Genomic DNA, 227568 nt, shown 5'->3' on the forward strand with positions numbered 1-227568 from the left:
GGTCTCATCAGCCCGAACGCCGAGGCCGCCAGCAACAACGCCCTGCCGATGGTGCTGCTCCCGATGCTGTCCAGCGCCTTCATCCCGGTGGAGACGATGCCGGGCTGGTTCCGGCCGATCGCCGAGTACCAGCCCTTCACCCCCGTCATCGAGACCCTGCGCGGCCTGCTCCTCGGCACCGAGATCGGCCACAACGGCTGGCTGGCCGTCGGCTGGAGCCTGGGGCTCGTGGTGCTCGGCTACTTCTGGGCGACCTCGAAGTTCGGCCAGGACCCCCGGTGAGCTCCCGCCGCGATGACCCGGCCCCGATGACTTCAGCTCCGGTGCCTCGATCCGATGGCTCGATCCGACGACCTGGGGAGAACCTGATGGCGTACGACCCGGCCACCGACTCCGTGACCGCCGACGGGCCGCCCGTGCTGCCCACCGACTCCGTGACCGCCGACGAGCCCCCCGTGCTGCCCACCGACCGGCACACCGGCTGCCCCTTCGATCCGCCCGCCGCGCTCACCGCGCTGAGCGACCGGCCGGTTCGCCGCCTCCGCTACGCCGACGGGCACGTGGGCCGGCTGGTCACCGGGCACGCCGCGGCCCGCGCGGTGCTGGCCGATCCGCGCTTCAGTTCCCGCTACGAGCTCCTGCACCTGCCGATGGCGATGGAGGGCGCGCCGGCGGAGCTGCCGCCGGCGCCCGTCGGGGACATCATCGGCCTCGACGCCCCGGAGCACACCCGCTACCGCAGACTGCTCGCCGGCCGGTTCACCGTGCGCCGGATGCGTCAACTGACCGGTCGTATCGAGCGGTTCACCGCCGACTGCCTGGACGCCATGGAGCAGGCCGGACCCACGGCCGACCTGGTGGAGGCCTTCGCCCGGCCCGTGCCCACGCTGGTGATCTGCGAGTTGCTCGGCGTGCCCTACGCCGACCGGGGGCGCTTTCTGGGGCTGGTCGAGGTCATCTTCGACCAGGCGGCCGACGCCGGGGTCAGGGACGAGGCCTACGCGGGGCTGCTCCGGTACGTCGGTGAACTCGTGCTCGCCAAGCGGGCCGAGCCCACCGACGACCTGCTCAGCGATCTCGCGGCCCCCGGGCCCGTATCCGGCACCGGGTCCGGTGACCCCGCCGCTCCCGGACCCGCCGCCTCCGGTCTCAGCGACGAGGAGTTGGCCGGGGTCGGCGGGTTGCTCCTCGCCGCCGGGCTCGACACCACTGCGAACATGCTCGGCCTGGGCGTCTTCGCCCTGCTGGCCAACCCCGGGCAGCTGGAGGCCCTGCGCGGCGATCCGGGTCTCGCCGGGCCGGCCGCGGAGGAGCTGCTGCGCTACCTCAGCGTGGCCGACCCGCTGTTGCGGTCCGCGCTGGAGGACGTCGAGGTGGCGGGTGAGCTGATCAGGGCGGGGGAGACGGTGACCGTGTCCGTGCAGGCCGCCAACCGTGATCCGCGCAGGTTCCCCGAGCCCGACCGGCTCGACATCCGTCGCCGGGCCACCGGGCATCTCTCCTTCGGTCACGGCCCCCACCAGTGCCTCGGTCAGCAGCTCGCGCGGGTCGAGATGACCGTCGCGCTCCCGGCGCTCCTCGCCCGCTTTCCCTCTCTGCGCCTCGCGGTCCCGCCGGGGGAAGTGCCGCTGCGTGAACGCTCCAGCATCTACGGAGTGGTCTCCCTGCCGGTTGCCTGGGGGGAGGGATAGCGCCGAACTGCCTTCGGGGCGAGGAGATGTGGTGAGCGTCCGTACCGATTTCTACCGAGGGGTAGGCGGCCCGGGATCCTTGTTATACCTTGCGTCTAACAAGGATCCCGGGTCGGCCGGTGTCCGGTCTGGTGTCCGGTCCGGCGCGGGCCGTCGCCCCCGGCCCCGGTGGTCCCGTACGGCACAGCACGACCCGACCCCGTACAGCGGGAGCCGATTGCGTACAGCGTGAGCCGTCTCCGTACGCGGCGGTCGGCCGATGTACGCACCTCACCACGATCGAGGATCACCGCACTCGACCCAAGGAGCCGCAGCATGGCCGGCAGCACCGTTCCGTCGAAGGTCCAGGAGAGTCCCGAGGGCGACGACGTCGCGCGGCGGCTGCTCGACTCGGCCGCGCAGCTGGCGTACGACCCGGCCACCGAGGTGGACTGGGAGACGCCGCTGGACAAGGAGTTCCACGGCGCGAGTCCGGAGTGGTGCAGCCTCTACGGGACCGCGTACTGGGGCGAGTTGACCGAGGGGCAGCGCAAGGAGCTCACCCGGCAGGAGGCGGCCTCGGTCGCCAGCACCGGGATCTGGTTCGAGATGATCCTCCAGCAGATGGTGCTGCGCGACATCTACATGAAGAACCCGGCGGGCGCGGAGTTCCAGTGGGCGCTCACCGAGATAGCCGAGGAGTGCCGCCACTCGATCATGTTCGCGCGCGGTGCGCAGAAGCTCGGGGCGCCGCATTACCGGCCCCGCCGTGCGGTGATGGAGCTGGGCAGGGCCTTCAAGACGCTGGCGTTCGGCGAGGCGGCGTACGCGGCGATCCTGGTCGCCGAGGAAGTGCTCGACGTGATGCAGCGGGACTGGATGCGCGACGAGCGGGTCGTGCCGTTCGTCCGCACCATCAACAACATCCATGTGGTGGAGGAGTCCCGGCACATGAAGTTCGCCCGGGACGAGACCCTCAAGCGCCTGGAGGGCGCCGGATGGGCGCGGCGGCAGCTCAACGCGTTCGTCGTCGCCGTCGCCTCGTACTTCATCGTGACCAGCATGGTGAATCCGGAGGTCTACCGGAGGGCAGGGCTGGACAAGCAGCGCGCGCTGGCCGCCGCCCGGCGCAACGAGCACCACAAGTCGATGATGCGGTCCAGCTGTTCGGGGCTGATGGACTTCCTGGCCTCCGCCCGCCTCCTCACCAAGCCCGCCCTCGCGTTCTACAAGCGCGCGAACCTGATCTGAGCCGGGGCCATGACCTACGCCATCACCCAGACCTGCTGCAACGACGCCACCTGCGTGGCCGTCTGCCCGGTCAACTGCATCCACCCGACGCCGGAGGAGCGCGCCTTCGGCAGTACGGAGATGCTGCACATCGACCCCCGGGCGTGCATCGACTGCGGGGCCTGCGCGGACGCCTGCCCGGTGGACGCGATCTTCCCCGTGGACTCGTTGTCCGCCGCGCAGCGGGAGTACGCCGAGATCAACGCCGCCTATTACGAGGGCGGGAGCCGGCCCCCGGGGCGGCGGAGGGGCCCAACTTCCACGTCTGGGGCGAGCCGGTCTTCGGGCGCAGCCTGCCGTCCGACTTCGGGCCGCTGCGGGTGGCCGTCGTCGGCACCGGGCCCGCCGGGATGTACGCGGCGCAGGACCTGTTGCTGCACACGGCCGCCGAGGTGACCCTGATCGACCGGCTGCCGGTGGCCGGCGGGCTCGTCCGGTACGGCGTGGCCCCGGACCACCCCGCGACGAAGAAGGCCGGCGACGCCTTCTCCCGTTTCCACTCCCACCCCCGGGTCCGGATGCACCTGGGCATCGAGGTGGGCCGGGACGTCACGGCGGAGGAGCTGGCCGCGCACCACGACGCGGTGATCTACGCGGTCGGCGCCTCCACGGACCGGCGGCTCGGCATCCCCGGCGAGGAAGGGCCCGGATGCCTGTCGGCGACCTCGTTCGTCGCCTGGTACAACGCCCATCCGGAGTCCGTCGCGCAGGGCGTCGACCTGTCCGCCGAGCGGGTCGTCGTGGTGGGCAACGGCAACGTCGCCCTCGACGTCGCCCGGATCCTGGTCGCCGACCCGGAGGCGCTCGCGGGCACGGACATCGCCGCCCACGCGTTGGAAGCGCTGCGGGCGAGCCGGGTCCGTGAGGTGGTGGTGCTGGGGCGGCGGGGGCCCGGGGACGCCGCGTACACCCGCTCCGAACTCCTCGCGCTGAAGCATCTGCCGGGCGTGGAGCTGGTGGTGGACGACCACGATCCGCGGACGGGGGCGGCGATCGACGCGGCCGGGGCGGGCGACCGGGCCGGGCTGCTCCGGGGGCTCGCCCGGGTGCGGACGGCCGCCGCGTCCCCCGGGCCCGGTCGAGGGGCGGACCGGCGCATCGTGCTCCGCTTCCACTCCGAGCCGGTGGAGGTCCGGGGTGAGGCGGGCGCGCGTGCTGTGCGGGTCACCGACGGCGGCGGCGAGGGCGCGGTGGATCTGGCCGCCGGAATGCTGCTGCGAGCCATCGGTTACCGAGGGCTGCCGGTCCCCGGGCTGCCGTTCGACGAGGCCTCGGGCACCGTCCCGCACGAGGGCGGCCGGATCGCCGGTCTGCCCGGCGGCTATGTGGTCGGCTGGATCAAGCGGGGGCCCTCCGGCGGGATCGGCGCGAACCGCACCTGCGCGGCCGAGACGGTCGGCACGCTCCTGGCCGACGCGGTCGCCGGGACCCTGCCTGCCCCGACGGGCGACGCCAAGGCGTTCCGGCGCCTGGCCCGTCGGCGTAACCGCCGGGTGGTGGACGCCCGGGGCCTGGCCGCGATCGACCGTGCCGAACGGGACCGGGGGCGGCGCGACGGGCGGCCCCGGGTGAAGCTCGCCACCGTCGAGGAGCTGGTCGCGACGGCGCGAGCCGGACGGCTGCTGAGACTGACTCGCTGACTCGCTGACTCGCTGACTCGCTGACCCGGGCCGTGCTGACCCGGGACGCGCTGGCCCGCTGCCCCGGGACGTGCTGGCCCGCTGGCTCGCGACCTGCTGACGCGCTGGCCCGCCGGCCCGGCGTCGTGACCTGCGGTGCCGGGTCACCGGACGAAGTGCGGCCCGTGGCCCGGCGGTTCAGCCGTCGGGCCAGCGGGCCGTGCTCCGTACGGGCGAGGACGGTCAGGCCTTGGACTCCGAGGCCTCCGGCACCCCCGCGGGACCGCTCGCGGCGGCCGGCCGCAGGGGCGCGGTCGCCGGGCTTACGGGGATGAGAGCGGCGACGACCGCCGCCGCGAGGCCCACGCCGCAGCCGATGAGCATCGCGACGCGGAAGCCGTTCTGGGAAGCCAGCGGGAAGCCGCCGAAGTCCGTGGTCATCCGGGCCAGGACCACGCCGATCACCGCCGCCGCGAAGGACGTGCCGATCGAGCGCATCAGGGCGTTGAAGCTGTTCGCCGACGCGGTCTCGGACTGGGGCACCGCGCTCATGATGAGCGCGGGCATCGCCCCGTACGCGAAGCCGACGCCCGAGTTGCAGACGAGGGTGACGATCAGCAGGCTCCACGGGGAGTCCGCGCCGATCAGCGGTACGGACAGGCCGTAGCCGGCGGCGATGAGGAGGCTGCCGACGGCCAGGGTGACCTTCGGGCCCTTGGCGGCGGACAGCTTCGCGCCGACCGGGGACATCGCCATCATCATCAGGCCTGCCGGGGCCATCCACAGGCCCATCGCCAGCATCGACTGGCCCAGGCCGTAGCCGGTGGCCTCGGGCAGCTGGAGCAGCTGGGGCACGACGAGGGACTGCGCGTACATCGCGAAGCCGACCAGGATCGAGGCCGTGTTCGTCATCAGGACCTGGGGGCGGGCGGTGACGCGCAGGTCGACCAGCGGTTCGCTGAGGCGCAGTTCCCACCAGCCCCAGGCGGGCAGCAGCACCAGCACGGCGGCTAGGAGGGCGAGCGTGGTGGCGCTGCCCCAGCCCCAGTCGGCGCCCTTGGAGACGGCGAGCAGCAGACAGATCAGGGCGGTGCCGAGGCCGACGGCCCCGAGCAGGTCGAAGCTGGTGGACCTGGTGGCCGGGCGGTCCCCGGGGACCAGGGCGAGTATCAGCGCGCCGACCGCGAGGGCCAGCACGGCGACCACCCAGAACAGCACCCGCCAGCTGGTGTTCTCCGCGATGGCGGCGGCGAACGGCAGGCCCAGCGCGCCCCCCACGCCCATCGAGGCGCTCATGATCGCGATGGACGGGCCGAGCTTCTCGGCCGGCACCACATCGCGCAGCAGGCTGATGCCGAGCGGGACCACGCCCATGCCCAGGCCCTGGAGCCCGCGCCCGGCGATCATCGGGACCACCGACGAGGACAGGGCGCAGACCACCGAGCCGAGGACCAGCGGGACGAGCGAGACGAGCAGCATGCGCCGCTTGCCGTACATGTCGCCGAGCCGCCCGGCGACGGGCGTGGCCACGGCGGCGGCCAGCAGGGTGGCGGTGATCACCCAGGAGGCGTTCGACGCGGAGGTGTCGAACATCTTCGGCAGCTCCGCGATCAGCGGTACCACCAGGGTCTGGGTGAGTGCCGCCACGATGCCGGCGAAGGCCAGGATGCCGACCACGCCTCCCGGGCGGGCTGCGGGGGGTGAACTCTCCACGGGTACTGCTCCCTCTTGCCCTTCCGGGCCGGTCGGTCGTTCGGGTCGTTCGTTCGGGTCGTTCGCTCTCGCGTACGCGCTCTCGGGCCGAGCTGAGCTTTCAGGCCGAGCTTTCGGGCCGAGCTTTCGAGCCGTGCTTTCGAGCCGCGTTCCCGGCGTTCGACTATGCAAGATACATTGATTGTGCATCATGCACAGTGCGTGCATCATGCACATCTATCGTGAGAGACCTGGTTCGACGAAGGAAGCAGCGCGTGGACAAGCCCATCGACCGGATCGAACGCGAGACGATGCTGCTCGGCCGGTACATGCACATGGTCACCCCGCGTGTGGACTGGCAGCTCGACCGGTCCGCCTACATCCTGCTCAGCCGGATCCAGGTGGAGGGGCCCATGTCCATCGGCCAGCTCGGCGACGCCTTCCGTCTGGACGCCTCCACGCTCAACCGGCAGACCGCCGCGATGCTGCGTGCCGGGGTCGTCGAGCGGATCCCGGACCCCGACGGCGGCATCGCCCGCAAGTTCGCCATCACCGAGGAGGGCGGACGCCGCCTGGAGAGCGACCGGGCGAGGAACATGGCGGGCCTCGCGAAGGTCCTTAACGACTGGACCCCCGAGGAGGCCCAGCAGCTCGCCGACTCCCTCGGCCGCCTGAACCTCTCCATCGAGCGTCTCGACGGACGGCCCTGGCCGCGCGACTGAGCGGGGCCGGGGCCGCGGACTGGTGGCTCAGTGGCTCAGTGGCGGCCCGCGATGCGGTCGGCCACCCTGGCGACGGGGTCCGTGCCGGTGCGGGGCGAAGTGCTCTCGCGGCGGTCGGCTGCGCGGTAGGCCGCGTACATGCCGTGGACGCCGAGCCAGCGGAAGGGCTCCGGCTCCCAGCGGCGGACCTTGTGGTTCACCCACGGCAGGGTGGTCAGATCCGTCGGGCCCGCCTGCCCGGAGTCCTGCTGGATCAGGTCGCGCAGGGTGCGTGCGGCGAGGTTGGCGGTGGCGACGCCGGAGCCGACGTAACCGCCCGCCCAGCCCAGGCCCGTCGAGCGGTCCAGGGTGACCGTGGCGCACCAGTCGCGCGGGACGCCGAGGACGCCGGACCAGGCGTGGTCGACGTGGACGCCCGCCGTGGTGGGGAAGAGCCGGACCATCAGATCGCGCAGGGCGGCCACGGTGGCGGGCTGGGTGCGGCCGTCGTTGTCGGTGGCCGAGCCGAAGCGGTACGGGTAGCCGCGGCCGCCGAGCGCGATGCGGTCGTCGGCGGTGCGCTGGGCGTAGAAGTAGGCGTGGGCCAGGTCGCCGAGGGTCTCGCGGCCCTCCCACCCGATCGTGTCCCAGATCCGGGCGGGCAGCGGCTCGGTGACGATCATGGAGGAGTTCATCGGGAGCCAGGTGCGCTTCTGCCCCTTGAGGCTCGCGGTGAAGCCCTCGGTGCAGCGCAGGACGTACGGGGCGCGGACCGTGCCGTACGGCGTCACGGCGTGCTTGGGCTTGATCTCGGTGACCGGCGTCGACTCGTGGATGGTCACGCCGAGCGCCTCCACCACGTCCGCGAGGCCCTTGACCAGCTTGGCCGGGTGCAGCCGGGCGCCGTGCGGGGTCCAGGACGAGCCGACGGCCCCGGTCACATGGACGCGCTCGGCGGTCTCGCGGGCGCCGCGCAGGACCCGGTCGCTCTCCCCGAAGGCGATCTCGAGGCTGTGGAAGTCCTTGAGCCGGGCGAGCTGGGAGGGGGTGTGGGCCACTTCCAGGACGCCGCCCTGGTGGATGTCGGCGTCGATCTTCTCTTCCGCGGCGGTCCGCACGACCTCGCCGACGGTGTCGTTCATCGCCTTCTGGAGCCGTACGGCGGCGTCGTGGCCGTGCAGTTTCGCGTACCGGTCGCGGCCCGCGATGCCGTTGTACAGCCAGCCGCCGTTACGGCCGGAGGCCCCGTAGCCGCAGAACTTGGCTTCCAGGACGGTGATGTTGAGGAAGGGGACGGCCTTCTTCAGGTAGTACGCCGTCCAGAGCCCGGTGTAGCCGCCTCCGACGATGCAGACGTCGACGCTCGTGTCGCCGGGGAGGGGTTCGCGCGGGGCGGGGGTGCCCTCCTGCGCGTACCAGAACGATATGCCGCCGACGACGGTACTGACGGTGCTCATGATGCCCCTGGTGTCCCTGCCCGGTCCGGTGAGATGCCGAGCGTACGTGTGGCGGGACGTTACTGCGCGCGGGGCTGTTCCGTCATGGCCCGGTCGGCGCGGGTCCCTAGGATCGGTGGGGTGATCGACATTCCCGAAGAACTGATCGCCACACAGTCCCAGTACAACGGAGCGGCCGGCCGGGCCTTCGTCGCCGCCCTGCCCGGCCTCGCCGAGCGGTGCCTGGAGCGGTGGGGGCTGCGGCCGGACGGCCCGTCGATGTACGGGATGTGCGCCCTGGTCCTGCCGGTGGTGCGGGAGTCCGACGGGCGGCCCGCCGCGCTGAAACTCCAGTCGGTGGACGAGGAGACGGCGGGCGAACCGGTCGCGCTGCGGGCGTGGACCGATGCGGGGGCCGGGGTGGTGGAGCTGCTCGGCCATGACCCGGAGACCGGTGCGATGCTGCTGGAACGGCTCGACGCGCGGCGGCCGTTGTCCGGCGAGGCCGACGTGCGGGAGGCGGTGACGGTTCTCGGCGCGGTGCTGGCCCGGCTGGTGGCGGTGCCCGCGCCGGAGGGGCTGCGCACGTTGGGCGGGGCGGTGGAGCGGATGCTCGCGGCGGTCCCGGAGCGGGTGGGCCTGCTGGCGGACGCCGAGGACCGGCGGCTGATCGCGGACTGCGCGGCGGCCGTACGGGAGGTCGCGGGGGAGCCGGGGGACCGGCTGCTGCACTGGGACCTGCACTACGACAACATCCTGGCCGGGCGCGCGGACGCCGGGCGGGCCGGGGAGTGGGTGGCGCTCGACCCGAAGCCGCTCGCGGGGGACCCGGGATTCGAGCTGTTCCCTGCGTTGGACAACCTCTTCGACGCCGACGAGGTGGTGTGGCGGTTCGACGCGTTGACGGAGGCGCTGGGCCTGGACCGGGAGCGGGCGCGGGCCTGGACGCTGGGGCGGGTGCTCCAGAACGGGCTGTGGGCGGCCGGGGGCGGGGAGGGCCGGATCTCCCCCGACCACGCGGAGATCGCCCGGCGGCTGCTGGGGCGGTGAGGGGCCCGCCTCCCGCGTGCCGGTCGGGGCGGGGGCAGGGGCGGAGTCGTGGCGGGGCCGGGCGCGGGCCAGGGGGAGGGGCGAAGCCGTGGCCGGTGCGGAGTCGGGGCCGGGTCGGTGATCGGGACAACCAGGATGTGGCCCGGGCCGCGGGTTGTTTACGTTGCGCCCATGATGCGTACCGCAACACCTGAAGACGTCCCCGTCCTGCACTCCCTGGTGCGGGATCTCGTCGCGTACGAGAAGCCCTGGACGAGGTCGTCGCCACCGAGGACCAGCTGCACGAGGCGCTGTTCGGCGACCGGCCCGCCGCCCAAGCGCACGCGGCGACGGCCGACGACGACGGCGGCGAGGTGATCGGCTTCGCCCTGTGGCTCCTGAACTTCTCGACCTGGCGCGGAGTGCACGGCATCTACCTGGAGGACCTGTACGTCCGCCCCGACCGGCGCGGCGCCGGCCACGGCAGGGCGCTGCTGACGGAGCTGGCACGGATCTGCGTGGAGCGCGGCTACCAGCGGTTGGAGTGGTCCGTCCTCGACCGGAACGTCCCTTCCATCGCGTTCTACGAGTCGCTCGGCGCGCGCTCGCAGGACGAGTGGACGGCGTACCGGCTGACGGACGGGGCCCTGGCCCGGCTGGGGGCGGACGGTCGCGGGGCCGAACTACGGCTCCAGGACCACCTTGCCGATCGTGCCCCGGGTCTCCAGCGCGCGGTGCGCGGCGGCGGCCTCGGCGAGCGGGAAGCGCTGTACGGCGGGGCGCAGCCGACCGGCCGCCGCCTCGGCGAGGGCACGGGTCTCCAGCGCGCGCAGACCGCCGCCCCTCTCGATCATCCCCGGCCCGAGGACGGATGCGGACGTGATGGCGCGTTCGGCCAGTTCCTCTTCGGTGAAGGTGAGCGGCCCCCCGTCGAGGAGGCTAACGCCCGACCACCCGTAGACCACGTGCTGCCCGCCGGGGCCGAGCAGGTCCACGGCGGCGCGGGCGGTGGTCCCGCCGACGGCGTCGTAGACGACGGTGGCCCGCAGCCCCGCCGCTTCGAGGTGTTCGCGGGCCCTGCGGGGCCAGTCGGGCCGGGTGTAGTCGAGGGCGAGGTCGGCGCCTTCGGCCTCCGCCCGGGCCACCTTCGCCGGGCCCCCGGCCAGCGCGATCACGGTGGCCCCGGCGTTCTTCGCGTGCTGGACGACGAGGGTGCCGATCCCGCCCGCCGCCGCGGTGACGACGACCACCGAATGCGGGCCGAGCGGGGTGAACCCGAGGATGCCGAGGGCGGTGCGGCCGGTGCCGATCATGGCGACGGCCCGGGCGGCGTCGAGCCCCTCGGGGATCTCGTGGAGCCGGTCGGCCTCGGTGACGGTGAGTTCGGCGTACCCGCCCGGCGCCATGCCGATGTGGGCGACGACGCGCTTGCCGAGCCATGCGGCGCCGACGCCCTCGCCCACCGACTCGACGGTTCCGGCGATCTCGCGGCCGGGGACGGTGGGGAGGCGGGCGGGCTCCGGGTACGGGCCGCGCTCCCCTTCCCGCAGAACGGTGTCCAGAACGTGGACCCCGGCCGCGGCCACGGCGATACGGACCTGGCCGGGGCCGGGGACGGGGTCCTCGGCCCGCTCGTACACGAGGTTCTCGGCGGGGCCGAAGGCGTGGAGGCGTACGGCGTGCATGACGGGCTCCCTGGGTTCGCGCCGCGGGCCGGGTCCCCGCTGCGGGCTGTGCCCACACCCTCGTACCTCAAGACCGCTTGAGGTCAACCCCGGTCCCGGGCTTCCGTCCTGGAGCGCTGTCCGGCGGCCTTCACGGCGAGCAGGGCGGCTTCGATGCCGCTGGTGAAGGAGACCTCGCTGAGGAGTCCGGGGGCGGCGACCTGGTCGCCCGCCAGGAAGATCCCGTCGCCCCGGACGACGGAGGGCCGGTCCCGCCAGGTGGTGCCCGGGCGGTCGACGGCCCCGGTGCGGCCGTCGGCGAGGGCCTCGACGCGCCAGGTGGTGCGCTCCCGCCAGCCGGGGAAGCCGAGGTCGAGGAGTTCCTCGGCCCGCGCGGTCCCTTCCGCCCTGCGCGCGTCGGGGCCGATGGGGAACTGGCCCTGGAGCAGCTGTTCGCCGGCCGGGGCGAGGCCGGGATCCTGGGCGGTGAACCGCTCCAGCCAGCCGGGCGCGTCCAGGTCCGACACGACGAACGCATCGCCGCGCCGGGTGCGCACCGCCAGGTCCAGCAGGACGGTGCGGCCGCTCTCCCAGGCGAGGGACGCGTCGTCGAGGAGGACACGGGCGGAGTCGAGGGCGGTGGCGACGACGACCGGTCCGGTACGGGTCAGCTCGCCGAGCTTCCGGGCATCGACGCGGGCGGCGGTCTCGATGCCGACCCCGAGGCCCCGGGCGTGACCGGCCAGCCGCTCGACGAGCGGAGCCCAGCCGCCGACCGGGTAGTGGGCCTCGGGCGGGAACGAAGCCAGGCGGTGCAGGCGCTCCTGGACGAACCGGGCGGAGAGCGAGCCCGGGTCGTGGTGGAACAGCGCGGTGGCGGCGAAGTTCGCGGCGGCCCGGGCACCCTCCTCGCCGACCTGCCCGGCGGCCCACTCCAGGAAGGCGATGTCGACCGGGGCCGTGCGGGGGGCCCGGCGGGCGAGCCGCAGCAGAGCCACGGGCGGGGTCCGGCGGGCGGCTCCCGCGCGGCGGAAACGGAAGCGGAGGCCTTCGCGGGGCGGTACGGAGACGACGGCGCCGAGAAGACCGCGCCGGGTCAGCCAGGTCCAGTGCGGCCCGCGCCGGTACAGGGCGTGCGGGCCTTCGTTGGCGCGGTACGGCCCGTCCGCGGTCCTGGCCCGGCCGCCGAGGGTCCGGTGGCCCTCGTACAGGGTGACGCGCGCACCGGACTCGGCCGCGGTGATGGCGGCGGTGAGGCCGGCGAGGCCGCCGCCGATGACGTGGATGTGTCCCATGGCTGGATCTCCTTCGCGTCTTTGACGATGCGACGGATCCGGGGCGGCGGCTCGTGACACGTTCGCCGGGGCGTTGTCAGTGGGGTGCGTCACGATGGGGGCATGGCAGCGAGCGAGGGCAGGACGACCAGAGAGACCGGGGCGACCAAGGGGGCCAGAGGGGCCAGGGCGGCCAAGGGCAGGAAGGACGCCGTCGCGGCGGCGCGGCGTCCGGAGGTGCGGCTGCCACCGCTCGTTCCCTACGACGGCGAGGGTCTGGAGCCGGACGGGGACTACGACGGGGTGCGCTTCGACGGGGTGGACCTGGCGGACGCGTCGGGCCGGGGCGCCCGGTTCATGGACTGCGCCCTGGACGGCTGCACCCTGGACCGCGCGGAGCTGGCGCGGGCCCGCTTCATCGACGCGGTGCTGACGGGTGTACGCGGTGTGGGCACCGATCTCGCGGAGGCGTCGCTGCGGGACGTGGAGGTGGTGGACGCGCGCCTGGGCGGGGTGCAGCTGCATGGTGCGGTGCTGGAGCGGGTGGTGGTGCGCGGCGGCAAGATCGACTACCTGAACCTGCGCAAGGCCCGGCTCAAGGACGTCGTCTTCGAGGGCTGTGTGCTCTCGGAGCCGGACTTCGGGGACGCGCACCTGGTCCGCGTCGAGTTCCGGGACTGCGTGCTGAAGCGGGCGGACTTCAGCGGGGTCCGGATGGAGTCGGTGGACCTGCGCGCGGTGGCCGAGCTGGACATCGCGCGGGGCGTGGACCGGCTGGCGGGCGCGGTGATCAGCCCGTTGCAGCTGATGGAGCTGGCTCCGGCGTTCGCGGCGCAGATCGGGGTGCGGGTGGAGGCGTGAGGCGCTCGGGCGGCGGCGCGGGCCTCACAGGCGGGGGAAGCGGGCCTGGAGGTCCCAGATCACGGGGTTGTCGCCGAGGCCCTCGTGCATGTCGGCCAGGTCGGCGATCAGGTCGTGCAGGAAGTCACGGGCCTCGCGGCGCAGGAGGGAGTGGCTGAAGGTGAGCGGGGGCTCGTCGCCGGGCATCCAGTCCGCCTCGACGTCGACCCAGCCGAAGCGCCGCTCGAACATCATCCGGTCCGATGACTCGGTGAAGTCCAGCTCCGCGTACTGCTGGCGGTGCGAGCGGTTGCCGCGCGGATCCTGGTCGATCTGCTCGACGATGTCGCACAGCGCCCACGCGAAGTCCAGCACCGGAACCCATCCCCAGGCTGTGGACACCTCGCGGTCCGCCTTGGTGTCCGCGAGGTAGATGTCGCCGGAGAACAGATCGTGCCGCAGCGCGCGGACGTCCGCGCGGCGGTAGTCGGTCTGCGGGGGGTCGGGGAAGCGGCGGGAGAGGGAGTAGCCGATGTCGAGCACGGATCGATGGTGTCATGCCCGTCCGGGGCGGACCGACACGATCGAGTGAAGCGATGGGGATATGCCGGACGCATATGCCCAGCACTTCCTAGTCTCCGGCATATGGTCAGTTCGCCTCATGAGGCTCATCATCGGATCTTTCAGGAGAATCCGGGGTTGTTCGGGCCACGGACGCCGATGCCGCAGCGGTTTTCGCCGAATTCACCGAGGCGGGTCTGGGAGCCACCCCGGCCCGTGAGATCTGGAGGAACCTGATGGGCACTGGTCTCAGTCACTTCCGCGGCTTCGTCGCCGAGAGCTTCCGCGACGAGGGCCGCGACGAGGGCCGTGTGGAAGGCCGTGTGGAAGGTCGCGTCGAAGGCCGGGCCGAGGACATTCTGCGGATTCTCGCGGTGCGCGGTGTCACGGTGCCGGATGAAGCACGGCAGCGGATCACCGCCTGCAAGGACCTCGCGGTGCTCGATGTGTGGTTCGAGCGCGCCGTCACGGCGACGACCGCCGACGCGGTGCTCGCAGAGATCTGATCGCCGGGTTCGTCCCGGAGATCCTGTCTCCGGGACGTCTTCATCGGCGTCCGGTGTCCGGGCGCTGTTGGCGTAGGTCAGTCGGCTACGGCCTCGATCATGGCGAACGGCGCGGCCTCGGCGAGCGGGGTGACCGCCGTGAGGGTCAGACCCGCGCGGCGGTACACCTCCGCGAATTCATCGCGGGTGCGCTCCCGGCCGCCCAGATTCACCAGCATGTTGAGGTCGCTGAGGTAGGTGACCCCGCGCCCCTCGCGCCCCGGCTCACGGAAGCAGGCGCTGCTCCTTCGCCACCGACACCGCGCCCGCACGCGTGTCGACGCCGAGCTTGTCGTAGATCCGGCCCAGGTGGGTCTTGACCGTGGCCTCGCTGATGAACAGGGCGCGGGCGATGTCGCGGTTGCCGAGGCCCTGGGAGAGCTGGGCCAGGATGTCTCGTTCACGGTCGGTGAGGCTGGGGCGGGGGCTACGCATCCGGGCCATGACCCGGCTGGCGACCGGGGCCGAGAGCGTGGTGCGGCCCTGGGCGGCGGACCGGATCGCGGCGAACAGTTCCTCGGGGCGCTCCGCCTTCAGCAGATAGCCGGTCGCCCCCGCCTCGATGGCCCGGGTGATGTCGGCGTCCGTGTCGTACGTGGTCAGCACGAGGACGTGGACCGTGCCGTCGGCCGCGATGCGGCGGGTCGCCTCGACGCCGTCGATGCCCTCGCCGAGCTGGAGGTCCATGAGGACGACGTCCGGCGTGAGCCGGGCGGCGAGCACCACGGCCTCCTCGCCGCTGCCGGCCTCGCCGACGACCTCGATGTCCGGTTCGCTCCCGAGGAGGGCGAGCAGCCCGGCGCGGACGACCACGTGGTCGTCGCAGAGCAGGATGCGTACGGGGGATGTCTGCGGGCCTTGGCCGGTCATACGGGGTCCTCCGGGGCGGTGAGGGGGACGGGCACGAGCGGGATCGCGGCCGAGAGGACCGTGCCCTCGCCCGGGGCCGACTCGATGGTGAGCGTTCCGCCGAGCTGGTGCACGCGGGCCCGGATGGCGGGGAGCCCGTGGCCGCGCACGGTGGCGGGGCTGCGGACGGGCGCGGGCTCCACGGTGAAGCCGCGGCCGTTGTCGCCGATGTCGAGGACCACCCGGTCGTCGAGGTGGGTCAGGGTCAGCCCGGCGGCGGTGGCCCCGGAGTGCTCCCGCACATTGGCCAGGGCCCCTTGGGCGATGCGCAGCAGGGCCGACTGCACCCGGTCCGGCAGCGGGGCGCCCGGGGAGCCCTCCACATGGCAGTGGACGGTGATCGCGCCCTCCGCCTGGGCGCTCTCCCGGGCCGCCAGCGTGCGCAGGGCCGCTTCCAGCCCGCCGCCCTGCGCCAGGTCGGCGGGGGCCAGGTCGTGGACGAAGCGGCGGGCCTCGGTGAGGTTGCGTTCCGCGATGCCGGTGGCCGTACGGACGTGGCGGCGGGCCGCGTCCGGGTCGGTGCTCCAGGTGCGGTCGGCCGCCTGGAGCAGCATCTGCTGGCTGGACAGGCCCTGGGCCAGGGTGTCGTGGATCTCCATGGAGAGCCGCTGACGCTCGGCGAGAGTTCCCTCGCGTCGCTCGGTGGCGGCCAGCTCGCGCCGGGTGCGCAGCAGGTCGTCGATCAGCTCGCGCTGGCGTCCGGCCAGTTCCCGCTGGCGTACCGCCTGGCGCTGCATGTGGACGAAGACGGCGGTCGCGACGGCGGCGACGGCGGGCGGGGCGAGGACCAGATTCGGGTCGAACCCCTCGGCCAGGCGCAGTTGCGCGGCCACGACGAACGCGGTGAGCAGGGCGACCAGGGCGAGGGCCGCGCGCGGCGGCAGGATGCGCAGCCCGGTGTAGAACAACGGCACCGCGCACCACGCGAAGCTCGGCGCGAGGACGACCAGCACCATCCAGACGAGGACGAGCACGCCGAGCCAGGCGAGCCGGCGCGGCGTGGGGCGCGAGCCCAGGACGGGGCCCAGGAGGTACAGCACCGCCAGGGTGATCGACAGGGTGATGATCCACGGGGTGCGGGCCTCCCCGGGGTGCCGCATCAGGAACCGGGTCAGCGAGGCGCCGAGCAGGAGGAAGAACGCGGCGTGCATGAGGAGCGCGAGCCAGCGGGCGTCGGGGTCGGCACCGGGTCCCGGACCGGAAGCCGGACCGGGGCTGGTGCTCGTGCCCGGGCCGGGGGCAGCGTCGGAACCCGAGCCAGCACCTGAGCTGCGGGCAGCGTCGGAACCCGGGCCGGAACCCGAGCTGCGGGCAGCGTCGGAACCCGGACCGGAGCCCGTGCCGGGGTTGGTGCTCGTGCCCGGGCCGGAACCCGAGCTGCGGGCAGCGTCGGAACCCGGACCCGAGCCCGTGCCGGGGTTGGTGCTCGTGCCCGGGCCGGAACCCGAGCTGCGGGCAGCATCGGAACCCGAGCCGGAACCCGAGCCGGGAGCAGCGCCGGCCCCCGAGCCGGAACCCGGGCTGCGGCCAGCGTCGGGGACAGCGCCGGCCCCCGGCCCAGAGGCAGCGCTCCGGGCCGGGCCGGAGCCGGCGTCGGCGGATCCGTCCCCCTCCGGGGCCTGCGGATCGCTCCCGTGCTCCACCTCGTACCTCGTGTTCCGTCTCGCCCGAACCCGCCCGCCGAGGCCCGGCTGACCTGCGCGGATCCTCCATGGTGACCCGATCCGGCCACCCGCGCATCAACCGTTCGGCCGACGGGGGCGTCGGCCGACCCGCGCGCCGCTTCCAGCCGGTACGTCGACCGTACGGGGCCGGATCCGCCGGGAGGATCGATACCGGAGCGAAACGCCCGGACCACTACCGGGCCGCCCCACACACCGAACCACCGGGCCGCCCCCGGATCACCAAGGAGCCACCATGAAGAAGCTGTCGCCGCGCACCCGTGTCGTCACCGGCGCCGTCGTCGTCGCCGCCCTCGGGGCCGGCACGTTCGGCGCGATGTCCGCGAGCGCCTCCTCCCCGGCCGCCGCCCCCGCCGCCGCGGTCAAGGCCGACACGAGCAACCGGAACCTCCAGCAGACGACGCACCTGACCGTGGCCGCCGCCACCAAGGCCGCGCAGGCCACGCTGGACGCGGCGAAGAAGGAGAACCAGCGGATCTCCGTCGCGGTCGTCGACCGCAACGGCAACACCATCGTCTCCCTGCGCGGCGACGGCGCGGGCCCGCAGTCCCCCGAGTCCGCGGTGAAGAAGGCGTACACCGCCGTCTCCTGGAACGCCCCCACCTCCGAGCTGGTCAAGCGCCTGGAGCAGGCCCCGAACCTGAAGGACATCCCTGGCACCCTGTTCCTCGGGGGCGGCGCTCCGGTGCAGGTCAAGGGCGCACCGGTGGCGGGCATCGGCGTGGCCGGCGCGCCCAGCGGCGACCTCGACGAGAAGTTCGCCCAGGCGGGCGTCGCGGCCCTCGCCCGGTAGTCCCGCACCATCCGCACAGGCACCACCGGGAACGGAGTACCCATGAACGCCCTCGATCACGACCTGCTCACCGCCGCACGCACCGGCGACACCGAAGGTGTGCGCACCGCGATCGAGGGCGGCGCCCGGGTCGACGTCCGCGACGAGGAGTTGCGCACCCCTCTCCTCCTCGCCGTCCACGGCGACCACGTCGAGGCGGCCCGGCTGCTCGTGGCCGCCGGGGCGGACCCGAACGCCCAGGACCGGCGCGAGGAGAGCCCGTGGCTGGCCACCGGGGTCACCGGCAGCGTCGCGATGCTGCACGTACTGCTGCCGGCCGGTCCGGACCTGACCCTGCGCAACCGGTTCGGCGGCGTCTCCCTCATCCCGGCGAGCGAACGCGGCCATGTCCCGTACGTACGGGAGGTGCTGCGGGTCACCGACATCGACGTCGACCACGTCAACCGGCTCGGCTGGACCGCCCTGCTGGAGGCGGTGATCCTCGGCGAGGGCGGGCTCGCCCACCAGCAGGTCGTGGAGCTGCTCCTCGCGGCCGGGGCGACACGGGACCTGCCCGACAGCGACGGGGTGACGCCCCTGGCCCACGCCGAGCGGCGCGGTTTCGCCGAGCTGGCCGCCCTGCTGCGGGACGCCGCGTGACCGGGGAACGCGGCCCCCGAGCCGCCCTCCGCGAAGCCTTCCCGATCCCCACCCCCCGCGCCGCAGGCCGTGACGACGGCCCCTCGGCTTCCGGCCCCCGCGCCGCCCTCCGGCTCCCCGGCCCCCGCGCCCGGCGCCTCGCCCTCGGGCTCGTCGCCGCAGCCCTGCTCGTCGGGTGCTCGACCGGCACGACGGAGGCGGCCCCGGACGCCCCGGGCACCCGTGGCCCGTCCGCCGCGGCCGGCACCGCGACGACCCCCGACCCCTCCCGCACCCCCGCCGGCCGTACCCCCGACGGCACCCTCCTCGTCGCCGACTTCGGCAGCGACACCGTGACCTTCGTCGACCCCGGTCGGGACGGGTCCGGGAAGGGCGGGGGGCCCATCGCCTCGGTGAAGGTCGGCACCGCGCCCTACGGCCTCGTCGTCGGCGAGGACGGGCGGGCCTGGGTCGCCACCGCCGAGGGCGTCGCGGTCGTCGACACCCGGGAGCGGACCCGGCTCGCGCTCGTCCCGTACGAGACGGAGTCCGGCCCGGTCACCACCGGCGAGTACCGGGGCGGCGGCATGGGCATCGCCCTGGCCCCGGACGGGAAGCACGTCTACGTCGGCGTCAACGTGCCCGGCGGCGACGGCGCGGTCGAGGTCATCGACACCGCTGCCCGCGAGGTCACCGGCACCGCGCCCGTCGGCATGCGCCCCTTCGACGTGGACGTGTCCCCGGACGGTCGCGAGGTGTACGCCACCGATCACGACTCCTTCGACGTGACGGCGGTGGACGCCGACTCGCTGGAGACCCGGCGCATGGAGGTCGCCCCGTACGGCACGGAGGGCGGGCTCGGCTCCTGGCTGAAGCCGCACTACGCCGTCGTGCGCCCCGAGGACGGCAAGCTGCTGCTGCCGTTCGAGGGGGAGCGGCTCGCGGTCCTCGACCCGCGCACCGGAGAGGTGACCATCGAGCCGATGACCGCCAACACCCACCAGCACGGCGCGGCCCTCGCCTCCGACGGCACCCTCCTCGTGGTGGGCACCGGCCCGATCGGCTCGGACGACGAGGACCCCTCGCTCACCGTCCGGACTCCCGACGGCGAGGAACGGGTCGTTCCGCTGGACGGGCCGCACGAGGACGTGGCGGTGTCGAAGGACGGCCGTACGGCGTACGTCACCGGCGGTTTCACCCGCGACGGGTACTGGAACGGCATCACGGTCGTCGACCTGGACGACGAGGAGAGCGAGCCGGTCCGCCTGGAGGCGGGCAACCGCCCGCTCGGAATCGCCATCCTCTGAACGGGAGCCGCCCGTTCTTCCCCCGAGGCGGGCGGCTCCTTCCGGCTTCCCCCGAGGCGGGCGGCCCCTCCCCAGCTCCTCCCGAGGCGGGCGGCTCCTTCTCGTCCCCGATTCCGGCGTGCCGAGATCTAGGATCGGCCGGGTGAACCACCCCCACCCGGCCCGGCGGCGCACCGCGCACCTCCTCCCGCCGCTCGCCCTCGTCCTCGCCCTCCTCGGCGGGGGTTGTACGGGCGGGGTGCCGGGGACCCCGGGCGCGGCCGGACTGCGCGACCCGTACTTCCCGGGGCTCGGCAACGGCGGCTACGACGTCACCCACTACGGCCTGGAGCTCGACGTCGACCCGGCCGGGGACCGGCTGCGCGGCACCGCCACGATCACCGCCCGCGCCACCCAGGACCTGAGCGCCTTCCACCTCGACCTAGCCGGGCTCGACGTGGACGGCGCCACCGTCGAGGGCCGCCCGGCCGCCGTGAACCGGGCGGGCAAGGAGTTGACGCTGCGTCCGGCGGCCGACGTGGAGGGCCGGCTGGGCAAGGGGCGTACGTTCACCGCCGTCGTGCGCTACTCCGGCTCCCCGGAGACGATCACCGGCCCGGACGGGTCCGAGGAGGGCTGGCTGCGGACGGCCGACGGCGCGGTCGCCCTCGGCGAACCGGCCGGGTCCATGGCCTGGTTCCCCGGCAACCACCACCCGAGCGACAAGGCCGCGTACGATCTCGCGATCACCGTGCCCGAGGGGCTCGCGGGGATCTCCAACGGGGAGCTGGTGTCCCGGCGTACGGCGAACGGGCGCACCGCCTACCGCTGGCGGACCGCCGAACCGATGGCGAGCTATCTGGCGACCGCCGCCGTGGGGCGGTTCGCCACCGCGGAGTCGGTGACCCCCGACGGCGTCCGGGTGTTCACCGCCGTGGACCCGGAGTCGGCGGCGGCGAGCGAGGACGTGCTGGCGCGGATTCCGGCGGTGCTGAAGTGGGCGGCGGGGAAGTTCGGCCCGTATCCCTTCTCCTCCGCCGGGGCGATCGTCGAGCGGACGGGCGACTCGGCGTACGCCCTGGAGACCCAGAACCGGCCCGTCTTCCCCGGCCCGCCGGACACCGCGCTCCTCGTCCACGAACTGGCCCACCAGTGGTTCGGGAACTCCGTCACCCCTGCCACCTGGCAGGACATGTGGCTGAACGAGGGCTTCGCGACCTACGCGGAGTGGCTCTGGGCTGCCGACCACGAGGACGTACCGGTCCAGGAGAGCTTTCAGGAGGCGTACGCGGACGACGCGAACTGGGCGTTCCCGCCCGCCGATCCGCCGAACGCCGCCGAACTGTCCGAGCCGCCGGTCTACGGACGCGGGGCGATGGCCGTGCACCGCGTCCGGCTCGCCCTGGACGACGACCGGGCGTTCTTCGCCCTGGTCCAGGGGTGGACGGAGGCGCACCGGCACGCCAACGCCTCGACCGACGACTTCACCGCGTACGTGGAGAAGGAGACGGGCCGGGACCTCACCGAGCTGTGGGACGCCTGGCTGTACGGCAGGAGCCGGCCGCCCCTGGAGGGCTGACCGGCTCCCGTACTCGCCGACGTACCGCGCTACTCGCCGACGTACCGCGCTACTCGCGACGTGTGGCGCTACTCGCGACGGACCGCCCTACTCCCGACGGACCGCCTTACTTGACGTTGACCCCGGTCTCAGGTGGCCGAGACCGCCTTCAGCTCCTCGCTGTCCGCGCCGAACAGGTCGGTCGCCGCCTTCTCGGTCGCGACGCGCGCGCCCGCGTAGTCCGTGGTGGAGGTCATGTAGACGGAGAGGGCCTTGTACCAGATCTGGTACGCCTTCTCCCGGCCGATGCCCGTCAGCGTCGAGCCGTCGGAGGTCGCGGAGTCGTAGTCGACGCCGTTGATCGTCTTCTTTCCGCTGCCCTCGGCGAGCAGGTAGAAGAAGTGGTTGGCGACGCCGGAGGAGTAGTGGACGTCGATGTCGCCGAGGTTCTCGGACCAGAAGTCGGCCGAGCTGCCGTCCTTGCTGGGCTTGTCCATGTAGCGCAGCGGGGTGCCGTCGCCGTTGATGTCGATCTTCTCGCCGATGAGGTAGTCCCCGGCGTCCGTCGCGTTGTCGGCGAAGAGCTCCACCGAGGCGCCCAGGATGTCGCTGGTCGCCTCGTTGAGGCCGCCGGACTCGCCCGCGTAGTCCAGGTCGGCGGTGGCGGAGGTGAGGCCGTGGGTCATCTCGTGGGCCGCGACGTCGATGGAGGTGAGGGCGTTCTTGTCGCCCTCGCCGTCGCCGTACGTCATGCAGAAGCAGCTGTCGTCCCAGAAGGCGTTGACGTAGTTCTCGCCGTAGTGGACCCGGGAGTAGGCGGCCTTGCCGTCGGTGGAGTGGGTTTTCCGTCTGAGCGGGCGGGCAGGGCCGGTGGCGTGACGGCCCCTCACACCCGCCGGAGCCCCCGGCCGCGAAGGCGGCCGGGGGCTCCGGTGAAGGGGGTGAAGCGGTGGTGCGCTCGGGTCAGAGGTTGACGCCGAAGTCCTGGGCGATGCCGCGCAGGCCGGAGGCGTACCCCTGGCCGACCGCGCGGAACTTCCACTCGGCGCCGTTGCGGTAGAGCTCGCCGAAGACCATGGCGGTCTCGGTGGCGGCGTCCTCGCTCAGGTCGTAGCGGGCGATCTCGGCGCCGCCGGCCTGGTTGAGGATGCGGATGAACGCGTTCCGGACCTGGCCGAAGTTCTGGCTGCGGTTCTCGGCGTCGTAGATGGAGACCGGGAAGACGATCTTGTCCACGTCGGCCGGCAGACCCGCCAGGTTGACGTTGATCTGCTCGTCGTCGCCCTCGCCCTCACCCGTGACGTTGTCACCGGTGTGCACGATGGTCTGGTCCGGCGTCGACTTGTTGTTGAAGAAGACGAAGTGGCCGTCCGAGACGACCTTCCCCGCCGGGTTGACCGCGATCGCCGAGGCGTCGAGGTCGAAGTCGGTGCCGGTGGTGGTGCGGACGTCCCAGCCGAGGCCGACCGTGACGGCGGTAAGGCCCGGTGCCTCCTTGGTGAGCGAGACGTTGCCGCCCTTGGACAGGCTTACTGCCATGGGAAGTCCCTTTCCTCGTCGTGTGCGGGCTTCGTGCCATCACGAAAGCTACCGTCACCCGTCATAACGCAAGCAGCAGACCACGAGGTTCCTGGTCGCTTTACTTTCTTTGCCGAACTTCGTCCCGAAGTGCAACCGGTCAGGGGACACGGTGAGGCCCGGTGCCCGCCCCGGGCGGACCCCGGCGTGCGATCCCGGGCGGGCCCGTGCGCGATCCCGTGGGCAAAAGAAGGTGACGGACGGGGTGCGGGGAAGGGACCATGGGTGTCATGTCCGGGCCCTATGTCATCCGCGGCTCGGTCTCCCTCCCGGAGGCCGAGCTCATGTGGCGTTTCTCGCGGTCCTCCGGGCCCGGCGGCCAGCACGTCAACACCAGCGACTCCCAGGTGGAGCTGCGCTTCGACCTGGCGGCGACCGACGCGTTCCCCGAGGTGTGGAAGGCGCGGGCGCTGGAGCGGCTCGCGAGCAGGCTGGTGGGCGGGGTGATCTCCGTACGGGCCTCCGAGCACCGCTCCCAGTGGCGCAACCGCGAGACGGCCGCTGTCCGCCTCGCCGCACTCCTCGCCGAGGCCACGGCACCGCCGCCCAAGCCCCGGATCAAACGCAAGATCCCGCGCGGGATCAACGAGCGCAGACTGCGGGAGAAGAAGCAGCGCGGCGACACCAAGCGCGGGCGGTCGGGCCGCGACTGGTGATGCTCAGGCCCGCGATGGGTGGCGCTCAAGCCGCGACGGGTGATGCTCGGCCCGCGACGGGTGACGCTCAAGCCGCGACGGCTGACCCCCGGGGCCCTGTCCCGTCAGCCCAACTGGCGGTAGCGGCCCTTGAAGTACGCCAGCGGGTCGCCCTCCGGGCTCGGCAGCACCGCCGTGAGCACCCGCCCGATCACCAGGGTGTGGTCCCCGGCCACCACGCGCTGCTCGGTGCGGCACTCCAGCGTCGCCAGCGCCCCGCCGATCAGCGGCGCGTGCGTGACCTCGCCCCGTACGTACGGGACGTCCTCGAACAGCAGCCGGTCGCTGATCCGGCCCTTCATGGCGAACCGGCCCGCGATGTGCCGCTGGCTCGCGGCCAGGACGGAGACCGCCCACAGCGGCTGCTCGTCCAGCAGGTCGTCCATCCGGGAGCCGTTGCGCAGGCTCACCATCACCAGGGGCGGGTCCAGGGACACGGACATGAAGGCGGTCGCCGTCATGCCCACGTCCTCGCCCCGGCCGTCCTCGTCGAGGGGCGGTTCCTGGGCGGTGACCAGCACTACCCCGGCGGCCAGCCGCGCGAGGGCGGCACGGAACTCGTCGTTGCTCACTCCCCCAGCATGGGGGACGGTCTCGGGGCGCGGGGTGGGAGGCTTCGTCTGGAGCACACACCGACGCTAACCGCGGCGGACGGGCGGTCGCATCGGGCCAGGGGACCAGGCCGGTCCTAGGTCCTGTCGTCGAACTCCCGTCTGCCCCGCGGCGCCATGCACGCACTCTCGCCGCACCGGACCCACGCCCGAGTACGTCCAGTACGAGGACGTGAGCCCGGCACGCCGAGAGCACGCACCTGACCCCCCAGGGCCGCCCTCCGGGCGACGACGGGAGTTCGACGACAGGGCTAGGACTCCGGAGGGGCCGCGTACGCGGGCGCACGAGCGGGCGACATCCGCGCGCACACGACGGGAACCGGGCCCTCCGGCCCCCCGCGCACCACGGGAGCCGACCCTTCCGGCTCCGCGCCGAACGGGAACGGCGACACTGAGTCACCACCATCACCCGGCCATCTGTTGTGACTTGAGTCACAGAGTCCATTTTCTGCTGACCCTGTGTACCGGGTGCACAGCTCACTGTGATTCAGTGGCCGTGACACTGCAACAAGTACGTCGATATGAAACCTGGAGTTGCTGTCGAGGTCTCGGGGAGTGCGAGCGATGGAGGCCGAGTCGGAACCGTACGTCCGCCTTGCGACCATGCGGCAGCTGCATCAGGCCGTCGCTGATCTCAATACGGCACGGAGTCTGGCGGACACGCTGCAGACCGTGGCCGACGGAATCGTCACCGGCCTCGGCTACGAGCTGGGCTGCGTGAACCTGGTCCGACCGGACGGCGACCTCGTCATCGCCGCCTTCGCGGGCAACGCCGCCGCCGAGGCCCTGATCACCGGGCGTGTCGGTTCCCGCGCCTCCTGGGAACGCCGGCTCTCCATGGGCGAGGCCTGGGACAGCCTCCGCTTCATCCCGCACACCGAGGGCTGGGTCCTCCTCGACGACGACGTACCCCAGTGGCACACCGAGGGACCCGAGCCCCGGTTCGAGGACGAGTGGCACCCCCTGGACCGGCTCTACGCGCCGATGTACGCCGCCGCGGGCGGCCGTGACCTCCTCGGGGTCATATCCGTCGACCGGCCGCGCAACGGGCGCCGCCCCGGAGCCTGGGGGCGCGAAGCGCTCCAGATGTACGCCTCCCAGGCCGCCATCGCGATCAGCAACGCCCGCCTGCGGGCCAACATGCAGCGTGCCCTGGTCCGCCTGGAGCGGGAGCAGCAGGCGCTGCGGGCCAGCGAGGAGTCCTTCCGGCAGGCCTTCGAGTACGCGCCCAGCGGCATGGCCATCGCGGAGATGGGCGGCGACCAGCAGGGCAGGCTGCTGCGCACCAACGACGCCCTGTGCCGGCTGCTCGGCCGCCCGGCCTCCGTGATGCGCCGCTACTCCTTCGCCGATCTGGTCCATCCCGAGGACATCGGCACCCTGCTGCGCACCTCGGCCGAGGGCGGCCGGGCCGAGCTGCGGCTGAGCCGCCGGGACGGCACCTATCTCTGGGTCTCGCTGCGCAATTCGGTCGTCGCCGACACCGCCGACGGGCCGCGCTTCCTGCTCACCCATGTCGAGGACATAGAGGAGCGCAAGCGGCACGAGCTGAACCTCGCCCACCGCGCCTCGCACGACGCCCTGACCGGGCTGCCCAACAGCGCCGAGCTGAAGTCGCGGCTCAGCGCCCGGATCTGCGAGCGGCCGCACTCCCCGGCCGCGACCGCGATCGAGGCGCTGGACGCGGCGTACGGGGACGTCGAGTCGTCCCTGACCCACGGCTACCAGGCCGACGGCTACGAGGGCGAGGCCGCCCCCGGCGGCGGCCCCTTCGACCACCATGTGCACACGGTGGCCCCGGATCCGGAGCACGACGACGGGACGAAGGGCCTCGCGGTCCTCTTCTGCGACCTCGACGGCTTCAAGTCCATCAACGACCGCTTCGGGCACCACACCGGCGACGCCGTGCTCATCGAGGTCGCCCGGCGGCTGAGCACCTGTGTGCGGGACGGTGACACCGTCGCCCGGCTCGGGGGTGACGAATTCGTCGTTCTCGCCGACGGCCTCGGGGCGGCGGACGCCGCTGACCTGGCCGTTCGCCTGAGAAATGCCATCATTCCGCCCATAAGGGTCGATGGTCGCGCGGTCCGGGTCGGGGCGAGTTTCGGCATCGGCTGGGCCGAGTGCGGAATGACCGTCGAAGAGGTCCTGCGCTCCGCCGACCAGCGGATGTACGTGGAAAAGCGGTCCCGGTCGAAGGTTCACCGCCGGGCCGGATGACGTTCACGGCCCGTTTCTCCCCCTACCCCGTACCCGTTCCCCGACGGCCGTCCGGGTCACTGAGCCCAATTCGGGGCTTGCTCCGTTCGAGGTAGGCTCGGCCGGTCGGCGACGGCTGGCGACATGGTGAGGAGTGACCCAGGGATGACGGCCGGAAACAACGGCGCGAGCAAGCCCGAGGACGACGATCCGTTCGGCTATCTGTACGCGGACGGACAGGCGGCAGGCGCCCAGCCGCCCGGCCAGGGCGGCTACGGCTACCCGGGGCCGGCCGCGCAGCCGGGCGTGCCCAGAACGTCCTACAACCAGGTGCGGGCCGTCGGCGAGCGCCAGTACGGGCAGCAGCAGGGCGGGTACGGCTACCCGCCCCAGCAGAGCTACGGCCAGCAGCCCCCGCAGCAGTACAACCGGCCGAACCCGCAGTACGCGGCCCCCGAGACCTACCCGGGCGGCGGGCCGGGCGGACAGCCTCCGGCGCAGGGGGGCCATGGCGGCGGTCCGGGCCGGGGCGGCCCGAACACCAAGGCGCTCCTGATCGCGGCCGTCGCCGTGCTCGCGGTCGTCGTCATCGGCATCGGCGCCGCCCTGCTCACGGGCGACGACGCCGACAAGAACGACGACAAGAACGAGGCGTCCTCCTCGCAGGGTCCCGCCGGCGAGGTCGAGCAGTCGAAGAAGCCGGAGAAGAAGCCCAAGGAGACGCCGAAGCCGGTCGAGCTGCCGAAGCAGGACGCGGCGACGCTGACGCTGGGCGGCACGGCGGCCCTGGACTCCACGGTCAAGGGCGCCAAGGGCGCCAACGGCAACTACATCAACCTGAACGAGGTCGGCCGGTCGGCCACCTGGAAGGTCGAGGTTCCCGAGGCCGGCGCGTACACCCTGTACGTGACCTACGGCGTGCCCGGCAAGGACGCGAAGACGACCCTGACGGTCAACGCGCAGGAGCCGCGCTCCATCAACATGAAGAACTTCGCGCAGGCCCCCGAGGGCGATCTCGAGAAGGGCTGGACGAACACGTACGCGTACGTCCAGCTCGACAAGGGCTCCAACACCCTCAAGCTGTCGTGCGAGACGGGCGACCAGTGCGACGCCAATCTCGACCAGCTGGAGCTGAAGTCCGGCCACATCAAGAGCTAGACACGCGTGTGCGCGACGACGCCCTGACCGCCCCCGAGGTGGTCAGGGCGTCGGCGTGAGCGGCTCCACCGTGACGCGCGGCAGCAGCTCCGCGTAGGCCGCCGCGTCGAACTCGCCGGCCGTCGGGGCCAGCACGGTCGCCGTCGACAGGGCCACCGCCCGGGCGAGGCGCTCCGGCCAGTCGAGGCCCTCGGCCAGGGCGGACAGCAGTCCGGCCACCGCGGAGTCGCCCGCCCCGGTCGGGTTGCCGCGCACGGGGGCGGGCGGGGCGGCCCGCCAGACGCCGTCCGGGGTGAGGGCGAGCACCCCCTCCGGGCCCAGGGACGCGATCACGGACTGGGCCCCGCGGCGGCGGGCGTCGCGGGCGGCGCGCAGCGGTTCGCGGGAGCCGGTCAGCCGGGCCAGCTCCTCGGCGTTCGGCTTGACCAGGTCGGGGCGGGCGGCGATGCCCCGGCGCAGCGGTTCTCCGCTGGTGTCCAGGAGCACGGGCACGGCGGCGGCGCGGGCGATCCGGACCAGGTCCGCGTAAGCCCCGACATGGATGCCGGGCGGCAGGCTGCCGCAGAGCGCGACGGCGTCGGCTCCGGCGAGCAGCTCCTCGTACGTCCGCAGGAAGGCGGCCCATTCGGCGGGGCTCACCTGCGGTCCGGGTTCGTTGAGCTGGGTGGTGTCGCCGGTCGAGCGGTCGGTGACCGCCAGGGTGCGGCGGGTGTTCCCGGCGACGGGCACGAGGGCGTCGCGCGGCGGGAGCGGGGCCAGCAGCGAGCGCAGGACGTCCCCGGTCGGGCCTCCGACGAAGCCGGTGACGACGCAGTCGTGGCCCAGCGCGCCGAGGACCCGGGCGACGTTGAGGCCCTTGCCGCCGGGGCGTTCGGTGACCTCGCCGACCCGGTGGCTGCGGTGCGGGACGAGCGCGTCGACGGTGTACGTCACGTCGAGCGCGGTGTTCAGAGTGACGGTCAGGATCACCTCTGCCGGCCCCTCCTTCGGTGCATGGGCCCAACGGCGCGCGCATCCGTCCGCGGCGCGCCCATCTGATGATCAGGTCAAAGCGATGGCGGTCGGCCCAGTCCCGCCGGCCGACCGCCATCGCTTCGTTACGCGCTCACCGCGCGGGCTGTGCGCTCACCGCGTGGGCTGCGCGCTCACCGCGTGGGCTACGCGGTCTTCGGCTCGATGATCCACTCGCCCCGGCGCATGACGCCCTTGAGGACGAAGTCCTCGTCGAGGACGACCAGGTCGGCGTCCTTGCCCGCCTCCAGCGAGCCGACCCGGTCGTGGACGCCGAGCAGCCGGGCGGGGTTGGCGGAGATGGACCGGACGACGTCCTCGACGGGGATCCTGTCGATGGTGACGGCCCGGCGGAACGCGGTGTCCAGGGTGAGCGTGGAGCCCGCGATCGAGCCGCCCTCCACCAGCCGGGCCACCCCGTCGGTGACCTCGACCGCGAGCGGGCCGAGCTCGTACTTGCCGTCGCCGAAGCCGGCGGCGTCCATCGCGTCGGTGATCAGCGCGACGCGGGCCGCGCCCTTGTGGCGGTAGGCCAGCTCCAGGACGGCCGGGTGCAGATGCGTGCCGTCGTTGATCAGCTCGACGGTGATCCGGTCGTCCTCCAGGAGGGCGGCGATCGGGCCGGGGTCGCGGTGGGCGAGCGGCGGCATCGCGTTGAACAGGTGCGTGGCGACGGTCGCGCCCGCCTCGATGGCCTCGACGGTCTGCTCGTACGTCGCGTCCGTGTGGCCGATCGCGGCGATGACCCCGTGCTCGGCGAGCAGCCGTACGGAGTCGATGCCGCCGGGCAGCTCGGTGGCGAGGGTGAACATCCGGGCGGTGCCGCGCGCGGCGTCCAGCAGCTTGCGGACGTCGGCCGGGTCCGGGTCGCGCAGCAGCTCCTCGCTGTGGGCGCCCTTGCGGCACGGGGAGATGAAGGGGCCCTCGAAGTGGATGCCGGCCAGGTCGCCCTGCTCGACCAGCTCGGACAGGACGCCCGCGCGCCGGGCGAGGAAGTCCATCTCGCCGGTGACCGTGGAGGCGACCATCGTGGTGGTGCCGTGCTCGCGGTGCGTATGGATGCCCGTGAGGACCTCGTCGACGGTGCCGGAGGTGAAGGAGGCCCCACCGCCGCCGTGGTTGTGCATGTCCACGAAGCCGGGGACCACCCAGTGGCCGCTGAGGTCGATGGTCCGGGCGCCCTCCGGTGCGGAACCGGCGATCCGGGTGGACTCGACGGTCACCCGGCCGTCCTCGACGGTGCCGGTGGGGAGCACCACCCGGGCGCCGGCGAGAACGGTGCTGTCTGCTGCGCGTCCGGCCATCAGGCGGAAACCTCCGTGGAGAGTAGATCCCAGGCGAGCAGCCCCGCGCCCAGGCATCCGGCGGTGTCCCCGAGGGCCGCCGGGACGATGTGGGGCAGTTTCTGGAACGTGACGCGTTCCTCGACGGCCGCACGCAGTGGTGTGAACAAGGTTTCCCCGGCTTCGGCGAGTCCGCCACCGATGATGAGCGTGCCCGGGTCGAGGAGGGTGAGCGCGGTGACGAGGCCGGCGGCGAGCGCGTCGATCGCGTCCTGCCAGACCCGGACCGCCGCCGGGTCGCCGGACTCGACGGCCTTCGCGCAGTCTGCGGCGTCCGCCCCGGGGTCCCCGGAGGCGGCGGCCCAGGCCCGGGTCACCGCGGCGGCCGAGGCCAGGGTCTCCAGACAGCCGCGCTGGCCGCAGCTGCAGTCGGGGCCGTCCGGGCGGACCACGATGTGGCCGATCTCGCCCGCGTCCCCGTGGGCGCCCGCCTCGATCGCGCCCGCGATGCCGATGGCCCCGGCGATGCCGGTGCCCAGCGGGACGAACAGGAAGCGGTCCGTGCCCCGCCCGGCCCCGATCCGGCCCTCGGCGAGCCCGCCGGTGCGGACGTCGTGGCCGAGGGCGACGGGGACGCCGAGGCGCTCGCCGAGGAGGGCGCGCAACGGTACGTCGCGCCAGCCCAGGTTCGCGGCGTACACCGCGATGCCCTTCTCGGCGTCGACGATGCCGGGCACGGCGACCCCGGCGGCGACGGCGCTCTCGCCGAGGTGCTCCTCGCCGTGGGCCCGCAGGTCCGCCGCGAACCCGAGGATGGTCTCGACGACCGCGTCGGCGCCGCGCTCCCGGCCGGTGGCTCGCCGCGCCTCGTGGAGGAGGGTGCCGTCGGTCCCGACCAGAGCGGCCTTCATTCCTGTGCCGCCCACATCGAGGGCGATGACATGTCTCACGGGAGACAGTTTCGCCCGCCGACCCCCAAAAGGTCTAGTCCACTAGCGAGGTTTGTTGCGCACCCATACAAAATGATGAAGGAGTGAAGACCGGTCTTTTTCTGCCGGAAAGTCACGCATGGGGACCCCAGGACCGGGGGGAATCGGCTCAAAGGTCTGGACCAAGATACGGGCAGAGGCCCTCGACTGCCAGTGCGCGTAAGCCAGTTGTGGCCCCCGAGACCTGTATACGATGCCGAAGCGATACGCCGGTGGTGTAGACCTTCGCGTCGCCAATGGGGGAAAATCGCAGTTCATCCGGACGGTGCCCAGGACAGGGCGGCACTGCCGCGGCCGAACGGAGGCCGGGGCCGGCGCCGTGCGCGCCGTCCGTGAGACAGGTGATCAACGAGGATGGGCGAGGCTGTGCAGCGGCGCTTTGTGGGTCTGACCGCGGTGGTGGCCGCGTTGACAATGACGGCGACGTTGGCGGGCTGCGGCGGTGACGGCGGCTCGGGCGACGTCACGCTCAAGCTGGTCGCCGCCGACTACGGCACCAGCCCGGAGAACAGTTCCGAGAAGTACTGGAGCGGAGTCGCGGCGGGCTTCGAGAAGGAGCACCCCGGCATCAAGGTCGACGTCACCGTCCTGCACTGGAAGGACGTCGACCGCGAGGTCGCCGCCATGGTCAAGGCCGGCAACGCCCCGGACGTCGCCCAGATCGGCGCGTACGCGGACTACGCCAAGGCGGGCAAGCTCTACACCGCCGACGAGACGCTCGCGATCCGCACCACGGCGAACTTCCTGCCGAGGCTCGCCGACGCGGGCAAGATCGACGGCACGCTGTACGGCCTGCCCTTCGTCGCCAGCACCCGACTGCTCTTCTACAACAAGAAGCTCTTCGACGAGGCGGGGCTGGGCGCCCCGAGACCTGGGACGACATCCGGAGCGACGCCGCCGCGCTCGAGGCGAAGGGCGTCGACTACCCCTTCGCCCTGCCGCTCGGCCAGGAGGAGGCCCAGGCCGAGACCCTGATGTGGCTCCTCAGCGGTGGCGGCGGCTACACGGACGACGTCGGCGCGTACGACCTCGACTCGGCCCAGAACGTCGCCACGTTCCGCTGGCTGCGGGACAACCTCGTCGGCGAGGGCCTCACCGGACCGGTCGAGCCCAGCAAGCTGGACCGGGCGAAGGCCTTCGAGGCGTTCGCCGACGGCGAGGTCGGCATGCTCAACGGCCACCCCACCCTGATGGACAAGGCCGAGGCCAAGGGCATCAAGGTCGGCATGGTGCCGCTGCCCGGCTTCGACGGCCCGACCAAGGGCTCCATGGGCGTGGCCGACTGGATGATGGGCTTCAAGGAGAACGGCCACCGCCAGGAGATAGGCAAGTTCCTCGACTACGCCTACTCCGACGAGAACGTGCTGGAGTTCGCCGAGAGTTACGACCTGCTCCCGGTGACCGGCAGCGCCTCCGCCGCGATGGAGACCGACAAGAAGCACAAGAAGCTGCGCCCGTTCCTGGCGGCCCTGCCGAACTCGACGCTCATCCCCTACGGCAAGACGTCCTGGGCCACGGTCAGCGACGGGATCAAGAAGAAGATCGGCACCGCGGTCGCGCCGGGCAGCAACCCCGAGAGCATCCTCGGCGAGCTCGCCACCGAGGCGTCACAGGCGGAGGCCGCCGAGTAGCGGTCGCGGGCGCGGTGTCGGGGGTGGGCGTTAGGTTGGTCGATATGACCGCCCCCGACCACGAGCACCGCGCCCCCCGGGCCGAGCCCGCCCCCGACGCCGGCGGACTGTCCGTACGGGACCGGGCGGTGCTGGCCCTGGAGCGGCGGCCCTGGGCGGGGCCCGGGGCGAAGGAGCGGGCGATCCGCGAGGAGCTCGGGATCTCGCCGGTCCGCTACTACCAGCTGCTGAACGCGCTGATCGACGACGAGCGGGCGCTGCGCGAGGACCCGGTCGCGGTCAACCGGCTGCGGCGTGTGCGCGACGCGAAGCGTGGGCGGCGCTGAGCGCGGGGTGATCGGGGGCTCCGCCCCCGGGCCCCCGCTCCTCGATCGCCGGAGGGGCCTGATCCCCCCGGAGGGGCTTGATCCCCCCGGAGGGGCTTGAATCCCCCTTACGGGGCGCAGCCCAGCACCAGGTCCACCGCCTGGTCCAGGCGGGCCCGTTCCGGGTCGGTCAGATGCGGGTTCGCCCGCTGGTGGGCGCGGGCGAGGGACAGATCGGCGGCCGACGCGCCGCCGTCGTCGGAGAGTTCCGCCAGGAGCGCCGTCAGCAGGGGCCGGACGCCCGCCCCGGCGGGTAGCTCCGGGTCGAGCGCGGTCCGGGCCAGGGTCAGCGCCGACATCGCCCGGTCGAGGCCGGGCGGGCCCTCCGCCGCGGTGGACCAGTCGATCACCACCGCGCCCCCCTCCGTCAGCACCACGTTCTCCGGACGCAGATCCAAGTGGAGCACGCAGTCCTCCGGGTCGGCCGAGACCCGGGGCGGTATGGCGTGGAGCTCGCGCAGCAGCCGGGCGAGCAGCGCACCCGCCTCGGCCGCCCCCCAGCGCCCCGCCCGCAGGGCCTCGGCCAGGGTCGGGCCGGTCAGCCGCTGGAGCACCAGGTCCGTGGGGCGGGCCCCTTCGGCGGGCGGACCGATGCGCGGCACCGGGAAGCCGAAGGCGCCGACGTAACTCATCACGGCCAGCTCCTCCGTGATGTCGGTGCGGTCCCGGTAGCGGCGAAGGACCCAGGAGCCGTCGAGTGCGTACACGTCGGCGGTGCGTCCCGAGCCCAGAAGTTGGCCTGTGTGCATGGGGCCGAACCTACCCGGGCGCCCCGCCGAAAGGGAGACGCGATCAGGCTTCGCCCGGCAGGGCCGCGAAATCGGCTCCGTACCCGCTCGCGGGGTGGGCCGAAGCACGCGCCGCGCGGCCCCATAACGCGGAGGGAGGGGGGTGAACGGGATCTCCTGCGCCGGGTGTCGCCGCCGCTACGGTTTCGGCAATTCCCTGGTCCGGACCAACCCCAGCCGGACCTGGACACCCCCAGAACCAAGGAGAGTGACGTGGAGAGAACCACGCTCCGCAGACGCGCCCTCGCCGCCGGCACCGCCACGGTGGCCGTGGGTGCGCTCGCCCTCGCCGGGCTGACCGGCGTGGCGTCCGCCGACCCCGCGGCCACCGCCGTTCCGCCGGTCTCCGCCGACAGCCTGTCGCCCGGCATGCTGGCCGCCCTGGAGCGCGACCTCGGCCTCGACGCGGACGACGCCCGCAGCCGGATAGCCAACGAGTACCGCGCCGCCGCCGTCGCCGCCGGGCTGGAGAAGTCCCTCGGCGCCAGCTTCGCCGGAGCCCGGGTCAGCGGCGCGAAGGCGACTCTGACCGTCGCCACCACCGACGCCTCCGAGGCCGCCCGGATCACCGACGCCGGAGCGCGTGCCGAGGTCGTCGGCCACAGCCTGGACCGGCTCGAAGGCGTCAGGAAGACCCTCGACAAGGCCGCGCTGACCAAGGCGCCCAAGAACGTGCCCGTCTGGTACGTCGACGTCGAGACCAACCGGGTCGTCGTCAACGCCGCCAGCACCGCCGCAGGCCAGGCGTTCCTCAAGGCGGCCGGGGTCGACAGCGGCCTCGTCACCGTCGCCAGGTCCGCCGAACAGCCCCGCGCCCTCGCCGACATCCGGGGAGGCGACGCGTACTACATGAACGGCTCCGGCCGCTGTTCCGTCGGCTTCTCGGTGACGCGCGGCACCCAGGGCGGCTTCGCCACCGCCGGCCACTGCGGCCGCGTCGGCACCACCACCAACGGCGTCAACCAGCAGGCCCAGGGCTCCTTCCAGGGCTCGACGTTCCCGGGCCGCGACATGGCCTGGGTCGCCACCAACACCAACTGGACCCCGCGTCCGCTGGTGAACGGCTACGGGCGGGGCGACGTCACCGTCGCCGGCTCCACCGCCGCGGTCGTCGGCGCCTCGGTCTGCCGCTCCGGCTCCACCACCGGCTGGCACTGCGGCACCATCCAGCAGCTGAACACCAGCGTCACCTACCCGGAGGGCACCATCTCCGGGGTGACCCGCACCAGTGTCTGCGCCGAACCGGGCGACTCCGGCGGCTCCTACATCTCCGGCAACCAGGCACAGGGCGTCACCTCCGGCGGCTCGGGCAACTGCTCCTCCGGAGGTACGACGTACTTCCAGCCCATCAACCCGCTGCTCCAGACGTACGGGCTGACCCTGGTCACCGGCGGCGGCGGTACGCCGACGGACCCGCCCACCACCCCGCCGACCGACCCGCCCGGCGGGACCTGGGCGGCCGGCACCGCGTACGCCGCCGGCGCCACGGTGACGTACGGCGGAGCCACCTACCGCTGCCTCCAGGCGCACACGGCCCAGCCCGGCTGGAACCCGGCCGACGTGCCCGCGCTCTGGCAGCGGGTCTGACCCCACCGGTCCCGGGTCCGACCGCCCCGGGACCGGTCCCGCACCACCGAACCTCCTGAACCTCCCACCTCCCGCCTCCCCGCGTCGAGGAACCCCGAGGACTCCGAGGAAACCGTCATGACCCCACAAATGGACAACCCAACCCCCCATGAGCAGAACGCGTCCGACGCAACGTCGGGGGACCGGCGGCGGATCAGCCGCAAAGGCCTCCTGAAGGCCGCGTTCGTCGCGAGCGCCGCGCCCCTGCTCGCCGGAGGGGGCGTCGCGCTCGCCCGGGACGCCGCCTCGTCCGGGAACGGGCCGCTGGCCCCGACCCCGGAGTGCGACGACGGCGACGACACGACGCCGCCGCAGATGGAGGGGCCGTACTTCAAGCCCAACTCGCCGCGCCGCACCAGCCTGGTGACCCCGAGCACCCCCGGCGTGCCGCTCACCGTGAGCGGCTACGTCTTCGGCCGGGCCTGCCGTCCCATCTCCGGGGCGCTGCTCGACTTCTGGCAGGCCGACACCAACGGGTCCTACGACATGGCCCAGTTCGCCTTCCGGGGGCATCAGTTCACCGGCACGGACGGGTCGTTCAGCCTCACCACCATCGTGGCGGGCCTCTACCCGGGCCGTACCCGGCACATCCACGTGAAGGCGCAGGCGCCCGGCGGGCGCATCCTCACCACCCAGCTGTACTTCCCCAACGAGCCGCGCAACAACACCGACGCGCTGTTCGATCCCGAGCTGCTGATGAACGTCCGCACCGTCGGGAACGGACGCCAGGGCACCTTCGACTTCGTGCTGGACGTCGCCCAGACGCCCGGCCCGACCGATCCGCCCACCGATCCGCCGGGCGGCACCTGGTCGTCCGGCACCTCCTACCGCGCGGGTGACCGCGTGACGTACGGCGGGGTCGCCTACCGCTGTCTGCAGGCGCACCGGGCCATGTCGGGCTGGGAGCCGCCGAACGTCCCCGCGTTGTGGGAACGCGGGTAGACGAGGACACAGCGAGCGCACCACCGCCCGCGCCCCGTTCACGCCGTCCGGCGCGTGAACGGGGCGCTTCTCGCGTTTCCCCGCCCCCGCGAGGTGGTCCGGCCCCGGGCCCGGAAAAGTTCTCGCGGATCGTCCGAAACATTTGCCCGCCCCCGCCGCGTCGTACAGGGGGAAGGGCGGAACGGACGGACGGGGGAGTGCGTGAGGGCGTCGCGTACCGAGGAGTTCAAGGTGTTCGCGGCCGGCCGGGCCGGCCATCTGTTCCGCTCGGCCTGCCTGCTGACCAGCGGCGATGTACATCTCGCCGAGGACCTGGTGCAGGAGACGCTGAGCCGGATGTACGTGCTGTGGGGCCGGGCCCGCAGGATCGACAACCCGGCGGCGTACGCGCAGACCGTGCTCGTACGGACCTTCCTGACCCACCGGCGACGCCGCTCCGCGAGCGAACGCCCGCTGGCCGAACTGCCCGAGGGCGCTCAGGCCGCCCCCGACGACCCGGCGCTGCGGATGACGCTGCTCCGGGCCCTGGCCCAACTGGCCCCCAAGGACCGGGCCGTCGTAGTGCTGCGGTACTGGGAGGACCGGAGCATCGAGGAGACCGCCGCCGCCCTCCAGGTCAGCTCCGCCGCCGTACGGACCCGCTGTGTGCGGGCCCTCGGGCGGCTGCGTGAACTGCTGGGCGGCAGCATCGCGGAGTTCGCCGCCCGCTGACCTCCGGCGGCCTCCGGCCTCCGGCCGCCTGCCCGACCGGCCCCGTGGGCCGTCAACCGTCGATCATCCAGAACGAGAAGTGGTGGTTCCCCATGCCCAGTGAAGACGAGCAGCCGTTCGAGGACGGCCTCGGTACGGAAATCCGCCGTGCCGGAGAGACCTTCGAGCTGTCCGGCCGCGGCGCCCTGGTGGACAGCGCGCTGGAACACGGCCGGCGCGCCGTGCGTCGCCGTCGTGCCGCCGCCGTGGCGGGCAGTGTGCTGACCCTGGCCCTCGTCGGCGGCGGGGTCACGTTCGCCACTGGGCAGCTGGGCGCCTCCGGCGACGGGGCGAACGTCGCGAGCAGTGGCCCGATCCCGCAGACGGCCGCCACCCCCGCGGACGCTGCCACCCCCACGCCGACGGCCGCGCCCACGGACGCCACGACGGCCACACCGTCGGCGGCGCCCCCGGCCCCGACCCCGGACGCGCCGGCGCCCACCGCCAAGGACACCGCGCGCATCGGCGAGCCCTCGCCGGACCCGGCCTCGCGCGGAACGCACGATGCGGGGGAGCCGGCGCCGGCGCTCGACTATTCGCTGCTGATGCCCACCTTCCGCTCGCTGCTTCCCGACGGCCTCTCCGTGGGCGAGGAGACGGGCAGCGGGGGAGAGTTCGCGTCGGTCGTCGTCAACGACGGCGAGGGCCGGTCCCTCGTGCAGATCAATGTGCAGCGCGACATGCGGGACGTCGCCGACCAGCTGTACCGCGAGGCGGCCACCCTGCCGGACGGCACCCTGCTCGCCACCTCGAAGAAGCCCGGTGAGAAGGGCGGACCGGGAGTGGTCATGTGGACGGCCGACACGATGCGCCCCGACGGTATGCGGGTCGTCGTCTCGGCCTTCAACTCCGGCGAGCAGTCGAGCCCCGCCACCCGGCCCGCGCCCGCGCTCACGATGGACCAGCTCACCGCCCTGGCCATCAGCCCGGAATGGCCCAGGCTCCAGCAGCGGTAAGGGACGTCCGGCGCATCATGACCGGGTCCGCGACGGCCGGCATGCCTCAGTCGCGCCACGGGCGTCACTTGGCGTCCGCATACCGCTCCACCACCGCCGTCGTGAAGGGGAACCGCACCGGCGTCCGACCGAAGGCGGTCCGCCCGGCCAGCTCGCCCGCCGCGCGGATCGCCTCGGCGACGGCCCCGGTCTCCCCTGCCGGGCAGTGCACGATCACCTCGTCGTGCTGGAAGAACACCAACTGCGCCCGCAGCCCCTGCTCATGGAGCGTCCGGCGCAGCGCGGCCAGCAGCAGCAGCGCCCAGTCGGCCGCGCTGCCCTGCACCACGAAATTACGGGTGAAGCGCCCCCGGGCCCGTGCCGGACCGCCGTCCGGCGCGGCCCCGGAGCCCTCGGGACCCTCCTGGGGGAGGCCCGCCTCCTCGTCCTGCCCCGCCAACGCGAGCGGCGGGCTGGTCCGGCCCAGCCAGGTCCGCACCACCCGCCCCTCCTCGCCCGCCCGCGCCGCGTCGTCGACATAGGCGACGGCGAGCGGGAAGCGGCGGCGCAGGGCGGCCAGGTTCTTCAGCCCGTCCCCGGACGTCTGGCCGTAGATCGCCCCGAGCAGGGCCAGCTTGGCGTGGTCGCGGTCGCCGGAGAACGCCCGGTCGGACAGGGCCTTGTAGAGGTCGCCGTCGTGACCGGCCACCTCCATCAGGCCCCGGTCGCGGGAGATCGCCGCCAGCACCCGGGGCTCCATCTGGTCGGCGTCCGCGACGACGAGCCGCCAGCCCTCGTCGGCGACGACGGCCTGCCGGATCACCTTGGGGATCTGGAGGGCCCCGCCGCCATTGGTCGTCCAGCGACCGCTGACCGTGCCGCCCGGCTGGTACTCCGGGCGGAAGCGGCCCTCGCGCACCCAGTCCTGGAGCCAGGACCAGCCGTGCGCCGTCCAGATCCGGTACAGCTTCTTGTACGCGATCAGCGGCTCGACCGCCGGATGGTCCAGCTCCTCCAGCTCCCACCGCCGGGTCGACTTCACCGGGATGCCCGCCTGCGCGAACGCCTTCACCACATCGGCCGGCAGGTCGGGGCGGACCCTTCGGCCGAACGCCGCCGAGACCTCGTCCGCCAGCTCGGCGAGTCTGCGGGGCTCGCCGCCGCCCGCGTACCGCTCGCCCAGCAGCCCGTTCAGCAGCTCCCGGTGGACGTCGGCACGCCAGGGCAGCCCGGCCCGGTGCATCTCGGCGGCCACGAGCATCCCCGCCGACTCCGACGCGGTCAGCAGGCGCATCCGGTCCGGGTGCTCCGCCGCGTCGTGACGGCGCACCTGGTCCGCGTAGACCCGCAGGAGCCCCTCGAACGGCACCCCGGGGCCCGACGGCGGCTCGAAGAGGGAGGACTGAGCGCCCGGTTCGGCGGACCGGGCGGGCGGGTCCGGAGGCACGGGCGCGTTATCGAGCCGGGCCAGCGCGGCGGCGGCGGAACGCGGCTCGCCTAGCCGTCCGGCGTGCCCGAGCAGCAGCAGCTCGGCGCACTCGATGTCATAGCACCGCTCGACCCGGACCCCGGCGGCCAGCAGCCGGGGGTAGATCTCGGCGGTCGACCGCCACACCCAGCGCACCACGTCGGGCCGGGAGCGGACCGCCTCGACGAGGTCGGGCTCGGCGCGGACCGGCCCGGCGGGCATGCCGTCCGGGGCCAGCGGCGCGAGCAGCGCCCCGCCCCCGTCCGCAGCCGCCACCGCCCACCGTTCGGTCATGGGTGCGAGTCTGGCACCCGCCACTGACAGCGCCCCGGAGGCGGAGCGCGCCGTGCCGCCGGTGGGTCGTGCCGCCGATGGGCCGGCTCTCCCGCGCGCCGTGGCTCCCGCGCGCCGTGGCTCCGGTGCGCCGGCTCTCCCGCGCGCCGTGCCGCCGGTGCCTCGTGCCGCCGGTGGGCCGGGCCTCCCGCGGTCCGGGCCTCCCGTGCGCCGTGAAGGCTCCCGCTGCCGTTGCTTCGGGAGCAGGGGCGTGCGGGCCGTGCGGGAGCAGGGGCGTGCGGGCCGTGCGGGCGGTGCGCCTACCCTTGGCCGGATGGAATCGGTGATCGACCGGGCGTGCGCGGCGGCCCTCTACGTGGAGGGCGACGCCGCCCTCGACACCGGTGCCTCCCTGCTCGCCGCCGCCCCGGAGGCGGACGCGGAGGCGCACCGGCGCGGCGAGGAGTTCGTGCGCAGGGCGTGGGACCGGGGCTGGCACCCGGCCGACCTGGTCCGGTTCGTCCGCCACGGGCTGGACGAGCGGCGGGCGGCGCTGGCCGCGACCCTGATCGCCGCGGAGACCGCCCGGTACGCGGAGCTGCCGCCCCGCTGGCGGCAGCAGCTCGCCGAGCTGCCCGCCCCCGTGCCGCGCAACCGCCCGGACCGGTTCCGTTACGCGGGTGACCTGCTGGAGCTGTACCGGCTGCTGCTGCGGCTGCCCGCCATCGAGCCCGTGGGACCCCCGCCCGGCGCCGTCGCCGATCACCTGCACCGGCCGCCCGCCGCCGGCGAGCCCCGCATGCTCACCCGGATCCGGGCGCTGCTGGCGAAGGCGGAGGCGACCGGCTTCCCGGAGGAGGCCGAGGCGCTGACCACCAAGGCGCAGGAGCTGATGGCCCGGCACAGCATCGACGAGGCCCTCCTCGCCGCCCGGACGCACAGCCGCGAGACGCCGGGCGCCTGCCGGATCGGGGTGGAGCCCCCGTACGAGAGCGCCAAGGCGATCCTGCTCGACGCCGTCGCCTCCGCGAACCGCTGCCGGGCCGTGTGGAACGACGATCTCGGCTTCACCACGGTCGTCGGCTTCGAGCCGGACCTGGAGGCCGTCGAGCTGCTGTTCACCTCCCTGCTCGTGCAGGGAGCGGCCGCGATGACCCGGGCGGAGGCCGGTCAGCGCGCCGGAGGACGCAAGCGGACCAAGACCTTCCGGCAGGCGTTCTGGATGGGGTACGCCCAGCGGCTCGGTGGCCGGCTGGCCGACGGCGCCGAGCGGGTCACCGCGGCGGCGGACGGCGCCGACGCGGTCCCGGCCGGCGAGCTGCTGCCGGTGCTGGCCGCCCGGGACGTCGCGGTCACCGAAACCGCCGGGCGGATGTTCCCGAGGACCACGACGTCCCGGGTCCGCGGCGTCACCGACCTGGACGGCTGGACGCACGGCACCGAGGCCGCCGACCGGGCGCACACGGGCGGCGCACCCCACCGACCCGACGGCGAAATCATGTCCTAAGTCGAGCTTGTCCTGGATTACGCGGTTAGGCTCGGCCCATGAGCTGGCTCCGGGCGCTGAAGGAGACCGCCCGCTCGGGGCTGGAGATCGAGCGGCAGAGGCTGGAACCCCTCATCGCCCTGCGCGGTGCTGCCGGCCTCGCCCTCGTCGTCGGGGCCGGCCTCGTGATGTTCGGGCCGGAGATCGCGGCGAGCTCCGCGTTCGGCGCGTTCCAGGCGGCCCTCGCCACCTTCCAGCGCAGCTGGCGGCCCCGCCCCGTCCTCGCCCTCGTCTCCGGGGCGAGCCTCGCCGTGTCGACGTTCGTCGGCTACGTCAGCGGCGCGCACGTCGTGCTCTTCCTGTGCCTCCTCGGCGCCTGGACCTTCCTCGCCGGACTGGCCTGGGCGGCGGGCCCCACGGGCGGCATCATCGCCGCGTCCAACGTCGCGATCATGCTGGTGACGATCACCCTGCCCACCTCGGTCGTGGACGCCGCCGCCCACGCCGGGATGATCGCCGTCGGCGGGGTCGTGCAGGCGGCCCTCATCGTCCTCTTCCCGGTCCGCAGATGGGCGCCCAGCGCGACGCGCTCGCCGACGCCCTGGCCGCCGAGGCCGACTACGCCCGCCGCCTGCGGCTCGACCCGGTGGCCCCCTTCGACCCGCTGCCCCTGATGACCGCCCGCAGCGCCGCCGCCGTCACCCCTCGGGAGGCCCGCCGCCGCCCCGCCGAACTGCACGGGGCCCGGGGGGTCGCCGAGCGGCTGCGCCCGGTGCTCGCCTCGCTCGCGGACCCGGCGATGGGGGTGCCCGGCGACGGTCTCGAGCGGCTCTGGGTGAACGAGCTGCTGGGCGCGGCCGGATCGGTCCTGGACGCCGCCGCGCGCGCCGTCCGGCACGGCGAGCCCGTCCATCTCTCCGCCACCGACCTGGGCGTCCTGAAGACGCCCGACAACGATGTGATCCTCGTCGGCCCCGCCCGCCGCGCCGCCGACCGGCTCTCGGCGCTGCTCGACGACGTCCTGGAGATCGCCGAGGGCACGGGGACCGACAGCGGGGTCCCCTCCGGCCTCGCCCCGGACACCCGGCACCGGCCCACGCTGCTGAAGCTGGTCCCGGTGGTGTTGGCCTCGATGCGCCGCGAGCTGCACCACGGCTCGCCGATCCTGCGCCACGCCATCCGGGTCGCGGTGGTCGCCGTCTCCGGGTACTTCGTCGGCGAGGCCGTGCCGTTCGGCCACGGCTACTGGGCCCCGATGACCGCCGTCATGGTGATGCGGCCCGAGTTCTCGCAGACGTACGCCCGCGCGGCGGGACGCTTCGGCGGGACCCTGGTCGGCGTCGGGCTCGCCACCGCCGTCGTGCAGACCACCAGTCCCGACGCCCGGCTCTCCGCGCTCCTCGCGGTGATCTGCGCCTGGCTGATGTACCTGCTGATGCGCACCGGCTACGCGGTCGGCCAGGTCTGCGTCGCCGCGTACGTCGTCTTCCTGCTCGGCATGGCCGGCGACGACTGGTCCCAGACCGTCACCGAGCGCATCGTCCTGACGCTCGTCGGCGGACTCCTGGCGATGATCTCGTACGCCGTCTACCCGGCCTGGGAGACCCCGCGGCTGCGCGACCGGCTGGCCGAGTGGCTGGTGGCGGACGGGCGGTACGCGGCCACGGTCGTCGACCGGTACGCGGACCCCGCCTCCCGGGACGCCGAGGACGTCCGGGAGGCCCTGATCGCCACCCGGGAGGCGCGTGTGGCGTGGCAGGAGGCGCTGGCGACCGCCCAGCACGAACCCGTACGCCACCGGGGCATCTCCCGGGCCGCCGCGACCGACGCCCAGCACGCGCTGGCCCAGCTGGGCCGGTCCGCGATGGTGCTGGAGGCCCATCTGCCGGCCCGGTCGGCCGATCCGGTGCCCGGCGCCGCCCAGCTGGCCGAGGCGTTGCGCCGGGCCACCGAGAAGGGCGCCAGAGCGGTACGGGAGCGGCGGCTGCCCGACTGGCAGCCGGTGGTGGACGCGGTGGCCCACTGGGACATGCCCACCCCGACGGACGACGGCACGACGCCGATCGGCGACCCGGTCGTGCGCCGGGGCGCGGCGCTGCTCCTGGACGCGCTGGAGGAGTTCACCCGGGCCCTGGACGAGCGGGGCGGCTCCACCCGGGTCAGCAGCACGCTGGCCGAGGGCTGAGCGGCCCCCGGGCGGGCGTCAGGGCGCGGGGATCTCGGGCAGGTCCCCGAGGCCGGGGAGCGAGGGCATGCCGCTCGGCAGCTTGCCCGGGTCGGCCTTGGTGAGGGTGTCCTTGACGCCGCCGTCCCACGAGAGGACCAGCTTCGTGCCGTCCACGGAGTCGATCGCGCCCATCGTGCGGTCGGTGGAGCCGCCGGTGCACTTCAGCGCCAGCATCGGTTCGCCGCCCATGTCCTTCACATCGCCCTGGCACACGGATTGATCGGCGACCAGGGCGACCTTGCGGGCGCTGATGGACGCAGTGACGTTCTTGCCGTCCGTCTGCCCCACCCAGGTGCCCTCCAGTGCCGCGGCGTCCACGGCGCCGCTGCCCGCGGACTCCCCGGAACCGTCGCCGCCGCTCCCGGGCGTCGCGCTCGCCGCGGAATCCGCGCCGGAATCCTTGCCCGCGTCGCCGCCGCACGCGGTCAGCGCCAGTGCGGCGGCCAGAGCGGCGACCGCGACGGCGCCGGTGCGTAGAGACCTGGTCACGTGGAGTTCCCCCTTGCTGTGTTTCCGGTCGAAAGACCGCGCCACGTTACCAAGGTCCGCAGCGATCAACTCCCTTGAGCGGGAGCGAAATAGGCGTGCCGTTCGTCTCTCTTCCCGGAGGGCGCGGCCGGGGCGGAAAAGCCTGTAATCAAAGCAACACCCCGCGTGCACGTGCATCTGCTCATGCATTGGCATATGAACAGAGCTATGATCCGAGCTAGTTGACACTTGCACCTTGCAAATCGGGGAGCGTCCTGTGCACCACGTGTACAACGGCATGGCGGCCACAGAGCTTCGCGGAGTCGTCTGGCAGAAGAGCCGGCACAGCAACTCGCAGGGATCCTGTGTGGAGTTCGCGCGGCTGCCCGGAGGGAATGTGGCGATGCGGAACTCCCGCCACCCCGACGGGCCCGCCCTCGTCTATACGCCCGCGGAGATAGAGGCGCTGCTGCTCGGCGTCAAGGACGGCGAGTTCGACCATCTCGCCGCGGGCGCCTGACGCGGGGTCCGGCCCGTGACGGGCCGGACCTGAGCACTCACGAACCCGGCTTCGCGTTCTCCTGGAGCCGGAAAAGGGCCCAGACGACCTTGCCGTACAGCGGGCCCGAAGGCAGTTCTCCGAGCTGTACGGGAGAGGGGTGCCAGCCCCAGCTGTCGCTGACGCATTCCACCAGGAAGAGTCCGCGGCCCGATTCGGCCGAATCCGCCGCCTGGCCCGCCACCGGGCTCTCCCGGCTGGGGTCGCGCACGGCGCACACCAGTCGCGAGGTCCAGCGCATCAGGTGCAGTCGCACCGGCGGGTCCGTCAATTCCCGGGGCGGATCGCCGGGCAGCGCGTGGCGCAGGGCGTTGGTGACGAGTTCGGACACCACCAGGGCGACGTCGTCGAAACGGTCGCCCAGCTCCCATCGCTCCAGCGTCGACCGGGTGAACTTCCGTGCCCCGCCGACCGCTTCGTAGCGTGCGGGCAGAGCACAGGACGCCGATCCGGCAACCCCTGAGGGGTCGGTGGGGGGAAGCCCCTGCCGTAACGGCTCGAGCATCGTCGATCCATTCGTCCCCATACGAGGCACTCCCGGGATTCGCGGCTGTAGCGGCACTGCCTGTAGCGGTACTGCGGGGGGTACAGCGGCACAACACGAGCACGCAGGTGCGCGAGGACCATGGTTCCGAATGCGCAGGGCAGATGCAAGGGCAGATGCACGTGCACGCGCCGGACCTGCCCGATACCGTGGTGGTTCCGGGGTATTTCTTCCCGGGGTCAGTTTCGGGCGCTTCCTAAACGTCTTCCCATTTCCGTAATCGAATGAGTACGGGCTGAAGCGTTTTGGTGGCAGAATCCGGCAGTCGGGGTTGGGGGGCTCCGGGTGCCAGGGGAAGCGATGGGGAGGGTCGGGCCAGTGTCGGCAGGCGAGTCGAGTGGATCGGTGGTGCGGCGCATCCTCCTGGGCTCTCAGCTCAGGAGACTGCGGGAGTCGCGCGGAATCACCCGTGAGGCGGCCGGCTACTCGATCCGGGCCTCCGAATCGAAGATCAGCCGCATGGAGTTGGGACGGGTGAGCTTCAAGGCCAGGGACGTCGAGGACCTGCTCACGCTCTACGGAGTCGCGGACGAGGCGGAGCGCGACTCGCTCCTCGGTCTGGCCCGTGAGGCCAACGTGGCCGGCTGGTGGCACAGTTACGGAGACGTGCTGCCCGGCTGGTTCCAGACGTACATCGGCCTGGAGGGCGCCGCCTCTCTCATCCGTGTCTATGAAGTGCAGTTCGTGCACGGGCTGTTGCAGACCGAGGCGTATGCCCACGCCGTCGTCTCGCGCGGAATGCGCGGAGCCTCGCCCGCCGAGGTCGACCGCCGGGTGGCCCTGCGGCTGGAGCGCCAGAAGGCCCTCGTCTCGGAGCGCGCCCCGACGTTCCACGCCGTTCTCGACGAGGCGGCGCTGCGCCGCCCGTACGGTGAACGCGACGTCATGCGTGCCCAATTGCGGCATCTGATCGATATGTCGGAGCAGCCGAACATCACGCTCCAGGTCATGCCCTTCAGCCATGGCGGCCATGCCGGCGAGAGCGGATCGTTCACGATGCTGCGCTTCCCGGAATCCGATCTGTCGGACATTGTCTATTTGGAGCAGCTGACGAGCGCGCTCTATCTGGACAAGCCCGAGGAAGTCGCGCAGTACGAAAAGGCCATGGCGGGTCTCGCCCAGGACAGCCCCACGCCGGAAGACAGTCGGGATCTTCTGCGCGGTCTACTCCAACTGGCGTAATTTCTCGTTACGATGACGTCGCATCAGGAGTCTGCGAACGCCTGCAGTAAGGGATTGCATGTCCTTCTTCCATGAACTGGCCCACCAGTACATCGACGGCGAGTGGCTGACCGGTAGCGGCTCGTGGGACATCATCGATTTCAATCCCTACAACGGTGAGAAACTCGCCGCCGTCACCGTGGCCACCGCGCTGGAGGTCGACCGGGCCTACCGGGCCGCCGAGCGGGCCCAGCGGGAATGGGCCGCCGTCAATCCCTACGAGCGTCGCGCCGTCCTCGAACGCGCGCTCCGCGTCACCGGTGAGTGCGCGGAGGAGATCGTCGAGGCGATCATCGACGAACTGGGCGGCACCCGGCTGCGGGCCCAGTACGAGGTCCGGAGTGCGACCGAGTTCCTGCGCGAGGCGATCCGCCAGGCGCTGCGGCCCACCGGGCGGCTGCTGCCCGCCGTGGGGGACGGCCGGGAGAACCGGCTCTACCGGCTGCCCGTCGGTGTCGTGGGCGTCATCAGCGCCTTCAACTTCCCTTTCCTGGTGACGATGAAGTCCGTGGCCCCCGCCCTGGCGCTCGGCAACGCGGTCGTCGTGAAACCCCATCAGAACGCGCCCGTCGTGGGCGGCGGCCTGATAGCGAGGATCTTCGAGGACGCCGGGCTGCCGGCCGGGCTGCTCAACGTGGTGATCACCGACAGCGCCGAGATCGGCGACGCGTTCATCGAGCACCCCGTGCCCAAGGTGATCTCGTTCACCGGATCGGACCGCGTCGGCCGGCACATCGCCGCCACCGCGGCGGGCGCCTTCAAGCGGACCATCCTCGAACTGAGCGGGAACAGCGCGCTGGTGGTGCTGGAGGACGCCGACGTCGACTACGCGGTCCGGGCGGCCGTCTTCAGCCGCTTCCTGCACCAGGGGCAGGTCAGCATGGCGGCCAACCGGATCCTGGTGGACCGGTCGGTGGCGGCGGAGTTCACCGAACGGTTCACCGCCGAGGTGGCCGCCCTGAAGACCGGGGACCCGAGGGACCCGGAGACCCGGATCGGCCCCGTCATCAACGCCTTCCAGGCCGACGCGCTGGACGCCCTGGTGGCCCGGGCGGTCGCGGACGGCGCGACGGCGCTCGTGCGCGGCCGGACCGTCGGCAACGTCGTCGGCCCGACCGTCCTGACCGACCTCGCGGAGGACTCCCCGCTGCTTCGGCAGGAGATCCTCGGCCCGGTGGCCCTGCTGATGACGTTCGACGGCGAGGAGGAGGCCGTGCGGATCGTCAACGACAGCCCCTACGGGCTCAGCGGCGCGGTGCACACCCGGGACGCGGAGCGCGGCGTGAAGTTCGCGCAGCGGATCGTCACCGGGATGTTCCACGTCAACGACTCCACCGTGCAGGACGATCCGCTGGTCGCGTTCGGCGGCGAGAAGACGTCCGGGGTGGGACGGCTGAACGGCGAGGCCGTGGTCGAGGCGTTCACCACCCAGCGGTGGATGTCGATCCAGCACGGCCGCTCGGTCTTCCCGTTCTGACGGGGCCAGCCGCCTTCTGACGGGGTCAGCTGCTTCCTGAGGGAGCAGCTGCCTCCTGACGGGTCGGCCGCCTCCTGACGGGTCAGCCGCCTCCTGAGGGGGGCTGCCGCCTTCCTCAGTTCCCCGGCCCCCGGAACGTGGTGCGGTAGGCGCTCGGCGAGACGCCGAGCGCCGCGTGGAAGTGGTGGCGCAGATTGGCCGCCGTGCCGAGCCCGGCGCGGACGGCCACCTGCTCGACGGGCACGTCCGACTCCTCCAGCAACTCCCTGGCCAGTTCGATGCGTTGCCGGGTCAGCCAGTTCATGGGCGTCAGCCCGACCTCGTCCCGGAACCGGCGGGTGAAGTGCCGCACGCTCATCGACTCCCTGGCCGCCAGCTGCCCCAGCGTGATCGGGTCCTGGAGCCGGCGCAGCGCCCACGCACGGGCGGCCGAGGTCCCCGGAGCCGACCGCTCGGGCACCGGCCGGCGGATGTACTGGACCTGCCCGCCCTCGCGGTGGGGCGGCACGACCGTGCGCCGGGCCACGTCGTTCGCGACGGCGCTCCCGTGGTCGCGGCGGATCATGTGCAGGCACAGGTCGATCCCGGAGGCGCAGCCCGCCGAGGTCAGCACGGTCTCCCCGTCGGTGTAGAGCACGTCCGGGTCCAGCGCGACCCGGGGGAAGAGCCGGGCGAACAGCTCCGTGTACCGCCAGTGGGTCGTCGCCCGGTGCCCGTCGAGCAGTCCGGCCGAGGCCAGCACGAAGGCTCCGGTGCAGATCGAGGCCACCCGGGCGCCGGGCCGGATCAGCGCGAAGGCCTCCGCCAGCGGGGCCGGCAGCGCCGGCGTCCCCTGGACGTAGTCCTCGTACGAGGACAGGACGATCACGGTGTCGGCCTCGGCCAGCGCCTCGGGGCCGTGCGGGACGGCCACGGTGAAGTCGCCGTCCGTGCGCACGTCCCCGGGCGACAGGGAGCAGGTGGCGACCTCGTACAGCGGCTCGCCGTCCGCCGAGGCTCCCTGCCTGGCCTGGCCGAAGAGCTGGTGGACGATGCCCAGCTCGATGGGGAGCAGGACCTCGCGGGCGAGCACGGCGACGCGGTGCCGCCCGGGGTGGGTGAAGACCGTCATGGCCATATCCTTGCGCACCTGGTCCATCTGGACACTCGTGGGGACGGGGCCCGGTCGCGACGCTGAAGCCATGGCCCCTTCCACCTCGGCATCCCCGTACCCTCCGCTCTCCCGCCGGCCCTCCCGGATCCACCGCGCCTGGCTGGTGGCCGCCGTCGCGGGCGCGGCCATCGTCACGGCCGGGGCGTTCACCACCGTGCCGGGCCTGCTGGTGACGCCCCTGCACGAGGAGTACGCCTGGGAGCGCGGGCAGATCGCGCTCACCGCCTCGGTGAACATGGTGCTGTTCGGCCTCACCGCCCCGTTCGCGGCGGCGCTGATGGACCGCGTCGGGGCCCGCCGCGTCGTCATGGGTGCGCTGCTGCTGGTCGCCGCGGGGGCGCTGCTCACCGGCGTCATGACGCGGCCGTGGCAGCTGGTCGCGTACTGGGGCGTGCTGATCGGCCTCGGCAGCGGCTGCCTGACCATGACGTTCGCCGCCGGGATCACCGCCCGCTGGTTCGACCGGCGGCGCGGTCTGGTGACCGGTGCGCTCAGCTCCTCCAGCCACCTGGGCCAGCTGCTCTTCCTGCCCCTGCTGGCCTGGTCCGTCGGCCACTTCGGCTGGCGTCCGCCGGTGGTGACGCTGGCACTGGTGGCCCTGGTGGTCGCCGCCCTGGTATTCCCGCTGCTGCGCGACCACCCGGCGGACGTGGGCGTGAAGCCGTACGGGGCAACGGAGTTCGTCCCCCGCCCGCCCCCTGCCCCCGGAGCGGCCGCGCGGGCGCTGAGGGTGCTGCTGCGTGCGGCGCGCACCGGTCCGTTCTGGTTGCTCGCCGGGGTGTTCGCCCTCTGCGGGGCCTCCACCAACGGCATCATGTGGTCCAACTGGGCGCCCGCCGCGCACGATCACGGTATGCGGGCCACGGCGGCGGCCTCGCTGCTGTCCCTCGTCGGGGTCTTCTCCGCCCTCGGCGCGCTGCTGGCCGGCTGGCTGACCGACCGGTTCGACCCGCGCCGGCTGCTGACCGTCTGCTTCGCCGTCCGCGCGCTCACCCTGCTCGCGCTGCCCCTGGTGTTCACCTCCACGGTCACGGCCCCGATGCTGCTGTTCGCGGCGGTCTACGGACTCGTCGACGTCGCGACCGTGCCGCCCGTCATCGAGCTCGCCCGCCGCGTGTACGGGGACGATGGCCCCGTCGTCTTCGGCTGGACGAACGCCGCCCACCAGCTGGGGGCGGGCGCCTCGGCGTTCGGCGGGGCCACTGCGCGGGACGTCCTCGGCACGTACGACGGGGTGTGGGCCGCGCTGGCGGCCGGCTGCCTCGTCGCCGCACTGCTGGCCCAGGCCGTACGCGTGAGGGCACACCGACCGGCCGAACGCAAGCGGGCGGGCTACCCTAGTCAAAGTTGAATAGGAAGATGGGTGTTGGGTGTCATGTCCGCGATCCGACTGCTGGTCCTCGGCGCCGTCCGCATGCACGGCCGCGCACACGGCTATCAGGTCCGCAACGACCTGGAGTTCTGGGGCGCGCACGAGTGGTCCAACGCCAAGCCCGGGTCGATCTACCACGCCCTGAAGCAGATGGCGAAGCAGGGACTGCTCCTCGCGCACGAGACGGCCCCCTCCACGGCGGGCGGCCCGCCGCGCACCGAGTACGAGCTCACGGACGAGGGGCTGGCGGAGTGCCGCCGCCTGCTGCGTGACGCCATCCGCTTCTACGACCAGAACATGGACGTCCTCTCGGCGGCCGTCGGTTTCATCGTCGACCTGCCGCGGGCGGAGGCGGTCGCGCTGCTCAAGGAGCGGATCGAGGGCATCGAGAAGTGGCGCAGGGCGGTCACCGAGTACTACACCCCCGAGGAAGGCCCCGAATCCCTCGGCCACATCGGCGAGATCATGAACCTCTGGGTGCACTCGGCCGACAGCGGCGCGGAGTGGACCCGGGGTCTGATCGCCCGCATCGAGGGCGGCGCGTACACCTTCGCCGGGGAGGGCGACCCGTTCGTCGGTCTCCTCGCCGATGACGAGGAGAACCCGTACGCCACCGGTGTCCCCCACCCTGGGGACAACGACTAATCAAGTTTGACGAATGCGGGATCCGTGTTTACCTTCGACCTCCTAGTCAAGTTTGACTACAGGAGGGTACGGGAAACGTGACCGAAGCGATCGTCATGGACGGCGTGCACAAGCGGTACGGGGAGAAGAGCGCCCTGGACGGACTGGACCTGGCCGTCGGCAGCGGCACCGTGCACGGAGTGCTCGGCCCCAACGGGGCGGGCAAGACCACCGCCGTACGGATCATGTCGACGCTGCTGCGCCACGACGCGGGCCGGGTGACCGTGGCCGGCCTCGACGTCCGCGAACGGGCGGGCGAGGTGCGGCGCAGGATCGGGCTGCTCGGCCAGCACGCGGCGGTGGACGAGCAGCTCGGCGGGCGGCAGAACCTGGAGATGTTCGGGCGGCTGTACCACCTGGGCGCACGCCGGGCGGGCAGCCGGGCGGACGAGCTGCTGGAGCGGTTCGGCCTCGCGGACACCGGGCGCAAGGCCGTCAAGCAGTACAGCGGCGGCATGCGCAGGCGCCTCGACCTGGCCGCGTCGCTGATCACCGACCCGGACGTGCTGTTCCTGGACGAGCCGACGACCGGCCTCGACCCGCGCGGCCGGACCGAGGTGTGGGACGCGGTGCGGTCCCTGGTCGGCGGCGGCACCACCGTACTGCTGACCACGCAGTATCTGGAGGAGGCGGACCAGCTGGCCGACCGGATCTCCCTCATCGACGACGGTCGGGCGGTCGCCGAGGGCACCCCCGACGAGCTGAAGGCCCTCGTCGGCGGCGACCGGATCGACATCGTCCTGCGCGACGCGTCCCGGCTGGTGGAGGCGGGCGCCCTGCTCGGCGGCGCGGACCTGGTGCTGGACACCGACCGGCGGCGGATCGGCGCGCCCGCCCCGGACCGGATGGCGGCCCTGGCGCGGACGGTGCGGGTGCTGGAGGAGGCGGGGATCGAGGCGGAGGACATCGCGGTGCGCCGCCCCACCCTGGACGAGGTGTTCCTGTCGCTGACCGGCCGGCCCGCCGACGAACGGCGTGACGAGAAGGCGGCGAAGGCGGAGGAGACGGAGAAGGCGGAGGTGGCGGCATGAGCGCGGCGACGACGACGGCGCCAGGACCGGGCGGCGCGACCTCCCGGCTCGGCTGGGCCCTGGCCGACTCCTGGACGATGACCCGCCGCGAACTGGCGCACTGGGCCCGGCAGCCCGTCGCGGTCCTGGTCAACCTGGTCTTCCCGGTGATGCTGCTGCTGATGTTCACCTATCTGGTCGGCGGCGGCCGGGGCGTGGACGGCGACCCCACGGAGTTCCTGGTCCCCGGGATGCTCGCGCTGACCATGGCCTTCGGCCTGGAGAGCACGATGCTCGCGGTCACCCAGGACCTCGGCAAGGGCGTCATCGACCGCTTCCGCTCGATGCCGATGGTCCCCGGCGCCGTCCTGGTCGGCCGCAGCGCCGCGGACATGCTCCAGTCGACGGCCGCGCTCGCGGTGATGACCGGGGTCGGTTACGCCGTCGGCTGGCGCTGGCACCACGGGGCCGCCGCCGCGCTGGGGGCGTTCGGGCTGCTGCTCCTGCTGCGGTTCGCGATGCTCTGGGTCGGCATCCTGCTGGCCATGGTGGCGGGGCGGCCGGAGATGGTCGCGGCGGTCCAGATCCTCGTCTGGCCGGTCGGCTTCCTCTCCAACGCCTTCGCCACCCCCGCGTCGATGCCGGGCTGGCTGGGCGCGGTGGTCGAGTGGAACCCGATGTCCGCCACGGCCACCGCCGTACGGGAGTTGTTCGGCAACCCGGGAGGCGCGACCGGCTCCTGGGCGGCCGAGCACGCCCAACTGCTCGCGGTGCTCTGGCCGGTGGCCATCATCGCGGTGTTCTTCCCCCTGGCCGTGGCCAAGTTCGCGCGCCTCAGCCGGTAGCGGAGCTCCGGGTGGCGCCGGTGGCCGCGCTCAGTGATGGAAGGCCGTCGAGGCCTTTCGGTCATGGCTCAACGGGTGCTTCTGGGAACGCAGTTCGGGAAGCAACTGCTTCAGGTCCTCGACCAGCAGCTCGGCCAGATCCGAGGAGAACCCGTTGCGGCACACCACCCGCAGCACGGAGAGGTCCTGCCGGTTGGCGGGGAAGGTGTACGCGGGCACCAGCCAGCCGTGCTCCCGCAGCCGGCGGGACACGTCGAACACGTCGTACGCGCGCACGTCCGCGTCGGTCGTGAAGGCGAACACCGGCAGCTCGTCGCCCCGGGTGAGGAGCCGGAAGTCGCCCAGCTCCTCCACCGCGCGGGCCAGAGCGTACGCCACGTCCCGGGAGGCCTGCTGGACCGCGCGGTAGCCCTCGTGCCCGAGGCGCAGGAACGTGTAGTACTGCGCGACCACCTGCGCCCCGGGCCGGGAGAAGTTCAGCGCGAACGTCGGCATGTCGCCGCCCAGGTAGTTGACCCGCAGGACCAGCTCCTCGGGCAGCGCGTCCGCCGTCCGCCACAGCGCCCAGCCGACCCCCGGGTAGACGAGGCCGTACTTGTGCCCCGAGGTGTTGATCGACGCCACCCTCGGCAGCCGGAAGTCCCACACCAGGTCCGGGTCGAGGAAGGGCGCCACCATCGCGCCCGACGCCCCGTCCACATGGACCGCGACGTCGAGACCGGTCCGCTCCTGGAGGGCGTCCAGGGCCGCGCACAGCTCGGCGATCGGCTCGTAGGACCCGTCGAAGGTGGAGCCGAGGACGCCGACGACCCCGATGGTGTTCTCGTCGCACAGCTCGGCGGCGGCCGCCGGGTCGAGGTGGAACCGCTCGCCCTCCATCGGGACGAGCCGGGCCTCCACCTCCCAGAAATCGCAGAACTTCTCCCAGCAGACCTGCACGTTGACGCCCATCACCAGATTGGGCCGGGCCGTCGCCGGATAGCGGTCGGCGTTCCGCTTCGCCCAGCGCCGCTTCAGGGCGAGCCCCGCGAGCATGCACGCCTCGCTCGACCCGGTGGTCGAACACCCCACGGTGGCCCTCGGATCGGGCGCGTTCCACAGGTCGGCGAGCATCGCCACACAGCGCCGCTCCAGCTCGGCCGTGCGCGGGTACTCGTCCTTGTCGATCATGTTCTTGTCCCGGCACTCACCCATCAGGACGCCGGCCTGCGGCTCCATCCACGTGGTGACGAACGTGGCGAGGTTGAGCCGGGAGTTGCCGTCGAGCATCAGCTCGTCGTGGACCAGCCGGTACGCCGTCGACGGCGGCAACGGCCCGTAGGGCAGCCGGTGCCGGGGCGGCGCGGTGTTCATCGCGGCCGTCGGGTCGGCCTCGCCGAAGAAGGGGTTCAGGGCGAGCCTGCGCCGCTCGTTCGAGGGTTCGTCCTGTTCCGGGTGGGCACCGCGGTGGAGCGGCATGGTGGAGGCCCTTCTCTCGGCCGAAGCGGTCGGGGTGCGGGGTCGGCTCTCGGTCCGGGGTCAGCTCTCGGCGGCCAGGCCCGCCTTGATCGCCCGGGTGAACTTCACGACCCGTTCGGCCTGCACCCGGGCGGCGGTCAGGGTCTGCTCGCCGACCGGGATGTCGCCCTGCCCGGAGACGTGGGAGGTGCCGTACGGGTTGCCGTCCACGAACTTCGAGGGGTCGGTGTACCCGGGGGTGACGAGGATGCCGCCGAAGTGGTGGATCGTGTTGTAGAGCGCGAGCAGCGTGGACTCCTGGCCGCCGTGGGTGGTGGAGCTGGAGGTGAAGCCGCTGTAGACCTTGTCGGCGAGCTGCCCCGCCTGCCACATCCCGCCGAGCGTGTCGATGAACTGCTTCAGCTGGGCGGTGACGTTCCCGTACCGGGTCGGCGAACCGAAGATCACCGCGTCCGCCCACGCCATGTCGTCCTGCGAGACCTCGGGGATGTCCGCGGTCGCGGTCACGTTCTCGGCCCACGCCGGGTTGGAGTCGATGGCCGCCTGCGGGGCGAGCTCCGCCGCCCGGCGCAGCCGCACCCGCGCCCCGGCCCGCTCCGCGTCCCCGGCCATCGCCTTCGCGATCGCGGCGACGGTGCCGGTGGAGGAGTAGTAGACGACGGCGACGTTGACGGGCGTGGGCATGCGAGGGACCTCCGTCGGAGCAGGGTCGGTACAAGATGGCTCAAAAGCACACGCAGCAGACGATACGGAGGTTCTCCGCGTCCGGCGCGTCGGACGGGCATCTCCACGGCCAAGGGCATCGCCCCCTCAGCGCAGCGGCTTCCCGTCCTCGTCCAACTGCATCTGGGCCCGTCCGGTGACCAGCAGCCAGGCGGGCAGGGTGGCGGCGCACAGCAGCGGCAGCACGGACGTGTCGCTCACCAGCACCGCCGCCGTGAACAGGCTCACCCAGCCCTGCCGGGTGACGGCCAGCAGCACGCCCAGTACCGCACAGGACACCGCGAGCGACGGCGGGACCGCGTCGACCAGCGCGTGGGCGCAGAGCCCCAGCGACACCCCCGCGAAGACCGCCGGGAAGATCCGACCGCCCCGGAAGCCGCAGGACGCCGCGATGACGAGGGCGGCCGTCTTCACCACCGCCATCCCCGCGAACTCCCCGGCCGACCAGCCGTCCGGGTCCCCGGCGAGCGCCTTCACCTCGTCGAGCCCCTTGAAGAGGGTGAGGTGGCCGCCCAGCGCGCCGAGCAGCCCCAGCACCAGCCCGCCGACCGTCAGGGTGAGCACCGGGTACCGCAGCGCCGTGAAGGCCCGGTGGGCCACCGGGAAGGCGTACACCGCGAGCAGACCGAGGAGAGCGCCGGCCGAGGCGATCAGCAGGGCGGAGAGCAGATCGCCCCAGTGCGGTCCCGCGTACGCCGGGAGGGACAGGTCGAAGCTGGGTTGCGCGATCAGCGACATGGTCAGCGCGCCCGCCGTACCGGCCGCGAGCGGGGCGAACAGCCGGTCCCAGAACGCCCCGGGGCCCGGCTGCGAGGCCAGCGTCTCGGAGAGGATCAGCGCGGCGGCGACCGGGGTCCCGAAGAGGGCGCCGATGGTCCCGGCGGCGGCGAGCGACACCCACAGCTCGCCGGGCGCCCCGGGCGCGAACCGCCGGCCGAGCCAGAAGGCCAGCGCGATGTTGGCCGCGGTGATCGGGTTCTCCGGCCCGAGGCTCACCCCGCCCGCCAGCGCCAGGGTGGTCACCAGGAGCAGTCCGGGCACGATGCCGGGCCTCATCGGCGCGTCCACCAGGCCGGTGGTGGCCGGATCGGGCCCGCCGTGACCGGGCACGGTCCGCAGGACGAGCCCCACCGCGAGACCGGTCGCGGTGAGCATCACGATCATCCACAGCGAGGAGAACCGCCCCACCCCGAGCGCGTCGGGCAGGGTCTCCCAGAGCACGCCCTGGAGCCCCTCCGCCAGCAGGCTCACCCCCAGCAGGATCAGCGCGCAGGCGACGCCGACGGCGATCGCGGGCAGCACGAGCGGCAGCAGCCGCCGGGCCGGGGCGGCCGGAGGGTGCGGGGGAGCCGACGGGGGTGCGGGGGATTCGGGGGCCACCGGCTCACCCTAGAGGGGCGAACCAGACAAAACGCCTCAATGGCGGCCCCAACGGTCCCGCGTCTCGCCCGGTCCGTGCCCGCGCCCCGTCAGTCCGAAGACCTCGCCGATGACCTGGGTCACCCGATGGCCGGGTGCGTCGTTCGTGGTGACGACCAGCACGTCCGTGGGGGCGGCCCGACCACCGCCGAAATCCTCAATGCCCGTGTTTGTGGCACCTCCTGTGAGCGGCTTCGGACCGTTCCGCACGATGCGCACTCCCGCTGTGCGCCACTGGAACCAAGGGCACCGGCCGGGCGTTGATAGCTTGGGGCAGCCACAGAGCCGCCATCGCACACCATCCTGGAGCCCGGACCCTTGAATACGCTTGCGCTCGGACCGAGCTGGCTGGACCCGGACTATCTGCTCAACACGTTCGGGCTCCCCGGCCTGCTCCTCATCGTCTTCGCCGAGTCCGGCCTCCTGATCGGGTTCTTCCTGCCCGGCGACTCGCTGCTGTTCACCACGGGGCTGCTGGTGACCACGGGCCAGCTGAAGTACCCGCTCTGGCTCGTCTGCACGCTGGTCGCCGTCGCCGCGATCGTCGGCGACCAGGTGGGCTATCTCTTCGGCCGCAAGGTCGGCCCGGCCCTCTTCAAGCGCCCCGACTCCCGCCTCTTCAAGCAGGAGAACGTGGAGAAGGCCCACGAGTTCTTCGAGAAGCACGGCCCGAAGTCCCTGGTCCTGGCGCGCTTCGTGCCCATCGTGCGCACCTTCACGCCGATCATCGCGGGCGTCAGCCGGATGAACTACCGCTCCTTCATCACGTACAACATCGTCGGCGCGATCCTCTGGGGCGTCGGCGTCACCGTGCTCGGCGCGATGCTCGGCAAGATCGACTTCGTGCACGAGCACATCGAGATGATCCTCATCCTGATCGTGCTCATCTCCGTGGTGCCGATCGTGGTCGAGGTGCTGCGGGCCCGCAGCCAGGGCAAGAAGGCCGCCGCGGCCGAGGCACGGGCGGGCGGCGGCTCCGGCCTCCCCCCGGCGGGCGGCAACGGCCCCTCCACCGGCCAGCGAGGCCGGCACGCCAAGCGCTGACCTCACGCCGCGTACGCACGCACCGAAGGCGCCCCTCCCCGCAGATCCGGGGGAGGGGCGCCTTCGTCGTACGGGCACGGGCACGGGCACGAGGTACGAGGTACGAGGTACGGGTAGCGCGTCCGCGCGCTCAGAACCCCCGGGTCCGCTTCGCCGCCCGGCGGCTCGCCCCGCCGACCGCGCCGGGCGCCCCCATGAACAGCCGCGAGATCTCACTCCCCAGGTTCACCCCGATCGCGATGGCCAGGGCCGTCGCGACCGCCGTCGACAGCGAGGCCAGCCCCGTGTCCAGCTCGTTCTGCGCCACGCCCAGCAGACCGAAGTACGTCGCCGAACCGGGCAGCAGCGGCCCGATCGCCGCCGTGATGTACGGCAGCGAGGAATGGAACCGGTAGCGCGAGAACAACTGGCCGAACAGTCCCACGAGACCGGCCGCCACCGCCGTCGCCGCGACCGGCGAGATGCCCCCGGTCCGGGCCAGCGCCCCGAAGATGATCCAGGCCACTCCGCCGTTCAGGGTGACCGCCAGCACGGTGGAGCGCTCCTGCTGGAGCAGCACCGCGAAGGCCAGGCTCAGCGCCATCGACGCCAGGATCTGGATCACCGGCTCGTTGTACGGCGTGAACCGCGCCTCCGGATTGAGCTGGGCTCCCAGCTGCAACCCCAGGTACAGGACGACCAGCACGCCCGCGACGATCCCGATGAAGAAGTACATGACTTCGAGCAGCCGGGCCGAGGCGGTGATGTAGTAACCGGTGAGCCCGTCCTGCACCCCCGCCACCAGCGCCCGCCCCGGCAGCAGCGCGAACAGCCCACCGGTGATCACCGCGGACGGCCGGATGTCCGTCGAATGGGTCAGCGTCAGCGCCACCCCCATCGCGGCGGGCGGCATCGCGGCCACCGTGAACTGGTAGAACTCCGGCAGCCCGCGCCCGGCGCACAGCCACGCGAGACGGTCGCCGAGCATCGCGCCCGCCGCCGCCACGACGAACACGAGGAACCCGCCACCGACCAGCACGGAGGCCGAACCGGCCAGCAGCCCGGCGGCAGCCGTCAGCACCCAGCCCGGATACGGGTGGCGATTACGGCGGATCTCCGCGAGCCGCCGGTAGGCCTCCTCCAACGAGATCTCGGTGTCCGTGCTGGTGATGTCGTCGACCAGCCGGAACACGGCCGCCAGACGGGTGTAGTCGGTGCCCCGGCGGCGTACCGTACGGCTCGCCGTCACCGGGTCGTCGACCAGCGACGGCTGGTGCGAGATGGACAGCAGCGTGAACGTGACCGTCGGCTCGCTGCGGTCGAGACCGTAGGACCGGGTCACCGCGAACATCGCCGCCTCGACGTCCTCGGCGCCCTCGCCGCCCGCCAGCAGCAGCTCCCCGATACGCAGCGTCAGGTCGAGCACGCGCGGCACGGCGGGACCCGTCTCGTCGTCGGTCCGCTGGATCGCCTCCGTGGCCGGACGCTCGGTCACCGGCATCCGCAGCATCGTGCGCATCCGGTCCTGCCAGGGCGCCTCCTTGGTCAGCCTGACCATCGGAATGCCCTGCGCCGGAGTGAACGCGGGCGGCGACTGCTGGGCGTTGTACGCGCTCGGCGGGGTGAAAGCGGAACTCAGCGTGTCGGAGTTCGAACCGCCCCCGGAGCCGCCGCCCGGACCGGCCGCACCGGACTGCTCCTGGTGCACACCGGTCGGCAGCGCGAACTCCGACGTCGGATGGTCCTCCTCGGGCGGCGACGCCGGATGACTCGTCCCCGCGGGCGGGGCGAAAGCGCTCCGCGCCTCGTCGGACTGGGGCTTCTGGTCCTCAGGACCGCCCAATTCCGCCACCACTCGACCTCGTTCCTCCTCGACCGCACAACCCGGGGTGTCTGTCCCGTCGCACGTCTGCCCAGTATGGCCACGGGCATGGGCCCCGCACGCGCGGAAGTGCGGACAGCGAAACGGGCGGCACACCCGTGAAGGTGTACCGCCCGTTCCGAGACGGCCGCCCGGCTCACAAACGGAACCGGAAGAGGGACGTCAGTGCGCGCCGCCCTGCGCCTCAAGACGCTTGTACGAGGCCTCGATCTCGGCCTCCGCCTCGGTACGGCCGACCCAGTCGGCGCCCTCGACGGACTTGCCGGGCTCCAGGTCCTTGTAGACCTCGAAGAAGTGCTGGATCTCCAGGCGGTCGAACTCCGACACGTGGTGGATGTCGCGCAGGTGCTCCACCCGCGGGTCGGACGCCGGGACGCAGAGCAGCTTGTCGTCGCCGCCCGCCTCGTCGGTCATCCGGAACATACCGATGGCGCGGCACTTGATGAGGCAACCGGGGAAGGTCGGCTCGTCCAGAATGACCAGCGCGTCCAGCGGGTCGCCGTCCTCGCCGAGGGTGTTCTCGACGAAGCCGTAGTCGGCCGGGTAGCTGGTCGAGGTGAAGAGTCGACGGTCCAGACGGATCCGACCGGTCTCGTGGTCCACCTCGTACTTGTTCCGCGAACCCTTCGGGATCTCGATGGTGACGTCGAACTCCACGGGTGGCTCCTCCATGATCAACACATACGACTGGTGATTAAGTGTCCCCCACGCAGAAGAGTGCTCGCGAAAGGGGCTGGTCAACGGTGGCCGAGCCGGTGGAAAGACCGTCGTTGCGCCCGTCGGACCCGTGGGGCAGGCTGAAGGTCCTGAAGAACAGACACAACGGGTCGTACACCTGGCAGGTCATCGCAGGCTCCGCAACGCTCGGCCTGGTCGTCGCTGCCGGCGCCGTCCTCGCCGCCGGCCCCTGGGACAACGGTCAGCGTAAGGCCGAGCGGGCACTGGCAGTCACCGCGGACCGAACAGGTGGCGCACATCACGGCCGCCCGACGCCCGACGGCCCCCGCCCGGCCCCCAGCGCCCCGGCCGTCCTCCCGGCCCTCGGCACCGCCACGCACGACGCCCCGAGGGACGCCGCCGCGCTCCGCGACACCCTCGCCCCGCTCATCGGCGCGCCCGGACTCGGCGACAGGGTCGCCGCGTCCGTCATCGACACCGCCACCGGCAAGCAGCTGTACGGAACCGGCGCCACCGCCCCGATGACCCCGGCCTCCACCATCAAGATCGCCACCACCGCCGCCGCGCTCTCCGTCCTGGGTCCCGACCACCGCATCGCCACCACCGCCGCGCTCTCCCCCGACGCGGCCACCCTCACCCTCGTCGGCGGCGGCGACCCCACGCTGAGCAGGGCGGCCCTGCGCTCGATGGCCGCCGACGCGGCGAAGGCCCTCCGCGAGGACGACGGGGACGAAGGCGATGACCCGGCGGGCCCGGTACGCCTCACGTACGACATCTCCCGCTACACCGGCCCCGTGCTCCACCCGATCAGCCCCAACGACAACATCGCCCCCGTCACCGCCCTCATGGTCAACGAGGGTCGCCTGAACGACACGGACCGCGGCCCCGCCAAGCGCACCGAAGACCCCGCCGGCGACGCCGCCCGCGCCTTCGCCGCACAGTTGGAGAAGGCCGGCGTCGACGTCACCGGCGCCCCCCGCGAGGCCCGCCCGGCCGACGGGGCCCGCACCGTCGCCACCCACCGCTCGGCCCCGCTCGCCGCCCTCGTCGAGCGCACCCTCACCAACAGCGACAACGACATCGCCGAGGCACTCGCCCGGCAGACCGCCATCGCCAAGGGCGAGAGCGCCGACTTCGCCGGAGCCCGCCGCGCCGTCACCAACGAACTGAGGAAGCTGGGAGTCCCGGTGACCGGGGCCCACCTCGCCGACGGCAGCGGTCTCGACCGCGCGGGCCGGGTCACCCCCGCTCTCCTCACCACCCTCCTGGCCCGCGCGGCCGACCCCGACCGCCCCGGACTGCGCCCGGTCCTCACCGGCCTCCCGATCGCCGGATTCAGCGGCACCCTCGGAGACCGCTACGGGGACGGCTCCGAAGGCACCGGCCTGATCCGCGCCAAGACCGGCACCCTCAGCCGCGTCAACTCCCTCGCCGGAACCGTGGTCGATCCCCGGGGCCGCCTGCTGGCCTTCGCCTTCCTCGCCTCCGGCAGCCGCTCCGCGACCGAGGCCGAACCAGCCCTCGACGCCCTGGCCACCGCTCTCGCCCGCCCGGCGGCCGAGTAACCCCCGAAGAGCGGTGCAAGACCCCACCACCGGGCGACGGGCTCACGTACGGTTGACGCATGACGAGCATCGGTGGTGCCCAGATGGTCGACTGGAATCTCGCGGTGGCGACCGCGACCCGGCTGGTCCGGCCCGGTCCCGACATCAGCCGCGAGGAGGCCCGCGCCGTCGTCGCGGAGCTGCGGCGGCATGCCAAGGCCTCGGAGGAACACGTCCGGCTCTTCACCCGGATGATCCCCGAGGGGACCGAACCCGAGGACACCCCCGTCCTCGTCGTCGACCGGGCCGGCTGGATCAAGGCCAACGTCGCCGGCTTCCGCGAACTGCTGCGCCCGCTGCTCGCCAAGATGGAGAGCCGCCGCTCCGGCGGACCCGGCGGCGCCGTCGTCGGCATGGTCGGCGGCAAGGTCACCGGCGTCGAGCTGGGCATGCTGCTCTCGTTCCTCGCCTCCCGGGTCCTCGGCCAGTACGAGACGTTCGCCCCGGCCACCAGGGACCTGCCCGCCTCCGCCGACGGCGGCGGCCGGCTGCTCCTCGTCGCCCCCAACATCGTCCACGTCGAACGCGAGCTGGACGTCGACCCGCACGACTTCCGGCTCTGGGTCGCCCTCCACGAGGAGACCCACCGCACCCAGTTCACCGGTGTGCCCTGGCTGCGCGACCACCTCCAGGGCGAGATCCAGACGTTCCTCGACGAGACCGACGTCGACCCGATGACCTTCCTGGAGCGCCTCCGCGAGGCCGCCCAGTCCCTCTCCGGCGCCGGACGCCCCGAGGGCGAACAGGGTGAGAGCGACAGCCGCAGCCTCGTCGACATCGTCCAGACCCCAGCCCAGCGCGAGGTGCTCGGCCGCCTCACCGCCGTCATGTCCCTCCTCGAAGGGCACGCGGACTACGTGATGGACGGCGTGGGCCCCGACGTCGTCGGCTCCGTCTCCGAGATCCGCGAGAAGTTCCAGCAGCGCCGCGCCCAGGGCGCCGGCCGCCTCGACCAGGCCCTGCGCAAGCTCCTCGGCCTGGACGCCAAGCTCCGGCAGTACAAGGACGGCGAGAAGTTCGTACGATCGGTCGTCGACGAGGTCGGCATGGACGGCTTCAACCGCGTCTGGACCTCACCGAACACCCTCCCGACCAAGGCCGAGATCGCCAAGCCCGCCGACTGGGTCGCGCGGGTGCACCGTAAGGCCGAATCCTGACCGTCGGGCGGTCCGGGGAGCCATATTGGTCCGCCAATCACCCATCCGAGGGACCGTAGGGGCATGGGAAGGCGTGCAATGCTCGATGAACAGCTTGCCTCTGTCACCATCGACGCACTCTGAGTGACGGGACTCACGCGTTCCGGCGCTCGACGCTCCTCCCGAACTCCACGAAGGGCACCGGACATGGGTCCCCATCCTGCGGTCGCGGCGATACGCCTGGCGGTCCGCCGCGTACTCCACGACGTACTCACCGAATTCCACCGGCACGCCGACCACGACCGGCCGGCCGACGCGGCGAGGCGCCCCGCGCACGCCGCCCACTCCCACTCCCGTTATGCCGAAGCCGGCGCCGCGGGCAGGACCGCTCTCCCCGACCGGCCCGCCACCCCGCTCGTCCTCGTCGCCTGCTCCGGCGGCGCCGACTCCATGGCGCTCGCCTCCGCCCTCGCGTTCGAGGCCCGCAAACTCGCCGTCCGGGCCGGCGGCATCACCGTCGACCACAACCTCCAGTCGGGGTCCGGTCTCCGCGCCGCCGAGGTCGTCACCCGGCTCACCGCCATGGACCTCGACCCCGTCGAGGCCGTCGCCGTGCACGTCGGACGCGAGGGCGGCCCCGAGGCCGCCGCCCGCGACGCCCGCTACGCCGCGCTGGACGCCGCCGCCGAACGCCACGGCGCCGCCGCCGTCCTGCTCGGCCACACCCGCGACGACCAGGCCGAGACGGTCCTCCTCGGCCTCGCCCGCGGTTCCGGCATCCGCTCGCTCTCCGGCATGGCAGCCGCCTCCGGGCCGGCCGGCCGCTACCGCCGCCCCTTCCTCCAGCTCGACCGGCAGGCCGTCCGCAAGGCCTGCCTGGTCCAGTCCCTGCCCGTCTGGGACGACCCGCACAACATCGACCCCGCCTACACCCGCTCCCGGCTCCGCCACGAAGGCCTGCCCGCGCTGGAGAAGGCGCTCGGCAAAGGCGTCGTCGAAGCCCTCGCCCGCACCGCCCAGCTCTCCCGCGACGACGCCGACGCCCTGGACACCTGGGCCGCCGAGGCCGAGCTGTCCGTACGGGACGAGACCGGCCGCCTGGAGTGCGCCAAGCTCTACGTCCTGCCGCCCGCGGTACGCCGCCGGGTGCTGCGCCGCGCACTGATCGAGGCCGGGGCGCCCGCCGGCTCCCTCTTCGCCCGGCACCTCGAAGAAGTCGACCGCCTGATCACCGGCTGGCGCGGCCAGCGGGCCATCAACCTGCCCGGCCGCGTCGAGGCGATGCGGCAGGGTGGCAGACTGGTCATTCGGCAGAGCTGACGCGCAAGCGGCTGAAGTGCAGGCGAACAGCCGGCCCGGCCCGGGCGCTTTCCCGGGCCGGCAGGCAGAGAAAGAGACGTGGGTGAACGAGAAGGACATGGGTACCGACCTTCAGTCGGTGCTCCTCACCAAGGAAGAGATCGACGCGAAGCTCGTCGAGCTGGCCGCGGAGATCGACGCGGAGTACGCGGGCAAGGACCTGCTGATCGTCGGCGTCCTCAAGGGCGCGGTGATGGTCATGGCGGACCTGGCGCGCGCGCTGTCCACCCCCGTCACGATGGACTGGATGGCCGTCTCCTCGTACGGGGCCGGCACCGAGTCCTCCGGCGTCGTCCGGATCCTCAAGGACCTCGACACCGACATCAAGGGCAAGCACGTCCTGATCGTCGAGGACATCATCGACTCCGGTCTGACGCTGTCCTGGCTGCTGTCCAACCTGGGCTCCCGGGAACCGGCCTCGCTGGAGGTCTGCACCCTGCTGCGCAAGCCGGATGCCGCAAAGGTCGCGATCGATGTGAAGTGGATCGGTTTCGACATCCCCAACGAGTTCGTCGTCGGCTACGGGCTGGACTACGCGGAGAAGTACCGCAACCTGCCCTTCGTCGGCACGCTCGCCCCGCACGTCTACGGCGGCTGACCCCGGCCGATCCGCTGGGGAACCCTCGCCGCCCTCGGGCCGTTGAAGCTGCGAAAGCAGGTTTCTCCGTCGTACCCGGCAGTCGCTGGTGACGATGCTGGGGTACCGTCCGAAGAACAGTCTTTTCAAACAGCAGCATTTACCTACGGGCAGGAGGGACGGGGCATCTTCGCTCCGTATGGATGGACGTGAAGCGATACTTCCGTGGGCCCGTCATGTGGATCGTGCTGGCCGTCCTCGCCGTGGTCGTGTTGATGCAGGTCGTCGGCTCGTCCGGCGGCCACAAGACGGTGGACACCGGCAAGGTGATCCAGGCGATCAGCAAGAACCAGGTGGAGCAGGCCAAGCTGACCACCGGTGACGAACAAATCCTCAAGATCGAGCTGAAGAAGGGCCAGAAGCTCGAAGGCGAGTCCGGCAGCAAGTTCCAGGCGAGCTACATCGGCAACCAGGGCGTCGAGCTCGCCGACACGTTGCAGCAGAAGTTCGAGGACGGTGACATCGAGAAGGGTTACACCGTCTCGCCGTCGAAGCAGTCCCCGTTCGTCTCGATCCTCCTCTCGCTGCTGCCCTTCGTCCTCATCGTGGTCGTCTTCCTGTTTCTGATGAATCAGATGCAGGGCGGCGGATCCAAGGTCATGCAGTTCGGCAAGTCCAAGGCCAAGCTGATCACCAAGGACACCCCCAAGACGACCTTCTCCGACGTGGCGGGATCCGACGAGGCGGTCGAGGAACTCCACGAGATCAAGGAGTTCCTCCAGGAGCCGGCGAAGTTCCAGGCCGTCGGCGCCAAGATCCCCAAGGGCGTCCTGCTCTACGGGCCGCCCGGTACGGGCAAGACGCTGCTCGCACGCGCCGTCGCCGGCGAAGCGGGCGTGCCGTTCTACTCGATCTCCGGGTCCGACTTCGTCGAGATGTTCGTCGGCGTCGGCGCCTCCCGGGTGCGCGACCTCTTCGAGCAGGCCAAGGCGAACGCCCCGGCGATCGTCTTCGTCGACGAGATCGACGCCGTCGGCCGCCACCGCGGCGCCGGCATGGGCGGCGGTCACGACGAGCGCGAGCAGACGCTCAACCAGCTGCTCGTCGAGATGGACGGGTTCGACGTGAAGGGCGGCGTCATCCTGATCGCCGCCACGAACCGCCCGGACATCCTCGACCCGGCGCTGCTGCGCCCCGGACGTTTCGACCGGCAGATCGCGGTCGACCGCCCGGACATGCAGGGCCGCCTGGAGATCCTCAAGGTGCACCAGAAGGGCAAGCCCGTGGCGGAGGGCGTCGACCTCGGCGCCGTCGCCCGACGCACGCCCGGCTTCACCGGCGCCGACCTGTCGAACGTGCTCAACGAGGCCGCGCTCCTGACGGCGCGCGGCAACAAGAAGCTCATCGACAACGAGAGCCTCGACGAGGCCATCGACCGCGTCGTGGCGGGCCCGCAGAAGCGGACCCGGATCATGTCCGAGAAGGAAAAGAAGATCACCGCGTACCACGAGGGCGGACACGCCCTGGTCGCGGCGGCCTCCCCCCAGTCGGACCCGGTCCACAAGATCACGATCCTCTCCCGCGGTCGCGCCCTCGGTTACACGATGGTGCTCCCGGAGGAGGACAAGTACTCCACGACCCGCAACGAGATGCTCGACCAGCTGGCGTACATGCTGGGCGGGCGTGCGGCCGAGGAGCTGGTCTTCCACGACCCGACCACCGGCGCCGCGAACGACATCGAGAAGGCCACGGCGACGGCCCGCGCGATGGTCACGCAGTACGGCATGACGGAGCGCCTCGGCGCGATCAAGTTCGGCGGCGACAACTCGGAGCCCTTCCTGGGCCGCGAGATGGGCCACCAGCGCGACTACTCGGAAGAGGTCGCGGCACTGGTCGACGAGGAGGTCAAGAAGCTCATCGAGACCGCCCACAACGACGCGTGGGAGATCCTCGTCGAGAATCGCGACATCCTCGACGCCCTGGTGCTCGAACTGCTGGAGAAGGAGACGCTGGGCAAGGACGAGATCGCGGAGATCTTCGCCCCGCTCGTCCGGCGCCCCGCCCGACCGGCATGGACCGGATCCGCCCGACGCACCCCGTCGACGCGGCCCCCGGTGCTCTCTCCCAAGGAGCTGGCCCTCACCAACGGCGCATCGGTCGCCAACGGTTCGGCCACCCCGCCGGAGATCGCCCCGACGGACCTGACGAAGGACATCGCCCCGTCCACCGAGGTGATTCCCGAGGAGCGTCCCGAGAGCCAGTGACGGACCGACTCCGGTGAGACCCCCGTCACGGGGGCCGACCCGGTCCCGGAATGGATGCCGCGCCCCCCAGGTTTTAGCCTGTGGGGGCGCGGCTTTTCCGTATGCCTGCGAGGTCTGAGCGCGAACCCGCGCACGGGACAGCACAGAGGAACGAGGCACAGATGACCGACCCGGTGACGCTGGACGGCCAGGGTTCGATCGGCGAGTTCGACGAGAAGCGGGCCGAGGCGGCCGTACGCGAACTGCTGATCGCCGTCGGGGAGGACCCGGACCGCGAGGGCCTGCGGGAGACGCCGGGGAGGGTGGCGCGGGCGTACAAGGAGATATTCGCGGGCCTGTACCAGCAGCCCGAGGACGTCCTGACGACCACGTTCGACCTGGGTCACGACGAGATGGTGCTGGTCAAGGACATCGAGGTGTTCTCGACGTGTGAACATCACCTGGTGCCGTTCAGGGGCGTCGCGCACGTCGGCTACATCCCCGCCTCCACCGGCAAGATCACCGGCCTGTCCAAGCTCGCCCGGCTGGTCGACGTCTACGCCCGCCGCCCGCAGGTCCAGGAGAGGCTGACGACGCAGATCGCCGAGTCCCTCATGTCGATCCTGGAGCCCCGCGGAGTCATCGTCGTCATCGAGTGCGAGCACATGTGCATGTCGATGCGCGGTATCCGCAAGCCCGGGGCGAAGACCCTCACCTCCGCGGTCCGCGGCCAGCTCCGGGACCCCGCGACCCGTGCCGAGGCGATGAGCCTCATCATGGCGCGCTGACGCTCTCCCGAACGCGCGAGACGGGCGCGGCAGTCGCGTGGAGCGGCCGCCGCGCCCGTATCCGTCTACGCTGCCGCCGTGCCCGTGCCGTCGTGGTCGTTGCCGTCCTCCGGGAGGCGGCAGACGCGTTCCAGGAAGAGCGCGGCCGCGATGACCGCGATGCCGGCCACCACCGCCGCGCCCGCGTAGATGGCCTGGTCGCGGCGGGGCGGGATGTCGAGGTAGCTCAGGAGGAAGACGCCGGTGCCGCCGTACATACCGGCGACGAGGGCGGTGACCAGGGCGCTCGCCTGCCCGAAGACGACCGCGCGGGCCGCGAACAGCGGCTCGACCCCCTTGGCGCCGGGGCGGCGTTCGCGCTGGGCGCGCAGGCGGGTGCGGGTGGAGAGGGCGGTCGCGAGGAGGATCACCGCGATCACGGCGAGCACGATCGACGCGGCCAGCGGGACGCTCGGCAGGGTGCTGAGGGAGTCCCAGAGGCGGGCCCCGCCCCAGGAGAGGACACCGGCGGCGGCGAAGAGGCCCGCCAGTACCCCGAGCCGTAGTTGCTTCACCGAGTGAGCCGCCCTTCGCGTCGCCTGTGCCCGGTCCGGCCGTGTGCCGGACCACCGTCCGTCGAGCTTAGGGCCTGTCGTTTGGATCATGCCGGGCTCGCGGGCCCGGCACGCACCGGACCCCGCTCCCTGATCCGGCCTGATCCAAACGACAGACCCCAACGATTACTCCGGCAGGCGCAGTTCCAGGTCGGCACGGGGCAGGACGCTGTCGCGGCCGACCTCGGCGAGGAGCTGGGCCACCGGGCCGGCGCCGGGCAGCTGGGCCTCGGGGTCGATGTCGTGCCACGGGGCGAGGACGAAGGCCCGCTCGTGGGCGCGCGGGTGCGGGAGCGTGAGCACCGGGTCGTCGGAGAGGACGTCGGCGTACGCCACGATGTCCACGTCGATGGTGCGCGGACCCCAGCGCTCCTCGCGGACCCGGTCGAAGGCCTCCTCGACGGCCTGCCCGCGCTCCAGCAGGGAGGCGGGGGGCAGCGTCGTCTTCACGAGGATGACGGCGTTGAAGTACGAGGGCTGGGAATCCGCCTCGACGCCCCAGGGCTCCGTCTCGTACACCGGGGAGACGGCCTTGACCCGGAGGCCCGGGGTGTCCTCCAGGGCGTCGACGGCCCCCTGGAGGGTCTCCAGCCGATTGCCCAGGTTGGAGCCGAGGGAGATCACGGCCATCTTGGGGTTGGAGAGCGTGACGTCGGCGGCGTCCACCTGCCGGACGACGGCGGTCGGAACCGGCTGTACGGTCGGGTCGCTCTGCCCTTCGGTGGAAAATGCAGTCATGCTCGGCTCCGGATGATGGTGATGGTCACGTCGTCGAAGGGGACGGTGATCGGTGCGTCCGGCTTGTGCACCACGACCTCGACCTCCTGGACGCCTTCGTGCTTCAGGCACTGCTGGGCGATGCGTTCGGCGAGCGTCTCGATCAGATCGACCGGTTCGCCGGTCACCACGTCGACGACCTCCTCGGCCACCACGCCGTAGTGCACGGTGCGGGCCAGGTCGTCGGTGGCTGCCGCGGGGCGGGTGTCCAGGCCGAGCACCAGGTCGACGATGAAGGTCTGGCCCTCCTCCCGTTCCCGGGGGAAGACACCGTGGTGCCCACGGGCCTTGAGGCCGCGCAGCGCGACACGATCCACGCGAATCACTCCTGCTGTCGTTGGTCGAGAGGCACCCGGCCGCGTGCGGGCGGCGAGGTGCCTTCTTCCGAATCTACCCGCGAGCACCGACAGCGCTCGCCCGTGGGGCCGCCGACAGCGCCTTCGGGCTGGTAGCCGCCCCTACCCGGTGGTCGTCGGTTCCAACCCCTATGGGTCCCGTACCCACTCAGGAAGGTGTTTCCTCGTCGTCGTCCTCATCGGATTCCGTCAGGACGGGCGATCCGTGGTGGGACCAGAGTTTCCAGCCGTCGGCGGTGCGCCGGAACACGTTCGTGGCGACGACCAGCTGGCCCACGAGCGGCCCCAGCGCGTTGCCCTCCTCGGCGGGGCCGCCGCTGAGGATGTTCTCGGTGCAGGTGACCAGCGCGGTGTCCTCCGTCATCGCGATGTTGACGTCGGTGAGGAAGAACTGGATGTACTCGGTGTTCGCCATGATCAGGGCGTAGCTGCGCAGTACGTCTCCGCGGCCCGTGAGCACCGGCCAGCCGGGGTGGACGCACGAGACGGTGAGGTCCTCGCCCGGCAGCCACCGGCCGGACAGCTCGTCGTGGTCGCCGCGTTCCAGCGCCTCGTAGAAGGCGGTGTTGGCGGCCTCGACCTCCGCGATGTCGGCGGCGGCCCGTGCGTGTTCCTCGTTCACGCGGCGCCCTCGACCGCGCGGGCGACGCGGACGGCGTCGGCGGTGGCCCGTACCTCGTGGACCCGGACCGCCCAGGCTCCGGCCGACGCGGACAGCGCCGAGACGGCCGCGGTCGCCGCGTCGCGTTCGCGGGCGGGCGGCGGGGCCGAGCCGGGCCCGGCCAGGACGTGCCCGAGGAAACGTTTGCGGGAGGCGGCCACCAGCAGCGGGCGGCCCAGCGTGTGCAGGCCGGCCAGGTGCGCGACGAGCGACAGGTCGTGGGCGGCGTCCTTCGCGAAGCCGAGGCCGGGGTCGATCACGATGCGCTCGGGGGCGACGCCGCCCGCGACGACCGCGTCCATCCGCTGCCGCAGCTCGGCGAGGACCTCGGCGACCACGTCCTCGTACACCGCGCGGCTGTTCATCGACTCGCTGAAGCCGCGCCAGTGCATCACGACGAACGGGACCTCGGCGGCGGCGACGGCCGGGATCATGTCCGGGTCGGCGAGGCCGCCGCTGACGTCGTTGACCAGGGCGGCCCCGGCGGCGACGGCCTGCTCGGCGACGCGGGCGCGCATGGTGTCCACGGAGACGGTGACGCCCTCGGAGGCCAGCCCCCGCACTACGGGCACGACCCGGCGCAGCTCCTCGGCCTCGTCCACCCGGCTGGCGCCGGGGCGGGTCGACTCACCGCCCACGTCCACCAGGTCCGCGCCCTCGGACACCAGGTGCAGACCGTGCTTGACCGCGGCCGCGGTGTCGAACCAGCGGCCGCCGTCGGAGAAGGAGTCGGGCGTCACGTTGACGACGCCCATGACCGCGCAGCGGTCCCACTCCGGCAGCCCTCGGACCGTGCCCCGCGTGCGTGACGTACTCATACGACCAGACTAGGCCCGTCACGTCACCCGTCACGCCGCGCGTACCCGTGCTCCTGGGCGGGGGGAGGCGTGGGGCCGCACGGGCGCGGGCGGCGGGGGCGGAACGGGCGGGGCGGCGAGAGGTTCACGAAGCCCTCCGCCCGCATCGCCGCGATCCCGGTGCGGGGCAGGTCGCGGCTGGTGCGGAAGACCACGAAGCGGGGCTCCCAGCGGGGCTTGAACGTGGCGTTGTACCTGTACAGCGACTTGATCTGGAACCAGCGGGGGAGGAAGACCAGCAGCCCCCGCCAGCAGTGCGGCACCGGTCCCGCGCCGAGCCGCTCGCCGCGGGCCGGCGCGGAGCGGAACATCGCGAAGTTCAGCGAGACCCGGGCGACGCCGAGCCTCCCGGCGGCCTGGAGGGAGGCGACGATCAGGAGCTCGTTCATGCCGGGGTCGGCCGAGCGGTCGCGGCGCATCAGCTCCAGGGACATGCCGTCCGGTCCCGTCCCCGGGGGACGAAGTGGAGGACCGCCTTCAGGTCGCCGTGAGGGGAGTTCTCCGTACCGGAGCCGGTCGGATGGGCGGTGGCGATCACGCAGGCGCCGTCGGCCGGGTCGCCGATCCGGCCCAGCGCCATGGAGAAGCCGCGTTCGGTGTCGGCGCCGCGCCAGTCGGCGGCGGCGCGGCGGATCCGGTCCAGCTCGGTGTCGCCGATGTCACGTGCCCGCCGGACCCGGGTCGCGTAGCCGTTCCGTTCGATGCGCTCGACCATCTGGCGCACGTTCCGCATGGCCCGTCCGGCGAGGGAGAAATCCGCCCCGTCCACCACCGCCTCGTCGCCCGGTTCCAGGGCGGTGAGGCCGGTCTCGCGGGTCCAGACCTGGCCGCCGGTCCCGCTGCAGCCCATCACGGCGGGGGTCCAGGAGTGCGCCTGCGCCTCGTCCATGAAGCGTTCGATCGCGCCCGGCCAGGCCTCCACGTCACCGATGGGGTCACCGCCGGCCAGCATCACCCCGGAGACGACCCGGTAGCAGACGGCGGCCTTGCCGCTGGGGGAGAAGACGACGCCCCTGTCACGGCGGAGCGCGAAGTGGCCGAGCGAGTCCCGGCCGCCGTGCCGCTCCAGGAGGGCCCGCAGCCGGCTCTCGTCGTCCTCGGTGAGGCGGGCGACCGGGTGTTCGGGGCGGAGGGCGAGGTAGAGGGTGGTGACGGCGGTGAGCAGGCCGAGCGCGCCCAGCGAGTAGGCCACGGTCCAGCCGGTGCGCCCGGTGTAGCCGACGGGACCCTCGACGCCGAACAGGCCGTACAGCACGTGCTGGAGACGGTCGGCGATGGACGGGTCGCCGACGACCCGGCCGGGGCGGACGCTGACGATGATCAGCCCGAGCCCCAGCGAACCAGCACCGAGCAGCACGAAGTTGGCGAGCGCGCGCCAGCGGCTACGGGGGTCGGGCAGCGCCCTGAACTGGTCCCGGCGGCACACCAGCAGCCAGCAGAGCGCCAGCGACACGAGCACTCCGACGATCGAGTGGCGGTACGCGAACTGGGCCACGGCCCCCGCGGGCAGCAGGACCACCGCCGCGCGCCAGGCCCGCCGCTTGTGCCGCTTCAGCCCGTGGGCGAGCAGGAGCAGCAGCATGCCCGCACTGAGCGAGAGGGCGGCGGCGAACGGGCCGAGCGCCCCGGGGAGCACCTCGGCGAGGGTGTGCGTCCGGCTGTGCCGGAAGCGGGGGAAGACCCCGGCGGCGACGTCGATCAGCCCGACGACGGTGCAGGCGGTACCGACGAGCGCGGGTACGGATTCGGGGCGCGGTCCGTGGAGCAACCGGCGTACGCGCTGCGGAACCGATACCGACTTGTCCCCATCTGGCGTGACAGACATCGCTTCCCGTGGCTTCGCGAGAGATTCGTGGAGTCCGTCGGCTGGAGCCCCACGGACGATGTGCGCCCTCTAGGACGGGGGCGGGGGAGCGCGGGTTCACCCACATTCCGGAAATTTCCCGCATCCGGCCCGCGTAAGGAATCACGGAGAAAAGAACGGTACGCGGCGAGCGACGGGCTCTCCGCGTACTACAAGGCGGCCGAGGACCCCCGACGACGGGCGACCTGTTCCACGGGAAGCGGGAGCTGCGTGACCGCGCCGACCTGATGTGGACTCTGGAGAACCGGCCACCGTCCGGCGGTTCCTTCCCGGTGACGACGGACCGGGAGGGCGAGGACAACCTGGGCAGCACGATGGAGTTCATCGAGAAGGTGAGGGCGCCCGCGAAGGTGTCCTCCATCGTGCTCGACAGCGGCGGGCACAACTTCACGACCTGGCGGCGGGAGATCCCGCCGGCCCTGGAGTGGCTGAGCGCCCGGCTCAGCGGGAACTGATGGGGGAGCGCCCTCAGGGGGCGGGGATCGTCGCGACCGTCTCCACGGCGACCTCGGCGCGCGGTACGTCCTGGGCGTCCGCGTCGATGGAGCGGCGCAGGGCCTCGTGGAGCCGGGCGGGGGTCAGCACGCCGAGGAAGCGCCCCTCGCTCTCCTTGTCGATGACGGCGATCCAGCCCGCGTCGTGCTGGAGCATGGTGGCGAAGGCCTGCTTGAGGGGTGCCCCGAGCGGGAGCCAGGCCTCCATCCGACGGGCGTGTTCGCGGACGGTGCCCCTGGCGGTGGCCGGTGCTCCGGCTCCGGTGGTCGCCGTGCCGGCCGTGGCGTCGGAGGTCGCGTCGGCGGGGATCCAGCCGTGGAGGTTGTCCCGGCCGTCCAGGACGACCGCCCAGCGCGCGCCCTGGGACCTGAGCCGTTCGGTGGCCGTGGTTAGCGGGTCGTCGAGGTGGACGACCGGCGGCTGGTCGAGGTCGCTCTCCTCGATGGGCGTCACCGAGAGCCGCTTCAGCCCGCGGTCCGCGCCGACGAAGTCGGCCACGTACGGGGTCGCGGGGGCTCCGAGCACGGTGGCGGGGGAGTCGAACTGCTCGATGCGGCCCTGGCCGTAGACGGCGATCCGGTCGCCCAGGCGGACCGCCTCCTCGATGTCGTGCGTGACGAACAACACGGTCTTGCGCACCTGGGCCTGGAGTTTCAGGAATTCGTTCTGGAGCCGTTCGCGGACGACCGGATCGACCGCGCCGAAAGGCTCGTCCATCAGGAGGACGGGCGGATCGGCGGCCAATGCGCGGGCCACGCCGACGCGTTGGCGCTGGCCGCCGGAAAGCTGTTCCGGATAGCGGTCGCCGTAAACGGAAGGGTCGAGTCCGACGAGGTCGAGGAGTTCGGCGGCGCGTTCGCGTCCCTTTCCGCGCTTCCAGCCCAGCAGATGGGGAACGGTCGCGGTGTTCTCCAGCACCGTCTTGTGCGGGAAGAGTCCCACCTGCTGGATCACATAGCCGATCCGGCGGCGCAGTTCCACGGGATCGATGGTGGATATGTCGTCCCCGTCGAGGAATATCCCACCCTCGGTCGGTTCGATCAGCCGGTTCACCATCTTCATCGTGGTCGTCTTGCCGCAACCGGAAGGTCCGACGAGCGTGACCAGTTCACCCTCGGCGACCTCGAAGGAAAGGTCGTCGACGGCGGTGGTGCCGTCTGCGTAACGCTTGGTGACGTGCTCGAAACGGATCATGGTTCCCCATTGTGGAGGGCGTTCTGTGAAGGGCGTGTTGCCGGAATGCGACAGCCTCCGCGATTGTCAGTGGTCGAGGATAGGCTCGCCAGTCATCAGTTCGATCCGGGGCGAACCGGGGGAGGACCCGGCGCGATCAGGGGAAGACCCCGGCGCGATCCCGGGGAGGACCCGGCGCGATCCGGGCGAGATTCCGGGGCACGAGCGAAAGCAGGAGGTGGGGGGCGGATGGCCGAGCAGAACTGCCTGGTGACGAACGACTGGATCTGCGGGGAGTATCTGCGCTCCCGCAGCCAGGAGTTGACCGACGCGACCGTGCAGCACATCGGGATCACGGTGGTCTCGGTGCTGATCGGGCTCGCGGTCGCCTTTCCGCTGGCGCTGCTCGCCCGCCGGGGCCGGCGCTTCGCCGGGCCGGTGCTCGGGCTGACGACCGTGCTCTACACCGTGCCCTCGCTGGCGATGTTCTCGCTGCTGCTGCCCCTGTTCGGGCTGTCGGCCGCGCTCGTCGTCACGGGCCTGGTGCTCTATTCGCTGACCATCCTCGTACGCAACATCCTGGCCGGGCTCGAAGCGGTGCCCGAGGAGGCCCGGGACGCCGCCCGCGGCATGGGATACGGGCCGGGGCGGCTGCTGTGGGAGGTGGAGCTCCCGCTGGCGCTGCCCGCGGTGATGGCGGGGCTGCGGATAGCCACCGTGTCGACGGTCGCGCTGACCACGGTCGGCTCGCTCGTCGGCAAGGGGGGCCTGGGCAATCTCATCGAGGACGCGCTGCCCAGCTTCTTCAAGGCCCAGGTGCTCGCCGCCTCGGTCCTGTGCGTGCTGCTCGCGTTGGCGGCGGACCTGCTGCTGCTCGGCCTCCAGCGGCTGCTGACGCCCTGGACCCGGATATCCGGGCACGCCCGGACGCCCGGTCCGTCCGGGGTGGACAAGGCCGGGCGCACCGACCCGGACGGACCGGGCGGACCGGCGGGCCTGCCCGCCCCGGCGAAGGTGGAGGCGGGCTGACCCGTGGGAGTCATCGGCGATGCCTGGACCTGGCTGACGACCGGGGCCAACTGGTCGGGCGACGGCGGGGCCGCGCACCGGCTCGGCGAGCATCTGTACGTGAGCGGGGTCGCCCTCGCGGTGGCCTGCGCGATAGCCCTGCCGCTCGCCCTGTATCTGGGGCACATCGGCAGGGGCGGTGCGCTCGCGGTGAACATCTCCAACGTGGGGCGGGCCGTCCCGGTCTTCGCGGTGCTCGCCCTGTTCATGGTCACGCCCCTGCGCAACTCGGGTTACTGGCCCACGATCATCGCGCTGGTGCTCTTCGCGGTGCCGCCGCTGCTGACCAACGCCTACGTCGGGATGCGGGAGGTGGACCGGGCCGTGGTGGAGGCCGCGCGCGGCATGGGAATGTCGGGCGGGCAGCTCTTCGTCCGGGTCGAGCTGCCGCTCGCCTACCCGATGATCATGACCGGGCTGCGGTCCGCCGCCGTCCAGGTCGTGGCCACCGCGTCGATCGCCGCGATGGTCGGCCTCGGCGGTCTCGGCCGGATCATCACCGCCGGGTTCAACACCTACGACACGGCCCAGGTCTTCGCGGGCGCGATCCTGGTCGCGGGACTCGCCCTGCTGGTGGAAGGGGTGCTCGTGGGCCTGGACCGGCTGCTGTCACCGCTGCGCCGCCGCCGGCCCGCGTGACGGGGCCCGGCGGCCCCCAGCTTTCCTTTGGTCACCTTTTTTCAGTTCGGACGGAGAACAGAACATGAGCAGAACCTCGCGGATAGCGGGAGCGGTCGTCGGCATGGTGGCGCTGGCCGGGTCGCTGGCGGCCTGCGGCGGCGACAGCCTGGAGCAGGAGAAGGGCTCCGGCTCCTCGGGCGGCGACGGCAAGAAGGGCTCCCTCGTCGTCGGCTCGGCCTCCTTCACCGAGTCCAAGGTGCTCGCCGAGCTGTACGCGCAGATCCTCGGGGACGCCGGGTACGACACCTCGGTCACCACGGTGAAGAACCGCGAGCTGTACGAGCCCTCGCTGGAGAAGGGTGAGATCGACGTCGTCCCCGAATACGCCGCGACGATCACCGAATTCCTCAACGCCAAGGTGAACGGGGCGGAGAAGGCCCAGGGCGCCCCCTCGCCTCCCCGGACGCCGACGCCACGGTCGCCGCGCTGGAGAAGCTCGCGGGCCCGCTGGGCCTCAAGGTGCTCCCGGCGGGGAAGGCCGTCGACCAGAACGCTTTCGCGGTCTCGAAGGAATTCGCCGAGAAGAACAAGCTCACGACCCTTTCCGATCTTGGAAAGTCGAAGCTCAAGGTGAAGATCGCGGCGGGCGACGAGTGCGAGGTGCGGCCGTTCTGCGCACCCGGTCTGAAGAAGACGTACGGCATCGACGTCACGGGTATCGACCCCAAGGGCGTCGGAACCCCGCAGTCCAAGCAGGCCGTCCGCGACGGCAAGGTCGAGCTGGTCCTGACGACCACCACGGACGCGGTGCTGGACGGGCTGGTCTTCCTGGAGGACGACAAGAAGCTGCAGAACGCCGACAACGTCCTGCCGGTCCTCAATGCCAAGGACGCGGGCGCCCCGGAGATCGCCGACGCGCTCGGAAAGCTCACCGACGCGCTCACCACGGAGGATCTCGCGGAGCTGAACCGCAAGGTCGACGCCGAGCGCGCGAAGCCCGCAGACGTGGCCAAGGAGTATCTGGAGTCGAAGGGGCTCATCAAGAAGTAGGGCTCGGGCAAAGGACATTTCGGGGGCCGCGAGGTAACCGGCGGGGAACAGATTGCCGAGCGGCCCCCAAGTGGCGCGTACACACGGTAAATTTCAGGCCATGCCACGTGGACGCCACCGCCATTCCCCACCCCTTCACAGAATCCTGCCCCCCTCCGTGGTGGCGGGAGTGTCGGTCGTCGGTGCCGCCGGCGCCTGGCTCCTGGCCGAACCCCTGGTCCTGCGCGGCCTGGTGGCCGCCGTGGCGGCCGCCGCCGTCACCGGCGCGTATCTGATGCGCAGCTGGGACCGGGCGGCGGGACTGCGGGTCGCCGAGCTGACCCGGGCCCGCGCCAGTGACGAATGGCGGGCCGAGGAGCGGATAGCCGAGCTGGAGCAGGATCTGGAGGAGTCGCGCGAGCTGCGCACCCGTCTGGAGACCAAGCTCCGCCGCAAGCGCGTCGAGCTCGCGGGGCTGCGCGGGGAGCACGCCGGACTGCTGCGCCGCTACGCCAACGCCGAGACCGAGCGGGCCAGCGCGCTGGAGGGCCGCAGGCAGCTCGCCATCGAGGCCGCCGCCCCCAAGGAGCTGCTGCCCGCGCGGTCCACGCCGACCCCCGAGTCGTACCGGCGCGCGGACGAGGCCCTGATGAACCTCACACGCAACGCGGCGCTCCAAGAGACCCGCCGGACGGTGGAGGCGGCCCGGAAGCGACAGCCGGCCGTCGACGACCGGCACCACGACACGGAGGGGGAGGGCCCGCGGGGGAAGCACGCGGCGGCCCCCGGGGCGGGCGAGCACCGGGACCACCAGCACCGCCGCCCCTCCACCCCCCTGCCCGCCCCGGCGCTCCCGAGCGTGAAGGCCCCCGCCTCCAAGACGCCGGCGCCCGTGCCGCGCGCGATCCCGGGCGCCTCGGCCGTCGTCCCGTACGCCGCGCGCCGCCACCTGGCACCCCAGGGCAACTTCGACTTCTTCGGCGCCCAGCACGCCCAGAGCACCGAGAAGGTGAACGCCGCGATCGAGTCCGTGCAGAACGAGGACCTCGCGGACGTCGTCGGCGAGGAGGCGCTCGCCGCCCACCGCACGGGAGCCGTCGACAACCGGGCCGTGGGCAAGGTCATCGACCTCACCGCGCACGACGAGACCGAGCAGATCGAGGTGGCGGAACTGCGCGGCGCGGTCTGAGAGCCCGAGCGCCCGGGGGAAGGCCCCGGGCCTCTGACGCGTCGAGCTGCCCTTCGAACTACTTGTCGATGTCGCCGACGACGAAGAACAGCGAGCCCAGGATCGCCACCATGTCGGCGACCAGGGTGCCCGGCAGCAGCTCGGTGAGCGCCTGGATGTTGTTGAACGAGGCGGAGCGCAGCTTCAGCCGGTAGGGTGTCTTCTCGCCCTTGGACACCAGGTAGTAGCCGTTGACGCCGAGCGGGTTCTCCGTCCAGGCGTAGGTGTGGCCCTCCGGCGCCTTGAGCACCTTGGGCAGTCGCTGGTTGATCGGACCCGGCGCCAGGTGGGCCATCCGGTCCAGGCAGGCGTCCGCCAGGTCCAGGGAGCCCAGGGTCTGCTCCAGCAGGCACTCGAAGCGGGCCAGGCAGTCGCCCTCGGTCCGGGTGACGACCTTCAGGGTGTCCTGGAGCTCCCCGTACGCGAGATACGGCTCGTCGCGCCGCAGGTCGAAGTCGACGCCCGAGGCGCGGGCGATCGGCCCCGACACCCCGTACGCGTGCACCGCCGCGGCGGACAGCACGCCCACGTCGCGCGTACGGCCCCGGAAGATCTCGTTGCCGAGGACGAGGTTCTCGTACACGTCCATGCGGGAGCGGACGGAGGCGACGGCGTCGCGGACCCGGCCGGCCCAGCCCGCCGGGACGTCCTCCTTGAGTCCGCCGACCCGGTTGAACATGTAGTGCATCCGCCCGCCGGAGACCTCCTCCATCACCGCCTGGAGCTCCTCGCGCTCCCGGAAGGCGTGGAAGACCGGGGTGATGCCGCCGAGTTCGAGGGGGTAGGAGCCGAGGAACATCAGGTGGTTGAGGACCCGGTTCAGCTCGGCGAGCAGCGTCCGCGTCCACACGGCGCGCTCGGGGACCTCCATGCCGAGCATCCGCTCGACGGCCATCACCACGCCCAGCTCGTTCGAGAACGCGGAGAGCCAGTCGTGGCGGTTGGCGAGCATGATGATCTGCCGGTAGTCGCGCGCCTCGAAGAGCTTCTCCGCGCCCCGGTGCATATAGCCGATGACCGGCTCCGCGTGCTGCACGCGTTCGCCGTCCAGCACGATCCGCAGCCGGAGGACCCCGTGCGTCGAGGGGTGCTGGGGACCGATGTTCAGCACCATGTCGGTGCTCTCCGCCGCTCCGCCGATGCCGATCGTCGTCTCCGTCATGCGGGACAGTATTCCCTGACGCCGGTCTGCCACGATTCCCCGACGTCGGCCGCCACGATTCCGCGAGGTCGGCCCGCCACGGGGGTCACCCGCGATCCGGCCGCACCGGCCCCACCCGGTGCAGCAGCCAGCCGAAGTCGCCGAGGCCGCCGCGGGCCGTCAGTTCCGCCGCCTCGCCCGCGGCCGACAGGGCGGTGACGTAGGCCGCAGGGTCGGTCGCGGCCAGGCTCAGCGGCGGGCGGCCGCCGTCGACGCCCAGCCGGTGCAGCGCCGCCCGCTGGTCGGTCAGCTCCGCGCTCGCGTACGGGACCGCCGCCGCGCAGGCGTCCAGCGCCACGTGCGAGGTCAGGTCGCGGGAGCCGTCCGGCACCGGGCGCACCTCGCGCCCGCCCCGGAAGCCGGTCAGCGTTCCGAAGGGCGGCCGGGCGCCCCGTACGTGCGCGTAGTCCACCGCCACCGCGAGACCGGCGGTGAGGGAGCCGACCGCCCGCGCCCAGGCCGCGTCCCGGGTCCGGCCGATCTCGGCCCGCTCGCCCGGTGCGGTCAGCGGCCACCAGCGCTCCAGCCACGCCGCGTCCGCCCCGCTCACCGCCTCGCCGAGGCGCTCCGCGCCGTCCGAGGTCCGCACCTGGACGTACCGGGGGACGCCGTCCGCGTCCGCCTCCGCCACCTCGGCCGGAACGTTGTCCAGCCACTCGTTGGCGAACAGCAGCCCGGTGACCCCCGCGGGCGGCTCCGCACACCACTCGATCCGGGGGTCCAGACCCGGGGGCCGGTCCGCGACCTCGACGGCGTACGCGGTCACGTCCGGTCCGCCGGGCAGCCCGGCCAGCGCGCCCAGCACTCCGGTCAGCAGCTCGCCGCGCCCCGCCCCGACGTCGACCAGCGCGACCGTGCCGGTGCCCAGCTCCCGCGCCGTTCCGGTCAGCAGCCGGGCCACCGCCGCCGCGAAGAGGGGCGAGGCGTGGACCGATGTGCGGAAGTGGCCCGCCGGCCCCTCCGGGCTCCGCAGCCGGCTGCGATAAAAGCCCTCGTATCCGTACAGAGCGGCCTGAGCCGCCTCCCGCCACCCACGCCACTCGTCCGTCACGTAGGCAAGTCTCCACCTTGGGGAGTACGGTCCCAGGACCTGGATCGGCCCTTCGGTTGACCCGGGCACCGATCCGCTGTCCCTACGCTGGGTTACGTGCAGCGCCTCTACGATTTCATCCGCAGACACCCGACAGGCGTCGACGTCTTCTGGGCCGTCTTCCTCCTCGGGCTCTCCGGCGTGTCGATGGTGTCGGGCATGTACGACGGGGGGCGCGAGGAGATCGTCGCCGTCCCGGTGATGCTGGGGCTCTCCACGGTGGTGGCGCTGCGCCGCAGGGCTCCGGAGAAGATGCTGCTGCTCGCCATCCTGGTGGGCGTCGTGCAGCTGGTGTTCGACGTCCGGCCCGGTATCGGCAACTTCGCGATGCTGGTGATCACCTACACCGTCGCCACGGTCGGGGAGCGCTGGGCGTCCCGGCTCGCCCTGGTGTGCAGCCTGAGCGCGGCCGCCCTGTCGCAGCTGCGGTGGGAGGCCGAGCCCGGGGGTTCCTGGGCCCAGGTGGTCTTCGTGACGATCATCATGACCGTGCCGTTCGTGCTGGCCTGGGTGCTCGGGGACTCGCTGCGGACCCGGCGCGCCTACTTCGACCAGCTGGAGGAGCGTGCCGCCCGCCTGGAACGGGAACGCGAGGCGCAGTCCAAGGTCGCGGTCGCCGCCGAGCGGGCCCGGATCGCCCGCGAACTGCACGACGTCGTCGCGCACAACGTCTCCGTGATGGTCGTCCAGGCCGACGGCGCCGCCTATGTCATGGACGCCGCCCCCGACCAGGCCAAGCAGGCCCTGGAGACCATCTCCAGTACCGGCCGCCAGGCGCTCGCGGAGATGCGGCGGCTGCTCGGGGTGCTGCGGACCGGTGACGCCCCGGAGAGCGGGGAGTACGTCCCCCAGCCCGATGTGGAGCAGATCGAGGACCTGGTCGCGCAGGTGCGGCAGACCGGCCTGGTGGTCGACTTCAAGGTCGAGGGCACCCCGCGCCCGCTGCCCAGCGGCGTGGAGCTGACCGCGTACCGGGTCGTCCAGGAGGCCCTGACGAACACCCGCAAGCACGGCGGACCCGACGCCGGGGCCAGCGTCCGGCTGGTCTACTTCGACGACGGCCTCGGGCTGCTGATCGAGGACGACGGCCGGGGCGCGGCGCATGAGCTGTACGAGGACGGCGGCGCGGACGGCGCCGGGCACGGGATGATCGGGATGCGGGAGCGGATCGGCATGGTCGGCGGCACCCTGGACGCGGGGCCCCGCCCCGGCGGCGGATTCCGGATCAGTGCCCTGCTGCCGCTCAAGCCCCCGGACTGACCCGCCGCCCGGTCGTCGACCCGCCTCTCACGACCACGGCGACCTCTACGAACACCACGCCCGACCCCAGGACACGACCGACCCCAGGACAGGACACGATCCCCATGACCACGGCCATCCGCGTGATGCTCGTCGACGACCAGGTGTTGCTGCGGACCGGTTTCCGGATGGTGCTCGCGGCCCAGCCCGACATGGAGGTCGTGGCCGAGGCCGGGGACGGGGCGGAGGCGATCGAGATCCTGCGGTCCACCGCCGTCGACGTGGTGCTGATGGACGTCCGCATGCCCCGGCTGGACGGCGTCGAGGCGACCCGCCGCATCTGTGCGCAGCAGGACCCGCCGAAGGTGCTCATCCTGACCACCTTCGACCTCGACGAGTACGCCTTCTCCGGGTTGAAGGCGGGGGCCAGCGGCTTCATGCTCAAGGACGTGCCGCCCGCCGAGCTGCTCGCCGCGATCCGTTCGGTGCACAGCGGCGACGCGGTCGTCGCCCCGTCCACCACCCGCCGGCTGCTCGACCGCTTCTCGCCGATGCTGCCCAGCGGCGACAAGGAGCCGAAGAACAAGCACGTCAGCAGGCTCACCGAGCGCGAACGGGAAGTCATGCTCCTGGTCGCCCAGGGCCTGTCGAACGGGGAGATCGCGGCCCGGCTCGTGCTCTCCGAGGCCACGGTCAAGACGCACGTCGGCCGGATCCTCACCAAGCTGAACCTCCGCGACCGGGTCCAGGTCGTCGTCCTCGCCTACGAGACCGGCCTGGTCCGGGCAGGCGGCGGCGCGGGCTGAGAGCCCGACGGGCTCAGCGCAGGACTGTCCTCCGGCTAGCCGACGGGCTCAGCGCAGGACGCCCTCCAGGAAGTCGCTGCCGAGCCGGGCGACGACCGTCAGGTCCAGTTGGTGCAGGACATAGCGGCCGCGGCGGCGCGTCGTGACCAGGCCGGCCTTCTTGAGCATGGAGAGATGGCGGGAGACCTCGGGGGAGGTGATGCCGTTGGAGTCGGCCAGCTCGCCGGTGGTGTACGGGGAGCGGGCCAGGTTGCGGCAGAGCCGCATCCGCATCGGGTGGGCCAGCGCCTCCAGGCGCAGCTGGAGCAGTTCCACGGAGGCGGGCGCCGGCAGGTCGGGCAGATGGACCGGGTAGTGGATCACCGGCCGCCAGCCCGGGGCGTGCAGCACCATCAGATGCGGCCAGCCGAAGCTGGTCGGGATGAGCGTCAGGCCCCGGCCGACGCCCGGGTCGACGGCGGTGGTCCGGCCCTCGGAGAGCTTGTCGACGTTGATCCGGCCCGCGCCCTCGTCCAGCGTCACGGCGGCCGACACCGCCCCGACCGCGTCGGCCAGTCCCTTGCGCCGCAGCAGCTCCGTCTTGTGCCGGGCGTCGGCGACCAGCTGGACGGAGACCCGGCGCCAGGTGTCGGCGAAGAACGCCTGGTCGCAGTCCTCGAAGAGCCGCCGGACCCAGCCGCGTACGGAGGCGGGGTCGGCCAGCAGCCGCCGGGTGAAGTCCATCTGCTGCGGGCCGCGCGCCGCCGCCAGGTCCAGGGCACGGCCCCGCATCCCCGCGTCGTTCAGCGGTGAGGGCGATCCGGCCCCGTAATGGCTGGCGCAGGTGAACTCCAGGGCCGCGGCGACGAACCGCTCGTCGTCCAGTTTGTCCAGCAGGTCCAGGTCCTCGGCGAGCGTCGCCCCGGTCCTCCCGTCGCCGCCCCGGATCCCGGCGAACGCCATGAACACGTCGGAGAAGGTGTTCCGCCAGAGAAACTCCGCCTCCAGCAGCCGGTCCGCGAGGTCGGGTTCCAGGGCCGTCGCGGTCGCGGTGGCCCAGCCGTGCAGCCCCGGATGGTGTCCGGGCTCGGCGAGCGCGTGCAGGGCGAGGCCCAGTTCGGCCAGGGGAGAGGTCGCGAAAACGACGCGGTCGGCGGGCAGGCCCGCGATGTCTATGTGCACGCTCACCTCTCCATAGTGGGGGTACGCGGGCGGGCCGTCGTGCCATTTGACGGGGGCCGTCAATCCATGCGCGCCGCCGCCGTGACCCGCACAGGCTGGGCCGTATGAACGTCACCCAGCAGTACCTGCTCGACCTCCACCGCACGGCCCGGCTGTCGGAGCCCGCACCCCCGCCCCCGGGCCGCCACGACCGCTCGGTCCTGCGCGACCTGTACCGCGGCCTCCGCAGACCCGGCGTACCTGGCACACCTGGCGGGCCGGGCGCTCCCGGCGCACCCAGCCCGTCCGGCGTTTGAGGACGGAACCCCGAGGCCGGGGGCGGGTCACTCGACAGGGTCCACCTGCCCGGCGCACCCAGCCCGTCCGGCGTTCGAGGACGGAACCCCGACGCCGGGGCCCGGCCGCGCGACAGGGCCCCGAGGCCGGGGCGGCCGCTCGACGAACTCCTACCGCGCCAGGTACCCCACGAACCCCGCCACCGCGTCCCGCACATCCTCGGCCGACCACTCAAGACCCGCCGCCGCCACCGTCACCTCGGTGCACGAGACCCCGGGCGGCAGCCCCGCCCCGGCCGACCCCGCGAACCAGCGCCGGAACAGCGTCACGCCCGTCTCCTCGGCCTGCCGCACCGACGCCTCGTCCAGCACGTCGGCCCCGTACGGCAGCCAGACCTGGAACTGATGCGTGTGCGGCTGCTCCGGCCGCACCCGGAACCACGGCACCCCCGACGCCGCGAACCCCTCCGCCAGCGCCCCGGCCACCACCTTCGCGTGCGCCACGTACGCCGGGAGGCGAGGCAGCTCCCGCTCCAGGCCCAGCAGCGCGGACAGCGCCGCCGGGTACTGCTGGAAGAGCTGCCCCCCGTACCGGTGGCGCCACACCCGGGCCTCCTCCACCAGCGTGGAGGGGCCCGCCAGCACCGCGCCCGACAGCCCGTCCAGGGACTTGTAGAACGACACGTACACGCTGTCCGCGAGGGCGGCGATCTCCGACAGCTCCCGCCCGAAGTGCGGCGCGCACTCCCACAGCCGCGCCCCGTCGAAGTGGACCACCGCGTCCCGCTCCCGGGCCGCCTCCACCACCGCCGTCAGCTCCTCCCAGGACGGCAGTACGAACCCGGCGTCCCGCAGCGGCAGCTCCAGCATCAGCGTCCCGAACGGCTCGGGGAACTCCCGGACCTCCTCGGCGTCCGGCAGCCGGGGCTCGGACGTCGGATGGACCGTGCGCAGCCCGCTCACCGCGCCCAGCGCCCCGCCCTCGTGCAGCTCCGGGTGGGACAGGGGATGCAGCGCCACCGTCGCGTTCCCCGTACGCCCCGCCCAGCACCGCAGCGCGATCTGCTGGGCCATCGTCCCGGTCGGGAAGAACGCCGCCGCCTCCATCCCCAGCAGCCCGGCCACCCGCCGCTCCAGATCGGCGACGACCCCGCCCCCGTACACATCGGTCCAGTCCTCCGGGTCGTGTACGGAAAGGGCGTCGGCGGCCAGCGCCGCCAGCCGCTCGCCCAGCGTCCCGTCCGCCCCCACCCGGGCCAGCGTCCGCCGCGACGCCCGCCAGGCGGTCAGCCGTCGCCGTCGCCGCTCCTGCTCATCCATGGTCGCCATGGGACGATCATCACCCGGGCCATCGACCGCGCGCCCGCCGATTTCCGCCCGGTGTCCCGGCCGGTCCGGAGCCCCGCCGGGGTCGGGGCGGGGTCGCGGAGGAGCCGGGCCGGGGGCGCGACCGGGGTCGGACGGTGTCGGGCCGGAAAAGTTATCCACAGGCTGTGGGTGGCCGGAGGGCTTCGCCGAAACGCTGGCGTAGCATGCAGAGAAATCGTCCGGTACCCCCCGCGGACTGGAACGGAAGGCCATCGCCGCGTGAACTCACCAGTTTCGAAGGAACCCCTCGACGCGAGGGACCGCCCCGCCCGACTCACGGTCGGCGTCGTCGGTGCGGGCCGGGTCGGACCCGCCCTCGCCGCCTCCCTCCGGCTCGCCGGGCACCGCCCGGTCGCCGTGTCCGGGGTATCCGACGCCTCCCGGCGCCGCGCCGCCGAGCTGCTCCCCGACGTGCCCCTGGTGGAGCCCGCCGAGGTGCTGGCCCGCGCCGAGCTGGTGCTGCTGACCGTCCCCGACGACGTGCTGCCCACGCTGGTCGAGGGCCTCGCCGAGACCGGCGCCGTACGGCCGGGCCAGCTGCTCGTCCACACCTCCGGGCGGTACGGGGCGAGGGTGCTGGACCCCGCGCTGCGGGCCGGGGCCCTGCCGCTCGCGCTGCACCCCGCGATGACGTTCACCGGCACCGCCGTCGACGTGCAGCGGCTCGCGGGCTGCTCCTTCGGCGTCACCGCCCCCGAGGAGCTGCGGCTCGCCGCCCAGGCCCTGGTCATCGAGATGGGCGGCGAGCCGGAGTGGATCGCCGAGGAGTCCCGCCCGCTCTACCACGCGGCCCTCGCCCTCGGCGCGAACCACCTGGTCACCCTGGTCGCCCAGTCGATGGAGCTGCTGGCCAAGGCCGGGGTCGCCGCCCCCGACCGGATGCTCGGCCCGCTGCTCGGCGCGGCCCTGGACAACGCCCTGCGTTCCGGCGACGCCGCGCTGACCGGCCCGGTCGCCCGGGGGGACGCCGGCACGGTCGCCGCCCACATCGGCGAGCTGCGCGAGCACGCCCCGCAGGCGGTGGCCGGATACCTCGCGATGGCCCGCGCCACGGCCGACCGGGCGCTCGCCCACGGCCTGCTCAAGGCCGAGCTGGCCGAGGACCTCCTCGTCGTCCTGGCCGACCAGGAACGCCGCCCCGGCGGCCCCGGACCGGGGGAGACCCGATGACGCCGATCACCAGCGGGATGATCACCGGCCGGACGATCACCAGCGAGACGGTCACCGGCCGTACGGCCCCGGCCTCGGCACCGACCACCGGCCGTATGGCCCCGGTCCCGGCGCCGATCACCGGCCGTACGGGTCCGGTCCCGGCGCCGATCACCGGCCGTACGGGTCGACCGGTCCCGGGGCCGACCACCGGCCGCACGGCTCCGCCCCCGCCCCCGGCGCCGACCACCGGCCGCACCGGACCCGGGGAGACCCGATGACGCGCACGGTCCGGCCCGCCCTCCTGCGCACCGCCGCCGAGCTGGACGCGCTGTCCCGCCCCGCCGGGGCCGAGCGGGCCGTCGTCATGACGATGGGCGCGCTCCACGAGGGCCACGCCGCCCTGATCCGGGCCGCCCGCGCGGCGGCCGGTGCGGGCGGCCAGGTCGTGGTCACCGTCTTCGTGAACCCGCTCCAGTTCGGCGAGGCCGCCGACCTGGACCGCTATCCGCGCACTTTGGACGCCGACCTGGAGACCGTCGCGGCGGCGGGGGCCGACGCGGTCTTCGCCCCCGGCGTGGACGAGGTCTATCCGGGCGGGGAGCCCCAGGTACGGATCACCGCCGGCCCCATGGGCGAGCGCCTCGAAGGCGCGGCCCGCCCCGGGCACTTCGACGGCATGCTCACCGTCGTCGCCAAGCTCCTCCACCTCACCCGCCCCGACGAGGCGTTCTACGGGCAGAAGGACGCCCAGCAGCTCGCCCTGATCCGCCGCATGGTCCGCGACCTGAACTTCGGCGTCCGGATCACCGGCGTGCCCACCGTCCGGGACGCGGACGGCCTCGCGCTTTCCAGCCGCAACCGCTTCCTCACCGCCGCGGAGCGGCACACCGCGCTCGCCCTGTCCCGCGCCCTGTTCGCGGCCCGCGACCGGCTCGCCGCCCAGCAGGCCCTGCACGAGCGGGCCCGGGCCACCGCGCCCGGCGGCGACCGGGCGGCCGGGCTCAACAGGCTCGGCGAGGCCCGCGCCGCCGCCGACGCCCAGGCCGTGGCGCTGGTCCGGCCGGGCGGGGCGCCCGCAGCCGTCCGGGCCACGGCCCGGACGATCCTGGAGGAGGCCGCCGCCCGGGAAAGGGCGCCGCTCGCCCTCGACTACCTGGCCCTGGTGGACCCGGCGGACTTCACCGAGATCCCGGACGACCGCGAGAGCGGGGAGGCGATCCTCGCCGTCGCGGCCCGGGTCGGGGACACCCGCCTCATCGACAACATCCCCCTCACCTTCGGAGCCCTGACGTGACCGGAATACGGCTGACCGCCCCCGCCCCCGGCTGGGCCATCGACGCGGACGTCGTGGTGGTCGGCTCCGGTGTCGCCGGGCTCACCACGGCACTGCGCTGCGCCGCCGCCGGCCTGGACACCGTCGTCGTCACCAAGGCCCGCCTCGACGACGGCTCGACCCGCTGGGCCCAGGGCGGCATCGCCGCCGCGCTCGGCGAGGGCGACACCCCCGAGCAGCACCTCGACGACACCCTCGTCGCGGGCGCGGGCCTCTGCGACGAGGAGGCCGTGCGCACCCTGGTCACCGAGGGCCCCGACGCCGTACGCCGGCTGATCACCACCGGCGCGCACTTCGACACCACCGACAACGGCGACATCGCGCTGACCCGCGAGGGCGGCCACCACCGCCGCCGCATCGCCCACGCGGGCGGCGACGCGACCGGTGCGGAGATCTCCCGCGCCCTGGTCGGCGCGGTCCGCGAGGCCGCCCTGCACACCATCGAGAACGCGCTGGTCCTGGACCTGCTCACGGACGCCGAAGGCCGTACGGCGGGCGTCTCGCTGCACGTCATGGGCGAGGGCCAGCACGACGGCGTCGGCGCGGTCCGGGCCCCCTCGGTCGTCCTGGCCACCGGCGGCATGGGCCAGGTCTTCTCCGCCACCACCAACCCCCCCGTCTCCACCGGCGACGGGGTGGCGCTCGCGCTGCGGGCCGGGGCGGAGGTCTCCGACCTGGAGTTCGTCCAGTTCCACCCGACCGTCCTGTTCCTCGGCGCGGACTCCGAGGGCCAGCAGCCGCTGGTCTCCGAAGCTGTACGCGGCGAGGGCGCGCATCTCGTCGACGGCGACGGCGTCCGCTTCATGCTCGGACAGCACGAGCTGGCCGAGCTGGCCCCCCGCGACATCGTCGCCAAGGGCATCACCCGCCGCATGCTCGACCACGGCGCCGAGCACATGTATCTCGACGCCCGGCACTTCGGGGCGCGGATGTGGGAGCGGCGCTTCCCCACCATCCTGGCCGCCTGCCGCTCCCACGGCATCGACCCGGTGACCGAACCGATCCCGGTCGCCCCGGCCGCGCACTACGCCTCCGGCGGCGTCCGCACCGACCTGCGGGGCCGCACCACCGTCCCCGGCCTGTACGCCTGCGGGGAGGTCGCCTGCACCGGTGTGCACGGGGCCAACCGCCTCGCGTCCAACTCCCTCCTGGAGGGCCTGGTCTTCGCCGAGCGCATCGCCGCCGACATCGCCGGGGCCCGCCCGCCCCGCACCGAACCGGCCGGAAGCCCGGACGCCGGCGACCCCGTGCCGCTGCTGGCCCCCGAGGCCCGTGCGGCGATCCAGCGCGCCATGACCCGGGGCGCCGGAGTCCTGCGCTCCGCCGACAGCCTGGCCGCCGCCGCCGAGGAGCTGGAGACCCTGCACCGCGAGGCCGCCGCCGACGCGGAGGGGCCGGGCGGCGCCAAGGCGGTCGTCCCCGGGGTCGACGCCTGGGAGGTCACCAACCTGCTCCTGGTCTCCCGGGTCCTGGTCGCCGCCGCCCGGGACCGCGAGGAGACCCGCGGCTGCCACTGGCGCGAGGACCGGCCCGACCGCGACGACGCCCACGGCCGGGGCCACCTGGTCGTCCGTATCGCGCCGGACCGCACCCCGGTCGTCCACCGCACGGAGACCGCCGCGTTCCCGCCCGTACGCCCGTCGGATTGAGCAGACTGCTGGAAGCAGCCGCACCGCCGGACACCCCAGGGCGGCACCGGCGGCACACGAGAATCACCCGCCCCACCCGCCACGCCCCCGAGGAGCCGTCACCGTGAGCACGCCCGAAGAGAATCCGCGCCCCACACCCGTGGACGTACCGCTGATCAGCGTCGGCGCGCCCGCATCCTCCGTACCGGCGGAAGGCGGCTGCGGCGACGGCTGCGGCTGCGGCGGTGAGGACGGATTCGACCCCGAAGCCCTGGAGTGCGGCCTGGACCCCGCGCTCGCCCTGTTGCTGGCCCGGGCGGGGCTCGACCCCGTCCAGGTCGAGGACGTCGCCCATGTGGCGATCGAGGAGGACCTCGACGGCGGGGTGGACGTCACGACCGTGGCGACCGTCCCGGAGGACGCCGTGATCACCGGTGACTTCACCGCCCGCGAGGCGGGCGTGGTCGCCGGGCTCCGGGTCGCCGAGGCGGTCCTGTCGATCGTCTGCACCGAGGAGTTCGAGGTCGAGCGGCACGTCGAGGACGGCGACCGGATCGCCCCCGGCGAGAAGCTGCTGACCGTCACCACGCGCACCCGCGACCTGCTGACCGGCGAGCGCAGCGCGCTGAACCTGCTCTGCCGCCTCTCGGGCATCGCGACCGCCACCCGCGCCTGGGCGGACGTGCTGGAGGGCAGCAAGGCCAAGGTCCGCGACACCCGCAAGACGACGGCGGGCCTGCGCGCGCTGGAGAAGTACGCGGTGCGCTGCGGCGGCGGCGTCAACCACCGGATGTCGCTCTCCGACGCGGCCCTGGTCAAGGACAACCACGTGATCGCCGCGGGCGGCGTCGCCGAGGCCTTCAAGCGGGTCCGCGCCGAGTTCCCCGAGCTGCCCGTCGAGGTCGAGGTCGACACGATGGACCAGGTCCGTGAGGTGCTGGACGCGGGCGTCGACCTGATCCTGCTGGACAACTTCACCCCGGCCGAGACCGCCGAGGCCGTCGCCCTGGTCGCCGGCCGGGCGATCCTGGAGTCCTCCGGCCGCCTGACCCTCGACTCGGCCCGCGCCTACGCCGACGCGGGCGTCGACTACCTCGCGGTCGGGGCGCTCACCCACTCCTCGCCGATCCTCGACATCGGCCTTGACTTCCGCGACGCCGACGCCTCCGCCACCGACGGGGCCGACGCCTGATGCTGCTCACCATCGACGTCGGCAACACGCACACGGTCCTCGGCCTCTTCGACGGCGAGGAGATCGTCGAGCACTGGCGGATCTCCACGGACGCCCGCCGTACCGCCGACGAGCTGGCCGTCCTGCTCCAGGGCCTGATGGGCATGCACCCGCTGCTCGGCATGGAACTGGGCGACGGCATCGAGGGCATCGCGATCTGCGCCACCGTCCCCTCGGTCCTGCACGAACTGCGCGAGGTCACCCGCCGCTACTACGGCGACGTCCCCGCCGTCCTGGTGGAGCCCGGCGTCAAGACGGGCGTGCCGATCCTGATGGACAACCCCAAGGAGGTCGGCGCGGACCGCATCATCAACGCGGTCGCCGCCGTCGAGCTGTACGGGGGCCCGGCGATCGTCGTCGACTTCGGCACCGCCACCACCTTCGACGCGGTCTCCCCGCGCGGCGAGTACACCGGCGGGGTGATCGCCCCCGGCATCGAGATCTCGGTCGAGGCCCTCGGCGTCAAGGGCGCCCAGCTCCGCAAGATCGAGCTGGCCCGGCCGCGCAGCGTGATCGGCAAGAACACCGTCGAGGCGATGCAGTCCGGCATCGTCTACGGCTTCGCGGGCCAGGTCGACGGGGTGGTGGCCCGGATGAAGAAGGAGCTGGCCGCCGACCCGGACGACGTCACCGTCATCGCGACGGGCGGCCTTGCTCCGATGGTGTTGGGGGAGTCCTCGGTCATCGACGAGCACGAGCCGTGGCTGACGCTCATCGGGCTGCGCCTGGTGTACGAGCGGAACCTCTCCCGGACGTAGGGGGCGTTCTGCCGGAACCGGGCGGTACCTGCGGCGACGGCCCGGGACGAGGGCCGGGACATCCCCGGGACACCCCCGGGATGCGCCGCGCCACCGACGACCAGTTAAACGGATTTTGTCCATTTAGCACGTATTGTCGCGTTATGCCCACGCCCTACGGTTCACGAGGCGGCATGGCGTTCAGCGCGGACGAGCTGCGGGTGCTCCGACGTGCCCTCGCCATCGCCCTCCACCCCATGCCCCTGTCCGACGAGGACGTCCAGGACTGCCTGCGGCTCGCCGGCTCCGTGGACGAGGCGGCCGGCGAGGCGGGTCGGCTGCGAGCGTTCCTCCTAGCCGACCTCGCCCGCTACCGCAACGCCCTCCCCGGCTCCGCCGCCGGCTACCTGGAGCTGCTCCAGGACGCCCTGGCGGCCGGCTACGATCCCCGCCCGGACGATCTGGCCGCCCTGCGGGCCCTGCGAGGCGGGCGGCTCGCGGCGGCCCTCCTGGAGCGCTGCCAGGTGCTCGCCGAGCGTTCCGTACGGGCCCGGCTCGCCGGCCGCTCCGCCGGACTCACGGCCCCCGGTCCCCGCAGCCGGCTGCTCGCCCTGCCCGGCGGCCGCGCCGCCGACCGGGAGCCGGACCGGCCCAGGACCCCGGCCGCCCCGGACCGCCCGCAGAAACCCGGCGACCGCCCGATGCCCAAGCCCTCCGAGGTCTTCCCGCCGCGCCGCCGCCCCGCGCCGCCGCCGTCCGAGGAGCGGGCGGCCGGCTGACCTCCGCGCGGTGTCCGACGCGGCGGCCTCCCACCGGGAGGTCGCCGCGTCGGGCCGTTCCGGGCTCGCTACTCTGGACGGCATGGACTACGTATCCGCGCTCGTGCCCCCCGTGGTGATGGCCGTCTTCTTCATCGCCCTGATCGTGATCATCGTCAAGAGCCAGGGCGGTCCGAACAAGACCAAGGAGGACGCCGTGGTGGACGCGGCGCTCGCCCGCGCGGAATCCGTGAAGCAGACCGCTCGTCCGGAGAATGCCTGAGCGCGCGAGCGGCCCGTCCGCCCCGCGATCCTCCCGACGCGCACCCCCTGAGCGCACGACTCACCGGAGCCGTGCGCTCTTTCGCTGCGTAAATGCCAGAACATTCAGGACATCTGGCACTAAAGTGATTCTGTGCCCCGCCCATTGGGAGACCTCGAAGACGCCGTGATGACACGCGTCTGGCAATGGAACCGACCGGTCACCGTGCGGGAAGTCCTTGAGGACCTTCAGCAGGAACGGTCCATCGCCTACACGACCGTGATGACGGTAATGGACAATCTCCATCAGAAGGGCTGGGTCCGCAGGGAAGTCGACGGCCGGGCCTATCGATATACGGCCGTCTCCACCAGGGCCGCCTACTCGGCCGCACTGATGAACGAAGCCTGGTCACGCAGCGACAACCCCGCCGCCGCCCTTGTCGCGTTCTTCGGCATGATGTCCGCCGAACAGCGCGAAGCACTGCAGGACGCCGTTCGGATGGTTTCCCCCAGCCCCGCCGAAACCCCCGGCAACCCCGCGGAACCGACCGTCGGCGCCGAGGGAGATGACGCCCCGGCCGATGACGTGCCGCCGGAGAGCGGGAGATAGCGTCGGGGCATGTCCTCAGAGCAGCCGCAAAACGATCCGGATACCGAACTCCATACCGACCCGTCGGTAAATAAGCCCGCCATCACCGTCCGTCGGGCCAGGACGAGTGATGTCACGTCCGTACGACGACTCCTCGACGGGTACGTGTCCGGAGGCATCCTGCTCGACAAAGCGACCGTCACCCTTTACGAGGACATCCAGGAGTTCTGGGTCGCGGAACGCGACGAGGACGCGACGGTCGTCGGCTGCGGCGCACTTCATGTCATGTGGGAAGACCTGGCGGAAGTGCGGACCCTTGCCGTCGACCCCCGCATCAGGGGCGCGGGAGTCGGACACCTCGTACTGGACAAGCTCTTGCAGACCGCGCGATGGCTCGGTGTCCGCAGGGTTTTCTGTCTCACCTTCGAAGTGGACTTCTTCGCGAAGCACGGCTTCGTCGAGATCGGGGAGACGCCTGTGGACACCGATGTCTACAGTGAGCTGCTGCGTTCGTACGACGAGGGCGTCGCGGAGTTCCTCGGTCTCGAACGAGTGAAGCCGAACACCTTGGGCAACAGCCGGATGCTTCTGCACCTGTGATCTGCAGAAGGACCTGCAACCCTATGTCCGAATCGCGCACGTTTCCTGTCTTCTCGCGCTGCTGAACCTCTGCAGGGGGTTTGTGTTTTCGAGGGAAAAGCGGTTTCCTTTCCGCGTACTCCATTTTCGATGAAAGGAAATCCCGTGGCACAGAAGGTTCAGGTCCTTCTTGTCGATGACCTCGACGGCGTCGAGGCCGATGAGACCGTCACGTTCGCCCTTGACGGCAAGACGTACGAGATCGACCTCACCACGGCCAACGCGGACAAGCTTCGCGGCCTTCTCGAGCCCTACACCAAGGGTGGACGTCGCACCGGTGGCCGTGCCGCCACGGGCCGTGGCAAGGGCCGCGCCGTGGCCGGCGGTAACAAGGACACCGCGGAAATCCGCCGGTGGGCGCGGGAGAACGGCCACAATGTGAATGACCGCGGCCGCGTTCCCGCCGAGATCCGCGAGGCTTACGAGAAGGCCAACGGCTGATCCGTTCCACCCCTTGTCGGCGCCCCGGAACGGGCGCGTGACAGCCGGACCCGATGGCATTCGGTTGCCGCGGCGTCCACCAGGCGTACGAGATCGGGGGCATCCCCACCGCTGCTCCCGAAGCCCGCGAAGGCCGGCAGTATCCTCTCGGGCGCACGCCTCGGCTCTGGGGGCCGCAGCCACACGGCGGCCCCCGGCGAGTCCCCCGGGGCGCCCGGGAGAGGCGGGGCCGTGACGCGGCCCCCCGCGCCCACGGCGGTCAGGTCCACTGCGACCGGGCCCCATTCCAGCCAGTCGAGCAGCCCCGGCAGCTCATCGGCGCCGCCCGCGGCGACCAGCAGCCCCATCCGCGTACCGGACAACAGAACGGGACCGGTGCGCACCCCGCGCCGCAGCACGGCGTGACCGGCCTCGGCGGGCAGCTCCAGCACATCGAAGAGCGTCCCGGTGAGCAGTCGCAGCGGAGTCCGCCCCGCGGTGGCCCAGCCCAGCTCCCTCGCGTACCGGTGAGCGAGTGCGGCATCGGCCGAACCCGGAGCGGCATCGGGTGAGGATCGGGGCTGGGGGACGGTGGGAGACATGTCCGATGAACCGCCGAACCGCCTCCGAAGTTACGCAGGGTTCCCAGAGTGTCACTTTCAGTCCTGGACGCGGGGGCGCGCGAGAGCATTCAGCAGCGCAAGGATGTTCGCCCGTAGCGGAGGGAACCGGGGCGCGCCGCATGGACTGTCAGTGATTGCGGGTAAGACTTTCCTAGTGGGAAGGGGCGACACGCTGGCCGAGGCGTCTCACGTTCGCCATCGGCGTACTGGCGAAAGGGGTATCTGCCTGGCCTGCGGGAACATCGTCTCGCACCATCGGGTTGGAGCAGTTGTCAGCTGTTCGGCAGTAAGAATCCCCGCCCGGCGCGGGGTGATCCGGACGGATGTCGGCAGTTGGAATGAGCTGTCCCGTCCTGCGGGACTAGCATGCGGAAGGACTGGGAGGGGACCGACCCCTCACTGACCGACCGCTCTGAGGAGCGATTAACGATGTTCGAGAGGTTCACCGACCGCGCGCGGCGGGTTGTCGTCCTGGCTCAGGAAGAAGCCCGGATGCTCAACCACAACTACATCGGCACCGAGCACATCCTCCTGGGCCTGATCCATGAGGGTGAGGGTGTCGCCGCTAAGGCCCTGGAGAGCCTCGGGATTTCGCTCGAGGCGGTCCGCCAGCAGGTGGAGGAGATCATCGGGCAGGGGCAGCAGGCTCCTTCCGGGCACATCCCCTTCACCCCGCGAGCCAAGAAGGTCCTGGAGCTGTCGCTCCGCGAGGCACTTCAGCTGGGCCACAACTACATCGGCACCGAGCACATCCTGCTCGGCCTGATCCGCGAGGGCGAGGGCGTCGCCGCCCAGGTCCTCGTGAAGCTGGGCGCCGACCTGAACCGGGTCCGGCAGCAGGTCATCCAGCTGCTTTCCGGGTATTCGGGCGGCAAGGAGGCGGCCACCGCAGGCGGTCCCGCCGAGGGCACGCCCTCCACGTCCCTGGTGCTCGACCAGTTCGGCCGGAATCTCACCCAGGCCGCTCGTGAGTCCAAGCTCGACCCGGTCATCGGGCGCGAGAAGGAGATCGAGCGGGTCATGCAGGTGCTGTCCCGCCGGACCAAGAACAACCCGGTCCTCATCGGCGAGCCCGGCGTCGGCAAGACGGCGGTCGTCGAGGGCCTGGCCCAGGCGATCGTCAAGGGCGAGGTGCCCGAGACCCTCAAGGACAAGCACCTCTACACCCTGGACCTCGGCGCCCTGGTCGCCGGCTCCCGGTACCGAGGTGACTTCGAGGAGCGCCTGAAGAAGGTCCTCAAGGAGATCCGCACCCGCGGCGACATCATCCTGTTCATCGACGAGCTCCACACGCTCGTCGGTGCGGGTGCCGCGGAAGGCGCCATCGACGCGGCTTCGATCCTGAAGCCCATGCTGGCGCGCGGTGAGCTCCAGACCATCGGCGCCACCACGCTCGACGAGTACCGCAAGCACCTGGAGAAGGACGCCGCTCTCGAGCGCCGCTTCCAGCCCATCCAGGTCGCGGAGCCCTCGCTGCCGCACACCATCGAGATCCTCAAGGGTCTGCGCGACCGTTACGAGGCCCACCACCGGGTCTCCATCACGGACGAGGCGCTGGTCCAGGCCGCGACGCTGGCCGACCGGTACATCTCGGACCGCTTCCTGCCGGACAAGGCGATCGACCTGATCGACGAGGCCGGTTCCCGCATGCGCATCCGCCGGATGACCGCGCCGCCGGACCTCCGCGAGTTCGACGAGAAGATCGCGGGCGTCCGCCGCGACAAGGAGTCGGCCATCGACTCCCAGGACTTCGAGAAGGCGGCTTCCCTCCGCGACAAGGAGAAGCAGCTGCTGGCGGCGAAGGCCAAGCGGGAGAAGGAGTGGAAGGCCGGCGACATGGACGTCGTCGCCGAGGTCGACGGCGAGCTCATCGCCGAAGTCCTGGCCACGGCCACCGGAATCCCGGTCTTCAAGCTGACGGAGGAGGAGTCCTCCCGTCTGCTGCGCATGGAGGACGAGCTCCACAAGCGCGTCATCGGGCAGAAGGACGCCATCAAGGCCCTTTCGCAGGCGATCCGCCGTACGCGAGCCGGCCTGAAGGACCCGAAGCGCCCCGGTGGCTCGTTCATCTTCGCCGGCCCGTCCGGTGTCGGTAAGACCGAGCTCTCCAAGACGCTCGCCGAATTCCTCTTCGGCGACGAGGACGCGCTGATCTCCCTCGACATGTCGGAGTTCAGCGAGAAGCACACGGTTTCCCGTCTCTTCGGTTCGCCCCCCGGCTACGTGGGCTACGAGGAGGGCGGGCAGCTCACCGAGAAGGTGCGCCGCAAGCCGTTCTCCGTCGTCCTCTTCGACGAGGTCGAGAAGGCCCACCCCGATATCTTCAATTCCCTGCTCCAGATTCTGGAGGACGGTCGCCTGACCGACTCCCAGGGTCGGGTCGTGGACTTCAAGAACACGGTCATCATCATGACGACCAACCTCGGGACCCGGGACATCTCGAAGGGCTTCAACCTGGGATTCGCGGCCCAGGGCGACGTCAAGTCGAACTACGAGCGGATGAAGACCAAGGTCAACGAGGAGCTCAAGCAGCACTTCCGGCCGGAATTCCTCAACCGCGTCGACGACACGGTCGTCTTCCACCAGCTGACCGAGGAAGACATCATCCAGATCGTCGACCTCATGCTCGCCAAGGTCGACGAGCGCCTCCGGGACCGCGACATGGGCATCGAGCTCAGCGGCGAGGCCAAGTTGCTGCTCGCGAAGAAGGGCTACGACCCCGTGATGGGCGCCCGGCCGCTGCGCCGGACGATCCAGCGGCAGATCGAGGACATCCTCTCCGAGAAGATCCTCTTCGGCGAGCTGCGTCCCGGTCACATCGTGGTCGTGGGCACCGAGGGCGAGGGTGACGAGAAGACGTTCACCTTCCGCGGCGAGGAGAAGTCGGCTCTGCCCGACGTCCCGCCGATCGAGCAGGCGGCAGGCGGCGCCGGCCCGAACCTCACGAAGGACGCGTGACGCGCGCGTAGCGCACAGCTGAGGGGCTGCCCCGGAACCGGTATCCGTACCGGTCCGGGGCAGCCCCTTTTCGTCAGACATGGATGCTGAGCCGGTCTCCCAGCGCGTCGCCGCCCACCAGGGGCGTGCCCACGCTTCCGTGGACGGCTACCCGTAGACCGGCCCAGGAGAGCAAGGGCGTGAGGTCCAGTTCCGCTGTGCCCGCCGGAACGTTCAGCTTCAGCGTGGTGAGTCCGGGAAAGAGCCGGTGCAGCAGGTCCGCCTGCTCGGCGTCCCGGAACGCATCGACCTCAAGTGTCTTGACCGAGGGGACCGGTTCGAGAGCAGCCGACACCGGGAAGGGGAACGGCCGGAGCTCAAGCAGGGTGATGCGGGGGTTCGCGCGGAGTTCGGCCAGCACGTCGCCGAGCGATGCGACCTCCGAAACGCACAGGGCGGTGAGCGACTTCCAGGCCCCGAGCCCCCGCACGGACAGGGGCTGGTCACCGCTGACGCAGAGCCGCGACAGGCCCGGGAGGACCGGCAGCTCGTCCCACTCAGCCGGGTCGAATCCGACGACATTCAGGTAGACGAGGCCGGGCATGCCCGCCACGGGAGCGAGGAGACCGGCCGATCGCTGTCCTACGTCCACCACGAGCCCGGTGAGGGAAGGCAGCGCGCCGAGCGGCGTCAGGTCCTCGATCGCGGGACACTGGGCGAGATGGAGGTGGCGGAGCGTGTCCGCCTGGGAGCCCAGCAGGGAGACGTCCGCGAACTGGGTGTTTCCGTGGAGGCGCAGATGCCTCAGACGGGTCTCGGCCAGGGCGGTGCGCAGCTCGTCATCGGTCAGATCACCGAACAGGACGAGTCGTTCCAGGGACGGCAGGTGCCGCAGGGCGTCGAGCCGGCCCCGGTCGACGAGGACGATGCGCTTCGAGAGGTCGAGAGGGGCGAGCACCTCACGGGCGTAGGCCTCCGGTGGAAAAGTGCTCCACAACACGGCCAAGTCGCTGAACAGCGCGGGGTGTGCGGTAAGCCATGCGCGGACGTGCCGGATGGCCTCGGCACCGCCGATTCTGCGGAGCAGGAGGGATACGTGATGGGCGCCCGGGCTGTCCGTCGGCACGCTCTCCGGGTCCGGCAGATGATCCAGCGCCGCCGCCCCGAGCCGGGACAGGACGGCCGCCTGGTCCGCGTCGGCGGGCGGGAACAGCGACGCCGTGCTGTGGCGGACCCGGTCCCGCACCGCGCCGTCCAGCCAGGTCGCATGCTGCTCGCACAGAGCCGCGAGGACATGGAGGGAGCTCCGCCCGGCGGAGCCCTCCGCATGCTTCAGCCCCGCGTCCAGCAACCCGTCCACCAGCAAAGCGAGTTCGCGCCTGCCACAATGCCCCGCCGCCAGCAGGATCACGTCCTGCCAGGACTCCTCGTCCGCGTGCCGCAGCAGCTCGTTGAGGTGCTCGTCCTCGATCAGCTCCTTCGCGGCCAGGTAGTCCTGGAAGGTGCGGTGGATGAACTGGTAGGTGTCGTCGGTGCGTTCCTGAAGCAGACCGCTGCGGTTCAGCAGGTGGGTCAGGATCTTCTCCGGCGGGCCCTGGGCCCGCACCCGCTCCATCCCCGCCAGCGCCCGGTCGAGTTGGCGCAGCGCCTGGCCCCGGGTGAACTCCGACTGGCCCTCGCGGACCAGCCAGACCGCGATGCGCTGGAGGAGCTGGGTGGCTTCCTCGACGTCCAGCTCGATGCCCTCGGGGGTCCCGATCCGGCGGCGGTGGTCGCGGTGGCCCAGCAGCATCTCCAGCGCCGAGCGGTACAGCTTCCAGCGGGTCTCGGGGAGGAAGCCGTCGCGGCTGCGGTGCAGGGCGCAGATCACCGCGCAGAGAAGCGGCGTACGGGCCAGGTCACGGAGTGTGGCGTTCTGGTCGAACTGGCGGGACAGGTCGCCTTCGAGTTCGTCCAGCCGGTCGCGGTCGCCCGGCTCCGACAGCAGGGCCGCCCGGTGCCAGGAGGCCACGAACGTCTGGATGTCCTCGTTCCGCATCGGCAGCAGACGTAACTCCGCGAAGCCTTCGGAGCGCAGCCAGCCCGGCTCGACGGCGAGCGGTCGTACTGTCGTGACGCACCGGGTGCCCGGGTAGCGGGCCAGCAGCTGGGTGAGCCAGGCGTGCGCCTGCTCGCGCTCCTCCGGCGGCACCTCGTCCAAGCCGTCCACCAGCAGGAGCGCCCGCCCGGACTCCAGGACCCGGCCCGCCCAGCCCTCCGGGGCCGCGTCGATCACCAGGCCCGCCGCACCTGACAGCTCGGCCGGACCCGGGAACGTCATCCCACGGGCCCGCAGGGTACGCAGCGGCACCACGAAGGGGATCAGACCGTTCAGCGGGGCCGGCACGTCGCCCAGGGTGCGGGCCGAGGCGTGGGCGGCCAGCCACCACAACAGCGTGGTCTTGCCCGCGCCGGCCTCGCCGCGCAGCAGGACCCGGGGACGGTCGGCGAGGAGGGCGTCGATGCGCTTGGGGAGGGGCGGGGCCGCCTCCGTGACCCCGGGGTGCTGTGCGGTCCGGTCCTGCGTCTCTGTCTGCGCCAGGGCCTCCAGGCTGAGGTAGGCGGTGTCCAGGTCCCACTCGGTGTCGTGCCGGCTCAGCTCGTCCAGGCCGAAGATCTTCGTGCGGCGGTAGGCGACGCCGAGCGCCTGCGCGTACTCCGCCTCGTACCGCAGGTCTCTCGGGAAGCTGCCGTGGACGTGCTCCTGGCGGAGGTCGATTCCGGTCCGCTGATAGACCAGGCGAAAGGGTTTCGCCGCCAGGACCGGGGCGAGCGGGACGCACTCGACCCGGCGGCCGTCGCGCTGTCGCGGCACCTGGCGGGCGACGCCCAGCAGCACGTCCCCCATGAAGACCGGGCCGCCGGAGAGTCCGGCAAGCGCGGCGGTCGCGTCGTCCGGGTCCGCGGGGGGTGGGCCTTCGAGGTCGCAGACCAGCAGGTCCCGGACCCGGCCCGCCAGGGGCAGGACGGTCGCCGTGTACTGGTCGGCCTCCAGGCGCTGGTCGCGGCCGTAGCGCTGGACGCGGGGGAAGCCGGTGATCTCGCACTCGGGTATCGCCTGGCGGGTGTCGATCACGCCGAGCCGTACGGGCGGGACCGGCCGCACCGGTTCGACGGCCTCCAGCAGGGCCACGTCCAGCCGGTAGTCGATCCAGGCGACGGTGGCCCGTACGCGGTCGGAGTTGGCCGGGTGGGCGATCAGGACGGACCCGGACTTGACCACGTGGGCGCAGGTGAGGACCAGCCGGTCGGTGAGCAGGACGCCGCTGCCCTGCTGGATCGCGGTGACGACCACCGTACGGTCGGCGGGGTGGACGACGGGAGGGCTCATGTACGCGAGGCCCCGTCACCGAACCCCGCCGTGGACCCGTCGTCCTCCGTCCCGATCTCCCACGCCTCACCCGTGGCGGCGTTGCGCGGGGTCAGGGTGAAGGCCACCTTGTGCGTGCGGCCCGTGGTGCGGGCGGCGTCCGCACCGGCCTCGACCACCCAGGCCTTCACCTTGCCGCCCGCCCTGGCCTCCCGGCGCAGTTCGAGCGTGAACTCCATCTGGATGTCGCCGACCGCGAAGGAGACCGGGTGGTCCGTGGCCCGGGACGCCGCGTCGATGAGCTGGTTGCGGATGGACGCGACGGCATCGGCGAGCTCGATGCCGTCCAGCGCGTGGGTCTCCGGTGCGCGGGTGTCCGGTGCGTGGGTGTTCTCGGCCGTCATGGGGTCCCCCCGGGGTGCGGTGCCGCTTTCCCGTCAGCGTAGTGAAGTAGCAGGCCGAAGGTCCCGAATCGGAAGGACCTAGGTCCCACCGGCGGTGACAAGGCGCACAGGCCGAAACAGGCCTACTACCCGGGCTAGGAGGAGGGGCCGTGATCGGCCGCGGGACCTTCGGCCCGGCCTCTGCGGGCCCTTTCGAGGTTCTGGGCGGTACGGCCTTTTCGTCGCGCCATGTCCGGAAAAGTACTCATGGAGCAGGTGTTAAACGTCTCCGTGCGAAGGATTTCATGGCCCGCGTCGACTCCTCGCAGAGGGACAAGCGCGACGAATTCCCCCAGCGCTCTCTACGGCTTTTCTTCGTATATGGGGGGTTTGAGCACCGGCGGGGGTGCGGGTTACCAAGGTGGAGCAAGCCCGGACAGCACGCCGGGTCCACTCACCTTCGGAGGACTTCCTCGTATGAAGCGCGCAACGAACCAGCACACCATCCGCCCGTCCGCCTTCCGCGTCCGTGGCGCCGTCCTGGCCGCCGGCCTGGGAGCGTCCGTGGTGCTGGGTGCCGGAACGGCGTTCGCGTCCAGCGGCAGTGAAGCCGCTGCCGCTCCCCTGGCCGCGGGCACGACCGCCAACTCCGTCGCCGCGCAGGCGACCGCGCAGGGCAAGGCCGCCGAGGCGGCCGCGAAGAAGGCCTCCGACGCGAAGAAGAAGGCCGAGGACAAGAAGAAGGCCGCGAAGAAGAACGCCGCCTCCTGGAAGTCCCCGGTCAAGAAGTACACGCTGAGCGCCAGCTACGGCACCGGCGGCGCCCGCTGGGCCGCCAAGCACTCCGGTCAGGACTTCGCCGTGCCGGTCGGCACCGATGTCGTGGCCGCCCACAAGGGCACCGTCGTGAAGGCCGGCCCGAACGGCGCCGGCGACGGCCCCGCGTACGGCAACGCCGTCGTGATCAAGCACTCCAACGGCAAGTACTCGCAGTACGCGCACCTGTCGCAGGTCAACGTGAAGGTCGGCGAGACCGTGAAGACGGGCGAGAAGATCGCCCTGTCCGGCAACACCGGAAACTCCAGCGGCCCGCACCTGCACTTCGAGATCCGCACCAGCCCGAACTACGGCTCGGCGCTGAACCCGGCCGCGTTCCTCCGCTCGGTGCACGTCTCCATCTGATCCGGCCGGCGTAACCGCGCGGCCACGCCGGAGCCCCGTGCCCGGCGGACGCGCAGCACAACCGAAAAGAGTCAGTGGACCCGTTACACCCCGGTACCCGGGGCGTGCGCCCGGGTCACCCGTCCGACGGCGACGTCGAGGACAGCCTCACGGCTCACTCCTCGGGGTCGCCGTCGGCGTTCCACCCCACCGTCCACCGTCCACCGCGCGTCCGGCTCAGTCCGACGCCGGCCGCTGGTCCGCCATCCGCAGCACCGGGAAGCTCCCGGTGACCGTCGGCGCGTGCTCCGGCAGCCAGAGCACCGCGATCGCCCCGCCCGTGCCCTCCGCCGCGCCCGAGGGCGCCGCGTTGCGGAAGGTCAGCCGGGCCCCCAGCACCCTCGCCTGGCCCGCCGCGATCGTCAGGCCGAGACCGTGCCCGTGCCCGGCCCGGTCCATGCTTCCGGTACGGAACCGGCTCGGCCCGTCCCGCAGCAGCTCCTCCGGGAACCCCGGACCGTGGTCGCGGACCCGCACCACCCGGCCCTCGACCGTGACCTCCACCGGGGTCGAGCCGTGCTTGGCGGCGTTCCCCAGCAGATTGCCGAGGATGCGCTCCAGCCGGCGCGGATCGGTGGAGACCCACGACTCGTGCACCACCCGCACGGTCACCTCCGGGTTCAGCAGGCCTATCCGGCGGCTGACGAACTCGCCGAGCGGCAGCTCCTGGAGCTCCGCCCGCTCCGAGGCGCTGTCCAGGCGGGCCACCTCCAGCACGTCCTCGACCAGCGTCCGCATCGCCTGCGCCCGGTCCCGTACCAGCTCGGTGGGGCGGCCCGGCGGCAGCAGCTCGGCCGCCGTGAGCAGCCCGGTCACCGGGGTACGCAGCTCATGGGCGATGTCCGCGGTGACCCGGCGCTCCGCCTCGATGCGCTCGTTCAGCGCGTCGGTCAGCGCGTCGACCGCCCGCGCCAGCTCGTCGGTCTCGTCGCGGACGACCCCGCCGACGGCCTCCCTGACCCGTACGTCCGTCTGCCCCTCGGCGACCCGGCCCGCCGCGGCCGCCGCCTTGCGCAGCCGGCGCGAGAGCTGACCGCCGATGAGGACCCCGAGCGCGCAGCCGCCGAAGACCACCGAGACCGAGCCGATGATCAGGGCCCGGTCCAGGTCGTCCATGATCGTGGCGGAGCGGTCCGCGAACCGGGAGTGCAGCGAGAGCACGTCCCCGCCGGCCAGCGGAAGAGCCGCCCAGACCTCGGGGACCCCGTCGGAGCCCTGCGTCACATGGGTGGCCCGGCGGTTCTTGCGGACCTCGTCGCGCAGGCTCGGCGGGATCGTCGGGTCGTTGAGCTTCGCCCCGAACTTCGGCCCGCCCTTCTGCATGCTCGTCGCCTCGTAGAACCGCTGGGCGCCCAGCAGCCGCTCCAGCTGTACCTCACGGGCGTTCTCGATCATCGAGACGCGGGCCGCGTTGTGCACCACGAGGCTCAGCGCCACCGCGACGAGCGCGCCCACCGCCGCGATGGCGATGCTGATCTTCCAGCGGACCCCGGTCCGCAGGGCCAGCCGCTTCATCCGCGCAGCTTGTAGCCGAAGCCGCGGACCGTATCGATCCGGTCCTGGCCGATCTTGGTGCGCAGCCGCTGGACGTGGACGTCCACGACGCGGGTGTCACCGCCCCAGCCGTAGTCCCAGACCCGCTCCAGGAGCTTGTCGCGGGACAGGACGGTGCCCGGCGCGGACGAGAACTCCAGCAGCAGCCGCATCTCGGTGGGTGTCAGCGCCACCTGTTCACCGGCGCGCCGCACCTCCATGCCGTCCGTGTCGACCTCCAGATCACCGAAGACCAGCACGCCGCCGAACGTCTCGGCGTCCCCCTCCGCACCGCCCCGGCCCAGCCCGTCCGGCCCGGCCGCGTGGCCGAAGCGGCGCAGCACCGCCCGGATGCGGGCCACCAGGACCGCCCCGTCGAAGGGCTTGGTGACGTAGTCGTCCGCCCCGGCCTCCAGACCCAGCACCACGTCGATCGAGTCGGCCCGCGCGGAGAGCATGATCACCGGGACGGTCGACTCGTCCCGGATGCGGCGGCACAGGCTCACGCCGTCAAGACCCGGCACCATCACGTCGAGCAGGGCGATGTCCGGCCGGTCGGCGCGGAACGCCTCCAGGCCGGAGAGCCCGTCGGGCATCGCGGTGACCGTGAAGCCGACCCGCTCCAGGGCGAGCTGGGTGGCCTCGCGGATCACGTCGTCGTCCTCGACGAAGAGGACGTGGGTCTCGGCCATGGGGCTGCTTCTCGCTTTCCGTTCCCGCCCGGTCGCACCGGCACGGCTTGGTGCCTGCCCGGTCTCAGTTCCTGCCCTGCTCCACCGGCGCCTCCGACGGAACCGGTTCCACCGGCTCCGACTGCACCGGCAGTTCGCCGTCCGTGCCCTCGACGGCACGGCTGAAGTCGTTGTGCACCCGGTCGTGCTCGGTGAAGTGGTCGCTCGCCCAACGGTAGGTGACCACCTCCGAGCCGGACGGGTACGCCAGCGGATCCTTCGACCCGTAGACCTGGGTCGTCACCACCAGGTCGCCCCGGTCGATCGTCCCGTAGACGGCGGGGACCTCGGCCGCGAAGACGTTCTTGTACGAGCCGTCGGCGTCCGCCCGGTACACATACGTTCCGACGCCCACCGAGTCGGCGCAGCTCATCACGTTCACCACCACGTCGGCGGCCCGGCCGCCCGTCATCGACCCGTAGGAGGTGTCGACCGGATAGGCCTTGCCCGCGCAGGGCTTGAGCCCGTCCCTGACCTGCTCGCCCACCTTGGGGTCGCCCTTGAGCAGCCGCACGGCGTCGACCCGTCTGACGGGCGGGGTCGTGCCGGAGGGGCTGGCCCGGGGGGTGATCTGGGCGACCGGCTGACTGCCGGCGGGGCCCTCGTCCCGGGTGCCCGTGCCGCCCGTGGAGCAGCCGACGCCGAACAGCCCGAAGGCGACGAGTCCGGCCAAGGCCGTGCCACTCGCCGCCATACCGCTCCGGGATCCCCGGCTCCGGCCCGATCTTCCCGGATCGTCGCCGTCGTCCGAGCCCCCGGAACCTCTCACGGACGAACTGCTCACGGAGCATCCGGTGGAGGAAAAACCACTCGGGGAGGAGTGGGAGGAGTTGTTCGAGGAGGAATCCCTCGACGCGGGGCCACTCCTGGAAACGCTGCCCAAGGAATCGTCCCCGAAGCCGCCCCCGCCGCCGCTGCTGCCACTCAGGCCGCGCACCGCTCCATCCCCCGCTCGTCGTGACGCCCGTTGCGCTGCGCCGGTGTGTGTGCCCTCGCCCCCGGCACCGTCGTGACGGGCGACCGCTGGGCGGGGACACGGGCGGAGGCGACCGGCACCGCGCTCCGGCGGCCCCCGGTCTCCCGGGCGACCGCCTCGCGGCTGACCAGATCGCGGCTCTCCAGCTCCTGGCGCAGTCGTGCCAGGGCCCGGTGCAGCGTGCTCTTGACCGTACCGGCCGACATGCCGAGCGCCGTGGCGGTCTCCTCCGTGCTCATCTGCTCCCAGTGTCGCAGCACGACGACGCTGCGTTGCTTGGGAGCCAGAATGCCCAGAATGTCCATCAGGAGGGCGCGGTCGGCCCGCTGCTCGCTGCCGTCGTCGACACTCGCGTCGGGCAGCTGCTCGGTCGGGACCTCTTCGAGCTTGCGCGCCCGCCACCACTCCGTACGGGTGTTGATCATGACGCGGCGCAGGTAGGCGTCGGCCAGCGACTTGTCGGCGATGCCGTCCCAGCGGCCGTAGGTGCGCACCAGGGCGGTCTGCAGCAGGTCCTGGGCATCGACGGGGTCGGGAACCAGACGGCGCGCGCTGCGCAGCAGCGCCTCCTGCCGTGTGCGTACGTAGTCCTCGAACGCGAGCACCTCGCCCTGCGCCATGACAACCGCCTCCGTCCCCGAACATCCCCGTGTCACCGCTGGGCCGCGGGTGTTCCGCGGTCCGGCCGTCCTGCTGTCGGAGACGCTACGGAGGCGTTGTCACGGCGATGTGCGGAGCAGCCGTAGGCCGGTGCACGGCTGCCCATCGGTTGTGTAACAGCGCAGGAGAGGACGCTCCCCGCGGTCCGGGGCGTGGGTCGGGGCCCGCGGATCACGGGCTACGGTTCACGGCTACGGATCACGGGCTACGCACCGCGCACCGCGGACCACGACCGGCGGCCCCGGGCGGGGCCGGGGCCGGGGGTCAGGTCAGCGGCAGCCGGTACCGGCCGTCGGCCAGCGGCTCGACCAGTCCGTCGGCCACCAGCCCGTCCAGCGCACGGGTCCGCTGCACCGGCTCCTCCCACACCGCGTCCAGGGCTGCCTGGGCCACGGGGCTCACCGAGTCCCGCAACACCGCCAGCAGCCGCCCTCGCACCTGGCGGTCGGTGCCGGCGTACGTCTGGCCCTTGCGCGGCGGACCCTGGTGCGCGGGCTTTCCGGCCAGCCGCCAGGCGCACCGCGAGGCGATCGGGCACCGGTCGCAGTCCTCGTTGCGCGCGGTGCACACGAGGGCGCCCAGCTCCATCGTGGCCGCCGCCCAGCGTGCCGCCCGCTCGTCCTCCTCAGGCAGCAGCGCCCGCGCGAGCTTGCGCTCGGCGGCCGTGGTGGCGTTCGGCGGGTACTGGACCCCGGACGCGGCGCGGGCGAACACCCGGCGGACGTTCGTGTCGAGCACCGCGTGCCGCTGTCCGTACGCGAACGAGGCCACGGCCGCCGCCGTGTACTCGCCGATCCCGGGCAGCGCCAGCAGCTGGGCGTGCTCGCTCGGCACATCGCCGCCGTGCCGTTCCGTTATCGCCTGCGCGGCCCCGTGCAGGCGCAGCGCACGGCGCGGGTAGCCGAGCCGGCCCCAGGCGCGGACCGCCTCCCCGGGCGCCTCGGCGGCCAGGTCGGCGGGGCGGGGCCAGCGGGCGAGCCACTGTTCGTACACCGGGAGGACCCGGCTCACCGGGGTCTGCTGCAGCATGAACTCGCTGACCATCACCGACCAGGCGCCCGCTTCGGGGCGGCGCCAGGGCAGATCGCGGGCATGCTGCTCGAACCACCCGATGACGGGGGCGTGGAGGGAGGCGGCGGGGGGCGTCTGTGTCGAAGTCATGGCAGTCATCGCACGGACGATCCTGGCACGGAAGAGGGAGCGGCGGTCACGGGCGGGGGAGTGTCGGCCCACGCGGCGGCCCAGGAGGTGACAACGCCACCCGTTCTGTCCCCTGTGACCGGATCCCCGTGATGATGATCGGCAAAACTTGCCGCCGGAGCGGCGGGTGGGGCCTGAGCGGGCCCGGATCTCTCGTAGAGTTCGGGACGTGGGATCTATGCGCAATCCGGTCGGTCCGCTTCCCTCCAGCATCTACTGGCGACGAAGGGCGGTAGCGGGACTTCTGGTTGCGCTGCTCGCCGTGTTGATCGCCTGGGGCGTGACGACCGGAGGCGGTGGGGGAAGCCGGGACGACGGCAAGTCCGGCGGCTCCGATCCGGTCGAGTCGATCACTCCCGGGCCGTCGCGCTCGGGCCCCGCGATCAGCCAACAGCCCGGCGGCCGCGACGAGTCGGGTGAGGACGGCGGCTCCGGGGGCTCGGGCGGCTCGGGCGGCTCCGACGGTGGCGCGGGTGCGTCCTCCGGCGGCGTGGGCGGCGGGGCTTCGCCCGACGGGGCGTCAACGGGCGGTGCGGACACGGCCGGTTCGGGCGCGGGTGGCGGCGGCACTGCGGGCCAGCAGGTCCCGGCCGGCTCCCCGCTCCCCGAGTGCAAGCCGGACGCGGTGCGGTTGAGCCTGCGGACGAAGGTCAGTTACGGCCCCGACGACAAGCCGAAGTTCGAACTGATCGCCAAGAACACCTCGTCGGCCGTGTGCAAGGCCGACCTCGGGCCGAAGAGCGCGGTCCTCACGGTGACCGAGGCCGGCGGCGAGGGCGACGATCCGATCTGGTCCTCGAAGGACTGCCCCGCCGCGGCCGGTCCGCTGTTCCTGAAGGTTCCGGCGGGCGCGACGGTGATCCACACGGTCGACTGGAACCGCACGCTGTCCTCCCCCGGCTGTGCGACCCCGCCGGCCGGCAAGGCGGGCCCGGGGACGTACCTCCTGGAGGCGAAGACCTCGGGCGAGGCGGTCCAGCGAGCGTCGTTCGTCCTCGCGAAGGACTGACCGCGCCCAGACGGCACTGGCCCCCCGGGGCCGCCTCCGCCCCTTCGTCGGCCATTCCCAGCCCGCCCAGCCCCCAGCCGGTCCGGCGTTTGAGGACGGAACCGTCCGGGCGGACGAGCGATGCGTCTACGGGGTCGGGCGGGTCCGGCGAACCCAGCCGGTCCGGCGTTTGAGGACGGAACCGTCCGGGCGGACGGGCGAAGCGCTTACGGGGCCCGGGCAAGCCCGTATGAGCACCGCCCGCTCGGGCCGGGGGTTCCGTCCTCAAACGCCGGACGGGCTGGTTGTGGCCGAGGGTTCCGTCCTCAAGCGCGCCGGACGGGCTGGTTGCGGCCCGGGCCCGTCCTCACCACCGGACGCGGGCAGGTCGTGGCCCAGGGCGCCCGCAAGCGCCGGACGGGCGCGGTGGCCGGGCGAGCTGAACCGCGCTGGGCAGCACGCGAAAGAGGGCGCCACCAGGACGCCCTCACCCGCGGCCGATCTCAGACGTACCGCTCCAGGATCGACGACTCCGCCAGCCGCGAAAGCCCCTCCCGCACGCTGCGCGCCCGCGCCTCGCCGACGCCGTCCACGGTCTGGAGGTCGTCCACGCTCGCCGCCAGCAGCTTCTGCAGACCGCCGAAGTGCTCCACCAGCCGCTCGATGATCGCCCCAGGCAGCCGCGGCACCTTCGCCAGCAGCCGGAAGCCCCGCGGGGACACCGCCGAGTCCAGCGTCTCGGGCGAGCCGCTGTAGCCCAGCGCCCGCGCCACCACCGCCAGCTCCAGCAGCTCCGTGTGGCTCAGCGCGTCCAGCTCGGTCAGCGCCTCCGCCACCGTGCGCGACCGCTTCGCCGTCGGCTCGGGGACGTAATCCCGGACGACCAACTCCCGCTCCGGCTCCACCCCGGCGATCAGCTCGTCCAGCTGGAGGGAGAGCAGACGCCCGTCGGTGCCGAGCTCGACCACGTACTCCGCGATCTCCGTCGCGATCCGCCGCACCATCTCCAGCCGCTGCGCCACCGCCGTCACGTCCCGGACGGTGACCAGGTCCTCGATCTCCAGCGCGGACAGCGTGCCCGCCACCTCGTCGAGGCGCAGTTTGTACCGCTCCAGCGTGGCGAGCGCCTGGTTGGCCCGGGACAGGATCGCCGAGGACTCCTCCAGGACCCGCCGCTCCCCGTCCACGTACAGCGCGATCAGGCGCATCGACTGGGAGACCGAGACGACGGGGAAGCCGCACGCCTTGGAGACCCGGTCCGCCGTGCGGTGACGGGTGCCCGTCTCCTCCGTGTGGATCGAGGCGTCCGGGACCAGCTGCACGCCGGCCCGCAGGATCTTGGTCATGTCCTTGTCGAGGATCAGCGCCCCGTCGAGCTTGCACAGCTCGCGCAGGCGCGTCGCCGTGAACTCCACGTCCAGCACGAATCCGCCGGTGCACATCGACTCGACGGTCTTGTCCATGCCCAGCACGATCAGCCCACCGGTATTGCCGCGGAGAATGCGCTCCAGGCCGTCCCGCAGGGCCATTCCGGGCGCGACCGCGCTCAACGAGGCGCGCATCAGCGCCTCGTTACCGGTGCCTTGGCCGGACTTTCCGGGCGTCGTCGCCCGGTCGTTGGCTGCCACTGCACTCCTCCGGTCACAGGTTGCGATGCCCTTGCGTCCCCCATGCCGTGTCCACGGGCGGGCGAGACCAGGGCAAAGTCTACCGGCGCGCGTTGTCTTCCTGACGAGGCTGCGGCGCCTCTTGACGAGACCGGCGCGGGAGGACCCGCAGAGCGTCGCCCATGTCGGCGACTTCCGTGACCTTCATACCGGCCGGGACCTTGCCCGGGTCCGTCGGAACGAGCGCGTGGGTGAAGCCCAGACGGTGTGCCTCGGCCAGTCTCCGCTGCACCCCGGTGACCCTCCTGACCTCGCCCGCGAGCCCCACCTCACCGATCGCGACCAGGTTCTTCGGGAGCGGGGTGTCGCTGGCCGCGCTGGCCAGCGCGAGCGCGATCGCCAGGTCGGCGGCGGGCTCGGTGAGCTTCACGCCGCCCACCGTCGCGCTGTAGATGTCCCGCTTGCCGAGCGCGGTGATCCGGCCGCGCTGCTCCAGCACGGCGAGCATCATCGAGACCCGGGAGGTCTCCAGACCCGAGGTGGTGCGCCGGGGCGAGGGGATCTGCGAGTCGACGGTGAGCGCCTGCACCTCGGCGACCAGGGGCCGCTTGCCCTCCAGGGTGACCGTCAGACAGGTGCCCGGCACCGCCACGTCGCGGCGGGTCAGGAAGAGGCCGGAGGGGTCGGCGAGACCGGTGATGCCCTCGTCGTGCAGCTCGAAGCAGCCGACCTCGTCGGTCGCCCCGTAACGATTCTTGACGCCGCGCACCAGCCGCAGCCGGGCGTGCCGGTCGCCCTCGAAGGACAGCACCACGTCCACCAGGTGCTCCAGCAGCCGGGGCCCGGCGATCGCACCGTCCTTCGTGACGTGGCCGACGAGCAGCGTGGCCATCCCGCGCTCCTTGGAGGCCCGGATCAGCGCCCCCGCGACCTCCCGGACCTGGGCCATCCCGCCGGGTGCGCCGTCGATCTCGGGCGAGGCGACCGTCTGCACCGAGTCCAGGACGAGCAGCGAGGGCTTCACCGCGTCCAGGTGGCCGAGCACCGCGGAGAGGTCGGTCTCCGCCGCGAGGTAGAGGTGGTCGTTGATCGCACGGATCCGGTCGGCCCGCATCCGGACCTGGCTCGCGGACTCCTCGGCGGTCACGTAGAGCGTGCGGTGGTCCTCGCTCGCCGCCTTGGCCGCCACGTCCAGCAGCAGCGTCGACTTGCCGACGCCCGGCTCGCCCGCCAGCAGCACGACGGCGCCCGGCACGAGCCCGCCGCCGAGCACCCGGTCCAGCTCACCGACGCCGGTCGAACGGGCGGTGGCCTGCCGGCTGTCGACCTGGCCGATCGGCACGGCCGCCGTGGAGACCCGGCCGGCCGCGGTGGTGCGCACGGCGGGGGCGCCGCCGAACTCCTCGACCGTCCCCCACGCCTGGCACTCGGGGCAACGGCCGAGCCACTTGGCGGTGGTCCAGCCGCATTCGGTACAGCGGTAGGACGGCCGGTCCTTCGCGGATTTCGTACGGGCAGCCATGGCGCCACCGTATAGGTGGGGTACGACAACGCCTCCAGGGCGGCGGCGCGCGGGGCCCTTCCGCGCGCAGGGCGCACGGAAGCGCGCCGGAGCACCACGGGCGGAATGCGTGATCCCTGTCCTCTTTCGAGGGATACGTTCACCCGTAAGGATTAAATGTGCTCCAGGGGCACTTGCGGCATGTGCTCCTCTGCCTACGGTCGCCGGGTGACGAGCAGCAGGCTGGAGACCCCGACGCACACCACCGGCGCACACCGGGCGCACCGCCGAGTGACCCACGCCCCGGCACAGCGACCGCCCGCACGTTACGAGCCGTATCTCGACGGACTCTTCACCTACTGCCTCTCCGTGCTCTGCGACCACGACGCGGCCGCCGAAGCGCTCGGCGCCGCCCTGTCGGTCGCGGACCGGCAGGACGCCCGGGGCCCCACGGCCGAGGAGGAACGTAAATCCTGGCTGTACGCGCTGGCCCGCTGGACCTGCCTGCGCACCCTCACCGAGCGCGGACGCGGCCGCCAGGCCCACCGCCGTCCCCCGGGGACGGTCAAGCCGCCCCGGACGGCCAGGGCCTCCGAAGCGCGGAAGGGCTCCAAGGCCTCCGCGGCCTCCGCGCCGTCCTGGCATCCGGGGGCGCACACCGCCCGGCGCACGCCGGAGCACGCCTGGCCCGCCACCCCCGAGGACGCCACCGCGCCCGCCCCCTCCGAGTCGCCGGCCGCCGAGGCACGCCGCCGGGAGCTCGCCACACTCGCCTGGCCCGAGGCCGCGGGCACCACCCCGGAGCAGCGTGAAGCCCTCGAACTGGCCGTGCGCCACGGGCTCGCCCCGCGCGCCGTCGCCACCGTGCTCGGTCTGGAGCCGGCCACCGCCCGGGAGCTGCTGGCCGGCGCGGCCTGCGAGGTGGAGCGCACCCGCGCGGCCCTCGTGGTCGTCGAGAGCGGCGGCTGCCCCACCGTCGCCCGGATCACCGGCGACCACCAGGTGCTGCTCTCCGCCGCCCTGCGCCGCGAGCTCGTCCGGCACGTCGACGACTGCCCCCGCTGCCGCCGTGCCGCCGAGCGGGCCGATGCCGCGGGGCCCTGGCCCGGAGCGGCCCTCGCCCCGGTCGCCGCCCTGCCCCTCGTCGAGGCCCCCCGCCCCTCCGTGTACGTCGCGATGGCCCAGGCCCAGCGCTCCCGCGCCGCCGGCCCGCGCTTCGACCGGGCCGGGTATCCGCTCGACCCCAAGGACCAGGCCGCCCGCCGGGACCGGCTGCGCGCCCGGGTCGTGACGACCACGGTCGTCGCGACGGTGGTCGCCGCCCCCGTGATCGCCCTGTGGGCCGCGTACCGGGGGCGCCCCAGACCGGCGAGGGCCACGACGGGACCTCGGTCACCGCCACGGAGGCCGACGGCGTCGGCGGCACGAGCGGCGACTCCTACAACGGCACCGACGACACCGGCCACGCCGGCGACGGCCGCCCCGGCGACCGCTTCGGCGCCCGCGTCCCGGATGTCACCGCCGAGGTCGTCAGCACCGGCGGCGCCCGGCACGGCGACGCCCGGCTCGCGGTGACGGCCCGGACCTCCGGGGCCGTCACGACGCTCACGTTGACCGCCTCCGGCCGGGGCCCGGTCAGCTGGTCGGCGGTGACGGACGCTCCGTGGCTGCGCCTCAGCCGTACGTCCGGCACGCTCGCGGCCGGGCAGAGCACCACGATCGTGGTCTCCGTGATCCGGGACGCGCAGCCGGGCGGACCGTGGCGGGCCCGGATCTCACTGACGCCCTCGGGTTCCGCCGTGCTCATCGACGGTCACGGGGCGACGGCCCCGACGACGGGCGGCCCGCGCCCCACGCGCCCGGGAACGGACTCCCCCCGGCCCACGGACCCGGGCACCACGGACCCCGGCCCGACCGACCCGGGCCCGACCGATCCAGCTCCGACCGACCCCGGCCCCACCGACCCCGGACCGGGCCCGACCGACCCCACCGATCCGCCCGACCCCACGGACCCGCCGGACCCGACCGACCCGCCCGAACCGACACCGGGCCCCACCGACCCGACCGACCCGAGCCCCACGGACCCGGCCCCGACCGACCCCGCCCCCTCCGCCCCGGACCCGGCGGGCTGAGCCCCGGACCCGGCGGGCCGAGGGCCCGCCGGCCGGGCTCAGTGCTTCTTCGGCGCCGGACGCGGGTCCGCCGGGTGCGGGGCCATCGGCAGCAGCGACGACAACCGCTCCTCGCAGAGCTCCACCAACCGGTCGTACCCCTCCTTGCCCATCAGCTCGATTAGCTCCGGGCGGTAGGACACGTACACCGGGTCGCCGGCCCCGTGCGCCGAGGTGGCCGAGGTACACCACCAGTGCAGGTCGTGACCGCCCGGACCCCAGCCCCGGCGGTCGTACTCACCGATCGTCACCTGGAGCACCCGCGTGTCGTCGGGCCGGTCGATCCAGTCGTACGTCCGCCGCACCGGCAGCTGCCAGCACACGTCCGGCTTCGTCTCCAGCGGCTCCTTGCCCTCCCGCAGCGCCAGGATGTGCAGCGAGCAGCCCGCCCCGGCGGGAAAGCCGGGCCGGTTCTGGAAGATGCAGGAGCCCTCCCAGCGGCGCGTCTGGCGTTCGCCGTCCTCGTCCACGCCGACCCACCCCGTCTCCGTGCCGACGTCGTGGAACTGCCACAGCTCGGGAGTGAGCCGGGCCACGTGGCCCGCGACCCGCTTCTCGTCGTCCTCGTCGGAGAAGTGCGCGCCCAGCGTGCAGCAGCCGTCGTCCGCGCGGCCCGCCTGGATGCCCTGACAGCCGCTGCCGAAGATGCAGGTCCACCGGGAGGTCAGCCAGGTCAGATCGCAGCGGAAGACCTGTTCGTCGTCGGCCGGGTCGGGGAACTCCACCCAGGCCCGCGCGAAGTCGATGCCCTTCTCATCGGACGGGGCCGCGGACGGGACCGGCCCGCTCGCCCCCGGCTGCGCTGCCTGCTTGTTCGACTTCTGCTTCTTCGTGGCTTTGTCCTGCTTAGCCTTTTTCGTCTTTGGCACGCGCCCAGAGTAAGTCCGACGGCGCAGTAGCGTTCCCGTATGAGACTCGGAGTCCTCGACGTGGGATCGAACACGGTTCATCTGCTGGTGGTCGACGCCCACCCCGGCGCCCGCCCGCTGCCCGCGCACTCGCACAAGGCGGAGCTCCGCCTCGCCGAACTCCTCGACGAGGGCGGCGCGATCGGCCCCCTCGGCGTGGACCGGCTCGTGGCGACGATCGCCGGCGCGGTCCAGGCCGCCGAGGACAAGGGGTGCGAGGACGTGCTCGCCTTCGCCACCTCCGCGGTGCGCGAGGCGACCAACGCGGACGTGGTCCTGGAGCGCGTACGGGTCGAGACCGGCGTCGACCTCGCGGTCCTCAGCGGTGAGGAGGAGGCCCGGCTGACCTTCCTGGCCGCCCGCCGCTGGTTCGGCTGGTCGGCGGGGAAGCTGCTCGTCCTCGACATCGGCGGCGGCTCCCTGGAGATCGCCTTCGGCATCGACGAGGAGCCGGACACCGCCGTCTCGCTGCCGCTCGGCGCGGGCCGCCTCACCGGCGCCTGGCTGCCGGACGACCCCGCCGGCCCCGAGCAGGTCAGGGCGTTGCGCCGGCACGTACGGGCCAGCATCGCGCGGACGGTCGGCGAGTTCAGCCGGGCCGGCCGCCCCGACCACGTCGTCGCCACCTCGAAGACCTTCAAGCAGCTCGCCCGGATAGCCGGCGCCGCCCGCTCCGCGGAGGGCCTGTACGTCCAGCGCTCGCTGAGCCGCAAGGCGCTGGAGGACTGGGTGCCCAAGCTGGCGGCGATGACGGTCGAGGAGCGCGGCCGGCTCCCCGGAGTCTCCGAGGGCCGGGCCGCCCAGCTGCTCGCCGGGGCCCTGGTGGCCGAGGGGGCGATGGACCTGTTCGGCGTCGAGGAGCTGGAGATCTGCCCCTGGGCCCTGCGCGAGGGCGTCATCCTGCGCCGCCTGGACCACCTCCCCGCGGAACGCGCCGCCCTGCTGGGCTGACGTACGGCGGCGGGACCCGGGCCGCACCACTCGGTTGACATCGCGGGGGCGGACTCCGGGCCGCACCGCTCAGGTGCCGTTGCGGCGGCGGCTCCGGGCCGCACCGCTCCGGTGACGTACGACGGAACGAGCCGCACCGATCACGTGACGTACGGTGACGGACCCATGGCCCTGATCACTTTCCGCCAGGGGACCTCGGCGCGGCGCACCCGTGCCCGTACGCTGTCCAGGTGGCAGAACCAGTGGTGCGCATCCCCGATGCGAAGGTCGCCCTGTCAACGGCCTCGGTCTACCCCGAGTCCACCGCGACGGCCTTCGAGATCGCCGCGCGCCTGGGGTACGACGGCGTCGAGGTCATGGTCTGGACCGACCCCGTCAGCCAGGACATCGAGGCCCTGCGCCGACTCTCCGACTACCACCGGGTCCCGATCCTCGCGGTGCACGCCCCCTGCCTCCTGATCACCCAGCGCGTCTGGTCCACCGACCCCTGGGTCAAGCTCCAGCGGGCCAGGGTCGCCGCCGAGAAGCTCGGGGCCTCCACCGTCGTGGTGCACCCGCCGTTCCGGTGGCAGCGCAACTACGCCAAGGACTTCGTGACCGGGATCTGGCGGATGGCTCAGGAGACGGACGTCCGGTTCGCCGTCGAGAACATGTACCCCTGGCGCTACCGGGACCGCGAGATGCTCGCGTACGCCCCCGACTGGGACGTCACCAACGACGACTACCGGCACTTCACGGTCGACCTCTCGCACACCGCGACCGCCCGCACCGAGGCGCTCGCCATGGTGGACCGGATGGGCGACCGCCTCGCCCACGTCCACCTCGCCGACGGCAAGGGCTCGGCCAAGGACGAGCACCTGGTGCCCGGCCGGGGCGACCAGCCGTGCGCGGAGCTGCTGGAGCGCCTCGCCCGTACGGGCTTCGACGGCCATGTCGTCATCGAGGTCAACACCCGCCGCGCGATGTCCTCCGCCGAACGCGAGGCCGACCTCGCCGAGGCGCTGGCCTTCACCCGCCTCCACCTGGCGACCGCGACCGCTGCCGACGGCCCGCCCCCGAGGATCCGCCGCCCGTGACCGAGGAGCCCGACCGGCCGCCCGTGACCGGGGAGCCCGACCGGCCGCCCGTGACCGAGGGCGCTCCCGCCGCCCCCGCGCCGCGCCGCCGGGGCCGGCCCTCCCGCAAGGCCGCGTCCGAGGGCCCCGACGCCCGTACGCGCATCCTGGAGGCGGCCCGTACGGAGTTCGCCGAGCGGGGCTACGACAAGACGTCGATCCGGGGCATCGCCAAGGCCGCGGGGGTCGACGCGGCCCTCGTCCACCACTACTTCGGCACGAAGGACGAGGTCTTCGCCGCCGCCGTCGAGGTCACCTTCGAACCGGCCCTGGTCGTCCACACCGTGCTCGGCGGCCCGCCGGAGGGCCTGGGGGAGCGGCTGGCGCGTTTCTTCCTCTCCGTGTGGGAGGACCCGGCGACCCGCTCCCCCCTGCTGGCGATCCTGCGCTCCGCGCTGACCCACGAGGCGGCGGCGAAGGTGCTGCGCGAGTTCGTCCTGCGGCGGTTGCTGGAGCGGATCGCGGCGGAGCTGGACGTTCCGGACGCGACGTTCCGCGCCGAGCTGGCCGCCTCGCACATGATCGGCATCGCGACGCTCCGGTACATGATCCGTGCCGAGCCGCTCGCCTCCGCCGATCCCGAGGACATCGTGGCGATGGTCGCCCCCACGCTCCAGCGATACTTGGGCGAGCGCTGAACCCCGGCCGGAACTGACCGTCCACCGGCCACCGCGTCCCGCATTCCGGACGGGCTGTCCAGATCTTGGATCCGGGGCGTACGCTCGAACGCAGTCTTTTCTTTAACTGTCGGAGGCAGTCCCCCTGCCGAAGGAGCGAGCGACGATGCCGCAGCTGAGGTCCCGCACGGTCACCCACGGACGCAACATGGCGGGCGCGCGCGCCCTTATGCGCGCGTCGGGCGTAGCGAGCGCGGACATCGGCAAGCCGATCATCGCGGTCGCCAACTCGTTCACCGAGTTCGTCCCCGGCCACACCCACCTCGCCCCGGTCGGCCGGATCGTCTCCGAGGCGATCCTGGCGGCGGGCGCGGTCCCGCGCGAGTTCAACACCATCGCCGTGGACGACGGCATCGCGATGGGCCACGGCGGCATGCTCTACAGCCTGCCCTCCCGCGACCTGATCGCCGACTCCGTGGAGTACATGGTCGAGGCGCACTGCGCGGACGCTCTGATCTGCATCTCCAACTGCGACAAGATCACCCCGGGAATGCTGATGGCCGCCATGCGCCTCAACATCCCGACCGTCTTCGTCTCCGGCGGCCCGATGGAGGCCGGCAAGGCCACCCTGGTCGACGGCACGGTCCGCAAGCTCGACCTGGTCAACGCGATCAGCGACGCGGTCGACGAGTCCATCTCCGACGAGGACATGCTCCGCATCGAGGAGAACGCCTGCCCCACCTGCGGCAGCTGTTCCGGCATGTTCACCGCCAACTCGATGAACTGCCTGACCGAGGTCCTCGGCCTCTCCCTCCCCGGCAACGGCTCCGTCCTCGCCACGCACACCGCCCGCCGGGCGCTGTACGAGGACGCCGGCCGCACGGTCGTCGAGATCACCAAGCGCTACTACGAGCAGGACGACGAGACGGTCCTGCCGCGCGCCATCGGCACCCGCGCCGCGTTCGACAACGCGATGGCGCTGGACATCGCCATGGGCGGCTCGACCAACACGATCCTGCACCTGCTGGCCGCCGCCGAGGAAGCGGAGCTGCCGTACGGCCTCGACGACATCAACGAGGTCTCGCGCCGGGTCCCCTGCCTCTCCAAGGTCGCCCCGAACGTCGCCCCCGGCGGCACGTACTACATGGAGGACGTCCACCGGGCCGGCGGTATCCCCGCCCTCATCGGCGAGCTCCACCGCGGCGGCCTGCTCAACGAGGACGTGCACGCGGTGCACTCCGACACCCTCGCCGAGTGGCTGAAGAACTGGGACGTCCGCGGCGGCTCCCCGTCCCCCGAGGCCATCGAGCTGTGGCACGCCGCCCCCGGCTGCGTCCGCTCCGCGACCGCCTTCTCGCAGTCCGAGCGGTGGGACACCCTCGACCTGGACGCGGCGGGCGGCTGCATCCGCGACGTCGAGCACGCGTACTCCAAGGACGGCGGCCTCGCCGTTCTCAAGGGCAACCTCGCCGTGGACGGCTGTGTCGTGAAGACGGCCGGCGTCGACGAGTCGATCTGGACCTTCGAGGGCCCGGCCGTCGTCTGCGAGTCGCAGGACGAGGCCGTCGACAAGATCCTCCGCAAGGAGATCCAGCCGGGCGACGTCGTCGTCATCCGGTACGAGGGCCCGCGCGGCGGCCCCGGCATGCAGGAGATGCTCTACCCCACCTCCTTCCTCAAGGGCCGAGGTCTGGGCAAGGTCTGCGCCCTGGTCACCGACGGCCGCTTCTCCGGCGGCACGTCGGGCCTCTCCATCGGCCACGCCTCGCCCGAGGCGGCCTCCGGCGGCACGATCGCGCTCGTCGAGGACGGCGACCGGATCCGGATCGACATCCCGAACCGCTCCATCGAACTGCTGGTCGATGACGCCGAGCTGGCCACCCGACGCGAGGCGCTGAACGGCGTGTACGCGCCGAAGAACCGCGAGCGCAAGGTCTCGGCCGCACTGCGCGCCTACGCGGCGATGGCCACGAGCGCGGACCGCGGCGCGGTCAGGGACATCTCGAAGCTGGGCTGACGTCCCGGCTCAGGGGCTCGGCCTCCCCGGGGCCTTCGGGCACCTCTCCGAGGGCTCCGGTGACCATCCCGGCCTGCCCGGTGGCTCCGGACGACCTTCTCAGTCCCTCCGGCGACTCTCCCAGCGGCTCCGGGCGACCCATTCAAGCCCCTCCGGCGATTGAGGAGCGGGGTCCGGGGCAGAGCCCCGGGAGGAGCCCGAGGACGGACCCGGGCCTCACCAGCCCCCCGGCTCCGCCCCGTCCACCGCGAAGACCGACCCGTCCGGCGCCGTCCCCACGACCGTCCGCCCTGCCGTGACCGGGGCGGGCAGCGCGGAGGCGTAGGCGAGCTTCCCGCCGCTCAGCCGCGCCCGGGTCTGCCCCACCAGCGCACCCCGGTCCGTGTCGACGGCCAGCAGCCGCCCGTCCGCTGCGGAGAAGTACAGGTGGCCGCCCTCCCCGAGCACCGGAGCGGAAGCCCGCCCGACCCCCGTCTCCAGCCGCCACAGCTCGGCCTTCGCACCGCCCGCCGCGGTGTCGACGGCCAGCAGCGACCCGCCCCGCGCCAGCAGGTACGCGACGTCCCCGGCCATGACCGCCTGCGGCCCGTCCAGCGTGAAGGGCAGCGGGACCCGGGTCGATCCGCCGGTGCCGGGCGCGTACCGCACCAGCTCCGTGGTGTCCGAGTTCTCGTCCATCGCCGTCAGCACCAGCTCCCCGGCCCCGGCGGTCCCGACCGGGGTGAGGGCCCCGTCCAGCCGCCGTTGCCAGGACACCCGGCCGGACGTGGCGTCCACCGCCGTGACCAGGGTCGACGCGCCGGAGGACGTCTGCTCAAAGGCGTAGGCGAGCCCGGACGCCCCGTCGTGCAGGGCGAAGTCGGGCCGGCTGTGCTTCGCCAGCGGCCCCTCCCAGCGGGTCGCCCCGCTCGCCCCGTCCAGCGCCGTCACCGTGCCGTCGTCCGCGACGGTCAGCAGCGTGTCGCCCGCCGGGAACGCGCCACCTGGACTCGCGGACAGGGCGGTGTCCCGGACGGCGGTGCCCTTCACCGGGTCGAACGCGCGCAGCTTCCCGTCCGGACCGGCGGACAGCACGACCCCGCCCGAGACGACCGGGGCGTGGGCGGCCGTCCGCGACGACGAGGACCGGGCCGACCACAGCACGCGCCCGTCCGCCGGATCGATCCTGGCGGTGCCACCCCCGGCCGCCGAGCAGTACAGCGCTCCCCCCGCCCCGGCGGTGGAGCAGGCGGGCGTGGCGGTGCCGGAGGTCCGCAACGCGGTGCGCCACGGGGTGACGGCGGCCCCGCCCCGCCCCCCTCCGGCCCCCGCGCGTTCCGGCTCCGGGCGGCTCGCGTCCGTACCGCCGCCCCACACGGCGTACGCCCCGGCGCCCGCCCCCGCCACCAGCAGGAGCAGCGCCGCCGCCACGACCAGCCGGACGCGCGGCAGCCGCCGGGGCCGCACCACGGGCGCGGGGCCCACATGCGTGTCCGCCTCCGAACCGTCCCGCTCCCGCGCCGCCGGCACCGCCGCCGCGACCACCGCCCGGCGCCGCTGCGACGGTAGGAACGCCTCGGCCTCGTACGACGGCGGCAGCAGCGCCTCCATCACCTCGCCCGGCGTGGGCCGGTCGGCCGGGTCCTTCGCCAGGCACCGGGCGACCAGCGGCGCGAGGTCCTCCGGCACTCCGCCCAGGTCCGGCTGGTCGTGCACCACCTGGTACGCCACGATGTACGGGCTGTCCGAGTCGAACGGCCCCCGGCCCGTCGCCGCGTGGACGATCACGGCCCCCAGCGCGAACACGTCGACCGGCGGCCCGACCTCGCGCGGCCGCTGGAACTGCTCGGGAGCCATATAGGGCGGCGAGCCGATCAGCTTGCCCGTCTCGGTGCGCAGATCACTGTCGTACGGCCGGGAGATCCCGAAGTCGATGACCTTGGGGCCCCCGTCGGTCAGCAGCACGTTGCTCGGCTTCAGATCGCGGTGGATCACGCCCGCCCGGTGGATGTCCCGCAGCGCCTCGGCGAGCCCGGCGGTCAGCCTGCGCAGCTCGGCGGGGGCCATCGGGCCGCTCCGCCTCACCTGTTCGGCGAGCGTGGGCCCGGGAACGTAGAGGGTGGCCATCCAGGGCCGCCCGGCCTCCGGATCGGCGTCGACGACGGGAGCCGTGAACGCCCCGCTCACCCGCCGCGCGGCCGCCACTTCCTGCCGGAACCGCGCCCTGAACTCGGGATCCGCCGCGTACGGCGCGTGCACCACCTTCACCGCGAGCTGCATCCCCGAGGCCGAGCGCGCCAGATGCACGACCCCCATGCCGCCCGAGCCGAGACGGGCCTCCAGACGGTAGACGCCGGCGTAACTCGGAAACTCCGCTTCCGGATGCGCTCCGGGCTCTCGCAGCGGCGGCATCGTCCACCCCCGTGTGTTCGTGCGCATGCGACGCACGGAGCCTAGTCGATGGTGCCTGGGAGAGGCACGGGGCTTGCTAGCCTGCGCGTCGTACGCGCCTCGCGTACGCGACATCTCAACGGGGGAGGCCCATATGGGCGTTGGAGAGCACACCGCAGAGCCCACGCGCGACGAGGTGGACGGGGCGGAAGGGGCGACGGCCGTGGCGGAGGCCGAGCTGAAGGTGGAGACCACCGCGTCCGGCACCCGCTACCCGGTCGCCCCGGGCTACCGGGTCAACGTCCGTACCGGCCCCGGCACCAGCTACCGCATCGTCAGGACCATGCCGTACGGACAGAAGATCCCGATCTACTGCCAGAAGCCGGGCGAGACGGTCACCGGCCCGTACGGCACGTCGAACCTCTGGGACAACATCGCCAACGGCCAGTTCGTCGCGGACGCCTACGTCTACACGGGGCGTGACGGCTACGTCGCACCGCGCTGCGACTGACGGCTCCGCCGGGCACCCGGGGGCTGCGGGGATAATCGACCTCGTGAGCGAGAACAGCGCAGCCCCCGGCACCCCGCCCGCCACGGCCCCGGGCCCGCGGCCCGAGCCCATCCGCTTCTTCGGCACGACCTGGGTCGACCACGACGGCGGTTACGGCCTCCGGCGCGTCGGCGTCGCCGTCGGCTCGCTGGCCGCCGCCGTGGCCGCCTGCTTCCTCCTGCGCTTCGCCTACGAGGGGCTGGAGATCGCGGAGGTCGGGGGCATCGTCGGGATGCTGGTGATCGGGATGTTCTCCGTCTGCAGCGCCATCGCGTTCCGCAAGACATGGGAGGGCTTCGGCGCCCGCCCGAAGGACCCGGGCCGCGAGGACTCCCTGCGCGGCCTGAAGTCGATCGGCTTCATCGGCTCGCTCCTCGCCTACTTCGTCCGCTCGCTCACCGAGGCCCCGGGCGAGAAGCTGCGCCGCACCGAGTACGAGAAGGCCCGCGTCCAGTTCGAGAAGCGCCGCTCGACCCGGACCGGCAACCCGGCGGCCCGCAGGACCTCCGGCCGCAAGCGCCCCAAGCGCGCCTGAGGGCCGGCCACACCCGCCCGAGAGACGACGCGGCAGCCCGCCGACCCCGCGTCGGCGGGCTGCCGTGTTCAGCCCCGCGCCCCACCGCTGGACGCGACCCCGTGAGGGGACTGCATCGCGGACCCCATGACGGGACCTCTTGACGGGCGGCACTGTCGGACGAAGAATTCAACACATGATGAATTACGGACCCGGGGCCACGCCGACCGAGCCCCCGACGCACCCACCACCCCCGGCGATCGAAGCCCGCGGCCTCACCGTCGTCCGCGGTGACCGCACCGTCCTGCGCGCCCTCGACTTCACCGTCCGCCCCGGCAGCATCACCGGCCTCCTCGGCCCCTCGGGCTGCGGCAAGACCACGCTCATGCGCACCGTGGTCGGCACCCAGGCCAGGGCCACCGGCACCCTCGACGTCCTCGGCCGCCCCGCCGGCGACCCCGCACTGCGCAGCCGCGTCGGGTACGTCACCCAGGCGCCCTCCGTCTACACCGACCTCACCGTCCGGCAGAACCTCGACTACTTCGCCGCCGTCCTGCACCCCGGCCGCGCCCACCGGGACGCCCGCCGCGACGCCGTCACCCGCACCATCGAGGACGTCGACCTCACCAGCCACGCCGCCGCCCTCGCCGGGGCGCTCTCCGGCGGCCAGCGCAGCCGTGTCTCACTGGCCGTCGCCCTCCTCGGCACCCCGGAGCTGCTGGTCCTGGACGAACCGACCGTCGGGCTCGACCCCGTACTCCGCCGCGACCTCTGGGACCTCTTCCACCGCCTGGCCGCCGACCGCTCCACCGCGCTCCTCATCTCCTCCCACGTCATGGACGAGGCCGAGCGCTGCCACCGCCTCCTCCTGATGCGAGGCGGCCTGATCCTCGCCGAGGACACCCCCGACGCACTGCGCCGCCGCACCGGCACGGAGACCGTCGAGGAAGCGTTCCTCCACCTGGTCGACGAACACCCGGCCGACATGGCCACGCCACCCACCCCGCCCCACACCCAGGAGGCCTCCCGATGACGGCCACCGCCCCGCCCGCGACCGAGGGCGCCCCCGCCCGCCCGCTCACCCCGTCCCGCACGGCAGCCACCGCGGGCCGCGTCCTGCGCCAGCTGACCCACGACCCCCGCACCATCGCGCTCCTCGTGATCGTCCCGGTCCTGCTGATCACCCTGCTCCGTTACGTCTTCGACGGCGCGGCCGGGACCTTCGACGCGACCGGGGCCTCACTCCTCGGCATCTTCCCGCTGATCACGATGTTCCTGGTGACCTCGATCGCCACCCTGCGCGAACGCACCTCGGGCACCCTGGAGCGCCTTCTCGCCCTCCCCCTGGGCAAGGGCGACCTCATCGCGGGCTACGCCCTGGCGTTCGGCGCGGTCGCGGTTCTCCAGTCGGTGCTCGCCACGGCCGTCTCCATCTGGCTGCTGGGCCTGGACGTCGCCGGCTCACCCTGGCTGCTCCTCCTGGTCGCCCTGCTCGACGCCCTGCTCGGCACCGCGCTCGGCCTGTTCGTCTCCGCGTTCGCCGCGTCCGAGTTCCAGGCGGTCCAGTTCATGCCGGCGGTGATCTTCCCCCAGCTCCTGCTGTGCGGCCTGTTCACCCCGCGCGAGGCGATGCACCCCGCCCTGGAGGCGGTCTCGAACGTCCTGCCCATGTCGTACGCGGTCGACGGCATGAACCAGGTCCTCCACCACCCCGACATCACCGGAGACTTCGTCCGCGACATCGCCGTGGTCGCCGGAAGCGCCCTCCTGGTCCTCTGCCTCGGCGCGATCACCCTCCGCCGCCGTACGCCGTGAGAACCCCGATGCGAGGATGACGACGGGACGACGGCCCGCCCCAGACGACAGAGCACAGCCCAGAGCACAGCCCAGCACCGCCCGGAGGGTGAACGCATGACCCAGACAGTCGCAGTCCTCGGCACCGGCAAGATCGGCGAGGCCCTGCTCAGCGGGATGATCCGGGCGGGCTGGCGACCGGCCGACCTCCTGGTGACCACCCGCCGCGGCGACCGGGCCCAGGAACTGCACACGCGGTACGGGGTCGAGTCCGTCACCAACGCGGAGGCTGCGAAGAACGCAGACATCCTCATCCTCGCGGTCAAGCCGCAGGACATGGGCAAGCTCCTGGACGAGCTCGCCCCGCACGTCACCGCCGACCGCCTGGTCATCAGCGCCGCGGCCGGCATCACCACCGCTTTCATCGAGGACCGGCTCACCCCGGACACCCCGGTCGTCCGGGTCATGCCCAACACCCCGGTCCTCGTCGACGAGGGCATGTCCGTCATCTCCGCCGGCAGCCACGCCACCGGCGCGCACCTCGCCACCGCCGAGGAGATCTTCGGCGGCGTCGGCAAGACCCTGCGCGTCCCGGAGTCCCAGCAGGACGCCGCGACCGCCCTCTCCGGCTCCGGCCCCGCCTACTTCTACTTCCTGGTCGAGGCCATGACCGACGCGGGCATCCTGCTCGGCCTGCCCCGCGCCCAGGCCCACGACCTCATCGTCCAGGCCGCGATCGGCGCAGCCGTCATGCTCCGGGACAGCGGCGAACACCCCGTCAAGCTCCGTGAAGCCGTCACCAGCCCGGCCGGCACGACCATCAGCGCCATCCGCGAGCTGGAGAACCACGGAGTGCGCGCGGCCCTCATCGCCGCCCTGGAGGCGGCCCGCGACCGCAGCCGCGAACTGGCCTCCGGCAACGGCTGACGACCGGCTGAGCCCCACCGTCAACCCCCGGCCACCGGCACCACCGGCCGGGGGTTGACACACTCCGGACACCTCCGTAGTGTGCTCCGAGTTGTCCGACGTGAGCGCCGACTCCGGTCGGTCCCCGGACAGCCATTCCGCAGTAACCACGACAGAACGCGCGACCTCGTGTCGCATGCTCTTTCGTGTGCCTGCGCGAAATGAGGAATCCGCGTTCGAAGGAACGCACCCCGATTAGCGTCGGGGCGCAGGATTCCGCTAAAGTCTCACTCGTCGGAACGGCCCAACAGCCGGGAGGACAAGCCCCACTGACTGGGAATCAGGCCCGAAAGGATCTGATAGAGTCGGACTCGCCGGAAAGGGAGAACGCGAAAGCGGAGGAACTGGAAAGCGAGATGCGAGACCCGCTTCGACCGGGAATCGGACACGAAAGAGTCTGATAGAGTCGGAAACGCAAGACAGCAGGACAGCAAGACAAAGAAGTAAACGAAGGGAAGCGCCCGGAGGGCCCCGGTGAAACGGGACCGAAGGAAGCGTCCGTTCCTTGAGAACTCAACAGCGTGCCAAAAGTCAACGCCAGATATGTTGATACCCCGGCCTGCTTCGGCAGGTTGGTGGTTCCTTTGAAAGTCCTACGGGTCTACTTCGGTGGCCGGTAGGCAATTACACAGCGAGGACGCAGTGAACAACGGGTCTTATTCCGACCGGTTGTTCCGCTCTCGTGATGTGTGCACCCGATTACGGGTAAACATTCACGGAGAGTTTGATCCTGGCTCAGGACGAACGCTGGCGGCGTGCTTAACACATGCAAGTCGAACGATGAAGCCTTTCGGGGTGGATTAGTGGCGAACGGGTGAGTAACACGTGGGCAATCTGCCCTTCACTCTGGGACAAGCCCTGGAAACGGGGTCTAATACCGGATAACACTCTGTCCCGCATGGGACGGGGTTAAAAGCTCCGGCGGTGAAGGATGAGCCCGCGGCCTATCAGCTTGTTGGTGGGGTAATGGCCTACCAAGGCGACGACGGGTAGCCGGCCTGAGAGGGCGACCGGCCACACTGGGACTGAGACACGGCCCAGACTCCTACGGGAGGCAGCAGTGGGGAATATTGCACAATGGGCGAAAGCCTGATGCAGCGACGCCGCGTGAGGGATGACGGCCTTCGGGTTGTAAACCTCTTTCAGCAGGGAAGAAGCGAAAGTGACGGTACCTGCAGAAGAAGCGCCGGCTAACTACGTGCCAGCAGCCGCGGTAATACGTAGGGCGCAAGCGTTGTCCGGAATTATTGGGCGTAAAGAGCTCGTAGGCGGCTTGTCACGTCGGATGTGAAAGCCCGGGGCTTAACCCCGGGTCTGCATTCGATACGGGCTAGCTAGAGTGTGGTAGGGGAGATCGGAATTCCTGGTGTAGCGGTGAAATGCGCAGATATCAGGAGGAACACCGGTGGCGAAGGCGGATCTCTGGGCCATTACTGACGCTGAGGAGCGAAAGCGTGGGGAGCGAACAGGATTAGATACCCTGGTAGTCCACGCCGTAAACGTTGGGAACTAGGTGTTGGCGACATTCCACGTCGTCGGTGCCGCAGCTAACGCATTAAGTTCCCCGCCTGGGGAGTACGGCCGCAAGGCTAAAACTCAAAGGAATTGACGGGGGCCCGCACAAGCAGCGGAGCATGTGGCTTAATTCGACGCAACGCGAAGAACCTTACCAAGGCTTGACATATACCGGAAAGCATCAGAGATGGTGCCCCCCTTGTGGTCGGTATACAGGTGGTGCATGGCTGTCGTCAGCTCGTGTCGTGAGATGTTGGGTTAAGTCCCGCAACGAGCGCAACCCTTGTTCTGTGTTGCCAGCATGCCCTTCGGGGTGATGGGGACTCACAGGAGACTGCCGGGGTCAACTCGGAGGAAGGTGGGGACGACGTCAAGTCATCATGCCCCTTATGTCTTGGGCTGCACACGTGCTACAATGGCCGGTACAATGAGCTGCGATGCCGCGAGGCGGAGCGAATCTCAAAAAGCCGGTCTCAGTTCGGATTGGGGTCTGCAACTCGACCCCATGAAGTCGGAGTTGCTAGTAATCGCAGATCAGCATTGCTGCGGTGAATACGTTCCCGGGCCTTGTACACACCGCCCGTCACGTCACGAAAGTCGGTAACACCCGAAGCCGGTGGCCCAACCCCTTGTGGGAGGGAGCTGTCGAAGGTGGGACTGGCGATTGGGACGAAGTCGTAACAAGGTAGCCGTACCGGAAGGTGCGGCTGGATCACCTCCTTTCTAAGGAGCACTTCTTACCAGGCTTCGGTCTGGTCAGAGGCCAGTACACCGGCGAATGTTCGGTGCTGGTTGCTCATGGGTGGAACGTTGACTATTCGGCATGATGAGCACGGTTTCGTGAGTACTGCTTCGGCGTGGAAAACGGGAACGGGTTGATTGTGTCGGGCACGTTGTTGGGTGTCTGAGGGTACGGGCTCGTTTGAGTCTGTCCTTCGGTTGCCGGCCCCAGTGAACTCGCCTGTATGGGTGGGGTGATGGGTGGCTGGTCGTTGTTTGAGAACTGCACAGTGGACGCGAGCATCTGTGGCCAAGTTTTTAAGGGCGCACGGTGGATGCCTTGGCACCAGGAACCGATGAAGGACGTGGGAGGCCACGATAGTCCCCGGGGAGCTGTCAACCAAGCTTTGATCCGGGGGTTTCCGAATGGGGAAACCCGGCAGTCGTCATGGGCTGTCACCCGCTGCTGAACACATAGGCAGTGTGGAGGGAACGAGGGGAAGTGAAACATCTCAGTACCCTCAGGAAGAGAAAACAACCGTGATTCCGGGAGTAGTGGCGAGCGAAACTGGATGAGGCCAAACCGTATGCGTGTGATACCCGGCAGGGGTTGCGCATGCGGGGTTGTGGGATCTCTCTTTCATAGTCTGCCGGCTGTGAGACGAGTCAGAAACCGTTGATGTAGGCGAAGGACATGCGAAAGGTCCGGCGTAGAGGGTAAGACCCCCGTAGCTGAAACATCAACGGCTCGTTTGAGAGACACCCAAGTAGCACGGGGCCCGAGAAATCCCGTGTGAATCTGGCGGGACCACCCGCTAAGCCTAAATATTCCCTGGTGACCGATAGCGGATAGTACCGTGAGGGAATGGTGAAAAGTACCGCGGGAGCGGAGTGAAATAGTACCTGAAACCGTGTGCCTACAAGCCGTGGGAGCGTCGCTGTATGTGCTTGCACATGCAGTCGTGACTGCGTGCCTTTTGAAGAATGAGCCTGCGAGTTAGCGGTGTGTAGCGAGGTTAACCCGTGTGGGGAAGCCGTAGCGAAAGCGAGTCCGAATAGGGCGATTGAGTTGCACGCTCTAGACCCGAAGCGGAGTGATCTAGCCATGGGCAGGTTGAAGCGGAGGTAAGACTTCGTGGAGGACCGAACCCACCAGGGTTGAAAACCTGGGGGATGACCTGTGGTTAGGGGTGAAAGGCCAATCAAACTCCGTGATAGCTGGTTCTCCCCGAAATGCATTTAGGTGCAGCGTCGTGTGTTTCTTGCCGGAGGTAGAGCACTGGATAGGCGATGGGCCCTACCGGGTTACTGACCTTAGCCAAACTCCGAATGCCGGTAAGTGAGAGCGCGGCAGTGAGACTGTGGGGGATAAGCTCCATGGTCGAGAGGGAAACAGCCCAGAGCATCGACTAAGGCCCCTAAGCGTACGCTAAGTGGGAAAGGATGTGGAGTCGCAGAGACAACCAGGAGGTTGGCTTAGAAGCAGCCACCCTTGAAAGAGTGCGTAATAGCTCACTGGTCAAGTGATTCCGCGCCGACAATGTAGCGGGGCTCAAGCGTACCGCCGAAGTCGTGTCATTCATACACATAGGGCCAACGCCCGTATGGATGGGTAGGGGAGCGTCGTGTGCCGGGTGAAGCAGCCGCGGAAGCGAGTTGTGGACGGTTCACGAGTGAGAATGCAGGCATGAGTAGCGATACACACGTGAGAAACGTGTGCGCCGATTGACTAAGGGTTCCTGGGTCAAGCTGATCTGCCCAGGGTAAGTCGGGACCTAAGGCGAGGCCGACAGGCGTAGTCGATGGACAACCGGTTGATATTCCGGTACCCGCTTTGAAACGCCCAGTACTGAATCAGGCGATGCTAAGTCCGTGAAGCCGGCCCGATCTCTTCGGAGTTGAGGGTAGTGGTGGAGCCGATGAACCAGACTTGTAGTAGGTAAGCGATGGGGTGACGCAGGAAGGTAGTCCAGCCCGGGCGGTGGTTGTCCCGGGGTAAGGGTGTAGCCCGTGTGGTAGGTAAATCCGTCACACATATAAGGGTGAGACCTGATGCCGAGCCGATTGTGGTGAAGTGGATGATCCTATGCTGTCGAGAAAAGCCTCTAGCGAGTTTCATGGCGGCCCGTACCCTAAACCGACTCAGGTGGTCAGGTAGAGAATACCGAGGCGTTCGGGTGAACTATGGTTAAGGAACTCGGCAAAATGCCCCCGTAACTTCGGGAGAAGGGGGGCCATCACTGGTGATAGCACTTGCTGCTTGAGCTGGGGGTGGCCGCAGAGACCAGCGAGAAGCGACTGTTTACTAAAAACACAGGTCCGTGCGAAGCCGTAAGGCGATGTATACGGACTGACGCCTGCCCGGTGCTGGAACGTTAAGGGGACCGGTTAGCTGCCTTTCGGGGTGGCGAAGCTGAGAACTTAAGCGCCAGTAAACGGCGGTGGTAACTATAACCATCCTAAGGTAGCGAAATTCCTTGTCGGGTAAGTTCCGACCTGCACGAATGGCGTAACGACTTCTCGACTGTCTCAACCATAGGCCCGGTGAAATTGCACTACGAGTAAAGATGCTCGTTTCGCGCAGCAGGACGGAAAGACCCCGGGACCTTTACTATAGTTTGATATTGGTGTTCGGTTCGGCTTGTGTAGGATAGGTGGGAGACTTTGAAGCGGCCACGCCAGTGGTTGTGGAGTCGTCGTTGAAATACCACTCTGGTCGTGCTGGATGTCTAACCTGGGTCCGTGATCCGGATCAGGGACAGTGTCTGATGGGTAGTTTAACTGGGGCGGTTGCCTCCTAAAGAGTAACGGAGGCGCCCAAAGGTTCCCTCAGCCTGGTTGGCAATCAGGTGTTGAGTGTAAGTGCACAAGGGAGCTTGACTGTGAGACCGACGGGTCGAGCAGGGACGAAAGTCGGGACTAGTGATCCGGCAGTGGCTTGTGGAAGCGCTGTCGCTCAACGGATAAAAGGTACCCCGGGGATAACAGGCTGATCTTCCCCAAGAGTCCATATCGACGGGATGGTTTGGCACCTCGATGTCGGCTCGTCGCATCCTGGGGCTGGAGTCGGTCCCAAGGGTTGGGCTGTTCGCCCATTAAAGCGGTACGCGAGCTGGGTTTAGAACGTCGTGAGACAGTTCGGTCCCTATCCGCTGCGCGCGCAGGAATATTGAGAAGGGCTGTCCCTAGTACGAGAGGACCGGGACGGACGAACCTCTGGTGTGCCAGTTGTCCTGCCAAGGGCATGGCTGGTTGGCTACGTTCGGAAAGGATAACCGCTGAAAGCATCTAAGCGGGAAGCCTGCTTCGAGATGAGTATTCCCACCCTCTTGAAGGGTTAAGGCTCCCAGTAGACGACTGGGTTGATAGGCCAGATGTGGAAGCCCGGCAACGGGTGGAGCTGACTGGTACTAATAGGCCGAGGGCTTGTCCTCAGTTGCTCGCGTCCACTGTGTTAGTTCTGAAATAACGAACAGCCGTGTTTTCATCCGGTGTTGGTTAATTTCATAGTGTTTCGGTGGTCATTGCGTTAGGGAAACGCCCGGTTACATTCCGAACCCGGAAGCTAAGCCTTTCAGCGCCGATGGTACTGCAGGGGGGACCCTGTGGGAGAGTAGGACGCCGCCGAACAATTTTTCCGGGAAAGCCCCGTGCCTTGTGGCACGGGGCTTTTCTGCGTTCTGAACGTCTAGGGTCGAACCATGCGCTACGAACTGGTCATCTTCGACAACGATGGTGTGCTCGTCGACAGTGAGCCGCTCGCCAACACCGTCCTCTCCGGCTACCTCACCGAGCTCGGTCACCCCACCTCGTACGACGAGTCGCTCCGTGACTACATGGGGTCCGCCGTGCACCGGGTCCACGATCTCGTCCAGGAGCGGACCGGGCAGAAGCTGCCCGAGGACTTCGACTCCACGCTCAACACCCGTACGTTCGCCGCTTTCCAGCGCGAGCTCGTGGCCGTCGACGGGGCCGAAGAGCTGCTCGGGAAGCTCGTCGCGGACGGGGTGGACTACTGCGTCGCCTCTTCCGGGAGCCACGAGCGGATCCGGGTCGGGCACCGCAGGACGGGCATCGACCAGTGGTTCGAGGAGGAGTGGATCTTCAGTTCGGAGGATGTCGGGCGGGGCAAGCCGGCGCCGGACCTGTTCCTGTACGCCGCCGAGCGGATGGGGGTCGCTCCGGAGAGGTGCGTCGTCATCGAGGACAGCCCGCTCGGGGTCGAGGCGGCCCGCGCCGCGGGGATGGACGTCTACGGGTTCACGTCGATGATGCCCGCGGACCGGCTCACCGGAGTGACCGGACACTTCTCCGATATGGCTCAGCTCCCCGAACTGCTCGCCTGATCCGTCTACCCCTGCCTGGAGCCCGGGCCCGGGTGGGGATGCCCGGGTTCACGATGCTCGGGTTCGGGCTCGGCGTGATCGTGCCGGGGACCTTCGCGGCGGCCGGGCGGATGGTCCCGGGGAACAGCGACGCGGCCGTGGCCCGGTCGAGCATCTTCAACTATGCGGGGTTTCTGGTCGGTTCGCCGCTCGTGGGCGCTCTGAGGGATGCGTGGAGTTATCGCGGTGCCATGCTCGTACCGATGGGTCTGGTGCCGGCGACGCTCGTGTATGCCCGCGCGTTCGGGCCGGAGCCCGCCCGATACGGTGGCGGGCATGAGCGGCCGCACACAGCTGATGTGGGATGACGCAGTTACGGGATACGACTTCGGGGAGACGCACCCCATGGACCCGGTCCGGCTGGCCCTGACGATGGGGCTGGTGCGGGCGTTCGGGCTCGACGGGGCGGTGGATCTGCGGTCCGCGAAGCCCGTGGGGGACTCCACCCTGCGGCTCGTGCACCGGCAGGACTACGTGGCGGCGGTGCGTGCCGCCTCCGCGGATCCGCGGGCGGCCGACCAGGACTACGGGCTCGGGACCGTGGACGATCCGGCGTTCGCCGGGATGCACGAGGCGTCCGCGCTGATCGCGGGGCTTTCGGTGGGCGCCGCCGAGGCCGTGTGGCGGGGTGAGTGCGAGCACGCGGTGAACTTCACCGGAGGGCTGCACCACGCCATGCCGGGATCGGCCGCCGGGTTCTGCGTCTACAACGACCCCGCCCTCGCCATCGCCCGGCTGCTGGAGCTGGGTGCCGAGCGGATCGCGTACGTCGATGTGGACGTCCACCACGGGGACGGGGTGCAGGCCGCGTTCTGGGAGGATCCGCGCGTCCTGACGATCTCGCTGCACGAGCACCCGAGGACCCTCTTTCCGCAGACCGGGTGGCCGGAGGAGACCGGGTCCGGGGCGGGGGAGGGCTCCGCGGTCAACGTGGCGCTGCCGGCCGGGACCGGGGACGCGGGATGGCTGCGGGCGTTCCACGCGGTGGTGCCCGAGCTCTTGGCCGACTTCCGGCCCCAGGTGCTCGTCACCCAGCACGGGGCCGACACGCACTTCGAGGACCCGCTGGCCCACCTCGCGGTCTCCCTGGACGCGCAGCGGTCGGTCATGGAGTCCTGCCACGAGCTGGCCCACCGGTACGCGGAAGGTGGGCGCTGGGTGGCGCTCGGCGGCGGCGGGTACGCGGTGGTGGACGTGGTGCCCCGGTCGTGGACGCATCTCGTCGGGATCGCGGCGCACGCCCCCGTCGACCCGGAGTCGGTGGTGCCGCCGTCCTGGCGGGATCTCGTCTACGCCCGTACGCGGCAGTTGGGGCCGGGCCGGATGACCGACGGGCGTACGCCGTCGTGGAAGGCCTGGGAGGACGGGTACGACCCGGCGGACCGGCTGGACCAGGCGGTGCTGGCGTCCCGGAAGGCGGCGTTCCCGCTGCGGGGGCTGCTGACCTGAGGTCCGGGCGGCGCGGGGCATTGTGCCGTGCGTTACGCCAACGGTGGGGCGTAACGGGATTCCCGCCCGCCGGGTCGCGCGGTACGGCAGCATCCCTGGGGTGTTGAGCACCGGGGCGCTGCGCGCCCATCTGCTGGCGGCCCGGCTGGCCGGGCCCGTGGCCACCCCGCGCGAGACCAGTCTGCGCAGCTACCGGCTGTTCGCCGCGCGGGATCCGCGGGTGATGCTGGGGCTCGCGCCCGAGCGGGCCTGGGGCGAGGGCGAGCTGTTGCGGCTGATGGCGGACCGGTGCGGGGTCTCGGCGGATCCCACGCATGTGAGCGGTCCCGACGCGATCGATCCGGAGCGGACGGTGGCCGCGCTGGACGCGTTCGCCGAGCGGTTGGCGCTGGTGGCGGAGCGTCGGGCTCCGGTGCTGCTGGGGACCGGTCATCCGCACCGGCTGCTCGGTTTCTACGCCGGACTGGCAGACGCTCTGTCGGCGGCGGGCTGTCCTGTTCTCACCCCCGCGCAGGGGAGATGTGTCGACATAACGACCCGGTTCGGCGTACGCGCGTACAGCATCGACTACGTACGGGGTGTCGCCCTGGTGCGCGAACCGGGGGGGCGGCCCACGGGGGGTGAGACCGGCGCGCACACGCATTCACCGCTTCCGGTGCGGCTCGCGCTCCAGGACGCGGCGGAGCGGCTCGGGGTGCTGCCGGAGTTGGTGATCGGGGATCACGGCTGGGTCTGCGGTGCAGGTCAGCTGGGGATCGAGGCGATCGGGCCGGCGGACACGGATGATCCGGCGCTGTTCGTGGGGGAGGCCGAGGGGCGGGTGTCCGTCGTCGTTCCGCTCGACGACGGCGTACGGGCCCCGTTCTACCGGCCGTTGACGCGCTATGTGCTCGATCGGGCCCGTCTGTCACCGTAGGCCGGCGGCTGTCTCTCCTCTTCCCCACTCGCACCACGCGCCCCTAATCTGTGGAGTGAGCGCACAGCGACGAAGAGTCACCGGAGGGGAAGCCGGTGCGCGTCCGGTGCGGAAGGTACAGGTGGGTCATGGCTGCTGGCAGCGAGAGGCCTCTCAACGAGGTCAAGTTTCTGACCGTGGCGGAAGTCGCGTCGGTCATGCGAGTGTCGAAGATGACCGTGTACCGCTTGGTGCACAGTGGTCATCTGCCGGCGATCCGGGTGGGCAGGTCCTTCCGGGTACCGGAGCAAGCGGTTCACACGTATCTCCGCGAGTCCTTCGTGGGGGTGGAATCAGCCTGAGGTTGCCTGCGGATTACGTCCCTCGGACGGTGGCGGGTAGGCTAGGCCGACGTAGGTCGTGTGGGCCCAGACGCCCCGCACCAGTGAAAATGAAGTGAGCGAGGGTAGTCGTGGGCTCTGTTATCAAGAAGCGGCGCAAGCGGATGGCCAAGAAGAAGCACCGCAAGCTGCTCAAGCGCACGCGCGTTCAGCGTCGCAACAAGAAGTAAGCGAACGCAGTTCGTGAGATCCGCAGCCCCTCCGCCCTTCCGGCGGAGGGGCTGCGGTGCGTTTCGGAGCACGGGGGCGTCACAGGGCGGCGTCCACCCGCTACGGTGACGGCCAGGGAAGTTACCGCGGGAAGCAGGGGAGCCGGGTCTTGGGCAAGGTCGTGCTCGTCACAGGAGCGGCCCGGCAGCTGGGGGGCCGCTTCGTCCGGCGCGTCCAGGGCGAGCCCGGGGTGGACCGGGTGATCGCCGTCGACGCGGTCGCGCCCGACCATGGGCTGGGCGACGCGGAGTTCGTGCGCGCGGACATCCGGCAGTCCGCCCTGGCGCGGATCCTGGCCGAGCACGCCGTCGACACGGTCGTGCACCTGGACGTCTCCGGCAAGGCGCTCGGCGCCGGCGGCCGGACGGCGATCAAGGAGACCAACGTCATCGGCACCATGCAGCTGCTCGGCGCCTGCCAGAAGTCCCCGACGGTGCGGCGGCTCGTGGTGAAGTCCAGTACGAGCGTGTACGGGTCGGCGTCCCGCGATCCCGCCGTGTTCACCGAGACCACGCCGCCCAAGTCGCTGCCCAGCGGCGGCTTCGCGAAGGACGCGGTGGAGGTCGAGGGGTATGTCCGGGGCTTCGCCCGCCGTCGGCCGGACGTGGCGGTGTGCGTGCTGCGGTTCGCCAACATCCTGGGGCCCCGGCCGGACTCGCCGCTCGCGGACTATCTGTCGCTGCCCGTTCTGCCGACCGTCTTCGGCTACGACCCCCGGCTCCAGTTCGTGCACGAGGACGATGTGATCGACGTCCTGGGGATCGCGGCGAGCGAGCCCCGGCGCGGGACGCTGAACAGCGGCACGTTCAACATCGCCGGCGCCGGGGTGCTGCTGCTGTCCCAGTGCTCGCGGCGGCTGGGGAAGCCGACGGTGCCGGTGCTGCTGCCCGCCGTCACGTGGGTCGGCGCGGCGCTCCGTACGATCGGCATGACCGACTTCTCGCCGGAACAGATCCGGCTGCTGACTCATGGCAGGGTGGTCTCGACGGTGCAGATGCGCGAGACCCTCGGTTTCCGGCCGAGGTTCACCACGGCGGAGACGTTCGCGGAGTTCGCGCGGAGCCGGGGTCCGGGGCTGCTGCCCCCGGAGACGGTGGGCAGGGCGGTGGACCGGCTGGCGGGGTTGCCGCTCCCGGGCGGCGCCGGGCCGCGGGAGCGCGGGGCCGGTGCGGTACAGACGAATCACGGCGCCAGGTAGAGGAGCGCACCGACGATGGCGGACGCCAAGGTCATTCCGTTCGACGACGACCGTTCGCGGTCCGGTGGCGCGTCGCGTCCGACGCGGCGCCGGACCGGGGCGGGCGGTCCCGGCAGCGGTCGGGGCGACGGTTCCGCGGCTCCGGTGAGCGCGCTGCCGGGGGCGCAGGTCCCCGAGCCCTCCGGGCTGCCCCCGGAGGCGGGGGAGGGGGGCCGGGAGCCGCGGGACGCGGTGGACGGTTCCTCCGGCGGCTGGGAGCGGCGGATCGCGGGCGGGCTCGCGTTCCTGCGGCGGCGGGTCACCGGTGATTACGACGTCGACGAGTTCGGTTACGACGAGGAGCTCACCGACCAGGTCCTGATGTCGGTGCTGCGGCCGCTGGCCGACAAGTACTTCCGGGTCGAGGTGAAGGGCATCGAGAACATTCCGTCGGACGGCGGGGCGCTCATCGTGGCCAACCACTCCGGGACGCTGCCGCTGGACGGGCTGATGCTCCAGGTCGCGGTGCACGACAACCATCCGGCGGACCGTCATCTGCGGCTGCTCGCGGCCGATCTGGTCTTCCATCTGCCGGTCGTCAACGAGTTGGCGCGCAAGGCGGGGCACACGCTGGCGTGTGCGGAGGACGCGCAGCGGCTGCTGGAGATGGGCGAGATCGTCGGGGTGATGCCGGAGGGGTTCAAGGGCATCGGCAAGCCGTTCGGCGAGCGGTACAAGCTGCAGCGCTTCGGCCGGGGCGGGTTCGTGTCGACGGCGCTGCGGGCGGGGGCGCCGATCGTGCCGTGTTCGATCGTGGGCGCGGAGGAGATCTACCCGATGATCGGGAACGCGAAGACGCTGGCCCGGCTGCTGGGCATCCCGTACTTCCCGATCACGCCGACGTTCCCGTGGCTGGGGCCGTTGGGTGCGCTGCCGCTGCCGACGAAGTGGACGATCCAGTTCGGTGAGCCGATTCCGACGGACGGGTATCCACCGGAGGCGGCGGAGGACCCGATGCTGATGTTCAACCTGACGGACCAGGTGCGTGAGCAGATCCAGCACACGCTGTACAAGCTGTTGGTGCAGCGGCGGTCGGTGTTCTTCTGACCTGGTTCTTCTGACCTGCTGAGCAGGCCGGGACGGGAAGGGGGCCGGTACGCGATCCGCGTACCGGCCCCCTTCTTTCGTGTGCGCGGGGCTCTTCGTGCTGCGGCGTTCTACGGCTTGAGGTTCTCGCCGTCGATGCCGAGGCCGGGGAGGAGCCCCGGGAGGAGCGGGGGCAGGGTGACGTCCGGGGCGGCGGGCGCGCTGGGCCGGCCTTCGGGGGAGGGCCGGGTGAGGCCGTCCGTCGGGAGTTCGTCCAGCAGGCCGTCCGTACCGCCGTCCAGCAGGCCGTCCTCCGGGGTGGCGTCGGCGGAGTCCGGCGGGCCGGAGGGCTCGGGGGTGGGTCCGCCGTCGGTGCGGTCCCCGGGCTTCTCGGGGGCGGCGGGGGGTGCGGGGGCGTCGGTCCGGGGCGAACCGGTGTCCGGGGTGGTGGCGTCGGAGCGTCCGGTGCCCTTGTCCGGGCCCGGGGGGCGGGGGAGGAGGGACTGGAGCGGTGCGACTTCGTCCTCCATGGCGTCGAAGACGGAGCTGACCTCGTCGCGGACGTCGGTGAGCTGGACGGGCAGCCGGTCGCGGAGGCTGCTCCAGGCGTCGCGGTGCGAGCGGGAGAAGGTGTCCAGGGTCTGGATCGGGCCGATCGCTCCGTCGCGCTGGTAGGCGGAGTGGAGCAGTCGGTGGCCCTCGGAGGCGTCGTGGGACATGCCGTTGAGCGCGCGTCTGACGGCGCCGAGGGATTCGTGGTCGAGGGCGCCGGACCGGCCGCGCTCCATGAGTCTGCGGGCCTCGCTGAGCCGGGTGGAGGCCTGGTCGAGGTAGGCCTCGCCGCGGTCGGCGTCGCCCTTGGCCATGCCGAGGCTGATGTCCTCCATCCCGCGTTTGAGTCCGTAGAGCGAATCACCGGGGAGGGCGTCGGAGCTGGCGGCGGCCACGCCGCCGAACGCTCCCGCGGCCACGCCGACGGTGAGCCCGCCGGCAGTGAGCCCCTTCGCCCAGCGTGAGCGGGGTCGCAGTTTCCGCAGTGGTGAGGCCCGGTGGGCCCCCTTGCCCCGTTGCACGGGCACCGTAGGGCCCGTGGACGCGCCGCCCTCGGCGAACATGGTCTCCATGGCCGCGACGAGCTGGGCTCGCTGCACCATTTTGACCTCGGGGTCCAACTGCGGCTTCGGTAGCTCACCGAGGCCGTTCGCCAGGGCCAACAGCGGTTCGCGGTCGGCCTGGTCGGCCGGTTCCGCGGGCTGTACGGCCGCCGCACCCTGGGGGGTCTGGTCTTCCAGGGCCTGGGCGAAGGCGTTCGCCCGCCGGTGTGCCGAAACGTTTGCGATCACTGGCGGCACCTCCTCTCGTCATGACGGTCGACTCCCCTGGCGGTCCGGAAGGTTGCGCACCTTGAGCGTTTCCACTCGATGGAGTGAGTGGCTACGGACAGGGGGCGACGACAGGGGGCCTGCAACCGGCACAACGAGGCGCTCGGCACTTGGGTTACGCACGAAAGATGATCGGACCAGTGCGTGACGGGACGGTCACGCAGAGGTCGGATCAGCGGGCGTCGTCCGGCAGGAGTCGGGCGAGCGTCCGTACGGCTCGGTACTGGAGGGTCTTGATCGCGCCCTCGTTCTTGCCCATCACCCGGGCGGTCTCCGCGACCGAGAGGCCTTGGAGGAACCGCAGGGTCACGCACTCCTGCTGCTGGGGGTTGAGTCGCCGCACTGCCTGGAGCAGGGCGGCGTTGGAGAGGGACTCCAGGACGGAGTCCTCGGGGCTGCGCGCCACCTCGTTGGCGTCGAGCATTTCGCCGGTGGTCACTTCCAGTCGGAAGCGACTGGATTTGAAGTGGTCGGCGACCAGGTTGCGAGCGATCGTGACCAGCCAGGCGCCGAAGTCGCGGCCCTGCCAGGTGAACGTGGAGATGCGGCGCAGCGCGCGGAGGAAGGTCTCGCTGGTGAGGTCCTCCGCGGTCGCCTTGCCGCCCACGCGGTAGTAGATGTACCGGTACACGGTGTCGCTGTACTGGTCGTACAGGCGGCCGAAGGCATCCGCCTCACCGGCCTGCGCGCGTTCGACGAGATCCATCATGCGCGCGCTGTCGCTGTCGGCGGTGGGACGGCGGACGGTCGACGTGGCCGAGGCGGCGCGGGTGCCGCGTCTTCCGACCGCCGCACTGCGTTCGGCCAGGGCGTAGCAAGGGCCGGCAGGTGCAGGGGTGGCAAATGCGGGGACGGCGTACGCGGTGGGGACGAAGCCGCGCAAGCGGTCAATGACCGATGCACGCAGCGTAGCCAGGCCCGAGGCGTCAACCCCGACGTGTGGGTACACGGGACTCCCAGAGGCAGAGCTTCCATCACGAGCAGTTCGAAAATCGTCACTCGTGGTAGCGAGTGGCGGGTTCCGTGATGCGTCTGAGGAGAATAACGCTTCGTGCAGGCAGCGCTACACCCAGTTGTCTAAATCACCGGTTCCGTCGCTTCTGTTATCGCTAAGTGACGTATCGAGTAGCACATGGTGACCGTTTGTTGATCGAATTACTTCGTGATCTGTCTACGGGGGCGACGGGTTGTGGCCGGGCGTCGGCGATCCGGCTGGCCGGAGGGGGCGTCGCCCGCGTCGGCGGACGGACTCGCGATCGGGCGCCCGGCTCCGGGCGTGGCTGCGCCCCGTGACCGTTCGTGGTGGGCGGGCACGGGGCGCGGAGGGGCGGCGGGGGTGCGGCCGCGGGTCAGCGGCGGCGGCGGTGCAGGGCGACGGCGGCGACGGTGCCCCCCGCCAGCGCGCCGACCCCGGCGGCGGCCGGGATGCCGACCTTGGCCGCTTTGCGGCCGGTGCGGTAGTCGCGCAGCCGCCAGTCGCGGGCGCGGGCGTACCTGCGGAGTTTGGTGTCCGGGTTGATCGCGTAGGGGTGGCCGACCAGCGAGAGCATCGGGATGTCGTTGTGCGAGTCGCTGTAGGCGGCGCAGCGTTCCAGGTCCAGGCCCTCCGCGGCGGCCAGCGCGCGGACGGCCTCGGCCTTGGCGGGGCCGTGCAGGGGTTCGCCGACCAGGCGGCCGGTGTAGACGCCGTCGACCGATTCGGCGACGGTGCCGAGCGCGCCGGTCAGGCCGAGGCGGCGGGCGATGATGGTGGCGGTCTCCACGGGGGCGGCGGTGACGAGCCAGACCTTCTGTCCGGCGTCCAGGTGGGCCTGGGCCAGGGCCCGGGTGCCGGGCCAGATGCGGTCGGCCATGTACTCGTCGTAGATCTCCTCGCCGATCGACGTCAGCTCGGAGACGCGGTGGCCCTTGACGATGGACAGGGCGCTGTCGCGGGCGTCCTGCATGTGTTCGGGGTCCTCGACGCCGGCCAGCCGGAACCAGGCCTGCTGCCAGGCGAACCGGGTGAGCTCGCGGCGTTCGAAGAACTTCCTCTTGTACAGGCCGCGGCCGAAGTGGAAGATCGCGGCGCCCTGCATGACGGTGTTGTCGAGGTCGAAGAAGGCGGCGGCGCGGACGTCCCCGGCGACGGGGAACGCGGGCTCCTCGGGAGGTGTCGCGTCCGCTGCTTCCGGGGCCTTGGTCAGGAGGGCGGACTCGTCGTCGGCGGCCGAGGTCCTGCGTGCGGCCTCGGCGGCGGCCTCGCCTGCCAGGACGCTCCGTGCGGTAGCGGAACGCCTACGGGGTGTGAGCCATCCAAGAGCGGCCATGCCGTGAGCATAGCCAGTCCGTCCGCACCTGCCGGACCTGCCGCGATGCGTGGGCGTGAACGCTGCGGGTCGGAATGGTGAATCGGGTGATTCCGGGCGGTCCGGGGTGGTGGTGCGCGGGTGCGGAAAGTGGGCGTAGCGGGCTCGGGAAGTGGGCGGGGCGGGCGCAGAATGTAGGCATGAGTGCTCTGCTGCGACGTAAGAGGAAGAAGCCCGCCGAGCGGGTGGTCACGCTCGTGGGGAAGCCCGGGTGTCATCTGTGCGAGGACGCGCGGGCGGTGGTGAGCGCGGTCTGCGAGGAGACCGGTGCGTCGTGGGTGGAGAAGGACATCACCGAGGACGAGGAGCTGTACAAGGAGTACTGGGAGCAGATTCCGGTGGTGCTGATCGATGACGAACAGCACACGTTCTGGCGCGTGGATCCGGCGAGGCTGCGCAAGGCGCTGGGTGCGGACGCGAAACCCGGTTAACATTGCGGGCGTTTTGGGTGGCCTCGGGGGCTTGGTTGTGAGGAGTGTGAACCGCTTTGCCCCCTTCGAGGCGGCAACGGGCCGATGCGGCCCCTGGTTCCGGGATCGCGCGGGGAATGCGCGTGACCCCGGTCACTTTGACCGGACAAAACGGACACAATCTTTGTGCACGCGTTCACAAAGACATAGCCTGCATTCGACGGGGCGGTCCTGGGACATACGGCCGCCTGCAGCCCCGCTCATCCCGCAGGAGCACCGTGGCAACTGGCCGAACTCACCGACCGGCGACCCGTAGCCGAGGAATTCCCGAGGCCACCGTCGCCCGACTTCCGTTGTATCTGCGCGCCCTGACCGCGCTCTCCGAGCGATCGGTCCCCACGGTCTCCTCCGAGGAGCTGGCCACGGCGGCCGGGGTCAACTCGGCGAAGCTGCGCAAGGACTTCAGCTACCTGGGGTCCTACGGCACCCGCGGTGTCGGGTACGACGTCGAGTATCTCGTCTACCAGATCTCGCGCGAGCTCGGGCTCACCCAGGACTGGCCGGTCGCCATCGTCGGCATCGGCAACCTCGGCGCGGCCCTCGCCAACTACGGCGGCTTCGCCTCCCGCGGCTTCCGGGTCGCGGCGCTGATCGACGCGGACCCCGCCATGGCCGGTACGCCGGTGGCCGGGATCGCCGTCCAGCACACGGACGACCTGGACCGGATCATCAGCGACAACGGTGTGTCCATCGGCGTGATCACCACCCCGCCCGGCGCGGCCCAGCAGGTCTGCGACCGGCTCGTCGCCGCCGGTGTGACCTCCATCCTGAACTTCGCGCCGACCGTGCTGTCGGTGCCCGAGGGCGTCGACGTACGCAAGGTCGACCTCTCCATCGAGCTCCAGATCCTCGCGTTCCACGAGCAGCGCAAGGCCGGCGAGGACTCCGCCGCCGAGGACGAGGGCGCGCCCCCGATGCGCGCCACGCCCGCGAGCCGGAAGGGACCTGACGGGGACATGCCCGCCGTGATGCCGGCATGAGCCTCCTCGTCGTCGGACTGAGCCACCGCAGCGCCCCCGTCTCCGTACTGGAGAGGGCCTCCCTCGCTGTCGAGACCCAGGCCAAGCTGCTCCAGGACACCCTCGCCGCGGAACCCGCGACCGAGGCGGCCGTGCTGGCCACCTGCAACCGCATCGAGCTCTACGCCGACGTGGACAAGTTCCACGCGGGCGTCGCCGAGCTGTCCACCCTGCTCGCCCAGCACAGCGGCGTCGGCCTCGAAGAGCTCACCCCGTACCTCTATGTGCACTACGAGGACCGGGCCGTCCACCACCTCTTCTCCGTGGCCTGCGGTCTCGACTCGATGGTCGTCGGCGAGGGGCAGATCCTCGGCCAGATCAAGGACGCGCTCGCGCGCGGCCAGGAGCTGCACACCGCCGGACGGCTGCTGAACGACCTCTTCCAGCAGGCCCTGCGGGTCGGCAAGCGCGCCCACAGCGAGACCGGGATCGACCGGGCCGGGCAGTCGCTCGTCACCTTCGGGCTCCAGCAGCTCGCCGCCGGGGCCGACCCCGAGGGCTGGGCCGCCGGCAAGCGCGCCCTGGTCATCGGCGCCGGATCCATGTCCTCGCTGGCCGCCGCGACCCTCGCCCGCACCGGCGTCGCCGACATCGTGGTCGCCAACCGGACCCGCTCCCGCGCGGACCGCCTGGTGGAGATCCTCCAGCAGGGCGACGACACGGCGGTGCGCGCCCGGGCCGTCGAGATGTCCGCGGTCGGTGACGAACTGACACGTGCCGACATCGTCGTCTCCTGCACCGGTTCCACCGGCCTCGTGCTCACAGCCGACGCCCTCGCCGACGCGCTGGGCGTGACCCTGGACGCCGTGCCCGAGCGGCCGACGGGCACCGTCACCCCGGCCCCGGCCGACGTCGACCAGCACGCCGCCTGGGTGGAGAACGGCTCCGCCGCCTCCGCCGCGGGGGCCGGCCGGGCGACCGCGCTGCGCCGCGTCACCCTGCCCGCACAGTCGACCGGCCCGGTCCGCCTCGCCCTGCTCGACCTCGCCATGCCGCGGGACATCGACGGCGCCGCCCACCGCATCGACGGTGTGCGCCTCGTCGACATCGAGTCGCTCGCCGAGGCGTCGGCCGACGCCCCGATGGCCGCCGACGTGGACCGGGTCCGCACCATCGTCTCCGACGAGGTGGCCGCCTTCGGCGCCGCCCAGCGCGCCGCGCACGTCGCCCCGACCGTGGTCGCCCTGCGCACCATGGCCGCCGGCGTGGTCGCCGGCGAGATCGCCCGGCTGGACGGCCGCCTTCCCGACCTGGACGAGAAGCAGCGCGCCGAGATCACCCAGACCGTGCGCCGCGTCGTCGACAAACTCCTGCACGCGCCCACCGTGCGGGTCAAGCAGCTCGCCAGCGAGCCCGGCGGCGCCGGGTACGCGGACGCGCTGCGAGAACTCTTCGACCTCGACCCGCAGACGGTGGCCGCCGTCTCCCGGGCAGACCTGAACGACCCGAATAGAGGGCGGTCATGACCGACAACTCATCCCCGGGCGCGCGGAACCCCGCGCCGCTCCGGCTGGGAACCCGGCGCAGCAAGCTCGCCATGGCCCAGTCCGGACTCGTCGCCGAGGCGGTTCGCGAGGTGACCGGGCGCGCCGTCGAGCTCGTCGAGATCACCACGTACGGGGACACCTCCCGCGAGCACCTGGCGCAGATCGGCGGCACCGGCGTGTTCGTCGCGGCCCTGCGCGAGGCGCTGCTGCGGGGCGAGGTGGACTTCGCCGTCCACTCACTCAAGGACCTGCCGACCAGCCAGCCCGACGACCTCGTGCTGGCGGCCGTGCCGCAGCGCGAGGACCCGCGCGACGCGATGGTCGCCCGGGACGGGCTGACCTTCGCGCAGCTGCCCGACGGCGCCCGCATCGGCACCGGTTCGCCGCGCCGCATGGCGCAGCTCAACGCGTACGCCCGTTCCCACGGACTGCGGATCGAGACCGTCCCCATCCGGGGCAACGTCGACACGCGGATCGGGTTCGTGCGCGACGGGGAGCTCGACGCGGTGGTTCTCGCCGCCGCCGGGCTCAGCCGTCTCGGCCGGAGCGGTGAGGTGACCGAGTTCCTGCCGGTCGACACCGTCCTGCCCGCTCCCGGCCAGGGAGCACTGGCGATCGAGTGCGCCGCGTCCAGCGCCGACCTCGCCGCCGCGCTCGCCGAGCTCGACGACCCGTACACCCGGGTCGCCGTGACCGCCGAGCGTGCCCTGCTCGCCGCCCTGGAGGCCGGCTGCTCCGCACCTGTGGGTGCGCTGGCCGACCTCCTGGTCGACGGACAGGTTGTCAACGAACTGCGCCTGCGCGGAGTCGTCGGTACCACCGACGGTTCCTCGCTCGTACAGCTGTCCACCACCGGTCCCGTCCCCACGTCGCACGACGACGCGGCGGCCCTCGGTCGCGAACTCGCGGCCGAGATGCTCGCCAAGGGTGCGGCCGGTCTTATGGGGGAGCGAGCACTTTGAGCCCCACCGGCCCCGCCGCATCCGACTTTCCGGCCCTGTCCGCCCAAGGGCAGGTCACCTTCCTCGGCGCCGGTCCCGGCGACCCGGGACTGCTGACCCTGCGCGCCGTCGAGGCGCTCGCGAGCGCGGACGTCCTTGTCGCCGAGCCCGAGGTGCTCGACGTCGTCCGCAGCCATGCGCGGGCAGGCGTGAGCACGCCTGAGCTGACCGTCGTTGACACCTCGTCAACAACCGTCGGTGTACCCGTTCTCAGGGATGCGGCCAATCTTGTCATGGAGGCCGCGAAGGGCGGCAGGCGGGTGGTCCGTGCTGTCTCGGGCGACCCGGGCCTGGACGGGAACGCGGGGGCGGAAATGCTCGCCTGCGCCGCCGCCGGGGTGCCCTTCGAGGTCGTCCCGGGCGTGGCGAACGCCGTCGGCGTCTCCGCGTACGCCGGGGTGCCGCTGCGTGACGCGCAGGGTGCGGACGTCCGCTTCGTCGACGCCCGTACCGCCTCCGACCGGTGCTGGAGCGAGGTCGGCGCGAGCGACGCGACCGCCGTCGTCTCCACCACGCTGGACTCGGTGGCCGCCGCCGCCGGTGAGCTGGTCTCCGCGGGCCGCAAGCCCGACACCCCGCTCACCGTGACGATCGCGGGCACCACCACCCGCCAGCGCACCTGGACCGCGACTCTCGGGACGATCGCCCAGGTCCTCAAGCAGGCCAAGGTGCTGCCCTCGCCCGAGGGCCACCGGCCGGTCATAGCCGTGGTCGGAGAGCGCAGCTCCGCCGCCCAGCGCGACCAGCTCGCGTGGTTCGAGTCGAAGCCGATGTTCGGCTGGAAGGTGCTCGTCCCGCGTACGAAGGAGCAGGCCGCGTCGCTCTCCGACCAGCTGCGTTCCTACGGTGCGGTGCCGCACGAGGTCCCGACGATCGCCGTCGAGCCGCCGCGTACGCCCCAGCAGATGGAGCGCGCGGTCAAGGGCCTGGTCACCGGGCGCTACGAGTGGATCGCCTTCACCAGCGTCAACGCCGTCAAGGCGGTCCGGGAGAAGTTCGAGGAGTACGGGCTCGACGCCCGTGCCTTCGCCGGCATCAAGGTCGCCGCCGTCGGCGAGCAGACCGCCGCCGCCCTGATCGACTTCGGCGTGAAGCCGGACCTGGTGCCGTCCGGCGAGCAGTCCGCCGCCGGGCTGCTGGAGGACTGGCCGCCCTACGACCCGGTCTTCGACCCGATCGACCGGGTGTTCCTGCCGCGCGCCGACATCGCCACCGAGACCCTGGTGGCCGGGCTCATCGAGCTGGGCTGGGAGGTCGACGACGTCACCGCGTACCGCACGGTCCGCGCGTCGCCGCCGCCGGCCGACACCCGTGAGGCGATCAAGGGCGGCGGCTTCGACGCGGTCCTGTTCACCTCGTCCTCGACGGTGCGCAACCTGGTCGGCATCGCGGGCAAGCCGCACAACGTGACGGTGATCGCGTGTATCGGCCCCGCCACCGCGAAGACCGCCGAGGAGCACGGCCTGCGGGTCGACGTGCTGTCGCCGGAGCCGTCGGTGCACAAGCTCGCCGAGGCGCTCGCCGCCTTCGGCGCGCAGCGCCGGGACGCGGCGAAGGAGGCCGGCGATCCGGTGACCCGGCCGAGCGAGCGCCGCCCGGGTGCGCGCAGGCGTCGGACGACGACGTAGTAGCAGTACGGGGGTAGGTGGGCCCGGTCGCTTCGGCGGCCGGGCCCGCCGTCTTTTCCGGGGCCGGCCGCGGGGGCTGTTCGCGGGCCTTTCCCGGCGCGGGTGTCGGTAAGACCTGACTGCGTACGGGTCTATCGTCGAAGGATGACTGCGTACGGAAACTTCCCCGGCTCCCGCCCCCGGCGGCTGCGGACGACCCCGGCGATGCGACGGATGGTCGCCGAGACACGGCTCGACCCCGCGAACCTGATCCTGCCCGCGTTCGTGCGGGAGGGCATCGACGCCCCGGTCGCCATCTCGGCCATGCCCGGCGTGCACCAGCACACCCTGGACACCCTGCGGAAGGCGGCCGTCGAGGCGGTCTCGGCCGGGGTCTCGGGGATCATGCTCTTCGGTGTGCCGGAGGACGCGAAGAAGGACGCCCGGGGCACGGCGGGCACGGACCCGGACGGCATCCTCCAGGCCGGTCTGCGCGCGGTCCGCGAGGAGGTCGGCGACGACCTGGTCGTGATGTCGGACCTGTGCCTGGACGAGTACACCGACCACGGCCACTGCGGAGTCCTCGACGAGAACGGCCGCGTGGACAACGACGCGACCCTGGAGCGGTACGCGGAGATGGCCCAGGTCCAGGCGGACGCCGGGGCCCATGTGGTGGGGCCCAGCGGGATGATGGACGGCCAGGTCGGCGTGGTCCGCGATGCCCTGGACCAGACCGGGTACGAGGACGTGTCGATCCTCGCCTACACCGTGAAGTACAGCTCGGCCTTCTACGGCCCCTTCCGTGAGGCCGTCGGCTCCTCGCTGACCGGCGACCGCAAGACCTACCAGCAGGACCCGGCCAACGCCCGCGAGTCGCTGCGGGAGCTGGCGCTGGACCTGGAGGAGGGCGCGGACATGGTCATGGTGAAGCCCGCCGGACCGTATCTGGACATCCTCGCCAAGGTCGCCGAGTCCGTGGACGTGCCGGTCGCGGCGTACCAGATCAGCGGCGAGTACGCGATGATCGAGGCCGCCGCCGAGCGGGGCTGGATCGACCGGGACAAGGCGATCCTGGAGAGCCTGACCGGGATCCGGCGGGCCGGGGCGCAGATGATCCTCACCTACTGGGCGACCGAGGCCGCGCAGTGGCTCGGGCGGGACGCCCGGCGCTGAGCCGGTCCGCCCGGCGCTGAGCCGGTCCGCTCGGCCTGCTGTGGTTCACGGCCCACCCGCTCCGGTCTCCTGGAGCCGGTGGGCCTCCTCGATGGAGAAGCGGGCGCTGTCCCGTACGAGCGGGTCCTCGTCGGCCCGGGCGGTGGTGCGGAGCGGCATCGGCCGTGGGCCTTGCTGTCAGGGCCAGTCGACCAGTGCCATGAATGCTACGAAAGCGACCATCACGGTGGCGGGTGCGGTGAGGGCGAGGCCCACGCGCCGGGCGGCGTAGCGGAGCTGGTGGGGGACGGCCCAGGTGGCGATCAGCACGATCAGGGCGAGGATCAGGCCGATCCACAGGACGGTCCACGCGGTGGTGAAGCTGTCGTGGAAGCCGCTGGCCGCCGCGCCGTTGCAGGAGTCGCACGCCATCGGGCTGAGGCCGCCGATGAACAGCGCCACGAGGCCCATCGGCAGCGTTGCCAGCGTGGAGATCAGCGGGGCGATCCACGCGCGGGGGGCGGGGGTGTGCGCGGGGTCGGTCGCCGGGGTGTCGTCGCCTTCGTGGCTGTTCTCGCTCATGCGGCCGAGTCAACCTCGGGGGGTCTCCCGGCCGCATGAGTACGAGGGCTCAGTCCACGGAGGTCCTGTCGGCGCGCGCCTCCGCCCAGGCGTGTGCCGCTGCCAGCTGCCCGTCCGTGAGGGCCGGGCGGACCTGGTCCGGGTAGCGGAAGGCGTAGTGCTCGCGGGCGGTCCTCAGCCCGATCGCGCGGGCCGCGTCGGTGAGGCGGGGGTCGTCGGCGACTTCCTGGGCGCGTCGCAGCCAGCTGTGGCTGCGTGGGTCGACGGCGTAGTGCCAGAGCGGCTGGGCGGGGTCGGCCGCTCCGATCAGGACCCGGTGCAGGACGTACGCGCGGATGCCGCGCTGTCCGATCAGCCGCTCGGCGACGAGCAGGGGATGGGTGCCGTCGAGCCGGGCGCGGAGCAGCACCCAGGTCATCAACTGCCCGGTGTCGTGAGCGCCGGAGACCACGAAGTCCCACAGCTCGGCGGCCTTTGCCTCGTCCGGTGCGCCGAGGTGGGTCAGCAGCCGGACCGGGGTCTTCCAGAGCGGCTTGGGCTTCGCCCACCAGGCGGTGAGGGCGGCGGCGGCCGGGTGGTCCAGGTCGAGGGCGAGGCAGGTCAGGGTGACCAGGGGGTGGCGCCACTCGGTGTACGTGGTGCGGTACTGCTTGGTCAGCTCCTTCTTCCAGCGCGGCAGGAGTGCTTCCAGCTCGGCCTCGCCCGCCTCGCCGTGGGCGTAGAGCAGTTCGAGGCAGAACGCGATGCCCTGGACGCCGGTGGCCGGGTCGGCCACCCGGTCGCGCAGCCACTGGACGTCGGCGGGGGTCGGGGTGCGGTAGCGGTGGTAGAGGTCGCCGAGCCCGCCCTCGTATCCGGTGAGGTCGGGGCCGGTGCCGGCGAGCAGGTCGTCGCGGGCGGCGTCGTAGCGGTCGGCGGCGGCGAGCATGTCGGCCTCGCTGACGCCGGGGTGCTGGGCCGCCTGCTCCCGTACGCGGGCGACCTGGTCGTACGCCGTTCGCGCGGCGGCCACGCGCAGGGGGCGCGGCAGGTCGTCGTCGGTGGCCAGGCGCACGGCGGTGAGGGCCGCGAACGCCTGGGCGGCACCGCGGTCCGCCGTCGGCCGGGCCGCACGCCAGTCGTTCGTGACGGTGGCGCTGAGCGCGGCGAACAGGGTGCTCAGGGACGTCTCGGGGGCGTGGTGTGCGGTCAGCTCCGCGGCGAGCGCGCCGGCGGACCGTGCCGGGTCGGTTCCGTGGACCGCCCGGTGCACGTCGAGCCAGGCGTGGATCGCGTTGGGGTGACCGGTGAGCGACCATCCGCGCAGGACGTCCAGGGCGCGGGGGGAGGGGGCCGCGCCGAGGGCGTCGGATGCCCGGGGGCCGAGGCACGCCACCGTGTCCCAAACCTCCTCGTGGTCGTGGCGCAGCAGCGCGTCCAGCAGCGCCGCCCAGGCGGGCCACTCGCCGAGCCGCCCGGCGTACTCCTCCCGCCAGGCCGCCAGCAGCCGTGACGTCTCCTCGGAGGTCAGCGCCTGTCGCGACTCCAGCGCCGTGACGAACCCCGCCGCCCCGGACAGCTCCACCGGATCGCACAGCCGGTCGTGCAGCCAGCGTTTCTCGGCGGCGGTCAGCGGGGCGTCGTGATGGCGGGTCCCGCCGGGCCGCTTCACCAGCGGGCTGCGGAGCCGGTCCAGGAACTGGCGTACTCCGGCGGTGTCCTCGGGGTCGGGAAGCCCGTCGTCGTCCCTCGCCGTGACCTTGTCGAGTCGGAACGCGCCCTGCGGCCCGCCGTCGATGACGCGGTAGCCGTCCGGGCCGTCGCCGAGGCCGGCGGCGACCGTGGCGTGGTCGCCGCCCCAGTGCACGTACAGCTCGCCCTTCAGGCCGCCGGAGCGGTCGAAGGCGGAGTGGGACTGCCAGTGCCAGTAGGCGAAGGAGGTGTCGGTGGAGAGGGACCGGGTCGCGAACAGCTCGGCCGCGTCCTCGTGGCCGTCGGACTGGGTGTAGCGGCTCCGGGTCGGCGGCGGCAGGACGGCGAAGCCGTCGCCGCCGAGCGTGCGCCACCACTTCTTGACGTCGCTGAGGTCCGACCGCTGAGCGGCCGGACGGCTCTGGCCCCTTCCCGGTCCCTCTGCCGTTTCCCGTCCCGTCGTGTCTAGTCCCACCAGAACGACCACGCTTCCTGGTTGAGCACGGCCTTCTCGGCGTACGCGTCGAGGTCGTACGGCGGGGACTGGTCGATGTTGTCGGGGCAGAACGCGTAGTGCTCGGCGGCCAGGGCGCGGGCCTCCTCGATCGTGGCGGGCGGGCGGCCCACGGAGACGATCATCGTGTCGAAGCCGAGCACCACGACCCGGGCGTCGTAGCGGTCCTCCCAGGAGCGGAGCACCGCGCAGAGCCGGGCCACGTCGTTCTCGTGGTTCATCGGGCCCGACCAGCCGATCGCCGCCGGTATGTCGGCGCTGCGGCGGGCCGGGACGAGGGCCATCCGCGCCCCGCCGAGCCACTCGTCCGCGTCGGCGGCGATCACGCCCGCGAGCCCCGCGGCCGCCGTGTCCGCGTCCTCGGCCGCCTCCCGGGCGGGGACGGGCGCGAGGCCGGGCCAGGAGCCGGGGCCCTCGGAGCCGTTCGTACCCGATCCGGCGCTGTCCGGGGCCACTTCGTCGGCCGCGTAGTCCGTCCAGTAGCCCGCGAGGACCTCGTCGGCGTCGTGGTCGCCTGGATACGACGTGCCGGCCGGGCAGAGGTCCCACTCCTCGGGCCACTGGTCGCGCCGGCCGCCCGTGACCAGCACCGGCAGCAGCCCCAGTCGCCGCCCGGCCGCCCGCAGGTCCGGCCAGTCGCGCGGGGCCGGCGGGCCGTCCGCGTACCAGAGCAGCGGATCGTGCCAGGGGCCGTCCAGCGTGGCGTCCACCAGGGAGCCGGGCGGGAGGTCCAGGCCGGAAGTGGCCAGGGAGGGGAGCGGATTGGGGAGCGTCGCCATGGTGGGGAGCCTAGGCGGCGGCACTGACAACGTGCGGGGTGGCGGCACTGACCGCGTGCGGGTAGTGGCACTGACCATGTGCGGGCGGTGGCGGTGATCGTGTGCGCGGGGGTGGTGGCGGTGACCATGTGCGCGGGGTGGTGGCACTGACCGCGTGCGCGGGGTGGTGGCACTGGCGCATGAAGAACCTCTTCGCCGCCCGTGTGCGCCGCGACGGGCCCGGCGGCCGAAAGCCGGTGCAGGGCGGGGGTGGCTGGATAATGATGTCGGGCATGAGTTTGTACGTCGATGATCCCGCCCGGCTCGGAACCACCCGCCTCTCCGACGGGAGGGTGCTCGGCTGGGCCGAGTGGGGGCCCAAGGACGGGCTGCCCGTCCTGCTCTCGCCCGGGGCCGCGACCAGCCGGTGGCTCGGGATCGGTGCCGGGGCCGTCGAGAACGAGGGCGTCCGGCTGGTCTCGGTGGACCGTCCCGGGCTCGGGGTCTCCACGCCCGCGCCCGACCGGACCTTCGCCGACTTCGTGGACGACGTGCGGGAGTTCACCGCGCTCCGCGGACTGGGCCCGCGTCCGGCGATGCTCGGGAACTCCCAGGGCGCGCCCTTCGCCCTCGCCTGCGCGGCGGCGGGCCTCGTCTCCGCGCTCACGCTCGTCTCGGCCGCCGACGAGGTCGCGGAGCCCGGGGTCGCCGCCGCCCTGCCCGACGATCTGCGGGGTCTGGTCGCGCGGGTGGCGGAGGACCCGGTCGGGGCGGAGAAGGCGTTCGCCGGGTTCGACGCGGACGCGATGCGGCGGATGGTTCTGGCCACGAGCCCGTCGTGCGACCTCGCCGTGTACGAGGACCCCGGGTTCGCCGCCGCCTACGGCCGCGCCCTGGACGAGGCGTTCTGCCAGGGCGCGGCGGCCGGGTACGCCCGGGACACCGTCCTCGCCATGGGGCGTTGGCCCATCGATCTCGGCGCGATCACCGTCCCGGTCGAGGTCTGGTACGGCGAGGAGGACGCCTCCCACTCGCCCGACCTCGGACGCCGGCTCGTCTCCCGTATCCCCGGGGCGCGGCGCACGGTCGTCCCGGGTGTCGGCGGCGCGCTGCTCTGGGCCACCGCCGAGCCGATCCTTGCCTCGCTGGCGGAGACCGTACGGCCGGACGAGCCGGTCGAGCGGGACTGGCGGGAGGAGCTGGACCGGCGGGGGGCCGTACAGGAGAGACGGCCCGGGACCGTACGGGGGAGCGGGCCGGGGGCCGCGCGGCGGGGCGGGCGCGGCTAGACCCGGCTCTGTCAGTGCCCGGGCATATCGTCGAGGCCCGTTGTGCGCGCCGCCCGGTCGTCGTTCCCGTCGACCGGGCCGATCCGACAGGAGCCCCCGGTGAACAGGATCGTCACGTCCATCTCCCTCTCCCTCGACGGATTCTTCGAAGGGCCCGACCACGACATCGACTGGCACACCGTCGACGAAGAAGTGCACCAGCACTTCAACGACTATTTCCGGACCATGGGCGGCTTCGTCGAGGGGCGCGTCACCTACGAGCTGATGGAGGAGTTCTGGCCGACCGCCGATCAGGACCCGGCCAACGAGGGCCCGATGGCCGAGTTCGCGGGGATCTGGCGGGACATGCCGAAGTTCGTCTTCTCGCGGACGCTGGAGAGCGTGGGGCCGAACGCGACCCTGCTGCACGAGGTCGACCCCGAGCAGGTGCGCGGTCTGCGGGACGCCGCATCGGGGGACCTGGCGGTCGGCGGGCCGGATCTGCTGGAGTCGTTCCGGCGGGCCGATCTGATCGACGAGTACCGGATCTACGTCCACCCGGTCATCCTCGGCCGGGGCCGCCGCTTCTTCCAGGACACGGAGGAGCGGCAGATGCTCCGGCTGGTGGAGACCCGGACCTTCGGGAACGGGGTCGCGATGCTCCGTTACGAGACGGTCCGGGCATGAGGCTTACGGCGGTGCGGGGTCAGGCGGTGGCGGCGTAGGCAGCGAACGCCGACCAGGCGGTGGGCGCGACGGTGAACGTCGGGCCCGCGATGTCCTTGGAGTCACGGACGTGGACGGCGGCGGGGTGCGCGGCGATCTCGACGCAGGCCCCGCCTTCTTCGCTGCTGTAGCTCGACTTCCGCCATTCGTACGCGATTTCGAGGCATTGGCCGCCCTCGTCGCTGCTGTAGGTCGACTTGAACCAGTTCAGTGCGGTGCTCATGTCTCTCCCAGTAAGCGGGCCAGCAGGCGCAGGGTCTCAAGAGGGGTGAGCGCCTGGGCTCGCAGCATCGCATATTTCTGGGCGAGGATGCTGACCTCATTCCGGTCGGAGATCAGCTGGCTGCCGCGTTGGGTCTCGGTGTACGCGACGTGCTGGTGGTCAGGGGTTTCCAGGAGGGTGAAGGGGCCCGCGAGGCCCGCGTGGACCCTGCTGTCGAGCGGGAGCACCTGAAGGCAGACGCCTGGCAGTTGGGCCATTGCGTAAAGGTGGCGGAGCTGTTCCCGGTGGTCCTCGTCCGAGGTCAGTTTCATCATCAGGACCGGTTCCCAGATCACGATGCTGGTGGTCGGCGGCTTCTTCCGGTCCAGGATCTGCTGGCGTTGCAGCCGCGTCGCCGTCTGCGCCTCGATCTCCTCCGGGCTGTAGACCGGGATCCTGTTGCGGAACAGCGCCTCCGCGTACGCCTTCGTCTGGAGCAGGCCCGGGATGACCTGGTTGTCGTACCAGGACAGCGCCAGCGCGTCCTGCTCCATGTCGATGTAGTCCTCTGCCCACAGCGGGATCAGGTCGACTTCCGGCATGTTGTCGACCGCCGTCGCCAGCGCGCCCTTGGTGTCCAGCAGATCGTCGATCGTCTCCGCCAGATCCGGGACGAGTGAGCGTCTGCCCTGTTCGACGGAGGCGATCGTGTCCTCCTGTACGCCTGCGGCCTGGGCGAGTTCGACCTGTGTCAGGCCCGCCTCGGTGCGGAAGCGGGCCAGCAGCTTGCCCACGAGCTTCATGGTCGACGCGTTCTTACGCTGTCGCTTTCTGGGGTGCATACGGTTCCCACTCCCACCCCGGAACCCACTTCACGCATGCGCGACCCGTACAAGAAATGTGTACGGGTCGCGCACAGTTACCGCACGTCAGGCGCTGGCCTGGACTGCCGCGTCCGCTCAGTACATCAGGGCGCTCTCGACGTCCGACTGCCAGTAGGTGACGAAGCCCAGGCCGTCCGTGTAGGTCTCCGCCGGGAGCTTCAGCGTGGACTCGCCCTTCGGCTGGTTGTTCTTGTCGACCGTGATGACGCCGAGGTTGGCGCTCTTGACGGGCTCGTTCTGGCCGGGCTCTCCGAGGAGCGCGATGCCCGCGTACGCCTTCTTGCCGGGGGAGAGCACGACGACCGACTGCGGCTTGCTGTCGTCGTAGACCGGGTACACGGCCTGCGCGCCGTCGAAGCGGAGGAACGGCGCGTGGTAGGCGGCGCAGTTGGCGGAGCCGGTGTTGGTCACCGTGAGCAGCAGGTGGTTGATCGGGCGGCTCACCGAGGAGACCGTCACCTTGGAGTTAGTGGTCGTGCAGGCCGGGATCGCCGCTGCGGCCTTCGCGTTCGGCGCGGTCTCCGGCTTCTTGGCGCTGCCGGCGCCGTTGCCGTTGCCGCTGGCGTGCTTCCCTGCGGCGGGGACGGTCTGCGTCTCGGGTGTGCCGGCCTTCGGTGCGTCCGGCTGCGCCTTGTCGTCGGTGCTGCCGGTGCTGCCGGTGTTCGTCGCCGTGGGCGTCGCCGTCTCGGCGACGCCGGCTGCCTTGGTCCCCATGGCCTTGTCCTCGCCGCCACAGGCGGTGAGCGAGAGAGCGGCCACGAGGGCGGTGGCGGCGAGGGCGGTGGTGCGGATGCGGTTGGTGCGCATGGCGGTGGTACTCCCCGTGATCGGTTGGTGTGTTGGTCCGGTTGAACGGCCGGCCCGTGGTCCCGCTGGTTCCGGCGGGTCTTGCTGGTTCCTGCTGTGGTCTGGTCCGAGCTTGTGGCACGGCGGATTCCGGCCGCAACGCCTGCCGAACCATTGGGGATGCTGGAACGTCTACGCGTACGGTGACCTGCGGGAATTCCGCGTCCCTGGAACGCCGTTCCGGGACGCACGAGGAAGGGGAACGCCGTCGTGGCGACGCCGGAGGCCGTGGAGTTCGCGGCTCTGCTGAAGGATCTGAAGGACCGTTCGGGGCGCAGCTACGGTGTGCTGGCGGGGAAGCTGCACGTCAGCACCTCGACACTCCACCGGTACTGCAACGGGGACGCCGTGCCGAACGAGTTCGCCCCGGTGGAGCGGTTCGCGCGGGTGTGCGGGGCGTCCGGCGACGAGTTGGTGGAGGTGCACCGGCGGTGGATCGTGGCGGACGCGGCCCGGCGGCGGCCTCCGGCGGGGGCGGCCCCGGGGGTGGTACCGGGGGCGGTACCGGGGGCGGTCGCAGCCGCTCCTGCCCCAGCCTCCGCGCCTGCCTCCGCCCCTGTGCCTGGCCCTGACCCTGTCTCTGCCGGGGTTCCTGGGGCCGGTGTTGTTCCCGACGCCGTCGACGTCGCTGAGGTCACGGAAGTCGTAGAGCCGTCCGCCACGTCCGGTGGCGCTCGGCCGGGGGCGGGCTCCCGGTGGTCCCGGCTCTCCCGGCGTACGCGGGTGCTCATCGCCGCCGCCGGGGTTGCCGCGCTCCTCGTGCCCACCACCGTCGTCGCCGCCGACCTCGTCGGGTCGGGGAAGGAGGGCGGTGGGAGCGCCGCCGCGGACCGGGTGGAGGACGCGGGCGGAGACGTCGGGCCGACACCGGAAGGCTCCGCATCGGCCACGCCCCGGCCCTCCGCGAGTCCGAGTCCGGCCAGTCCTTCGGCGAGTGCCTCCGCCTCCCCCTCGGGGCCGCCGTCCGTGAAGCCCTCGGCGGGCTCCGGGCCGGGGCGGCCCCAGGGCGGCGGGGCCGGTGGCGGTGGGGGCAGCGGTACGGGCCTCGGCGCTCCGCCGGCCGTCAGCATCTCCTCGTACAACTGGGACGAACCCTGCGGCCAGCACTACCTCGTGAACCGGGGGCCCGACGAGCTGGACCCGCCGCCCGCGCCGCAGGACCGGCGCGGGTGGGCGGAGTCGTACGGCGGCGTCGACGCCGGGAGCATGCTGCTCCAGCTCACCGTGCAGGGGACCTCGCGCGAGGCGGTGGTCCTCAAGGGCATGCACGTGCGCGTCGCCTCCCGCAAGGCTCCGCTGCCCTGGTCGGCGTACCTGATGGGCAACGGCTGCGGCAGCGGGATCGCGCCCCAGACCTTCGTCTCCCACCTCGACGCCGGGCACCCCACCCTCCGGCCGGTGCCGGGGAGGCAGGGGGACACGGTGGTTCCGGCCGTGGACTTCCCGTACAAGGTGACGTCCGAGGACGTGGAGGTCTTCAACCTCGACATGAAGGCCGTCGGCTACGACGTCAGCTGGTACCTGGAGCTGGAGTGGAGCAGCGGCGGGAAGGAAGGGGTGGTACGGATCGACGACCACGGGAAGCTGTTCCGCACGAGTGGGATGAAGGGGCGGCCGGAGTACGTGTACGGCAACGAGGAGACCGGGTGGGAGCCCGCGGCCTGACCCGCGCCCTGGCCCCCGTTCCCGTCCACCGGTGGCCGAGGGGCACGTACACGCCCCTCGGTCGCGGAAGCCGATTCCGTCCGGATTCGCACAGGAGTACAGTCGCCGGGTCCTCGCGGTCCGCCCGGCTCCGGCCGGGCTGCCGCCCCAGCCCGCCTCCCCATCAGGTGACCCATGCCCGCGACCGCCGAAGCCCCCGACCCCAAGGCCCTGGACACCCGCACCTGCGAGGAGCGGTCCCTGCGGCTCCGACGCAGGCTGGAGCGGCTGATCGGCATCGCCGCCACCGAGGGGAACACCCTCCTCCCGCTCCGCAACGGCGACGAGATCTTCGGCGCGATGCTGGACGCCATCAAGGGCGCGGAGCACACCATCGACCTGATGACGTTCGTCTACTGGCGCGGTGACATCGCACACAAGTTCGCCGAGGCGCTGGCCGAGCGGGCCCGTGCCGGGGTCCGGGTGCGGCTCATGCTCGACGGGTTCGGCTGCCGGCTCATCGAGAAGGACCAGCTGGCGCTGATGGACGCGGCCGGGGTCACCGTGACCTGGTTCCGCAAGCCCCTCTACCTCTCACCGCTGAAGCAGAACCACCGCTGCCACCGCAAGGTCCTCGTCGTCGACGAGCGCATCGCGTTCACCGGCGGCGTCGGGATAGCCGAGGAATGGTGCGGCGACGCCCGCAACGAGCACGAGTGGCGCGACACCCACGTCCGGGTCGCCGGGCCCGCCGTCGACGGCCTGGCCGCGGCGTTCGCCCAGAACTGGGCCGAGTGCCACGAGGAGCTCTTCGACGAGCGCGACCGGTTCGTCGTGAGCGAGCACCCCGGGGACGCCGTCGTCCAGGTCGTGCGGGGCTCCGCCTCCTTCGGCTGGCAGGACATGCAGACCCTGATCCGGGTCGTCCTGGAGTCCGCCGAGGAACGCATCCGCCTCACCACCGCCTACTTCGCCCCCGACGCCTACTTCACCGGGCTCCTCTGCGAGGCCGCCCGGCGCGGCGTGGAGGTCGAGATCCTGCTCCCCGGCCCGCACACCGACAAGCGGGTCTGCCAGCTCGCCGGCCAGCGCTACTACGAGGAGCTGACCGCCTGCGGCGTGAAGATCCACCAGTACCAGCCGACGATGATGCACACCAAGGCCCTCACCGTGGACCGGATCGCGAGCCTCATCGGCTCCACCAACTTCAACCGGCGCTCGCTCGACCACGACGAGGAGGTCATGCTCGCCGTCCTCGACCGGGACTTCACCGCCACCCTCGACGGCCACTTCGACGAGGATCGGGAGAAGAGCGTGCTGATCGAGCGCGGCCGGTGGAAGCGCCGCGACCTCCTCCAGCGGGCCCGGGAAGCAGCCGTCGTGCCCATCCGCCGTTTCCTCTGAGGACCGGCCTGCGCCCGGGGGCCGGACATCCTCCCGCTGAGGCCGGCCGGCCCCCGGAGGCGTGCGCGCGCGTTCGCCTGGGCAGGTGGGGAGGACGACCGTCGTCCTGCATGTGAAGGGAAGGCCCCATGAGCACCGGCGCAGCCACCTCTCCGGCACCGTCCGCCGCGGTGATCACCGAACCCCTGCCCGACCTTCAGCTCCAGCTGCTCATCCAGCTCCTCGACGAGGACCCCCGCTCCAGCCTGCCCCTCACCCTGACCCACCCCGGCGGCCTGCTGCACGGGGACGTCATCGGGCACGAGCAGTGGAAGGCGGAATGGGCCAGGAGCCTGCGCCAGGTCGAGGGCGAGGGGGCCAACCTGCTCGCCGAGTTCCCCGAGACGGTCGACCAGGGCGTACGGGAGCTGCGCGCGGAGGAGGACGAGGCGGGGGCGTCCCGGCTGCCCCGTTGGATCCACCTGCGGGACGTCACCCTCGTCTCCGGTGCGATGACCCCCGTCTCCCTGCCGCTGTGGCGCGGACGCCTCGCCGACGTGTCGGGATGGGCGCTGGGCCGCCCGCAGTAGGCGGTCGGCCGGCTCCTAGAGTTGCGGCATGACCGCAGAGAACGGCTTAGTCGCCGACACCCCGGGATCGCCCGTCACCTTCATCAACGTCTTCGAGATCTCCGCCGACGAACTCGACGCGTTCGTCGAGAAGTGGGAGGAGCGGGCCCGCCTCATGCGGGAGAAGCCGGGCTTCATCGACTCGCGGATGCACCGGGCCCGCTCCTCGGACTCCCGCTTCCAGCTCGTCAACGTCTCCCACTGGGAGAGCCAGGAGGCGTGGGAGGCCGCCACCGCCGACCCCGACTTCGCCTCCCGCACCCGGGCCGCGCGCGAGCAGACCGCGCGGCCGGTCACACCGAACCCGGCGGTCTACGACGTCGTCGTGGAACTCACCGCCCCCTGACCCGGACCGACCTGCGCGCGTCGGCCCCGGCACCTGTGACGGTGACCGGGGCCGACGTACGTACAGCCGGGTGCGGGATCAGAGCCGCTCGGGCGTCCGGATGCCCAGCAGCGCCATCCCCTGGTGCAGGGTCCGGGCCGTCAGCTCGACCAGGAAGAGCCGGTTCTCGACGACCTCCGGGGCGTTGTCCGGGCTGAGCACCTGGCACTGGTCGTAGAACGTGGTCAGGTGGGAGGCCAGCTGGTAGAGATACGCGGCCAGCTTGTGCGGCTCGTAGCCCGCGCCGACCTCGGCGAGGACCTCGCCGAACTGGTCCAGGTGCAGACCGAGCGCCCGTTCCGCCGGGGCCAGCTCCAGCTCCGGGTGGGCGGCCGGGACCGCGTCCCCCGCCTTGCGCAGGATCGACTGGATGCGGGCGTACGCGTACTGGAGGTACACCGACGTGTCGCCGTGCAGCGCCACCATCTGGTCCAGGTCGAACTTGTAGTCCCGTACGGCGGAGGTCGACAGGTCCGCGTACTTCACGGCCCCGATGCCGACGTACCGGCCGTTCTCGACGATCTCCTCCTCGGACAGGCCCACCTTGTCGGCCTTGTCACGGACGACCGCCGTGGCCCGCGTGACCGCCTCGTCCAGGAGGTCCTCCAGCCGCACGGTCTCGCCCTCACGGGTCTTGAACGGCTTGCCGTCCTTGCCGAGGACCGTGCCGAACGCGAGCTGCACGGCCTTGACGTCCTCGTTCAGCCAGCCCGCCCGGCGGGCCGTCTCGAAGACCATCTTGAAGTGCAGCGACTGCCGTGCGTCCACCACGTACACCAGGGTGTCCGCCTTGAGGTCCCGCACCCGGTTCCGGATCGCGGAGAGGTCGGTCGCCGCGTAGCCGTAGCCGCCGTTCGTCTTCTTCACGATGAGCGGGACCTTGTTGCCGTCCGGGCCCTTCACGTCGTCGAAGAAGACGCACAGCGCACCCTCGGAGCGGACGGCGACGCCCGTCTCCTCCAGGATCCGGCAGGTCTCCTCCAGCATGTCGTTGTAGCCGGACTCACCCACGATGTCCGGGTCGTCGATCACCATGTCGAGCTTGTCGAACACCGAGTGGAAGTAGATCTTCGACTCGTCGACGAAGCGGTGCCACAGCTCCAGCGTCTCGGGGTCCCCGGCCTGGAGGGCCACCACCCGGTCCCGGGACCGCGCCTTGAACTCCTCGTCGGAGTCGAACAGGACCCGCGACTCCTTGTAGACCCGGTTCAGCGTCGACATCGCCGCCTCGCCGTCGCTCGCGCCGCCCTCGTGCTTCAGCGCGCCCGGGTGCTCGATCAGATACTGGATGAGCATGCCGAACTGGGTGCCCCAGTCGCCGATGTGGTGCCGCCGGACGACCCTCTCGCCGGTGAACTCCAGGATCTTGACCACGGCGTCGCCGATGACCGCCGACCGCAGGTGGCCGACGTGCATCTCCTTGGCCACGTTCGGCTGGGCGTAGTCGATGACCGTCGTCCCGGCGTCGTCCTTCAGCGGCACGCCGAGCCGGCCGTCGCCGTCCGCCGCCCGGGCGGCCAGCGTCTCGACGATCGCCTTGTCGGTGAGCGTGACGTTGAGGAAGCCGGGCCCGGAGACCTCGATGTCCTTGATCAGCCCGCCCGCCGGGAGGGCGGCGGTGACCTGGGCGGCCAGCTCCCGCGGATTGCCCTTGAGCTTCTTGGCGAGCGCCAGGATGCCGTTGGCCTGGAAGTCGGCCCGGTCGCTACGTCGCAGCAGCGGGTCCGCGGCGCCGGCATCCGGCAGAGCTGCCGTCAGGGCGTCCGCCAGCTGCTGCTGGAGCGTGGAAGCGAGGGAAGGGACCGAGGCCATGTCCGGCTGCCGTTTCCGTAGGGGGTGCGAGGGGTTCTCTTGGGTGTCCAAGCGATCTCCCCAGTATCCCACGGGGCGTAAAGCCGTTTTCGCGCTCCGGGGGGTAGCTGGGAGAATGGTCCGGACCCCATCGGGAAACGACAGACGAGAGAAGGACGTGCCGACCGTGGCCGAGAGTCAGACCAGCACCGAGACCGACTGGGTCTCCCGCTTCGCGGACGATGTCATCGCCGAATCGGAGCGTCGTGCGCCTGGCAAACCGGTCGTCGTCGCCTCCGGCCTGTCCCCGTCGGGCCCGATCCACCTCGGCAACCTCCGCGAGGTCATGACCCCGCACCTGGTCGCCGACGAGGTCCGCCGCCGCGGGCACACCGTGCGCCACCTGATCTCCTGGGACGACTACGACCGCTACCGCAAGGTCCCGAACGGGGTCCCGGGCGTGGACGCGTCCTGGGCCGAGCACATCGGCAAGCCGCTGACCTCGGTGCCCGCCCCGGCCGGCTCCGCGTACGCGAACTGGGCCGAGCACTTCAAGGCCGCCATGACGGGGGCCCTGGACGAGCTGGGCGTCGAGTACGACGGCATCAGCCAGACGGAGCAGTACACCGCCGGGGCCTACCGCGAGCAGATCCTGCACGCGATGAAGCACCGCGCCGACATCGACGCCGTACTGGACCGCTACCGGACGAAGAAGGACCCGGCGGCAGCCCAGGGCAAGGGCGGCAAGAAGCCGCAGCAGCAGAAGAAGGTCGACGAGGCCGAGCTGGAGGCCGCCGAGGGCTCCGGCGCCGCCGACGAGGACGACGGCAGCGGCAACACCGCCGGCTACTTCCCGTACAAGCCCTACTGCGGCAACTGCGAGAAGGACCTCACCGTCGTCACCTCCTACGACGACGACACCACCGAGCTGAACTACACCTGCTCGGCGTGCGGCTTCGCCGAGACGGTCCGGCTCAACGAGTTCAACCGCGGCAAGCTCGTCTGGAAGGTCGACTGGCCGATGCGCTGGGCGTACGAGGGTGTGATCTTCGAGCCCAGCGGCGTCGACCACTCCTCGCCCGGCTCGTCCTTCGTGGTGGGCGGCCAGATCGTCCGCGAGGTCTTCGACGGCGTCCAGCCCATCGGGCCCATGTACGCCTTCGTCGGCATCTCCGGCATGGCCAAGATGTCCTCCAGCAAGGGCGGGGTGCCCACCCCGGCCGACGCGCTGGAGATCATGGAGGCGCCGCTGCTGCGCTGGCTCTACGCCCGCCGCAGGCCCAACCAGTCGTTCAAGATCGCCTTCGACCAGGAGATCCAGCGGCTGTACGACGAGTGGGACGCGTTGGGCCGCAAGGTCGCCGACGGCACCGTGCTGCCCGCCGACGCCGCCGCGTACTCCCGTGCCGTCCGCACGGCGGCCGGGGAGCTCCCGAGCACCCCGCACCCGCTGCCGTACCGGACGCTCGCCTCGGTCGCCGACATCACCGCCGGAGCCGAGGACCAGACGCTGCGCATCCTCAGCGAGCTGGACCCGGCCAACCCGCTGACCTCGCTGGACGAGGCCCGCCCGCGCCTCGACCGGGCCGAGAGCTGGATCACCACCCAGGTCCCGACCGAGGCCCGCACCATCGTCCGGGACGAGCCCGACAAGGAGCTGCTCGGCTCGCTCGACGACCAGGGCCGTGAGTCGCTGCGCCTCCTCCTGGAGGGGCTGGACACGCACTGGTCGCTGGACGGGCTCACCACGCTCGTCTACGGCGTGCCGAAGGTGCTGGCGGGCCTGGAGCCGGACGCCAAGCCGACGCCCGAGCTGAAGGCCGCCCAGCGGTCCTTCTTCGCCCTGCTCTACCGGCTGCTCGTCAGCCGCGACACGGGGCCCCGCCTGCCCACGCTGCTGCTCGCGGTGGGGGCGGACCGGGTGCGCGGGCTGCTGGGCGCGTAGGGCCGCCGCGGTACGGACGACAGAGGGCCGCCGCCCGGGAATCCCTCCCGGGCGGCGGCCCTTCGCCGTGCCGCGTGCCCGTACGTCAGGTGCTCCGGGCGGCCGTCGTGCGCTGGGTGTAGAGGTCCCTGAACTTCGGCATGAGGTCCTGGAGCAGCTCCGTGGAGCGCGGGTGGTGCACGTCGCGCTTGTCGGCCAGGGTGATGTCGAGGGCCGCGAGGGTCGGGTACTGGCCCTCCTGATCGGTCAACGCGGTGTACTCCTCGTACGCCCGGTTGGCGAAGTCCTCGTCCTCCTGGGACCAGGGCTCCAGCTGCGGTGCTTCTTCGGGGACGGCGGGCGGCTCCTCGTCGGCGGCCTGCTGGACCCGCTGGGGCTGCTGCTGGGCCTGCGGGGCCTGTTGGGCCTGCTGGGTCTGTTGCGTCTGCTGCGTCTGCTGTACGGGTTCCGGGGCCTCGTGGAGCTCTTCGTCGAGGTCGTCACGGCGGGGGTGCGGGACCGCGCCGATCGTGCCGACGTCACCGAGGGGCCGGGTGCGGCCGGGGCCCAGGGGGACGGCGGCCGGAGTGGGCTCCAGGCCCTCGGCGTGCCGCGGGTCGTACGCGCTGGCGTGCGGCGTGCTCTCCGGAAGCTTCTGGGCAGCGAACCAGGGGCTGTCGTGGGTGGGCGGGACCGGCGAGGCCTCCACGGCCTGGGGCTGGGGCCGGCCCTGTTGCTCGGGGTGCGGGGCCGACTGGAGGTGCTGGGTCTGCTGTTGGCTCCGCTGGTGCTGCTGGGGCGTCTGCTTCTGGAGTGTCATCGAGTGCTGATGCTGCTGCTGTTCTTGCTGCTGATGTTGCGGGTGCTGCTGTGCCTGCTCCTGCCCCGGCTCCCGCTGGGGCTCGTACGGCAGCTCCGCCTTCGGGCGGGACGTTTCGACCGGCGGCAGCAGGGCCGGTTCGATGCCGGCGGCGGCGAGTCCGGCCGGGGCGGTCTCGGCGAGCGGCACGCCGTACTTCGCGAGACGCAGCGGCATCATCGACTCGACCGGGGCCTTGCGCCGCCAGTTGCGGCCGAAGCGGGCCTGGAGCCGGGCCTGGTAGATCAGCCGGTCCTGTTCGAGCTTGATGACCTGCTCGTAACTGCGCAGCTCCCACAGCTTCATCCGCCGCCACAGCTTGAACGTCGGGATCGGCGAGAGCAGCCAGCGGGTGAGCCGGACACCCTCCATGTGCTTGTCGGCCGTGATGTCCGCGATCCGGCCCACCGCGTGCCGGGCGGCCTCGACCGAGACGACGAACAGCACCGGGATCACCGCGTGCATCGCGGTGCCGAGCGGATCCGGCCAGGAGGCCGCGCCGTTGAACGCGATCGTCGCGGCGGTCAGCAGCCACGCCGTCTGGCGCAGCAGCGGGAACGGGATCCGCATCCAGGTCAGCAGGAGGTCCAGGGCCAGCAGGACGCAGATGCCCGCGTCGATGCCGATGGGGAAGACCACCGCGAAGTCGCCGAAACCCTTGTCCTCCGCGAGGACGCGCACGGCGGCGTAGGAACCCGCGAAACCGATCGCGGCGATGAGCACCGCACCGGCGACGACGATCCCGATGAGTATGCGGTGCGTGCGTGTCAGCTGCATCGCGGCCACGCGCGATCCCCTCCCCGACCCTGTACTCGAACCCGGCCTGTGCGCCCGGCGTTGATTTTCGGCCAGGCCTCAGACGCCCGGCGAGGGGACAGCCTGGCACATGTGTGCGAGTTCCGTTACGCGGGGGAGGAGTTGTGGGGCTGTTCCCGGGTCCGGCGGGAGCTTCCGTGCGGGCTGCGGCGCTGCTTCGGCGCTTCTCGGCGGGGACTTCGGGCGAGGCTTCGGGTGAGGTTGCGGGCGGAGGCCTGCCCGAACGGCGAGACCCGGCCCTCGGGGAGGGCCGGGTCTCGGGAAAGCGTGCGGGAGGGCCGTCAGTTCGTCTTCGTCTTCGGCTTGGTCTGCGACTTGGGGCTGTCGCTGTTGCTGTCGGTGCCGCTGCCCTTGGCCGTGTCCTTCTTGACGTCCTTCTTGCTGTCGTCGGAGCCGCTCTTCACCGGGGGAGTGACCTTGGCGTCGGCAGTGTCGGCGACGGCGGCGACCGCTTCCTTCGCCGCCTTCTGGGCGCCCTTGACGATGCTCGCGGACGAGGGCGTCTTCGCCCCCGCGTAACCCGCGCCGTTGTACGTCAGGGTGACGACGACATTGCCCGTGCGCGCCACGACGGTGGCGTACGCGAAGTCCTCGTCCGTCTTGCTGAGGCCGTAGGTGACGGTCGTGGCCTCCTCGCCGATGCCCGTGGTGGGCTCGGCGGCGACCTTCTCGGCGCCCTCCGAGGCCTTCGCCTTGGTGACCTGCTTCGTGTACTCGGTGGTGGCGCGCTTGGCGCCGCTGCCCAGCGACTGGTCCGAGTCGAAGCGGGTGAAGCCGACGTCCAGCCAGCGGTACTGCGAGCCGTCGACGCCCTTGTCGTCCAGGCCGTTCCAGGAGCAACTGCTGCGGGCCGCCAGGTCGTTGGACCGGCCGGCCGTGCCGTTCTCCTTCTTGGCCTCGGGCACCAGGTCCTTGATCGTCTTCTTGGCGACCGAGGTGCACGGGTCGGGCAGATCGTCGAACCTCGCCGCTTCGACGGTGGGCTCCGTGGGCTTGGCGCTGGGGGCGCCGGACGACGAGGAGCCCGCGTTCTTCTTGCTCTCGGGGTCGGAGTCCGACGAGCAGCCGGCGGCTACGAGCATCACCGGAACGGCGGCGCAGGCGAGGATGCGGGACAGGCGCGGGGCTGATCGGTGCATGGTTCCTTCACTCGGATGGCACGGAGCTCTCGGTGCTGGAGGTCTCGGTTCGTGCGGTGTACGGGTGGGCTCGGTAGCGGGGCGGTACGTCTTCCGGACAGCCACGGTACGACGGCCGGCGGTCGGCCCGTGCCGCCGTCGAGGGCCCCCGGAGAGCGGAATCCGGCCGGTGGGGGCCCGTCGGGCGGGGGGCTATTCGCTGAGCGTCTCGGCCAGCTTCCGGGCCAGTGCCTGGGCCTTCTCCTGGAGTTCCCTGCTGTCGGACACCTGGGTGACGAGGGCCGGCTGCTCGGCGTACCGGACGGTCACGACCACGTTCGATGTGCGGAATACCACGCTCACCGTGCGGTGCTGTGCGGTGGAATCTGCCCGAGTGGGCAGATCATGCAGAAATGCGGCATCTCCGAGGTTGTCGAGGACCCGCGAGGGGAGGGCCTCCTCCGTGCCGGTGCCGGTGCCGGTGCCGGTGCCGGCGCTGCCGCCACTGCCGCCGTTGTCGCCCCCGCCGTCGCCTCCGGAGGGCGAGGAGGAGGACGAGGGGTCTGCCGACGCGTCTGCCGACCCGTCCGCCGATCCGTCCGTCGGCCCGTCCTTCGGGGCCGTGGCGTCCGCCGCCGGGCCCTTGGGCTTGTCCGTGTCGGCGGCCTTGTCCTTGTCCTTCCCCTGCTCGTCCGGCGTCCCGCTGTTCTTCTCCGCGTCGGGCCCGGGGGCCGTCGACGACGACAGGCCGGCGGCCTCCACCTTCTTCGCGTACACCGTGTCGGCGCGGTCGTCGTCGCTGACCGCGGGGTCGTAGGAGACGACCCGCTCGAAGTCGATGGAGAGGCTCCGGGTGGCGTTCGGCGCGTCGGACTTCCAGCTGCAGCCGACCTTGCGGTCGGTGTCGTAGGTGACGGACGCCGACCCCCGGAACACCTTCTCCTGCTGATCCCCGGCCAGTTCCGCGGCGCCGGGCAGCAGGTCCTTGAGCATGCCGCGCGGCACGGCACGGCAGGGGGCGGGCAGGGTCTCGTACTTGCCCGGGGGCGCGGGGGTGACCGTCGGGCTGCCCGCCTTGTCGTCGGCGCCGTTCGCGTTGCTGTCGGAGCCGGCGCTGCAGCCGACGACGAGCGCTGCCAGAAGCGCGACGCCGGGTACGTACGCCATGTCTCGCACCGTCCCAGGCTCCCTTCGGTACGGAAAACGGGTTGCCGCTCGAAGGCGGCCGATGGACACAATGTGTATCGCACGCGCCGCTGTGAATGCCGGTCGGCCGACAGGTTTGCCGATCTTGGTACCGGTTTTGCGCTTTCAGTCTTTTCGGGGGAATCGAGGAGTTATGTCGTACGTAGAGGTGCCGGGAGCGAAGGTCCCGATCCGGATGTGGGCGGACCCCGCGTCGGTCGAGGACGTGGCGATGCAGCAGCTGCGCAACGTCTCCACGCTGCCGTGGATCAGGGGTCTCGCCGTCATGCCGGACGTCCACTTCGGCAAGGGGGCGACGGTCGGTTCGGTGATCGCGATGCAGGGCGCGGTGTGCCCGGCAGCGGTCGGGGTGGACATCGGCTGCGGGATGTCCGCCGTCAGGACGTCCCTCACCGCGAACGACCTTCCCGGCGACCTGTCACGGCTGCGCTCCAAGATCGAGCAGGCCATCCCGGTCGGCCGGGGGATGCACGGTGACGCGGTGGACCCGGGGAAGCTGCACGGGTTCTCGACGGCGGGATGGGACGACTTCTGGGGGCGGTTCGGGGGGATCGCCGATGCGGTCAAATTCCGTCAGGAACGCGCCACGAAGCAGATGGGAACGCTCGGATCGGGAAATCATTTTATCGAGTTCTGTCTCGATGAGATCGGTTCTGTCTGGTTGATGCTGCATTCCGGTTCGCGGAACATCGGCAAGGAGCTGGCCGACTTCCACATCGGTCAGGCGCAGAAGCTGCCGCACAACCAGGGCCTGATCGACCGCGACCTGGCGGTGTTCATCGCGGACACCCCGCAGATGGCCGCGTACCGCAACGACCTGTTCTGGGCGCAGGAGTACGCGAAGTACAACCGGGCGATCATGATGGGGCTCTTCCAGGACGTGGTCCGCAAGGAGTTCAAGAAGGCCCGGGTGACCTTCGATCCGGTCATCTCCTGCCACCACAACTACGTGGCGGAGGAGCGGTACGAGGGCATGGACCTGCTGGTCACCCGCAAGGGCGCGATCCGGGCGGGGTCGGGTGACTACGGGATCATCCCGGGGTCCATGGGCACCGGCTCGTACATCGTGAAGGGCCTCGGCAACGAGAAGTCGTTCAACTCGGCGTCGCACGGCGCGGGCCGCCGGATGAGCCGGAACGCGGCGAAGAAGCGCTTCTCGACCAAGGACCTGGAGGAGCAGACGCAGGGCGTGGAGTGCCGTAAGGACTCCGGTGTCGTGGACGAGATCCCGAGGGCTTACAAGCCGATCGAGCAGGTCATCGATCAGCAGCGGGACCTGGTCCAGGTCGTCGCGAAGCTCAAGCAGGTGGTGTGCGTGAAGGGCTGAGGCCCTACGCCCCGCCCCCTACGTCGCGTGGTCCGGCGGTCCCGTCGTCCCGTCCCTCAAGGGGTGAGTCGGGGCTCAACCGGTGCGGTGGACCTTCGTGTTGGAGGCCTGGGCGCGAGGGCGGACCACCAGGAGGTCGATGTTGACGTGGCTGGGGCGGGTGACGGCCCAGCCGATCGTGTCGGCCACGTCCTCGGCGGTCAGCGGGGCGTCGACGCCCGCGTAGACCTTGGCGGCCTTCTCGGTGTCGCCGCGGAAACGGGTGGTGGCGAACTCCTCGGTCCTGACCATGCCGGGGGCCACCTCGATGACGCGGACCGGGGTGCCGACGATCTCCAGCCGCAGGGTCTCGGCCAGGACGTGTTCGCCGTGCTTGGCCGCCACGTAGCCGCCGCCGCCCTCGTACGCGGAGAGCGCCGCGGTGGAGGAGAGGATCACGATCGTGCCGTCGCCGCTCGCGGTGAGGGCGGGCAGCAGGGCCTGGGTGACGTTGAGCGTGCCGATCACGTTGGTCTCGTACATCTGCCGCCAGTCGGCCGGGTCGCCGGTCGCGACGGGGTCGGCCCCGAGCGCCCCGCCCGCGTTGTTGACGAGGACGGCGAGGGAGCGGAACGCGGTGGCGAACTCGTCGACGGCCGCGCGGTCGGTGACGTCCAGGGGGTAGGCCGTCGCCTGGTGACCGGCTTCGGTGATCTCGGCGGCCAGCGCCTCGATGCGGTCCTTGCGGCGGGCGGTCAGCACGACCCGGAAGCCGGCGGCGGCCAGCGTACGGGCGGTCGCGGCGCCGATGCCGCTGCTCGCGCCGGTGATGACGGCGATGGGGGTGGCGGCCATGGCGATCTCCTCGGACTGCTGATCGGGTACGGGGAGAAGGATAGGCAGGCGGTGCGGGACGCCCCGTCCGCGGGATGCCAGGGCCGGGGACCGCGCCTGATCTGCGGCCCGACCTACCGGGGACCGCGCCGGGCCTACCGGTGGGCCGTGCCGGGCCTGCGGACCGACCTACCGAAGGGGGCCGCCCGGACTCGCGGACCGACCTGCTGAAGGGGGCCGCGCCGGACCTGCGGACCGACCTACCGAAGGGGCCCCCGGACCTGCGACCCGCCCCCGCCATGACCCGGACGACAGGCCCTGGCTAGGCCGGCGCGCCACCGAATTCGGCCATCGCCTCGGACACGATCGTCTCCAGGTGGCCGTGATGGGCGCCGCGCCAGTACACCCGGGAGCACTCCGTGCACTGGGCGAACACGTCGTATGCCTCCTGGGTGCCGTGTTCGAGGAGTCCGCTCACGGCGTCCTTCTCAGCCCCGGCCAGGGTGCCGTTGCACGCGGTGCAGCGGGTCCACGGGGCCAGGGCCGGGGCGAACCGGCCGAGGACGTCGCGGAGCTGCTCCGCGGGGCGGTCGCTGTAGACGTACGCCCCCGACCAGATCTCGCGGCGGCGCAGCAGCCCGCGGTCCCGGGAGAGCAGGACGCGCCGCTCCCGTGCGGAGAGGGTGGCCAGGGCGGGGTCGCCGATGTCCTCGCTCTCGTACGCCGCGTCGACGCCCAGGAGCCGCAAGCGGCGGGCCAGCGTCCCGAGATGGACGTCGAGGAGGAAGCGCAGGGGGGCGCCGGGGACCCGCTGGGGGCGTTCCACGGCGCGTACGTCCACGTGTTCGCCGGGGCCCGGGCACATGCGAGCGGGCCACCGGGCAGCCGTTCACCAGCAGTGTTCCGGCCTCGGTGAGCGGCACGCCGAGGGACTCGATGACATGGCCGAGGGTCGAGGAGCCGTCCGTGACGAGGGGCGTGGGTCCGCCGCGACGGCCGTGCGGGACGAAGAGCCGCAGCTCAGGGGCTACTTCGAGGGTGATCTCGGGTCCGTTCACCCGGTCAGGATGCCACCGGGACGGGACGGGCTGCCAGGGATTTGGCGGGGCGTGCGGGGACCGGACGGGCGCCCGGGTGTGCGGCGGGTGGACGCGTGTGCGGAGCCGCGCCCGGCCGCCGTCAACGCGGGGCGAACGCCGTCGGGGGCGCGCCCACCGTCGCGGTGAAGTCCCGCACCAGATGGGCCTGGTCGCTGTAGCCCAGGTCCGCCGCGAGCCGCGCCCAGTCGACGGCCGGGTCGGATCCGGCGCGCTCCAGCGCCTCGTGGACGCGGTAGCGGAGGATGACCCACTTGGGGCCGACGCCGACGTACGCGGAGAAGAGCCGTTGCAGGGAGCGGGCGGAGAGCCCGGCGTCCCGGGCGAGCCGGTCGACCCGGAGCACCGTGCGGTCCGCGCGCACCCGGTCGACGACGTCCATCGCCAGCGTCGCCCGCGGATCGGGGCGGGGCTCCAGGGCCAGCAGGAAGGCGTCCAGCGCCGTGACCCGCGCGTCCTCGTCGTCCGGGTCCAGGACGCCCCGGACGGGCGGCGGCAGCCGCAGCGCCCCGGCGGCGTCGGACCGCAGCCCGGTCCACACGGACACCGGGCGTCCGGGTGCGAACGGGCGGAACCCGCCGGGCCGGAACTGCACCCCGCAGACCCGGCCGCGCCCGGCCAGTTTCCGGGCGAAGAGCCCGGGGTCGACACCCGCGACCTCGGCGTACCCGGAGCGCTCCCGGGGGCCGTCCCCGGCCTCGTACCGCTGGAAGACCAGGTTCACCGACGGGTGCGGGACCACGTGGGCGGCGTACGGCTCGGTGAGGTTCCAGTCGATCAGCCAGTAGTGCTCCAGATACGGGCGCAGCCCGGCGGCGGGCTCGCGGCGGCGGAAGCGCACGTGCGCGAACAGGTCCGGGGCGTCGACGATGCCCCGGGTGTCGCGGCGAGGTCCGGCGGCCATGACCCGATTTTAGGGCCCTTCGGCTGGATCGGGCCGGGTGCGCGGGGTCCGGCCCGATCCGGACAAGGCCCTGGTCCCGCGTCCGCCGCACGCCTGTCGTGTTTCTTCAAGACGCCGTGCGGTGCGCGGGCGCAGGGTGGAGGCATGACACAGACGATCGGTGAACTGCTGGAAGCCGCCGCGGACCGGGCCCTGCCCGTCGTGCGGGGGATCGAGGACGGGCAGCTGGACGGGGGTACGCCCTGTGCCGACTACGACGTACGGGCGCTGGTGAACCACCTGTTCCTGGTGGTCGTGAACTTCCAGGCGCTCGCGGCCCGCGAGGAGGTGGATTTCGGCCAGGAGCCGGAGTTCGTGGCGGGCGACTGGCGGGGCAGGTTCGGTGCCGAGACCGCCCGGCTGGTGGAGGCGTGGAGCGTGCCGGGCGTCGAGGAGGGCACGGCCGGGCAGATGGGGCTACCGGCCCGGACGGTGGGGCTCATGGTGCTCGGCGATCTGACCGTGCACGCCTGGGACCTGGCGCGGGCGACGGGCGCGGACTTCGTGCCGGAGGAGCGCGTGCTCGACGAACTGGGGCCGGGGCTGGCGGCGATGGCTCCGCAGGCCCGGGAGATGAAGGTGTTCGGTGAGCCGTTCCCGGTGGGGGAGGGGGCTACCGCCTTCGAGCGGCTGCTGGCGGTGACGGGACGCGATCCGGGGTGGCGTCCCCCCGGGGCGCCCGGGACGGCCGGGGGCTGAGGTTGCCCAGGGGCGGTCCGGCGCGGCCCGGGGCGTCGTAGAGGGGGCCGAGCGCGGCGTGCGCGTCGTCGAGGATCTCCTCGGCCAGGACCAGCATCTCCTGTTCCGCGAGCCGGGCCGCCCGATGGGTGTACGGGGACGGTGGCGCCGGGTGCCTACGGCGCCACCAGCAGTCGCAGGCCGCGTAGATGCCGCCGCCGAAGACGAGCACGGGGATGGACAGGGCCAGCAGAACGTCGCCCACGGCGGACCTCCAGATGGTCGGGTGTCCTGTGCATCGGCGTGCCCGGTGGGTGGGCTGAAGACCGGCTGTCGGCCAAATCCTCACGATATTTGGCTCAAACAGGCCGTCGACCGTCGGCCTTCGCCGTACCGCTTCGCCGCGCGCGAGCCGGCTACGAGGCCGCTCGGCCTCCGCTCGGCCTCCGCTCGGCCTCCGCCCTTCCCCGGATCAGGGCCAGACCAGGCAGTACGCCTGATGCCCCGCGTCGTGCAGCCGGTGGGAGAAGTCCTGCCACTCGTGGAGCAGCTGGTACACGTTGAAGGCGTCGCGCGGTCCGCCGCGGTCGGGGACCGTGGACCAGATGAAGGCCGCCGCGCCGACCGACTCCTCGCCGACGCCGCGCAGCGGGTCGACGACCGTCATCGGCAGCTTGACCACGGCGTAGTCGGGGTGGAGGACGACCAGTTCGAGCGGGGGGACCTTGTGCAGGGGTATGCCCTGGATCCCGGTCAGGACCATGGCGGCCACGGTCTCCGGCTTGATCTTGGTGAACATGCCGCCCATGCCCAGCTCGTCACCGCCGAGCTCCTCCGGGCGCATCGAGATGGGCACGCGTGCGGCGGTGGCCCCGTCCGGGGCGCCGAAGTACTTGTACGTCACCCCCATCCCGCCCCCGCTCCTGGTCCCGGGGGGCGGCGTGCTGTCCGCGCCCCTGCTCTGGGCGCGCTCGGCCCTGCGCCGGTGCCGCCCTCGCCGGGCAGGCTCGGGCCCCAGGTCGTCGGTCCCTTCGCCCACTCCGCCACCGCGATGCATATCTCATCCACCCGACTACTTCTTAGGAGACACAGCCCCCGCCGCGCAACCCGATCATCGTGTCAGTGACCTCCCCCGCGGGCGTGCGGTGAAACACCTGCCCGCAAGACCGTGCGTGCCTCTGACACCATGGCATGTGTGAGCTTTCCCTATGACGCCCCAGTTTCGCAGACGCGAGGGGGCTGACGCTCTTTCGTGATACGAGGGGAGCGCGCTCCCTGCTCACCGGTGGCCGAGATTGTCAGTGATTTCCCGGCCCGGCCTCCCGATACCCGAATCGCAGATCAGGACCAAAGTGGCGTATTCATACGAAGCCCCAGTTTCGCAGTCGCTGTTCGACCGCGCGTCCGTCGTGACGCCCGGCGGCGTGAACTCTCCCGTGCGCGCCTTCCAGGCCGTGGGCGGTACGCCCCGGTTCATGGTGTCCGGCACCGGTCCGTACCTCACCGACGCCGACGGCCGTGAGTACGTCGACCTCGTGTGCTCGTGGGGGCCGATGATTCTCGGCCACTCTCACCCCGAGGTCATCGCCGCCGTCCAGGAGGCGGTCTCCCGGGGCACCTCCTTCGGTACGCCGGGTGAGGGCGAGGTCGCGCTCGCCGAGGAGATCGTGGCGCGGATCGAGCCCGTCGAGCAGGTGCGCCTGGTCTCCTCCGGCACCGAGGCGACCATGTCGGCGATCCGGCTGGCCCGCGGTTTCACGGGCCGGGCCAAGATCGTGAAGTTCGCCGGCTGCTACCACGGCCACGTGGACGCGCTGCTGGCCGCCGCCGGGTCGGGCGTGGCCACCTTCGGGCTGCCCGACACCCCGGGAGTCACGGGCGCCACGGCAGGGGACACCGTCGTGCTGCCTTACAACGACCTGGACGCGGTGCGCGCCGCCTTCGCCGCGCACCCGGGCGAGATCGCCTGCGTGATCACCGAGGCCTCGCCCGGCAACATGGGCGTCGTCCCGCCGGCGGACGGCTTCAACGCCGGCCTCAAGGAGCTGTGCGCGGCCAACGGCGCGCTGTACATCTCCGACGAGGTCATGACGGGCTTCCGTACGTCGAAGGCCGGCTGGTACGGCGTCGACGGGGTCCGGCCCGACCTGATGACCTTCGGCAAGGTGATGGGCGGCGGCTTCCCCGCGGCGGCCTTCGGCGGTCGCGGCGACGTGATGGCGCACCTGGCCCCGGCCGGCCCGGTCTACCAGGCGGGCACCCTCTCCGGGAACCCGGTCGCCACCGCCGCCGGGCTCGCCCAGCTGCGGCTGCTGGACGACGCGGCGTACGCGAAGATCGACGCGGTCTCCGCCGAGCTGCGCTCCCTGGTGGGCGACGCGCTCACCGAGGAGGGCGTCGCGCACACCGTGTCCGCCGCGAGCAACATGTTCTCCGTCTTCTTCACGGACGAGCCCGTCCGGGACTACGACGACGCCAAGAAGCAGGACGTCTTCCGCTTCACCGCGTTCTTCCACGCGATGCTGGAGCAGGGCGTCTACCTGCCGCCCTCGGCGTTCGAGTCCTGGTTCGTCTCCACGGCCCACGACGAGCGGGCGGTCGAGCGCATCGCCGCCGCCCTGCCCGGCGCCGCCCGTGCCGCGGCGGAGGCCACCGCATGAGCGAGAAGAGCACGGACCACGAGGGCGTCAACCGCGACGAGCAGCTGACCGTGGTGCACGTGGTCCGGCACGGCGAGGTGCACAACCCGGACGGCGTGCTCTACGGGCGCCGCGCCGGCTACCACCTCTCCGACCTGGGCCGGAAGATGGCCGACCGGGTCGCCGACCACCTGGCGAAGCGCGACGTCACCCACGTCGTGGCCTCTCCGCTGGAGCGCGCCCAGGAGACGGCCGCCCCCGTCGCCAAGGCGCACGGCCTGGACCTCGCCACCGACGCCCGGCTGATCGAGGCGGCCAACGTCTTCGAGGGCAAGACCTTCGGCGTCGGCGACGGCGCGCTGCGCAAGCCGGACAACTGGAAGCACCTCACCAATCCGTTCAAGCCGTCCTGGGGCGAGCCGTACATCGAGCAGGTCGTCCGGATGATGGGCGCGCTCGACGCCGCCCGGGACGCGGCGCGCGGCCACGAGGCGGTCTGCGTCAGCCACCAGCTGCCGATCTGGATCCTGCGCTCCTTCGTCGAGCGCCGTCGCCTGTGGCACGACCCGCGCAAGCGGCAGTGCACGCTGGCCTCGCTGACGAGCTTCACCTACCGGGGCGACCGGATCGTCTCGGTCGGCTACTCGGAGCCGGCCCGCGACCTGGTGCCCGTGCACCTGCTGGCCGGAGCCAAGCCGGTGAAGGGGAAGGCCGCGAAGGGGCAGTCCAAGGCGTTCGGCGCGTAGCCACCGCCGCAACGACCCCCCCCAGGACACCGCAGGGCACGACGGAACATCAGAGGACACCGCAGGGCACCACGGAACACCGCGGGACATGACGGGACCGGCCGCCGAAGCAACGGCGGCCGGTCCCGTCCCCTTTGCCGCCCGTCCCGCTCCCTTCGCCGCCGGGGACGCCCGGGAGGCGCGGACGCGGCCCCGAGCCCGCGCATGAGTTCGACGGTCCAGGGAAGCCGATCCGTCGGCGCCGACCGAAGCCGATCCGTCGGCGCCGACCGGTGGCCCCGAAACCGGCCGGTGATCCGTCGACCGACGGCAGAACTGCCGAGGGCCGCTCCCGCGTCCCCCATCAGAGCTGCCCGTAAGCGCGTGCGAGCGCCATACGGATGTGTCGCCCGGATCGGGGGACGGTCGGTCAGGGCGCAAGGTAAAGCGCAAAGAAAGTCCCCAAATGCACGGAACCGACGTGTTACGCGCCCCATCTAACTCTCTAGCAGTTTGTATGAGTTTGAGATAAAACGACCACAGATGGGGACGGTATGCGCGAGATCAATCGAAGGGGTCTGCTCGGGGCAGGGCTCGGCGCCGCAGCCGCGATCGGCCTCGCCGGCTGTGGCGCCTCGGGCTCCTCCGGCGACGGAGGGCCCGGCCAGGGCGGCGGAGGCGACGCGGGCACCAGTGGCAACGGCAACGGCAGCGGACACGGCGTGCCGAAGAACAAGGTTCGGCTGATCGGTGACGGCTCGACCGCCGACACCGGCAAACAGCCCAACCAGCCGCAGGCGCCCGTCCCGCTCGAACCCGGCCAGAAGCCGCCGCAGTTCGTGATCTTTTCCTGGGACGGCGCGGGCGAGGTCGGCAACGGGCTCTTCCCGCGCTTTCTCGAACTGGCCAAGGAGCACGACGCGGCCATGACGTTCTTCCTCTCCGGCATCTATCTGCTGCCCGAGTCGAAGAAATCCCTCTACCGTCCGCCGAACAACCCCCGTGGCGCCTCCGACATCGGCTATCTCACCGACGATCACGTCAGGGACACCCTGAAATACGTGCGCCAGGCATGGCTGGACGGACATGAGATCGGCACCCACTTCAACGGGCATTTCTGCGGTGGTTCCGGATCCGTCGAGCGCTGGACGCCCGCCCAATGGCACAGCGAGATCAATCAGGCTGTGTCCTTCGTCACGGAATGGCGGACGAACACCGGCTGGGAGAACGAGGATCCGCTTCCGTTCGACTACCGCAAGGAACTGATCGGCGGCCGCACGCCCTGCCTGCTCGGCCAGGACAATCTCCTGCCGACCGCGAGCAAACTGGGCTGGCGCTACGACGCCAGCTCGCCGGGCGGCCGTCAGACCTGGCCGGTGAAGCGCGGCGGCGTCTGGGATCTGCCGTTGCAGGCGATGCCGTTCCCCGGGCACTCCTTCGAGGTGCTCTCGATGGACTACAACATCCTCGCCAATCAGTCGCAGAATTCGACGAAGGGCATGCCCTCGCGTTATCCGGGCTGGCGCACCCAGGCGACCGGGGCGTATCTCGCCGGTTTCCAGCGTGCGTACGAGTCGAATCGCGCGCCGTTCTTCATCGGCAACCACTTCGAGGAGTGGAACGGCGGCATCTATATGGACGCCGTGGAAGAAGTGATCAAGAAGGTGGCGGACAAGGACGACGTGCGTCTCGTCTCGTTCCGGCAGTACGTCGACTGGCTCGACGTTCAGGATCCCGCCGTGCTCGCCAAGCTCCGGACGCTGGACGTCGGACAGGCGCCCGCCGGCGGCTGGAACTCCTTCTTTAAACAGGCTTGACAAGGGGCTTTACGGGCACCGAGGGGGGCGCGGGGGAGCCCGGAATCCGCCATGCGAAACTTTTCACATGAGCTTTGGCCGCGCGTCCCGACGCCGCTTCACCCTGCTCGCCGCCACCGCTGTGGCCGGTGCCCTGACGCTGTCCGCGTGCGGCGACGGCAACAAGGCCGGAGGCGGAGGCAACACCAACTTCATCACCGGCAGCGGGGGCATCTCCACCGTCGCGAAGGCGGACCGGGTGGCGGCGCCGAAGCTCGACGGCGAGGGTCTGGACGGCAAGCCGCTCGACGTCGCCGACTACAAGGGCAAGGTCGTCGTGCTCAACGTCTGGGGCTCCTGGTGCGGCCCCTGCCGACTGGAGGCGAAGTACTTCGCGCAGGTCTCCGAGGAGACGGCGGACCAGGGCGTCCAGTTCGTCGGGATCAACACCCGGGACCCCGAGCGGGACAAGGCGATCAACTTCGAGAAGGACTACGGGGTCGAGTACCCCAGCTTCTACGACCCGATCGGCAAGCTCATCCTCCGCTTCCCCAAGGGCACCCTGAACCCGCAGGCCATCCCGTCCACCGTGGTCCTCGACCGGGACGGGAAGATCGCCGCCCGCACGCTCCGGGCGCTCGACGCGGACGAGCTGCGCGAGATGATCGACCCGATCATCGCGGAGAAGTGATCCCGTGATCCCGCTCGCCGCCCCCCACGAGACCGTCACGCTGGCCGCGTACAACGACACCGTCCTGACGGGGGCGCTGCTGGTCGCTCTGCCGCTCGCCCTGCTGGCCGGTCTCATCTCCTTCTTCTCGCCCTGCGTCCTGCCGCTCGTACCCGGCTATCTGAGTTACGTCACCGGGGTCAGCGGCACGGACCTCGCCGAGGCGCGCCGGGGCCGGGTGGTGGCGGGCGCCTCGCTGTTCGTCCTCGGCTTCACCGTGGTGTTCGCCTCCACCGGCGCGCTCTTCGGCTACTTCGGCCAAGAGCTCCAGGCGCACTCCGAGGTGCTCAACAAGATCCTCGGCGTGCTGATGATCGTCATGGGCGTCTTCTTCATGGGGCTCCTGCCGGGGGTGACGCAGCGCGAGTTCCGCATCCACAAGCGGCCGGTGGCCGGACTGGCCGGCGCGCCGCTGCTCGGCGCGCTCTTCGGGATCGGCTGGACGCCGTGCATCGGCCCGACCCTCGCCTCCGTACTCGCTCTGTCGACCGACAGCGCCACCGCCGGACGCGGCGCGATACTGACCGTCGCGTACTGTCTCGGTCTCGGCGTCCCGTTCATCCTCGCCGCGGTCGCCTTCCGCAAGGCGCTCGGCGCGTTCGGCTGGGTCAAGCGCCACTACGCATGGGTGATGCGGATCGGCGGCGGCATGATGATCGTGACCGGAATCCTCCTGCTGACCGGTGTGTGGGCCACGCTCATGCAGCACATGCAGAGCTGGTCCAGCGGCTTCGTTGTAGGGATCTGAGTTCATGAGCAAGTCGAACGGCACGGAGACGCGGCAGCGCGAGGCCGAGCACGACCAGGGCTCCGCCCACGGCGCGGCGGGCGAACGGCTCTCCACCGCGCCCCGCGAGGAGCGCCCCGACACCGGGGCCGGCGTACCCGCGATGAGCGTGATCGGCTGGGCGCGCTGGTTCTGGCGTCAGCTCACCTCGATGCGGGTGGCGCTGATCCTGCTCTTCCTGCTCTCCCTCGGAGCCATCCCGGGATCGCTGATCCCGCAGACCAGCGTCGACGACATGAAGGTGCAGGCCTTCAAGGACCAGCACACCACCCTCACCCCGATCTACGAGAAGCTCCAGCTCTTCGACGTCTACAGCTCGGTGTGGTTCTCCGCGATCTACATCCTGCTGTTCGTCTCGCTCATCGGCTGCATCGTGCCGCGCACCGGCCAGTTCGTGGGCCAGCTGCGCAGCCGCCCGCCGTCCGCGCCGAAGCGGCTGACCCGGCTGCCCGCGTACACCACCTGGCGCACGGAGGCCGAGCCCGAGGCGGCCCGTGAGGCGGCCCTCGCCGTCCTGCGCAAGCGGCGCTTCCGGGCGCACGTGGTGGGCGACGCGGTCGCCGCCGAGAAGGGCTACCTCCGCGAGGCCGGGAACCTCGTCTTCCACATCGCCCTGATCGTGATGCTGGTGGCCTTCGCCTCCGGGCAGCTCTTCAAGTCCGAGGGCGGCAAGCTGATCGTCGAGGGCGACGGCTTCTCCAACACGCTCACCCAGTACGACGACTTCACGTCGGGCTCGCTCTACGACTCCGACTCGCTGGCCCCGTTCAGCTTCGTGCTCGACGAGTTCGTCGGTACGTACGAGAAGAGCGGGCCGCAGCGCGGCACCCCGCGGACCTTCGAGGCCCGGGTGACGTACACCGAGGGGGCCGACGGCGCGGAGCGCAAGGACGTCATCAAGGTCAACGAGCCGCTCGTCGTGGACGGCACCAAGATCTATCTGATCGCCCACGGCTACGCCCCCGTCGTCACCGTCCGGGACGGCAAGGGGAAGGTCGTCTCCCGTTCCGCGGTCCCGCTGCTGCCGATCGACAACAACATCACCTCGTCCGGCGCCATCAAGGTGATGGACGGCTACAAGGACAAGAACGGCAAGAAGACCCAGCTGGGCTTCAAGGCCTTCTTCGTGCCGACCTTCGCCGGCGAGGGCAAGGGCCAGATGTTCTCGCAGTTCCCCGCCCTGGACTTCCCCGTACTGGCGCTCAGCGCCTACCAGGGCTCCCTCGGCGTCGACTCCGGGCTGGCGCAGAACGTCTACCAGCTCGACACGTCCAAGATGAAGGAGTTCAAGGGCGAGGACGGCGAGCTCCTCAAGAAGATGATGATGCCGGGCGAGAAGCTGGACCTGCCCGACGGCGCCGGATCCATCACCTTCGACGGCGTCGAGGAGTGGGCCAGCTTCCAGATCTCGCAGCAGCCCGGCAACGGCTGGGCGCTCGGCGGATCCGTCGCCGCCATCGCCGGACTCGCCGGCTCGCTGTTCATCCAGCGCCGCCGCGTGTGGGTGCGGGCGGTCCGGGGCGCCGACGGCGTCACGGTCGTGGAGATGGCGGGCCTGGGCCGCAGCGAGTCCGCGAGGCTCCCCGAGGAACTGGGCGACCTGTCGGCCGCTCTGGTCGCCACGGCGCCCGTCGTCGCCGCCGCCGAGGCCCCGGACACGCCGGGGAAACCGGACACGCCGGACGGGCCCGGTACGACCGGCGCCACGAACGATGTCACGAACGAGGCCGGGAGCCGGCCCGTACATCCTGCCGAAGCACCTGCCGAAGGGGCTGAGAAGTGAATCTCGCCGCCGCAACCAACGAGAGCCTGGCGAACACCAGCAATGTGCTGATCTACTCGTCGATGGCCGTCTACACCCTGGCGTTCTTCGCGCACATCGCGGAGTGGGTCCTCGGCAGCCGCAGCAAGGTCGGCCGCACCGCCGCCGCGCTGTCCACACCCGGAGCGGGCGCCTCCGCGTCCGCCGCCACCGGGGGGAAGGCGCGGGCCGGTGGCACGGCCGTGCTGGACCGGCCCGAGGTCATCACCCGCTCCGCCACCGGCACGCGTGACGTGCCCGACGGCCCGGGCGCGGCCGGCGGCACGTTCAAGGGCGACCTATGGGGCCGGATCGCGGTCTCGCTGACCGTGGTGGCGTTCCTCGTCGAGGCGAGCGGCGTCGCCACCCGCGCCCTGTCGGTGCAGCGGGCCCCCTGGGCCAACATGTACGAGTTCTCCATCACCTTCTCCACGGTGGCGGTCGGCTCCTACCTGGTGCTCCTCGCCCTGAAGAAGAACGTCCGCTGGATCGGCCTCCCGCTGGTCACCACCGTCCTGCTGGACCTCGGCATCGCGGTCACGACGCTATACACCGACAGCGACCAGCTGGTGCCCGCGCTGCACTCGTACTGGCTGTGGATCCACGTCTCGACCGCGATCATCTGCGGCGCCGTCTTCTACCTCGGCGCGGTCGGCACGGTCCTCTACCTCTTCCGCGACACCTACGAGAGCAAGCTCGCCTCAGGCGGCACGCCCGGCAAGTTCGCCACCTCGGTCATGGAGCGGCTGCCCTCGGCGTCCACGCTGGACAAGTTCTCGTACCGGATCAACGCGGCCGTCTTCCCGCTGTGGACGTTCACGATCATCGCCGGCGCGATCTGGGCGGGCGACGCCTGGGGCCGGTACTGGGGTTGGGACCCCAAGGAGGTCTGGTCCTTCATCACCTGGGTCGCCTACGCCGCCTATCTGCACGCCCGCGCCACCGCCGGCTGGAAGGGCCGCAAGGCCGCCTACCTGGCGCTCGTCGCGTTCGCCTGCTGGCTGTTCAACTACTACGGCGTGAACATCTTCGTCTCCGGCCTGCACTCCTACGCGGGGGTCTGAGCAACCCGCGTAGGACGTACGACGGCTCCCCGGGCGGATTCTCGTCCGGGGAGCCGTCGCGTAGCGGATCGGTGGTGCGCCGTCAGGCGGCCGGCGGGGTCTTGTCGTCGGGGCCCGTGCCGCCGTCGCGGCGGCCCCGCTCCTCCTCGGCCGCCGCCTCGGCGTCCTTGTCGTCCTTGAGCGACTTGAGGAAGTCCGGGTTGTCGTCCGGGGCCACCCACTGCTGCCGCCCGCGCCGCTGCCAGGCGGATCCCGTGCCCCCGGCCCTGTTGTGGCGCTTCTTGCCGGCGGCGAGCCACACGACCGGGCCGACGATCCAGAACAGCAGGATGATGAAGACCCAGGCGATCTTCGGCAGATGCTTGGTGTCCTCCTCCGTGGTGTTCAGGCAGTCGATGAACGCGTAGATCGTCAGAGCCAGCGGGACGATGAACATCAGGGCTCTCATGGTGCGTCCCCCAGGAAGCGGCGGCGGGCGGGATGAAGCCCGGTGTCGCGGCCAGGGTACCGGCTCGGCATGAAGGAACCGGGGCCCGGAGGCGGACCGCCGGGCGCGTGCGCGGACGGGCGGCGGACTTTCGGCGCGCGGCGCGGGGGGAGCCCCGGCGGGGCCGCGCGGGCGGGGATGACAAACTGGACCGCATGGCTTACGACGATCTTCGCTCCCTGCTCCGGGCTCTCGAGCGCGATGGTGATCTCAAGCGCGTCAAGGTCGAGGTCGACCCCCACCTGGAGGTCGGCGAGATCGTCGACCGGGTCAACAAGGCGGGCGGGCCCGCCCTGCTGTTCGAGAACGTCAAGGGGTCCTCGATGCCCCTGGCCATGAACGTCTTCGGTACCGACCGGCGCCTCCTGAAGGCCCTCGGGCTGAAGTCGTACAGCGACATCAGCGACAAGATCGGCGGACTCCTCAAGCCGGAGCTGCCGCAGGGCTTCGTCGGGGTGCGGGAGGCCTTCGGGAAGCTCGGCTCGATGGTGCACGTGCCGCCGAAGAAGGTGAAGGCCGGCGACGCGCCCGTCCAGGAGGTGGTGCTGACCGGCGACGACGTCGACCTGGACCAGCTGCCCGCGCTGTTCACCTGGCCCGAGGACGGCGGCTCCTTCTTCAACCTCGGCCTCACCCACACCAAGCACCCCGAGAACGGCGTCCGGAACCTGGGCCTCTACCGGCTCCAGCGCCACGACAAGCGCACCATCGGGATGCACTGGCAGATCCACAAGGACAGCGCCAACCACTACCAGGTCGCGGCGAGGCGCGGTGAGCGGCTGCCCGTCGCCATCGCCTTCGGCTGCCCGCCCGCAGTGACGTACGCCTCCACCGCGCCGCTGCCCGGGGACATCGACGAGTACCTCTTCGCCGGATTCGTCCAGGGCAAGCGGATCGAGATGGTCGACTGCAAGACCGTGCCGCTCCAGGTCCCCGCGCAGGCGGAGGTCGTCATCGAGGGCTGGCTGGAGCCGGGCGAGATGCTCCCCGAGGGCCCGTTCGGGGACCACACCGGCTTCTACACCCCGCAGGAACCGTTCCCCGCACTGACCATCGACTGCGTCACCATGCGCAAGCGGCCGCTGCTCCAGTCCATCGTGGTGGGCCGCCCGCCGACCGAGGACGGGCCGCTGGGCCGGGCCACGGAGCGGTTCTTCCTGCCGCTGCTGAAGATCATCGTGCCGGACATCGTGGACTACCACCTCCCCGAGGCGGGCGGCTTCCACAACTGCGCGATCGTCTCGATCGACAAGAAGTACCCGAAGCACGCCCAGAAGGTGATGAGCGCGATCTGGGGCGCGCACATGATGTCGCTGACCAAGCTGATCGTGGTGGTCGACTCCGACTGCGACGTCCACGATCTGCACGAGGTCGCCTGGCGGGCGCTCGGGAACACCGACTACGCCCGCGACCTCACGGTCACCGAAGGGCCGGTCGACCACCTGGACCACGCCTCGTACCAGCAGTTCTGGGGCGGCAAGGCGGGCATCGACGCCACGAAGAAGCTGCCCACCGAGGGCTACACCCGGGACGGCGGATGGCCGGAGATGGTCGAGTCCGACCCGCAGACGGCGGCGAAGGTCGACCGTCGCTGGAAGGAATACGGGCTGTGAGCAGTACCACGGAAGCGGCGTCCGCTCCCGGGCCCGCGCCCTCGGCCGGCAAGGTGAAGGCCTTCCTGCGGCTCGTGATGATCGAGCACTCGGTCTTCGCGCTGCCGTTCGCGTACATCGCCGCGCTGACCGCGATGTTCCAGCTGGACGGCAGCATCCACTGGGGCACGCTGCTGCTCGTCACGCTGGCGATGGTGGGGCTGCGGACGTTCGCGATGGCCGCCAACCGGATCATCGACCGGGAGATCGACGCCCGGAACCCGCGCACCGCGGGCCGTGAGCTGGTGACCGGCGCGGTGTCGGTGAAGTCCGCGTGGACCGGTGCGCTGGTCGCGCTGGCCGTCTTCCTGGGCGCGGCGGCCCTGCTCAACCCGCTGTGCCTGGTGCTCGCGCCGCTGGCCGTGGTGCCGATGGTGCTCTACCCGTACGGCAAGCGGTTCACGAACTTCCCGCACGCCATCCTGGGCCTCGCGCAGGCCATCGGCCCGGTCGGCGCCTGGCTCGCGGTGACCGGCAGCTGGTCGTGGGACGCGGTGATCCTCGGGCTCGCCGTGGGGATCTGGATCGGCGGCTTCGACCTGATCTTCGCCTGTCAGGACGTCCAGGCGGACCGGGCCCACGGGGTGCTCTCCTTCCCGGCGCGCTTCGGGATCCCGGCGGCACTGTGGGGCGCGCGGGTGTGCCACGCGGTCACGACCGGGCTGCTGGTGTGGTTCGGGCTGGCCACGGACGCCGAGGTCTTCTACTGGATCGGCATGGCGATCGTCGCGGTGGCGTTCGTCTACGAGCACCGGGTGGTGCGTCCGCACGACCTGTCCCGGCTGAACCGGGCGTTCTTCTCGGTGAACGGCTTCATCGGCATCGCGCTGTTCGCCTGCGCGCTGCTCGACCTGCTGGTGCGCGGCCTGACGCCGTGAGGCCCTTCAGACCGTGACCAGATTGTCCGGTGCGCGGCGCGGGCGGCGGAAGAGGAAGGCCGCCGCCACCCCGCCGGCCAGCCCGAACAGGTGGCCCTGCCAGCTGACGCCCGAGTCGGTCGGCAGGACGCCCCACAGCAGTGAGCCGTAGACCACGGCGACGCCGACGCCTATGAGGACGTCCCAGGGGCGGCGGTCCACGAAGCCGCGGACCAGCAGATAGCCGAGCAGCCCGAAGACCACGCCGGACGCGCCGAGCGTGATCGTGTTCGCCGGGGCGGTCAGCCAGACGCCGAGGCCGCTGACCAGGATGATCGTCACGACGACCGCGGCGAACCGGCGCAGCCCCGCGAGGGCGGCGATGAAGCCGAGGACCAGCAGCGGGACGCTGTTGGAGGCCAGGTGCTCCCAGCCGCTGTGCAGGAACGCGGCGGGCACCACGTCCCGCAGCTCCGCCGCCTCGCGCGGGCTGACGCCGTAGGTGTCCAGGGCGTTGCCCGTGGCGGTGTCGATCCCTTCGAGGATCCAGAGCAGGGCCACCCAGCCGGCCATCAGGAGCCCTGCGGTGAGGGCCCGCGCACCGCCGGTGGCGCCGTTGCCCGTGGTCCGGTCGGTGGTCCGGTAGTCGCCCATGGTCAGCCCCTTCCCCCGGTTGCCCGTCACCTGGTGAACGTCCGCGGCGCCCGCCCGGTTCCGGGTGCCGGGCGCGAGGGCGTGCCGGATAGGCTCGCAGGTGTGGAATCCAGGACTTCAGTGACTCATCAGCAGCGGCGGCCTTGGATTGTCGGGGTGTCCGGTGCTTCGGGTACCCCGTTCGCGGCCGCCGTTCTGCGCGGGCTGCTCGCGGCGGGCGAGAGCGTGGACCTGGTGGTGAGCCGGGCCTCGCGGCTCACGCTGCTGGACGAGACCGGCATCGCGTTCCGGGACGGGCACTGGCGCGAGGATCTGCGGACCTGGCTGGAGCGGGGGGCCGACGGGAAGCCGGACGCGTTCGCGGTCGGGGACGCGGAGCTGGAGCGCGTACGCCATTGGCCCGCCGGTGATCTGGCGGCCGGGCCGTCCTCCGGGTCGTACCCGGCGAAGGGGATGCTCATCGTGCCGGCCTCGACGGCCTGTGTGGCCGGAGTGGCGCTCGGTCTGTCGAAGGATCTGCTCCAGCGGGCCGCGAGCGTGACGCTCAAGGAGCGCCGCCCGCTCGTCGTGGCGGTGCGCGAGACTCCGCTGAGCGGCCAGACGCTGAAGCAGATGGTGGCCCTGGACGAGGCGGGCGCGATCGTGCTGCCCGCCTCTCCGGCGTTCTACGCGGGTGCGACGCACATCCAGGATCTGGTGGATTTCGTCGCGGGGCGGGTGCTGGACGCGGGAGGCGTGCCGCACCGGCTGTACCGCCGTTGGGAAGGAGAGCTCGGTGGCGGTGCCCGAGGCCCTCAGGACCGATAGGCCCTGGTCGGTCAGGCCCCCTGGTCGGTCAGGTCCTGGTCGGTCGGGTCCTGGACCGTCAGGCCCTGGTCAGCGCTTCTTGTGCGCGCGCGGGGTGCGGGTCTTGTCGACGCGGTGCGCGGCGGCGGGCTGGTGGGCACGCGAGCGGTTGGCCAGGTCCTGCAGCTCGCGCATCCGGGCGTAGGCCATCTCGATCGTGTACACGGTGAAGTTCACTCCTGAAGATTCGAAAGCATTTCTTGGATGTTCTAGAAGATTTGCAGGGCGTCAGCCCCACATGCCTTAGATTCTACACGTAGACTCGCGGTACTGCTGAACAATGGAAGGTTTCAGTCATATGGACGCGGTGGACAGGCAGCTCATCCAGGCCCTCAGGGAGAACGGCAGGGCCTCGTACGCCGAGCTGGGACGGCTCGTGGGGCTCTCCGGGCCCAGCGTCACCGACCGCATCAACCGGCTGGAAACCGCTGGTGTCATCACCGGCTACCGCGCCACCGTCGACTCCGCGTCGCTGGGGCTCGGCGTGACCGCGCTGATCGGGATCTCTCTGTCGGACGCGGCCGACCACGAGGACGTGGCGCGCCGGCTGAAGGACCTCGCGGAGATCGAGGACTGCTGGTTCATCGCGGGCGACGACTCGTACATGCTGAAGGTCCGGGTCGGGGACGTGGACGGTCTCGAGAAGACGATCCGCCGCCTCAGCGGTACGAAGGGCGTCTCCCGGACGCGTACGACGATCGTGCTCTCCACCAAGTGGGAGAACCGGGTCGGAGAACTCCCCGAGGAGTCGTAGGCGCGGAGCGCCGTAGAGGGGCGCCTCCCGCCCGAAAGGTGGGGGAGTACGGTTGGCCGGAGTCTGATACACGGAGATATGGGAGGCGCCCTAGTGGACGCGGGACTCAAGCGCGAGCTGGAGGAGAAGGTCCGGGCCGGCGAGCGGCTGACCCGCGAGGACGGGATCGCCCTCTACGCGTCCGACGACCTGGCGTGGCTCGGCGGGCTGGCACACGAGGTGCGCACGCGCAAGAACGGCGACGTGGTGCACTTCAACGTCAACCGTCACCTCAACATGACCAACGTGTGCACCGCCTCGTGCGCGTACTGCTCGTTCCAGCGCAAGCCGGGCGAGAAGGACGCGTACACGATGCGCATCGAGGAGGCCGTCCGCCTCGCCAAGGCGATGGAGGGCGAGAACCTCACCGAGCTGCACATCGTCAACGGGCTCCACCCGACGCTGCCGTGGCGCTACTACCCGCGCTCGCTCAGCGCGCTGAAGGAAGCCCTCCCGGACGTCGCGCTGAAGGCGTTCACGGCGACGGAGATCCACCACTTCGAGACGATCTCCGGCCTCTCGGCCTCCGAGATCCTCGACGAGCTGATCGAGGCCGGTCTCGAATCGCTGACCGGCGGCGGCGCGGAGATCTTCGACTGGGAGATCCGTCAGCACATCGTCGACCACCGCACCCACTGGGAGGACTGGTCGCGCATCCACCGCCTCGCGCACGAGAAGGGGCTCAAGACCCCCGCGACGATGCTGTACGGGCACATCGAGGAGCCCCGTCACCGCGTCGACCACGTGCTGCGGCTGCGGGAGATGCAGGACGAGACCGGCGGCTTCCAGGTCTTCATCCCGCTGCGCTACCAGCACGACTTCGTGGACATGAAGGACGGCAAGGTCCGCAACAAGCTCCAGGCGCGCACCACGATGGCGACCGGCGCCGAGGCGCTGAAGACCTTCGCGGTCTCCCGGCTGCTCTTCGACAACGTGCCGCACGTGAAGGTGTTCTGGGTGATGCACGGTGTGCAGACCGCCCAGCTCGCGCTGCAGCACGGCGCGGACGACATGGACGGCTCGGTCGTCGAGTACAAGATCACGCATGACGCCGACGACTTCGGCACGCCGAACAAGCTCGGCCGCGAGGATCTGCTGGACCTGATCCGCGACGCCGGTTTCCGGCCGGTCGAGCGGAACACCCGGTACGAGATCCTGCGCGAGTACCCGGGCCCCGAGGCGGACCGCCGCGAGTCGCCGCAGCCGATGCGCGTCTGACGCCCGGCCTGTCCGACCCCGAAGTGCGAGGAGCCCCGGCCGCCGTCCCGGCCGGGGCTTTCTCGCGTTCCGGACAAGGTTGAGCCGTGCGGGCTGTAATGGTTACTCTGCCCCTATGGCACTTACCTTCGAGCTGGATCCCTCGTTCACCCCCGCCCTGCGCGACGGCATCACCGCCCTCTGGGCCGACGTCACCAACGCGGGCGGAGCCGTCGGCTTCGTTCCGCCCGTCACGACCGAGGAGATCCGGCCCGAGCTGCTCAAGCACCTCGTCGCCATCGAGCAGGGCCGCACCCGGCTGCTCGTCGGCCGCGACGAGGAGGGCGCCGTCGCCGCCACCGCCTTCCTCAGCCTCAACGACCACCGGCTGATGAAGCACTGGCTGTGGCTCTACACCGTCATGGTCCACCCCCGCCACCAGGGCAAGGGGTACGGCCGCGACCTCATGGCAGCCGCCGCCGACGCCGCCCGCTCCGTCGAGGGCATCGAGGCGATCCGCCTCACCTGCCGGGGCGGCACCGGCGCCGACCGCTTCTACGCCGCCTGCGGATACAAGGAGGTCGGCCGGGTGCCGGACGCGATCCGGGTCGCCCCCGGCGACGACCGGGACGACATCGTCATGCTGCTGTCGCTGGGCCCGGCGTTCCCGTGAGCCGAGGGCCCGCCGCGGGCCCGGCAACCCCCTGAACCGAGAGAATTCGGGCCATGCTTCACTGGACGGGCAGAAGCGTGTCGAGAGTCCATGGGAAGAGAGAGGGCCAGCCGTGTCCGCTGCCAAGCCGAGCGCGTTGATCCGTTACACGGCGTTGCGCCTGCTGATCTTCGTCGGCTGCTTCCTCGCCGCCGGTGTAGCCGTCCACTTCGGGCTGGTGCCGGCAGGGCTCGGGGGCTCCAACGCCATCTGGGTGATCCTCCTCGGCCTCCTCCTCTCCGCCCCGCTCAGCTACGTGCTGCTGCGCAGGCAGCGCGACGAGATGTCCGAGCAGATCGTCTCCACCGTCGACCGCACCAAGGCGCGCCTGGACGCCAACCGCACCCGCGAGGACGCGGTCCAGTAGCGCCTGTAGGCGCCACGTAAGCTTCCTCACACACGCGCGCCGCGCGCACCCCTTCTCCGCCGGACCCCGGGCGGGAGCCGACAGGCTCCAGCGCCGGGGTCCGCGGCGTTCTCCGCCCTTCTGCGCCGCTTTTCAGCCATTCCCGCCCGGCGGACCTCCACCCGGAAGCCAAAGAAAGGCTTTGAGGTTCCCAAAGTTCAAGTGTTAACGTATTCGACGTGAAGACAGCCGTGCGCCTCCGCCATGCCGCGAGCATCCCGCTCGTGGCGCGCCTGCATGTCGATCTCTGCCGCTGTATGTCCGCGGTCTGTTGCCGCCAGGTCTGATACGGCATCATGCAGCGGCGCCGCCCCCGACGCGGGCGCCGCGACCCCGTCCCCGTTCCACCGCACGACCGCACGGATGCCTCCGTGCGTCCCGATGCGTCCCCAGTTGGAGTGTGTCCGTGTCCGCGAACCCCGCGTCCGCCGCCCCCGAGGCCGAGGAGCCCACCGGCTCCGGCCCCGGGTCCCGTCCCCGTATATCCAGGTTCCCGTTCTGGGCCCAGATCGTCGTCGGTCTGGTCCTCGGCGTACTGCTCGGCTGGCTGGCCCGCAGCCAGGAACTCGGCTGGCTCGTCACCACCCTCGACGAGATCGGCTCGCTCTTCGTCCAGCTGCTGAAGCTGGCCGTCGCCCCGCTGGTCTTCTTCGCGATCCTCGTGTCGATCACCAACCTGCGCCAGGTCAACAACGCCGCCCGGCTCGCGACCCGCACCCTGCTCTGGTTCATGATCACCTCGCTGATCGCGGTCGCCATCGGCCTCGCGATCGGTCTGATCACCAACCCGGGCTCCGGCACCGGCCTCACGCCGAAGGACGGCGAGCTCTCCGAGACCAAGGGCAGCTGGATCGACTTCCTGACCGGCATCGTCCCGGGCGACGTGATCACGCCGTTCACCGAGCTGAACGTGCTCCAGATCGTGTTCATGGCCGCCGTCGCCGGTATCGCCGCCCTCAAGCTCGGCGACAGGGCCAAGCCGATCCTCACCCTCAGCCAGTCGATCCTGGAGCTGCTCCAGAAGGCCCTGTGGTGGGTCATCCGCCTCGCCCCGATCGGCACCGTCGGCCTCATCGGCTACGCCATCGCCGACTACGGCTGGGACCTCATCGGCAAGTACGCGACCTTCACCGCCGACGTCTACATCGGCTGCGCCCTGGTGATGTTCGGCGTCTACCCGCTGCTCCTGGCCACCGTCGCCAAGGTCAGCCCGCTCCAGTTCTACAAGGGCGCCTGGCCCGCGATCCAGCTCGCCTTCGTCTCCCGCTCCTCGGTCGGCACCATGCCGGTCACCCAGCGGGTCACCGAGCGCCTCGGCGTTCCGAAGGAGTACGCCTCCTTCGCCGTGCCGTTCGGCGCGACCACGAAGATGGACGGCTGCGCCGCGATCTACCCGGCGCTGGCGGCGATCTTCATCGCGCAGATCTTCGACGTGCAGCTGGGCATCGGCGACTACCTCCTGATCGCCTTCGTCTCGGTGATCGGCTCGGCGGCCACCGCCGGTCTCACCGGCGCGACGGTCATGCTGACCCTCACCCTGTCCACGCTGGGCCTCCCGCTGGAGGGCGTCGGCCTGCTGATGGCCATCGACCCGATCCTGGACATGATGCGCACCGCCACCAACGTGGCCGGCCAGGCGCTGGTCCCGGTGATCGTCTCGGCCCGGGAGAAGATCCTCGACCACGACGCGTACAACTCGGCCTCCTCCTCCCCGATCGACTCCTTCGGTGACAGCGACCAGGACGAGGTCCGCGACGCGGAGCCCAGGAGCGCGGTGCCCGTCACCGTCTAGCGCCACTCGGCCCCGGCAGTCCTGACAGCGCCCTCGGACCACGTACGGAACGTGGTCCGAGGGCGCTGTCGTGTTCCGCGTACGGTCAGGGGCGCTGGAAGAGCACCTCGGGGTGGGCCGGCGTCGGGCCGTTCAGCAGCCGGGCCGGCCGGGCGCGCAGGCTCCGGTCGAAGAAGGCCGTCACATAGCTCCGGGTGATCGTGGTCGAGCGCGCGGCGGAGAGTGGCGCGTCCGGGTCCTCGATGCCGAGCTGCTCACCGATCTCGGGGGTGTCCGTGAAGGTGAAGTGCCCGGAGTCCCGCACCGTCAGCCACCGCTTCCAGCCATCCAGCCGATCCCAGGCGTCGTCCCAGGACGTGTCGCCGCCGGGGCCGTGCCCGGGGTCGGTGCCCAGCATCAGGAACGGCCGCCCGCCCAGTCCCCGGACAGGGACCGGGTCGAAGAACGTGCCGTCCATGTTGATCCCCGCGTCCACCCGGCGGTCGGCGGCCATCGTGGAGGCGGCCGCGTTGCCCCCGATGGAGTGGCCCGCCACGCCCACCCGGCGCGGGTCGATCGTCCGGGCGTGCCGCCACGCCGGGTCCGGGCCGGTCAGCCGGTCCAGCAGGAACGAGAAGTCGTCGGCCCGCCCGGCGGAGACGTCGGCCAGGACCTCCCGCCGCGCGGCCTGGTCGGGTTGCGCGTCCACCTTGTCGCAGGCCGCACACGTGAGGACCCGCCCGTCGGGCAGTTGCGTACCGGTCGACTCGTACGGGTGGTCCGCGGTCGCCACGACGTGACCGCGGCTCGCCAGTTCCTCCGCGAGCCCGGTCAGCGTGGCCCGCGGCGTGCCGAAGCCGGGGGAGAGCAGGACCAGCGGGAAGCGTCCGGGGGCCAGCCGGGCCGCCGTACGGGCATGGGTGCCGGTGGCGCTGACCCGCGCGGGCGGTACGACGTCCTCGAGGCCGCGCTGCGCGAGCATCAGCCGCGCCTCTTCCTCCGTCATGTACGGGGCCGGGGCGCCGCCGGTGCCGGGGCGGGCCGGGTAGTTCAGCGACACCAGCAACTGGCGCGGCCCGGCGGCGGGCACCCATGGGTCGGCGCGCGCGTGGTCGGTCAGGAACAGGGTGTCGCGGCCGGTGGCGTACCGACCGGTGGGCGGGGGGAGCGTCGGCGGGGACGGCTCGGCCAGGTCGCCGGGGCCGGCGGAGGCGGGGGCGGGGGCTAAGGCGGTGGCCGGCGCGGGGCCGGACGCCGAGGCGGGCGCGGCCGTGGCCAGCGCGGCCAGAGCGGCCAGGGCGAGCGCAGCGGCGGCGGCCCCGGCCGACCTGTTGCGAAGGGGGATCGTCATGCCCACAACGCTATGGAGGCGGCCGGACGAGCACATCGGACGCCGGGGGGACCCACTGTCGGACCAGGGGATGACCCCTCTCCTCCGCCGGTCGCACCCGGCCGTCCCCGCCGCCGGTGATCGCTCGCCACGACGCGGGGCCGCGCGCCGCCGTACCCTGGGGCGGGAGCAGGGCAGTGGGGGCGGGGAGGATCGACGTGGGTGCAGTGAAGAGCAAACGGATGCCGCGCGCCGTGCGCGAGCAGCAGATGATGGACGCCGCGGTGCGGACCTTCGGGCGGCACGGCTACCGGGCCGCCTCGATGGACGAGATCGCGGAGCTGGCGGGTGTGTCCAAGCCGTTGGTCTACCTGTACCTGAATTCCAAGGAGGAGCTGTTCTCCGCCTGCATCCGCCGCGAGGCGAACGCCCTGCTGGAAGCGGTGCGGGCCGGAGTGGAGCCGGGGCTGCCCGCCGACGGCCAACTGTGGGCGGGGCTGCGGGCGTTCTTCCTCCACACCGCCGAGAACCCGGACGGCTGGTCGGTCCTGCACCGCCAGGCGCGTTCGCACGGGGAGCCGTTCGTCAGCGAGCTCGGGGGCATGCGGGACGAGATCGTCGCGTTCGTGACGGGCCTGATCGGGGCCGCCGCCCGCGAGGCGCACAGCGACCCCGCACTCGCGGACCGGGACGTGGCGGGGCTCGCGCAGGCGCTGGTGGGTGCGGCGGAGTCGCTGGCGGGCTGGGCCAACGACACCCCGGACGTCTCGGCGAAGGAGGCCGCGGCGACCCTCATGAACTTCGCCTGGGCGGGCCTGGAGAACCTGATGCACGCCCGGCCCTGGCAGCCTCCGGCTTCCTAGGAAGCCTCCCGGCACACCGACCCCACGAGGTGCGCGCGCCCGTCGGGGCCGCACAGTTCGAAGGCGGTCCCGGCGGCGTCGGCGGCGTAGGTCACGGTGGCGGGCAGCAGGACGGGGGCCCTGAACTCGGCCCGTACGGAACGGATTCCGGCCGGGTCGCCGGCCTCGGCCAGGCAGCGGGCGACCGTCCACATGCCGTGCGCGATGGCCCGGGGGAAGCCGAACAGCCGGGCGGTCAGCGGGTGCAGATGGATCGGGTTGCGGTCCCCGGAGACGGCTCCGTACCGCCGTCCCAGATCACCGGGCAGCCGCCACTCGGCGCGGGCGGGCAGGGCACCGGCGGCCGGTGGGGCGGCGGTGACGGGGCCTGGTGCGGCTGTCGCCCGGCCCGGCGTCGCGCGGCTCCCCGGTGCGTGGCCCGGTGTCGCCCGCTCCGGCGTCGCGTGGCCCGGTGTCGCCCGCTCCGGCGTCGCGTGGCCCGGTGTCACCCGCTCCGGCGTCGCCCGCCCGTGGCGGGACAGATAGCCGCTGCGCGACTCCCACACCAGCTCCCCGCCGACCCGCGCCTCGGTCGTCATCGTGACCTCGGTGCCCCGCCGGTGCGGGGTCAACTGGTCTGCGTACACCGTCAGTTCGAGTGATTCGGCGGCCCCCACGACCCGGTGCGGGGTGATCTCGATCCAGGTGTGGACGAGCCCGAGCACCGGCAGCGGGAAGGAGCGTCCGGTCATCAGCCGCATGGCCAGCGGGAAGGCCAGCACATGCGGGTACGTGAGCGGCAGCGGCCCGGACTCCGGGAACCCGCAGATCCTGCCGTACGCGGCGAGGGGCCCGGGCGCGACGGGCGCGGCCGGGCGGGTGAGGCGGTCGGGGGGCAGGGTGGCGTCCCGGCGTCCGGCGCGCTTGAACGGCGAGGTGAGGGCCCCGCGCGCGAGCGAGGCGCTGAGCGAGGTCATCGGACTCACGCCCCCAGCAGGCTCTGGCCGCAGACGCGCAGCACCTGGCCGTTGACGGCGCCGGAGGTGGGATGGGCGAACCAGGCGACGGCCTCGGCGACATCGGCCGGAAGCCCGCCCTGGGAGAGGGAGTTCATCCGGCGGCCCGCCTGGCGGATGAGGAACGGCACGGCGGCGGTCATCCTCGTCTCGATGAAGCCGGGGGCGACCGCGTTGACGGTGACGCCGTGCTCGGCGGCGGCGCGGGGGCCGAGCGAGCGGACGAGGCCGATGACGCCCGCCTTGCTCGCCGCGTAGTTGGTCTGGCCGTCGTTGCCCGCGATGCCCGCGATGGAGGCGGTGGCGACGATCCGGCCGCCCCGGTTCAGGGCGCCCGATCCCAGGAGCTCGTCGGTGGTGCGGAGCACGCTGTCGAGGTTGACCTCGATGACCTGGGCCCAGCGTTCGGCCGGCATGTTGGCCAGGCGGCGGTCGCGGGTGATGCCCGCGTTGTGGACGAGGACGTCGAGCCCGTCCGGTGCGGCGGCGGCGATGCGGGTCGCGGCGTCGGGGGCGGTGATGTCCAGCGGCAGCGCGGTGGCCCCGAGCCGGTCGGCGGTGCGCATTAGGTCGTCCTGGGCCCCGGGAACGTCCAGCGCGATGACGTGCGCCCCGTCGCGGGCCAGTACCGAGGCGACGGACGCGCCGATGCCCCGGGCCGCGCCGGTGACCAGGGCGGTGCGGCCGGCGAGCGGGGCCGACCGGTCGGGCGCGGGGCCGGGGGCGGCGGCGGTCAGCTCGATCACCTGGCCGCTGACATACGCGGAGCGGGGGGAGAGGAGGAAGCACAGGGTGGACTCGGCGGCTTCCGGCGTCGCGTCGGCCGGGAGCCGCACGAGCTGGACCGTGGAGCCCCGCCCGACCTCTTTGCCGAGCGACCGGACGAAACCCTCCAACGCCTGCTGGGCAGCGGCCTGGTGGTGGTCCTCGGAGGACGGCCGGGTGCCGATGACGACGATCCGGCCACCGGGAGCCAGCGACCGTACGACGGGATGGAGAGCGGCGTGCACCTCGGCGAGTCCCCGGGCGGAGGCGACCCCCGTGGCGTCCAGGACGATCCCGGCGGGCCGCGTCGGCCGCTCCTCGATGGTGAGCTCGGTCGTGGCCAGCACCTTCGCCAGGCCGCCCCGCATCGTCGAGGTCCCGGCGGTCAGGTGCAGCAGCGGCCCGTCCAGGTGCGGCGTCCGAAGCGTCCAGCGGCGCAGCGGGGCGGGCTGCGGCAGGCCGAGCCGCCGGGTGAGGAAGCGGCCGGGTGCTGTGCCGGTGAGGTGCAGATAGCGATCGGCCATTGTCCTGACTCCCTGCTCGGTCGTAGATTTACTCTTGAGTAAGGTTACTTAAGAGTCAGGAGCTGGTCGAGATGAACATTCCCGGACCGACCGAGACGAGATGGTCACGGTGACGAGCCCGCTACCGTCGATTCCCCTCGCCCTGCCGCAGCCACGCCGTGTGGCGGTCATCGGCGGCAGCCGTACTCCCTTCGCCCGCTCCGACGGCCCGTACGCGACCGCCTCCAACCAGGACCTGCTGACGGCCGCGCTCGACGGCCTCGTGGAGCGGTACGGCCTGACCGGGGAACGGGTCGGGGCGTTCGTCGCGGGCGCGGTCCTCAAGCACAGCCGCGACTTCAACCTGGCGAGGGAGACGGTCCTCGGCTCCGCGCTCGACCCCCGCACTCCGGCGTACGACCTCCAGCAGGCCTGCGGCACGGGCCTTCAGGCGGTGATCGCCGCCGCGAACACGATCGCGCTCGGGTCCGTCGACTCGGCGATCGCGGGCGGCTCCGACACCACCAGCGACGCCCCGCTCGGCGTCAACGACGAACTGCGCCGCATCCTGCTCGCCGCCCGCCGCGCGAGGACGACGCCCGCCCGGCTCAGGGCGCTCGCCGCCGTCCGCCCCCGCCACCTCGTCCCGGACATCCCGCGCAACGCCGAACCCCGCACCGGCCTGTCGATGGGCGAGCACGCCGCCGTCACCGCGCGCCGCTGGGAGGTGAGCCGCCAGGACCAGGACCTGCTGGCCGCCACCAGCCACCAGCGACTGGCGGCCGCGTACGAACGGGGCTTCCTGGACGACCTGGTGGTCCCGTACCGGGGCCTGGACCGTGACCAGAACCTGCGCCCGGGATCGACGGTCGACAAACTGGCGCGGTTGCAACCGGTGTTCGGGACCGCCGAACCCAACCCCACCATGACGGCGGGCAATTCGACGCCGTTGACGGACGGCGCGGCGACGGTCCTGCTGGCGACGGAGGAATGGGCGCGGGAGCGCGGCCTGGAGCCGCTCGCCTACCTCTCCCTGTACGAGACGGCGGCCGTGGACCACGTGGACGGCGACGACGGCCTCCTCATGGCCCCCGCGTACGCGGTGCCGCGCCTGCTGGAGCGGGCCGGTCTCGGCATCGAGGACTTCGACCTGTACGAGATCCACGAGGCCTTCGCCTCCCAGGTGCTGGCCACCCTCGCCGCCTGGGAGAAGCAGGGCCTGGCGCCGGTGGACCGGGCCCGGCTGAACGTGGCCGGGTCCTCCCTGGCCACCGGCCACCCCTTCGCCGCGACGGGCGCCCGGATCGTCGCCACCCTGGCCAAGCTCCTCGCGGAACGGGACGCGCCGGGCCGGGGCCTGATCTCGATCTGCGCGGCGGGCGGTCAGGGGGTGACGGCCATCCTCGAACGCCCCTGACCCGCTCGACTTGCCAGTCTCTTGCCGCATCCGCTGCTTCTGCCGCACTCCCTGCCGCACTCCCTGCCGCACTCCCTGCCGGACGGACGCCTCGGCGAGCCGACCCGCCCGACCCCCCGAACCGAGGAGCCGCACGTGTCAACGCCACCTTCTGCTGCCGCAACCGCCCCCGCGGCCACGCCCGTTCTGGTCGAGCCGACGAAGAAGCGAGGCCCCGACGGGAGGGTCCAGGAGGTCTCCGTACCGAAGTTCGCACCGGTCGTGGAGCGCGGCTCGCTGGCCGAGATCCCCTTCGACAACGCCCGACAGGCCCCCTCGGATCCGGTGCTCAGCCGCAAGGACGCCGGGGGCGCGTGGCGGGACGTGACGGCCGCCGAGTTCGCCGCGCAAGTTCTGGCGGTGGCCAAGGGCCTGATGGCGGAGGGACTGCGGGCGGGGGACCGGGTCGCGATCATGGCCCGGACGACGTACGAGTGGACGTTGCTGGACTTCGCGTCCTGGGCGGCCGGCCTGGTGACGGTCCCCATCTACCCGACCTCCTCCGCGTTCCAGGCCCGCTGGATCCTCCAGAACTCGGGCGCGGTGGCGTGCGCGGTGGAGACGAAGGAGCAGGGCCGCCTGATCAGCCAGGAACGCAAGCAGCTCGGCGACCTGGCACATCTGTGGCAGTTCGACACGGGGGCCATCGGCCGGCTCAAGTCCCTCGGCAAGGACATCCCGGACGCGGCGGTCACGGCCCGCCGGACCTCCCTGGAACCGGACACCCCCGCCACCCTGATCTACACCTCGGGCACCACGGGCCGCCCGAAGGGCTGCGTCCTGACCCACGGCAACTTCTTCGCCGAGGTCGACAACGCGATCGAACTCCTCCACCCGGTCTTCAAGTCGGTCTCGAAGGACCCGGCCTCCACCCTCCTCTTCCTCCCCCTCTCGCACGTCTTCGGCCGCATGGTGGCGATCGGCTGCCTGCGGGCCAGGGTGCGCCTGGGCCACGCCCCGTCCATCCGGACGGAGGACCTCCTCGCCGACCTGGCCGGCTTCCGCCCCACCTTCCTCCTCGCCATCCCGTACGTCCTGGAGAAGGTCTACAACACGGGTCGGGCGACGGCCGAGAAGATGGGCCGGGCCTCCTCGTTCGACCGCGCGGCCCGCATGGCCCAGCGCTACGGCCAGGCGGTCGAGGCCGCCGAACACGGCACGGGCCCCGGCCCGGGTCTCGGCCTGCGCGCCGCCCGCGCCCTGTACGACCCGCTGGTCTACCGCCGTATCCGGGCGGCGCTCGGCGGGAGGGTCCGGTACGTGATCTGCGGCGGCTCCCCGCTCGGCCGCCGGCTCGCCGCGTTCTACGAGGGCGCGGGCATCGGCATCTTCGAGGGCTACGGACTCACCGAGACCACGGCCGCCCACACGGTGACCCCGCCCCTCAAACCCCGCCTGGGCACGGTTGGTTGGCCCCTGCCCGGGACGTCGGTGCGCATCGCGGAGGACGGCGAGGTGCTGCTGCGGGGCGACCAGGTCTTCCGGGGCTACTGGGACGGCGAGCGGGCGAAGGTGACCCCGGCGCTCCTGCCGGACGACTGGTTCCCGACGGGCGACCTGGGCGCGCTGGACGAGGACGGCTATCTGACGATCACGGGCCGCAAGAAGGACATCATCATCACGTCGGGCGGCAAGAACGTCACCCCCGCCCCGCTGGAGGACTGGCTGCGCGCCCACCCCCTGGTCAGCCAGTGCATGGTCGTCGGCGACAACCGCTCGTTCATCACCGCCCTGCTCACCCTGGAGCCGGACGGCCTCGAGCACTGGCGCCGGATGACCAGGAAGGAGGACATCCCGATGCGGGACCTGGTCCACGACGAGGACCTGCGCACGTCGCTCCAGAAGGCGGTCGACGAGGCCAACCGCCTGGTCTCGCGCGCGGAGTCGATCCGTGAGTTCACGGTCCTGCCGGTGGACTTCACGGAGGAGAAGGGTCACCTGACGCCGTCGCTGAAGCTGAAGCGGGACGCGATCGCGCGGGACTTCGCGGGGGAGATCGAGGCGTTGTACCGGAGGTGAGGGGAAACCAACGCCAGACGGGCGAGGGACGCGGGCAGGTGAGGGGCCCCGCCCGTCTCCATTCGCCTCACACTCGCTTCACGACCCTGGGGAGCTCGGGGGAGCGGGTGGCCACGGTCCGGACCAGCTCGCGGGTCATGGAGCAGAAGGGTTGCCGCTGTTCGGCGGCGCCGGAGCATGCGGGTGAGGCCATGCGGTCCGTAGCGCGGTGGCACCCCGATCCAACGGGTGTGAGGTGCCCGCGACCGTTGACGGACACGAACAAGGTTGTGAAGCGTGGGTTGCCCCTCGCATATCGTCTAGCGTTGCGCGGAGTAAATCAGGGCGAGCAGGACAAGTGCAGCGATGGTCAACTCCCGCACATCGGCGGGGCTCCATCCCCTAGATCCAAAAGCCTTCCAGCGCCCCGCGCAGTGCGCGATGGACCGACCTCTCACACAGAAGCAGTTCGCCGCGCTCCTGAGTCACGCGGCAGGGCAGACCTACCGAGGAAGGACTGCCGCGCACGCGCGAAGTTTGACGTACATGCTTCTCCCTCGTACGGGGGAGGTGGATGGCACCGTAGGTTGAGGCGCGGCGACGCACCCGTGGTGAGAATCGATCACATGCCGAGAGCGAATGTACTACCCAATGTGCCGCGCTGGGCCGTCCTCGCCGCCTACGCTGTACCGCTGGTCACTATGCCGTCGGCGTTGTGGCGGATCGCCCTGGTGGCCGGGCTCCCGGTGGCCTCGGATGCCGTCCGTACCGGGTGGGGCGCGCTGTACGTCCTGACGCTGACGGCGGTCTCCGAGGCGCTCGCCCTGCTGACGCTCGGTCTGGTGCAACCGTGGGGTGAGGTCGTGCCGCGCTGGATCCCTCTGATCGGCGGCCGTCCCGTGCGCCCGCTCGCGGCGGTGATATCGGCACTGCTGGGTGCGGGTGTGCTCTTCCTCCTGAGCATCGTGGTCGGAATCACCCAGTCACACAGCCTGGCTTCCGGCAGCCTTACGAACTCTGCGGCCCAGGAAGCTCTCCTCGTCGCCTGCTATGTACCGTTGCTGGCTTGGGCGCCGTTGCTGACGGTGTCGACGATCGCGTACTACCGGCGCCGGACGGCCGCGTCTCCCCTGTCCCGGCGCGTGCTCGAGCATCACTGAGGCGAAGCTTGCCAGGCCACTTCCCGGCCTGAGTACGTCATCACCCGCCCCTAGGGTCTGTCTTCAAAGGGTCATATCCACATCAGGAGTGACGCGATGGTGAGTGCCGCTTCGTAGGATTCTCGGGTTTTGTCGTAGCGGGTGGCGATGGCCCGGTACTGCTTCAACGCGTTGAAGCAGCGTTCGACGACGTTGCGCTGCTTGTAGCGCTCCTTGTCGAAAGCAGGCGGCCTGCCGCCGTTGCTGCCACGACGGCGGCGGTTCGCCTGCTGGTCCGAGCGTTCCGGGATCGTGTGCGGGATACGGCGTCTCCGCAGGTAGTTGCGTATGCGTCGGCTGCTGTATCCCTTGTCGCCCAGGAGATGGTCGGGCCGGTTGCGCGGTCGGCCCGGGCCCGGACGGCGAACCCTGATCTGCGCGAGAACCTGCTCGAACTGCGTGCAGTCGTTGATGTTGCCGCCCGTGACGACAAAGCCGAGCGGACGGCCGCGGCCGTCGCAGGCGAGGTGAATCTTGGTCGTCAGTCCGCCACGGGATCGTCCGAGGGCGTGAGTGCGTGCCGCTTCTGCAGGGCTTGCCCCTTTTTACGGGCGCCGGCCGCGTGCTGATGAGCGCGGGTGATCGTGGAGTCCACCGACACCAGCCAGTCAACATCCCCAGCCGCTTCCTTTTGAGCCTGAACGGCTTCAAGCATCCGCGTGAACGTGCCATCGAGCGCCCACCTGCGGAAACGTGTGTACAACGTCCGCCAGGACCCGTATCTCTCCGGCGCATCACGCCAGGCCGAACCGGTCCGAAGCTTCCACGCGATCCCGTTCAGAACCACCCGATCGTCCCGCCGGGGCCGCCCCGTGCCCGTTCGCGGAAGCAGCCCCGACAGGACGTCCCACTCTTCGTCTGAGAGCTCATGTCGCCGCACCATGCGTAACATGATGCCCCATCAACAAGCTTTGAAGACAGGCCCTAGGGGTGTCCGGCGGATCAGGGCCGGACACCCCCTAACGGCCAAGGCGCCTGCCATGATCGTCACCATGGGGACATACATCGCAACGGCCAGGGTGGCCGACTTCCATCAGGTCCTGACTGACCACCCCCGTTACTGGGGCGAACGCGACCTTCGGTCGCTGCACCTTCTTGCACTGGTGCAGGAGTTCGGTTCCACCTGCTTCGTTGCCCGAGCCGGAGACGGAATCCATGGGTACATCTTCGGGTTCGTCACCCCAGACGGCACCGGGTACGTGCATCTGATCGCCACGCGGGACGACGCCCGTGGCGCCGGTCTCGGGCGTCGTCTGTATACGGCGTTCGCCGAAGCAGCGGAACGTCACGGTGCACGGCAGTTGAAGGCGATCACCTCGATAGAGAACACGGGCTCCATCGCCTTCCACCGCAGCCTCGGCTTCAGCACGAAGATCGTCGACGACTACAACGGCCACGGCCAGGCTATGGCCGTCTTCCACCGAGATCTGCCGCTCAACGTCTCGTAGCCCTGCCCAACCAGCCGCCACTGGTTATCGCTTCCCAGGCCGTTGCTGAGTTTCGCCACGTGATGGCGCTGGGGCACGCGCCCCGACCCGCAGCGAAGGGCAACCGCGGCTGTGGCCACGAGGTACGGCAAGCTCGCGGTCCACTGCCGGGCGACAGTCCTCGTAGCGGCCTCGACGGCGGTCCCGACGCGGTGTTCGGGCGAGGGCCGCTCGGGCCTGTGGCGAGCTCAGGTGCGTGGGCCCGCGCCGTGCAGCAGGGTGTCGATGATGCGGGCGGCGAGAGTGTCGGTGCCGATGTCGCTGTCGTCCGGGCTTCCGCGCAGGGACTCCCCGAGGAGCGCGTAGTAGACCCGCCTCATCCAAAGGAGGTCGGCTGCCTCGTCGATGAGCTTGTCCGCCTGGGCCCGTTCCAGCACGGTGATGCAGCGTCGGCCGATGTCCTCGTGGAGGGCGGCCGCTTCGCTGCCGGGATCGGCCGGCAGCTCCAGGGCGAACGCCCACGCGCCCTTCACCTCAAGCACATTGGCCGTGATCCGGTGCAATGCCACCAGGGGAGGGGCGGTGTCCGGCCGGCCGTCCTCCACGGCTTGGACGAGCTGGCGGGCGGCCGACGAAGCCAGGGCATCGATCAGTGCCTGCCGATGGGCGAACCGCCGGTGGATCGTTGTCCTGGCCACCCCCGCCGCAGTCGCGATCTGCTCCATGGACGCGCCGGGATCAGAGGAGAGCACGCGTTCGGCCGCCTCCAGGATCGCGCGCACGCTGCGCTCCGCGTCCGCACGCAACGGCCGTGCCGCTGTCTCACTCATGGCGCCTCCCGCTGCTCGTCTGCTTGACCGTCGAAACGATACACCGATGGTCCATCTCGAAAGTAACTGCAACTTGTCTGTTGCGGTTAAGTCGGATGTCGGTACTCTTCTGTCTCAGTTGCTCGTCGAGTGAAGGAGATCTCCCGTGCACAGCACAGCGCTCATCACCGGTGCCTCATCCGGACTCGGGGCGGAGTTCGCGGCCCAGCTCGCAGCCAGAGGACACGATCTGATCCTGGTGTCGCGTTCCGAGGACAGGCTCACCGCCCTCGCCGAGCGCCTCGCCGCGGAGCACGGCATCCGCGCCCACGTCCTGGCCCAGGACCTCTCGGACCCCGACGCGGCCCGCCAGATCGCCGACCGTCTCACCGCCCGGGGCCTGAGCGTCGACCTGCTCATCAACAACGCCGGATTCGGCACGTGCGGTCGCTTCGAGGACATCGCCGCGGACCGTGACCACGACCAGCTGATGGTCAACGTCGTCGCGCTCGTCGACCTCACCCACGCATTGCTCCCCGGCATGCTGGAGCGCGGCGCGGGCGCAGTTCTGAACGTCGCTTCCACCGCGGGCTTCCAGCCCTCCCCGTACTTCGCCGTCTATAGCGCGGCCAAGGGCTTCGTCCTGAACTTCGGGCTCGCCCTGCGCCAGGAGTACCGCGGGCGCGGCATTCGCGTGCTCACTCTGTGCCCCGGCCCGGTCGACACCCCCTTCTTCGAGGCCATCGGCACCCGCAGGGCGGCCGTCAACGGCTCGATGACCACGCCGGAGCCCGTTGTACGCGCCGCTCTCCGCGCACTCGACCGCGACCGCGGGTACGTCACCCCCGGGCTCGCCAATGCCCTGGCCGCGCATCTGCTGCCGCGCCGGCCGCGCACCCTGGTCGCCGCCATTGCCGAGCGCGTGACCCGTAAGGTCCTCAGCCCCGCGGGCACCGCCCCGCAGCCGACGGAGTACGCGGCATGAGTTCCTCCACCGTTCCGGCCGCGGGCGCCGCCGCCGCGATGCTGCTGGTCGGCACCTCGACGGCCGTCTCCGCGACGATCGCCGACTACCCCGTCCTCAGCGGGCAGGCCCTGCGCTACGCGCTCGCCGCGGCCATCCTCCTCGCCGTGGTACGCCACCGCCGTCTACCTCGCGCCGGCCTGACCCCCCGTGACGTCCTGCTCCTTCTGGCCCTGGCTGCCACCGGGCTGGCGGGCTTCAACATCTTCCTGGTCGAAGCCACACGGCACGCGAGCCCCGCCATGATCGGCACTGTGGTCGGAGCGATCCCCATCGTTCTCGCGCTCGTCGGGCCGCTGACGGAACGCCGCCGGCCGGCCGCGCGCACTGTCGGCGCCGCAGTGGTCGTGACCCTGGGCGCCGCCGTCGCCGCAGGGCTCGGCGGCGGCAGTCTGCACGGGGTGCTGCTGTCGCTGGGAGCGCTTGTCGGCGAGGTCGCCTTCTCGCTGCTCGCTCTTCCTCTGCTGCCCAAACTCGGCCCCCTGAGGGTCGCCGCCTATCCCGCGGCGCTGGCCGTGCCCATGCTGCTGGCCGCCGGCATCGCCCTGGACGGTACGAACTCCCTTCGCCTGCCCACCCCCACCGAGGCGGCCGCCTTCGGCTACCTCGGGGTACTCGTCACAGCCACTGCCTTCATCCTCTGGTACGCCGCGCTGCGCCGACTGGGCGCCGCACGTGCCGGACTCTTCGCCGGACTCGTCCCGGTGGGTGCGCTGATCACCACGGTCGCACTCGGGCTCGGCGAGGTGAGCCTCGCAGATGTCGCCGGCGCCCTGCTCGTCACCGCAGGCGTCCTGATCGGTCTGCGGCAGCCTGCGGTGACCGACGCTGCGGGGCGGGGCCGGGTGGCCGTCCTGTCCGGCAGTCCCGAACCGAGGACGAGCGGCGGTGGCCTGCCGCCGGTCCAGCGGGGGAGCCGGTGCCGGTGACCAGCCGATGGCGATCTCCCAACGAGTGCGGACCCTGTCGAGTGGACCGAGTGCGTGCAGGGCGTGGTTGATGACTCGGCCGGAGCTCAGCGCTTCGTCCTCGGCCAGGACCCGGACGGCTCGCGCGGAGGTGGGTGCGGTCCGCGTGAGGGAGGAGCGTAGCCCGTTGGCCTACTGAGGTTTTCAACGTGGGGTTGGTTTTACGGTCCGCAGGCTCACTCGCAAATCCTCCGCGGTCGCCGAGGTCTTCTCACCCGCCGCGAACCGCTGCCCGGCCTGAAGCCGGATCCCCTCACACCGAACCCCAGCCGCCCCACGGTCAGGTCTCCGCCGATACGGAAGGTCGTCGTCGATGGCGTGCTCGACGTGCTCGGCATGTGCGGCATGTTCGCTGAGATCCCCTTGTTCGGATGGCCTCGACAAACTAGCCGCCCGTGCCGTGCGGAGGAGGGGATTCAGGGTGTTCCCGGGCCCTGGAGGAGCTGGAGGTAGTTGCCCACCGGGTCCACGATCGTGGAGAAGAACCAGCCGTCCCCGGTGTCCTCGACCGGCCGCACCCAGGTCACCCCGAGCGTGTTGAGGTGTTTCTCGGCCGCCCGGATGTCGCGCACGGTGAGGTTGATCAGCTGTCGGCCCGGCTCGACGGCCTTGTCCGCCACGTCGTCCCGTTCGTCGAACCCGATGATCGCCCCGGGGCCGACGATCAGGAAGTGCTCCGCCCAGCGGGCGCCCAGGGGTTCCAGTGCGGCGCGGTACCAGGCGATCAGGGCGGCGGAGTCGGTGCTGCCGATGATGACGCCGAGGCCTGTGATGCCCCCGGTGCCGGTGCCGGTGCCGGTGCCGGTGCCGGTACCGGGGGTGGTGGTGCCGGTACCGGTGGTGGTGCCGGGAATGTCGCTGCTGTCGTCGGTGGAAGCCGTCATGGTTGGTCTCCTTGCTCTGTCGATCGTGCGTGCCCGTGTGCCGTGTGCCTGCCGGGCCGCCCCGGTCGGTCGATCTGTCTTCTGCCTACCATTTCTGACCGCCGGCGGCCGTGAAACTCATCGACATCCACCACCGAGGCGCCCCGAGGTACCCCCACCCCGTGTCTGATGATGCGTCAGGTATGACGATGGCGGCCGTCGCCCCCGCGCCTTCCGGATCGCCCGCCGGCTGCGCGCGGGCGGGGTCGGCGTCAACGCGGTCGGGCGGAACATGGAGGCCCCGTTCGGCGGGTTCAAGAAGAGCGGGATGGGGCGGGACGGGGGCTCGTACGCGCTGCACGCCTACGGCGAGACGCAGGCGATCGTCTGGTCCGGTTGAGAGCTTCTCCACGGGGCGCGGGAAAATTTTGAATCATCACAAAACGGACCGTGCTGCGATTACCGTACGTCGTCACGCCTGGCTGAGTGGCATGCATTGCAAGGCTTCATGCGGATGTGACCTTGAATTGATGGGGCATTCTTGGGGAGTTGGCTGATATATCCAAGGGTGAGACGTTGGAGTCTCACACTCCGGATGTGGATATCGCAGCGCATAGCGTCCTCCCCATGACTCAGCTGGACGCGCGGCCACGGGCCGGAGACACGGTACGGGGAAGCGCCCCGGCCGACGGTGGTGACGGCCGCGGTGGCGTACGGGGCAAGGGGCTCGGCGGGAACTCCGTCGGCCTCATGGGCAGCGCCGTCATCGGCGTCTCCACCGTCGCCCCCGTCTACTGCCTGACCTCCACCCTCGGCTCCACCGCCGGAGAGGTCGGCGTGCAGATGCCCGCCGTCTTCCTGGCAGGGTTCCTGCCGATGCTGCTCGTGGCCTTCGCCTACCGCGAGCTGAACCGGGCGATGCCGGACTGCGGCACCTCCTTCACCTGGACGGTGAAGGCGTTCGGCCCCCGCGTCGGCTGGATGTGCGGCTGGGGCCTGGTCATCGCGACGATCATCGTGCTGTCCAACCTGGCGGGCGTCGCCACCTCGTACTTCTGGCTGCTCGCGGGGGAGGTCACCGGCAGCGCGTCGGTCGCCGCCCTGGACGACAGCAAGCCGGTCCACATCCTCACCTGCCTGGTCCTCATCGCCGTCGCCACCGCCATCAGCTACCGGGGCATGACCGCCACCAAGGGCATCCAGTACGCCCTGGTCGGGCTCCAGTTGGTCGTCCTCGCCGTGTTCGTGACGATGGCCCTGAGCAAGGCGGGCAGCGGCGGACCGGACTTCGCCTCCTCGCTCGACTTCTCCTGGTCCTGGCTGAACCCCTTCGCCGTCCAGTCCTTCGCGGCCTTCACCGCCGGGCTGTCCCTCTCGATCTTCATGTTCTGGGGCTGGGACGCCTGCCTGACCGCCAACGAGGAGACCACCGGCAGCGAGAAGACCCCCGGCCGCGCGGCCCTCATCGCGATGGTCGTCCTGGTCGGCTCCTACCTCGCCACCGGCACCGCCGCGCAGATGGCCGTCGGTTCCGGCACCTCCGGGCTCGGCCTCGCCAACCCGGACACCTCCGACAACGTCTTCGCCGCCCTCGCCGGACCGGTCATGGGCCCCGGCCTCGGCGTCCTGCTCTTCCTCGCGGTCCTCGCCTCGGCCGCCGCCAGCCTCCAGACCACGTTCATCCCGGTGGCCCGCACGGTCCTCGCGATGTCCGCGTACGAGGCGATGCCGGCCTCGTACGCCAAGGTCCACCCCCGCTTCAAGACGCCCGGCCGGGCGACGATCACGGCGGGCATCGGCACCGGCGTCTTCTACACCGTGATGACCCTGGTCAGCGAGCACGTCCTGGTCGACACCATCTACGCGCTCGGCCTCATGATCTGCTTCTACTACGCGCTGACCGCCTTCGCCTGCGCCTGGTACTTCCGCGCCGAACTGACCCGCTCCGCCCGGGACCTCGTCTTCAAGGGCCTCTTCCCGCTGCTCGGCGGAGCCCTGCTCGCCGCCGTCTTCGCCAAGACCCTCTACGACATGTGGGACCCGGCGTACGGCTCCGGATCCTCGGTCCTCGGCGTCGGATCGGTGTTCGTCATCGGGGTGGGGCTGCTGCTCCTCGGCGTCGTGCTGATGGTCGCGATGGAGCGCCGCAGCCCGGCCTTCTTCCGGGGCGAGATCCTGACGAAGGAGACCCCGGCCCTCGTCGTCGAGGACTGATCCCGTCGGGCCGTGCGGGGGCCCGTACGCTGACGCCATGACGCGACGTTCGATGGGGCACTGGCTCCAGGTGGTCGGCATCGCCCACGGCGCCATCGGTGCGGTGATCTACCGCGACGTGCTCGCCGAGCTGGGGCGGGACGTGGTCGACTCCGTGCCCGACCGGGGCGACCGTGCCGCCGCCTTCTGGTTCATGGCCGCCGCCCCCACCCTGTGGCTGGGCGGCCGGCTGCTGTGCTCGGCGGAGGAGCACGACGACATCCCGGCCCAGCGCGCGGCGGGCATCGCCCTGGCCGCCGTCGGCGTGGTCGGCACGGTGGCCATGCCGAAGAGCGGGTTCCCGAGCCTGGTGGGGATCGGCGGTGTCCTGCTGCGCAGGTCGCTGCGGTCCGGCGGCGCGTAGGCGCTGTAGGCGCGTACGGCGAGCGTCGCCGAAGCTGCCGGAACCCCGGGGCCGGAACCCCTGGGGCCGGGGCTCCGGCGTTGAAGAGTCCGGGGTCTACGGCCGCCAGTAACCCAGCGCGTTCACCCGGTCCTTGGGCAGCCCCAGCTCCTTGCGGAGGTACGCCGACAGGGTCCGGGTGGTCGCCGTGTCGCAGGCGACCCAGACGTACGCGTCCGTGCGGTCCTCGCCCAGCAGCTCCGGCAGGGCCGCCTTCACCTCGGAGACGAGATGCGCGCCCGCCTCCCGGCGCTCCACGTGGTGCAGGGTGTGGTGGGCCCCGTCGAGGCGGAACGGCAGCTTCCGGTCCTCCTCGTGCGCGGTCTCGAACCAGATCGTCGCAGGGGTCGACGGGACCGCGTCCAGCAGGGAGTTGATCGCCGGCAGCGCCGCCGCGTCACCGATCACGAAGAGCCGCGAGGGTGCCGGGTCGGGCAGGGCGAAGCCGGTGCCCTGGAGCGTCGCGTCGATCGTCTCGCCGATCCCGACGGTCTTCGCCCAGTCGCAGGCAGGGCCCTCGTGCAGGGCGAATTCCAGACTGAACGTGCCCGTCTCCGGGTCGGGGTCGACCAGGGTGTAGGCGCGCTGATGGGGTTTGCCGTCCTTCTCGAACCACAGCCGCACCCACATCGTCGGGTGCGCCCCGCCCGTCGCGGCGAGCAGCCCGCCGTCGGTCATGTGCACCCGGTGGAAACGGTCCGTGACCTGTTCCGCGCCGGTCACCGTGAACGTGAAGTCACGCCCCCTGAACAGTTTGAGAACGACGCCTTCCCAGCCATGCCCCACGGTGTCTCCTGCCTCGCCCCGGTGCCCCGGCCCACTGCCCAAAAGGTCACTTTAGGTTAGGCTAACCTAAATTTCGACAGCTGGGGAGTGGCTGAAAACCACCGGATGCAGGGGATGGGCGAAACGATGACGACCGGCGTCGACAGCGAGAGACCGGGTGCGGGCGCGGGGGCTCGGTCCGAGGCGCCCCAGGCCGAGGGCCAAGCGGCCCGGGGGGACTTCGAGGTCTTCCGCGACGACTGGGGGATACCGCACCTGCGGGCCGCCGACGCCCTCGCGCTGGCCCGCGCCCAGGGGTACGTCACCGCCCTCGACCGGGCCTGGCAACTGGAGACCGAGCGGCACCGGTTGCTCGGTACCAGCGCCTCCGGCCTCGGTGCGGAAGCCGTCGACTGGGACCGGTTCGTCCGGCGGGCCCGGCTCGCCGACACCGCCCGCCGCTGCTTCGACCGCCTCGCGCCGGAGACCGCCGCCTGGGTGGCGGCGTACGTCGACGGCGTCAACGACGGCCTCGCCGAAGGGGCCTCCCACGCACCCGAGTTCGCCGCGGTGGGCCTCGTCCCGGGCCGCTGGGAGCCCTGGACCCCGCTCGGCGTCTGGCTCTCCACGCACATCCTGTTCGCGGGCTTCCCGACCAAACTCTGGCGCGAAGAGGTCGCCCGTCGGCTCGGCGACGACCGGATGACCCTCTTCGCGACCGACGGCCCCGGCACCGCCGGCAGCAACGGCTGGCTGCTCACCGGCGCCCGCACCGCCAGCGGGGCCCCGCTCCTCGCGGGCGACCCGCACCGCTTCATCGAGGCCCCCGGCGTCTACCAGCAGATCCGGCTCGCCTGCCCCGAGTTCGACGTCGTCGGCCTCGCGGTCCCTGGCATCCCCGGCATCGCCCACTTCGGGCACGGCGGTGGCGTCGCCTGGGCGATCACCAACGCCATGGCCGACTACCAGGACCTCTACCGGGAGCAGTTGCGCCGCACCCCGGACGGCGGGGTGGAGGCGCTCGGCCCGGACGGCTGGCGCCGGGCCCACGCCCACACCGAGACGATCGAGGTGGCGGGGGCGGACCCGGAGACGGTCGAGGTGATCGAGACGGACCGGGGGCCGGTGATCATCGGCGGCCCGGGCGGTGGCCTGGGCGGCGGCCCGGATGGCAGCCCGGAGGGCGGCGTTCACGGTGGCCCGGACGGAACCCTGGGCGGCGGCCCGGACGGCGGCCCGGACGGCGGCTCGGACGGCGGCCCGGATGGCGGCCCGGAGGGCGGCGTTCACGGTGGCCCGGACGGAACCCCCGGCGGCAGCCCGGATGGTGACCCGGACGGGACCCCCGCCGGCAGCCCGGACGGTGTCCCGGACGCCGACGCCTCCGCCCAGGGCCTCTCCGTCAGCCTCCGCCACCCGCCTCGCGTCACCGGCGAGTTGGGTTTCGACGCGCTGCCCGCACTGCTCCGGGCCCGTACGGTCGCCGACCTCGACGCCGCCCTCGACCGCTGGGTCGAACCCGTCAACGTGGTCCTGGCCGCCGACACCGCCGGGGGCGCCCTGCACCGGGTCGCCGGACACGTCCCGGTGCGCCCGGACGTCAACCGGCTGCGGGTCGTCCCGGCCGAGGACCCCGTGTACGCCTGGCGCGAGGGTGAGGCCGTCCCCCTGCCCCGTACCGAAGCGGTCGGCCCCGGCGGGATCGCCGTGATGGCCAACGAGCGCGGCCTCGCCGCCCCGCTCGGGGTGGAGTTCGCGCCCCCGCACCGGGCCCGCCGCATCCGGGAGCTGCTCGGCGCGCGCACCGACTGGTCGTCCGCCGCCCTGGCCGCCGTCCACACCGACACCCGCCTTGCCTCGTCCCGGCCCCTGCTGTCCCTGCTCGCGTGGGCCCCCGGCCTCGGGCCCGCCGCCGAGCGACTCCGGGACCGGCTGCTGCGCTGGGACCGGCACATGGACGCGGACAGCGCCGACGCGACGCTCTACGCCCGCCTCCGCACCGACGTCGTCCACCGGTTGTCCTGCCACCCCGCGCTGAAGGGCGTCACGGGCGCGGACGACCCGTGGCGCTCGGCCGCGTACCCGGCGCTCTTCCGCCCCTGGCTCGCCGCCGTCCCCCGGATCGGCTACGCCCTGGAGAGCCTGCTCACCGTCGGACTCCTGCCGTACGAGGACCGGTTGGCGCTGGTCGCGGCCTCGGCCGAGGCCGTCGCCGCCGCGGCCGAGGAGACTCCGCCCGGCCCCTGGGGCGAGCAGCACCGGCTGTCCCCTGGCAGGCCCTGCCAGACCTCACGCCCGACGACGAGGCGTCCCGGCCGGGGCTCGCGGGCGACCACGACTGCGTGCTGTCCACCTCCGCCGTCCCCGGCGTCACCGACCTGTTCGCCCGGGGCCCGGCCGCCCGTTACGTCTGGGACCTGGCCCGCCGCGAGGACAGCCGGTGGGTCGTCCCGTTCGGCGCGTCCGGAGTCCCCGGATCCGCCCACCACCGCGACCAGACGCCCCTGTGGTCGACGGGCGCGCTCATCCCGGTCGTCACGGACTGGAACCTGCTGCACCCGACGACCCGCCACCCGGAGGAGCCCCCCGCCATGACCACCACCGCCACCGCCACCGCCACCGCCGACCCCACCGTCCCGGCCCTCCGCGCGGCCGTCCACGAGCAGAAGGTCGAGGGCTTCGGAACGGTCCGCCTGGTCCCCGTCGACCCCGCGGCCGACCTGGACCTGCTGCACGGCTGGGTCACCGAGGAGCGGGCCCGCTTCTGGGGCATGGGCGGCCACACCCGCGAGCAGGTGCGGGAGATCTACGAGTTCGTCGGCTCGCTCGCCACGCACCACGCCTACCTCGCCCTGCGCGACGGGGTCCCGGTCGCGCTCTTCCAGACGTACGAGCCGGACGCCGACCCGGTCGGCGAGTGCTACGACGTACGGCCCGGCGACTTCGGCATCCACCTGCTGATCGCACCCGCCGAGGGCGAGGGGCCGGTGACCGGGTACACGGACGCCCTCCTCACCGCGTTCATCGGCTTCGTCTTCGGCGACCCGACCCGCCTGCGGGTCGTCGTCGAGCCCGACGCCCGCAACGAGAAGGCCCTCGCCCGGATGGTCCGGGCCGGCTTCGAGCTGGGCCCGGAGATCGAGAAGCCGGAGAAGACGGCCCGGCTCGCGTTCCTGACGAGGGAGGCCGCGCTGCGACTCGCGTAGCGCGGAGGGGCCTGAGGCGCCGGGCCCGCGGGGTCCGATCCCAAGGGAAGACCCTGGCGCGGGCACGTCCTCGGGCGCCCGGTCCGCCCCGCGCCTAAGGCGCCGGGTCCGACCCGTCCGGATGCAACGCGCCGCCCGGCCGGAACAGCCGCTTGGCCACCGGGTGCCCGGCCTCCGCCGCCATCCGGAACCACGGCTCCGCCGCCACCGGCCCCTCGCGCTGCTCGACCAGGCGGCCCAGCTCCCACATCGACTCCACGTCACCGGCCTTCACCGCCTGCCGCAGCAGCCGCTCTGCCATGTCGGGGCGCCCCTCGGCGCGCGCGGTCAGGGCGAGCGCCCGCAGCCCCCGCACGGCCCGGGCGTCCCCGGCCGCGGCCGCCGCCGCGAGCTTCGCCGGATCGACGGGGCGGCGCGAACGGCTCCGGAACAGCAGCAGGATCCCGAGCACCCACATGATCCAGCTCAGGCTGACCAGCGTGCCGTTGCCGGTGACGACCCCGGTCAGGCTCAGCGCGCCGCCCGCCGGCAACAGGAAGTACCCCAGCCCCGGCCCCAGCCCCGGTCCTCGTCCCGGTCCCACTCCCGGCCCCATCGCAACTCCTCTCCGTCCGCTCCCGACGCACACGGACGACGGTCTCGGATTTCCTTCTCGTACGGCATACCTTGGCCCTTCGCACGCATGACGCGCTGACGGACGACGGAGGTGTTCTCGATGCGGATCTCCACAACGATCTTCCTCACCGACGAGACGGTGACCCCGGTCAGGCTCGCCCGCGAGCTGGAGCAGCGCGGGTTCGGCGGGCTGTACCTGCCCGAGCACACGCACATCCCGGTGATCCGCGGCACGCCGTACCCGATGGGCGGGGAGCTGCCCCGGGAGTACGGCCGCACCCTGGACCCGTTCGTCGCCCTCGGCCAGGCCGCCGCCGTCACCGAGCGCCTCGCCCTGGGCACCGGCATCACCCTGGTCGCCCAGCACGACCCGATCGACCTGGCCAAACAGGCGGCCACCCTGGACCACCTCTCCGGCGGCCGGTTCACCCTCGGTGTCGGCTACGGCTGGAACGTCGAGGAGGCGGCCGACCACGGGGTCGAGTGGTCCACGCGCCGGGAGCTCGCGCGGGACCGGATGGCCCTGATGCGGGCCCTGTGGGCGGACGAGCCGACCGGGTACGAGGGCGCGTTCGGGTCGGTGCGGGCGAGCGAGGCGCACCCCAAGCCCGCCCAGCGGCCGCGCGGCCCGGTCAACGGCCCGCGCACCCTGATCGGCGGCGGGGCGGGCCCGAAGCTGTTCGCGCACATCGCGGAGTACGCGGACGGCTGGCTGCCCATCGGCGGCGGCGGCCTCACCGAGTCGCTGCCGAAGCTGCGGGCGGCCTGGGAGGAGGCCGGGCGCGACCCGAAGGACCTCCAGGTGGTGCCGTACGCGGTGCTGCCCAGCCCGGGGAAGCTCGCCCACTACGCGGAGCTGGGCATCGAGGAGGTCGTGCTCCAGCTGCCCCCGGCGGACGCACCGGAGGTCCTGCGGACGCTGGACGACTACGCCGCGTATCTCTGACGCGTACGCGACTACGCCGGGTGTCTCTGACGTCCACGCGACTACGCCGCGTGTCTCTGACGCCCACGCGACTACGCCGGGTACTTCCGGCGGTCACGCCGCGTACCGTCGAGGAGAGGCGCCCGGGGTCGCCGGTGCAACCGGGCGCGCCCACAGGGCATCCTTGTTCATCGGGGAACGCATACGCGGGCCCGGTCGGCGGGCGCCCCGCCGTCCAGACCGGAGCCCGCCCGGGTGGGGAGTGGAATGAACAGGCCGTTGCGGCACATAGCCATCTTCTGCGGGCTGCTGGTGCTGGCCCTGCTGCTGCGGGCCAACTGGCTCCAGCACGTCGACCGCCAGGAGCTGGCCCAGCACGAGAACAACGCCCGCGTGCGGTTCGAACGGTTCGCCACTCCGCGCGGAGACATCATCGTCGGCGGCAAGGCGATCACCGGATCGAAGGAGACCGAGAGCCGGGACTACGCGTTCCTCCGGACCAACAAGGACGGGGCGATGTACGCGCCCGTCACCGGGTACGCCTCCCAGTCCCGGGGCACCTCGCTGCTGGAGCGGACCTACGACAGCGTCCTCAGCGGCCAGGACGACCGGTTCGCCTTCCGGCACGCCAAGGACATCCTGACGGGGCAGCCCCGGCGCGGCGGCGACGTGATCACGACGATCGACGCCAAGGCGCAGAAGGCGGCCTACAAGGGCCTCACCGACCTGGGCGCCCGGGGCGCGGTGGTCGCCCTGGATCCGCGCACCGGCAAGGTGCTGTCCCTGGTCTCCACGCCCTCGTACGACCCCGAGACCTTCGCCGGGATCTCCTTCAAGGAGAGCGACCGCTTCACGGCGCTGGAGAAGAAGAAGGGCAAGCCGCTGGCCAACCGCCCGCTGCGCGAGACCTACCCGCCCGGCTCCACCTTCAAGATCCTCACGGCCGCTGCGGCGCTGGAGCACGGCGTGGTCACGGACGTGGACGCCAAGACGGACGCGGTCTCGCCGTATCCCCTCCCGCTCTCCACCAACAAGATCGGCAGCGAGGCGGGCGACGCGGTGTGCAACAAGGCGTCGATGAAGACCGCCATGCAGTACTCCTGCAACAACGTCTTCCTCGACGCGGCGTCCGAACTGGGCGAGGACCGGATGCGGGAGACGGCGGAGAAGTTCGGCTTCAACGAGGACGTGTACGCGGAGGAGTTCGGCGACATGCTCGCCACGAAGAGCCTCTACCCGCAGAAGCTCGACAAGCCCGGTACCGCCCTCACCGGCATGGGCCAGGGCAGCCTCACCAGCACCCCGATGCAGATGGCGATGGTCACGGCGGCCCTCGCCAACGACGGCAAGCTGATGCAGCCCTACATCGTCGACGAGCTGCGCGGCCCGGACCTCTCCACGCTGGAGAAGAACGAGCCGATGGAGATGAGCCAGGCCGTCTCGTCCGAGACGGCGAAGAAGGTCCAGGAGATGATGGAGTACACCGCGAAGGAGGGCAGCGCCCAGCGCGCCCTGATCGACGGTGTGACGGTCGGCGGCAAGACGGGCACCGCCCAGCGCGGCGTGAACGTCCGCGACGAGGTCCCGTACGGCTGGTTCGTCAGCTACGGCAAGAAGGACGACGGCCGTTCGGTCGCGGTCGCCGTGTTCATCGACCCGACGGACATGGACATCTCCCGCTCCGACATCTCGGGCGGCCGGCTCGGCGCCCCGATCGCGAAGAGCGTGATGCAGGCGGTGCTGGGGGACTGAGACCCCCGGGCCTCACGTTTCAGGGCGGACCAGGGACCGGCTCGGCGGCTCCGAATTGACATGTCGTCGGGTCGCTCAGCTGTGCGATCATCATGTGCCCGCCCCTTCACGGGACGGGCACATTTCGCTGTGTTCAGAGGCCCGCCGAACGAGCTGTCCGCGGAGACCCGGAGCACATCCTTCACCGCTCCGGGGGGAACGGACCCATGCCACCACGTCTGTGTACGGCCGCGAGATCCGCTGCGTACAGCGCACTTCTGCTCACGCTCACCGTTCTGGTCACGCTGCTGGCCCCGGTGGGGGCGGCGCGCGCGAGCACCGCCACCGCCACGACCGCCGCTCCGGCCGCCGCCGAGGACTGCCCGTCCTTCGCGCTCTCCGCGTACGGTGAGGCCGCGCCCGAGGGGAACACGCTCACCCTCCCCGCCGAGGGGACCGCCTGCTTCACCTTCACCGTCGCGAAGCCGGGCCTGCACCGCCTCCTGGAGTCGGGCACCGGAAGCCACAACGTGTACACCACGGTCTACGACGGCGAGGAGCAGGTCGACTGCTACGACCCGCAGTGGGGCGAGGGCTGGTGCCGTCTCGAGCGCACCGGCACGTACACGCTGCGGCTGCTCAACAACTGGGCTGACACCAGCGAGTTCACCTTCGGCCTGGTCCCGGTCGGCACGGACGAGGGCTGCGCCGCCCCGATCCCGACCGGTTGGGACAGCCCGCCCCTCGTGGCCCTGGCCGCGGGGCCGACGGCCGTGCAGTGCGTGCGGATCGAGGCGAAGCCGGGTGAGCGGCTCACCGACAAAATCACCACCACGAGGTACGGGCACGGCCTCTCCTGGATCACCGACGAGACCGGCGCCCGGATCTGCCCGCACTTCAACGAGGACGACAGCGAGGGCTGCGTCCTCCCGGGCGACGGCCCCTACCGCGTCCTGTCCCACGTCAGGGAGTCGGAGGGCGGCTTCCCGGCCGAGTACACGCTGAAGGTCCGCCGGACCTCCGACCCGGCCGGCTGCGCCCGGATCCCGGTCAACGCCTACAACTCCGCGCCCACCACCGTGACTCCGGCCACCGGCTGCAAGACGTTCACGGCGGCCCACGCCGGCCCCCACGAGGTCTACGCGGTCGACACCTCCCGTACCAAGCTCACGGTCTACGACCGCGCCGGCAAGACCGTCTGCAACACCTGGGACGGGTGCGTTCTCCCCGCGGCCGGTGACTACACGGTCTACACCGACCAGGCCACCCTCATCCTCGACCGCGCGTCGGCCGTCGGCTGCGTACCGGCCGGAATGGGTCTGTACCGGTCCGATTTCGCCTCGGCGGGGGAGATCGACTGCGTCTCCCTGGACCTTCCCACCGGGGCCCGGATGGCCGTGCTGAAGTCCCTCGGCGGGCCGGGCCCGCACCCCGGGACGACGGTGTACGACGCCGACGGCGCGTACCAGTGCGAGGGGTCCGCCCTCACCTCCGGCACCTGCGAGCTGGACGGCAGGGCGCCCTTCCGGCTGCACGTCTCCACCGACGACGAAGCCCCGGCGACCGGCGCCTACGCCCTCGCGCTGCACCGCACCGACGCCGCCTCCGGCTGCCCGGCCTTCCCGGCCGGCGACTTCACCGCACAGAGCCCCGCCGCCCGGATCACCACCGGCGACGGAGTCTTCTCGCAGTGCCTGAGCATCCCCGCAGACGCGCACAGCGGGCGGGAGAACCTCCAGTTGCAGGCAGCGCCGGGGCAGACGCTGACAGCCGCGTTCACGGTGCTGGACGAGAAGGGCGTCCAGGCCTGCTCGGTCTACCCCTCGACCAGCACGTGGACCACCTGCGAGCTGAAGCCCGGCGCCGCGTACACCGTGCTGTTCACGGGCCGGGACAGCAAGACCACCTACACGCTGACCCGCAGGGACGTCACCGCCACCGCGAAGGGCTGCACGCCCAACCCGGCGGTCCGGGCCGGCGGACCCTCCTCGGGCGGCGCGATGGGCGCACCCGGTGAGCTGCGCTGCCGCCGCATCACGACCACCGATGCCAAGGACACCGTGCACGTCGATGTGCGCGACGCCCTGGGATCCGCGAACGTGGTGGTGTACGGCGCGAACGGCGAGGCCCTGTGCAACCGGAACCAGGCGTGCGCGGTCACCGGTTCCACCAGCTACCAGGTCCTGGTCACCGTGCGCGCCGGGCTGAAGGCCGCGCCCGACTACCGGTTCGACGCCGTGCGCATCGCCACCGCGGCCGGCCCCGCCGAGGGATGCGTCGCGGTGCCCAACGTCAGTTACGGGTACGGCCCCGTGACCGGCACCCTCGACGAGGCTCACAGCACCTTCTGCGCGGCGCTGCCGACCGCCTACCGCGACCGCTTCGACATGAAGATCAGCGACACCGACGGCGCCGAGACGACGGCGGTCCCCTCGCTGTACGACGCCAGCCTCAACAACGGCTGCATGAAGTACATCCCCACCGGCTACAAGTGCGCCGTGGACGAGCCCTACACCAAGGACCCCACCCCCAGCACCCTGGTCCTGTCGCTCCCGGAGACCGCCGCGAAGACCTCGTACTCGGCGGAGGCCGTCTGCTCCGGCATCCGCTGCGGCGCGGAGGCGGTCACCATCGGGACGGTCGCCCCGACCACCGGCGCTGCCGGCGGCAAGGCGACGGTGACGCTCACGGGGACGGCCCTGCACAAGGACGACGTCGTCCGACTCGCCCTCAGCGGCAAGGCGGTGGAGTCGACGACCACCGCCGTCTCCGCCGACCGCAGGACGCTCACGGCGGTCCTCGACCTGACCGGCGCCGCGACCGGCGTCTGGAGCGTCTCCGTCATCACGCACAACGGCGTCGAGCACCCGCGGGGTTCGTTCACCGTCACGCCCGCGCGGCTCGCCTCCACCCGGCCGCCGGTGATCACCGGGGCGGCCAAGGTCGGCGCGACGCTGAGCGCGAGCACCGGTTCCTGGACGGTGCCGCCGTCCTCGTACGCGTACCAGTGGAAGGCGGACGGTGCGGCGGTCCCCGGCGCGACGGCCGCCACGTACGCCGTGCCCGCGACGCTGCTCGGCAAGAAGATCACCGTCACCGTCACCGCCCGCCGCACCGGCGACCCGGACGCCCAGGGGACCTCGGCGGCCGTCACGGTCGCCAGGGGCGACGCCCCGAAGGCCACGGTCGCGCCGGTCGTCTCCGGCACCGCCAAGGTCGGCGCGACGGTCGGGGTCGGCCGCGGCGCGTGGACGCCGAAGCCCTCCTCGTGGGCCTACCAGTGGAAGGCGAACGGCGCGGCGATCTCCGGTGCGACGGCCGCCACGTACGCCGTGCCCGCGACGCTGCTCGGCAAGAAGCTCACCGTCACCGTCACCGCCCGACTGGCCGGGCACGCCGACGGCGGCGCGACGAGCGCGGCGGTCACGGTCGCCAAGGGCGCCGCCCCGAAGGCGAAGACCGCGCCGGTGATCTCCGGCAAGGCCAAGGTGGGGACCACCCTCACCGTCGGCCGGGGCGCATGGACGCCAAAGCCGTCGTCGTACACCTACCAGTGGTACGCCAACGGCAAGGCCATCTCCGGGGCCACCGCCACCAAGCTGCGGCTCAAGGCGGCCCAGCAGGGCCGGACGATCACGGTGAAGGTCACCGCGCGTCTCACCGGCCACGCCAGTGGGTCGGCGGTCAGCAAGGCGACGAAGGCGGTCGTCTAGATGTACTGACCTCCAGCGGCCTCCCACCGGACACCCGGTGGGAGGCCGCTGGAGGTTCCCGGGCCGGGCACCGCGCGCACGCCGACCCCCGGGCCCGATCGGCGAGGCGTCCCTCTAGCGCACCGCCCGCAGCGTCCTCGGCCGCTCCGCCCGCGGCTCCTCGTCCCCGGCCGGGTCCGCCGGGAGCGCCAGGCCCACCAGCTCCGTCAGCGCGTCGACGCGGAAGTCCGCCGTCTTCACCACGTCGGGGTGCTCCGCCCACCAGTGCCCGTACGGCCCCCGCCGCAGGTGCGCCGTCCGCATCCCCGCCGCCGCGGCCGGGAACAGGTCCTCCGCCGGGTGGTCGCCCACGTACAGCGTCGCCTCCGGGGCCGCGCCCGCCACCTCGGCCACCCGCGCGAAGAACTGGGGGTCCGGCTTCCGGACGCCCCACTCGTCCGAGGTGACCACCAGATCGACGGGCAGGTCCAGGCCCCGCAGCAGCTCCCCGGCCCGGACCGTGCCGTTGCCCGCCACCACGACCCGGATACCCGCGGCCCGCAGCTCGCCCAACGCGGGCCGGACGTCCTGGTAGAGGTCCGACTCGTCGAGGTGCTCTCCGCGCCCGGCGGCGGCCCGCGCGCGGTAGGCCTCCTCGACGTCCATGTCGGGCCGCAGGACGCGCAGCGCGTCCGTGGCCTCGCGGCCCTGGGCGACGGCCGCGCCCACCAGCGCACTGAGCGTGTGCGGTGGTACGCCGAGCCAGTTGGCCCAGGACGCCCAGTGCCGGTCGTCGCGTACGAGGGTTTCGCCGATGTCGAGGACGATCGTTTCCATCACCGTTCCGACACTAGGCGTGAGGGCGCCGTCGGCGGGGTCTCATCCGGGTGAGTCGGCCCGCACGAGTGACCATGTGCACGACCGGGGGGCGTGACCACGAGCACCCCCGCGGGCCCGTCGCGATCGGCGATTCCGCGACAAACGACCCCAGAGGCCCTGGTCCGGTGCGCGCACCTCGCTCGTATGCTCGGTTCATGACCGATGCTCAGAGCGGACGCCCCACCTCCAACGCCATGCGGCGCGCACTCAAACGCGCCCGTGACGGTGTCGCCCTCGATGTCACCGAGGCCGCCGTCCTGCTCCAGGCGCGCGGCGACGATCTGACGGACCTCGCGGCGTCCGCCGCCCGCGTCCGTGACGCGGGCCTGGAGGCGGCGGGACGGCCCGGCGTGATCACGTACTCGCGCAAGGTGTTCATCCCGCTCACCCGCCTCTGCCGCGACAAGTGCCACTACTGCACCTTCGTCACCGTCCCCGGCAAGCTCCGCCGGGCCGGCCACGGCATGTTCCTGTCGCCCGACGAGGTGCTGGCCATCGCCCGCGAGGGCGCGGCGATGGGCTGCAAGGAGGCGCTGTTCACGCTGGGGGACCGCCCCGAGGACCGGTGGCCCGAGGCGCGGGAGTGGCTGGAGGCGGAGGGGTACGACGACACGCTCGCGTACGTACGGGCGATGGCGATCCGGGTCCTGGAGGAGACGGGCCTGCTGCCCCACCTCAACCCGGGCGTGCTGACCTGGACCGACCTCCAGCGCCTCAAGCCCGTGGCCCCCTCGATGGGGATGATGCTGGAGACGACCGCGACCCGCCTGTGGTCCGAGCCGGGCGGCCCGCACCACGGCTCCCCGGACAAGGAACCGGCCGTACGGCTGCGCGTACTCGAAGACGCGGGGCGCTCCAACGTCCCCTTCACCACCGGCGTCCTGATCGGGATCGGCGAGTCCTACGAGGAGCGCGCCGACTCCCTCTTCGCGCTGCGGAAGACGGCCCGCGCCTACCACGGCATCCAGGAAGTCATCGTGCAGAACTTCCGCGCCAAGCCGGACACGGCGATGCGCCGGATGCCCGACGCGGAGCTGGAGGAGCTGGCCGCCGCCATCGCGGTGGCCCGGCACATCCTCGGCCCGTCCGCCCGGATCCAGGCCCCGCCGAACCTGGTGGACGCCGAGTACGCGCTCCTCATCGGCGCGGGCATCGACGACTGGGGCGGGGTCTCGCCGCTCACGCCCGACCACGTGAACCCCGAGCGCCCCTGGCCGCACATCGACGAACTGGCCGCGAGGACGGCGGAATCCGGCTTCACACTCCGTGAACGCCTCACCATCTACCCCGAGTTCATCCAGCGCGGCGAGCCCTGGCTCGACCCCCGCCTCCTCCCGCACGTCCGCGCCCTGGCCGACCCGGAGACGGGCCTGGCCCGCGAGGACGCGATCCCCGCCGGCCTGCCCTGGCAGGAGCCGGACGAGGGCTTCAGCTCCTTCGGCCGCACCGACCTCCACACCGCCATCGACACCGAGGGCCGTACCGGCGACCGCCGTGACGACTTCGACGAGGTGTACGGGGACTGGGAGGCGCTCCGCGAGGCGGCGGCCCCCGGCATGGTCCCGTCCCGCATCGACGCCGACGTACGCCAGGCGCTGAGCCAGGCGGCCGACGACCCGACGAAGCTCACCGACGACCAGGCGCTCGCCCTGCTCCACGCGGACGGCCCGGCGCTGGACGAGCTGTGCCGGATCGCGGACGCGCTGCGCAGGGACGTGGTCGGCGACGAGGTCACGTACATCGTCACGCGGAACATCAACTTCACCAACGTCTGCTACACCGGCTGCCGCTTCTGCGCCTTCGCCCAGCGCCGCACGGACGCCGACGCCTACACGCTCTCCCTGGACCAGGTCGCGGACCGGGCGGCGCAGGCGTGGGACGTGGGCGCGGTCGAGGTCTGCATGCAGGGCGGCATCCACCCGGACCTGCCCGGGACGGCGTACTTCGACATCGCGCGTGCGGTGAAGGAACGCGTCCCCGGCATGCACGTGCACGCGTTCTCGCCCATGGAGGTCGTCAACGGGGCGACCCGCACCGGCCTGTCGATCCGCGACTGGCTGACCGCCGCCAAGGAGGCCGGGCTCGACTCGATCCCCGGAACGGCGGCGGAGATCCTGGACGACGAGGTCCGCTGGGTCCTCACCAAGGGCAAACTGCCCACGGCCACCTGGCTGGAGGTCATCAGAACGGCGCACGAGGTGGGCCTGCGCTCGTCCTCGACGATGATGTACGGGCATGTGGACCAGCCCCGCCACTGGCTCGGCCACTTCCGTACCCTTGCCCGGCTCCAGCAGGAGACCGGCGGTCTGACGGAGTTCGTGACGCTCCCCTTCATCCACACCAACGCCCCGGTCTACCTGGCCGGCATCGCCCGCCCGGGCCCGACGGACCGCGACAACAGGGCCGTCACCGCGATGGCGAGGCTCCTGCTCCACCCGCACATCACCAACATCCAGACGAGCTGGGTGAAGCTCGGCACGGAGGGCGCGGCGGAGATGCTGCGCTCGGGCGCGAACGACCTGGGCGGCACGCTGATGGAGGAGACCATCTCCCGGATGGCCGGGTCGAGTTACGGCTCGTACCGCTCGATCCAGGGCCTGGAGGCCATCGCCGAACTCGCGGGCCGCCCGTCCCGCCCCCGTACGACCCTGTACGGGGAGGTCCCGGCCGAACGCGTCGCGGCGGCCACCGCCTCGGACGGGCATCTGCCGGAGCTGCTGCCGGTGCTGCCCAGCTGAGGCGGCGGAGGCCGGGGCGGGGCGGGAATGCTCCCGGCCCGGCCCGGCACCGCTCGACAGGGCCTAGGCCGCCGCGGGCATAGCGTTGACGGGATGGAACCCCCGCACCTGGAACGGACCCGGCAGTCGTACGACGCCGTCGCCGCCGACTACGCCCGGTCCGTCAAGGACCCGAGCGAGCTGGACCCGCTGTCGCGCGCCGTGCTGGCCGCCTTCGCCGAGCTCGTCACGTCGTCCGGTCTCGGTCCGACGGCGGACGTGGGCTGCGGACCGGGCAAGGTGACCGCTCACCTGACCGGGCTGGGGGTCTCCGCGTTCGGGATCGATCTCTCCCCGAGGATGGTCGGGCTGGCCCGCGCGGCCCACCCCGAGCTGCGCTTCGAGGTCGGTTCGATGACCGAGCTGGCGGCCGGGGACGACGAACTGGGCGGCATCCTGGCGTTCTACTCCACGCACCACCTGCCGCCGGAGTCGCTCCCCGGGGCGTTCGCCGAGTTCCACCGGACGCTGGCGCCCGGCGGGCACCTGCTGATCGTCACCAGGGTCGGCGACGACGGGCACCGGCGGCTGACGTACGGCTACGGAGGCCCCACCGTCCCCTTCGACAGCTACCGGCTGCCGGCGGATCGGATCGCCGAACTGCTGGAGAGGGCGGGGTTCGCGGTCACGGGGCGGACGTTGCAGGAGCCCGAGGAAGGCGCGAAGCGGCCGGTCGCCGGCTTCCTGGCCCACAAGCCGGTCGCCGCCCCGCAGGGGTGACCCCGCCCGCCTCCCTGCCCGTCTCCCACGATGTCGCCGCCGCGTCATGAAAAATAGTGACCGTGTACGGACAACTGTGGTGGTCTTCCACCAGACTGCGGGAGGTGCCCCGCGCGGAAGCGGGGCGATCGTCTCCGTCGCCCGGTGACATCCGGTGACATCCAGCGACCCAGCGAGGAGAGAGGCAGCATGCGCAAGCCGCCCCCACCCGGCCCCAGGTCGGCCGCCCGCGCCAGAGCCCTGTCCACCCGCGTCGGCGCGGTCCTCGCCGCCGCGGCCCTGTTCGTCCTGATCCCCGCCTCCACGGCCCACGCCGACCCGCCGGGCAACCTCCCCCAGAACGCGGGCGGTTACGAGCAGACGTTCTCGCCCGCCTTCGACTACGACGGCGACGGCTGCTACGCCACCCCCGCCATCGGCCCGGACGGCACCCTCGCGCCCGGTCTGAGGACGACCGGCGCGGTCAACGGCAGCTGCCGGGACCGATGGGACCTGGACAACTCGCAGACGTACGCGCGCTCGAAGTGCAACAACGGCTGGTGCGGCATCGTCTACGCGAGCTACTTCGAGAAGGACCAGGCTGTCCACGGCAGCGGACTCGGCGGGCACCGCCACGACTTCGAGCATGTGATCTCCTGGGTCAACCAGGGTGCCGGCCAGGTGGACTACGTCTCGACCACGCAGCACAGCACGGTGAAGACCTATCCGCGCTCGCAGGTGCGGTTCGACGGTTCGCACCCCAAGGCCGTCTACCACAAGGACGGTCCGGGCACGCACTTCTTCCGCCTCGCCAACGGCGACGACGAGCCGCCCGAGAACCACTACGGCAACTGGCGCTACCCGCCGGTCGTCGACTGGAACGGCTTCCCCGGCACGGAGTTGCGCGACAGGCTCATGAACGCCGACTTCGGGTCCGCGACCATCAAGGTCACCGACAAGGACGACCGCTTCCGTAACCTGCTCAACGACTCCAAGCCCGCCGGCATCCCCTTCGACCCCTGGGCCTGACGGCCACGGAGAAGGTCATACGAGCGGGCGGCGCTCCTCGTCGTGGCGGGGCAGGCCGCGCAGCAGCGTGCCGAGGTGGAGATCGCCCACGCCGGGCCGCTCCAGCCGGTCGGGCCGCTCCAGCCGGTCGAGCCGGCTCCCGGCGTCGGGCTCGTCCTCGACGAGCTGCGCGCTCTCACCGGGCGTGCCGAGCCGGCTCCCGGCGATCCTCCTGATGCCCGCGCCGCCGCAGGGGCGTACTCCCGCGGCCACGGCAACGGCGCCCGGTACCTCCACGGCCGACCGCGTCCACACCCTCGAGTCGATCCGGCCCGGCCCGCAAGGACTTGAGCGCCGGTAAGCGGGGAGCGATGAGAGAGTCCTCACCGACATTCGGTCGAAGTGGGTGCGGGGCCGCCCCCGGCCCGCGACCGAAAATCCTCCGCCCGGATGCGGCGGTCCCGGTGGCAGATCGAGGCCGGGGGCCATGTGGCGTCCGGTCACGGTCAGTTGTGGGGCGTTCTGATGTCCTGACTGCTACTTCCTCGTGACCGAACAGGTCGGAGGGGGCTACTACGCGCCTATTCCCGATGGTCCGATTCCCTGCCGTCATGGCCGGAGAACATACCGAGGACGGGCACCGTTCTCAGGAGTGCCCCGCATGCGCGCCCGGGGCGAATGGGGGAGTGGTGTCGCTGCTTCGGTGCGTCGTCCGTCGCTCAGCCGGTGTGGACCCGCGTCATGTTCCGATCGGCGAGCGGCGCGTAGTACTCGGTGAACAGTTTGCCCACCAGTTCACCGCGGCTGGAGACCCCGACCTTCTCGAAGACCGCCTTGATGTGGTCCCGGACCGTGTGGGGGGAGAGGTGCAGCCGATCGGCGATCTCGCCGGTCGGGAGGCCGCGTGCGATGTACTGGGTGACCTCGGTCTCCCGGTCGGTCAGTTCGTACGCGTCCACGATCAGCGGGACGATCTCCGAGGTCTTCGCGGGCTCGATCACCACCGCGGACGCGCCGAGCCGGCCGCCCGCCTCGCGGAGGCAGGAGGCGTGGCAGACCAGCCAGCGGCCGGCCCGGTTCCGTACGCGTGCACGCGCCTGGCCGCGGTCCCGCTGCTGGGCGACGGCTCGGGCCTTCATCGCGGTCGCCTGGACCCAGGCCGGCACCCGGATGCCTTGCGGCGAGGGCACGGCGGGGCCTTCGGGGAGGGTGTCGAGGTAGGCGAGGGCGTCGTCGTTGACCGACAGCAGCGTGCCGCTCGGATCGAACAGGAGGAGCCCGGGGCCGTGCGGAGCGTCCGGCAGAGGCTGCGGGGCGGGCTCGGCGAAGGAGCGCAGCTGCTTGGCGAGCGGAGTGAGGACGGAGGCGATCAGCTGGGTCTCGGCGTCGTCGAAGGCCGGGCGGCCATCGGCCCGGAACAGGCTGATGTGACCCTGGGGGTGGCCCCCCACGCGCAGGACCGCGCGCAGTTCGTCCTGGAATCCGCGGGGCCGCATGAAGGTCTGGTAGAGCGTGCTGCGCGCGGGCAGGTCACCGGTGGTCTGCCGGAGCCCGGCGACCGGGACGGAGGCCTGCGCCAGATCGCGGAACAGGTTGACGTTCTCGGTGAACAGCTCGGATTCCCAGTAGACGGCGCAGCCGCCCTCGTCCAGGTTCTCCGCGCGGATCGGGGCGGTCATCATGCCGGTCACCGGGTCGGTGACCCGCCATACCGCCGCGTCGTACGGGATGAGTCGGCGCAGTTGGGTCGAGGCCTCGGCGAACATGCTGAGCGCGTCGGTGGCCTTCGCGGAACGGGAGAGCAGTTCCGCCCGGCCTACCGAGGTGCGCGAGATCGTCGAACTGGTCATCCCACGACTGTGTCAGTCCCGTCGCCCGGCTCCAACCCCCCGTCTGAGGGGGGCAGTTCTTTCCCGCCGTTTCTCCGGGGCACTCCGACCCCCTTGATTGCGGGATGGGAACCGCGCCCGTATCCCGCAAGTGTGCCGTTCATGCGGATTGGGATTATCGGAGCGGGAATGTTGGGGCTTGCCGTCGCCCGGCGGGCGGCGCTTGCGGGCGCCTCGGTGCTGCTGGCGGACCGGAGCATCGGACGGGCCCGCGCCGCGGCGGCCGGGGCGACGACGGCCGGGGCGGCCGGCACCGTGGTGGCCACCACGGTGGCCGCCGCGCTCCGGCCGGAGATCGTGATCTTCGCGATCGGGTGGCCCCACGCTCTGGAGCTGACCCGGCTGCACGCCGGTCTGCTGGCCGGCAAGGCGGTCGTGGACCTGAGTGTTCCCTCGCGGACCGATCCGGCGTCGAGCGCGGTCCGGCAGCTGGTCGGTCTCGCACCCGAGGTGCGGTGGGTCAAGGCTCTGACCACCGCCGACGCCGGTGCGCTGCACCGGGGGTCCAGCGACGGGCTCCCGGTGGACGTGTTCGTCGCGGCCGATGACGACCCCGCCAAGGTGGCCGTCGTGGAGCTGTTCGACCGGTCGGGGCTGCGCGCCTTCGACGCCGGTGGCCTGGACAACGCCTGGGTGCTGGAAGGCATGGGGCGGCTGGGGCGGGAGGTGGGAGAGCGGCTTCAGCTCAGCGAGAGCTGGAGCTTCAAGTTCATGCCCAGCTGGTGATCTCCCGGACATTGCGGTTGAGTTTCAGGAAGGCGTTCACATATGTCTACGCACCATCAATTCTCCGTTCTCGGTCCACTCGTCGTCCAAGGCGCGCACGGGCCCGTGCGCCTCGGCGGAAATCGGCAGCGGATCCTGCTGACCCTGCTGTTACTGGAAGCGAACCGGGTGATCGGCGTGGGCCGGCTGATCGAGGCCATCTGGCGAGAGGCGCCCGGCGACGGTCCGCAGCCAATTGCGGATCTGCGTATCCGGCCTCCGAAGACTTCTCTCGGCCGCGGGCGTCGCGGCCGAGATAGAGACGCACCCCTCGGGCTACCTGATCCGCGTGCCCCGGATGCATCTCGACCTGTCCCACTTCGAGGATCTCCTCAGCCGGGCGCGGCTGGAGGCGCGGTCGGCGTCACCGGAACACGCGGTCGTGCTGTTCCAGCAGGCGCTTCAGCTCTGGCACGGGCCGGTGGGGTCCGGGCTGGGAAGCTCGCTCCTGGAGACCGTGGCCCTGAAGGTGAACGAGGACCGGCTGTCCGCGATCGAGGACCGCATCGAGCTCGAACTCGCCCTGGGCCGGCACCGCCAGGTGCTGGGCGAGCTGGCCCGGCATGTGGCGGAGAACCCCTTCCAGGAGTCCCTGTGCCTCCAGCTGATGCTGGCGCTGTACCGGTCCGGCCGGACCGCGGAGGCGCTGTCCGTCTACCGGGACACGCGCAGGAGGCTGGCGCGGGAGCTGGGTCTCGAGCCGAGCGAGAAGCTGCGCGTGATGGAGCGGCTGATCCTGGACCGACGCCCGGCGGGAGAGCTCTCGCCGAGCCTCACCC

191 protein-coding genes, 3 rRNA genes and 16 pseudogenes (1 of these 210 only partly in view) are annotated in these 227568 nt (G+C 71.8%); 130 read left to right on the forward strand and 80 right to left on the reverse strand.

The window, feature by feature from the left end:
- The 4 genes and pseudogenes from AC3CH1_RS07720 to AC3CH1_RS07735 form a co-directional block, all read left to right on the forward strand.
- Positions 1-282 (forward strand): ABC transporter permease (locus AC3CH1_RS07720; RefSeq protein WP_488462241.1); only part of this gene is annotated, 282 nt, incomplete at its 5' end.
- An 86-nt stretch (positions 283-368) separates the two neighbouring features.
- On the forward strand, positions 369-1691 hold the full coding sequence (locus AC3CH1_RS07725) for a cytochrome P450 (protein ID WP_488462242.1): 1323 nt from the start codon (positions 369-371) through the stop codon (positions 1689-1691).
- A 315-nt stretch (positions 1692-2006) separates the two neighbouring features.
- Positions 2007-2921 carry an AurF N-oxygenase family protein gene (locus AC3CH1_RS07730; RefSeq protein WP_018959789.1) on the forward strand — a complete coding sequence of 305 codons (915 nt, stop codon included), beginning with the start codon at positions 2007-2009 and terminating at the stop codon, positions 2919-2921.
- Positions 2922-2930: 9 nt separating this feature from the next.
- Positions 2931-4600, forward strand: a pseudogene (locus AC3CH1_RS07735) (FAD-dependent oxidoreductase).
- Positions 4601-4822: 222 nt separating this feature from the next.
- Here the strand turns inward: AC3CH1_RS07735 and AC3CH1_RS07740 are convergent.
- Positions 4823-6292: an MFS transporter gene (locus tag AC3CH1_RS07740; RefSeq protein ID WP_488462243.1), complete on the reverse strand. Its 1470-nt coding sequence runs from the start codon at positions 6290-6292 to the stop codon at positions 4823-4825.
- Positions 6293-6546: 254 nt separating this feature from the next.
- Here AC3CH1_RS07740 and AC3CH1_RS07745 point away from each other — a divergent pair, with 254 nt between their 5' ends.
- Entirely contained in the window at positions 6547-6993 is a 447-nt protein-coding gene (locus tag AC3CH1_RS07745; RefSeq protein WP_488462244.1) for a MarR family winged helix-turn-helix transcriptional regulator, read from the forward strand.
- A gap of 35 nt (positions 6994-7028) precedes the next feature.
- Here the strand turns inward: AC3CH1_RS07745 and AC3CH1_RS07750 are convergent, their stop codons facing one another.
- Complete coding sequence (locus AC3CH1_RS07750) at positions 7029-8429, reverse strand: NAD(P)/FAD-dependent oxidoreductase (RefSeq protein WP_488462245.1); 1401 nt, start codon at positions 8427-8429, stop codon at positions 7029-7031.
- An 84-nt stretch (positions 8430-8513) separates the two neighbouring features.
- On the opposite strand from AC3CH1_RS07750, the gene AC3CH1_RS07755 reads away from it, so the two are divergent.
- Positions 8514-9458, forward strand: a complete 945-nt coding sequence (locus tag AC3CH1_RS07755) for an aminoglycoside phosphotransferase family protein (protein WP_488462246.1) — start codon at positions 8514-8516, stop codon at positions 9456-9458.
- A gap of 171 nt (positions 9459-9629) precedes the next feature.
- Positions 9630-10108 (forward strand): annotated as a pseudogene (locus AC3CH1_RS07760) (GNAT family N-acetyltransferase); the annotation flags it as partial.
- Positions 10109-10120: 12 nt separating this feature from the next.
- On the opposite strand, the gene AC3CH1_RS07765 reads toward AC3CH1_RS07760, so the two are convergent.
- Together AC3CH1_RS07765 and AC3CH1_RS07770 are read right to left on the reverse strand one after the other, a co-directional pair.
- Positions 10121-11122 (reverse strand): zinc-binding dehydrogenase, encoded by a 1002-nt coding sequence (locus AC3CH1_RS07765; protein ID WP_488462247.1) that lies wholly within the window; start codon positions 11120-11122, stop codon positions 10121-10123.
- A gap of 83 nt (positions 11123-11205) precedes the next feature.
- The gene (locus AC3CH1_RS07770) at positions 11206-12396 is read right to left on the reverse strand and encodes an NAD(P)-binding protein (protein ID WP_488462248.1); all 1191 of its coding nucleotides are present in this window, start codon (positions 12394-12396) and stop codon (positions 11206-11208) included.
- Positions 12397-12498: 102 nt separating this feature from the next.
- Here AC3CH1_RS07770 and AC3CH1_RS07775 point away from each other — a divergent pair, with 102 nt between their 5' ends.
- Complete coding sequence (locus AC3CH1_RS07775; RefSeq protein ID WP_488462249.1) at positions 12499-13236, forward strand: pentapeptide repeat-containing protein; 738 nt, start codon at positions 12499-12501, stop codon at positions 13234-13236.
- A 24-nt stretch (positions 13237-13260) separates the two neighbouring features.
- Here the strand turns inward: AC3CH1_RS07775 and AC3CH1_RS07780 are convergent, their stop codons facing one another.
- On the reverse strand, positions 13261-13758 hold the full coding sequence (locus tag AC3CH1_RS07780; protein ID WP_488462250.1) for a hypothetical protein: 498 nt from the start codon (positions 13756-13758) through the stop codon (positions 13261-13263).
- A 254-nt stretch (positions 13759-14012) separates the two neighbouring features.
- Here AC3CH1_RS07780 and AC3CH1_RS07785 point away from each other — a divergent pair, with 254 nt between their 5' ends.
- Positions 14013-14282, forward strand: coding sequence for a hypothetical protein (locus tag AC3CH1_RS07785; RefSeq protein ID WP_488462251.1), 270 nt, complete (start codon positions 14013-14015; stop codon positions 14280-14282).
- A 77-nt stretch (positions 14283-14359) separates the two neighbouring features.
- Here AC3CH1_RS07785 and AC3CH1_RS07790 read toward each other — a convergent pair.
- From AC3CH1_RS07790 to AC3CH1_RS07800, 3 genes and pseudogenes are all read right to left on the reverse strand, one after another.
- Positions 14360-14533: pseudogene (locus AC3CH1_RS07790) on the reverse strand (methyltransferase); the annotation flags it as partial.
- 13 nt (positions 14534-14546) lie between these two features.
- A complete protein-coding gene (locus AC3CH1_RS07795; RefSeq protein WP_488462252.1) occupies positions 14547-15191 on the reverse strand; it encodes a response regulator in 645 nt (214 codons plus the stop codon).
- Positions 15188-16381, reverse strand: a complete 1194-nt coding sequence (locus tag AC3CH1_RS07800; protein ID WP_488462253.1) for a sensor histidine kinase — start codon at positions 16379-16381, stop codon at positions 15188-15190. The genes AC3CH1_RS07795 and AC3CH1_RS07800 overlap by 4 nt, the downstream gene beginning before the upstream one ends.
- 766 nt (positions 16382-17147) lie before the next feature.
- Here AC3CH1_RS07800 and AC3CH1_RS07805 point away from each other — a divergent pair.
- The 4 genes from AC3CH1_RS07805 to AC3CH1_RS07820 all read left to right on the forward strand — a co-directional run bounded on the left by AC3CH1_RS07805 (position 17148) and on the right by AC3CH1_RS07820 (position 21188).
- The gene (locus AC3CH1_RS07805; RefSeq protein ID WP_018959773.1) at positions 17148-17705 is read left to right on the forward strand and encodes a heme-binding protein; all 558 of its coding nucleotides are present in this window, start codon (positions 17148-17150) and stop codon (positions 17703-17705) included.
- Between the two features lie 42 nt (positions 17706-17747).
- Positions 17748-18344: an ankyrin repeat domain-containing protein gene (locus AC3CH1_RS07810; RefSeq protein ID WP_488462254.1), complete on the forward strand. Its 597-nt coding sequence runs from the start codon at positions 17748-17750 to the stop codon at positions 18342-18344.
- On the forward strand, positions 18341-19630 hold the full coding sequence (locus tag AC3CH1_RS07815) for a YncE family protein (RefSeq protein ID WP_488462255.1): 1290 nt from the start codon (positions 18341-18343) through the stop codon (positions 19628-19630). The genes AC3CH1_RS07810 and AC3CH1_RS07815 overlap by 4 nt, the downstream gene beginning before the upstream one ends.
- Positions 19631-19772: 142 nt before the next feature.
- Positions 19773-21188 carry a M1 family metallopeptidase gene (locus AC3CH1_RS07820; protein ID WP_488462256.1) on the forward strand — a complete coding sequence of 472 codons (1416 nt, stop codon included), beginning with the start codon at positions 19773-19775 and terminating at the stop codon, positions 21186-21188.
- A gap of 106 nt (positions 21189-21294) precedes the next feature.
- Here the strand turns inward: AC3CH1_RS07820 and AC3CH1_RS07825 are convergent.
- Positions 21295-21997: pseudogene (locus AC3CH1_RS07825) on the reverse strand (M4 family metallopeptidase); the annotation flags it as partial.
- A 133-nt stretch (positions 21998-22130) separates the two neighbouring features.
- Complete coding sequence (locus tag AC3CH1_RS07830; protein WP_018959769.1) at positions 22131-22706, reverse strand: TerD family protein; 576 nt, start codon at positions 22704-22706, stop codon at positions 22131-22133.
- A gap of 260 nt (positions 22707-22966) precedes the next feature.
- Between AC3CH1_RS07830 and arfB the strand changes: the two genes are divergently transcribed.
- Entirely contained in the window at positions 22967-23401 is a 435-nt protein-coding gene (gene arfB, locus AC3CH1_RS07835; RefSeq protein WP_403762553.1) for an alternative ribosome rescue aminoacyl-tRNA hydrolase ArfB, read from the forward strand.
- A gap of 104 nt (positions 23402-23505) precedes the next feature.
- Here arfB and AC3CH1_RS07840 read toward each other — a convergent pair whose 3' ends face one another.
- A complete protein-coding gene (locus AC3CH1_RS07840; RefSeq protein ID WP_403762550.1) occupies positions 23506-24012 on the reverse strand; it encodes a flavin reductase family protein in 507 nt (168 codons plus the stop codon).
- A 603-nt stretch (positions 24013-24615) separates the two neighbouring features.
- Between AC3CH1_RS07840 and cdgB the strand changes: the two genes are divergently transcribed.
- Together cdgB and AC3CH1_RS07850 are read left to right on the forward strand one after the other, a co-directional pair.
- Complete coding sequence (gene cdgB, locus AC3CH1_RS07845; protein WP_488462257.1) at positions 24616-26271, forward strand: diguanylate cyclase CdgB; 1656 nt, start codon at positions 24616-24618, stop codon at positions 26269-26271.
- 144 nt (positions 26272-26415) lie between these two features.
- On the forward strand, positions 26416-27408 hold the full coding sequence (locus AC3CH1_RS07850) for a carbohydrate-binding protein (RefSeq protein WP_488462258.1): 993 nt from the start codon (positions 26416-26418) through the stop codon (positions 27406-27408).
- A gap of 42 nt (positions 27409-27450) precedes the next feature.
- Here the strand turns inward: AC3CH1_RS07850 and AC3CH1_RS07855 are convergent, their stop codons facing one another.
- The 3 genes from AC3CH1_RS07855 to AC3CH1_RS07865 form a co-directional block, all read right to left on the reverse strand.
- Positions 27451-28377, reverse strand: a complete 927-nt coding sequence (locus AC3CH1_RS07855; RefSeq protein ID WP_488462259.1) for a 1-phosphofructokinase family hexose kinase — start codon at positions 28375-28377, stop codon at positions 27451-27453.
- Between the two features lie 188 nt (positions 28378-28565).
- Positions 28566-29723, reverse strand: coding sequence for an N-acetylglucosamine-6-phosphate deacetylase (gene nagA, locus AC3CH1_RS07860; protein ID WP_488462260.1), 1158 nt, complete (start codon positions 29721-29723; stop codon positions 28566-28568).
- Positions 29723-30613: an ROK family protein gene (locus AC3CH1_RS07865; RefSeq protein ID WP_488462456.1), complete on the reverse strand. Its 891-nt coding sequence runs from the start codon at positions 30611-30613 to the stop codon at positions 29723-29725. The genes nagA and AC3CH1_RS07865 overlap by 1 nt, the downstream gene beginning before the upstream one ends.
- A 492-nt stretch (positions 30614-31105) precedes the next feature.
- Between AC3CH1_RS07865 and AC3CH1_RS07870 the strand changes: the two are divergent.
- A pseudogene (locus AC3CH1_RS07870) lies at positions 31106-32322 on the forward strand (extracellular solute-binding protein).
- Positions 32323-32366: 44 nt separating this feature from the next.
- Positions 32367-32648 carry a DUF3263 domain-containing protein gene (locus tag AC3CH1_RS07875; protein WP_488462261.1) on the forward strand — a complete coding sequence of 94 codons (282 nt, stop codon included), beginning with the start codon at positions 32367-32369 and terminating at the stop codon, positions 32646-32648.
- 107 nt (positions 32649-32755) lie between these two features.
- On the opposite strand, the gene AC3CH1_RS07880 is transcribed toward AC3CH1_RS07875, so the two are convergent.
- The gene (locus tag AC3CH1_RS07880) at positions 32756-33436 is read right to left on the reverse strand and encodes a phosphotransferase (RefSeq protein WP_488462262.1); all 681 of its coding nucleotides are present in this window, start codon (positions 33434-33436) and stop codon (positions 32756-32758) included.
- A 252-nt stretch (positions 33437-33688) separates the two neighbouring features.
- On the opposite strand from AC3CH1_RS07880, the gene AC3CH1_RS07885 reads away from it, so the two are divergent.
- The 4 genes from AC3CH1_RS07885 (at position 33689) to AC3CH1_RS07900 (ending at position 37749) form a co-directional block, all read left to right on the forward strand.
- Positions 33689-35062, forward strand: a complete 1374-nt coding sequence (locus AC3CH1_RS07885; protein ID WP_488462263.1) for an alpha-lytic protease prodomain-containing protein — start codon at positions 33689-33691, stop codon at positions 35060-35062.
- Between the two features lie 129 nt (positions 35063-35191).
- The gene (locus AC3CH1_RS07890; protein ID WP_488462264.1) at positions 35192-36043 is read left to right on the forward strand and encodes a dioxygenase family protein; all 852 of its coding nucleotides are present in this window, start codon (positions 35192-35194) and stop codon (positions 36041-36043) included.
- Positions 36044-36244: 201 nt separating this feature from the next.
- Positions 36245-36754: a SigE family RNA polymerase sigma factor gene (locus AC3CH1_RS07895; RefSeq protein ID WP_488462265.1), complete on the forward strand. Its 510-nt coding sequence runs from the start codon at positions 36245-36247 to the stop codon at positions 36752-36754.
- A 92-nt stretch (positions 36755-36846) separates the two neighbouring features.
- On the forward strand, positions 36847-37749 hold the full coding sequence (locus AC3CH1_RS07900; RefSeq protein ID WP_488462266.1) for a hypothetical protein: 903 nt from the start codon (positions 36847-36849) through the stop codon (positions 37747-37749).
- Positions 37750-37813: 64 nt separating this feature from the next.
- Here the strand turns inward: AC3CH1_RS07900 and AC3CH1_RS07905 are convergent, their stop codons facing one another.
- A complete protein-coding gene (locus tag AC3CH1_RS07905; RefSeq protein ID WP_488462267.1) occupies positions 37814-39490 on the reverse strand; it encodes a bifunctional 3'-5' exonuclease/DNA polymerase in 1677 nt (558 codons plus the stop codon).
- A 313-nt stretch (positions 39491-39803) separates the two neighbouring features.
- Here AC3CH1_RS07905 and AC3CH1_RS07910 point away from each other — a divergent pair, with 313 nt between their 5' ends.
- Both AC3CH1_RS07910 and AC3CH1_RS07915 read left to right on the forward strand, forming a co-directional pair.
- Positions 39804-40976, forward strand: a complete 1173-nt coding sequence (locus AC3CH1_RS07910; protein ID WP_488462268.1) for a DUF2786 domain-containing protein — start codon at positions 39804-39806, stop codon at positions 40974-40976.
- A 38-nt stretch (positions 40977-41014) separates the two neighbouring features.
- Positions 41015-43140 (forward strand): annotated as a pseudogene (locus AC3CH1_RS07915) (FUSC family protein).
- 18 nt (positions 43141-43158) lie between these two features.
- On the opposite strand, the gene AC3CH1_RS07920 reads toward AC3CH1_RS07915, so the two are convergent.
- On the reverse strand, positions 43159-43671 hold the full coding sequence (locus AC3CH1_RS07920; protein WP_488462269.1) for a hypothetical protein: 513 nt from the start codon (positions 43669-43671) through the stop codon (positions 43159-43161).
- A gap of 256 nt (positions 43672-43927) precedes the next feature.
- On the opposite strand from AC3CH1_RS07920, the gene AC3CH1_RS07925 reads away from it, so the two are divergent.
- Positions 43928-44170: a DUF397 domain-containing protein gene (locus AC3CH1_RS07925; RefSeq protein ID WP_003968242.1), complete on the forward strand. Its 243-nt coding sequence runs from the start codon at positions 43928-43930 to the stop codon at positions 44168-44170.
- 37 nt (positions 44171-44207) lie between these two features.
- On the opposite strand, the gene AC3CH1_RS07930 is transcribed toward AC3CH1_RS07925, so the two are convergent.
- Complete coding sequence (locus AC3CH1_RS07930; protein WP_488462270.1) at positions 44208-44714, reverse strand: ATP-binding protein; 507 nt, start codon at positions 44712-44714, stop codon at positions 44208-44210.
- Positions 44715-45071: 357 nt separating this feature from the next.
- On the opposite strand from AC3CH1_RS07930, the gene AC3CH1_RS07935 reads away from it, so the two are divergent.
- The gene (locus tag AC3CH1_RS07935) at positions 45072-45935 is read left to right on the forward strand and encodes a helix-turn-helix domain-containing protein (protein ID WP_361880610.1); all 864 of its coding nucleotides are present in this window, start codon (positions 45072-45074) and stop codon (positions 45933-45935) included.
- Between the two features lie 58 nt (positions 45936-45993).
- The gene (locus AC3CH1_RS07940) at positions 45994-47451 is read left to right on the forward strand and encodes an aldehyde dehydrogenase family protein (RefSeq protein ID WP_488462271.1); all 1458 of its coding nucleotides are present in this window, start codon (positions 45994-45996) and stop codon (positions 47449-47451) included.
- 115 nt (positions 47452-47566) lie between these two features.
- Here the strand turns inward: AC3CH1_RS07940 and AC3CH1_RS07945 are convergent, their stop codons facing one another.
- Positions 47567-48568, reverse strand: a complete 1002-nt coding sequence (locus AC3CH1_RS07945) for a GlxA family transcriptional regulator (RefSeq protein WP_488462457.1) — start codon at positions 48566-48568, stop codon at positions 47567-47569.
- Between the two features lie 64 nt (positions 48569-48632).
- On the opposite strand from AC3CH1_RS07945, the gene AC3CH1_RS07950 reads away from it, so the two are divergent.
- The 4 genes from AC3CH1_RS07950 (at position 48633) to AC3CH1_RS07965 (ending at position 52515) form a co-directional block, all read left to right on the forward strand.
- Positions 48633-49955, forward strand: a complete 1323-nt coding sequence (locus AC3CH1_RS07950; RefSeq protein ID WP_488462272.1) for an MFS transporter — start codon at positions 48633-48635, stop codon at positions 49953-49955.
- Between the two features lie 24 nt (positions 49956-49979).
- Positions 49980-50621 (forward strand): PadR family transcriptional regulator, encoded by a 642-nt coding sequence (locus tag AC3CH1_RS07955; protein ID WP_488462273.1) that lies wholly within the window; start codon positions 49980-49982, stop codon positions 50619-50621.
- Between the two features lie 77 nt (positions 50622-50698).
- Positions 50699-51691: an ATP-binding cassette domain-containing protein gene (locus tag AC3CH1_RS07960; RefSeq protein WP_488462274.1), complete on the forward strand. Its 993-nt coding sequence runs from the start codon at positions 50699-50701 to the stop codon at positions 51689-51691.
- On the forward strand, positions 51688-52515 hold the full coding sequence (locus tag AC3CH1_RS07965; protein ID WP_488462275.1) for an ABC transporter permease: 828 nt from the start codon (positions 51688-51690) through the stop codon (positions 52513-52515). Before AC3CH1_RS07960 ends, AC3CH1_RS07965 begins: the two co-directional genes overlap by 4 nt.
- Before the next feature lie 30 nt (positions 52516-52545).
- Here AC3CH1_RS07965 and gad read toward each other — a convergent pair whose 3' ends face one another.
- The 4 genes and pseudogenes from gad to AC3CH1_RS07985 form a co-directional block, all read right to left on the reverse strand.
- Entirely contained in the window at positions 52546-53973 is a 1428-nt protein-coding gene (gene gad, locus AC3CH1_RS07970; RefSeq protein WP_488462276.1) for a glutamate decarboxylase, read from the reverse strand.
- A gap of 60 nt (positions 53974-54033) precedes the next feature.
- The gene (gene wrbA / locus AC3CH1_RS07975) at positions 54034-54657 is read right to left on the reverse strand and encodes an NAD(P)H:quinone oxidoreductase (protein WP_488462277.1); all 624 of its coding nucleotides are present in this window, start codon (positions 54655-54657) and stop codon (positions 54034-54036) included.
- Positions 54658-54783: 126 nt separating this feature from the next.
- Positions 54784-56076 (reverse strand): ion channel protein, encoded by a 1293-nt coding sequence (locus AC3CH1_RS07980; RefSeq protein WP_488462278.1) that lies wholly within the window; start codon positions 56074-56076, stop codon positions 54784-54786.
- A 66-nt stretch (positions 56077-56142) separates the two neighbouring features.
- A pseudogene (locus tag AC3CH1_RS07985) lies at positions 56143-56325 on the reverse strand (hypothetical protein); the annotation flags it as partial.
- Positions 56326-56433: 108 nt separating this feature from the next.
- On the opposite strand from AC3CH1_RS07985, the gene AC3CH1_RS07990 reads away from it, so the two are divergent.
- Positions 56434-57159 (forward strand): DedA family protein, encoded by a 726-nt coding sequence (locus tag AC3CH1_RS07990; protein WP_488462279.1) that lies wholly within the window; start codon positions 56434-56436, stop codon positions 57157-57159.
- A gap of 130 nt (positions 57160-57289) precedes the next feature.
- Here the strand turns inward: AC3CH1_RS07990 and AC3CH1_RS07995 are convergent, their stop codons facing one another.
- Positions 57290-58993, reverse strand: coding sequence for a threonine/serine exporter family protein (locus AC3CH1_RS07995; RefSeq protein ID WP_488462280.1), 1704 nt, complete (start codon positions 58991-58993; stop codon positions 57290-57292).
- A 189-nt stretch (positions 58994-59182) separates the two neighbouring features.
- Positions 59183-59677 carry an inorganic diphosphatase gene (locus AC3CH1_RS08000; RefSeq protein WP_018959738.1) on the reverse strand — a complete coding sequence of 165 codons (495 nt, stop codon included), beginning with the start codon at positions 59675-59677 and terminating at the stop codon, positions 59183-59185.
- An 86-nt stretch (positions 59678-59763) separates the two neighbouring features.
- Between AC3CH1_RS08000 and dacB the strand changes: the two genes are divergently transcribed.
- From dacB to folE, 6 genes are all read left to right on the forward strand, one after another.
- A complete protein-coding gene (gene dacB, locus AC3CH1_RS08005; RefSeq protein WP_488462281.1) occupies positions 59764-61263 on the forward strand; it encodes a D-alanyl-D-alanine carboxypeptidase/D-alanyl-D-alanine endopeptidase in 1500 nt (499 codons plus the stop codon).
- 59 nt (positions 61264-61322) lie between these two features.
- Positions 61323-62459 (forward strand): zinc-dependent metalloprotease, encoded by a 1137-nt coding sequence (locus AC3CH1_RS08010; protein WP_488462282.1) that lies wholly within the window; start codon positions 61323-61325, stop codon positions 62457-62459.
- 186 nt (positions 62460-62645) lie between these two features.
- Positions 62646-63758: a tRNA lysidine(34) synthetase TilS gene (tilS, locus tag AC3CH1_RS08015; RefSeq protein WP_488462283.1), complete on the forward strand. Its 1113-nt coding sequence runs from the start codon at positions 62646-62648 to the stop codon at positions 63756-63758.
- Positions 63759-63855: 97 nt separating this feature from the next.
- Positions 63856-64395 (forward strand): hypoxanthine phosphoribosyltransferase, encoded by a 540-nt coding sequence (hpt, locus tag AC3CH1_RS08020; protein WP_488462458.1) that lies wholly within the window; start codon positions 63856-63858, stop codon positions 64393-64395.
- A gap of 182 nt (positions 64396-64577) precedes the next feature.
- Positions 64578-66638 carry an ATP-dependent zinc metalloprotease FtsH gene (gene ftsH / locus AC3CH1_RS08025; protein ID WP_488462284.1) on the forward strand — a complete coding sequence of 687 codons (2061 nt, stop codon included), beginning with the start codon at positions 64578-64580 and terminating at the stop codon, positions 66636-66638.
- A 161-nt stretch (positions 66639-66799) separates the two neighbouring features.
- Entirely contained in the window at positions 66800-67405 is a 606-nt protein-coding gene (gene folE, locus AC3CH1_RS08030; protein WP_018959732.1) for a GTP cyclohydrolase I FolE, read from the forward strand.
- A 65-nt stretch (positions 67406-67470) separates the two neighbouring features.
- Here folE and AC3CH1_RS08035 read toward each other — a convergent pair whose 3' ends face one another.
- The 6 genes and pseudogenes from AC3CH1_RS08035 to AC3CH1_RS08060 form a co-directional block, all read right to left on the reverse strand.
- Positions 67471-67959 carry a DUF3180 domain-containing protein gene (locus AC3CH1_RS08035; protein ID WP_488462285.1) on the reverse strand — a complete coding sequence of 163 codons (489 nt, stop codon included), beginning with the start codon at positions 67957-67959 and terminating at the stop codon, positions 67471-67473.
- Between the two features lie 165 nt (positions 67960-68124).
- The gene (folK, locus tag AC3CH1_RS08040) at positions 68125-68736 is read right to left on the reverse strand and encodes a 2-amino-4-hydroxy-6-hydroxymethyldihydropteridine diphosphokinase (RefSeq protein WP_069756206.1); all 612 of its coding nucleotides are present in this window, start codon (positions 68734-68736) and stop codon (positions 68125-68127) included.
- On the reverse strand, positions 68733-69092 hold the full coding sequence (gene folB, locus AC3CH1_RS08045) for a dihydroneopterin aldolase (RefSeq protein ID WP_018959729.1): 360 nt from the start codon (positions 69090-69092) through the stop codon (positions 68733-68735). Before folB ends, folK begins: the two co-directional genes overlap by 4 nt.
- Before the next feature lie 187 nt (positions 69093-69279).
- Entirely contained in the window at positions 69280-69753 is a 474-nt protein-coding gene (locus AC3CH1_RS08050) for a nuclear transport factor 2 family protein (RefSeq protein WP_488462286.1), read from the reverse strand.
- The gene (gene folP, locus AC3CH1_RS08055) at positions 69750-70610 is read right to left on the reverse strand and encodes a dihydropteroate synthase (RefSeq protein WP_488462287.1); all 861 of its coding nucleotides are present in this window, start codon (positions 70608-70610) and stop codon (positions 69750-69752) included. The genes AC3CH1_RS08050 and folP overlap by 4 nt, the downstream gene beginning before the upstream one ends.
- A 23-nt stretch (positions 70611-70633) precedes the next feature.
- Positions 70634-72474 (reverse strand): annotated as a pseudogene (locus tag AC3CH1_RS08060) (phosphatidylglycerol lysyltransferase domain-containing protein).
- Positions 72475-72627: 153 nt separating this feature from the next.
- Here AC3CH1_RS08060 and AC3CH1_RS08065 point away from each other — a divergent pair.
- A pseudogene (locus AC3CH1_RS08065) lies at positions 72628-72968 on the forward strand (esterase); the annotation flags it as partial.
- Between the two features lie 13 nt (positions 72969-72981).
- Here the strand turns inward: AC3CH1_RS08065 and AC3CH1_RS08070 are convergent.
- The gene (locus AC3CH1_RS08070; RefSeq protein WP_488462288.1) at positions 72982-74202 is read right to left on the reverse strand and encodes an ABC transporter ATP-binding protein; all 1221 of its coding nucleotides are present in this window, start codon (positions 74200-74202) and stop codon (positions 72982-72984) included.
- A gap of 228 nt (positions 74203-74430) precedes the next feature.
- On the opposite strand from AC3CH1_RS08070, the gene AC3CH1_RS08075 reads away from it, so the two are divergent.
- The 4 genes and pseudogenes from AC3CH1_RS08075 (at position 74431) to AC3CH1_RS08090 (ending at position 78088) form a co-directional block, all read left to right on the forward strand.
- Complete coding sequence (locus AC3CH1_RS08075; RefSeq protein ID WP_488462289.1) at positions 74431-75210, forward strand: ABC transporter permease; 780 nt, start codon at positions 74431-74433, stop codon at positions 75208-75210.
- A 3-nt stretch (positions 75211-75213) separates the two neighbouring features.
- Positions 75214-75888, forward strand: coding sequence for an ABC transporter permease (locus tag AC3CH1_RS08080; RefSeq protein ID WP_488462290.1), 675 nt, complete (start codon positions 75214-75216; stop codon positions 75886-75888).
- 64 nt (positions 75889-75952) lie between these two features.
- A pseudogene (locus AC3CH1_RS08085) lies at positions 75953-76920 on the forward strand (ABC transporter substrate-binding protein).
- Between the two features lie 100 nt (positions 76921-77020).
- Positions 77021-78088, forward strand: coding sequence for a hypothetical protein (locus AC3CH1_RS08090; protein ID WP_488462291.1), 1068 nt, complete (start codon positions 77021-77023; stop codon positions 78086-78088).
- Positions 78089-78146: 58 nt separating this feature from the next.
- On the opposite strand, the gene AC3CH1_RS08095 is transcribed toward AC3CH1_RS08090, so the two are convergent.
- Together AC3CH1_RS08095 and AC3CH1_RS08100 are read right to left on the reverse strand one after the other, a co-directional pair.
- On the reverse strand, positions 78147-79289 hold the full coding sequence (locus AC3CH1_RS08095) for an NADH-quinone oxidoreductase subunit D (protein WP_018959720.1): 1143 nt from the start codon (positions 79287-79289) through the stop codon (positions 78147-78149).
- A gap of 85 nt (positions 79290-79374) precedes the next feature.
- Complete coding sequence (locus tag AC3CH1_RS08100; RefSeq protein ID WP_488462292.1) at positions 79375-80379, reverse strand: SAM-dependent methyltransferase; 1005 nt, start codon at positions 80377-80379, stop codon at positions 79375-79377.
- Positions 80380-80475: 96 nt separating this feature from the next.
- Here AC3CH1_RS08100 and AC3CH1_RS08105 point away from each other — a divergent pair, with 96 nt between their 5' ends.
- The gene (locus AC3CH1_RS08105) at positions 80476-81678 is read left to right on the forward strand and encodes a sensor histidine kinase (RefSeq protein ID WP_488462293.1); all 1203 of its coding nucleotides are present in this window, start codon (positions 80476-80478) and stop codon (positions 81676-81678) included.
- Positions 81679-81782: 104 nt separating this feature from the next.
- Positions 81783-82463, forward strand: coding sequence for a response regulator (locus AC3CH1_RS08110; protein WP_397925168.1), 681 nt, complete (start codon positions 81783-81785; stop codon positions 82461-82463).
- Between the two features lie 48 nt (positions 82464-82511).
- Here AC3CH1_RS08110 and AC3CH1_RS08115 read toward each other — a convergent pair whose 3' ends face one another.
- Positions 82512-83624 carry a DUF5937 family protein gene (locus tag AC3CH1_RS08115; RefSeq protein ID WP_488462459.1) on the reverse strand — a complete coding sequence of 371 codons (1113 nt, stop codon included), beginning with the start codon at positions 83622-83624 and terminating at the stop codon, positions 82512-82514.
- A 104-nt stretch (positions 83625-83728) separates the two neighbouring features.
- Here AC3CH1_RS08115 and AC3CH1_RS08120 point away from each other — a divergent pair, with 104 nt between their 5' ends.
- Entirely contained in the window at positions 83729-83920 is a 192-nt protein-coding gene (locus AC3CH1_RS08120; RefSeq protein ID WP_488462294.1) for a hypothetical protein, read from the forward strand.
- 150 nt (positions 83921-84070) lie between these two features.
- Here the strand turns inward: AC3CH1_RS08120 and AC3CH1_RS08125 are convergent, their stop codons facing one another.
- Positions 84071-85228 carry a threonine aldolase family protein gene (locus AC3CH1_RS08125; RefSeq protein ID WP_488462295.1) on the reverse strand — a complete coding sequence of 386 codons (1158 nt, stop codon included), beginning with the start codon at positions 85226-85228 and terminating at the stop codon, positions 84071-84073.
- Between the two features lie 258 nt (positions 85229-85486).
- On the opposite strand from AC3CH1_RS08125, the gene AC3CH1_RS08130 reads away from it, so the two are divergent.
- The 11 genes from AC3CH1_RS08130 (at position 85487) to AC3CH1_RS08180 (ending at position 94036) form a co-directional block, all read left to right on the forward strand.
- Entirely contained in the window at positions 85487-86437 is a 951-nt protein-coding gene (locus AC3CH1_RS08130; protein WP_488462296.1) for a Rossmann-like and DUF2520 domain-containing protein, read from the forward strand.
- Positions 86434-86697: a hypothetical protein gene (locus AC3CH1_RS08135; protein ID WP_488462297.1), complete on the forward strand. Its 264-nt coding sequence runs from the start codon at positions 86434-86436 to the stop codon at positions 86695-86697. The genes AC3CH1_RS08130 and AC3CH1_RS08135 overlap by 4 nt, the downstream gene beginning before the upstream one ends.
- Positions 86694-87713, forward strand: a complete 1020-nt coding sequence (panC, locus tag AC3CH1_RS08140) for a pantoate--beta-alanine ligase (RefSeq protein ID WP_488462298.1) — start codon at positions 86694-86696, stop codon at positions 87711-87713. Before AC3CH1_RS08135 ends, panC begins: the two co-directional genes overlap by 4 nt.
- Complete coding sequence (locus tag AC3CH1_RS08145) at positions 87710-89401, forward strand: L-aspartate oxidase (RefSeq protein ID WP_488462299.1); 1692 nt, start codon at positions 87710-87712, stop codon at positions 89399-89401. Before panC ends, AC3CH1_RS08145 begins: the two co-directional genes overlap by 4 nt.
- Positions 89402-89504: 103 nt before the next feature.
- On the forward strand, positions 89505-90572 hold the full coding sequence (nadC, locus tag AC3CH1_RS08150) for a carboxylating nicotinate-nucleotide diphosphorylase (RefSeq protein ID WP_488462300.1): 1068 nt from the start codon (positions 89505-89507) through the stop codon (positions 90570-90572).
- A complete protein-coding gene (locus tag AC3CH1_RS08155) occupies positions 90572-91369 on the forward strand; it encodes a type III pantothenate kinase (protein ID WP_488462301.1) in 798 nt (265 codons plus the stop codon). Before nadC ends, AC3CH1_RS08155 begins: the two co-directional genes overlap by 1 nt.
- Positions 91370-91542: 173 nt before the next feature.
- Positions 91543-92127, forward strand: coding sequence for a hypothetical protein (locus tag AC3CH1_RS08160; protein WP_364874888.1), 585 nt, complete (start codon positions 91543-91545; stop codon positions 92125-92127).
- Positions 92128-92209: 82 nt separating this feature from the next.
- Complete coding sequence (locus AC3CH1_RS08165; protein ID WP_097967278.1) at positions 92210-92389, forward strand: hypothetical protein; 180 nt, start codon at positions 92210-92212, stop codon at positions 92387-92389.
- 168 nt (positions 92390-92557) lie between these two features.
- Entirely contained in the window at positions 92558-92977 is a 420-nt protein-coding gene (locus AC3CH1_RS08170; protein WP_488462302.1) for a BlaI/MecI/CopY family transcriptional regulator, read from the forward strand.
- A 9-nt stretch (positions 92978-92986) separates the two neighbouring features.
- Positions 92987-93556 carry an amino-acid N-acetyltransferase gene (locus tag AC3CH1_RS08175; protein ID WP_488462303.1) on the forward strand — a complete coding sequence of 190 codons (570 nt, stop codon included), beginning with the start codon at positions 92987-92989 and terminating at the stop codon, positions 93554-93556.
- A 144-nt stretch (positions 93557-93700) separates the two neighbouring features.
- On the forward strand, positions 93701-94036 hold the full coding sequence (locus AC3CH1_RS08180) for a histone-like nucleoid-structuring protein Lsr2 (protein WP_003968298.1): 336 nt from the start codon (positions 93701-93703) through the stop codon (positions 94034-94036).
- Here AC3CH1_RS08180 and AC3CH1_RS08185 read toward each other — a convergent pair.
- Positions 94015-94617: an SCO3374 family protein gene (locus AC3CH1_RS08185; RefSeq protein WP_488462304.1), complete on the reverse strand. Its 603-nt coding sequence runs from the start codon at positions 94615-94617 to the stop codon at positions 94015-94017. The two genes, AC3CH1_RS08180 and AC3CH1_RS08185, sit on opposite strands and share 22 nt — an antisense overlap.
- 450 nt (positions 94618-95067) lie before the next feature.
- On the opposite strand from AC3CH1_RS08185, the gene AC3CH1_RS08190 reads away from it, so the two are divergent.
- Entirely contained in the window at positions 95068-97596 is a 2529-nt protein-coding gene (locus AC3CH1_RS08190) for an ATP-dependent Clp protease ATP-binding subunit (protein ID WP_488462305.1), read from the forward strand.
- Positions 97597-97669: 73 nt separating this feature from the next.
- Here AC3CH1_RS08190 and AC3CH1_RS08195 read toward each other — a convergent pair whose 3' ends face one another.
- Positions 97670-100945: an NACHT domain-containing protein gene (locus AC3CH1_RS08195; RefSeq protein WP_488462306.1), complete on the reverse strand. Its 3276-nt coding sequence runs from the start codon at positions 100943-100945 to the stop codon at positions 97670-97672.
- A complete protein-coding gene (locus tag AC3CH1_RS08200) occupies positions 100942-101328 on the reverse strand; it encodes a trypco2 family protein (RefSeq protein ID WP_488462307.1) in 387 nt (128 codons plus the stop codon). The genes AC3CH1_RS08195 and AC3CH1_RS08200 overlap by 4 nt, the downstream gene beginning before the upstream one ends.
- A gap of 456 nt (positions 101329-101784) precedes the next feature.
- On the opposite strand from AC3CH1_RS08200, the gene AC3CH1_RS08205 reads away from it, so the two are divergent.
- Positions 101785-102489, forward strand: a complete 705-nt coding sequence (locus tag AC3CH1_RS08205) for a M23 family metallopeptidase (protein WP_488462308.1) — start codon at positions 101785-101787, stop codon at positions 102487-102489.
- 216 nt (positions 102490-102705) lie between these two features.
- Here the strand turns inward: AC3CH1_RS08205 and cseC are convergent, their stop codons facing one another.
- From cseC to AC3CH1_RS08230, 5 genes are all read right to left on the reverse strand, one after another.
- Positions 102706-104043, reverse strand: a complete 1338-nt coding sequence (gene cseC / locus AC3CH1_RS08210; protein WP_488462309.1) for a two-component system sensor histidine kinase CseC — start codon at positions 104041-104043, stop codon at positions 102706-102708.
- The gene (gene cseB / locus AC3CH1_RS08215; RefSeq protein ID WP_488462310.1) at positions 104040-104753 is read right to left on the reverse strand and encodes a two-component system response regulator CseB; all 714 of its coding nucleotides are present in this window, start codon (positions 104751-104753) and stop codon (positions 104040-104042) included. The genes cseC and cseB overlap by 4 nt, the downstream gene beginning before the upstream one ends.
- Positions 104754-104817: 64 nt before the next feature.
- Positions 104818-105486, reverse strand: a complete 669-nt coding sequence (locus AC3CH1_RS08220) for a hypothetical protein (RefSeq protein WP_488462311.1) — start codon at positions 105484-105486, stop codon at positions 104818-104820.
- Between the two features lie 230 nt (positions 105487-105716).
- The gene (locus tag AC3CH1_RS08225; protein ID WP_488462312.1) at positions 105717-106388 is read right to left on the reverse strand and encodes a SigE family RNA polymerase sigma factor; all 672 of its coding nucleotides are present in this window, start codon (positions 106386-106388) and stop codon (positions 105717-105719) included.
- Between the two features lie 304 nt (positions 106389-106692).
- Positions 106693-107598 (reverse strand): HhH-GPD family protein, encoded by a 906-nt coding sequence (locus AC3CH1_RS08230; RefSeq protein ID WP_488462313.1) that lies wholly within the window; start codon positions 107596-107598, stop codon positions 106693-106695.
- A 292-nt stretch (positions 107599-107890) separates the two neighbouring features.
- Here AC3CH1_RS08230 and AC3CH1_RS08235 point away from each other — a divergent pair, with 292 nt between their 5' ends.
- The gene (locus tag AC3CH1_RS08235; protein ID WP_488462314.1) at positions 107891-108637 is read left to right on the forward strand and encodes a hypothetical protein; all 747 of its coding nucleotides are present in this window, start codon (positions 107891-107893) and stop codon (positions 108635-108637) included.
- A 482-nt stretch (positions 108638-109119) separates the two neighbouring features.
- On the opposite strand, the gene disA is transcribed toward AC3CH1_RS08235, so the two are convergent.
- On the reverse strand, positions 109120-110244 hold the full coding sequence (gene disA / locus AC3CH1_RS08240; protein WP_007456913.1) for a DNA integrity scanning diadenylate cyclase DisA: 1125 nt from the start codon (positions 110242-110244) through the stop codon (positions 109120-109122).
- 79 nt (positions 110245-110323) lie between these two features.
- Positions 110324-111745: a DNA repair protein RadA gene (gene radA, locus AC3CH1_RS08245; RefSeq protein ID WP_018959693.1), complete on the reverse strand. Its 1422-nt coding sequence runs from the start codon at positions 111743-111745 to the stop codon at positions 110324-110326.
- Between the two features lie 180 nt (positions 111746-111925).
- Between radA and AC3CH1_RS08250 the strand changes: the two are divergent.
- Positions 111926-113856 (forward strand): annotated as a pseudogene (locus tag AC3CH1_RS08250) (BACON domain-containing protein).
- Between the two features lie 38 nt (positions 113857-113894).
- On the opposite strand, the gene AC3CH1_RS08255 reads toward AC3CH1_RS08250, so the two are convergent.
- Positions 113895-114764, reverse strand: a complete 870-nt coding sequence (locus tag AC3CH1_RS08255; RefSeq protein WP_488462315.1) for a DUF3109 family protein — start codon at positions 114762-114764, stop codon at positions 113895-113897.
- A gap of 39 nt (positions 114765-114803) precedes the next feature.
- Here AC3CH1_RS08255 and AC3CH1_RS08260 point away from each other — a divergent pair, with 39 nt between their 5' ends.
- The 4 genes from AC3CH1_RS08260 (at position 114804) to ilvD (ending at position 119503) form a co-directional block, all read left to right on the forward strand.
- Entirely contained in the window at positions 114804-115754 is a 951-nt protein-coding gene (locus AC3CH1_RS08260; protein ID WP_488462316.1) for a Ppx/GppA family phosphatase, read from the forward strand.
- A 242-nt stretch (positions 115755-115996) separates the two neighbouring features.
- Complete coding sequence (locus tag AC3CH1_RS08265) at positions 115997-116830, forward strand: sugar phosphate isomerase/epimerase family protein (protein ID WP_488462460.1); 834 nt, start codon at positions 115997-115999, stop codon at positions 116828-116830.
- A gap of 50 nt (positions 116831-116880) precedes the next feature.
- Complete coding sequence (locus tag AC3CH1_RS08270) at positions 116881-117507, forward strand: TetR/AcrR family transcriptional regulator (RefSeq protein WP_488462461.1); 627 nt, start codon at positions 116881-116883, stop codon at positions 117505-117507.
- A gap of 145 nt (positions 117508-117652) precedes the next feature.
- Positions 117653-119503 carry a dihydroxy-acid dehydratase gene (gene ilvD / locus AC3CH1_RS08275; protein WP_488462317.1) on the forward strand — a complete coding sequence of 617 codons (1851 nt, stop codon included), beginning with the start codon at positions 117653-117655 and terminating at the stop codon, positions 119501-119503.
- Positions 119504-119719: 216 nt separating this feature from the next.
- On the opposite strand, the gene AC3CH1_RS08280 is transcribed toward ilvD, so the two are convergent.
- On the reverse strand, positions 119720-121894 hold the full coding sequence (locus AC3CH1_RS08280; protein ID WP_488462462.1) for a protein kinase domain-containing protein: 2175 nt from the start codon (positions 121892-121894) through the stop codon (positions 119720-119722).
- Between the two features lie 133 nt (positions 121895-122027).
- On the opposite strand from AC3CH1_RS08280, the gene AC3CH1_RS08285 reads away from it, so the two are divergent.
- The 16 genes and pseudogenes from AC3CH1_RS08285 (at position 122028) to AC3CH1_RS08360 (ending at position 137556) form a co-directional block, all read left to right on the forward strand.
- Positions 122028-122384 (forward strand): SH3 domain-containing protein, encoded by a 357-nt coding sequence (locus AC3CH1_RS08285; RefSeq protein WP_488462318.1) that lies wholly within the window; start codon positions 122028-122030, stop codon positions 122382-122384.
- Positions 122385-122427: 43 nt separating this feature from the next.
- Positions 122428-122958 carry a hypothetical protein gene (locus AC3CH1_RS08290; protein ID WP_488462319.1) on the forward strand — a complete coding sequence of 177 codons (531 nt, stop codon included), beginning with the start codon at positions 122428-122430 and terminating at the stop codon, positions 122956-122958.
- Positions 122959-123133: 175 nt separating this feature from the next.
- Positions 123134-123970, forward strand: coding sequence for an ABC transporter ATP-binding protein (locus AC3CH1_RS08295; protein WP_488462320.1), 837 nt, complete (start codon positions 123134-123136; stop codon positions 123968-123970).
- Entirely contained in the window at positions 123967-124752 is a 786-nt protein-coding gene (locus tag AC3CH1_RS08300; protein WP_488462321.1) for an ABC transporter permease, read from the forward strand. Before AC3CH1_RS08295 ends, AC3CH1_RS08300 begins: the two co-directional genes overlap by 4 nt.
- A 96-nt stretch (positions 124753-124848) precedes the next feature.
- Positions 124849-125658, forward strand: a complete 810-nt coding sequence (gene proC, locus AC3CH1_RS08305; protein ID WP_050356729.1) for a pyrroline-5-carboxylate reductase — start codon at positions 124849-124851, stop codon at positions 125656-125658.
- A gap of 751 nt (positions 125659-126409) precedes the next feature.
- Positions 126410-127935 (forward strand): 16S ribosomal RNA (locus tag AC3CH1_RS08310).
- A 305-nt stretch (positions 127936-128240) separates the two neighbouring features.
- Positions 128241-131366, forward strand: a 23S ribosomal RNA gene (locus AC3CH1_RS08315).
- A gap of 79 nt (positions 131367-131445) precedes the next feature.
- Positions 131446-131562: ribosomal RNA gene (gene rrf / locus AC3CH1_RS08320) — 5S ribosomal RNA — on the forward strand.
- Together the 16S, 23S and 5S rRNA genes form the textbook arrangement of a ribosomal RNA operon.
- 71 nt (positions 131563-131633) lie before the next feature.
- The gene (locus AC3CH1_RS08325; protein ID WP_488462322.1) at positions 131634-132278 is read left to right on the forward strand and encodes an HAD family hydrolase; all 645 of its coding nucleotides are present in this window, start codon (positions 131634-131636) and stop codon (positions 132276-132278) included.
- Between the two features lie 26 nt (positions 132279-132304).
- Positions 132305-132625 (forward strand): annotated as a pseudogene (locus tag AC3CH1_RS08330) (MFS transporter); the annotation flags it as partial.
- Positions 132594-133766 carry an acetoin utilization protein AcuC gene (locus AC3CH1_RS08335; protein ID WP_488462323.1) on the forward strand — a complete coding sequence of 391 codons (1173 nt, stop codon included), beginning with the start codon at positions 132594-132596 and terminating at the stop codon, positions 133764-133766. The pseudogene AC3CH1_RS08330 and the gene AC3CH1_RS08335, both read left to right, overlap by 32 nt.
- A 100-nt stretch (positions 133767-133866) precedes the next feature.
- Complete coding sequence (locus AC3CH1_RS08340) at positions 133867-134682, forward strand: phosphatase (protein WP_488462324.1); 816 nt, start codon at positions 133867-133869, stop codon at positions 134680-134682.
- A 128-nt stretch (positions 134683-134810) separates the two neighbouring features.
- Positions 134811-135023 (forward strand): helix-turn-helix domain-containing protein, encoded by a 213-nt coding sequence (locus tag AC3CH1_RS08345; RefSeq protein ID WP_215111323.1) that lies wholly within the window; start codon positions 134811-134813, stop codon positions 135021-135023.
- Positions 135024-135133: 110 nt separating this feature from the next.
- Positions 135134-135232, forward strand: a complete 99-nt coding sequence (locus AC3CH1_RS08350) for a 30S ribosomal protein bS22 (protein ID WP_003948845.1) — start codon at positions 135134-135136, stop codon at positions 135230-135232.
- 149 nt (positions 135233-135381) lie between these two features.
- On the forward strand, positions 135382-136470 hold the full coding sequence (locus tag AC3CH1_RS08355) for an NAD-dependent epimerase/dehydratase family protein (protein WP_488462325.1): 1089 nt from the start codon (positions 135382-135384) through the stop codon (positions 136468-136470).
- A gap of 15 nt (positions 136471-136485) precedes the next feature.
- Complete coding sequence (locus AC3CH1_RS08360) at positions 136486-137556, forward strand: lysophospholipid acyltransferase family protein (protein ID WP_488462326.1); 1071 nt, start codon at positions 136486-136488, stop codon at positions 137554-137556.
- A 110-nt stretch (positions 137557-137666) separates the two neighbouring features.
- Here the strand turns inward: AC3CH1_RS08360 and AC3CH1_RS08365 are convergent, their stop codons facing one another.
- The 3 genes from AC3CH1_RS08365 to AC3CH1_RS08375 all read right to left on the reverse strand — a co-directional run bounded on the left by AC3CH1_RS08365 (position 137667) and on the right by AC3CH1_RS08375 (position 141226).
- A complete protein-coding gene (locus AC3CH1_RS08365) occupies positions 137667-138878 on the reverse strand; it encodes a DUF5667 domain-containing protein (RefSeq protein ID WP_488462327.1) in 1212 nt (403 codons plus the stop codon).
- 211 nt (positions 138879-139089) lie between these two features.
- A complete protein-coding gene (locus AC3CH1_RS08370) occupies positions 139090-139866 on the reverse strand; it encodes an ECF subfamily RNA polymerase sigma factor, BldN family (RefSeq protein WP_026291152.1) in 777 nt (258 codons plus the stop codon).
- Between the two features lie 400 nt (positions 139867-140266).
- A complete protein-coding gene (locus AC3CH1_RS08375) occupies positions 140267-141226 on the reverse strand; it encodes an HAD family hydrolase (RefSeq protein ID WP_488462328.1) in 960 nt (319 codons plus the stop codon).
- 179 nt (positions 141227-141405) lie between these two features.
- Here AC3CH1_RS08375 and AC3CH1_RS08380 point away from each other — a divergent pair, with 179 nt between their 5' ends.
- The 6 genes from AC3CH1_RS08380 to hemB all read left to right on the forward strand — a co-directional run bounded on the left by AC3CH1_RS08380 (position 141406) and on the right by hemB (position 148022).
- Positions 141406-141696, forward strand: coding sequence for a glutaredoxin family protein (locus AC3CH1_RS08380; protein WP_018961576.1), 291 nt, complete (start codon positions 141406-141408; stop codon positions 141694-141696).
- Between the two features lie 257 nt (positions 141697-141953).
- Positions 141954-142715 carry a redox-sensing transcriptional repressor Rex gene (locus tag AC3CH1_RS08385; protein ID WP_003968336.1) on the forward strand — a complete coding sequence of 254 codons (762 nt, stop codon included), beginning with the start codon at positions 141954-141956 and terminating at the stop codon, positions 142713-142715.
- Positions 142712-144220, forward strand: coding sequence for a glutamyl-tRNA reductase (locus tag AC3CH1_RS08390; RefSeq protein ID WP_488462329.1), 1509 nt, complete (start codon positions 142712-142714; stop codon positions 144218-144220). Before AC3CH1_RS08385 ends, AC3CH1_RS08390 begins: the two co-directional genes overlap by 4 nt.
- The gene (gene hemC, locus AC3CH1_RS08395; protein WP_488462330.1) at positions 144217-145203 is read left to right on the forward strand and encodes a hydroxymethylbilane synthase; all 987 of its coding nucleotides are present in this window, start codon (positions 144217-144219) and stop codon (positions 145201-145203) included. Before AC3CH1_RS08390 ends, hemC begins: the two co-directional genes overlap by 4 nt.
- Positions 145200-146870, forward strand: a complete 1671-nt coding sequence (locus tag AC3CH1_RS08400) for a bifunctional uroporphyrinogen-III C-methyltransferase/uroporphyrinogen-III synthase (protein WP_488462331.1) — start codon at positions 145200-145202, stop codon at positions 146868-146870. Before hemC ends, AC3CH1_RS08400 begins: the two co-directional genes overlap by 4 nt.
- A 144-nt stretch (positions 146871-147014) precedes the next feature.
- On the forward strand, positions 147015-148022 hold the full coding sequence (hemB, locus tag AC3CH1_RS08405; protein ID WP_488462332.1) for a porphobilinogen synthase: 1008 nt from the start codon (positions 147015-147017) through the stop codon (positions 148020-148022).
- Between the two features lie 177 nt (positions 148023-148199).
- On the opposite strand, the gene AC3CH1_RS08410 is transcribed toward hemB, so the two are convergent.
- The 3 genes from AC3CH1_RS08410 to AC3CH1_RS08420 are packed head-to-tail and all read right to left on the reverse strand — an operon-like array spanning position 148200 to position 151547.
- Positions 148200-148583, reverse strand: coding sequence for a hypothetical protein (locus AC3CH1_RS08410; RefSeq protein WP_488462333.1), 384 nt, complete (start codon positions 148581-148583; stop codon positions 148200-148202).
- Between the two features lie 49 nt (positions 148584-148632).
- Entirely contained in the window at positions 148633-150741 is a 2109-nt protein-coding gene (locus AC3CH1_RS08415; RefSeq protein ID WP_488462334.1) for a hypothetical protein, read from the reverse strand.
- On the reverse strand, positions 150720-151547 hold the full coding sequence (locus AC3CH1_RS08420) for a DUF4253 domain-containing protein (RefSeq protein ID WP_488462335.1): 828 nt from the start codon (positions 151545-151547) through the stop codon (positions 150720-150722). The genes AC3CH1_RS08415 and AC3CH1_RS08420 overlap by 22 nt, the downstream gene beginning before the upstream one ends.
- A gap of 272 nt (positions 151548-151819) precedes the next feature.
- Here AC3CH1_RS08420 and AC3CH1_RS08425 point away from each other — a divergent pair, with 272 nt between their 5' ends.
- Together AC3CH1_RS08425 and AC3CH1_RS08430 are read left to right on the forward strand one after the other, a co-directional pair.
- Positions 151820-152815, forward strand: a complete 996-nt coding sequence (locus AC3CH1_RS08425) for an alpha/beta fold hydrolase (protein WP_488462336.1) — start codon at positions 151820-151822, stop codon at positions 152813-152815.
- Positions 152816-152914: 99 nt separating this feature from the next.
- Positions 152915-153481, forward strand: coding sequence for a dihydrofolate reductase family protein (locus tag AC3CH1_RS08430; RefSeq protein WP_488462337.1), 567 nt, complete (start codon positions 152915-152917; stop codon positions 153479-153481).
- Between the two features lie 19 nt (positions 153482-153500).
- Here the strand turns inward: AC3CH1_RS08430 and AC3CH1_RS08435 are convergent, their stop codons facing one another.
- From AC3CH1_RS08435 to AC3CH1_RS08445, 3 genes are all read right to left on the reverse strand, one after another.
- The gene (locus AC3CH1_RS08435) at positions 153501-153743 is read right to left on the reverse strand and encodes a DUF397 domain-containing protein (protein ID WP_488462338.1); all 243 of its coding nucleotides are present in this window, start codon (positions 153741-153743) and stop codon (positions 153501-153503) included.
- Positions 153740-154525, reverse strand: coding sequence for a helix-turn-helix domain-containing protein (locus tag AC3CH1_RS08440; protein WP_488462339.1), 786 nt, complete (start codon positions 154523-154525; stop codon positions 153740-153742). The genes AC3CH1_RS08435 and AC3CH1_RS08440 overlap by 4 nt, the downstream gene beginning before the upstream one ends.
- 156 nt (positions 154526-154681) lie before the next feature.
- On the reverse strand, positions 154682-155413 hold the full coding sequence (locus tag AC3CH1_RS08445) for a DUF4232 domain-containing protein (protein WP_488462340.1): 732 nt from the start codon (positions 155411-155413) through the stop codon (positions 154682-154684).
- 249 nt (positions 155414-155662) lie between these two features.
- On the opposite strand from AC3CH1_RS08445, the gene AC3CH1_RS08450 reads away from it, so the two are divergent.
- From AC3CH1_RS08450 to AC3CH1_RS08465, 4 genes are all read left to right on the forward strand, one after another.
- The gene (locus AC3CH1_RS08450; protein ID WP_488462341.1) at positions 155663-157117 is read left to right on the forward strand and encodes a helix-turn-helix domain-containing protein; all 1455 of its coding nucleotides are present in this window, start codon (positions 155663-155665) and stop codon (positions 157115-157117) included.
- 174 nt (positions 157118-157291) lie between these two features.
- Positions 157292-158500 carry a phospholipase D-like domain-containing protein gene (locus AC3CH1_RS08455; protein WP_488462342.1) on the forward strand — a complete coding sequence of 403 codons (1209 nt, stop codon included), beginning with the start codon at positions 157292-157294 and terminating at the stop codon, positions 158498-158500.
- 128 nt (positions 158501-158628) lie between these two features.
- Positions 158629-159069: a hypothetical protein gene (locus AC3CH1_RS08460; protein ID WP_488462343.1), complete on the forward strand. Its 441-nt coding sequence runs from the start codon at positions 158629-158631 to the stop codon at positions 159067-159069.
- Positions 159070-159097: 28 nt separating this feature from the next.
- Complete coding sequence (locus AC3CH1_RS08465; protein WP_488462344.1) at positions 159098-159454, forward strand: antibiotic biosynthesis monooxygenase family protein; 357 nt, start codon at positions 159098-159100, stop codon at positions 159452-159454.
- Between the two features lie 78 nt (positions 159455-159532).
- Here the strand turns inward: AC3CH1_RS08465 and argS are convergent, their stop codons facing one another.
- Positions 159533-161305 (reverse strand): arginine--tRNA ligase, encoded by a 1773-nt coding sequence (gene argS, locus AC3CH1_RS08470; protein WP_488462463.1) that lies wholly within the window; start codon positions 161303-161305, stop codon positions 159533-159535.
- A 157-nt stretch (positions 161306-161462) separates the two neighbouring features.
- On the opposite strand from argS, the gene lysS reads away from it, so the two are divergent.
- On the forward strand, positions 161463-163229 hold the full coding sequence (gene lysS / locus AC3CH1_RS08475; RefSeq protein WP_488462345.1) for a lysine--tRNA ligase: 1767 nt from the start codon (positions 161463-161465) through the stop codon (positions 163227-163229).
- 85 nt (positions 163230-163314) lie between these two features.
- Here lysS and AC3CH1_RS08480 read toward each other — a convergent pair whose 3' ends face one another.
- From AC3CH1_RS08480 to AC3CH1_RS08490, 3 genes are all read right to left on the reverse strand, one after another.
- Positions 163315-164853 carry a DUF2637 domain-containing protein gene (locus AC3CH1_RS08480; protein ID WP_488462346.1) on the reverse strand — a complete coding sequence of 513 codons (1539 nt, stop codon included), beginning with the start codon at positions 164851-164853 and terminating at the stop codon, positions 163315-163317.
- Positions 164854-165164: 311 nt separating this feature from the next.
- Positions 165165-166022 (reverse strand): DUF3558 domain-containing protein, encoded by an 858-nt coding sequence (locus AC3CH1_RS08485; RefSeq protein WP_488462347.1) that lies wholly within the window; start codon positions 166020-166022, stop codon positions 165165-165167.
- A gap of 192 nt (positions 166023-166214) precedes the next feature.
- Entirely contained in the window at positions 166215-167168 is a 954-nt protein-coding gene (locus AC3CH1_RS08490; protein ID WP_488462348.1) for a DUF3558 domain-containing protein, read from the reverse strand.
- Positions 167169-167340: 172 nt separating this feature from the next.
- Here AC3CH1_RS08490 and AC3CH1_RS08495 point away from each other — a divergent pair, with 172 nt between their 5' ends.
- The gene (locus tag AC3CH1_RS08495; RefSeq protein WP_488462349.1) at positions 167341-168534 is read left to right on the forward strand and encodes an RtcB family protein; all 1194 of its coding nucleotides are present in this window, start codon (positions 167341-167343) and stop codon (positions 168532-168534) included.
- A 75-nt stretch (positions 168535-168609) separates the two neighbouring features.
- On the opposite strand, the gene AC3CH1_RS08500 is transcribed toward AC3CH1_RS08495, so the two are convergent.
- From AC3CH1_RS08500 to AC3CH1_RS08510, 3 genes and pseudogenes are all read right to left on the reverse strand, one after another.
- Positions 168610-169368, reverse strand: a complete 759-nt coding sequence (locus AC3CH1_RS08500; RefSeq protein ID WP_018961603.1) for an SDR family NAD(P)-dependent oxidoreductase — start codon at positions 169366-169368, stop codon at positions 168610-168612.
- 301 nt (positions 169369-169669) lie between these two features.
- Positions 169670-170405 (reverse strand): annotated as a pseudogene (locus tag AC3CH1_RS08505) (Mut7-C RNAse domain-containing protein).
- Between the two features lie 121 nt (positions 170406-170526).
- Entirely contained in the window at positions 170527-171348 is an 822-nt protein-coding gene (locus AC3CH1_RS08510; protein ID WP_488462350.1) for a DUF6597 domain-containing transcriptional factor, read from the reverse strand.
- A 144-nt stretch (positions 171349-171492) separates the two neighbouring features.
- Between AC3CH1_RS08510 and AC3CH1_RS08515 the strand changes: the two genes are divergently transcribed.
- Positions 171493-172086 carry a TIGR03086 family metal-binding protein gene (locus AC3CH1_RS08515; RefSeq protein WP_488462351.1) on the forward strand — a complete coding sequence of 198 codons (594 nt, stop codon included), beginning with the start codon at positions 171493-171495 and terminating at the stop codon, positions 172084-172086.
- Here AC3CH1_RS08515 and AC3CH1_RS08520 read toward each other — a convergent pair.
- Together AC3CH1_RS08520 and AC3CH1_RS08525 are read right to left on the reverse strand one after the other, a co-directional pair.
- On the reverse strand, positions 172001-172330 hold the full coding sequence (locus AC3CH1_RS08520) for a hypothetical protein (RefSeq protein WP_488462352.1): 330 nt from the start codon (positions 172328-172330) through the stop codon (positions 172001-172003). The two genes, AC3CH1_RS08515 and AC3CH1_RS08520, sit on opposite strands and share 86 nt — an antisense overlap.
- Positions 172331-172537: 207 nt before the next feature.
- The gene (locus AC3CH1_RS08525) at positions 172538-173122 is read right to left on the reverse strand and encodes a hypothetical protein (protein WP_073746161.1); all 585 of its coding nucleotides are present in this window, start codon (positions 173120-173122) and stop codon (positions 172538-172540) included.
- Between the two features lie 331 nt (positions 173123-173453).
- Here AC3CH1_RS08525 and hemL point away from each other — a divergent pair, with 331 nt between their 5' ends.
- The 7 genes from hemL to ccsB all read left to right on the forward strand — a co-directional run bounded on the left by hemL (position 173454) and on the right by ccsB (position 181607).
- Positions 173454-174725, forward strand: coding sequence for a glutamate-1-semialdehyde 2,1-aminomutase (gene hemL, locus AC3CH1_RS08530; protein WP_488462464.1), 1272 nt, complete (start codon positions 173454-173456; stop codon positions 174723-174725).
- Positions 174722-175450, forward strand: coding sequence for a histidine phosphatase family protein (locus tag AC3CH1_RS08535; protein ID WP_488462353.1), 729 nt, complete (start codon positions 174722-174724; stop codon positions 175448-175450). Before hemL ends, AC3CH1_RS08535 begins: the two co-directional genes overlap by 4 nt.
- 533 nt (positions 175451-175983) lie before the next feature.
- On the forward strand, positions 175984-177246 hold the full coding sequence (locus AC3CH1_RS08540; RefSeq protein WP_488462354.1) for a polysaccharide deacetylase family protein: 1263 nt from the start codon (positions 175984-175986) through the stop codon (positions 177244-177246).
- A gap of 67 nt (positions 177247-177313) precedes the next feature.
- Positions 177314-177916 (forward strand): TlpA family protein disulfide reductase, encoded by a 603-nt coding sequence (locus AC3CH1_RS08545; protein ID WP_488462355.1) that lies wholly within the window; start codon positions 177314-177316, stop codon positions 177914-177916.
- A 4-nt stretch (positions 177917-177920) separates the two neighbouring features.
- Complete coding sequence (locus tag AC3CH1_RS08550) at positions 177921-178703, forward strand: cytochrome c biogenesis CcdA family protein (RefSeq protein ID WP_488462356.1); 783 nt, start codon at positions 177921-177923, stop codon at positions 178701-178703.
- 4 nt (positions 178704-178707) lie between these two features.
- Positions 178708-180525 (forward strand): cytochrome c biogenesis protein ResB, encoded by a 1818-nt coding sequence (gene resB, locus AC3CH1_RS08555; RefSeq protein WP_488462357.1) that lies wholly within the window; start codon positions 178708-178710, stop codon positions 180523-180525.
- A complete protein-coding gene (ccsB, locus tag AC3CH1_RS08560) occupies positions 180522-181607 on the forward strand; it encodes a c-type cytochrome biogenesis protein CcsB (RefSeq protein ID WP_488462358.1) in 1086 nt (361 codons plus the stop codon). Before resB ends, ccsB begins: the two co-directional genes overlap by 4 nt.
- Before the next feature lie 82 nt (positions 181608-181689).
- On the opposite strand, the gene AC3CH1_RS08565 is transcribed toward ccsB, so the two are convergent.
- On the reverse strand, positions 181690-182043 hold the full coding sequence (locus tag AC3CH1_RS08565; protein WP_488462465.1) for a PLD nuclease N-terminal domain-containing protein: 354 nt from the start codon (positions 182041-182043) through the stop codon (positions 181690-181692).
- Between the two features lie 206 nt (positions 182044-182249).
- Between AC3CH1_RS08565 and AC3CH1_RS08570 the strand changes: the two genes are divergently transcribed.
- Together AC3CH1_RS08570 and mqnP are read left to right on the forward strand one after the other, a co-directional pair.
- Entirely contained in the window at positions 182250-183707 is a 1458-nt protein-coding gene (locus AC3CH1_RS08570; RefSeq protein WP_488462359.1) for a menaquinone biosynthesis decarboxylase, read from the forward strand.
- Complete coding sequence (gene mqnP, locus AC3CH1_RS08575) at positions 183704-184624, forward strand: menaquinone biosynthesis prenyltransferase MqnP (RefSeq protein WP_488462360.1); 921 nt, start codon at positions 183704-183706, stop codon at positions 184622-184624. Before AC3CH1_RS08570 ends, mqnP begins: the two co-directional genes overlap by 4 nt.
- 6 nt (positions 184625-184630) lie before the next feature.
- Here mqnP and AC3CH1_RS08580 read toward each other — a convergent pair whose 3' ends face one another.
- The gene (locus AC3CH1_RS08580; protein WP_488462466.1) at positions 184631-185257 is read right to left on the reverse strand and encodes a rhomboid family intramembrane serine protease; all 627 of its coding nucleotides are present in this window, start codon (positions 185255-185257) and stop codon (positions 184631-184633) included.
- Positions 185258-185377: 120 nt separating this feature from the next.
- Here AC3CH1_RS08580 and AC3CH1_RS08585 point away from each other — a divergent pair, with 120 nt between their 5' ends.
- Entirely contained in the window at positions 185378-186064 is a 687-nt protein-coding gene (locus AC3CH1_RS08585) for a UbiX family flavin prenyltransferase (RefSeq protein ID WP_488462361.1), read from the forward strand.
- Between the two features lie 69 nt (positions 186065-186133).
- On the opposite strand, the gene AC3CH1_RS08590 is transcribed toward AC3CH1_RS08585, so the two are convergent.
- Entirely contained in the window at positions 186134-186280 is a 147-nt protein-coding gene (locus tag AC3CH1_RS08590) for a hypothetical protein (RefSeq protein WP_007460445.1), read from the reverse strand.
- Positions 186281-186401: 121 nt separating this feature from the next.
- On the opposite strand from AC3CH1_RS08590, the gene AC3CH1_RS08595 reads away from it, so the two are divergent.
- The 5 genes from AC3CH1_RS08595 (at position 186402) to AC3CH1_RS08615 (ending at position 191003) form a co-directional block, all read left to right on the forward strand.
- A complete protein-coding gene (locus AC3CH1_RS08595) occupies positions 186402-186857 on the forward strand; it encodes an Lrp/AsnC family transcriptional regulator (RefSeq protein WP_010063935.1) in 456 nt (151 codons plus the stop codon).
- A gap of 93 nt (positions 186858-186950) precedes the next feature.
- Positions 186951-188114: an aminofutalosine synthase MqnE gene (gene mqnE, locus AC3CH1_RS08600; protein ID WP_488462467.1), complete on the forward strand. Its 1164-nt coding sequence runs from the start codon at positions 186951-186953 to the stop codon at positions 188112-188114.
- 115 nt (positions 188115-188229) lie between these two features.
- Positions 188230-188766 (forward strand): GNAT family N-acetyltransferase, encoded by a 537-nt coding sequence (locus tag AC3CH1_RS08605; protein ID WP_488462362.1) that lies wholly within the window; start codon positions 188230-188232, stop codon positions 188764-188766.
- A 112-nt stretch (positions 188767-188878) separates the two neighbouring features.
- On the forward strand, positions 188879-189172 hold the full coding sequence (locus tag AC3CH1_RS08610; RefSeq protein WP_361882091.1) for a DUF4229 domain-containing protein: 294 nt from the start codon (positions 188879-188881) through the stop codon (positions 189170-189172).
- 445 nt (positions 189173-189617) lie between these two features.
- Entirely contained in the window at positions 189618-191003 is a 1386-nt protein-coding gene (locus AC3CH1_RS08615) for a dicarboxylate/amino acid:cation symporter (RefSeq protein WP_488462363.1), read from the forward strand.
- An 85-nt stretch (positions 191004-191088) separates the two neighbouring features.
- On the opposite strand, the gene AC3CH1_RS08620 is transcribed toward AC3CH1_RS08615, so the two are convergent.
- Positions 191089-192333, reverse strand: a complete 1245-nt coding sequence (locus tag AC3CH1_RS08620; RefSeq protein ID WP_488462364.1) for an alpha/beta hydrolase family protein — start codon at positions 192331-192333, stop codon at positions 191089-191091.
- Positions 192334-192530: 197 nt separating this feature from the next.
- Between AC3CH1_RS08620 and AC3CH1_RS08625 the strand changes: the two genes are divergently transcribed.
- The gene (locus AC3CH1_RS08625) at positions 192531-193175 is read left to right on the forward strand and encodes a TetR/AcrR family transcriptional regulator (protein ID WP_488462365.1); all 645 of its coding nucleotides are present in this window, start codon (positions 192531-192533) and stop codon (positions 193173-193175) included.
- Here AC3CH1_RS08625 and AC3CH1_RS08630 read toward each other — a convergent pair.
- Together AC3CH1_RS08630 and AC3CH1_RS08635 are read right to left on the reverse strand one after the other, a co-directional pair.
- The gene (locus tag AC3CH1_RS08630) at positions 193172-194131 is read right to left on the reverse strand and encodes a MaoC family dehydratase (RefSeq protein WP_488462468.1); all 960 of its coding nucleotides are present in this window, start codon (positions 194129-194131) and stop codon (positions 193172-193174) included. The genes AC3CH1_RS08625 and AC3CH1_RS08630 overlap by 4 nt on opposite strands.
- A gap of 5 nt (positions 194132-194136) precedes the next feature.
- Positions 194137-195459: a 3-oxoacyl-ACP reductase gene (locus AC3CH1_RS08635; protein ID WP_488462366.1), complete on the reverse strand. Its 1323-nt coding sequence runs from the start codon at positions 195457-195459 to the stop codon at positions 194137-194139.
- Positions 195460-195559: 100 nt separating this feature from the next.
- Between AC3CH1_RS08635 and AC3CH1_RS08640 the strand changes: the two genes are divergently transcribed.
- From AC3CH1_RS08640 to AC3CH1_RS08650, 3 genes are all read left to right on the forward strand, one after another.
- The gene (locus AC3CH1_RS08640; RefSeq protein WP_488462367.1) at positions 195560-196855 is read left to right on the forward strand and encodes an acetyl-CoA C-acetyltransferase; all 1296 of its coding nucleotides are present in this window, start codon (positions 195560-195562) and stop codon (positions 196853-196855) included.
- A 135-nt stretch (positions 196856-196990) separates the two neighbouring features.
- Positions 196991-198913 carry an AMP-dependent synthetase/ligase gene (locus tag AC3CH1_RS08645; protein ID WP_488462368.1) on the forward strand — a complete coding sequence of 641 codons (1923 nt, stop codon included), beginning with the start codon at positions 196991-196993 and terminating at the stop codon, positions 198911-198913.
- Between the two features lie 590 nt (positions 198914-199503).
- On the forward strand, positions 199504-200052 hold the full coding sequence (locus tag AC3CH1_RS08650) for a hypothetical protein (RefSeq protein ID WP_488462369.1): 549 nt from the start codon (positions 199504-199506) through the stop codon (positions 200050-200052).
- A gap of 71 nt (positions 200053-200123) precedes the next feature.
- Here AC3CH1_RS08650 and AC3CH1_RS08655 read toward each other — a convergent pair.
- Positions 200124-200974 (reverse strand): annotated as a pseudogene (locus AC3CH1_RS08655) (IS5 family transposase).
- Between the two features lie 97 nt (positions 200975-201071).
- Between AC3CH1_RS08655 and AC3CH1_RS08660 the strand changes: the two are divergent.
- On the forward strand, positions 201072-201539 hold the full coding sequence (locus AC3CH1_RS08660) for a GNAT family N-acetyltransferase (protein WP_488462370.1): 468 nt from the start codon (positions 201072-201074) through the stop codon (positions 201537-201539).
- A gap of 227 nt (positions 201540-201766) precedes the next feature.
- Here the strand turns inward: AC3CH1_RS08660 and AC3CH1_RS08665 are convergent, their stop codons facing one another.
- Positions 201767-202348 (reverse strand): TetR/AcrR family transcriptional regulator, encoded by a 582-nt coding sequence (locus AC3CH1_RS08665; protein WP_488462371.1) that lies wholly within the window; start codon positions 202346-202348, stop codon positions 201767-201769.
- Between the two features lie 145 nt (positions 202349-202493).
- On the opposite strand from AC3CH1_RS08665, the gene AC3CH1_RS08670 reads away from it, so the two are divergent.
- Together AC3CH1_RS08670 and AC3CH1_RS08675 are read left to right on the forward strand one after the other, a co-directional pair.
- Entirely contained in the window at positions 202494-203312 is an 819-nt protein-coding gene (locus AC3CH1_RS08670) for an SDR family NAD(P)-dependent oxidoreductase (protein WP_488462372.1), read from the forward strand.
- Positions 203309-204280, forward strand: a complete 972-nt coding sequence (locus AC3CH1_RS08675; protein ID WP_488462373.1) for a DMT family transporter — start codon at positions 203309-203311, stop codon at positions 204278-204280. Before AC3CH1_RS08670 ends, AC3CH1_RS08675 begins: the two co-directional genes overlap by 4 nt.
- Before the next feature lie 455 nt (positions 204281-204735).
- On the opposite strand, the gene AC3CH1_RS08680 is transcribed toward AC3CH1_RS08675, so the two are convergent.
- Positions 204736-205203 carry a VOC family protein gene (locus AC3CH1_RS08680; protein ID WP_488462374.1) on the reverse strand — a complete coding sequence of 156 codons (468 nt, stop codon included), beginning with the start codon at positions 205201-205203 and terminating at the stop codon, positions 204736-204738.
- 199 nt (positions 205204-205402) lie between these two features.
- Here AC3CH1_RS08680 and AC3CH1_RS08685 point away from each other — a divergent pair.
- The 3 genes and pseudogenes from AC3CH1_RS08685 to AC3CH1_RS08695 form a co-directional block, all read left to right on the forward strand.
- Positions 205403-205582, forward strand: a pseudogene (locus AC3CH1_RS08685) (aldehyde dehydrogenase family protein); the annotation flags it as partial.
- Positions 205583-205809: 227 nt separating this feature from the next.
- Complete coding sequence (locus AC3CH1_RS08690; RefSeq protein WP_488462375.1) at positions 205810-207396, forward strand: APC family permease; 1587 nt, start codon at positions 205810-205812, stop codon at positions 207394-207396.
- Between the two features lie 37 nt (positions 207397-207433).
- Positions 207434-207799 (forward strand): DUF6463 family protein, encoded by a 366-nt coding sequence (locus AC3CH1_RS08695; protein ID WP_488462376.1) that lies wholly within the window; start codon positions 207434-207436, stop codon positions 207797-207799.
- Positions 207800-207895: 96 nt separating this feature from the next.
- Here the strand turns inward: AC3CH1_RS08695 and AC3CH1_RS08700 are convergent, their stop codons facing one another.
- Positions 207896-208624: a siderophore-interacting protein gene (locus AC3CH1_RS08700; protein ID WP_488462377.1), complete on the reverse strand. Its 729-nt coding sequence runs from the start codon at positions 208622-208624 to the stop codon at positions 207896-207898.
- 126 nt (positions 208625-208750) lie between these two features.
- Here AC3CH1_RS08700 and AC3CH1_RS08705 point away from each other — a divergent pair.
- Positions 208751-211809: pseudogene (locus tag AC3CH1_RS08705) on the forward strand (GNAT family N-acetyltransferase).
- Between the two features lie 94 nt (positions 211810-211903).
- On the opposite strand, the gene AC3CH1_RS08710 reads toward AC3CH1_RS08705, so the two are convergent.
- Positions 211904-212404: a sel1 repeat family protein gene (locus AC3CH1_RS08710; RefSeq protein ID WP_488462378.1), complete on the reverse strand. Its 501-nt coding sequence runs from the start codon at positions 212402-212404 to the stop codon at positions 211904-211906.
- 120 nt (positions 212405-212524) lie between these two features.
- On the opposite strand from AC3CH1_RS08710, the gene AC3CH1_RS08715 reads away from it, so the two are divergent.
- The 3 genes from AC3CH1_RS08715 to AC3CH1_RS08725 all read left to right on the forward strand — a co-directional run bounded on the left by AC3CH1_RS08715 (position 212525) and on the right by AC3CH1_RS08725 (position 218793).
- Positions 212525-213370, forward strand: coding sequence for an LLM class F420-dependent oxidoreductase (locus tag AC3CH1_RS08715; protein WP_488462379.1), 846 nt, complete (start codon positions 212525-212527; stop codon positions 213368-213370).
- Positions 213371-213616: 246 nt separating this feature from the next.
- On the forward strand, positions 213617-215101 hold the full coding sequence (locus AC3CH1_RS08720) for a peptidoglycan D,D-transpeptidase FtsI family protein (RefSeq protein ID WP_488462380.1): 1485 nt from the start codon (positions 213617-213619) through the stop codon (positions 215099-215101).
- Between the two features lie 206 nt (positions 215102-215307).
- On the forward strand, positions 215308-218793 hold the full coding sequence (locus tag AC3CH1_RS08725) for a hypothetical protein (protein WP_488462381.1): 3486 nt from the start codon (positions 215308-215310) through the stop codon (positions 218791-218793).
- 114 nt (positions 218794-218907) lie between these two features.
- On the opposite strand, the gene AC3CH1_RS08730 is transcribed toward AC3CH1_RS08725, so the two are convergent.
- Entirely contained in the window at positions 218908-219609 is a 702-nt protein-coding gene (locus AC3CH1_RS08730) for an HAD family hydrolase (RefSeq protein WP_488462469.1), read from the reverse strand.
- 197 nt (positions 219610-219806) lie between these two features.
- Between AC3CH1_RS08730 and AC3CH1_RS08735 the strand changes: the two genes are divergently transcribed.
- The 3 genes from AC3CH1_RS08735 (at position 219807) to AC3CH1_RS08745 (ending at position 224156) form a co-directional block, all read left to right on the forward strand.
- A complete protein-coding gene (locus tag AC3CH1_RS08735; RefSeq protein ID WP_488462382.1) occupies positions 219807-222389 on the forward strand; it encodes a bifunctional FO biosynthesis protein CofGH in 2583 nt (860 codons plus the stop codon).
- Between the two features lie 93 nt (positions 222390-222482).
- A complete protein-coding gene (locus AC3CH1_RS08740; protein WP_488462383.1) occupies positions 222483-223148 on the forward strand; it encodes a class I SAM-dependent DNA methyltransferase in 666 nt (221 codons plus the stop codon).
- A 189-nt stretch (positions 223149-223337) separates the two neighbouring features.
- A complete protein-coding gene (locus tag AC3CH1_RS08745) occupies positions 223338-224156 on the forward strand; it encodes an NPP1 family protein (protein WP_488462384.1) in 819 nt (272 codons plus the stop codon).
- Positions 224157-224171: 15 nt separating this feature from the next.
- On the opposite strand, the gene AC3CH1_RS08750 is transcribed toward AC3CH1_RS08745, so the two are convergent.
- Both AC3CH1_RS08750 and AC3CH1_RS08755 read right to left on the reverse strand, forming a co-directional pair.
- A complete protein-coding gene (locus AC3CH1_RS08750) occupies positions 224172-224432 on the reverse strand; it encodes a hypothetical protein (RefSeq protein WP_488462385.1) in 261 nt (86 codons plus the stop codon).
- 422 nt (positions 224433-224854) lie between these two features.
- Positions 224855-225985, reverse strand: a complete 1131-nt coding sequence (locus tag AC3CH1_RS08755) for a LuxR C-terminal-related transcriptional regulator (protein ID WP_488462386.1) — start codon at positions 225983-225985, stop codon at positions 224855-224857.
- 141 nt (positions 225986-226126) lie between these two features.
- Here AC3CH1_RS08755 and AC3CH1_RS08760 point away from each other — a divergent pair, with 141 nt between their 5' ends.
- Together AC3CH1_RS08760 and AC3CH1_RS08765 are read left to right on the forward strand one after the other, a co-directional pair.
- The gene (locus tag AC3CH1_RS08760; RefSeq protein ID WP_488462387.1) at positions 226127-226750 is read left to right on the forward strand and encodes an NADPH-dependent F420 reductase; all 624 of its coding nucleotides are present in this window, start codon (positions 226127-226129) and stop codon (positions 226748-226750) included.
- A 337-nt stretch (positions 226751-227087) separates the two neighbouring features.
- Positions 227088-227568 carry the 5' portion of an AfsR/SARP family transcriptional regulator gene (locus tag AC3CH1_RS08765; RefSeq protein ID WP_488462388.1) on the forward strand. It continues 128 nt past the right edge of the window, so only the first 481 of its 609 coding nucleotides appear in the window; it begins with the start codon at positions 227088-227090; its stop codon lies beyond the right edge, outside the window.

This window comes from Streptomyces sp. MGP-P1 (assembly GCF_057766565.1).

Coding starts and splice junctions, on each gene's coding strand:
- AC3CH1_RS07905 (WP_488462267.1), bottom strand. CDS start 39,490: ATGACCGAACGGTGGGCGGTGGCGGCTGCGGACGGGGGCGGGGCGCTG.
- AC3CH1_RS08455 (WP_488462342.1), top strand. CDS start 157,292: ATGCCCGCGACCGCCGAAGCCCCCGACCCCAAGGCCCTGGACACCCGC.
- AC3CH1_RS08280 (WP_488462462.1), bottom strand. CDS start 121,894: ATGCCGCCGCTGCGAGAGCCCGGAGCGCATCCGGAAGCGGAGTTTCCG.
- AC3CH1_RS08390 (WP_488462329.1), top strand. CDS start 142,712: ATGAGCCTCCTCGTCGTCGGACTGAGCCACCGCAGCGCCCCCGTCTCC.
- AC3CH1_RS08540 (WP_488462354.1), top strand. CDS start 175,984: ATGCGCGAGATCAATCGAAGGGGTCTGCTCGGGGCAGGGCTCGGCGCC.
- cdgB (WP_488462257.1), top strand. CDS start 24,616: ATGGAGGCCGAGTCGGAACCGTACGTCCGCCTTGCGACCATGCGGCAG.
- AC3CH1_RS08360 (WP_488462326.1), top strand. CDS start 136,486: ATGGCGGACGCCAAGGTCATTCCGTTCGACGACGACCGTTCGCGGTCC.
- AC3CH1_RS08745 (WP_488462384.1), top strand. CDS start 223,338: ATGCGCAAGCCGCCCCCACCCGGCCCCAGGTCGGCCGCCCGCGCCAGA.
- AC3CH1_RS08715 (WP_488462379.1), top strand. CDS start 212,525: ATGCGGATCTCCACAACGATCTTCCTCACCGACGAGACGGTGACCCCG.
- AC3CH1_RS08325 (WP_488462322.1), top strand. CDS start 131,634: ATGCGCTACGAACTGGTCATCTTCGACAACGATGGTGTGCTCGTCGAC.
- AC3CH1_RS08720 (WP_488462380.1), top strand. CDS start 213,617: ATGAACAGGCCGTTGCGGCACATAGCCATCTTCTGCGGGCTGCTGGTG.
- AC3CH1_RS08680 (WP_488462374.1), bottom strand. CDS start 205,203: ATGACGGCTTCCACCGACGACAGCAGCGACATTCCCGGCACCACCACC.
- AC3CH1_RS07785 (WP_488462251.1), top strand. CDS start 14,013: ATGGGCACTGGTCTCAGTCACTTCCGCGGCTTCGTCGCCGAGAGCTTC.
- AC3CH1_RS08635 (WP_488462366.1), bottom strand. CDS start 195,459: ATGGCCGATCGCTATCTGCACCTCACCGGCACAGCACCCGGCCGCTTC.
- AC3CH1_RS08490 (WP_488462348.1), bottom strand. CDS start 167,168: ATGGCGTACGTACCCGGCGTCGCGCTTCTGGCAGCGCTCGTCGTCGGC.
- AC3CH1_RS07950 (WP_488462272.1), top strand. CDS start 48,633: ATGGCCCCTTCCACCTCGGCATCCCCGTACCCTCCGCTCTCCCGCCGG.
- AC3CH1_RS08425 (WP_488462336.1), top strand. CDS start 151,820: ATGAGTTTGTACGTCGATGATCCCGCCCGGCTCGGAACCACCCGCCTC.
- nagA (WP_488462260.1), bottom strand. CDS start 29,723: ATGGCCGGACGCGCAGCAGACAGCACCGTTCTCGCCGGCGCCCGGGTG.
- AC3CH1_RS08095 (WP_018959720.1), bottom strand. CDS start 79,289: ATGACGGAGACGACGATCGGCATCGGCGGAGCGGCGGAGAGCACCGAC.
- hpt (WP_488462458.1), top strand. CDS start 63,856: ATGGGTACCGACCTTCAGTCGGTGCTCCTCACCAAGGAAGAGATCGAC.
- AC3CH1_RS07770 (WP_488462248.1), bottom strand. CDS start 12,396: ATGGGACACATCCACGTCATCGGCGGCGGCCTCGCCGGCCTCACCGCC.
- AC3CH1_RS08735 (WP_488462382.1), top strand. CDS start 219,807: ATGACCGATGCTCAGAGCGGACGCCCCACCTCCAACGCCATGCGGCGC.
- folK (WP_069756206.1), bottom strand. CDS start 68,736: ATGACTGCATTTTCCACCGAAGGGCAGAGCGACCCGACCGTACAGCCG.
- AC3CH1_RS08195 (WP_488462306.1), bottom strand. CDS start 100,945: ATGAGCCCTCCCGTCGTCCACCCCGCCGACCGTACGGTGGTCGTCACC.
- ftsH (WP_488462284.1), top strand. CDS start 64,578: ATGGACGTGAAGCGATACTTCCGTGGGCCCGTCATGTGGATCGTGCTG.
- AC3CH1_RS07750 (WP_488462245.1), bottom strand. CDS start 8,429: ATGAGCACCGTCAGTACCGTCGTCGGCGGCATATCGTTCTGGTACGCG.
- AC3CH1_RS07930 (WP_488462270.1), bottom strand. CDS start 44,714: ATGCTCGAGCCGTTACGGCAGGGGCTTCCCCCCACCGACCCCTCAGGG.
- AC3CH1_RS07940 (WP_488462271.1), top strand. CDS start 45,994: ATGTCCTTCTTCCATGAACTGGCCCACCAGTACATCGACGGCGAGTGG.
- arfB (WP_403762553.1), top strand. CDS start 22,967: ATGGGTGTCATGTCCGGGCCCTATGTCATCCGCGGCTCGGTCTCCCTC.
- AC3CH1_RS07755 (WP_488462246.1), top strand. CDS start 8,514: ATGGCCCGGTCGGCGCGGGTCCCTAGGATCGGTGGGGTGATCGACATT.
- hemB (WP_488462332.1), top strand. CDS start 147,015: ATGACTGCGTACGGAAACTTCCCCGGCTCCCGCCCCCGGCGGCTGCGG.
- AC3CH1_RS08445 (WP_488462340.1), bottom strand. CDS start 155,413: ATGCGCACCAACCGCATCCGCACCACCGCCCTCGCCGCCACCGCCCTC.
- AC3CH1_RS07730 (WP_018959789.1), top strand. CDS start 2,007: ATGGCCGGCAGCACCGTTCCGTCGAAGGTCCAGGAGAGTCCCGAGGGC.
- AC3CH1_RS08435 (WP_488462338.1), bottom strand. CDS start 153,743: ATGAGCACCGCACTGAACTGGTTCAAGTCGACCTACAGCAGCGACGAG.
- AC3CH1_RS08120 (WP_488462294.1), top strand. CDS start 83,729: ATGAACGTCACCCAGCAGTACCTGCTCGACCTCCACCGCACGGCCCGG.
- AC3CH1_RS08595 (WP_010063935.1), top strand. CDS start 186,402: ATGGACGCGGTGGACAGGCAGCTCATCCAGGCCCTCAGGGAGAACGGC.
- AC3CH1_RS08200 (WP_488462307.1), bottom strand. CDS start 101,328: ATGACGGCCGAGAACACCCACGCACCGGACACCCGCGCACCGGAGACC.
- AC3CH1_RS08125 (WP_488462295.1), bottom strand. CDS start 85,228: ATGGCGACCATGGATGAGCAGGAGCGGCGACGGCGACGGCTGACCGCC.
- AC3CH1_RS07795 (WP_488462252.1), bottom strand. CDS start 15,191: ATGACCGGCCAAGGCCCGCAGACATCCCCCGTACGCATCCTGCTCTGC.
- AC3CH1_RS07875 (WP_488462261.1), top strand. CDS start 32,367: ATGACCGCCCCCGACCACGAGCACCGCGCCCCCCGGGCCGAGCCCGCC.
- AC3CH1_RS08295 (WP_488462320.1), top strand. CDS start 123,134: ATGATGAATTACGGACCCGGGGCCACGCCGACCGAGCCCCCGACGCAC.
- AC3CH1_RS08640 (WP_488462367.1), top strand. CDS start 195,560: ATGGTCACGGTGACGAGCCCGCTACCGTCGATTCCCCTCGCCCTGCCG.
- AC3CH1_RS08740 (WP_488462383.1), top strand. CDS start 222,483: ATGGAACCCCCGCACCTGGAACGGACCCGGCAGTCGTACGACGCCGTC.
- AC3CH1_RS07910 (WP_488462268.1), top strand. CDS start 39,804: ATGGAATCGGTGATCGACCGGGCGTGCGCGGCGGCCCTCTACGTGGAG.
- AC3CH1_RS08225 (WP_488462312.1), bottom strand. CDS start 106,388: ATGGCGCAGGGCGAGGTGCTCGCGTTCGAGGACTACGTACGCACACGG.
- AC3CH1_RS08170 (WP_488462302.1), top strand. CDS start 92,558: ATGACACGCGTCTGGCAATGGAACCGACCGGTCACCGTGCGGGAAGTC.
- AC3CH1_RS08335 (WP_488462323.1), top strand. CDS start 132,594: ATGAGCGGCCGCACACAGCTGATGTGGGATGACGCAGTTACGGGATAC.
- AC3CH1_RS07865 (WP_488462456.1), bottom strand. CDS start 30,613: ATGAAGGCCGCTCTGGTCGGGACCGACGGCACCCTCCTCCACGAGGCG.
- cseB (WP_488462310.1), bottom strand. CDS start 104,753: ATGGCCGAGACCCACGTCCTCTTCGTCGAGGACGACGACGTGATCCGC.
- AC3CH1_RS08620 (WP_488462364.1), bottom strand. CDS start 192,333: ATGACGATCCCCCTTCGCAACAGGTCGGCCGGGGCCGCCGCCGCTGCG.
- AC3CH1_RS07830 (WP_018959769.1), bottom strand. CDS start 22,706: ATGGCAGTAAGCCTGTCCAAGGGCGGCAACGTCTCGCTCACCAAGGAG.
- AC3CH1_RS08260 (WP_488462316.1), top strand. CDS start 114,804: ATGAGACTCGGAGTCCTCGACGTGGGATCGAACACGGTTCATCTGCTG.
- AC3CH1_RS08075 (WP_488462289.1), top strand. CDS start 74,431: ATGGCCGAGCAGAACTGCCTGGTGACGAACGACTGGATCTGCGGGGAG.
- panC (WP_488462298.1), top strand. CDS start 86,694: ATGACGCGCACGGTCCGGCCCGCCCTCCTGCGCACCGCCGCCGAGCTG.
- AC3CH1_RS07810 (WP_488462254.1), top strand. CDS start 17,748: ATGAACGCCCTCGATCACGACCTGCTCACCGCCGCACGCACCGGCGAC.
- AC3CH1_RS08545 (WP_488462355.1), top strand. CDS start 177,314: ATGAGCTTTGGCCGCGCGTCCCGACGCCGCTTCACCCTGCTCGCCGCC.
- AC3CH1_RS08010 (WP_488462282.1), top strand. CDS start 61,323: ATGACGAGCATCGGTGGTGCCCAGATGGTCGACTGGAATCTCGCGGTG.
- AC3CH1_RS08485 (WP_488462347.1), bottom strand. CDS start 166,022: ATGCACCGATCAGCCCCGCGCCTGTCCCGCATCCTCGCCTGCGCCGCC.
- radA (WP_018959693.1), bottom strand. CDS start 111,745: ATGGCTGCCCGTACGAAATCCGCGAAGGACCGGCCGTCCTACCGCTGT.
- AC3CH1_RS07955 (WP_488462273.1), top strand. CDS start 49,980: ATGTCCGCGATCCGACTGCTGGTCCTCGGCGCCGTCCGCATGCACGGC.
- AC3CH1_RS07805 (WP_018959773.1), top strand. CDS start 17,148: ATGAAGAAGCTGTCGCCGCGCACCCGTGTCGTCACCGGCGCCGTCGTC.
- AC3CH1_RS08515 (WP_488462351.1), top strand. CDS start 171,493: ATGACACAGACGATCGGTGAACTGCTGGAAGCCGCCGCGGACCGGGCC.
- AC3CH1_RS08220 (WP_488462311.1), bottom strand. CDS start 105,486: ATGGCGGCGAGTGGCACGGCCTTGGCCGGACTCGTCGCCTTCGGGCTG.
- AC3CH1_RS08535 (WP_488462353.1), top strand. CDS start 174,722: ATGAGCGAGAAGAGCACGGACCACGAGGGCGTCAACCGCGACGAGCAG.
- AC3CH1_RS08300 (WP_488462321.1), top strand. CDS start 123,967: ATGACGGCCACCGCCCCGCCCGCGACCGAGGGCGCCCCCGCCCGCCCG.
- AC3CH1_RS08465 (WP_488462344.1), top strand. CDS start 159,098: ATGACCGCAGAGAACGGCTTAGTCGCCGACACCCCGGGATCGCCCGTC.
- AC3CH1_RS07965 (WP_488462275.1), top strand. CDS start 51,688: ATGAGCGCGGCGACGACGACGGCGCCAGGACCGGGCGGCGCGACCTCC.
- AC3CH1_RS08565 (WP_488462465.1), bottom strand. CDS start 182,043: ATGTTCATCGTCCCGCTGGCTCTGACGATCTACGCGTTCATCGACTGC.
- AC3CH1_RS07800 (WP_488462253.1), bottom strand. CDS start 16,381: ATGCACGCCGCGTTCTTCCTCCTGCTCGGCGCCTCGCTGACCCGGTTC.
- AC3CH1_RS08440 (WP_488462339.1), bottom strand. CDS start 154,525: ATGAAGCTCGTGGGCAAGCTGCTGGCCCGCTTCCGCACCGAGGCGGGC.
- AC3CH1_RS07765 (WP_488462247.1), bottom strand. CDS start 11,122: ATGCACGCCGTACGCCTCCACGCCTTCGGCCCCGCCGAGAACCTCGTG.
- AC3CH1_RS08160 (WP_364874888.1), top strand. CDS start 91,543: ATGGCGTTCAGCGCGGACGAGCTGCGGGTGCTCCGACGTGCCCTCGCC.
- AC3CH1_RS08380 (WP_018961576.1), top strand. CDS start 141,406: ATGAGTGCTCTGCTGCGACGTAAGAGGAAGAAGCCCGCCGAGCGGGTG.
- ilvD (WP_488462317.1), top strand. CDS start 117,653: ATGCCGCAGCTGAGGTCCCGCACGGTCACCCACGGACGCAACATGGCG.
- AC3CH1_RS08165 (WP_097967278.1), top strand. CDS start 92,210: ATGGACTACGTATCCGCGCTCGTGCCCCCCGTGGTGATGGCCGTCTTC.
- AC3CH1_RS08420 (WP_488462335.1), bottom strand. CDS start 151,547: ATGGCGACGCTCCCCAATCCGCTCCCCTCCCTGGCCACTTCCGGCCTG.
- wrbA (WP_488462277.1), bottom strand. CDS start 54,657: ATGCCCACGCCCGTCAACGTCGCCGTCGTCTACTACTCCTCCACCGGC.
- AC3CH1_RS08070 (WP_488462288.1), bottom strand. CDS start 74,202: ATGATCCGTTTCGAGCACGTCACCAAGCGTTACGCAGACGGCACCACC.
- AC3CH1_RS08375 (WP_488462328.1), bottom strand. CDS start 141,226: ATGGCCGCTCTTGGATGGCTCACACCCCGTAGGCGTTCCGCTACCGCA.
- AC3CH1_RS08460 (WP_488462343.1), top strand. CDS start 158,629: ATGAGCACCGGCGCAGCCACCTCTCCGGCACCGTCCGCCGCGGTGATC.
- AC3CH1_RS08710 (WP_488462378.1), bottom strand. CDS start 212,404: ATGGGGCCGGGAGTGGGACCGGGACGAGGACCGGGGCTGGGGCCGGGG.
- AC3CH1_RS07850 (WP_488462258.1), top strand. CDS start 26,416: ATGACGGCCGGAAACAACGGCGCGAGCAAGCCCGAGGACGACGATCCG.
- AC3CH1_RS07900 (WP_488462266.1), top strand. CDS start 36,847: ATGCCCAGTGAAGACGAGCAGCCGTTCGAGGACGGCCTCGGTACGGAA.
- AC3CH1_RS08510 (WP_488462350.1), bottom strand. CDS start 171,348: ATGGCCGCCGGACCTCGCCGCGACACCCGGGGCATCGTCGACGCCCCG.
- AC3CH1_RS08495 (WP_488462349.1), top strand. CDS start 167,341: ATGTCGTACGTAGAGGTGCCGGGAGCGAAGGTCCCGATCCGGATGTGG.
- proC (WP_050356729.1), top strand. CDS start 124,849: ATGACCCAGACAGTCGCAGTCCTCGGCACCGGCAAGATCGGCGAGGCC.
- AC3CH1_RS08175 (WP_488462303.1), top strand. CDS start 92,987: ATGTCCTCAGAGCAGCCGCAAAACGATCCGGATACCGAACTCCATACC.
- AC3CH1_RS08110 (WP_397925168.1), top strand. CDS start 81,783: ATGACCACGGCCATCCGCGTGATGCTCGTCGACGACCAGGTGTTGCTG.
- AC3CH1_RS08580 (WP_488462466.1), bottom strand. CDS start 185,257: ATGGGCGACTACCGGACCACCGACCGGACCACGGGCAACGGCGCCACC.
- folP (WP_488462287.1), bottom strand. CDS start 70,610: ATGAGTACGTCACGCACGCGGGGCACGGTCCGAGGGCTGCCGGAGTGG.
- AC3CH1_RS08570 (WP_488462359.1), top strand. CDS start 182,250: ATGGCTTACGACGATCTTCGCTCCCTGCTCCGGGCTCTCGAGCGCGAT.
- AC3CH1_RS07775 (WP_488462249.1), top strand. CDS start 12,499: ATGGCAGCGAGCGAGGGCAGGACGACCAGAGAGACCGGGGCGACCAAG.
- AC3CH1_RS08695 (WP_488462376.1), top strand. CDS start 207,434: ATGACGCGACGTTCGATGGGGCACTGGCTCCAGGTGGTCGGCATCGCC.
- AC3CH1_RS08285 (WP_488462318.1), top strand. CDS start 122,028: ATGGGCGTTGGAGAGCACACCGCAGAGCCCACGCGCGACGAGGTGGAC.
- AC3CH1_RS08500 (WP_018961603.1), bottom strand. CDS start 169,368: ATGGCCGCCACCCCCATCGCCGTCATCACCGGCGCGAGCAGCGGCATC.
- AC3CH1_RS08730 (WP_488462469.1), bottom strand. CDS start 219,609: ATGGAAACGATCGTCCTCGACATCGGCGAAACCCTCGTACGCGACGAC.
- AC3CH1_RS08660 (WP_488462370.1), top strand. CDS start 201,072: ATGATCGTCACCATGGGGACATACATCGCAACGGCCAGGGTGGCCGAC.
- AC3CH1_RS07890 (WP_488462264.1), top strand. CDS start 35,192: ATGGACAACCCAACCCCCCATGAGCAGAACGCGTCCGACGCAACGTCG.
- AC3CH1_RS07945 (WP_488462457.1), bottom strand. CDS start 48,568: ATGGCCATGACGGTCTTCACCCACCCCGGGCGGCACCGCGTCGCCGTG.
- AC3CH1_RS08755 (WP_488462386.1), bottom strand. CDS start 225,985: ATGACCAGTTCGACGATCTCGCGCACCTCGGTAGGCCGGGCGGAACTG.
- AC3CH1_RS08605 (WP_488462362.1), top strand. CDS start 188,230: ATGGCACTTACCTTCGAGCTGGATCCCTCGTTCACCCCCGCCCTGCGC.
- AC3CH1_RS08205 (WP_488462308.1), top strand. CDS start 101,785: ATGAAGCGCGCAACGAACCAGCACACCATCCGCCCGTCCGCCTTCCGC.
- AC3CH1_RS08665 (WP_488462371.1), bottom strand. CDS start 202,348: ATGAGTGAGACAGCGGCACGGCCGTTGCGTGCGGACGCGGAGCGCAGC.
- gad (WP_488462276.1), bottom strand. CDS start 53,973: ATGCCGCTCCACCGCGGTGCCCACCCGGAACAGGACGAACCCTCGAAC.
- resB (WP_488462357.1), top strand. CDS start 178,708: ATGAGCAAGTCGAACGGCACGGAGACGCGGCAGCGCGAGGCCGAGCAC.
- AC3CH1_RS08230 (WP_488462313.1), bottom strand. CDS start 107,598: ATGACTGCCATGACTTCGACACAGACGCCCCCCGCCGCCTCCCTCCAC.
- hemC (WP_488462330.1), top strand. CDS start 144,217: ATGACCGACAACTCATCCCCGGGCGCGCGGAACCCCGCGCCGCTCCGG.
- AC3CH1_RS07725 (WP_488462242.1), top strand. CDS start 369: ATGGCGTACGACCCGGCCACCGACTCCGTGACCGCCGACGGGCCGCCC.
- AC3CH1_RS07880 (WP_488462262.1), bottom strand. CDS start 33,436: ATGCACACAGGCCAACTTCTGGGCTCGGGACGCACCGCCGACGTGTAC.
- AC3CH1_RS08725 (WP_488462381.1), top strand. CDS start 215,308: ATGCCACCACGTCTGTGTACGGCCGCGAGATCCGCTGCGTACAGCGCA.
- AC3CH1_RS08525 (WP_073746161.1), bottom strand. CDS start 173,122: ATGCATCGCGGTGGCGGAGTGGGCGAAGGGACCGACGACCTGGGGCCC.
- AC3CH1_RS08345 (WP_215111323.1), top strand. CDS start 134,811: ATGGCTGCTGGCAGCGAGAGGCCTCTCAACGAGGTCAAGTTTCTGACC.
- folE (WP_018959732.1), top strand. CDS start 66,800: ATGACCGACCCGGTGACGCTGGACGGCCAGGGTTCGATCGGCGAGTTC.
- AC3CH1_RS08630 (WP_488462468.1), bottom strand. CDS start 194,131: ATGACCTCGCTCAGCGCCTCGCTCGCGCGCGGGGCCCTCACCTCGCCG.
- AC3CH1_RS08190 (WP_488462305.1), top strand. CDS start 95,068: ATGTTCGAGAGGTTCACCGACCGCGCGCGGCGGGTTGTCGTCCTGGCT.
- argS (WP_488462463.1), bottom strand. CDS start 161,305: ATGGCCTCGGTCCCTTCCCTCGCTTCCACGCTCCAGCAGCAGCTGGCG.
- AC3CH1_RS08760 (WP_488462387.1), top strand. CDS start 226,127: ATGCGGATTGGGATTATCGGAGCGGGAATGTTGGGGCTTGCCGTCGCC.
- AC3CH1_RS08690 (WP_488462375.1), top strand. CDS start 205,810: ATGACTCAGCTGGACGCGCGGCCACGGGCCGGAGACACGGTACGGGGA.
- AC3CH1_RS08155 (WP_488462301.1), top strand. CDS start 90,572: ATGCTGCTCACCATCGACGTCGGCAACACGCACACGGTCCTCGGCCTC.
- AC3CH1_RS08185 (WP_488462304.1), bottom strand. CDS start 94,617: ATGTCTCCCACCGTCCCCCAGCCCCGATCCTCACCCGATGCCGCTCCG.
- AC3CH1_RS08410 (WP_488462333.1), bottom strand. CDS start 148,583: ATGAGCGAGAACAGCCACGAAGGCGACGACACCCCGGCGACCGACCCC.
- AC3CH1_RS08675 (WP_488462373.1), top strand. CDS start 203,309: ATGAGTTCCTCCACCGTTCCGGCCGCGGGCGCCGCCGCCGCGATGCTG.
- cseC (WP_488462309.1), bottom strand. CDS start 104,043: ATGAAGCGGCTGGCCCTGCGGACCGGGGTCCGCTGGAAGATCAGCATC.
- tilS (WP_488462283.1), top strand. CDS start 62,646: ATGGGTCCCCATCCTGCGGTCGCGGCGATACGCCTGGCGGTCCGCCGC.
- AC3CH1_RS08090 (WP_488462291.1), top strand. CDS start 77,021: ATGCCACGTGGACGCCACCGCCATTCCCCACCCCTTCACAGAATCCTG.
- AC3CH1_RS08135 (WP_488462297.1), top strand. CDS start 86,434: ATGACGCCGATCACCAGCGGGATGATCACCGGCCGGACGATCACCAGC.